This is a genomic window from Oceanobacillus sp. CFH 90083, assembly GCF_009389585.1.
In the GTDB taxonomy this organism is placed as follows: Bacteria; Bacillota; Bacilli; order Bacillales; family Amphibacillaceae; genus Oceanobacillus.
In genome coordinates this window covers 1-230,686 of record NZ_VIYG01000005.1, presented here as the reverse complement: position 1 = coordinate 230,686, position 230,686 = coordinate 1, and the positions used below count along the sequence as shown (strand labels likewise).

The 230,686-nt window shown below is 37.2% G+C and carries 217 protein-coding genes, 3 tRNA genes, 7 pseudogenes and 1 riboswitch (1 of these 228 cut by a window edge); of the genes and pseudogenes, 197 read left to right on the top strand and 30 right to left on the bottom strand.

Annotated elements, in window-relative coordinates:
• The 43 genes from fliM to dapG form a co-directional block, all read left to right on the top strand.
• On the top strand, positions 1–427 hold the 3' portion of the coding sequence (gene fliM, locus FLK20_RS09830; protein ID WP_152656387.1) for a flagellar motor switch protein FliM. Its footprint begins 566 nt before the window's first position; 427 of the gene's 993 nt are visible here — the last part of the coding sequence; its start codon lies beyond the left edge, outside the window; it ends in the stop codon at positions 425–427.
• Positions 417–1,634, top strand: a complete 1,218-nt coding sequence (gene fliY, locus FLK20_RS09825) for a flagellar motor switch phosphatase FliY (protein ID WP_152656386.1) — start codon at positions 417–419, stop codon at positions 1,632–1,634. Before fliM ends, fliY begins: the two co-directional genes overlap by 11 nt.
• Before the next feature lie 35 nt (positions 1,635–1,669).
• Entirely contained in the window at positions 1,670–2,032 is a 363-nt protein-coding gene (locus FLK20_RS09820) for a response regulator (RefSeq protein ID WP_152656385.1), read from the top strand.
• A gap of 33 nt (positions 2,033–2,065) precedes the next feature.
• A complete protein-coding gene (locus FLK20_RS09815) occupies positions 2,066–2,737 on the top strand; it encodes a flagellar biosynthetic protein FliO (RefSeq protein ID WP_194165593.1) in 672 nt (223 codons plus the stop codon).
• On the top strand, positions 2,730–3,395 hold the full coding sequence (gene fliP, locus FLK20_RS09810) for a flagellar type III secretion system pore protein FliP (protein ID WP_152656383.1): 666 nt from the start codon (positions 2,730–2,732) through the stop codon (positions 3,393–3,395). Before FLK20_RS09815 ends, fliP begins: the two co-directional genes overlap by 8 nt.
• An 18-nt stretch (positions 3,396–3,413) precedes the next feature.
• On the top strand, positions 3,414–3,683 hold the full coding sequence (gene fliQ, locus FLK20_RS09805; RefSeq protein WP_152656382.1) for a flagellar biosynthesis protein FliQ: 270 nt from the start codon (positions 3,414–3,416) through the stop codon (positions 3,681–3,683).
• Positions 3,684–3,688: 5 nt separating this feature from the next.
• Positions 3,689–4,468: a flagellar biosynthetic protein FliR gene (gene fliR / locus FLK20_RS09800; protein WP_152656381.1), complete on the top strand. Its 780-nt coding sequence runs from the start codon at positions 3,689–3,691 to the stop codon at positions 4,466–4,468.
• 1 nt (position 4,469) lies between these two features.
• The gene (flhB, locus tag FLK20_RS09795) at positions 4,470–5,549 is read left to right on the top strand and encodes a flagellar biosynthesis protein FlhB (protein WP_152656380.1); all 1,080 of its coding nucleotides are present in this window, start codon (positions 4,470–4,472) and stop codon (positions 5,547–5,549) included.
• A gap of 20 nt (positions 5,550–5,569) precedes the next feature.
• Positions 5,570–7,603: a flagellar biosynthesis protein FlhA gene (gene flhA, locus FLK20_RS09790; protein ID WP_152656379.1), complete on the top strand. Its 2,034-nt coding sequence runs from the start codon at positions 5,570–5,572 to the stop codon at positions 7,601–7,603.
• Positions 7,600–8,703 (top strand): flagellar biosynthesis GTPase FlhF, encoded by a 1,104-nt coding sequence (gene flhF / locus FLK20_RS09785; protein ID WP_152656378.1) that lies wholly within the window; start codon positions 7,600–7,602, stop codon positions 8,701–8,703. Before flhA ends, flhF begins: the two co-directional genes overlap by 4 nt.
• Positions 8,700–9,551, top strand: coding sequence for a MinD/ParA family protein (locus tag FLK20_RS09780; protein WP_152656377.1), 852 nt, complete (start codon positions 8,700–8,702; stop codon positions 9,549–9,551). The genes flhF and FLK20_RS09780 overlap by 4 nt, the downstream gene beginning before the upstream one ends.
• 5 nt (positions 9,552–9,556) lie before the next feature.
• Positions 9,557–10,624 (top strand): protein-glutamate methylesterase/protein-glutamine glutaminase, encoded by a 1,068-nt coding sequence (locus FLK20_RS09775; RefSeq protein WP_152656376.1) that lies wholly within the window; start codon positions 9,557–9,559, stop codon positions 10,622–10,624.
• A gap of 20 nt (positions 10,625–10,644) precedes the next feature.
• A complete protein-coding gene (locus FLK20_RS09770; RefSeq protein ID WP_152656375.1) occupies positions 10,645–11,124 on the top strand; it encodes a chemotaxis protein CheW in 480 nt (159 codons plus the stop codon).
• Positions 11,124–11,759: a chemotaxis protein CheC gene (locus tag FLK20_RS09765; RefSeq protein WP_152656374.1), complete on the top strand. Its 636-nt coding sequence runs from the start codon at positions 11,124–11,126 to the stop codon at positions 11,757–11,759. The genes FLK20_RS09770 and FLK20_RS09765 overlap by 1 nt, the downstream gene beginning before the upstream one ends.
• Before the next feature lies 1 nt (position 11,760).
• Entirely contained in the window at positions 11,761–12,252 is a 492-nt protein-coding gene (locus tag FLK20_RS09760) for a chemotaxis protein CheD (protein ID WP_152656373.1), read from the top strand.
• Between the two features lie 24 nt (positions 12,253–12,276).
• On the top strand, positions 12,277–13,053 hold the full coding sequence (locus tag FLK20_RS09755; protein ID WP_152656372.1) for a FliA/WhiG family RNA polymerase sigma factor: 777 nt from the start codon (positions 12,277–12,279) through the stop codon (positions 13,051–13,053).
• Positions 13,054–13,081: 28 nt separating this feature from the next.
• Positions 13,082–13,558: a hypothetical protein gene (locus FLK20_RS09750; protein WP_152656371.1), complete on the top strand. Its 477-nt coding sequence runs from the start codon at positions 13,082–13,084 to the stop codon at positions 13,556–13,558.
• 600 nt (positions 13,559–14,158) lie between these two features.
• Positions 14,159–14,917 carry a 30S ribosomal protein S2 gene (rpsB, locus tag FLK20_RS09745; RefSeq protein WP_152656370.1) on the top strand — a complete coding sequence of 253 codons (759 nt, stop codon included), beginning with the start codon at positions 14,159–14,161 and terminating at the stop codon, positions 14,915–14,917.
• A gap of 241 nt (positions 14,918–15,158) precedes the next feature.
• Positions 15,159–16,043 (top strand): translation elongation factor Ts, encoded by an 885-nt coding sequence (tsf, locus tag FLK20_RS09740; protein WP_152656369.1) that lies wholly within the window; start codon positions 15,159–15,161, stop codon positions 16,041–16,043.
• Positions 16,044–16,126: 83 nt separating this feature from the next.
• A complete protein-coding gene (gene pyrH, locus FLK20_RS09735; RefSeq protein WP_152656368.1) occupies positions 16,127–16,849 on the top strand; it encodes a UMP kinase in 723 nt (240 codons plus the stop codon).
• Between the two features lie 2 nt (positions 16,850–16,851).
• Complete coding sequence (frr, locus tag FLK20_RS09730; protein WP_152656367.1) at positions 16,852–17,409, top strand: ribosome recycling factor; 558 nt, start codon at positions 16,852–16,854, stop codon at positions 17,407–17,409.
• A 492-nt stretch (positions 17,410–17,901) separates the two neighbouring features.
• A complete protein-coding gene (locus FLK20_RS09725; RefSeq protein ID WP_152656366.1) occupies positions 17,902–18,663 on the top strand; it encodes an undecaprenyl pyrophosphate synthase in 762 nt (253 codons plus the stop codon).
• A gap of 15 nt (positions 18,664–18,678) precedes the next feature.
• On the top strand, positions 18,679–19,467 hold the full coding sequence (locus FLK20_RS09720) for a phosphatidate cytidylyltransferase (protein WP_152656365.1): 789 nt from the start codon (positions 18,679–18,681) through the stop codon (positions 19,465–19,467).
• Between the two features lie 287 nt (positions 19,468–19,754).
• Positions 19,755–21,029, top strand: a complete 1,275-nt coding sequence (gene rseP / locus FLK20_RS09715) for an RIP metalloprotease RseP (RefSeq protein ID WP_152656364.1) — start codon at positions 19,755–19,757, stop codon at positions 21,027–21,029.
• A 127-nt stretch (positions 21,030–21,156) separates the two neighbouring features.
• On the top strand, positions 21,157–25,446 hold the full coding sequence (locus FLK20_RS09710; protein ID WP_152656363.1) for a PolC-type DNA polymerase III: 4,290 nt from the start codon (positions 21,157–21,159) through the stop codon (positions 25,444–25,446).
• A 499-nt stretch (positions 25,447–25,945) separates the two neighbouring features.
• Entirely contained in the window at positions 25,946–26,416 is a 471-nt protein-coding gene (gene rimP / locus FLK20_RS09705) for a ribosome maturation factor RimP (protein ID WP_152656362.1), read from the top strand.
• A 53-nt stretch (positions 26,417–26,469) separates the two neighbouring features.
• Entirely contained in the window at positions 26,470–27,573 is a 1,104-nt protein-coding gene (gene nusA, locus FLK20_RS09700) for a transcription termination factor NusA (protein WP_152656361.1), read from the top strand.
• Positions 27,574–27,586: 13 nt separating this feature from the next.
• Positions 27,587–27,856, top strand: coding sequence for an RNase P modulator RnpM (gene rnpM / locus FLK20_RS09695; RefSeq protein ID WP_152656360.1), 270 nt, complete (start codon positions 27,587–27,589; stop codon positions 27,854–27,856).
• A gap of 1 nt (position 27,857) precedes the next feature.
• Positions 27,858–28,166 carry a YlxQ family RNA-binding protein gene (locus tag FLK20_RS09690; RefSeq protein WP_152656359.1) on the top strand — a complete coding sequence of 103 codons (309 nt, stop codon included), beginning with the start codon at positions 27,858–27,860 and terminating at the stop codon, positions 28,164–28,166.
• 337 nt (positions 28,167–28,503) lie between these two features.
• A complete protein-coding gene (gene infB, locus FLK20_RS09685) occupies positions 28,504–30,603 on the top strand; it encodes a translation initiation factor IF-2 (protein WP_152656358.1) in 2,100 nt (699 codons plus the stop codon).
• Entirely contained in the window at positions 30,600–30,878 is a 279-nt protein-coding gene (locus FLK20_RS09680; RefSeq protein WP_152656357.1) for a DUF503 domain-containing protein, read from the top strand. The genes infB and FLK20_RS09680 overlap by 4 nt, the downstream gene beginning before the upstream one ends.
• 50 nt (positions 30,879–30,928) lie before the next feature.
• Positions 30,929–31,270 (top strand): 30S ribosome-binding factor RbfA, encoded by a 342-nt coding sequence (gene rbfA / locus FLK20_RS09675; RefSeq protein ID WP_152656356.1) that lies wholly within the window; start codon positions 30,929–30,931, stop codon positions 31,268–31,270.
• Positions 31,271–31,449: 179 nt separating this feature from the next.
• Positions 31,450–32,337, top strand: coding sequence for a tRNA pseudouridine(55) synthase TruB (gene truB, locus FLK20_RS09670; RefSeq protein ID WP_152656519.1), 888 nt, complete (start codon positions 31,450–31,452; stop codon positions 32,335–32,337).
• Between the two features lie 25 nt (positions 32,338–32,362).
• Positions 32,363–33,304, top strand: coding sequence for a bifunctional riboflavin kinase/FAD synthetase (locus FLK20_RS09665; protein WP_152656355.1), 942 nt, complete (start codon positions 32,363–32,365; stop codon positions 33,302–33,304).
• A 126-nt stretch (positions 33,305–33,430) separates the two neighbouring features.
• Positions 33,431–33,700 (top strand): 30S ribosomal protein S15, encoded by a 270-nt coding sequence (rpsO, locus tag FLK20_RS09660; protein ID WP_040980194.1) that lies wholly within the window; start codon positions 33,431–33,433, stop codon positions 33,698–33,700.
• Positions 33,701–33,936: 236 nt separating this feature from the next.
• Positions 33,937–36,051: a polyribonucleotide nucleotidyltransferase gene (pnp, locus tag FLK20_RS09655; RefSeq protein WP_152656354.1), complete on the top strand. Its 2,115-nt coding sequence runs from the start codon at positions 33,937–33,939 to the stop codon at positions 36,049–36,051.
• Positions 36,052–36,299: 248 nt separating this feature from the next.
• A complete protein-coding gene (locus FLK20_RS09650) occupies positions 36,300–37,253 on the top strand; it encodes a polysaccharide deacetylase family protein (protein WP_152656353.1) in 954 nt (317 codons plus the stop codon).
• A 25-nt stretch (positions 37,254–37,278) separates the two neighbouring features.
• Complete coding sequence (locus FLK20_RS09645; protein ID WP_152656352.1) at positions 37,279–38,508, top strand: M16 family metallopeptidase; 1,230 nt, start codon at positions 37,279–37,281, stop codon at positions 38,506–38,508.
• 299 nt (positions 38,509–38,807) lie between these two features.
• Positions 38,808–39,059: a YlmC/YmxH family sporulation protein gene (locus tag FLK20_RS09640; RefSeq protein WP_152656351.1), complete on the top strand. Its 252-nt coding sequence runs from the start codon at positions 38,808–38,810 to the stop codon at positions 39,057–39,059.
• Between the two features lie 246 nt (positions 39,060–39,305).
• On the top strand, positions 39,306–40,190 hold the full coding sequence (gene dpaA / locus FLK20_RS09635; protein ID WP_152656350.1) for a dipicolinic acid synthetase subunit A: 885 nt from the start codon (positions 39,306–39,308) through the stop codon (positions 40,188–40,190).
• Positions 40,187–40,792 carry a dipicolinate synthase subunit B gene (dpaB, locus tag FLK20_RS09630; RefSeq protein WP_152656349.1) on the top strand — a complete coding sequence of 202 codons (606 nt, stop codon included), beginning with the start codon at positions 40,187–40,189 and terminating at the stop codon, positions 40,790–40,792. Before dpaA ends, dpaB begins: the two co-directional genes overlap by 4 nt.
• A 40-nt stretch (positions 40,793–40,832) precedes the next feature.
• Positions 40,833–41,885 (top strand): aspartate-semialdehyde dehydrogenase, encoded by a 1,053-nt coding sequence (locus FLK20_RS09625; RefSeq protein ID WP_152656348.1) that lies wholly within the window; start codon positions 40,833–40,835, stop codon positions 41,883–41,885.
• Between the two features lie 99 nt (positions 41,886–41,984).
• The gene (gene dapG / locus FLK20_RS09620; protein ID WP_152656347.1) at positions 41,985–43,214 is read left to right on the top strand and encodes an aspartate kinase; all 1,230 of its coding nucleotides are present in this window, start codon (positions 41,985–41,987) and stop codon (positions 43,212–43,214) included.
• 158 nt (positions 43,215–43,372) lie between these two features.
• On the opposite strand, the gene FLK20_RS09615 is transcribed toward dapG, so the two are convergent.
• Positions 43,373–43,537: a Fe3+ hydroxamate ABC transporter substrate-binding protein gene (locus FLK20_RS09615; RefSeq protein WP_152656346.1), complete on the bottom strand. Its 165-nt coding sequence runs from the start codon at positions 43,535–43,537 to the stop codon at positions 43,373–43,375.
• A gap of 197 nt (positions 43,538–43,734) precedes the next feature.
• Here FLK20_RS09615 and FLK20_RS09610 point away from each other — a divergent pair, with 197 nt between their 5' ends.
• From FLK20_RS09610 to hfq, 23 genes are all read left to right on the top strand, one after another.
• Positions 43,735–44,469: a ClpP family protease gene (locus FLK20_RS09610; protein ID WP_152656518.1), complete on the top strand. Its 735-nt coding sequence runs from the start codon at positions 43,735–43,737 to the stop codon at positions 44,467–44,469.
• Positions 44,466–44,672 carry a YlzJ-like family protein gene (locus FLK20_RS09605; protein ID WP_152656345.1) on the top strand — a complete coding sequence of 69 codons (207 nt, stop codon included), beginning with the start codon at positions 44,466–44,468 and terminating at the stop codon, positions 44,670–44,672. Before FLK20_RS09610 ends, FLK20_RS09605 begins: the two co-directional genes overlap by 4 nt.
• Before the next feature lie 227 nt (positions 44,673–44,899).
• The gene (locus tag FLK20_RS09600) at positions 44,900–47,242 is read left to right on the top strand and encodes an FtsK/SpoIIIE family DNA translocase (RefSeq protein ID WP_152656344.1); all 2,343 of its coding nucleotides are present in this window, start codon (positions 44,900–44,902) and stop codon (positions 47,240–47,242) included.
• A 134-nt stretch (positions 47,243–47,376) separates the two neighbouring features.
• A complete protein-coding gene (locus tag FLK20_RS09595) occupies positions 47,377–48,102 on the top strand; it encodes a GntR family transcriptional regulator (protein ID WP_152656343.1) in 726 nt (241 codons plus the stop codon).
• Between the two features lie 145 nt (positions 48,103–48,247).
• Positions 48,248–49,534, top strand: coding sequence for an EF-P 5-aminopentanol modification-associated protein YfmF (gene yfmF, locus FLK20_RS09590; RefSeq protein ID WP_152656342.1), 1,287 nt, complete (start codon positions 48,248–48,250; stop codon positions 49,532–49,534).
• Positions 49,527–50,822 carry an EF-P 5-aminopentanol modification-associated protein YfmH gene (gene yfmH / locus FLK20_RS09585; protein WP_152656341.1) on the top strand — a complete coding sequence of 432 codons (1,296 nt, stop codon included), beginning with the start codon at positions 49,527–49,529 and terminating at the stop codon, positions 50,820–50,822. The genes yfmF and yfmH overlap by 8 nt, the downstream gene beginning before the upstream one ends.
• Positions 50,789–51,535 (top strand): elongation factor P 5-aminopentanone reductase, encoded by a 747-nt coding sequence (gene ymfI, locus FLK20_RS09580; RefSeq protein WP_370453181.1) that lies wholly within the window; start codon positions 50,789–50,791, stop codon positions 51,533–51,535. The genes yfmH and ymfI overlap by 34 nt, the downstream gene beginning before the upstream one ends.
• A 210-nt stretch (positions 51,536–51,745) precedes the next feature.
• Positions 51,746–51,997, top strand: coding sequence for a DUF3243 domain-containing protein (locus FLK20_RS09575; protein WP_152656340.1), 252 nt, complete (start codon positions 51,746–51,748; stop codon positions 51,995–51,997).
• 482 nt (positions 51,998–52,479) lie between these two features.
• Complete coding sequence (locus FLK20_RS09570) at positions 52,480–53,265, top strand: DUF3388 domain-containing protein (RefSeq protein ID WP_152656339.1); 786 nt, start codon at positions 52,480–52,482, stop codon at positions 53,263–53,265.
• A 24-nt stretch (positions 53,266–53,289) separates the two neighbouring features.
• Positions 53,290–54,201 carry a helix-turn-helix domain-containing protein gene (locus FLK20_RS09565; RefSeq protein ID WP_152656338.1) on the top strand — a complete coding sequence of 304 codons (912 nt, stop codon included), beginning with the start codon at positions 53,290–53,292 and terminating at the stop codon, positions 54,199–54,201.
• A gap of 197 nt (positions 54,202–54,398) precedes the next feature.
• On the top strand, positions 54,399–54,977 hold the full coding sequence (gene pgsA, locus FLK20_RS09560) for a CDP-diacylglycerol--glycerol-3-phosphate 3-phosphatidyltransferase (protein WP_152656337.1): 579 nt from the start codon (positions 54,399–54,401) through the stop codon (positions 54,975–54,977).
• Positions 54,974–56,221, top strand: a complete 1,248-nt coding sequence (locus tag FLK20_RS09555; protein ID WP_152656336.1) for a competence/damage-inducible protein A — start codon at positions 54,974–54,976, stop codon at positions 56,219–56,221. The genes pgsA and FLK20_RS09555 overlap by 4 nt, the downstream gene beginning before the upstream one ends.
• A 198-nt stretch (positions 56,222–56,419) precedes the next feature.
• A complete protein-coding gene (gene recA / locus FLK20_RS09550; protein WP_152656335.1) occupies positions 56,420–57,463 on the top strand; it encodes a recombinase RecA in 1,044 nt (347 codons plus the stop codon).
• A 257-nt stretch (positions 57,464–57,720) separates the two neighbouring features.
• Positions 57,721–59,283: a ribonuclease Y gene (rny, locus tag FLK20_RS09545; RefSeq protein ID WP_152656334.1), complete on the top strand. Its 1,563-nt coding sequence runs from the start codon at positions 57,721–57,723 to the stop codon at positions 59,281–59,283.
• Positions 59,284–59,361: 78 nt separating this feature from the next.
• Positions 59,362–60,159: a TIGR00282 family metallophosphoesterase gene (locus FLK20_RS09540; protein ID WP_152656333.1), complete on the top strand. Its 798-nt coding sequence runs from the start codon at positions 59,362–59,364 to the stop codon at positions 60,157–60,159.
• A 91-nt stretch (positions 60,160–60,250) separates the two neighbouring features.
• Positions 60,251–60,511, top strand: a complete 261-nt coding sequence (locus tag FLK20_RS09535; protein WP_040980240.1) for a stage V sporulation protein S — start codon at positions 60,251–60,253, stop codon at positions 60,509–60,511.
• 538 nt (positions 60,512–61,049) lie between these two features.
• Complete coding sequence (gene miaB / locus FLK20_RS09530; protein ID WP_152656332.1) at positions 61,050–62,609, top strand: tRNA (N6-isopentenyl adenosine(37)-C2)-methylthiotransferase MiaB; 1,560 nt, start codon at positions 61,050–61,052, stop codon at positions 62,607–62,609.
• 1 nt (position 62,610) lies between these two features.
• Positions 62,611–63,039: a YlbF/YmcA family competence regulator gene (locus tag FLK20_RS09525; RefSeq protein ID WP_152656331.1), complete on the top strand. Its 429-nt coding sequence runs from the start codon at positions 62,611–62,613 to the stop codon at positions 63,037–63,039.
• A gap of 189 nt (positions 63,040–63,228) precedes the next feature.
• A complete protein-coding gene (locus tag FLK20_RS09520; protein ID WP_152656330.1) occupies positions 63,229–63,801 on the top strand; it encodes an outer spore coat protein CotE in 573 nt (190 codons plus the stop codon).
• Positions 63,802–63,988: 187 nt separating this feature from the next.
• Positions 63,989–66,586 (top strand): DNA mismatch repair protein MutS, encoded by a 2,598-nt coding sequence (gene mutS / locus FLK20_RS09515; RefSeq protein ID WP_152656329.1) that lies wholly within the window; start codon positions 63,989–63,991, stop codon positions 66,584–66,586.
• 22 nt (positions 66,587–66,608) lie between these two features.
• Positions 66,609–68,483, top strand: coding sequence for a DNA mismatch repair endonuclease MutL (gene mutL / locus FLK20_RS09510; protein ID WP_152656328.1), 1,875 nt, complete (start codon positions 66,609–66,611; stop codon positions 68,481–68,483).
• Positions 68,484–68,520: 37 nt separating this feature from the next.
• Positions 68,521–69,462: a tRNA (adenosine(37)-N6)-dimethylallyltransferase MiaA gene (gene miaA / locus FLK20_RS09505; protein WP_152656327.1), complete on the top strand. Its 942-nt coding sequence runs from the start codon at positions 68,521–68,523 to the stop codon at positions 69,460–69,462.
• Positions 69,463–69,497: 35 nt separating this feature from the next.
• Positions 69,498–69,722, top strand: a complete 225-nt coding sequence (hfq, locus tag FLK20_RS09500; RefSeq protein ID WP_077601236.1) for an RNA chaperone Hfq — start codon at positions 69,498–69,500, stop codon at positions 69,720–69,722.
• A gap of 102 nt (positions 69,723–69,824) precedes the next feature.
• On the opposite strand, the gene FLK20_RS09495 is transcribed toward hfq, so the two are convergent.
• The 10 genes from FLK20_RS09495 to FLK20_RS09450 form a co-directional block, all read right to left on the bottom strand.
• A complete protein-coding gene (locus FLK20_RS09495; RefSeq protein WP_152656326.1) occupies positions 69,825–70,901 on the bottom strand; it encodes a type I restriction endonuclease in 1,077 nt (358 codons plus the stop codon).
• Between the two features lie 623 nt (positions 70,902–71,524).
• Positions 71,525–72,232: an RNA polymerase sporulation sigma factor SigK gene (gene sigK / locus FLK20_RS09490; protein WP_152656325.1), complete on the bottom strand. Its 708-nt coding sequence runs from the start codon at positions 72,230–72,232 to the stop codon at positions 71,525–71,527.
• Between the two features lie 223 nt (positions 72,233–72,455).
• Entirely contained in the window at positions 72,456–72,803 is a 348-nt protein-coding gene (gene mnhG / locus FLK20_RS09485; RefSeq protein WP_152656516.1) for a monovalent cation/H(+) antiporter subunit G, read from the bottom strand.
• Entirely contained in the window at positions 72,796–73,074 is a 279-nt protein-coding gene (locus tag FLK20_RS09480; protein WP_152656324.1) for a Na(+)/H(+) antiporter subunit F1, read from the bottom strand. The genes mnhG and FLK20_RS09480 overlap by 8 nt, the downstream gene beginning before the upstream one ends.
• Positions 73,074–73,550 (bottom strand): Na+/H+ antiporter subunit E, encoded by a 477-nt coding sequence (locus FLK20_RS09475; protein WP_152656323.1) that lies wholly within the window; start codon positions 73,548–73,550, stop codon positions 73,074–73,076. Before FLK20_RS09475 ends, FLK20_RS09480 begins: the two co-directional genes overlap by 1 nt.
• 5 nt (positions 73,551–73,555) lie before the next feature.
• Entirely contained in the window at positions 73,556–75,040 is a 1,485-nt protein-coding gene (locus FLK20_RS09470; protein ID WP_152656322.1) for a Na+/H+ antiporter subunit D, read from the bottom strand.
• Complete coding sequence (locus FLK20_RS09465) at positions 75,033–75,371, bottom strand: Na(+)/H(+) antiporter subunit C (RefSeq protein WP_152656321.1); 339 nt, start codon at positions 75,369–75,371, stop codon at positions 75,033–75,035. The genes FLK20_RS09470 and FLK20_RS09465 overlap by 8 nt, the downstream gene beginning before the upstream one ends.
• Positions 75,371–75,802 (bottom strand): Na(+)/H(+) antiporter subunit B, encoded by a 432-nt coding sequence (locus FLK20_RS09460; RefSeq protein WP_370453180.1) that lies wholly within the window; start codon positions 75,800–75,802, stop codon positions 75,371–75,373. Before FLK20_RS09460 ends, FLK20_RS09465 begins: the two co-directional genes overlap by 1 nt.
• Positions 75,799–78,216: a Na+/H+ antiporter subunit A gene (locus FLK20_RS09455; RefSeq protein ID WP_152656320.1), complete on the bottom strand. Its 2,418-nt coding sequence runs from the start codon at positions 78,214–78,216 to the stop codon at positions 75,799–75,801. The genes FLK20_RS09460 and FLK20_RS09455 overlap by 4 nt, the downstream gene beginning before the upstream one ends.
• 437 nt (positions 78,217–78,653) lie before the next feature.
• Positions 78,654–78,794, bottom strand: a complete 141-nt coding sequence (locus FLK20_RS09450; protein WP_040980271.1) for a sporulation histidine kinase inhibitor Sda — start codon at positions 78,792–78,794, stop codon at positions 78,654–78,656.
• Positions 78,795–79,288: 494 nt separating this feature from the next.
• On the opposite strand from FLK20_RS09450, the gene FLK20_RS09445 reads away from it, so the two are divergent.
• From FLK20_RS09445 to FLK20_RS09395, 11 genes are all read left to right on the top strand, one after another.
• A complete protein-coding gene (locus tag FLK20_RS09445) occupies positions 79,289–79,804 on the top strand; it encodes a YqeG family HAD IIIA-type phosphatase (RefSeq protein ID WP_152656319.1) in 516 nt (171 codons plus the stop codon).
• A gap of 2 nt (positions 79,805–79,806) precedes the next feature.
• The gene (gene yqeH, locus FLK20_RS09440) at positions 79,807–80,916 is read left to right on the top strand and encodes a ribosome biogenesis GTPase YqeH (protein ID WP_152656318.1); all 1,110 of its coding nucleotides are present in this window, start codon (positions 79,807–79,809) and stop codon (positions 80,914–80,916) included.
• Between the two features lie 39 nt (positions 80,917–80,955).
• A complete protein-coding gene (gene aroE, locus FLK20_RS09435; protein WP_152656317.1) occupies positions 80,956–81,786 on the top strand; it encodes a shikimate dehydrogenase in 831 nt (276 codons plus the stop codon).
• A gap of 1 nt (position 81,787) precedes the next feature.
• Positions 81,788–82,081, top strand: coding sequence for a ribosome assembly RNA-binding protein YhbY (yhbY, locus tag FLK20_RS09430; RefSeq protein WP_152656316.1), 294 nt, complete (start codon positions 81,788–81,790; stop codon positions 82,079–82,081).
• 216 nt (positions 82,082–82,297) lie between these two features.
• Positions 82,298–82,873 (top strand): nicotinate-nucleotide adenylyltransferase, encoded by a 576-nt coding sequence (locus tag FLK20_RS09425; RefSeq protein ID WP_152656315.1) that lies wholly within the window; start codon positions 82,298–82,300, stop codon positions 82,871–82,873.
• Positions 82,854–83,435, top strand: coding sequence for a bis(5'-nucleosyl)-tetraphosphatase (symmetrical) YqeK (gene yqeK, locus FLK20_RS09420; RefSeq protein WP_152656314.1), 582 nt, complete (start codon positions 82,854–82,856; stop codon positions 83,433–83,435). Before FLK20_RS09425 ends, yqeK begins: the two co-directional genes overlap by 20 nt.
• The gene (rsfS, locus tag FLK20_RS09415; protein WP_152656313.1) at positions 83,432–83,788 is read left to right on the top strand and encodes a ribosome silencing factor; all 357 of its coding nucleotides are present in this window, start codon (positions 83,432–83,434) and stop codon (positions 83,786–83,788) included. Before yqeK ends, rsfS begins: the two co-directional genes overlap by 4 nt.
• Positions 83,789–83,792: 4 nt before the next feature.
• Positions 83,793–84,539, top strand: a complete 747-nt coding sequence (locus tag FLK20_RS09410) for a class I SAM-dependent DNA methyltransferase (RefSeq protein WP_152656312.1) — start codon at positions 83,793–83,795, stop codon at positions 84,537–84,539.
• 105 nt (positions 84,540–84,644) lie between these two features.
• Positions 84,645–85,256, top strand: coding sequence for a helix-hairpin-helix domain-containing protein (locus tag FLK20_RS09405; RefSeq protein WP_152656311.1), 612 nt, complete (start codon positions 84,645–84,647; stop codon positions 85,254–85,256).
• 24 nt (positions 85,257–85,280) lie between these two features.
• Complete coding sequence (locus FLK20_RS09400) at positions 85,281–85,859, top strand: ComE operon protein 2 (RefSeq protein ID WP_152656310.1); 579 nt, start codon at positions 85,281–85,283, stop codon at positions 85,857–85,859.
• Positions 85,856–88,150 carry a DNA internalization-related competence protein ComEC/Rec2 gene (locus tag FLK20_RS09395; RefSeq protein ID WP_152656309.1) on the top strand — a complete coding sequence of 765 codons (2,295 nt, stop codon included), beginning with the start codon at positions 85,856–85,858 and terminating at the stop codon, positions 88,148–88,150. The genes FLK20_RS09400 and FLK20_RS09395 overlap by 4 nt, the downstream gene beginning before the upstream one ends.
• Positions 88,151–88,485: 335 nt before the next feature.
• On the opposite strand, the gene FLK20_RS09390 is transcribed toward FLK20_RS09395, so the two are convergent.
• Positions 88,486–88,620, bottom strand: a complete 135-nt coding sequence (locus FLK20_RS09390; protein WP_152656308.1) for a YqzM family protein — start codon at positions 88,618–88,620, stop codon at positions 88,486–88,488.
• Between the two features lie 524 nt (positions 88,621–89,144).
• Here FLK20_RS09390 and holA point away from each other — a divergent pair.
• On the top strand, positions 89,145–90,155 hold the full coding sequence (gene holA, locus FLK20_RS09385; protein ID WP_152656307.1) for a DNA polymerase III subunit delta: 1,011 nt from the start codon (positions 89,145–89,147) through the stop codon (positions 90,153–90,155).
• Positions 90,156–90,231: 76 nt separating this feature from the next.
• Here holA and rpsT read toward each other — a convergent pair whose 3' ends face one another.
• Positions 90,232–90,489: a 30S ribosomal protein S20 gene (gene rpsT / locus FLK20_RS09380; RefSeq protein ID WP_152656306.1), complete on the bottom strand. Its 258-nt coding sequence runs from the start codon at positions 90,487–90,489 to the stop codon at positions 90,232–90,234.
• 320 nt (positions 90,490–90,809) lie between these two features.
• Here rpsT and gpr point away from each other — a divergent pair, with 320 nt between their 5' ends.
• The 15 genes from gpr to FLK20_RS21620 all read left to right on the top strand — a co-directional run bounded on the left by gpr (position 90,810) and on the right by FLK20_RS21620 (position 111,292).
• Entirely contained in the window at positions 90,810–91,910 is a 1,101-nt protein-coding gene (gpr, locus tag FLK20_RS09375; RefSeq protein WP_152656305.1) for a GPR endopeptidase, read from the top strand.
• A gap of 119 nt (positions 91,911–92,029) precedes the next feature.
• Positions 92,030–93,193 (top strand): stage II sporulation protein P, encoded by a 1,164-nt coding sequence (gene spoIIP / locus FLK20_RS09370; RefSeq protein WP_194165592.1) that lies wholly within the window; start codon positions 92,030–92,032, stop codon positions 93,191–93,193.
• A 300-nt stretch (positions 93,194–93,493) separates the two neighbouring features.
• Entirely contained in the window at positions 93,494–93,775 is a 282-nt protein-coding gene (locus tag FLK20_RS09365) for a hypothetical protein (RefSeq protein ID WP_152656304.1), read from the top strand.
• 133 nt (positions 93,776–93,908) lie between these two features.
• Positions 93,909–95,717, top strand: a complete 1,809-nt coding sequence (lepA, locus tag FLK20_RS09360; RefSeq protein ID WP_152656303.1) for a translation elongation factor 4 — start codon at positions 93,909–93,911, stop codon at positions 95,715–95,717.
• 213 nt (positions 95,718–95,930) lie between these two features.
• A complete protein-coding gene (hemW, locus tag FLK20_RS09355; protein ID WP_152656302.1) occupies positions 95,931–97,112 on the top strand; it encodes a radical SAM family heme chaperone HemW in 1,182 nt (393 codons plus the stop codon).
• A gap of 76 nt (positions 97,113–97,188) precedes the next feature.
• Complete coding sequence (gene hrcA / locus FLK20_RS09350; RefSeq protein ID WP_152656301.1) at positions 97,189–98,220, top strand: heat-inducible transcriptional repressor HrcA; 1,032 nt, start codon at positions 97,189–97,191, stop codon at positions 98,218–98,220.
• A gap of 123 nt (positions 98,221–98,343) precedes the next feature.
• Positions 98,344–98,901 carry a nucleotide exchange factor GrpE gene (grpE, locus tag FLK20_RS09345; protein WP_152656300.1) on the top strand — a complete coding sequence of 186 codons (558 nt, stop codon included), beginning with the start codon at positions 98,344–98,346 and terminating at the stop codon, positions 98,899–98,901.
• Positions 98,902–98,940: 39 nt separating this feature from the next.
• Positions 98,941–100,779, top strand: a complete 1,839-nt coding sequence (gene dnaK, locus FLK20_RS09340) for a molecular chaperone DnaK (protein ID WP_152656299.1) — start codon at positions 98,941–98,943, stop codon at positions 100,777–100,779.
• A 172-nt stretch (positions 100,780–100,951) separates the two neighbouring features.
• Complete coding sequence (gene dnaJ, locus FLK20_RS09335; protein ID WP_152656298.1) at positions 100,952–102,082, top strand: molecular chaperone DnaJ; 1,131 nt, start codon at positions 100,952–100,954, stop codon at positions 102,080–102,082.
• A 106-nt stretch (positions 102,083–102,188) separates the two neighbouring features.
• Positions 102,189–103,130 (top strand): 50S ribosomal protein L11 methyltransferase, encoded by a 942-nt coding sequence (prmA, locus tag FLK20_RS09330; RefSeq protein WP_152656297.1) that lies wholly within the window; start codon positions 102,189–102,191, stop codon positions 103,128–103,130.
• 17 nt (positions 103,131–103,147) lie between these two features.
• Positions 103,148–103,915 carry a 16S rRNA (uracil(1498)-N(3))-methyltransferase gene (locus FLK20_RS09325; RefSeq protein ID WP_152656296.1) on the top strand — a complete coding sequence of 256 codons (768 nt, stop codon included), beginning with the start codon at positions 103,148–103,150 and terminating at the stop codon, positions 103,913–103,915.
• Positions 103,916–104,424: 509 nt separating this feature from the next.
• On the top strand, positions 104,425–105,630 hold the full coding sequence (locus FLK20_RS09320; RefSeq protein ID WP_152656513.1) for a Bcr/CflA family efflux MFS transporter: 1,206 nt from the start codon (positions 104,425–104,427) through the stop codon (positions 105,628–105,630).
• Positions 105,631–108,006: 2,376 nt separating this feature from the next.
• Positions 108,007–108,135, top strand: coding sequence for a nucleotidyltransferase family protein (locus FLK20_RS09310; protein WP_152656512.1), 129 nt, complete (start codon positions 108,007–108,009; stop codon positions 108,133–108,135).
• A gap of 592 nt (positions 108,136–108,727) precedes the next feature.
• Positions 108,728–109,552 (top strand): HAD-IIB family hydrolase, encoded by an 825-nt coding sequence (locus tag FLK20_RS09305; protein WP_152656294.1) that lies wholly within the window; start codon positions 108,728–108,730, stop codon positions 109,550–109,552.
• Positions 109,553–111,121: 1,569 nt separating this feature from the next.
• A complete protein-coding gene (locus FLK20_RS21620) occupies positions 111,122–111,292 on the top strand; it encodes a hypothetical protein (protein WP_194165591.1) in 171 nt (56 codons plus the stop codon).
• A 102-nt stretch (positions 111,293–111,394) separates the two neighbouring features.
• Here FLK20_RS21620 and FLK20_RS22385 read toward each other — a convergent pair.
• Together FLK20_RS22385 and FLK20_RS21615 are read right to left on the bottom strand one after the other, a co-directional pair.
• Positions 111,395–111,793, bottom strand: a pseudogene (locus FLK20_RS22385) (DDE-type integrase/transposase/recombinase); the annotation flags it as partial.
• Positions 111,723–111,899, bottom strand: coding sequence for a hypothetical protein (locus FLK20_RS21615; protein ID WP_194165590.1), 177 nt, complete (start codon positions 111,897–111,899; stop codon positions 111,723–111,725). The gene FLK20_RS21615 and the pseudogene FLK20_RS22385, both read right to left, overlap by 71 nt.
• A gap of 2,060 nt (positions 111,900–113,959) precedes the next feature.
• Here FLK20_RS21615 and FLK20_RS09295 point away from each other — a divergent pair.
• Together FLK20_RS09295 and FLK20_RS09290 are read left to right on the top strand one after the other, a co-directional pair.
• Complete coding sequence (locus FLK20_RS09295) at positions 113,960–115,729, top strand: ABC transporter ATP-binding protein (RefSeq protein ID WP_152656293.1); 1,770 nt, start codon at positions 113,960–113,962, stop codon at positions 115,727–115,729.
• Positions 115,729–117,462, top strand: a complete 1,734-nt coding sequence (locus tag FLK20_RS09290; protein WP_152656292.1) for an ABC transporter ATP-binding protein — start codon at positions 115,729–115,731, stop codon at positions 117,460–117,462. Before FLK20_RS09295 ends, FLK20_RS09290 begins: the two co-directional genes overlap by 1 nt.
• 502 nt (positions 117,463–117,964) lie before the next feature.
• On the opposite strand, the gene FLK20_RS09285 is transcribed toward FLK20_RS09290, so the two are convergent.
• Positions 117,965–119,263, bottom strand: a complete 1,299-nt coding sequence (locus tag FLK20_RS09285; RefSeq protein ID WP_152656291.1) for an amidohydrolase — start codon at positions 119,261–119,263, stop codon at positions 117,965–117,967.
• A gap of 139 nt (positions 119,264–119,402) precedes the next feature.
• On the opposite strand from FLK20_RS09285, the gene FLK20_RS09280 reads away from it, so the two are divergent.
• From FLK20_RS09280 to FLK20_RS09225, 12 genes and pseudogenes are all read left to right on the top strand, one after another.
• Positions 119,403–120,176 carry an SDR family NAD(P)-dependent oxidoreductase gene (locus FLK20_RS09280; protein ID WP_152656290.1) on the top strand — a complete coding sequence of 258 codons (774 nt, stop codon included), beginning with the start codon at positions 119,403–119,405 and terminating at the stop codon, positions 120,174–120,176.
• Positions 120,177–120,193: 17 nt separating this feature from the next.
• Positions 120,194–121,402 (top strand): methionine adenosyltransferase, encoded by a 1,209-nt coding sequence (locus FLK20_RS09275; RefSeq protein WP_152656289.1) that lies wholly within the window; start codon positions 120,194–120,196, stop codon positions 121,400–121,402.
• A 155-nt stretch (positions 121,403–121,557) separates the two neighbouring features.
• Positions 121,558–122,433 carry a hypothetical protein gene (locus tag FLK20_RS09270; RefSeq protein WP_152656288.1) on the top strand — a complete coding sequence of 292 codons (876 nt, stop codon included), beginning with the start codon at positions 121,558–121,560 and terminating at the stop codon, positions 122,431–122,433.
• 15 nt (positions 122,434–122,448) lie between these two features.
• Positions 122,449–122,958, top strand: a complete 510-nt coding sequence (locus tag FLK20_RS09265; protein WP_152656287.1) for an ATP-binding cassette domain-containing protein — start codon at positions 122,449–122,451, stop codon at positions 122,956–122,958.
• 115 nt (positions 122,959–123,073) lie between these two features.
• Positions 123,074–124,231 carry an acyl-CoA dehydrogenase family protein gene (locus FLK20_RS09260; protein ID WP_227994956.1) on the top strand — a complete coding sequence of 386 codons (1,158 nt, stop codon included), beginning with the start codon at positions 123,074–123,076 and terminating at the stop codon, positions 124,229–124,231.
• A 50-nt stretch (positions 124,232–124,281) separates the two neighbouring features.
• Positions 124,282–125,349, top strand: a complete 1,068-nt coding sequence (locus tag FLK20_RS09255) for an inositol-3-phosphate synthase (protein ID WP_152656286.1) — start codon at positions 124,282–124,284, stop codon at positions 125,347–125,349.
• A gap of 127 nt (positions 125,350–125,476) precedes the next feature.
• Positions 125,477–125,614: pseudogene (locus tag FLK20_RS22255) on the top strand (NUDIX hydrolase); the annotation flags it as partial.
• Between the two features lie 230 nt (positions 125,615–125,844).
• Positions 125,845–127,332 carry a class I adenylate-forming enzyme family protein gene (locus FLK20_RS09245; protein ID WP_152656285.1) on the top strand — a complete coding sequence of 496 codons (1,488 nt, stop codon included), beginning with the start codon at positions 125,845–125,847 and terminating at the stop codon, positions 127,330–127,332.
• A 161-nt stretch (positions 127,333–127,493) separates the two neighbouring features.
• Positions 127,494–128,300 carry an HAD-IIB family hydrolase gene (locus tag FLK20_RS09240; RefSeq protein ID WP_194165589.1) on the top strand — a complete coding sequence of 269 codons (807 nt, stop codon included), beginning with the start codon at positions 127,494–127,496 and terminating at the stop codon, positions 128,298–128,300.
• 22 nt (positions 128,301–128,322) lie between these two features.
• Positions 128,323–129,432, top strand: coding sequence for a nucleotidyltransferase family protein (locus tag FLK20_RS09235; protein ID WP_152656283.1), 1,110 nt, complete (start codon positions 128,323–128,325; stop codon positions 129,430–129,432).
• A 16-nt stretch (positions 129,433–129,448) separates the two neighbouring features.
• Complete coding sequence (locus tag FLK20_RS09230) at positions 129,449–130,048, top strand: histidine phosphatase family protein (protein WP_152656282.1); 600 nt, start codon at positions 129,449–129,451, stop codon at positions 130,046–130,048.
• A 235-nt stretch (positions 130,049–130,283) separates the two neighbouring features.
• Positions 130,284–131,147: a phytanoyl-CoA dioxygenase family protein gene (locus FLK20_RS09225; RefSeq protein WP_152656281.1), complete on the top strand. Its 864-nt coding sequence runs from the start codon at positions 130,284–130,286 to the stop codon at positions 131,145–131,147.
• 451 nt (positions 131,148–131,598) lie between these two features.
• Here FLK20_RS09225 and FLK20_RS09220 read toward each other — a convergent pair whose 3' ends face one another.
• On the bottom strand, positions 131,599–132,828 hold the full coding sequence (locus tag FLK20_RS09220; protein ID WP_152656280.1) for an IS4 family transposase: 1,230 nt from the start codon (positions 132,826–132,828) through the stop codon (positions 131,599–131,601).
• A gap of 346 nt (positions 132,829–133,174) precedes the next feature.
• Between FLK20_RS09220 and FLK20_RS21610 the strand changes: the two genes are divergently transcribed.
• The 17 genes and pseudogenes from FLK20_RS21610 (at position 133,175) to FLK20_RS09130 (ending at position 148,408) form a co-directional block, all read left to right on the top strand.
• Entirely contained in the window at positions 133,175–133,345 is a 171-nt protein-coding gene (locus FLK20_RS21610; RefSeq protein ID WP_194165588.1) for a hypothetical protein, read from the top strand.
• Positions 133,335–133,691: pseudogene (gene tnpB / locus FLK20_RS21920) on the top strand (IS66 family insertion sequence element accessory protein TnpB). The gene FLK20_RS21610 and the pseudogene tnpB overlap by 11 nt, the downstream one beginning before the upstream one ends.
• 96 nt (positions 133,692–133,787) lie before the next feature.
• On the top strand, positions 133,788–134,021 hold the full coding sequence (locus FLK20_RS09205; RefSeq protein WP_152656278.1) for an IS66 family transposase: 234 nt from the start codon (positions 133,788–133,790) through the stop codon (positions 134,019–134,021).
• A gap of 246 nt (positions 134,022–134,267) precedes the next feature.
• A pseudogene (gene tnpC / locus FLK20_RS09195) lies at positions 134,268–135,343 on the top strand (IS66 family transposase).
• A 268-nt stretch (positions 135,344–135,611) separates the two neighbouring features.
• A complete protein-coding gene (locus FLK20_RS09190; RefSeq protein ID WP_227994985.1) occupies positions 135,612–136,562 on the top strand; it encodes a phosphotransferase in 951 nt (316 codons plus the stop codon).
• Positions 136,563–136,823: 261 nt separating this feature from the next.
• Entirely contained in the window at positions 136,824–137,930 is a 1,107-nt protein-coding gene (locus FLK20_RS09185) for a class-II aminoacyl-tRNA synthetase family protein (RefSeq protein ID WP_152656275.1), read from the top strand.
• Positions 137,917–138,174 carry a phosphopantetheine-binding protein gene (locus tag FLK20_RS09180; protein ID WP_152656274.1) on the top strand — a complete coding sequence of 86 codons (258 nt, stop codon included), beginning with the start codon at positions 137,917–137,919 and terminating at the stop codon, positions 138,172–138,174. Before FLK20_RS09185 ends, FLK20_RS09180 begins: the two co-directional genes overlap by 14 nt.
• Complete coding sequence (locus tag FLK20_RS09175) at positions 138,171–138,917, top strand: class I SAM-dependent methyltransferase (RefSeq protein WP_152656273.1); 747 nt, start codon at positions 138,171–138,173, stop codon at positions 138,915–138,917. The genes FLK20_RS09180 and FLK20_RS09175 overlap by 4 nt, the downstream gene beginning before the upstream one ends.
• Positions 138,918–139,253: 336 nt before the next feature.
• Positions 139,254–140,243, top strand: coding sequence for a phosphoenolpyruvate carboxykinase (ATP) (locus FLK20_RS09170; RefSeq protein ID WP_152656272.1), 990 nt, complete (start codon positions 139,254–139,256; stop codon positions 140,241–140,243).
• 66 nt (positions 140,244–140,309) lie between these two features.
• The gene (locus tag FLK20_RS09165) at positions 140,310–141,455 is read left to right on the top strand and encodes a nucleotidyltransferase domain-containing protein (RefSeq protein ID WP_194165586.1); all 1,146 of its coding nucleotides are present in this window, start codon (positions 140,310–140,312) and stop codon (positions 141,453–141,455) included.
• A 260-nt stretch (positions 141,456–141,715) separates the two neighbouring features.
• Positions 141,716–142,693, top strand: a complete 978-nt coding sequence (locus FLK20_RS09160; RefSeq protein ID WP_152656270.1) for an LLM class flavin-dependent oxidoreductase — start codon at positions 141,716–141,718, stop codon at positions 142,691–142,693.
• 288 nt (positions 142,694–142,981) lie between these two features.
• A complete protein-coding gene (locus FLK20_RS09155; RefSeq protein ID WP_152656269.1) occupies positions 142,982–144,136 on the top strand; it encodes a hypothetical protein in 1,155 nt (384 codons plus the stop codon).
• Between the two features lie 31 nt (positions 144,137–144,167).
• Entirely contained in the window at positions 144,168–145,358 is a 1,191-nt protein-coding gene (locus FLK20_RS09150; protein ID WP_152656268.1) for a type III PLP-dependent enzyme domain-containing protein, read from the top strand.
• A gap of 3 nt (positions 145,359–145,361) precedes the next feature.
• The gene (locus FLK20_RS09145) at positions 145,362–145,595 is read left to right on the top strand and encodes a phosphopantetheine-binding protein (protein WP_152656267.1); all 234 of its coding nucleotides are present in this window, start codon (positions 145,362–145,364) and stop codon (positions 145,593–145,595) included.
• Between the two features lie 28 nt (positions 145,596–145,623).
• Entirely contained in the window at positions 145,624–146,346 is a 723-nt protein-coding gene (locus tag FLK20_RS09140) for an SDR family NAD(P)-dependent oxidoreductase (protein WP_227994953.1), read from the top strand.
• Positions 146,347–146,911: 565 nt separating this feature from the next.
• Positions 146,912–147,472, top strand: a complete 561-nt coding sequence (locus FLK20_RS09135; RefSeq protein WP_152656265.1) for a hypothetical protein — start codon at positions 146,912–146,914, stop codon at positions 147,470–147,472.
• Positions 147,473–148,408: a cysteine peptidase family C39 domain-containing protein gene (locus FLK20_RS09130; protein ID WP_152656264.1), complete on the top strand. Its 936-nt coding sequence runs from the start codon at positions 147,473–147,475 to the stop codon at positions 148,406–148,408. It abuts the gene before it with no gap.
• A gap of 102 nt (positions 148,409–148,510) precedes the next feature.
• Here FLK20_RS09130 and FLK20_RS21915 read toward each other — a convergent pair.
• Positions 148,511–149,627, bottom strand: a pseudogene (locus FLK20_RS21915) (transposase); the annotation flags it as partial.
• 471 nt (positions 149,628–150,098) lie between these two features.
• On the opposite strand from FLK20_RS21915, the pseudogene FLK20_RS09120 reads away from it, so the two are divergent.
• The 4 genes and pseudogenes from FLK20_RS09120 to FLK20_RS09105 all read left to right on the top strand — a co-directional run bounded on the left by FLK20_RS09120 (position 150,099) and on the right by FLK20_RS09105 (position 153,986).
• A pseudogene (locus FLK20_RS09120) lies at positions 150,099–151,352 on the top strand (DDE-type integrase/transposase/recombinase).
• A pseudogene (locus tag FLK20_RS22250) lies at positions 151,345–152,097 on the top strand (ExeA family protein). Before FLK20_RS09120 ends, FLK20_RS22250 begins: the two co-directional pseudogenes overlap by 8 nt.
• Complete coding sequence (locus FLK20_RS09110) at positions 152,094–152,354, top strand: hypothetical protein (RefSeq protein WP_152656262.1); 261 nt, start codon at positions 152,094–152,096, stop codon at positions 152,352–152,354. The pseudogene FLK20_RS22250 and the gene FLK20_RS09110 overlap by 4 nt, the downstream one beginning before the upstream one ends.
• A gap of 792 nt (positions 152,355–153,146) precedes the next feature.
• Positions 153,147–153,986 carry a hypothetical protein gene (locus tag FLK20_RS09105; RefSeq protein WP_152656261.1) on the top strand — a complete coding sequence of 280 codons (840 nt, stop codon included), beginning with the start codon at positions 153,147–153,149 and terminating at the stop codon, positions 153,984–153,986.
• A gap of 559 nt (positions 153,987–154,545) precedes the next feature.
• Here FLK20_RS09105 and FLK20_RS22245 read toward each other — a convergent pair.
• Positions 154,546–154,662 carry a transposase gene (locus tag FLK20_RS22245; protein ID WP_370453183.1) on the bottom strand — a complete coding sequence of 39 codons (117 nt, stop codon included), beginning with the start codon at positions 154,660–154,662 and terminating at the stop codon, positions 154,546–154,548.
• A gap of 421 nt (positions 154,663–155,083) precedes the next feature.
• Here FLK20_RS22245 and FLK20_RS09095 point away from each other — a divergent pair, with 421 nt between their 5' ends.
• The 33 genes from FLK20_RS09095 to FLK20_RS08930 all read left to right on the top strand — a co-directional run bounded on the left by FLK20_RS09095 (position 155,084) and on the right by FLK20_RS08930 (position 190,998).
• Positions 155,084–157,090 carry an ATP-dependent nuclease gene (locus FLK20_RS09095; RefSeq protein WP_152656260.1) on the top strand — a complete coding sequence of 669 codons (2,007 nt, stop codon included), beginning with the start codon at positions 155,084–155,086 and terminating at the stop codon, positions 157,088–157,090.
• Between the two features lie 2 nt (positions 157,091–157,092).
• Positions 157,093–158,919 carry a UvrD-helicase domain-containing protein gene (locus FLK20_RS09090; protein ID WP_152656259.1) on the top strand — a complete coding sequence of 609 codons (1,827 nt, stop codon included), beginning with the start codon at positions 157,093–157,095 and terminating at the stop codon, positions 158,917–158,919.
• Positions 158,920–159,099: 180 nt separating this feature from the next.
• A complete protein-coding gene (locus tag FLK20_RS21890) occupies positions 159,100–160,248 on the top strand; it encodes a hypothetical protein (protein WP_227994944.1) in 1,149 nt (382 codons plus the stop codon).
• Entirely contained in the window at positions 160,241–160,597 is a 357-nt protein-coding gene (locus tag FLK20_RS09080; RefSeq protein WP_152656258.1) for a hypothetical protein, read from the top strand. Before FLK20_RS21890 ends, FLK20_RS09080 begins: the two co-directional genes overlap by 8 nt.
• The gene (locus FLK20_RS21885; RefSeq protein ID WP_227994943.1) at positions 160,590–162,314 is read left to right on the top strand and encodes a hypothetical protein; all 1,725 of its coding nucleotides are present in this window, start codon (positions 160,590–160,592) and stop codon (positions 162,312–162,314) included. Before FLK20_RS09080 ends, FLK20_RS21885 begins: the two co-directional genes overlap by 8 nt.
• Positions 162,315–162,838: 524 nt before the next feature.
• The gene (gene mtaB, locus FLK20_RS09065) at positions 162,839–164,200 is read left to right on the top strand and encodes a tRNA (N(6)-L-threonylcarbamoyladenosine(37)-C(2))-methylthiotransferase MtaB (protein WP_152656257.1); all 1,362 of its coding nucleotides are present in this window, start codon (positions 162,839–162,841) and stop codon (positions 164,198–164,200) included.
• A gap of 17 nt (positions 164,201–164,217) precedes the next feature.
• Entirely contained in the window at positions 164,218–164,883 is a 666-nt protein-coding gene (gene deoC, locus FLK20_RS09060; RefSeq protein WP_152656256.1) for a deoxyribose-phosphate aldolase, read from the top strand.
• A 111-nt stretch (positions 164,884–164,994) separates the two neighbouring features.
• The gene (gene rpsU / locus FLK20_RS09055; protein ID WP_019377991.1) at positions 164,995–165,171 is read left to right on the top strand and encodes a 30S ribosomal protein S21; all 177 of its coding nucleotides are present in this window, start codon (positions 164,995–164,997) and stop codon (positions 165,169–165,171) included.
• Between the two features lie 14 nt (positions 165,172–165,185).
• Positions 165,186–165,632 (top strand): GatB/YqeY domain-containing protein, encoded by a 447-nt coding sequence (locus tag FLK20_RS09050; protein ID WP_152656255.1) that lies wholly within the window; start codon positions 165,186–165,188, stop codon positions 165,630–165,632.
• 309 nt (positions 165,633–165,941) lie between these two features.
• Positions 165,942–167,276: an NfeD family protein gene (locus FLK20_RS09045; protein ID WP_152656254.1), complete on the top strand. Its 1,335-nt coding sequence runs from the start codon at positions 165,942–165,944 to the stop codon at positions 167,274–167,276.
• A gap of 25 nt (positions 167,277–167,301) precedes the next feature.
• On the top strand, positions 167,302–168,294 hold the full coding sequence (gene floA / locus FLK20_RS09040; RefSeq protein WP_152656253.1) for a flotillin-like protein FloA: 993 nt from the start codon (positions 167,302–167,304) through the stop codon (positions 168,292–168,294).
• A 30-nt stretch (positions 168,295–168,324) separates the two neighbouring features.
• Complete coding sequence (locus FLK20_RS09035) at positions 168,325–168,858, top strand: hypothetical protein (protein ID WP_152656252.1); 534 nt, start codon at positions 168,325–168,327, stop codon at positions 168,856–168,858.
• A gap of 129 nt (positions 168,859–168,987) precedes the next feature.
• Positions 168,988–169,287, top strand: a complete 300-nt coding sequence (gene yqfC / locus FLK20_RS09030; protein WP_152656251.1) for a sporulation protein YqfC — start codon at positions 168,988–168,990, stop codon at positions 169,285–169,287.
• A 101-nt stretch (positions 169,288–169,388) separates the two neighbouring features.
• Positions 169,389–170,606, top strand: a complete 1,218-nt coding sequence (yqfD, locus tag FLK20_RS09025; RefSeq protein ID WP_152656250.1) for a sporulation protein YqfD — start codon at positions 169,389–169,391, stop codon at positions 170,604–170,606.
• Positions 170,607–170,608: 2 nt separating this feature from the next.
• Positions 170,609–171,580: a PhoH family protein gene (locus FLK20_RS09020; RefSeq protein WP_152656249.1), complete on the top strand. Its 972-nt coding sequence runs from the start codon at positions 170,609–170,611 to the stop codon at positions 171,578–171,580.
• Between the two features lie 159 nt (positions 171,581–171,739).
• Positions 171,740–173,857 carry an HD family phosphohydrolase gene (locus FLK20_RS09015; protein WP_152656248.1) on the top strand — a complete coding sequence of 706 codons (2,118 nt, stop codon included), beginning with the start codon at positions 171,740–171,742 and terminating at the stop codon, positions 173,855–173,857.
• Positions 173,857–174,321, top strand: coding sequence for an rRNA maturation RNase YbeY (gene ybeY / locus FLK20_RS09010; protein WP_152656247.1), 465 nt, complete (start codon positions 173,857–173,859; stop codon positions 174,319–174,321). Before FLK20_RS09015 ends, ybeY begins: the two co-directional genes overlap by 1 nt.
• Positions 174,311–174,673, top strand: a complete 363-nt coding sequence (locus tag FLK20_RS09005) for a diacylglycerol kinase family protein (RefSeq protein WP_152656246.1) — start codon at positions 174,311–174,313, stop codon at positions 174,671–174,673. The genes ybeY and FLK20_RS09005 overlap by 11 nt, the downstream gene beginning before the upstream one ends.
• Positions 174,674–175,094: 421 nt before the next feature.
• A complete protein-coding gene (gene era, locus FLK20_RS09000) occupies positions 175,095–175,997 on the top strand; it encodes a GTPase Era (RefSeq protein ID WP_152656245.1) in 903 nt (300 codons plus the stop codon).
• Between the two features lie 194 nt (positions 175,998–176,191).
• Positions 176,192–176,353 carry a YqzL family protein gene (locus FLK20_RS08995; protein WP_152656244.1) on the top strand — a complete coding sequence of 54 codons (162 nt, stop codon included), beginning with the start codon at positions 176,192–176,194 and terminating at the stop codon, positions 176,351–176,353.
• Between the two features lie 59 nt (positions 176,354–176,412).
• Positions 176,413–177,156: a DNA repair protein RecO gene (recO, locus tag FLK20_RS08990; RefSeq protein ID WP_152656243.1), complete on the top strand. Its 744-nt coding sequence runs from the start codon at positions 176,413–176,415 to the stop codon at positions 177,154–177,156.
• A 358-nt stretch (positions 177,157–177,514) separates the two neighbouring features.
• Positions 177,515–178,393, top strand: coding sequence for a glycine--tRNA ligase subunit alpha (gene glyQ / locus FLK20_RS08985; protein WP_152656242.1), 879 nt, complete (start codon positions 177,515–177,517; stop codon positions 178,391–178,393).
• Between the two features lies 1 nt (position 178,394).
• Complete coding sequence (gene glyS, locus FLK20_RS08980) at positions 178,395–180,470, top strand: glycine--tRNA ligase subunit beta (protein WP_152656241.1); 2,076 nt, start codon at positions 178,395–178,397, stop codon at positions 180,468–180,470.
• 198 nt (positions 180,471–180,668) lie between these two features.
• Positions 180,669–181,298, top strand: a complete 630-nt coding sequence (ccpN, locus tag FLK20_RS08975) for a transcriptional regulator CcpN (RefSeq protein ID WP_152656240.1) — start codon at positions 180,669–180,671, stop codon at positions 181,296–181,298.
• A gap of 30 nt (positions 181,299–181,328) precedes the next feature.
• A complete protein-coding gene (locus FLK20_RS08970) occupies positions 181,329–182,141 on the top strand; it encodes a pyruvate, water dikinase regulatory protein (RefSeq protein ID WP_152656239.1) in 813 nt (270 codons plus the stop codon).
• Positions 182,142–182,554: 413 nt separating this feature from the next.
• Positions 182,555–184,366, top strand: a complete 1,812-nt coding sequence (dnaG, locus tag FLK20_RS08965; RefSeq protein ID WP_152656238.1) for a DNA primase — start codon at positions 182,555–182,557, stop codon at positions 184,364–184,366.
• A gap of 27 nt (positions 184,367–184,393) precedes the next feature.
• Positions 184,394–185,509 carry an RNA polymerase sigma factor RpoD gene (gene rpoD / locus FLK20_RS08960; protein ID WP_152656237.1) on the top strand — a complete coding sequence of 372 codons (1,116 nt, stop codon included), beginning with the start codon at positions 184,394–184,396 and terminating at the stop codon, positions 185,507–185,509.
• A 256-nt stretch (positions 185,510–185,765) separates the two neighbouring features.
• The gene (locus FLK20_RS08955) at positions 185,766–186,311 is read left to right on the top strand and encodes a hypothetical protein (protein ID WP_152656236.1); all 546 of its coding nucleotides are present in this window, start codon (positions 185,766–185,768) and stop codon (positions 186,309–186,311) included.
• A gap of 110 nt (positions 186,312–186,421) precedes the next feature.
• Positions 186,422–186,823, top strand: coding sequence for a c-type cytochrome (locus tag FLK20_RS08950; RefSeq protein WP_152656235.1), 402 nt, complete (start codon positions 186,422–186,424; stop codon positions 186,821–186,823).
• A gap of 77 nt (positions 186,824–186,900) precedes the next feature.
• Positions 186,901–187,635: a tRNA (adenine(22)-N(1))-methyltransferase gene (locus FLK20_RS08945; protein WP_152656234.1), complete on the top strand. Its 735-nt coding sequence runs from the start codon at positions 186,901–186,903 to the stop codon at positions 187,633–187,635.
• On the top strand, positions 187,616–188,734 hold the full coding sequence (locus tag FLK20_RS08940; RefSeq protein WP_152656233.1) for a Nif3-like dinuclear metal center hexameric protein: 1,119 nt from the start codon (positions 187,616–187,618) through the stop codon (positions 188,732–188,734). The genes FLK20_RS08945 and FLK20_RS08940 overlap by 20 nt, the downstream gene beginning before the upstream one ends.
• Positions 188,735–188,776: 42 nt before the next feature.
• A complete protein-coding gene (locus tag FLK20_RS08935; RefSeq protein ID WP_152656232.1) occupies positions 188,777–190,090 on the top strand; it encodes a DEAD/DEAH box helicase in 1,314 nt (437 codons plus the stop codon).
• Between the two features lie 11 nt (positions 190,091–190,101).
• A complete protein-coding gene (locus FLK20_RS08930; RefSeq protein WP_152656231.1) occupies positions 190,102–190,998 on the top strand; it encodes a deoxyribonuclease IV in 897 nt (298 codons plus the stop codon).
• 172 nt (positions 190,999–191,170) lie between these two features.
• Here FLK20_RS08930 and FLK20_RS08925 read toward each other — a convergent pair whose 3' ends face one another.
• The gene (locus tag FLK20_RS08925) at positions 191,171–191,452 is read right to left on the bottom strand and encodes a DUF2624 domain-containing protein (RefSeq protein ID WP_152656230.1); all 282 of its coding nucleotides are present in this window, start codon (positions 191,450–191,452) and stop codon (positions 191,171–191,173) included.
• Positions 191,453–191,627: 175 nt separating this feature from the next.
• Between FLK20_RS08925 and FLK20_RS08920 the strand changes: the two genes are divergently transcribed.
• Positions 191,628–191,996 (top strand): hypothetical protein, encoded by a 369-nt coding sequence (locus FLK20_RS08920; protein ID WP_152656229.1) that lies wholly within the window; start codon positions 191,628–191,630, stop codon positions 191,994–191,996.
• An 87-nt stretch (positions 191,997–192,083) separates the two neighbouring features.
• On the opposite strand, the gene FLK20_RS08915 is transcribed toward FLK20_RS08920, so the two are convergent.
• On the bottom strand, positions 192,084–192,407 hold the full coding sequence (locus FLK20_RS08915; RefSeq protein ID WP_152656228.1) for a hypothetical protein: 324 nt from the start codon (positions 192,405–192,407) through the stop codon (positions 192,084–192,086).
• Positions 192,408–192,805: 398 nt separating this feature from the next.
• On the opposite strand from FLK20_RS08915, the gene FLK20_RS08910 reads away from it, so the two are divergent.
• The 8 genes from FLK20_RS08910 to FLK20_RS08875 all read left to right on the top strand — a co-directional run bounded on the left by FLK20_RS08910 (position 192,806) and on the right by FLK20_RS08875 (position 200,720).
• On the top strand, positions 192,806–193,441 hold the full coding sequence (locus FLK20_RS08910; protein WP_152656227.1) for an NfeD family protein: 636 nt from the start codon (positions 192,806–192,808) through the stop codon (positions 193,439–193,441).
• Positions 193,442–193,705: 264 nt separating this feature from the next.
• The gene (locus tag FLK20_RS08905) at positions 193,706–195,334 is read left to right on the top strand and encodes a Na/Pi cotransporter family protein (protein WP_152656226.1); all 1,629 of its coding nucleotides are present in this window, start codon (positions 193,706–193,708) and stop codon (positions 195,332–195,334) included.
• Between the two features lie 466 nt (positions 195,335–195,800).
• Positions 195,801–195,867: transfer RNA gene (locus FLK20_RS08900), tRNA-Asn, on the top strand.
• Between the two features lie 11 nt (positions 195,868–195,878).
• Positions 195,879–195,971 (top strand) — tRNA-Ser (locus FLK20_RS08895).
• A gap of 54 nt (positions 195,972–196,025) precedes the next feature.
• Positions 196,026–196,098, top strand: a tRNA-Phe gene (locus FLK20_RS08890).
• Positions 196,099–196,331: 233 nt separating this feature from the next.
• Positions 196,332–196,943, top strand: a complete 612-nt coding sequence (gene sodA / locus FLK20_RS08885) for a superoxide dismutase SodA (protein ID WP_152656225.1) — start codon at positions 196,332–196,334, stop codon at positions 196,941–196,943.
• 105 nt (positions 196,944–197,048) lie between these two features.
• Positions 197,049–198,326, top strand: a complete 1,278-nt coding sequence (locus FLK20_RS08880; RefSeq protein ID WP_152656224.1) for an MFS transporter — start codon at positions 197,049–197,051, stop codon at positions 198,324–198,326.
• Between the two features lie 294 nt (positions 198,327–198,620).
• Positions 198,621–200,720 carry a peptidoglycan D,D-transpeptidase FtsI family protein gene (locus tag FLK20_RS08875; RefSeq protein ID WP_370453178.1) on the top strand — a complete coding sequence of 700 codons (2,100 nt, stop codon included), beginning with the start codon at positions 198,621–198,623 and terminating at the stop codon, positions 200,718–200,720.
• 136 nt (positions 200,721–200,856) lie between these two features.
• Here the strand turns inward: FLK20_RS08875 and FLK20_RS21880 are convergent, their stop codons facing one another.
• Together FLK20_RS21880 and FLK20_RS08865 are read right to left on the bottom strand one after the other, a co-directional pair.
• Complete coding sequence (locus FLK20_RS21880) at positions 200,857–201,477, bottom strand: endolytic transglycosylase MltG (protein WP_227994942.1); 621 nt, start codon at positions 201,475–201,477, stop codon at positions 200,857–200,859.
• Between the two features lie 12 nt (positions 201,478–201,489).
• Positions 201,490–201,720: a hypothetical protein gene (locus FLK20_RS08865; protein ID WP_152656222.1), complete on the bottom strand. Its 231-nt coding sequence runs from the start codon at positions 201,718–201,720 to the stop codon at positions 201,490–201,492.
• 237 nt (positions 201,721–201,957) lie between these two features.
• Here FLK20_RS08865 and rpmG point away from each other — a divergent pair, with 237 nt between their 5' ends.
• From rpmG to FLK20_RS08830, 8 genes are all read left to right on the top strand, one after another.
• Complete coding sequence (gene rpmG / locus FLK20_RS08860) at positions 201,958–202,107, top strand: 50S ribosomal protein L33 (RefSeq protein ID WP_152656221.1); 150 nt, start codon at positions 201,958–201,960, stop codon at positions 202,105–202,107.
• 86 nt (positions 202,108–202,193) lie between these two features.
• On the top strand, positions 202,194–202,772 hold the full coding sequence (locus tag FLK20_RS08855; protein WP_194165585.1) for a 5-formyltetrahydrofolate cyclo-ligase: 579 nt from the start codon (positions 202,194–202,196) through the stop codon (positions 202,770–202,772).
• 83 nt (positions 202,773–202,855) lie between these two features.
• Entirely contained in the window at positions 202,856–203,026 is a 171-nt protein-coding gene (locus tag FLK20_RS21605) for a hypothetical protein (RefSeq protein ID WP_194165584.1), read from the top strand.
• A gap of 410 nt (positions 203,027–203,436) precedes the next feature.
• Complete coding sequence (locus tag FLK20_RS08850; protein WP_152656219.1) at positions 203,437–204,984, top strand: rhomboid family intramembrane serine protease; 1,548 nt, start codon at positions 203,437–203,439, stop codon at positions 204,982–204,984.
• A gap of 138 nt (positions 204,985–205,122) precedes the next feature.
• Entirely contained in the window at positions 205,123–206,568 is a 1,446-nt protein-coding gene (locus tag FLK20_RS08845) for a spore germination protein (RefSeq protein ID WP_152656507.1), read from the top strand.
• A 67-nt stretch (positions 206,569–206,635) separates the two neighbouring features.
• Complete coding sequence (locus FLK20_RS08840) at positions 206,636–206,848, top strand: YqgQ family protein (RefSeq protein ID WP_152656218.1); 213 nt, start codon at positions 206,636–206,638, stop codon at positions 206,846–206,848.
• Positions 206,841–207,800, top strand: coding sequence for an ROK family glucokinase (locus FLK20_RS08835; protein WP_152656217.1), 960 nt, complete (start codon positions 206,841–206,843; stop codon positions 207,798–207,800). The genes FLK20_RS08840 and FLK20_RS08835 overlap by 8 nt, the downstream gene beginning before the upstream one ends.
• Before the next feature lie 218 nt (positions 207,801–208,018).
• Positions 208,019–209,962 (top strand): LTA synthase family protein, encoded by a 1,944-nt coding sequence (locus FLK20_RS08830; protein WP_152656216.1) that lies wholly within the window; start codon positions 208,019–208,021, stop codon positions 209,960–209,962.
• A gap of 74 nt (positions 209,963–210,036) precedes the next feature.
• On the opposite strand, the gene FLK20_RS08825 is transcribed toward FLK20_RS08830, so the two are convergent.
• Positions 210,037–210,240, bottom strand: a complete 204-nt coding sequence (locus FLK20_RS08825; protein ID WP_152656215.1) for a YqzE family protein — start codon at positions 210,238–210,240, stop codon at positions 210,037–210,039.
• Positions 210,241–210,394: 154 nt separating this feature from the next.
• Between FLK20_RS08825 and comGA the strand changes: the two genes are divergently transcribed.
• The 9 genes from comGA to FLK20_RS08780 all read left to right on the top strand — a co-directional run bounded on the left by comGA (position 210,395) and on the right by FLK20_RS08780 (position 214,774).
• Complete coding sequence (comGA, locus tag FLK20_RS08820; RefSeq protein ID WP_152656214.1) at positions 210,395–211,393, top strand: competence type IV pilus ATPase ComGA; 999 nt, start codon at positions 210,395–210,397, stop codon at positions 211,391–211,393.
• On the top strand, positions 211,362–212,402 hold the full coding sequence (locus FLK20_RS08815; protein ID WP_152656213.1) for a type II secretion system F family protein: 1,041 nt from the start codon (positions 211,362–211,364) through the stop codon (positions 212,400–212,402). Before comGA ends, FLK20_RS08815 begins: the two co-directional genes overlap by 32 nt.
• Positions 212,403–212,414: 12 nt before the next feature.
• Positions 212,415–212,720 (top strand): competence type IV pilus major pilin ComGC, encoded by a 306-nt coding sequence (comGC, locus tag FLK20_RS08810; RefSeq protein ID WP_152656212.1) that lies wholly within the window; start codon positions 212,415–212,417, stop codon positions 212,718–212,720.
• A complete protein-coding gene (comGD, locus tag FLK20_RS08805) occupies positions 212,707–213,138 on the top strand; it encodes a competence type IV pilus minor pilin ComGD (protein WP_152656211.1) in 432 nt (143 codons plus the stop codon). The genes comGC and comGD overlap by 14 nt, the downstream gene beginning before the upstream one ends.
• Positions 213,122–213,460: a hypothetical protein gene (locus FLK20_RS08800; RefSeq protein WP_152656210.1), complete on the top strand. Its 339-nt coding sequence runs from the start codon at positions 213,122–213,124 to the stop codon at positions 213,458–213,460. The genes comGD and FLK20_RS08800 overlap by 17 nt, the downstream gene beginning before the upstream one ends.
• Positions 213,411–213,878: a competence type IV pilus minor pilin ComGF gene (gene comGF, locus FLK20_RS08795; protein WP_152656209.1), complete on the top strand. Its 468-nt coding sequence runs from the start codon at positions 213,411–213,413 to the stop codon at positions 213,876–213,878. Before FLK20_RS08800 ends, comGF begins: the two co-directional genes overlap by 50 nt.
• Complete coding sequence (locus tag FLK20_RS08790) at positions 213,850–214,233, top strand: hypothetical protein (RefSeq protein ID WP_152656208.1); 384 nt, start codon at positions 213,850–213,852, stop codon at positions 214,231–214,233. The genes comGF and FLK20_RS08790 overlap by 29 nt, the downstream gene beginning before the upstream one ends.
• Position 214,234: 1 nt before the next feature.
• On the top strand, positions 214,235–214,438 hold the full coding sequence (locus FLK20_RS08785) for a hypothetical protein (RefSeq protein ID WP_152656207.1): 204 nt from the start codon (positions 214,235–214,237) through the stop codon (positions 214,436–214,438).
• A gap of 93 nt (positions 214,439–214,531) precedes the next feature.
• Positions 214,532–214,774 (top strand): DUF2626 domain-containing protein, encoded by a 243-nt coding sequence (locus tag FLK20_RS08780; RefSeq protein WP_040985302.1) that lies wholly within the window; start codon positions 214,532–214,534, stop codon positions 214,772–214,774.
• Positions 214,775–214,826: 52 nt separating this feature from the next.
• Here FLK20_RS08780 and FLK20_RS08775 read toward each other — a convergent pair whose 3' ends face one another.
• Positions 214,827–215,456 carry an MBL fold metallo-hydrolase gene (locus tag FLK20_RS08775; RefSeq protein WP_152656206.1) on the bottom strand — a complete coding sequence of 210 codons (630 nt, stop codon included), beginning with the start codon at positions 215,454–215,456 and terminating at the stop codon, positions 214,827–214,829.
• A 142-nt stretch (positions 215,457–215,598) separates the two neighbouring features.
• Between FLK20_RS08775 and FLK20_RS08770 the strand changes: the two genes are divergently transcribed.
• Entirely contained in the window at positions 215,599–215,772 is a 174-nt protein-coding gene (locus tag FLK20_RS08770; RefSeq protein WP_152656205.1) for a DUF2759 family protein, read from the top strand.
• Between the two features lie 123 nt (positions 215,773–215,895).
• Here the strand turns inward: FLK20_RS08770 and FLK20_RS08765 are convergent, their stop codons facing one another.
• Positions 215,896–216,678 (bottom strand): YqhG family protein, encoded by a 783-nt coding sequence (locus FLK20_RS08765; RefSeq protein WP_152656204.1) that lies wholly within the window; start codon positions 216,676–216,678, stop codon positions 215,896–215,898.
• A complete protein-coding gene (locus FLK20_RS08760; protein WP_152656203.1) occupies positions 216,662–218,326 on the bottom strand; it encodes a DEAD/DEAH box helicase in 1,665 nt (554 codons plus the stop codon). The genes FLK20_RS08765 and FLK20_RS08760 overlap by 17 nt, the downstream gene beginning before the upstream one ends.
• 161 nt (positions 218,327–218,487) lie before the next feature.
• A riboswitch (glycine riboswitch) is annotated at positions 218,488–218,577 on the top strand.
• A gap of 245 nt (positions 218,578–218,822) precedes the next feature.
• On the opposite strand from FLK20_RS08760, the gene gcvT reads away from it, so the two are divergent.
• The 3 genes from gcvT to gcvPB are packed head-to-tail and all read left to right on the top strand — an operon-like array spanning position 218,823 to position 222,757.
• Positions 218,823–219,932: a glycine cleavage system aminomethyltransferase GcvT gene (gene gcvT / locus FLK20_RS08755; RefSeq protein WP_152656202.1), complete on the top strand. Its 1,110-nt coding sequence runs from the start codon at positions 218,823–218,825 to the stop codon at positions 219,930–219,932.
• 13 nt (positions 219,933–219,945) lie between these two features.
• On the top strand, positions 219,946–221,295 hold the full coding sequence (gene gcvPA, locus FLK20_RS08750) for an aminomethyl-transferring glycine dehydrogenase subunit GcvPA (protein WP_152656201.1): 1,350 nt from the start codon (positions 219,946–219,948) through the stop codon (positions 221,293–221,295).
• Positions 221,288–222,757, top strand: a complete 1,470-nt coding sequence (gene gcvPB / locus FLK20_RS08745; RefSeq protein WP_152656200.1) for an aminomethyl-transferring glycine dehydrogenase subunit GcvPB — start codon at positions 221,288–221,290, stop codon at positions 222,755–222,757. The genes gcvPA and gcvPB overlap by 8 nt, the downstream gene beginning before the upstream one ends.
• A gap of 77 nt (positions 222,758–222,834) precedes the next feature.
• Here gcvPB and FLK20_RS08740 read toward each other — a convergent pair whose 3' ends face one another.
• On the bottom strand, positions 222,835–223,209 hold the full coding sequence (locus tag FLK20_RS08740) for a rhodanese-like domain-containing protein (RefSeq protein ID WP_152656199.1): 375 nt from the start codon (positions 223,207–223,209) through the stop codon (positions 222,835–222,837).
• Positions 223,210–223,539: 330 nt separating this feature from the next.
• Between FLK20_RS08740 and FLK20_RS08735 the strand changes: the two genes are divergently transcribed.
• A complete protein-coding gene (locus tag FLK20_RS08735) occupies positions 223,540–226,104 on the top strand; it encodes a vitamin B12-dependent ribonucleotide reductase (protein ID WP_152656198.1) in 2,565 nt (854 codons plus the stop codon).
• Between the two features lie 40 nt (positions 226,105–226,144).
• Here FLK20_RS08735 and FLK20_RS21600 read toward each other — a convergent pair whose 3' ends face one another.
• On the bottom strand, positions 226,145–226,282 hold the full coding sequence (locus FLK20_RS21600) for a hypothetical protein (RefSeq protein WP_194165582.1): 138 nt from the start codon (positions 226,280–226,282) through the stop codon (positions 226,145–226,147).
• 254 nt (positions 226,283–226,536) lie between these two features.
• On the opposite strand from FLK20_RS21600, the gene mntR reads away from it, so the two are divergent.
• Positions 226,537–226,956 (top strand): transcriptional regulator MntR, encoded by a 420-nt coding sequence (gene mntR, locus FLK20_RS08730; RefSeq protein WP_152656197.1) that lies wholly within the window; start codon positions 226,537–226,539, stop codon positions 226,954–226,956.
• 152 nt (positions 226,957–227,108) lie between these two features.
• Here mntR and cspD read toward each other — a convergent pair whose 3' ends face one another.
• A complete protein-coding gene (gene cspD, locus FLK20_RS08725) occupies positions 227,109–227,309 on the bottom strand; it encodes a cold-shock protein CspD (protein ID WP_077603415.1) in 201 nt (66 codons plus the stop codon).
• A gap of 352 nt (positions 227,310–227,661) precedes the next feature.
• On the opposite strand from cspD, the gene FLK20_RS08720 reads away from it, so the two are divergent.
• The 4 genes from FLK20_RS08720 to FLK20_RS08705 all read left to right on the top strand — a co-directional run bounded on the left by FLK20_RS08720 (position 227,662) and on the right by FLK20_RS08705 (position 230,603).
• Positions 227,662–227,991, top strand: coding sequence for a CotD family spore coat protein (locus tag FLK20_RS08720; RefSeq protein WP_152656196.1), 330 nt, complete (start codon positions 227,662–227,664; stop codon positions 227,989–227,991).
• 115 nt (positions 227,992–228,106) lie between these two features.
• A complete protein-coding gene (locus tag FLK20_RS08715) occupies positions 228,107–228,676 on the top strand; it encodes an SLOG family protein (RefSeq protein ID WP_152656195.1) in 570 nt (189 codons plus the stop codon).
• 50 nt (positions 228,677–228,726) lie between these two features.
• Positions 228,727–229,395 (top strand): SIMPL domain-containing protein, encoded by a 669-nt coding sequence (locus FLK20_RS08710; RefSeq protein WP_152656194.1) that lies wholly within the window; start codon positions 228,727–228,729, stop codon positions 229,393–229,395.
• A 704-nt stretch (positions 229,396–230,099) separates the two neighbouring features.
• Complete coding sequence (locus FLK20_RS08705; protein ID WP_152656193.1) at positions 230,100–230,603, top strand: GNAT family N-acetyltransferase; 504 nt, start codon at positions 230,100–230,102, stop codon at positions 230,601–230,603.
• Positions 230,604–230,686 lie beyond the last annotated feature (83 nt).

Here is a 230,686-nt window from a genome sequence, read left to right as displayed (position 1 = left end):
AATCGTTGCACCGACGGAAACTGTCGTTGTTGTTTCTTTATCAGCAATGATTGGAGAAGTTTCCGGTATGATTAATATATGTATTCCACACATTATTTTAGAGCCAATCATACCAAAGCTCTCTGCAAGCTATTGGATGCAGACGAATAAAAATAAAGATGAAAAAAGTATACAAAGAATGTCGAAGTATCTTCAAAATACAGATGTAGAAGTAAAAACCATTCTGGGAGAAGCATCTATTAATATTGATGAATTTTTGAAGTTTTCTGTTGGTGATGTGATTGCATTGGATCAATCGATTGACTCACCATTAAAGATGGCTGTAAACGATGAATTTAAGTTTCTTGTACAGCCGGGGAAGTATCGGCATAAGATGTCTGTGCAAGTATTAGGGGAATTGAATGGGGTGATGGAAAATGATGAATGACGGCAAGCTGTCGCAAGAAGAAATAGATGCTCTGCTTAAGGTGCCTGAGGGTAACGAGGGTGATGATCAGCAGGAGCATACAGAAGACAAAGCGTTTTTAACGAATATAGAAAAGGATGCTTTAGGAGAAATTGGTAATATTTCCTTTGGAAGCTCTGCTACCACGTTGTCTACACTTTTAAATCAAAAGGTGGAAATAACAACACCAGCTGTCACGACAATTGGAAAAGAGGAATTGGAAGAGGAAGTTACCTTTAAACCTGTCAGTGTTCAAGTTAATTACATAGAGGGCTTTACTGGCAATAATGTTTTTTTCATTAAAGCAGAGGATGCAGCAGTGATTGCAGATATTATGCTTGGCGGTGATGGAACGAACCCGGACGAGGAGCTGAACGAAATGCATCTCAGTGCAGTTCAGGAAGCCATGAATCAGATGATGGGTGCAGCTGCTACAAGTATGTCCACTGTATTTAATAAGAAAATAGATATTTCCCCTCCTGAGATTCTTCACGGACTTGGAAATGAGAAAAAAGAAGGTTTGTTCAAAGAAGAGGTTTATGTCAAAGTATTTTTCAGGTTAATGGTCGGTGATTTAATAGATTCCAATATGGTACAGCTTGTCCCGTTAGATTTTGCTAAAGAGTTAGTACAGCAATTAATGAATCCGGCTGGCGCAGAAGAGCAGTCCTCTGCCCAGGAGAAACCAGAAACAGCAGAAAGTCAGGCTGCTGCAAGTGTAAATACAGATCCCGGCGTTACTTCAGCACTGGTATCTGAAGATAAACAACCCGAACAGGAACGACCTGTCAGTCAGGCTGCTGGCAATACAAGAACAACAAATCAAAAAAATGATGATATATTAGGCAGAACAAGCTCGCAAGCAGCCGATGTACAGGAAGCCGCATTTTCAGATTTTGAACAGGCTCCGTTGAATCACCAAGGACAACGGAATTTGGATATGTTAATGGATATTCCTTTAAGAGTTACTGTGGAGCTGGGGAGAACAAAGCAGTCTATTAAGGAGATTTTAGAGCTGGGAGCAGGATCTATTATTGAATTAGACAAGCTGGCTGGAGAACCTGTAGATATTCTTGTAAATGAAAAATTGGTTGCTGAAGGAGAAGTTGTTGTTATTGACGAAAATTTTGGTGTCCGCGTAACAGATATTGTCAGTCAATCTGATCGAATTCAGCATTTAAGAAAATAGATTTGTATAATGATGTATATTGGAGGAGAGAAAAAATGAGTAAAAAGATTTTAATAGTAGATGATGCAGCATTCATGCGAATGATGATTAAGGATATTTTAACAAAAAATGATTTGGAAGTCGTTGGGGAAGCACAGGACGGCAATGAAGCTGTTGAAAAATATAAAGAGCTTCAGCCTGATTTGGTGACAATGGATATTACAATGCCGGAAAAAGATGGATTAGCAGCTTTAAAAGAAATTCTCCAGGTTAATCCAGATGCAAAGGTCATTATGTGTTCAGCTATGGGCCAGCAGGCAATGGTTATTGATGCTATTCAGGCAGGAGCAAAGGATTTTATTGTTAAACCATTCCAGGCGGATCGTGTTATCGAAGCGATTCAAAAAGCACTCGGCTAAGTAATCTGCCATTTAAAAAGTGAGTTGACGAGTTTGAAGAAGCAATTATGGCGCTTATACGTGTTGGGGGCAGGAATACTACTCTTTTTGCTGCTCCCAATCAGTGCAGGTGCAGAAGCAAATGTGTTAGACTGCCTTGAAAATAATGAGGAGTGTAACGAAGAAGAAGTAAATATAGAGAATGAACAGCCGGATGTAAATGATCAAGATACCATTCTGAATAACGATAGTGGTTTTTTGGTGGAGGATGATTCTTCCAGTTCATCCATAGGCTGGCAAATTATTCGCTTAATTGTTGGTTTGGCTTTGGTACTGGGTTTAGTTTATATTGTATTGAAGTTTTTAGGTAAACGAAATGGATTTAACCAGCAGCCGGGTCTCCTCCGTAATATAGGTGGAGTATCTGTTGGAGCGAATAAGTCGGTTCAAATTATCCGTGCAGGAAACAAGTATTATCTTATTGGCGTTGGAGATAATGTGGAGCTGTTACAGGAAATCGATGATCCTGAGACAATTGATCAGCTGCTGAACCAATCGGCAGAGAAGGATACAGATGCTTTATCAATCTTTTCAAAAGAAAAAAAGGATAAGGAAGGGAAATCATCTGAGGAGTCTTTTCATCAATTGCTGGCTAAGGAGCTGAAATCGATTCGTAAAAATCGCCGAGAACTTATTAATAAGCATAAGGACAATGTAAATGAATGAATTTATAGATATATTTTCAGGCTCTGATCCAACAAATATAGCAACGTCTGTGAAGCTATTGTTATTATTAACGATTTTTTCCTTAGCTCCAGGAATTTTAATCTTAATGACGAGCTTTACACGGATTATTATTGTTTTGTCGTTTGTACGGACATCATTAGCAACGCAGCAGATGCCTCCGAATCAGGTATTAATTGGTATTGCTCTGTTTATGACCTTCTTTATCATGGCTCCAACCTTTTCAGAAGTCTATGAACAAGGTATATCTCCACTCTTTGATGAGGAGATTACGTTGGATGAGGCTTATGAAAATGCAAGTGTTCCATTAAAAGAATTTATGGCACAGCATACCAGACAAAAGGATTTGCAGCTGTTTCTGCGTTATACAGAGGCAGAGCCGCCGGAAACAGTGCAGGATATTCCATTAACTACCTTAGTTCCCGCTTTTGCGATCAGTGAATTAAAAACGGCATTTCAGATGGGCTTTATGATTTTTATTCCGTTTTTAATTATTGATATGGCCGTTGCAAGTATATTGATGTCCATGGGGATGATGATGCTGCCACCGGTAATGATTTCATTGCCATTTAAAATATTATTATTTGTGTTGGTGGATGGCTGGTATTTGATTACGCAGTCACTACTCGGTGGTTTTTAGAAGGAAGGAGTAGAATCAATGAGTAGTGAATTAGTATTAACCCTGGCGGAACAGGGGATCTTTACCATTTTATTAATAACCGTTCCATTATTGCTGCTAGCTTTGGCAGTCGGTTTACTTGTAAGTATTTTTCAGGCAACAACCCAAATTCAAGAGCAAACATTAGCATTTATTCCTAAAATCCTGGCGGTGTTCCTTGGTCTTGTCTTCTTTGGACCATGGATGCTGACCACCATTGTTGAATTTACTTCCAATCTATATATGAATATCAACCAATACATAGGGTAGCTCTGATGATTGAGATGATAAATTGGAACCTTGTTCCTGCGTTTATACTGATCTTTGTCCGGATTCTGGCGTTCTTTGTTATTATGCCTCTATTCTCTTATCGGTCTGTTCCGATACAATTTAAAATAGGAATCAGTTTTTTTCTGACAATTATTCTAATATCTACAGTTGATATTAGTAATGTTGTGCTGAATGATTTATATTTATTCCTGCTGTTTAAAGAAGCACTGATTGGGATTTGTATTGGGCTCATTGCCTTTATCCTGGTTTCAGCTATTCAGGTTGCCGGAGGATTTATTGATTTTCAAATGGGATTTGCTATTGCTAATGTTGTAGACCCGCAAACTGGTGCACAAAGTCCGCTGACAGGACAATATTTTTATATTATTGCCTTGTTATTTCTGTTATCGGTTGACGGGCATCATATGATTTTAAATGGAATGATGAACAGCTTCACGTATATTCCACTGGATCAGTTCATTCCATTTGGCGAGGAGAGCATTGTAGAACATGTGCTGACTACTTTTAATACGATGTTTCTCATTGCTTTTCAAATAGCTATTCCGATTGTCGGCTGTTTATTTTTAGTGGATGTAGCTTTAGGAATTGTGGCGCGCACCGTTCCACAGATGAATGTATTTGTAGTTGGCTTACCAATTAAAATCCTGGTTAGCTTTGCAGCAATTCTTGTCTTTTTAGCACTGTATATTGGTTTATTGCAGTCGGTTTTTGAGGCAATGTATCGCGTGATGGAGCAGTTAATGGCTTTATTTGGAGGTGTTTAATGTGGAACTGGCATTAGACTTACAATTTTTTGCGGGTGAAAAAACAGAAAAAGCTACTCCAAAGAAAAGGCAGGATGAACGCAGAAAAGGACGTGTTGCCAAGAGTCAGGATATCAATACAGCAATTCTTCTACTGGGCTGTTTCATTGGCTTATTTGTTTTTGGAAGCTATATCCTCACATTTATGACAGGTTTTTATGAAAAATCCTTTACGGAATACATTCATTGGGACGTAACAAATCATTCGATACAAACGATGTTTAATGATTCATCCCTTCAAGCTATACTGATGGTTGCCCCGATTATGCTGATTGCTGTTATTTCTGGTTTAGCAGCAAATCTGCTTCAGGTTAAATTTTTATTTTCAACAGAACCGTTGAAGTTTGATTTAAAAAAAATAGATCCGATTAAAGGAGCTAAGCGTATCTTTTCCATTCGTGCATTAGTGGAATTTCTGAAATCTTTATTAAAAATTACTTTGGTTGGTGCAGTAACCTTTACAGTTATTTGGATCTATAAAGATGATATGCTGATGACAGCATTTTTAGATGCAGAAGGTGCTCTCGGATTCTTTGCACAAGTTACAACAATAATGGCATTTTCTGCTGTTGCTTTATTAATTTTTTTAGGTGTCCTTGATTATATGTATCAAAAGTATGATTTTGAGAAAAACATTCGTATGTCCAAGCAGGACATTAAAGATGAATATAAAAATGTAGAAGGAGACCCATTAATTAAGTCAAAAATGAAAGAAAAACAAAGACAAATTGCAACCAGAAGAATGATGAGTGAAGTTCCGGGGGCGGATGTAATTATTACAAACCCGACACATTATGCCATTGCCATTAAATATGATGAAGCAAAAGCAGAAGCGCCGTTTATTATTGCGAAAGGTACGGACAATATTGCACAGCGCATCAAAGAAATTGCAAAAGAACATCATGTACAAATGGTAGAGAATCGTTCTCTGGCAAGAGCGTTGTACGCGGCAGCAGAAATCGGTGAAGTTATTCCGGAAGAATACTTTCAGCCTGTTGCGGAGGTTCTTGCATATGTTTATCAAATGGAGAAAAAAGCGTAAGAAGTTAGGAGAGAATGGAAATGAAGTTCCGGGATATTGCTGTTCTCATAGGCGTTATACTGGTCATTATTATGCTGGTTATCCCTTTGCCTGGAGGACTTTTAAGTTTTCTTATATTAATTAATATAATACTTTCATTAGTTGTTATTTTAGTAGCTATGAATACAACGGAGCCGTTACAATTTTCGGTGTTTCCAACGTTGATTTTGCTTTTGACATTATTTCGGTTAGCTTTAAGTGTATCCACAACCCGGGCCATTCTCTCTGAAGGTGATGCAGGAGGAGTTGTAGAAACGTTTGGCTCCTTTGTAATTGGAAACAATCCTTTAGTCGGATTTGTTGTATTTATTATTTTAGTTATTATTAATTTTATTGTTATAACAAAAGGTGCAGAGCGTGTATCAGAAGTTGCTGCCAGATTCTCCCTCGATGGGATGCCTGGAAAGCAGATGAGTGTCGATGCGGATTTAAATGCTGGATTGATTACGGAAACACAGGCAAAAGAGCGCCGGGAAAAAATTGAAAATGAAGCGGACTTTCACGGTTCCATGGACGGAGCAAGTAAATTTGTAAAAGGAGATGCCATCGCCCAAATAGTTATTGTTCTAATTAATATTCTTTTTGGGATGATTATTGGTATTGCACAAATGGGCTTATCTCTGTCGGAGTCTGTTGAATTGTTTACCCGCCTGACTGTAGGGGATGGTCTCGTCAGTCAAATTCCTGCATTGCTTATTTCTACTGCTACGGGAATTGTTGTTACAAGGTCTGTCAGAGGAAGTAATTTGAGTTCAGATGTAACTAATCAGCTTTTTCAATTCCCAAAACTTTTATATATTGCAGCAGGAACCATTTTCCTGCTTGGCCTGACACCAATAAACTTTTTCTTAACCTCTTTTCTGGCAGTCTTTTTAGCCTTTAGCGGTTATTGGATGGAAAAGCGGAGCATGGAGCCGGAAGAGATTACGGAGGAAGTGGAAGAAGAAACCGAATCGACCGCACTCAAGCAGCAGGAAAATGTGGTCAGCCTCTTAAATATGGACCCTATCGAATTTGAATTTGGTTATGGGTTAATTCCTTTAGCTGATACCTCCCAGGGAGGTGATCTGCTAGACAGAGTCATTATGATACGGAGACAGCTGGCGATTGAATTAGGGCTGGTGATACCTGTTGTACGAATCCGGGATAATATTCAACTGCAGCCAAATGAATATCAGTTGAAGATAAAAGGAGATAAGGTTGCTGGCGGTGAATTGATGCTTGATCATTATTTAGCAATGGCTCCTGATTTTCTAGAGGATGATATGGAGGGTATTGAAACAAAAGAGCCTGCATTTGGTCTGCCTGCAAAATGGATCAGTGAGAATGTAAAAGACGAAGCAGAGTTATCCGGCTATACGGTAGTTGACCCTCCTTCTGTTGTTTCAACCCACCTGACAGAGGTGATTAAAAAACATGCATTTGAACTCTTGGGAAGAGAAGAAACGAAACAGCTTATTGATCATTTAAAAGAAACGAATCCAATTTTAGTGGAAGAAGTAACACCAGAGCCGTTATCCGTTGGAGATGTTCAAAAAGTATTAGCGAAGCTTTTGAGAGAAGGTGTTTCTATTCGCAATCTGCCGGTGATTTTTGAAACATTAGCTGATTTTGCCAGAATGACAAATGATACGGATGTTTTAGGAGAGTATGTCAGACAGGGATTAGCATCACAAATTACGAAAAGCTATGTCAAAGATGATAACTCATTAAAAGTAATTACGATTTCCGGGAAAATTGAAAAAGCAATTGCTGATCATATTCAGCAGACAGAACACGGTAATTATTTAGCGTTAGATCCAGATCAGCAGCAAGCAATTATCCAGGCCATTCATAAAGAAGCTGAAAAGGTATCCTTGCAGGAAGAAACAACCATTATTATCTGTTCTCCTGCGGTACGGATGTATTTGAAGCAATTGTTAGACAGGTTCTTACCTCAGGTCGTTGTATTGTCTTATAATGAATTAGAACCGACTGTCGAGGTACAAAGTGTTGGGGTGGTGAATATCGCATGAAAATAAAAAAATATAAAGCTCCGTCGATGCCGGAAGTGATGAAGCAAGTAAGGAAAGATTTTGGCACAGATGCAGTAATTTTACAATCCAGACAAACGAAATCAGGCGGTATATTAGGGCTTTTTAAAAAGAACTATATTGAGGTTGTGGCCGGCTATGATCCAGAACCGGTCAAGCCTGCTAAAAAAGCACCTATCCCAAAAGAAGCCCCTGCCCGTAAAGAAGCGGTTATTCAGCAAGCTGATGCCCCGGTTTCCAAGGAAATGGAGCAGATTTATAAATTGTTAGAAGCACAAAGCAGACAGATGCAGCTTCAATTGACGCCGAATGAGCAGCTGATGTATGACCGCTTAATCCGGCAGGAGGTTCTGCCGGATATTGCTTTAACTATCGTGCAGGAAGCAAACAAGCAGGCTTCCGGCGAGGCTGACAAGATAGATGCATTGAAGCAAGCGGTTTATAAGAACATAGAACAGCGTCTGGAAGGATTGCGATTAGATTTTACGTATTATCACAAAATCATTCAGTTTGTCGGTCCCACTGGTGTGGGAAAGACGACAACGATTGCCAAAATTGCAGCGCGAATGCAACTGACAGAAAATAAAAGAATTGCATTTATTACGTTGGACACATACCGGATAGCGGCTGTTGAACAATTGAAAACATATGCAAAAATCCTTCATATTCCTGTAAAGGTGGCATATAACAAACGGGAATATCATCAGTATATGGAACAGTTACAGGATTATGATGTGATTTTAGTAGATACAGCTGGCAGAAATTATCGGGATGAAGCTTATTTAAAGGATTTAGCTGACTGGATTAACCCAAATGATGTAACAAACTACCTCGTGTTATCGATGACGGCAAAGCCAAAAGATTTTCTGGATATTTACGGGAAATTTGATGCAATTGGTATACACGGTCTTATTTTGACAAAGCTGGATGAAACGGAGCAATATGGAAATATTTTAAATGCTGTATTCCATTACCCTGACATTCGGATCGGCTATATGACAAACGGTCAGGGCGTTCCTGAAGATATGCTTAACCCGACAGTAAAACAGCTGATGCATTGTATTACAGGTGATGGCCAATGAGTTATGACCAGGCTGAAAAGCTCCGAAACCAGCTTTCCTCTGAAAGGACGGCAAAAACAATTGCAGTGTGCAGTGGTAAGGGCGGTGTTGGAAAATCAAACTTTACGGTTAACTTTTCTATTAAACTTGCACAGGAAAATCATAAAATTTTAGTATTTGATTTAGATGTTGGGATGGGAAATATTGATTTACTTCTTGGTATGCAGACAGAGTTTTCTATTGCCGATGTATTAAATAATCGTATCTCTATTCGTGACGCTATTGTAAAAAGTCCTTATGGCATTGATTATATTCCCGGCGGTTCCGGACTTCATAGCTTTTTAGAAATGGACGAGCATAAAGAAGCTATTTTTTATCAGGGGTTAGAGAAGCTGTTAAGAGAATATGATTATATTTTGCTTGATATGGGAGCCGGTGTGACAGAGACAGCACTATTTTTTATTTTAGCAGCTGATGAATGCTTTGTCGTGACAACACCTGAACCAACTTCCATTACAGATGCATACAGTATGGTCAAGCACATCTTATCCAATCGGGCAGATATGCCAATCTATACTATTTTAAACCGTGTAAGGAATCAAATAGATGGCAGCAATATACTTGATAATTTTCATACCGTTATCCACCGCTTCTTAGATGGAAAAGCACAAGCCTTAGGTTTTATTCCGGAGGATGCTAATGTGATGAAGGCTGTGATGCATCAGAAACCGTATACGATGTTATATCCAAAAACCAAGGCCTCCAAAGCGATCGATTTGATCCTGCAGGCCTATGTAAATCAAACAAAGATATTGATACGTAAACCGGGCAGTTTCATAGAACGGATAAAACACTTTATGAAGGGGTGAAGATAATGACTCTAATTAATGTACTTGTCGTAGATGATTCTGCGTTTATGCGAAAAATGATTTCTGAAATCTTAATGGAGGACGGCAGGTTTCATGTAGCTGGAACTGCCGTACATGGCGAAGACGGTGTGAATAAAGTGAAGAAGCTGCATCCAGATGTCGTGACAATGGATGTACAGATGCCAAAACTTGATGGACTGGGGGCTCTAAAGCAGATTATGGATGAATGTCCGGTCCCGGTAGTTATGCTTTCCAGTGAAACAAGAAAAGGTGCTGATTATACCATTCAGGCTATCTCAACAGGAGCCGTTGACTTTATAACAAAACCATCCGGAGCTATTTCATTAGATATAAAAAAGGTAGAAAAAGAAATATGTGACAAAGTATACACAGCAGCTACAGTTAAAGTACATAAAAAAATAAATAAAGCAGAGGAGCATGTGCCAATAGAGCGGATTCGGCAGCCGCTGACAATGCCTGAAAAGCCTTCTCTCTCATCCAAAAAGCTAATTGCAATCGGAACCTCTACCGGGGGACCGAGAGCGCTGCAGAAAGTGATTACCGCTTTACCGAAAAATCTCCCAGTTCCCGTTGTGGTTGTTCAGCATATGCCAAGCGGGTTTACAGCATCACTGGCAGAACGGTTAAACCAAATCAGTCAGGTGGCTGTAAAAGAAGCAGAGCATGGGGAGCTGATGCGGAAGGGAACGGTCTACATTGCACCGGGCGGCTACCATATGGAAGTGAAAAGCAGCGGTATGGCATTACTTATTTCGCTGAACCAACAGCCGTTGGATAACGGACATCGTCCATCGGTAAATATGTTATTCCGCTCGTTATGCAGCCTGAAGAATTATCAGATTGTAACATGTGTTTTAACAGGGATGGGGAATGACGGAACACAAGGCTTAAAAGAGCTGAAAAAGGCAAACGCTCATGTATTATCACTTGCAGAAACAGAAGACACCGCAATTGTTTATGGAATGCCAAAGTCTGTTATTAATGAAGGTTTAGCTGATTACCAAGTACCTTTAAATCAAATGGCTAGCCAACTGAGCAATCTTGTCAAATAAAATGGAAGGGATAGATTTGAATGAAACAAGAACAGTTAACTCCAGAAAAACTGGAAAAAACAATCATTTTTGATTTGAATGGCAGTGAGTATGGTTTGCCGGTGAATTTTGTAGAGTCAATTGAGACATCCTTGCCAATCACCCGTGTTCCGCATGAGAAAAGCTACATTAAAGGTGTTATTAATCTGAGAGGAAAGATTATTCCTGTCATTGATTTAAGAACCCGGCTGGAAGAAGAACAGGAGCACAGCAATGAAGAAGACCAAATTATTATTACTAGAATTGATGAGACACAGGTAGGATTAATTATTGACAGTGCAAATGATGTTTTAGATATCCCGGTCAGCCTTTTGGAAAATCCGCCGGAAACAATAGGCACTGTCAAAAAAGAATATATTCATTCGATGGTTCATCTTGATAATCGGCTGATTGTTTTATTAGATATTTATAAATTATTAAATCTAGAAGAAATAAAGTCACAAGAAGCGGATGATCAATAATGGATGTTTTTCAATTAACGAGCTTTCAGAAGGATATTTTAAAAGAGATAGGTAATATTGGCGCTGGAAATGCAGCAACGTCCCTATCACAGCTGCTCGGGTCTAAAATAGATATGATGGTTCCTAATGTGGAGATTGCCGATTTTAATGAAGTGATTGATTTAGTTGGTGGACCAGAACAGCCAATTGTCGGATTGATGTTTCAAGTAGAAGGTGAGATAACGGGTGTTATGGCCATTGTTGTTGATGTTGAAGAGGCCGAGTACTTCGTACAGAAGCTGACCCATAATAAGGACTTTCAATTATCTGAACAAACAAATGGAGCAGAATTAGAAATTGCTATGTCTGCATTAAGTGAAATCGGGAATATATTAACAGGATCGTATCTTTCAGCCCTTTCTGATTTTACAGGAATGAATTTGCAGCCTTCTATCCCTCATCTGGGAATAGATATGGCAGGTGCTATTATGACAGTAGGTCTATTAGAGATTTCTCAAGTAACAGACTATTGCATCATTATTGACACGGAAATAAGGCAAGAGGAACAAGGTCATGAACAGATTCGGGGTAATTTCTTATTTATTCCTGATCCAGAATCTTTTCAAAAGCTTTTTGCCAAATTGGGATGGAATTAATATGACGATGATGAAAACAATTGTAAATGTCGGTATTGCAGATACAAAAACAGTCAGCTCGCCTAATACAATTCGTACCTTGGGGCTTGGCTCTTGTATTGGCACGGTTTTATATGATGAAAGGAGTGGAATAGCGGGGTTATCTCATATTTTATTACCTGATTCCAGTCAGGCACGAGCAGGCAATATAAGTCCTATGAAATATGCAGATACAGCTATTCCTCAACTGTTAGAAATGCTGCACGAACAGGGTGCAAGAAATATTAAAGCAAAAATGGCCGGGGGAGCGCAAATGTTTCAGGCTGGCAAGGGAACAAGCTTTATGCGGATTGGCGATAAAAATATAGAAGCAGTCCAGAACGCACTCCGGAAATTGAATATTAAAGTAGTTTCTGCAGATGTAGGTGGAAATTTGGGAAGAACGATTGAATTTGATCCAGTTACTTCAAAGCTTTCTATTAGAAAACGTAATCAGGATGTCTTTACAATTTAACCGATTTGAAAGGAGTGTGTCATCTTGAATTCATTGGACCCTTCACAAGAGCAAGTACTATGGAATAATTGGATGACCAGTCAAGATAATGAAGCAGCAAATTTACTTATTGAGAACTACATGTATCTTGTTTCCTTTCACACGGAAAGAATTGTAAGTCAATTGCCCAGCAGTGTTGATCGTGAAGAAATACGCAGCTATGGTTTGCTGGGGCTTTATGATGCATTGCATAAATTTGAATTGAAACGTGATTTGAAGTTTGATACCTATGCTTCGTTTCGAATTAAAGGCTCTATTATGGATGGCTTAAGAAAAGAAGATTGGCTCCCTCGTTCCATTCGAGAGAAGACGAAAAAGGTGGAGCAGGCAAATGAAGCTTTTGAACAAAAGCATCAACGTGCGGCACAGCCGGAAGACATCGCGGAAATAACAGGAATGCCCGTCCGGGAAGTAGAAACAACATTACGGGATATGGTGTTAAGCAGCATGCTTTCTATTGAAGATAAACCAAAAGGGCATCAGAGTGATCTAAAAGAAGGAATTGGGTACAGTGTGTCAGACAACCCGGAGCTGACACCCGAAGCACGGCTTATTCAGGAAGAATGGAAGAGCGAATTAATCGAAGGAATCAAGTCATTAAATGAAAAAGAACAGCTTGTCATCAGTCTTTTTTATCAGGAGGAATTGACCTTTACAGAGATTGGACAAGTGCTGGGATTAACGACTTCCCGCATTTCACAAATTCATAAGCGGAGCATTGTTAAATTACGCTCAACACTGCAAAAAATCAGCCGAGTATAAGGCAAAGCATGTATGGAAAGGAAAAAATATGTCAACATTACTATGGATAATCAGTTTTTTATTACATGGTATCTCAATATTAGCTATCTATTTGTTATTAAAAGATAAGCAGAGCACTGCCCGAGATAAGCAAACAGAAAATGTATTGAAAGAGACGCTGGAAGAAATACAGAAGGAGAATCGGATGCTGCAAAAACTCTTAGAGGAAGATAAGCAGCTCTATGAAAAACCTATACAGAATATGGAAAGAAAACAAGCACTTCTAAATCCGGCAGAAGAAGCTGCAGAAGCCTTTGTTACAGCTGGGGAAGAGGTGGAGGATCTGAGTCAATCCATTGCTTATCAGGATGAAGTAGAAACATCCTTAGAAGCAAGAATCCTTCAGCTCCATGCAAATGGGGAGACAATAGATGCGATTGCTAAAAAGCTAGCCTGCGGAAAAACTGAAGCGGAAATAATTATTAAAATGCAGGACCAAAAGCGGAAAGCGTCCTTGCAGGAGTAGAACGCGACGACCATGTTGCAACGCCTGTACTGGCATATCGTGTGCGTCGAAAAACGTAGAGACCTGAGCACCGAACTTCCTTTGTTTAAAGAGATCAAGGAAACATGCCCCTTTAGGGGTATGCCGACGTTAGGCTTCAGCCTGCTTTTAGTCGGCCTTCCTTTTTACTTTAAACTGATCTTGACTTTCACCCGCAGGGCATAAGTGCGGCGGTTTTGATGGGGGAGAAATCGCAAAAGCTCTTCGGTGGGACGAGCAATCGCAGTCCCAACTTGACTTCTGTCTGCGTCTGTCGACTTGCCAATCAGTAAGTCTTCTTTATCGTAGGGCGCTCACGTGTTAGCTCCTTGGTGCTGGACGGGGCTATTTTCTATAAATAATTATTTTTTATAATTTCCAATCAATGAAAAAAAGTCATAGAAACTACTTGCCTACACAGAGATGTTGTGGTATATTAACTTCTGGTGTAAATAGTTTGACTATATGCAGTTAGACAAAAACAACACACGTATTTGGATTTATAAGATTGGTGCTGGTATGACAGTATTCTTATAAAGAAGATAAATGCGGAGGAATAAAACCAATTAGGAGGAATTTATTATGGCAGCAATTTCAATGAAACAATTGCTAGAAGCTGGTGTACACTTTGGACACCAAACTCGTCGTTGGAACCCAAAAATGAAAAAATACATTTTTACGGAGCGTAACGGCATCTACATCATCGACTTACAAAAAACAGTTAAAAAAGTGGATGAAGCATACAACTACGTGAAGGAAATCGCAGCAAACGGCGGTACAGTTCTTTTCGTTGGTACGAAAAAACAAGCGCAGGATTCTGTACGTGATGAAGCTATTCGTTCTGGTATGTTCTATGTGAACCAACGCTGGTTGGGTGGAACATTAACAAACTTCCAAACAATCCGCAAGCGTATTAACCGTTTGAAAGATATTGAAAAAATGGAAGAGGACGGTACATTTGATGTACTGCCTAAAAAAGAAGTAGTAAACTTATTAAAAGAAAAAGATCGTCTTGTTAAATTCTTAGGCGGAATTAAAGAAATGAAAAAGCTTCCTGATGCTTTATTTGTAATCGATCCTCGTAAAGAGCGTATCGCAATTGCAGAAGCTCATAAGTTGAATATTCCAATCATCGGAATCGTTGATACGAACTGTGATCCGGATGAAATTGATTATGTTATCCCTGCAAACGATGATGCAATCCGTGCAGTGAAGCTTCTTACTTCAAAAATGGCAGACGCTATCTTAGAAGTAAAACAAGGTGAAGAAACAGAAGAACCTGTTTCTGAACAAGACCAATTAGAAGCAGAAGTTGCTGAGGAAGCTGCTTCTCAAGAGTAATCTTTTAAAAGGTGAGGGTGATAAGAGGATAGAAGCCTTTTATCACCCTTTTTTCAAGAAGAGGAAGCAATAATAAAAATCAACGTTAAAATCGATGATTGATATTGTTGAGTAAATATGGTAACGACACTGACTAGCGGAGGAAAAATACGGAGACTCCTGCGGGAAAGCGCAGTGTTTTTCCGGAGCGGTCGCTACCTAAAGTTCTATGATTACATTCAGTTTTTAAGGAGGAATTAACATGGCAATTACTGCTCAAATGGTTAAAGAATTACGTGAAAAAACAGGTGCTGGAATGATGGATTGTAAAAAAGCACTTACAGAAACAAACGGAGATATGGAACAGGCAATTGACTTTCTTCGTGAAAAAGGTATGGCGAAAGCTGCTAAAAAAGCAGATCGTGTTGCAGCTGAAGGACTAACACATATTGAAATTGATGGGAATAAAGCTGCAATTATTGAAGTGAACTGTGAAACAGACTTTGTTACAAAAAATGATCAATTTAAACAATTGCTTTCTGATCTTGGAAAACACATTGTGAAAAATAACCCTGCGTCTGTGGAAGAAGCTTTACAACAAAATCTTTTAGATGGTTCTGAAACAATTGATAATGTAATTAATGCAGCTGTTTCTAAAATCGGAGAAAAAATCTCTCTTCGCCGTTTCACTGTTTTAGAAAAAACAGATAATGATGCTTTTGGTGCTTACCTTCATATGGGCGGCCGTATCGGTGTACTTTCTTTATTGGAAGGAACTGCGGAGGAAGAAGTAGCTAAGGATGTTGCTATGCATGTAGCCGCTATTAACCCGCGTTATGTATCCCGTGATGAAGTTGCTGAAGAAGAAGTAAACCGTGAGCGTGAAGTGCTTAAAACACAAGCATTAAACGAAGGGAAACCTGAAAAAATTGTTGAAAAGATGGTAGAAGGCCGTCTTGGTAAATATTTTGAAGAAATTGTTCTTTTAGAGCAAAGCTTCGTCAAAGATCCAGACCAAAAAGTGAAAAAATATGTTGGAGATAAAGGCGCTTCTGTAAAAGCCTTTGTTCGCTATGAAGTAGGCGAGGGAATGGAAAAACGTGAAGATAACTTCGCGGAAGAAGTAATGAGCCAAATTAAAAAATAAGCTATGCAAATTAGGGGACATTAATTTGTTCCCTTCTTTGTAGCTATGTGATTATTGCAAATATATTTTCTCTGGAGGTTATTATGACGACAGCACATTATAATAGAGTTGTGTTAAAATTAAGTGGGGAAGCATTAAGTGGAGAAGAAGGTTATGGAATCTCACCTAAGATCATTCAATCCATTTCAAAACAAGTAAAAGAAATTGTCGATATGGGTGTAGAGGTTGCTGTAGTTGTAGGCGGCGGAAATATCTGGCGTGGTAAAGTAGGATCAGAAATGGGTATGGATAGAGCTTCAGCTGACTATATGGGCATGCTCGCCACAATTATGAATTCACTTGCCCTGCAGGATGGACTGGAAACAATCGGGGTACAAACCAGAGTTCAAACATCTATTGAAATGAGACAGGTTGCTGAGCCATACATACGGCGGAAAGCGATTCGCCATCTGGAGAAAAAGCGTGTAGTTATTTTTGCTGCTGGAACTGGAAATCCTTATTTTTCAACAGATACAACAGCTGCGTTACGTGCGGCAGAGATTGAAGCAGAAGTTATTTTAATGGCTAAAAATAACGTTGATGGCGTGTATACAGACGATCCTAAAATTAACAAAGAGGCAAAGAAATATGATTCACTTACCTATCTTGAAATGCTAAATGAAGGATTAGGTGTAATGGATTCTACAGCTTCTTCACTATGTATGGATAATGACTTGCCATTAATCGTTTTCTCCATTACAGAAGAGGGTAACATTAAGCGGGTTGTGCAAGGAGAAAATATCGGAACAACGATAAGGGGGAACTAAAAATGTCAGAATCAGTGATAAAAGATACGAAGGAAAAAATGGATCAGGCTGTTCAAGCTTTCTCAAGAAATTTAGCCTCTGTTCGTGCTGGACGTGCAAATCCTAGTCTTTTAGACAATGTTTATGTGGATTATTATGGTGCGAATACACCACTTAACCAATTGGCTCAAGTAGGTGCTCCGGAAGCAAGATTATTAACAATCACTCCTTATGATAAATCAGCAATTGGTGATATTGATAAGGCAATCCAGAAAGCAGATTTAGGACTTTCTCCATCAAATGATGGAAATATCATCCGTATTAATATTCCTGCACTTACGCAGGAAAGAAGAAAAGACTTGGTAAAAGTTGTTGGCAAATATGCGGAAGAAGCTCGTGTACAAGTTAGAAATCTTCGTCGTCAGGCAAATGACCAGCTTAAAAAAGCGGAGAAAAATGGTGATATGACAGAAGATGATTTAAGAGCATTTCAGGACGATGTTCAAGAAACAACAGATGCTTTTATAAAGCAAATTGAAGACTTAGCAAAAACAAAAGAAAATGAAATTATGGAAGTGTGATGGAGGGGTGTACTACCTCTATCAGCCAAACCCTGGCAAAATATATTTTGTTTAAAGGTGACAGTTTTCTGCTAACGTAGTAAGATGCCATTAAGCCCTCTTATTAAAGGGGGTTTTTGTATTAATGTCACTGGCAGCCATGCACTTATAATATATGTTAAGCTGAGTACAGTCATATTAATTATTGGCATGGTCATGCCTTTCATCCCTTGTTCTTTTAAGAGGAAGCTCAAAAAGTACCCAAATGATAAGCGACGAATCTCTGCGTTGACGTGGTTTTTCCGTTACTCACGTATTTAAAAGCATAGAGGAACTTCTACTAAGGACGCCCACGTCGTGTGGGCAACGTAGAAATCACCCCATCCTGTGGAAGTCCGTTCGTAAAATCCACGTCGCCTTGATCTTCTTGCTTCTAATTTAGCTACTTTTTGAGCACGTACTTTAATTAAGATGAAAAGGGTTATGAACAAACAACCATTCGGGGGACGGAAAATGTCTATGAAAATTCCTTTTTTATCAAAACAATCAAAAGAAGAATCTGATTCACTTTCTGAAGAAAATATTCCTAATCATGTTGCAATTATCATGGATGGAAACGGCAGATGGGCGCAAAAGCGGGGATTACCCAGGTTTGCTGGTCATAAAGAGGGTGTATCTACGGTGAATAAAATCGTTAAAACCGCCGTGAGAGCAAATGTGAAGGTTTTAACGCTTTATACTTTTTCAACAGAAAACTGGAAACGTCCAAAACAAGAAGTAGAATATATTTTAAAACTTCCAAAAGAATTTTTGCATGTATATTTACCAAGTTTAATGGAAAATAATGTTCGTATCCAAACGATAGGCGATTTTCAAGCACTGCCGGACCATACACAGGAGGCAGTAAGCTATGCCATAGAAAAAACGAAGAATAATACGGGTCTTATTCTAAACTTTGCGCTTAACTACGGCAGTCGTCATGAGATTTTAAAAGCTGTTAAGCAAATTGCAACAGAATTAAAAGAAGAAAATATGGATATGGACAGTTTAGATGAAGATACCTTTTCAAAATATTTATATACAAAGGGTGTTTCTGATCCAGACCTGTTAATCCGTACTGGCGGCGAGTGCCGTTTAAGTAATTTTATGCTTTGGCAGCTGGCGTATACAGAATTTTGGTTTACAGATAAGCTATGGCCGGAGTTTACAGAAGATATATTTTATGAAGCATTACTTGCATATCAGCAACGAAAAAGACGATATGGAGGTATATAAGGTGATGATGATTTAATGAAGCAACGAACAATAACAGCAATAGTGGCTCTGCTTGTATTTGTGCCGGTTATTATTATCGGCGGCTTGCCATTTACCATTTTTGTCTATCTGCTGGCCACAATCGGATTATTTGAATTAATGCGTATGCGCCACCCTGGTCAGCATGTCTTTCCATATGTTTTAGCAGCTTTATTAACATGGGTTATTTTATTACCTAATGGTTCTTTTACTGAAATAGCTTGGTTTACGAAATATGAATTGATTTCTATTATTATTTTTGTTTTACTGGCATATACTGTACTTGTGAAAAATGAGTTCACGTTTGACCAGGCCGGCTTTGTTATTCTTGCAGCGTTTTATGTTGGTTTAGGGTTCTTTTATTTATTACAAACGAGAGATGGCGAGAATGCACTAAGAAATATTTTGTTTGCATTCTGTATCATTTGGGCAACGGACACAGGAGCTTATTTATTTGGGCGCAAGCTTGGAAAACATAAACTATGGCCGACAATCAGTCCTAAGAAGACCGTGGAAGGGGCATTAGGAGGTATTTTTGTTGCAGTCGTTGTTGCAATCGTTTTTCACCTGATAGCGCCGTTTGAGCAATCATGGCTGGTATTGATCATTGTTACCATCGTTGCTTCCAGCTTCGGACAAATTGGTGATTTGGTTGAATCTGCCTTTAAGCGCGTTTATAATGTAAAAGATTCTGGCCAAATACTGCCTGGGCATGGTGGTATTTTAGATCGATTTGACAGCATGCTTTTTGTTTTTCCATTACTGCATTTTATTCACTTTTTTTAACAAATGGAAGCGAATATTGTAGAATGAGTAAAGTAAGCAAACTTGCCCGAATATACTGGGTGAAAAGCTTTCTTTTTCGTCATACATAACATATTATAATTATGGGACAAGCTAGCTGGACAATCTGTCTTATTCTTGTCTTTACGCATACATGTATAGATTCCTGATCAAGGGTTCTATGCGATCAGGTAACAAAACAATATGATTATGTGAAATGGTTGTGGAGAATCAAACGTAAAATACTCCTTAACAACCCTTTTTACCTTTATAAAAAGGAAGGTGCTGTCATGACAACTGTTATTGCGTTTATATTAATGTTTGGTGTACTCGTTTCTATCCATGAGTGGGGACATCTGATTTTTGCAAAGCGGGCAGGAATGCTTGTCCGCGAATTTGCAATTGGTTTTGGACCTAAAATAGTGTCGTTCACCAAAAATGAGACACTTTATACAATTCGATTAATTCCGGCGGGCGGGTATGTCCGTGTTGCCGGAGATGATCCGGAAATTGTCGAGTTAAAACCGGGGCATCATATTGCTTTGGAATTTGATGAAAATGAAAAAGTATCAAAAATTATTGTGAATAATAAATCCAAACATCCGAATGCCCGGACGATTGAAGTAGAAAATGTTGACCTGGATCATAAGCTGTATATTGAGGGCTATGAATTGGATGATGAGGATACAAAGCTGCATTTTGACGTGAATCCGAAAGCAATGTTTGTCGTTGATGAACGGGAAACGCAAATTGCTCCTTTTGATAGACAATTTGCATCTAAAACGATTGGACAACGTGCCATGCAGCTGTTTGCCGGACCGATGATGAACTTTGTACTGGCAATCTTTATCTTCCTGATTTTGGGGTTGATTCAAGGTGTTCCGGTAGAGAGAGCCCAAATGGGTGAAATTCAATCAGGAAGCTCTGCGGAAGAAGCAGGCCTGCAGGAAAATGATGTCATAACACAAATAGGTGAACAGTCGATTTCGACGTGGGAGCAGTTTACGGATATTGTAAGGGAAAACCCTGGTCAGGAATTGAATTTAGTTATTTCCAGAGGAGATACGGAACAAGAATTAATGGTTGTACCGAGTGAGGTCGAAGCAGTTAATGAACAAGGTGATACGATTAATATCGGACAAATTGGTGTGCAAAGGGCATTTGAAAAGGATGTTCTCGGAACGTTGATGTTTGGGTTTGAAAGAACATATGAAACATCGAAGCTTATCATAACCAATTTGGTCATGTTAGTTACCGGTCAGCTTTCCATTGATGTTCTATCTGGGCCAGTAGGAATTTATGATGCAACGGATCAAGTGGTACAATCCGGTTTTACAAACTTTTTAATGTGGACTGCTATGCTGAGCATTAATTTAGGAATTATTAACTTAGTTCCTCTTCCGGCATTAGATGGCGGAAGACTGATGTTTGTCGGAATTGAAGCGGTCAGAGGAAAGCCGATAGCTCCTGAAAAAGAAGGTGTATTCCATTTTGTCGGGTTTGCCTTGTTAATGCTGTTAATGATTGTTGTCACATGGAATGACATTCAGCGTCTATTCCTGTAAAATAAAATAGTAAATCCAATAGGTTGCCCTTGTCGGTTTATAGACAAGGGTTTCGTGTTTTTTCAAATTATAGGAGAAATTTTCTTCCTGTGTAGTCAAATATATATCTACAATTGGAGGGGTATAAATGAGTATTTCCAAGCAAGAAAAAATGAAGTTATTACTGGAGCAAATACAGCTGTCTGAAGCATCGATTCAAAGGTATTTTGCCGCAAGCTCTTTAGAAAAAGTAGAGGTTTATAAGCAAGAAAAAAAATGGCATTTCTATATTCATCTGGAAGATGTGCTTCCTTTTGATGAATATTTATACTTATACCAGTCCCTGCAAAAAAGCTTTTCATCGATCGCTGAGAAGGTGGAGCTGACATTACATACAGATAATAAGCAATGTAATGAAAAAGATATTGGTGTTTATTGGAAACACTTTTTAGCAACAACAGCAATTTCTCCTGCACATCAGGAAATGGTGAGGCAGCAAACACCTCGAATTGTGGAAAATAAGATTATGCTTACCGTAAGAAATGAAGCAGAATCAAATATTTTGAAAAAAAGGCTTGAACCAGCCTTCAGTCAATTCTGCTCTTCAATCGGATCCAGACCCTTCTCTATTGATTTAGAGGTGAAGGCAGATCAAAGTGAAATGCAGGCCTTTCAGGAAAACAAAGCGAAGGAAGACCAGGCGCTTGTTCAAAAAACCGTTCAAGAAAAAGAGAAACGGGATAAAGAAAAAGATATCCCTGTCAGTCAGCCGCTAGCAATCGGCTATAAAATTCAGGATGAGCCGACAGAGATGAATCAAATTTTAGAAGAAGAAAGACGTATTACCGTACAAGGCTATGTATTTGATTCGGAGATTAGAGAGCTGAGGTCTGGACGCAGTCTGTTAATTATTAAGGCAACAGACTATACGGATTCTCTGCAAATTAAAATGTTCTCCAAGGGTGATGAGGACGTCAGCAAGTTTCAATCTGTTAAAAAAGGAATGTGGGTAAAAGCCCGTGGCAGCATCCAGACAGATATGTACACCAATGAGCTGGCAATGATGGCAAAGGATATTCATGAGGTTCAAGTAAGAACAAAACAAGACGAAGCACCTGAAGACGAAAAAAGAGTAGAGCTGCATGCCCACACAACAATGAGTCAGATGGATGCAGTTGTTTCACCAGACGCTTTGGTTGAACAGGCTGGTAAATGGGGACATCCTGCTGTAGCAATTACAGATCATGCTGGTGTTCAGGGCTTTCCGGATGCTTACTATGCAGGAAAGAAACATGGTGTGAAAGTGCTCTATGGTGTAGAGGCGAATCTTGTCGATGATGGTGTTCCGATTGCCTATAACGAGAGTGACCGTGTGTTAAAAGATGCGAGCTACATTGTATTTGACGTGGAAACAACAGGTCTTTCTGCTGTGTACGATACAATTATTGAATTAGCTGCTGTAAAGGTGCATGACGGCGAGATTATTGACCGATTTGAGTCATTTGCCAACCCGCATCATCCGTTATCAGAAACAACAACAAATTTAACTGGTATCACGGATGATATGGTCAAGGATGCTCCAGAGGTGAGTGATGTATTAAAAGATTTTCACGCCTGGATGGGTGAGGATATCTTAGTTGCGCATAATGCCAGTTTCGATATGGGCTTCTTAAATCAGGGGTTTAAACGAATTGGCTATGAGAAAGCGGCTAATCCGGTAATAGACACCTTAGAGTTAGCGAGATTCCTGTTACCAGAACTAAGAAACCATCGTCTAAATACATTGTGTAAGCATTTAGACATTGAATTGACGCAGCATCACCGAGCAATTTATGATGCGGAAGCTACTGGATATTTATTGTGGAAGCTTGTTCAAAGATTATTGGAAAAGGAAATAACCAATCATCAGGACTTAAATAATCATATGGGAGAGAATAATGCCTATCAGCGTTCCCGGCCTTTCCACTGTACCATTTTGGCGCAGACACAGGAAGGCTTGAAAAATCTTTATAAGATTGTTTCTCATGCACATATCGATTATTTCTATCGTGAACCGAGGCTGCCAAGATCTTTATTGAAAAAATATCGTAAAGGATTGTTAATCGGAACCGCTTGTGATCGGGGAGAGGTCTTCGAAACAATGATGCAGAAATCCGAGGAGGAAGCGGAGCAGGTTGCCGAGTTTTATGATTATATTGAAGTGCAGCCGCCAAGCAACTATGTGCATTTAGTCGATAAGGATTTAGTACAAAATGAAGCACAGGTCGTAGATATATTGCGGAAGCTGGCGGATCTTGGTGAACGGATGAATAAACCTGTAGTAGCAACAGGGAATGTGCATTATTTGCAGGATATTGATAAGCAGTACCGTCAAATATTAATTGCATCCCAGGCTGGTAATCCATTAAATAGGCAAACACTGCCGGATACCCCGTTCCGGACTACCGGTGAAATGCTTGGAGCCTTTTCCTTTTTAGGGAAAGAAAAGGCGAAAGAAATTGTCATTCAAAATACACGCCAGTTAGCTGATCAAATCGATGATATTTCCCCAATTCAAGATGATTTGTTTACACCAAATATCGAAGGTGCGGAACAGGAAATGCGTGATTTATGCTATAACATGGCAAAAAGAGTATACGGGGAGCCAATACCGGAAATTGTGACGAACCGCCTGGAGAAAGAACTGGAAAGTATTATCGGAAACGGGTTTGCTGTTATTTATTTAATTTCCCATAAGCTTGTTAAAAAATCATTGGATGACGGCTACCTGGTAGGCTCCAGGGGGTCTGTCGGTTCATCCTTTGTAGCGACGATGACGGAAATTACAGAGGTGAACCCGCTCCCGCCCCACTATGTTTGCCCGAGCTGCAAACACTCTGAGTTCTTTACAGATGGTTCAGTAGCCAGCGGTTTTGATTTAGAGGATAAAAATTGTCCTGAATGCGGGGAAGCTTTGAAAAAAGATGGACAGGATATTCCTTTTGAGACGTTCTTAGGCTTTAAAGGAGATAAAGTACCTGATATTGATTTGAACTTTTCAGGAGACTATCAGCCGCGTGCACACAATTATACAAAAGAATTGTTTGGGGTTGATAAGGTGTACCGGGCAGGAACGATAGGAACAGTAGCTGAAAAAACGGCTTATGGTTATGTGAAAGGCTATGCATCCGATCATCAGCTTATTTATAAAAATGCGGAAATTGACCGTCTTGTACAAGGCTGTACAGGAGTAAAAAGAACGACTGGGCAGCATCCAGGGGGAATTATTGTTGTTCCCGATGATAAAGAAATCTATGATTTCACACCAATCCAGTTCCCGGCGGACGATAGAAACAGTGAATGGCGGACAACGCATTTTGATTTCCATTCCATTCATGATAATCTGCTGAAGCTGGATATACTTGGACACGATGATCCGACCGTTATTCGCATGCTCCAGGATTTAAGCGGAATTGATCCAAAAACGATTCCGACAGATGATGAAGAGGTAATGAAAATCTTTGGCGGTACAGAATCTTTAGGTGTTACTCCCGAGCAGATCCAATGTAAGACCGGAACATTGGGTGTACCTGAGTTTGGTACAAAATTTGTTCGGCAGATGCTTGAAGATACAAAACCGAAAACATTTGCGGAGCTGTTAATTATATCTGGTCTGTCTCATGGTACAGATGTATGGCTCGGCAATGCACAGGAGCTGATTAATAACGGTACTTGCAAGCTTCCAGATGTAATCGGGTGTCGTGATGATATTATGGTATATTTAATGCATAAAGGATTAGAGCCTTCCTTAGCATTTAATATCATGGAGTTTGTCCGTAAAGGAAAAGGACTAAAGGATGAATGGATCGAAGAAATGAAGAAAAATAATGTACCAGACTGGTATATTGAATCTTGTAAGAAAATTAAATACATGTTTCCGAAAGCCCATGCCGCAGCCTATGTTTTAATGGCTGTGCGGATTGCTTACTTTAAGGTACATCATCCGATTCTTTTCTATGCTGCTTATTTCACAGTCCGTGCAGATGATTTTGAATTAGATACGATGATTAAGGGATCAGACGCCATTCGCAAACGGATGGAGGAAATCAACTACAAAGGTAATGATGCTTCACCTAAAGAGAAAAACTTACTTACGGTGTTAGAGATTTCCTTGGAAATGTGTGAACGCGGCTTATCCCTTAAAAAGGTAGATTTATATAAATCAAGTGCAACCGAATTTATCGTTGATGGTGATTCCTTGCTGCCTCCTTTTAATGCCGTAGACGGTTTAGGTACGAATGCAGCCTTAAATATTGTCAAAGCACGTGAAGAAGGCGAATTTTTATCTAAAGAAGATTTAAGAGAGAGAAGTAAAATCTCTAAAACAGTACTGGAGTATTTGGATAATCACGGATGTTTGGAAGGAATGGAGGAGAAGAATCAGCTTTCCTTATTCTAAACGGAATGCTAAACGCATAAAGTCACTTGATTTTGGAAAAACTAATAGAAATGACAAGGCGCTAAAAAGCTCTAAAGTCTTGATTTGATGGTTTGCAAAGGGGTATAGAATATGCTATACTGTTTTTGGTAAGAATGTTCGATAGGTACGAATGTAAAGAGTGGGTGCACACCCACTCTTTATTCATACCCGCCTAAAGAAAACTTGGCGGTCCAAGTCTAACAGTACTGGATTGCTTTAGCTGGGGCTGGGACTGCGATTGAAAAGCATTGTGATTACTCACGCCACAAAACTGCTGGGGTTGCAATTACTCACCCCATAAAACCGCTGCACTTATACTATAGACCTTAAGATTTTAGCTGTGTTAAAGTTGCTTCTCCGTTAAAATTTTATCCTTCTCTATAGTATAAACAAGACTCTCTGCTTCCCCTCGCCATATTTTAGGCAGGGGTTTTATATTGAGTGAAGGCGTAAGGACATGGTTAAAGGAGGTTTACACTTGAGTTCCAAGGTAATTGAGATAACAACCGAATTAGTTCATCCAATTTTAGAAGAGAAAAATTTAGAATTAGTTGATGTGGAGTATGTAAAAGAGGGGAAAAACTGGTTTCTGCGTGTCTATATTGATAAAGATGGCGGTATTGACATTGTAGAATGTGGTGAAGTTTCTGAACGGTTAAGTGAAAAACTGGACGAAGCTGATCCGATTAAAGAAGCCTATTTCCTGGAAGTATCCTCTCCGGGAGTTGAAAAGCCGTTAAAAACGCTGGAAGACTTGCAAAAAAATATTGGAAAGAATGTTTTTGTAAAGTTATATGAAAAAATTGACGGTGAAAAAACATACGAGGGTATTTTACAAAATGTGGAGAACGATAGTCTTTTGATCGAATACAAAGTTAAAACGAGAAAGCAAATCGTAGAAATACCTTATGAGAAGGTAGCAAAAGCCAGACTCGCAGTCATGTTTTAATGAAAAGAGGAAGTATTAAAAGTAAACATCATTTAAAAGGGGGAAAAGAAAAAGTGAGCACGCAGTTGTTTGATGCGATTGATCATTTAGCAAAAGAAAAAGGGATAGATAAGGATATTTTGATGGAGGCTTTGGAAGCAGCGCTTATTTCTGCTTATAAAAAGAATTTTAAATCTGCATCGAATGTTCGGGTAGAGTTAAATGAGACCACTGGAAAGATGGCTGTTTATGCAAGAAAAACAATTGTCGAAAATGTAGAAGACGCACAGCTTGAAATATCTCTTGATGAAGCGAAAAGTATTAATCCAAATTATGAAGCAGATGATATTATTGAAGTAGAAGTAACTCCGAAAGATTTTGGACGTATTGCTGCACAGGCTGCTAAGCAAGTAGTTACGCAGCGGGTGCGCGAGGCAGAGCGCGGTGTTATCTTCTCTGAATATATTGATCGAGAAGACGATGTCATGACAGGCATTATTCAGCGTAAGGATTCACGCTTCATTTATGTGAACTTAGGGAAAATTGAAGCCAAGCTGGCAGAAGCAGAGCAGATGCCAACAGAGGAATACCATATTCATGATCGATTGAAGGTTTATGTGACAAAGGTTGAGAATACAAGTAAGGGACCGCAAATCTATATTTCCCGCTCCCATCCAGGCTTGTTAAAACGACTATTTGAAATGGAAGTTCCAGAAATCTATGATGGTATTGTTGAAATTAAATCTGTTTCCCGTGAAGCCGGGGACCGCTCTAAAATTTCTGTTTATGCTCCAGACCCGGAAATTGATCCGGTAGGTTCCTGTGTAGGACAAAAAGGACAGCGTGTTCAAGCAATTGTAACAGAATTAAAAGGGGAAAAAATTGATATTGTAGAATGGTCTGAGGATCCAGTCGTTTACGTATCGAATGCATTAAGTCCTTCTAAAGTATTGAAAGTATTTGTTGATGAAGAAGAAAAGGCAACAACAGTAGTTGTGCCGGATTACCAGCTGTCACTTGCCATTGGGAAAAGAGGACAGAATGCGCGTCTGGCTGCGAAGCTTACAGGCTGGAAAATCGATATTAAAAGTGAATCGGATGCACGTGCAGAGGGTTTGCTGGGTGATGTAGAATTAGAAGAAGCTTATTCTGACAACAGTGAAGACTTGTTTGAATAAGGAGGTATTTCACTTGGTTAAGAAGAAAAAAGTACCAGAAAGAAAATGTGTTATTACAAATGAAATGAAACCTAAAAAAGACTTAATCCGCATTGTCAGGAATAAGGAAGGGGAAGTATTCGTAGATGAAACAGGCAAGAAAAATGGTCGCGGAGCTTACCTTTCCAAGAGTAAGTCTGTCATCGAACAGGCTCGGAAAACAGGTGCGCTTAACAAAACATTGAACGCAGAAGTAAGTCCAACAATCTACGATGAGTTAGAAGCTTTAGTAGAGGGAGAATGACATGAATCCTAACTATTTAAACATCATTGGTCTCGCTGTCAGAGCTGGAAAATGCTCAACAGGAGAAGATACAATTATAAAGGATATTCGTAAAGGTCGTGCAAAGCTTGTTTTATTGGCTGAAGATATTGGGCCGCAAACCAAAAAGAAACTTTCAGATAAATGTAGCTCGTACAATATTCCATACCGATTTGTCGATAATCGAGATATTATCTCGCAAGCAATTGGGAAAGAACAGCGTGTAGCTATAGCAATATTAGATGCAGGCTTTGCAAAAAAACTCCTTTCTTTATTAACGAAGAAAGTATAACCTTTTTCGTGAGTTAACTCCCAGGCTATGGATATAGCTGTCTAGCTCTGAGCGCCAAAAACTAGTGAGCTAACACGTGAGCGCCCTACGATAAAGAAGACTTGCTGACTGGCAAGCCGACAGGCGCAGACAGAAGCGTAGTCGCACTTATGCCTGTGGTGAAAGTCAATATCAGCTCTAAGGAAGGCCGACTAAACCCAGGCTGAAGCCTAACGTCGGCATACCCCTAAAGGGGCATGTTTCCTTTATCTCAGTTGCGCCGCAAGGGTCTCTACGTTTTTTAGCGGGCGCTCTTTAGCTTTTAGTTCGTTGGATAATTTAATCCGGGGGTGAACGTATGAGCAAAATACGTGTATATGAATATGCAAAGAAAAATAATGTAGCGAGTAAGGAAGTTATTCAATTTTTAAAAGACAAGAATGTGGAAGTTTCCAATCATATGTCTATGATTTCTGAGAAAGAGATCCAGCAATTGGATGAAAAATTTAACCCGCAGACAAAACAAGATAAAAACAACAACAATCCAGTGAATAAGAATAAGCAGCAGAAAAATAAAAAAGCATCGAATCAATCGAATGCAAATCAACATGCAAAGAAAGATAATCCTAAGAATAAAAACCAAAAATCCTCTAAAAAAGGTAAACAACATCAATCACAAAAGGGGCAGTCATTAGTGAAAGAGACTCCAAGTAAAATTACGTACCATGGTACATTAACTGTACAGGATTTAGCAGAAAAACTTCATAAGGAACCGGCGGAAATCATCAAAAAATTAATGTTTATGGGTGTTATGGCAACAAAAAACCAGGACCTGGAGGATGATGCTGTCGAATTAATCTGTGAGGAATATAATGTCGAGGTTGAAAAAGAAATTATTTTAGAAGATACAGATCTTGATAAATATATTGAAGAAGACGACAGCGACAAATTACAGGAGCGTCCTGCTGTTGTTACGATTATGGGACACGTTGACCATGGGAAAACAACCTTATTAGATGCGATTCGTCATACCAAGGTTACAGCAGGAGAGGCCGGCGGTATTACACAGCATATCGGTGCATATCAGGTGGAAAACAATGGAAAGAAAATTACGTTCTTAGATACACCGGGCCACGCAGCATTTACCAGCATGCGGTCCCGTGGTGCACAAGTAACGGATATTGCTATTTTAGTTGTTGCTGCTGATGATGGTGTTATGCCGCAAACGGTAGAAGCAATTAACCACGCAAAGGCTGCAGAAGTACCAATTATTGTAGCAGTTAATAAAATGGATAAAGAAGGTGCAAATCCAGACCGCGTGATGCAGGAATTAACGGAGCATGAATTAATTCCTGAGGATTGGGGCGGAAGTACAATCTTTGTAAACCTTTCTGCGATTAAGGGAGAAGGTATCGATGACCTTCTGGAAATGATTTTATTAGTTGCAGAAGTGGAAGAATTAAAAGCAAACCCGGAGGCGAGAGCTTTCGGTACAGTGATTGACGCACAATTGGATAAAGGCAGAGGCTCTGTGGCAACACTGCTTGTACAGAATGGAACCCTGCGCGTCGGAGATCCGCTTGTTGTTGGAAGCACATACGGAAAAGTACGTGCAATGGTAAATGATATCGGGCAGCGTGTAACAGAGGTTGGTCCATCAGCTCCAGTAGAAATTACGGGATTACAGGATGTTCCTCAAGCGGGAGACCAGTTCCTTGCATTTTCTGATGAGAAAAAAGCCCGTCAAATTGGTTCAGCACGTCAACAAAAGCAGATTGTTGAGAATCGCAGCGGACAATCAACAGTCAGCTTAGATGATTTATTTGAACAAATTAAGCAAGGCGAAATGAAAGAGTTAAATATTATTGTTAAAGCGGATGTACAAGGATCCGTGGAAGCATTAGCCGCTTCTTTACGTAAGATAGAAGTAGAAGGTGTTAATGTAAAAATCATTCATACTGGTGTTGGAGCGATTACAGAATCTGATATCATCCTCGCATCTGCATCGAATGCGATTGTGATTGGCTTCAATGTTCGTCCGGATACGAATGCGAAAAGAGCTGCAGAATCTGAAAAAATTGATATGCGTCTTCATCGTGTTATTTACAGCGCTATTGAAGAAATAGAAGCAGCAATGAAAGGTCTTCTTGATCCGGAATATGAAGAAAAAGTTATCGGTCAAGCGGAAGTCCGTGAAACATTTAAAGTGACCCGCATTGGCACTATTGCCGGAAGCTATGTAACAGATGGTAAAATTACCAGAGATTCCAGTGTTCGCCTGATTCGTGATGGTGTAGTTCTCTATGAAGGTGAGCTGCTCGCCCTGAAACGCTTTAAAGATGATGTAAAAGAAGTACAGCAAAATTATGAATGTGGTATCACATTAACAAACTTCAATGATATTAAAGAAGGCGACATTATTGAAGCCTATGTCATGGAAGAAATTGAACGAAAATGATTCTCTATGCAGAAGTAGAATGTATGTTGTATGAAGGAAACTCATTAAAGGCCAAACGCTCCGTTTTGAAACGGGTTATTCATAGGCTGCGCCAGTCTTTTAATGTTTCTGTCACAGAGCTCGGATTTCATGATATGTGGCAACGGACCAAATTGGGGATTGTTATCATTTCCACCGATTATGTGCATGCTGAAAAAGTGATACAACAAGCATTAAATACAATTGATTCTTTTTCTGAATTAGAGAGAACAATAACAAATATAGAACGATTATAAAAGGACATGTACTATAACGAAAATGCATAGAGCTATGTGAGGTGAGATAAATGTCTGAATTGAGAGCTCATCGGGTTGCAGAACAAATGAAAAAAGAGCTGGGTGATATTTTATCCAGAAAAATTAAAGATCCCCGTGTTGGTTTTGTAACGGTTACGGATGTTGAGGTAACCGGTGATTTGCAGCAGGCAAAAGTTTTTATTTCGGTATTAGGCGATGAGAAGAAAAAGCAGGAAACCTTATTAGGGCTTGCAAAAGCAAAAGGATTCATCCGTTCCGAAATTGGCAAGCGAATTCGTTTGCGCAAAACGCCTGAACTTACCTTCGAATTTGACGAAGCATTTGAGCAAGGTAACCGAATAGACTCTATTTTAAGAGATCTAAATAAGTAATTTTGAAAAACTGATCCTTCTGCTTCCAGGCAGGGATCAGTTTTTTATAAGAATAAGTATAAAAAGAGACTAAGGTTTTAAAGACTAAGTGCTTTTCTTAAGTCTATAACTACATAAAGAAAAGAATGCAAACAAGCTTATAAAAATGAATTCCATAGAAGAAAGGACGGTGTTTGACGATGAATGGTATCCTGCCGCTTTGGAAGCCAAAAGGAATGACTTCTTTTGATTGCGTGGCTAAATGCCGCCGCTATTTTAATACGAAAAAAGTAGGGCATACAGGGACGTTAGATCCGGAGGTTGAGGGAGTTTTGCCTATTTGTATTGGCAATGCCACGAAAATTGTTCCGTTTCTTACGGATACGAAAAAAGTCTATCTTGGTACGGTTGCATTAGGAGCATCCACGGAAACAGAAGATGCAACAGGAAATGTTATCGAGGAAAAAGAAGTTGCTCGTATGCCTGAAAAAGCAGAAATAGAAGCTGTTTTAGAAAAATTTCAAGGAATGATTACGCAAATTCCGCCCATGTATTCTGCTGTAAAAGTAAACGGAAAAAAGCTTTATGAATATGCAAGAGCAAATGAAGCAGTGGAGAGGCCAGTCAGGGAAGTTTTTATTCATGATATTCAGCTGCTGGGGATAGATGAAGAAAAAAAATCCTTTGATATCTATGTAGAATGTTCAAAGGGAACCTATATCAGAACATTATGTGTGGATATAGGAGAGAAATTAGGTTACCCGGCGCATATGCTTCAGTTGGAACGGATAAAAACCGGTAGTTTTTCCAAGAAAAATACGGTTACTTTTGCTATGATAGAAGAGGCGGCTGCAAAGAATGAACAGGAGCAGCTACTAAGTCCAATCTCGGAAGGGTTAAGTCATTTAGTGCAGCAAGAAGTAGATGAAGCATTAAAGACTCGGATAAAAAATGGTCAGAAATTAGCTATGACAGATGCCCCGCTGACAAATGATCCATTTGTATTTACCAATAAAGAAGAAGTGTTAGCTATCTACAGAAAGCATCCAGAAAAACCAGATCAAGTTAAACCATTGAGGGTATTCTAACGAAAGAAAGTGCAGGTGTAGCAGGGTGAAAACAATTGAATTATCCTATCCGCATACGTTACATAGGGAGGATTTACCGGAAACAGTCAGTGCTATCGGCTTTTTTGATGGTATTCATAAAGGGCATCAAAAAGTCATTCAGGAGGCAGTAGATAAAGCGAAGCAAGATAATATGGAAAGTGCTGTTATTACTTTTTTTCCACATCCATCGGTCGTGTTAAGAAAAGATGTGCAGCATGTTAAGTACATAACCATATCTTCTGAAAAAAAAGCAATACTGGAGAGCTTGCAAGTAGACCGTCTGTACATTATTCAGTTCAATCAGGAACTGTCGAAGCTTCATCCGCAAGAATTTATTGACCATTTTATTATTGGGCTGAATATTAAACATCTTGTAGCAGGCTTTGATTATTCTTTTGGCTATAAAGGACAGGGGAAAATGGCTGATATGCAGGATTATGCAAGAGATCTGTTTACCTGGGAAACGATTGGAAAAATTACGTTAGATGAAGAAAAGGTCAGCTCCACCCGAATTAGAGCAGCGTTGGCGTCAGGAAATATGGAACAGGCAGAGCAGCTGTTAGGAAGACCCTTTGCAACTAGCGGATTGGTCGTAAAAGGAGCACGTCGCGGACGTGAGCTCGGTTATCCAACTGCTAATCTGTCGATATCCAATGACGCTTTATTGCCCAAACAGGGGGTATATGCGACTCGCGTTCGTCACAAGGATAAAATATATGGCGGTATGGCGAATATCGGAACTAACCCGACATTTACAGAAGATATGGAAGATCTGTCTGTGGAAGTATATCTATTTGACTTTGACGGTAATTTATATGGTGAAGAATTAACGATAGAATGGCTGTCTTACACAAGAGAAGAAATTAAATTTGATTCGAAGGAAGCTTTGATTGAAAGAATGCAGCACGATGAGAAAGAAATTAGAGCTTATGTAGCAAATAGGTAAACTTATACTTGATTTTTCTCTTCAAAAACGCTATTCTTATATTTGTACAACCATCGCTTGGCATCACGTAACTCCGACGTATGCGAGGGGATTGGGGATAACAAATATTATTTTGGAGGTGCCATCATGGCAATTACACAAGAACGTAAAAACGAAATTATTAATGAGTACAAGGTTCACGACACAGATACTGGATCTCCAGAGGTTCAAATCGCTGTCCTGACTGCAGAAATCACTGCATTGAACGAACATTTACGTACACACAAAAAAGACCACCATTCACGCCGAGGTCTTTTGAAAATGGTAGGTAAACGCCGTAACCTATTAACTTATCTACGTAATAAAGATGTTACCCGTTATCGTGAATTAATCAAAAAACTTGGTTTACGTCGTTAATAGCGCAAAAAGCAGGAGCAATCCTGCTTTTTCTTTTATGTAAAAAAGTAGCCACCAATGGATGAGGTCTTTATTTTCTCCTTTAAAAAAGGTAGGAATTGATTCCTGACAGGCTATCGTTTATTCTATAAAAAGAGATTCTTTTGTAAATAATATAAATAGAAGAAAATTTGTACTAGATGAAGTGCTACATATATATTTAAATTGCTGTAGCCTTGAAAGGAGCAACAAAACTAATGGCAGATGAAAAAAAGCTATTCTCTACGGAGATTTCAGGAAAGAAATTTACTGTTGAAGTAGGGGAGCTGGCAAAACAAGCAAACGGTGCCTGCATGATTCATTATGGAGACACTTCTGTACTATCTGTAGCAACAGCTTCCAAAGAGCCGAAAGATTTACCATTCTTTCCATTAACAGTAAACTATGAAGAAAGATTATATGCGGTAGGGAAGATTCCAGGAGGATTTATTAAACGTGAAGGACGTCCGAGCGAGAAAGCAATCCTGTCTTCCCGGCTGATTGACCGCCCGATTCGTCCATTATTCCCTGATGGCTTTCGTAATGAGGTACAAGTAATCAGCACAGTAATGAGTGTGGATCAGGATTGTTCGTCAGAAATTGCTGCAATGATTGGTTCATCCATTGCTTTAGGTATTTCTGATATTCCTTTTGAACAGCCGATTGCAGGTGTTCATGTCGGTCGTGTGGATGGGGAGTTAATTATTAACCCTACGATTGAACAGGAAGCAAAGAGCGATATTGACTTAACCGTTGCCGGAACCAAAGATGCGATTAACATGGTAGAGGCTGGTGCGGATGAGGTGCCGGAAGATGTGATGCTTGAGGCAATTATGTTTGGACATGAAGAAATCAAGCGCCTAGTTGCCTTCCAGGAAGAAATTATCCAAGTGTTCGGTAAAGAAAAATTTGAGGTTGTTGTTTCCGAGATAGATGAAGCACTTGTACAGAAAGTGGAAGCTGAAGCAAAAGAAAAGCTTCTTGAAGCAATTCAAGTTGTTGAAAAACATGCACGTGAAGATGCAATTGATGCTGTGAAGCAGGAAATTGTTGAAAAATATGAGGATGAAGAGGCGGAAGAAGCTACAATTAAACAAGTTAAATCTGTATTGGACAAGCTTGTGAAAGAAGAAGTACGCCGTCTGATTACCAAAGAAAAAGTACGTCCAGATGGACGGAAAGTAGATGAAATTCGTCCCTTGTCTTCCCGTATTCATGTTCTTCCGCGTACGCATGGTTCCGGTTTATTTACACGTGGTCAAACACAGGCCTTAAGTGTATGTACATTAGGAGCATTAGGTGATGTACAGATTCTGGACGGACTTGATTTAGAAGAGACAAAACGCTTTATGCACCATTATAATTTCCCGCAATATAGTGTAGGGGAGACTGGACCAATCCGTGGACCGGGACGTCGTGAAATCGGGCATGGGGCACTGGGAGAACGTGCTCTTGAAAAAGTGGTGCCAAATGAAAAAGATTTCCCTTATACGATTCGGCTTGTATCAGAGGTTCTGGAATCAAATGGTTCTACCTCACAAGCAAGTATTTGTGCAAGTACCTTAGCTATGATGGATGCCGGTGTGCCAATTAAAGCACCAGTTGCTGGTATTGCTATGGGATTGGTTAAATCAGGAGATGACTATACGATTCTTTCTGATATCCAGGGCATGGAAGATGCGCTTGGTGACATGGACTTTAAAGTAGCCGGCACAGAAAAAGGTGTTACAGCATTGCAAATGGATATCAAAATTGATGGCTTATCCCGTGCGATTTTAGAGGAAGCACTGACTCAAGCCAAAAAAGGCCGTATGCACATCTTAGATTCTATGCTTGAGACAATTGGACAGCCTAAGGAAGAATTGTCTGAATATGCACCAAAAATCTTAACGATGACAATTAATCCAGATAAAATTCGTGATGTGATTGGACCAAGCGGAAAACAAATCAATCAAATTATTGATGAAACTGGTGTAAAAATTGATATTGAACAGGATGGTAATGTCTTTATCTCATCAACAGATAATAACATGAACCAAAAAGCGAAGAAAATCATTGAAGATCTTGTGCGTGAAGTAGAAGTTGGTCAGCTGTATCTCGGTACAGTAAAACGTATTGAAAAATTTGGCGCATTCGTGGAACTGTTCAAAGGAAAAGATGGACTGGTTCATATTTCCGAGCTTGCTGAGGAACGCACAAATAAAGTGGAAGATGCTGTTTCTATCGGTGATCAAATCATGGTGAAAGTAAAAGAAATTGACCGTCAAGGAAGAATCAACCTTTCCAGAAAAGCAGTTCTCCAGGATGAAAAGAAAGCAGATGCCAAATCATAATTAGAACCACTTTTCCATGTAAAGACGAAAATATATCTCTATAACAAAAAGAAACTGATTTTTATTCAGTTTCTTTTTTACACTTTAAGAGAGTGATTGCAGTCCCGGCCTCCAACGCAGGTGATCAATCCTGCGCTCTTTCCAAGTAAGTTTTCTTTATGAATAGAAGAGATGAGCAATGCAGTTCTTAAAATCATTCATACTTGTCCCTCTATCAACATAAAAATAAGGTGAGGGAGGGATTAAGGATGAAGCGGTATTTGAAATATGTACATGTTCTTGTGTTTCTTATTTTAATATTTACGGTCTTTGACATACAACATAATCCTTTTCAAACAGATTCTGTGGTAATGGAACCCTTAGACATAGAAGTAAGTAATACAAAAGATGAGCTTTACATGGAAATTGAGCAAAAAAAGGATGCCTACCAGGAAGAGGCGGAAAATGCTTTTATTGATAAGGTTTGGAAGAAGACGCCGGGACGGAACGGTTTAGAAGTAAATGTAGAGGAATCTTATCAGAAAATGAAAGAAGCAAATAAATGGGATGAACAGCTACTTGTTTTTGATGAAACTTCCCCGGACGTTTTACTGGAAGATCTAGAGCCCTCCCCCATTTTTCGAGGACATCCCAAAAAAGAAATGGTCTCTTTTTTAATTAATGTTTCCTGGGGAGAAGCATACATCCCGGAAATGCTGCAAATCTTAAAGGACAACCAAGTGAAAGCGACCTTTTTCATTGAAGGAAAATGGGCACAAAATAATGCAAGCCTTGTTAAAATGATTGAAGAGGAAGGACATTTAATCGGCAATCATGCCTATAATCATCCAGATATGGCGACTCTTGATAAGAGTAATGCCCGTGCGCAGATAGAAGAGACGAATCAAATTTTAAAAACAATCACAGGAGAGCAGCCAAAATGGTTTGCACCGCCGAGTGGAAGCTATAAGGACGAAACCGTAGAAACGGCAGCAGAGTTGGAGATGGAAACCATTTTATGGACGGTTGATACAATTGATTGGAAGAATCCGTCCGTTTCTGTTATGGTTAATCGCATAGAAAAAAATGTTCATCCAGGCGCAATGATTTTAATGCATCCGACCGAAGCAAGCACGAAGGGGCTGGAGCAAATGATTACGATTATCAAAGAAAAGGGTTATAAAATAGGAACAGTAGAATCGTTATTAAGTGAATCGCGTTAGGTTAAGAAGTATAGGAGGATATAAGTTGGTAGAAAAATATACAAGCAGTAATGGAGTACGAATTATATTAGAATCCATGCCGGCTGTTCGTTCTGTCACGATAGGTATATGGATTAAAACAGGGTCTAGAAATGAAACAAGCCATAATAATGGTATTTCACATTTCTTAGAGCATATGTTTTTTAAAGGAACGAAAACAAGAAGTGCACAGGATATTGCAGAGGCATTTGACTCTATCGGCGGGCAAATTAATGCTTTTACGTCAAAAGAATATACATGTTTTTATGCAAAGGTTTTAGATACACATAAGGAATTTGCCTTGGAAGTATTAGCAGATATGTTTTTTGAATCGACATTTGATGAAGATGAGATGGAAAGAGAAAAGAAGGTCGTCTATGAAGAAATAAAAATGTGTGAGGATACCCCTGATGATATTGTGCATGATTTACTGGCAGAAGCTGCATATGGCGAGCATCCATTAGGATATCCTATACTTGGTACGGAAAAACAGCTGGCGTCTTTTCATCAAAAGCAATTACAGCAGTATGTAGAAGATCATTATACGCCTGATCATGTTGTTGTTTCTGTGGCAGGTAATGTATCAAGTGAATTTATCCATAATATTGATGCCTATTTTGGATCTTTTACAAGGAATGCATCTGCTGAAGAAGCGATAATAAAGCCAGTTTTCCTGCAAGAAGCGATTTATCGGAGTAAAGATACAGAGCAGGCGCATCTTTGCCTTGGATATAAAGGATATGAGGTAGGGGACAAGCTGTTATATCCTTTATCTATTATGAATAATGTGCTCGGAGGCAGCATGAGCTCACGCTTATTCCAGGAAGTGCGGGAGAAAAAAGGACTTGCCTATTCTGTCTTTTCTTATCATGCAGCATTTATAGATGATGGATTGCTTACGATTTATGCTGGAACTGGCAAAGATCAGCTGGGACAATTGGAAGAAGTCATTTATTCTACGCTCCGGCATTTTGTGGAACAAGGCTTAACAGAAAAAGAATTGCGAAACAGCAAAGAGCAAATTAAAGGAAATCTGATGCTGGGATTAGAAAGCACCAACAGCCGGATGTCACGGAATGGCCGCAATGAATTATTATTGCAAAGGCACCGTTCCTTAGATGATTTGATTGTGGAGATTGATAGTATTACAAACCTGCAGGTAACAGAGGTTATTCAAAATGTATTAATGCAACAGCCGTCACAGGCATTAATCGCACCAGAGGACACCCGTAAATAGAGTAAAACTTCGTTGTTCAGTGAGGATTTTCACTCCCGCTGAACGCTATTTCTGTAAGTACATACACCTAAAGATATGACAAAAACGGCCTCTCTAGCCTTTGAACCAATTGGACCTTACTGGCTGTAAGATTCCCACTCAGAAAATTCAACCTTCCTCCACTCTGGAAGCGGAAGTCTTACAGCTGCACGGTGATAAAAGCATGTTTTCTTATTTTGGACATATAGTATATAAAGGAAACGTCATTATCCTGAGGCTGTGGCTGCCCTGCCATTAGAATACAGAAAAGGAGTTTTTCTATGGTACGCTTTCGTGATATGGGAGATAAGGAAATCATTAATGTGAACGAAGGAAAAAGGCTTGGTATGCTTGGTCAAACTGATCTGGAAATTAATCCGAAAACAGGGCAAATTGAGGCATTTATCATTCCGAGTTATAAATGGTTTGGTCTGGTCAAAGAGGGAGAAGAGACGAAGATTCATTGGAGATCCATCCGAAAAATTGGAACGGATATGATTATGATCGATACGAAGCTCCCTGAAGAAGGATAACAGAAAGTCAAGTGCATTTTCCGGGTTAAAAGGATGAAGCTTGTTTATTTTGTGAAAAAGGGTATCTGATAGAGATACCTTTTCTCCGGGGATAAACAGGCTTTTTTCTTTTCCAGGCATAGGTCTTCACCTTTCTTTAACAGGAAACTGTATTTTTATGGCTGAAGTGTTCACCACTGACTTAAAAATTCATAAGCTATATCGAATCATGAATACGTGAAAAGTTGTCTGGAGGTAATACGTAAAATGAGTCGACGGATTGCAGTAATAGGTGGAGATGCAAGATATTTAGAGTTAATAAAAATCTTAAAAAGTAATCAGGATAATGAAGTGATTCTTTGTGGATTTGATAAACTGGAGCAGGGATTTACAGGCTTAAATGAATTAGCGTTATTTGAATTGGATCAGAGCAGGCTGGATGTCGTTGTTTTGCCAATTACAGGAACGGATTCGAAAGGAAATGTGGAAACTGTTTTTACAGATAAGAAAATTAATTTAGATGAAGCATGGTTTCAGAAATTACCTGCAGGATGTACGGTGTTTACGGGAATAACAAATGCTTACTTAACAAGTATGGCAGAAAAAGCAGGTGTAGCGCTCGTGCCATTGCTTGATCGGGATGATGTTGCCATTTATAATTCCATTCCAACTGCTGAAGGAGCGATTATGATGGCTTTTGAGCATACGGATCAAACCGTTCATTCCTCGCAGGTGATGGTGGTAGGATTTGGAAGGGTAGGAAATACGGTAGCCAATAAATTTTCTGCACTTGGAGCAAAGGTATCCGTATGTGCAAGAAGTATTGGGGACTTGGCCCGGATAACAGAAATGGGCTTACATGCAGTGCCTTTACATGAACTAAGTAGTCATACAGAGAATTGCGATATTTTAATCAATACGATTCCAAGCCTGGTTGTAACCAAAGAAGCCATTCAAAATCTGCCGACGAATGCAGTGATTATTGACCTTGCATCAAAGCCGGGCGGGACCGATTTTGATTTTGCAAAAAAGCGCGGGATTCATGCGATATTGGCACGGAGCTTGCCGGGGATTGTAGCACCGAGGACAGCGGGGAAAATACTGGCGAATGTGATGGAACAAATTCTTGAGGAGGAGCGTGCATTAGAATGATATTCACTGATAAACGGATTGGTTTTGGTTTGACTGGCTCGCATCATACCTTCCCTCATATTTTTCCGATCATCGAGGAGTTAATCAATCAAGGGGCAGAAGTCATTCCGTTTATAACAGAAACCGTTCAATACACAGATACGAAGCATGGGAACGCCAAAGATAATGTAGAAAGGCTTAAAAAAATAACCAACCATTCGATAATTTCCACCATTCCTGATGCAGAGCCTTATGGCCCGGATCAACCGCTTGACATAATGATTATAGCACCGTTAACAGGGAATTCGATGAGCAAGCTGGCAAATGCGCATACAGATAATGCCGTCTTAATGGCTGCAAAGTCTACACTCCGCAATGAGCATCCGGTGCTACTGGCTTTAACGACCAATGATGCACTTGGATTAAACGCCAAGAACTTAGCTGTATTACTGAATGCAAAGCATATTTATTTTGTGCCATTCGGGCAGGATAATCCTTATCAGAAGCCCTCATCGCTCTCAGCAAATCTGAATGAATTAATTCCTGCAGCAGAGGCTGCATTAAATGGAAAACAAATTCAGCCGATTATTGTACCTTATTCCACGAAAAATATGTTAAAATGAAGTTTAGTTGACATTTAATTAAGTGGAGGGAGTTATTAGAATGGCAGAGCAACAAACATATAATGTAGCCATTGTCGGTGCTACAGGGGCAGTAGGTCAGAAAATCAAAAAAATACTGGAAGATAAAAAGTTTCCGGTAAAACAAATAAAATTATTATCTTCCGCTCGTTCGGCAGGAAAAGAGGAAACCTTTAACGGTGAAACAATTATTGTCGAAGAAGCGGCACCAGAATCATTTGAAGGTGTAGATATTGCATTATTTTCTGCAGGTGGATCGATTTCTAAAAAACTGGCTCCTGAAGCAGTTAAAAGAGGCGCAGTCGTTGTTGACAATACCAGTGCTTTTCGTATGGAGAAGGATGTACCGCTGGTTGTACCAGAAGTAAATCCGGAAGATATTGCAGAGCATCAAGGTATCATTGCAAATCCAAACTGTTCTACCATTCAAATGGTTGCAGCTTTAAAACCGATCAAAGATGCTTTTGGCATTAATAAAATTATTGTTTCTACTTATCAGGCGGTATCAGGTGCCGGAAATGCAGCGGTGGAGGAGCTATATGAGCAGTCAAAAGACTATTTAGAAGGTAAAGAAGTGAAAGCGGAACTGTTGCCGGTTAAAGGAGATAAAAAGCATTTTCCAATTGCTTTTAACGCATTGCCGCAGATTGATGTTTTCACGGAAAATGGCTTTACTTTTGAAGAAATGAAAATGATTAATGAGACGAAAAAAATTATGCATGATGATGGATTAAATGTTGCAGCAACCTGTGTACGTCTGCCATTTTCTACTTCTCATGCAGAGAGTGTTTATATTGAATTAGATCAGGAAGGTCTCGATGTAAAAGATATTTGGAAAACATTGGAGTCCGCAGATGGAGTGATTTTGCAGGATAATCCTCAGGAACAGGAATATCCAACTCCGCAATCTGCTCAAGATAAAGAGGAAGTTTTCGTTGGACGTGTACGAAAAGATTTAGATAATCCAAAAGGCTTCCATTTGTGGGTTGTATCAGATAATTTATTAAAAGGTGCGGCTTGGAATACAGTACAAATTGCACAAACTTTAGTAGAACGTGGCTGGCTAAAAAAATAATTGTTCCAGTCATGGATGAAGATGATTTTAAAATGATGATGTAATTAATTTATTAGACATCCATAGTTTAACTGCTTGGATAGCGTTGAGGTGTTCATATTGCAAGTATTAGTACAAAAATTCGGAGGAACTTCTGTACAATCCGAAACAAATCGGGAGCATGTTATCCGCCATATTAAGGATGCACTTGTTCAAGAATATAAGTTAGTTGTTGTTGTTTCTGCATTAGGAAGAAAACCGGATCCTTATGCAACAGACAGTCTGCTGGGCTTAATAGATTTCCCTGCAAATAAAAATTCAAACCGGGAGCTCGATTTGCTTATGTCATGTGGTGAAATTATTTCATCTGTTGTCCTGTCTAATGAGCTGCAAAAAAATCATATCTCTGCAACAGCTTTGACTGGCGCTCAAGCTGGTTTTGTAACGAATGAGGATTTTAACCGGGCAAAAATTAAAGAGGTGAATCCGGCACGTATTTTACGTGAATTGGAAACGCATGATGTTGTTGTGGTCGCCGGTTTCCAGGGTCAAAGTGAATCGGGAGAAATAACAACCATCGGCCGTGGTGGCAGTGATACTTCAGCAGCAGCCTTAGGTGTTGCCTTAGAAGCAGAGCGTATTGAGATTTTTACAGATGTGGAAGGAATTATGACAGCAGACCCGCGTGTCGTAAAGAATGCCCGTCCGCTTGATGTGGTGACCTATACAGAAATCTGTAATCTTGCTTATCAAGGTGCGAAGGTCATTCATCCGCGTGCGGTGGAAATAGCTATGCAAGGGAAAATTCCAATGCGGATCCGTTCCACCTATTCAGAACGGCTCGGTACACTGGTTACATCTTCCCGGATAGAAGAAGCCGGAGCAGATATTTCAGATCGGATGATAACAGGGATTGCGCATATTGCAAATGTTACACAGATTAAAGTGCAGACAAAAGAATCAGCTTACCGTGTGCAATCAGAAGTATTTAAAGCAATGGCAGAAGCAGGTATCTCTGTTGACTTTATTAATATTTCGCCGACAGGTGTTGCTTATACCGTACCGGCTGATCTCACTGTAAAAGCGATTGAAATCTTAGAAGTGCTGGGCTTTCAGCCGGAAATTAAGGAAAACTGTGCAAAAGTTTCTGCTGTTGGAGCCGGAATGACAGGAGTTCCAGGTGTTGCTTCTAAAATCGTGCAGGCATTAACAGATGCAGGTGTGCAAATATTGCAATCGGCAGACAGTCATACGACCATTTGGGTTTTAGTACATGACTATGAATTAATTACAGCAGTCAATGCACTGCATGATGTGTTTGGTTTAAGTACAGAGGAAGTGCCGCTTTAAGATAATGAAAGAGACATGAAGCAGATTTTGGCTGCTTTGTGTCTTTTTTCATGCACTTTAAGAAAGTATAAAGAAGCTAAGGAAAAAGTATAAGCGCAACGAAAGCATCCGCCGACAGGATTGGAGAATGCCAAGTTTTCTTTAGAAAATAATTTTGATTACGGCTGATAACAATCTTTACATATGAATCTTCCTTCGTTTTTTAAATAAGCTTTTATTTCCGTAAATCCTTTTCGTCTTGGATAACGCATTTTTATAAAGACAACGTCATCGCCTTTAATTTCTTTCCCACATTTAACACATTCAGGCTCTTCACCAAACATATCAGTCACCTCCGATTTGATTTTGATTCTATTTTCACTACGAAAAAAATCTCTGAATGGTTTCAATAAGAAATTTTTAAAATACAACACCACCTGTATAAGTGAATCTGTTGTTTCCGTACCCCTTCCTCCGTATGATTTCTAACCGATTGTTTATACTAATCATAACAATAGCTGGAAGGAGTTTTTATATGCGTATGGATACGGATGACAATAACGAAAATCAAGGAGAAGAAGAGAACCAGCAGAATGCATCTGCTCTTGTAGAAAAAATTCAACAGCTCGGACAAGCGAATGTTCCACAGGCACCTGATTCAAATATTCACGTTTTATCCATTATCGGACAGGTAGAAGGACATCTTCAGCTGCCGCCGCAAAATAAAACAACAAAATATGAGCATCTGCTGCCACAGCTGATTGCAGTAGAGCAAAACCCTAAAATTGAAGGATTAATTATTTTGTTAAATACAGTTGGGGGTGATGTGGAAGCTGGATTGGCTCTGGCAGAAATGATTGCATCCATGTCAAAGCCGACAACCTCGATTGTATTAGGAGGCGGTCATTCGATAGGTGCACCGATTGCAGTAGCTACGGATTATTCCTTTATTGTACCGACAGCAACCATGACGATACACCCTGTCAGACTAACAGGATTGGTCATTGGGGTTCCGCAGACCTTTGAATATTTGGATAAAATGCAGGAGCGTGTCATTCAGTTTATTGTCGATCACTCTCATGTTGAATCTGAGCAATTAAAGGAATTAATGTTTGCAAAAGGAAACCTGACACGTGATATTGGCACAAATGTGGTTGGTAAAGAAGCAGTGGATTACGGGTTAATTGATGAAGTTGGCGGCGTCAAAGAAGCGATACAGAAATTAAATCATATGATTCAAAGTGCAAAAACAGAAGAAGGAGGGACTGCTTCGTGATACTCTATACACCATTATCCCATCAGGAAATTTTTCCGGAAGCGCAAGGAGCAGAAAATGAAATACAAGCAGTTGAATGGCAGGGAAGAACGGTTTTTGTATCAAAAAATAAGGATGGATACTATCAAATTAATCAGCTAATTTCGAGTAATCCGAATGATTATTTGAATCCTGATTTTTTACCAGGAAGAATTATCAGCTGATGGGAATCTGTGCTATAATATAGAAATGGTAAAGAGATAAATGGAAGAAATAATACAGAATGATATCGTAACTGGAACAGCAGCCTCTTTAAAGAGAAGACAGGATAAATACTTTATTTTCCTGATCAGCATAAAGAGAACTGATTCCAGTTTCCTTGTTTGTTACGCAGGAATGCAAATCTATCATTTTAGTAATCTTAATTTGTAGTACATACGGGGGTGAGAAAATGGCTGCCAAAAAGAGAAAGAAAAGAAAAAAACGGACAACCAAACAGGCAAAAGGACTACAGATGGAACTGGTAGGACTGCTGTTGATATTTATTGCTATCTTTGGAAGCGGGGCAGCTATGTTAAGCGGAGGTGCCATACCTGACTGGCTGGGGAATATATTCCAATTTTTTATGGGAATATGGCATTTCATCCTTCCTGTCGCGTTATTTCTTATTGGTTTTTACCTCATTTTTAAAAGAAAGGCTCCTGATTTCTTAACAAGAAGGCTGATAGGTTTTTATATTTTTCTAGCCGGTGTTTTATTGCTGACGCATGTACAAGTGATGGAAAGCTTGCTGGCTAATGCAGAGGATGTTTCTATTCTGCGGCTGACCTGGCAGCTTTACTTTCAATATCTGGATGGGACAGGGACACTGGTGCAGACCGGCGGCGGTATGATTGGCGCACTTTTATTCACAGTCTCTTACTTCTTATTTTCTATTGCAGGCTCCCGGATTGTGGTGTTTTTCTGTCTGTTAATCGGGATTGTGTTTATGACAAACCTATCTGTTGGCGATTTCGTTAAAAAAGTAGCAGCAGGCTTTCAATCCACTTTTACTTATCTTGGAGAACGTTTGGAAAGATCCAGAGAAAAAAGAGCTGAGCGTAAGGAAGAGGAGCAGAGACAGAAAGAGCTTGCTGACGCCGTTATCAAGAATGAAAAAGAACCGAGCCAAACTGTCATGGAAGAACAGGAATATAATACAGAAGAGCTTCTTATTAATGATTTTACGGATATTGCATATCGTGAGCAGCCGGAAGCAGAAACGAATAAAGGAAAGACGAGACATCCAAAGGAAAAAGAAGCGAAGACAGATAATGAGGAAGAACCTCATGAAGTTATGCCTATGACAGCAACCGAAAATCATGATTATCAGCTGCCGTCGGTTGATCTATTAGCCAGTCCGTCACATAATTCACAGCAGCAGGAGAAGTCGCATATCCAGGCAACGGTCCGGAAGCTGGACCGAACGTTTCAAAGCTTCGGAGTAAAGGCTAAAATAGCTAAAGTGCATGTTGGTCCGGCGGTAACAAAATATGAAGTGTATCCCGAGGCTGGTGTAAAGGTAAGTAAAATTGTCGGTCTTCATGATGATATTGCATTGGCACTTGCTGCCAAGGATATTCGTATCGAAGCGCCAATACCTGGAAAATCAGCTGTAGGTATCGAAGTTCCTAACAAGGAAATTTCGATGGTTTCACTCAGAGAGGTTTTAGATAAACAATCTTCCAAAGCGAACAAATTGATGTTTGCTTTAGGACGGGATATTTCGGGAGAAGCCATTGCCGGGGAGTTAAATAAAATGCCGCACTTACTGATTGCCGGAGCAACAGGAAGCGGGAAAAGTGTCTGCGTGAACGGCATTATTACCAGTATTTTAATGCGTTCCAAGCCGCATGAAGTAAAAATGATGATGATTGATCCGAAGAAAGTAGAGTTAAATGTCTATAACGGGATTCCGCATTTGTTAACGCCCGTTGTTACCGATCCGAAAAAAGCTTCCCGCGCATTGAAGAAAATTGTTGCAGAGATGGAACGAAGATACGATTTATTTTCTGATAGCGGCACAAGAAATATGGAAGGCTATAATGCTTACATCCGTAAACAAAATGCAGCTGCAGATGAGGATGAGCAGCAGCCTTATCTCCCATATATTGTGGTACTTGTCGACGAGCTGGCAGATTTAATGATGGTTGCTTCAGGGGACGTAGAGGATGCGATTACCAGACTGGCGCAAATGGCGCGGGCGGCAGGTATTCATCTCATCATTGCGACGCAGCGTCCATCGGTAGATGTTATTACCGGGGTTATTAAAGCGAACATTCCATCAAGAATTGCTTTTAGTGTTTCATCTACAACAGATTCACGTACGATTCTTGATTCTGGTGGGGCAGAGAAATTACTGGGACGAGGCGATATGCTATATTTGCCATCTGGAAGCTCCAAGCCTACTCGTGTACAGGGAGCGTTCTTATCCGATGAAGAGGTGGAGCGCATTGTCGATCATTGTATTGAACAGCAGCAGGCAAGCTATCAGGAAGAAATGATACCGGAAGAAACAAATGAAGTAGTAGAGGAAGTGGATGACGAGCTCTATGACGATGCCGTACAGATGATTATCGAAATGCAAAGCGCCAGTGTTTCGATGCTTCAGCGCCGTTTCCGGATCGGGTATACAAGAGCAGCCCGATTAATTGATGCTATGGAAGCGCGCGGAATTGTCGGACCGTATGAAGGCAGTAAGCCGCGTTCTGTGCTGATATCAAATCAGACGGAGGAGCATTCCAGTACATCTTAAAAAAACCCGGCTTATCTGTCATAGATAAACCGGGTTTTAAAATATTAAAGTTCAAAATTTATAGAAGAAGTGGTACCATAAATAACAGATGTAAAAAAAGCTGAACACAACGATTGCAGAAAAGAGGTGAAGAAATGACTTTACGCGAAGATGCCAGACATTTATATTTGCAGGTAATGGATAAAATAAAAGCAGGTATTGAAGACGGAACGTATACAGAAGAAGAGAAGCTTCCGTCAGAATATGAGCTTTCCAAACAATTAGGGATTTCCCGGGCAACGTTAAGAGAGGCATTAAGGATGCTGGAGGAGGATCATATTGTTACACGCAGACATGGCGTTGGCACATTTGTCAATACAAAGCCGCTATTTCAAGCAGGTATTGAAGAGCTTAACAGTGTGACACAAATGATTACGCAATCAGGAAAGAAGCCGGGGACACAATATGTCAGTACGGATATATTAGATGCCACCGAACAAGAGCGGCGTGATTTTGGTATGTCTGAATTAGAATATGTAACAACCATTGAAAGAATCCGCACCGCTGATGATGCACCTGTTGTTTTTTGCATAGATAAGGCACCGGCGTCTTATCTAACTTTGGAGAAACTGCGGGAGAAATCATCTATTTTTAGCACGATTGAAGCAGCTTCCAATAAACAAATTGCTTATGCAGTAGCGGATATTGAGCCAATTACATACCATGAACGCATCTACAGTATTTTACAATGTACGCCTGATGAACCGTTGCTTTTGTTAAAACAGATGCATTATACAAATGATGATGCCGCAGTTTTATATTCCATGAATTATTTTCGGGCAGATATGTTTCGTTTTCAAGTTGTGAGGAGAAGAATATAAAGGTATATGGTTTAATTATTTCAGATTTTCAAGAGAATGTTCAAAAATTCCCCATTCGGTTCCTTTTTGAACACGCACTTTGATGGATAATAAAGTAGAGAAAAGCGTAAAATAAATTTAAAAGCGTTTAGAATGGAGGATAAATATGGGTGTTAAGGAAATCAAGAAGACTGAAAATGATATACAATTTCACATGCTTCCAAATAAAAAACATAAAACATTAACCTTTGCAGTAAAGTTCCGTGCTCCGTTAGCAAGAGAAACAATCACCAAAAGGGCACTGCTTCCTTATATTTTAAAACAGGGAACAGCTTCCTTTCCCACACGTAAAGAACTGCAGCAAGAGCTTGCGGAGCTGTATGGTTCTGTATTATCGATTGGCGGCTCCAAAAAAGGAGAAACACATATTTTAACATTTTATTTAGAGGTGCCGAATGAAAAGTTCCTTCCGGATAGTGATTCATTAATTGAACGGGCAATAAAATTACTGTATGAAATTGTGTATAAACCAAACCAGGAGAATCAGGCTTTCTCGCAGCGGGTGTTTGAGAGAGAGAAAGAAATTCTTCGTCAAAATATACATTCTGTCAAAGATGACAAAGCAAGTTATGCGAACATCCGGCTTGTAGATGAAATGTGTGCTGAAGAAGCATACAGCATTCATGCTCAGGGCTATGAAAAAGATTTATCCACATTTTCCAATCAGGATCTGTTTTCGTATTATGAAAATCTTCGTGAGGAAGATGGGATGGATATTTATGTGAGCGGCGACTTTGATATAGAGCAGATGATGGCTTTGTTAACAGCTCAGTTTAAACGTTCAGGAAAGAAAAAAGAAACAGAGCCTGTAAATAAAGGAACAGCCAAGCAAACAGGCGCTAAAGAGCTAATTGAAGAGGATCAGATTCAACAGGCCAAGCTGAATATTGGCTATCGTACCAATATTTTTTACCGGGATGAAAAATATCCGGCATTACAAGTTTTTAACGGGCTTTTTGGCGGTTTTCCAAGCTCTAAATTATTTATTAATGTAAGAGAGAAAAATAGCCTGGCTTATTATGCTGTATCCCGTGTAGAGAGCCATAAAGGCTTATTATTTGTGATGAGCGGGATTGCGCCAGCCGATTATGAAAAAGCATTAACCATTATCCGGGAGCAGTTGGAAGCAATGAAAAATGGTGATTTCACGGAAGAAGCGTTGGAAGAAACAAAATTGCTTATCATCAATCAATTAAAAGAAACCTTAGATCACACACAGGGAATAATTGAATTTATGTACCAGCAGGTAGTTGGTCATAAAGAAATTACAGTGGATGAGCTTTTTGCAAGCATTCAGGAGGTAACGAAAGAGCAGGTTATTGAAGTTGCGAAACAGGTTCAAGAAGATATGGTTTATCTCCTGACCAGTGAAGGAGGAGAAGCACATGAATAAGCAATATTTTGAGACAATTGATGAAACATTATATGAAAAAAAGCTGGATAATGGCCTGCGGGTTTGTCTTTTGCCAAAGCCAGAGTTAACAAAGACATACGGTGTTTTCATGACCAATTACGGCTCGGTTGATCAAAGCTTTGTACCCATTGGCCAGACCGAAGCGGTTACTGTACCAGACGGAATCGCCCATTTCTTAGAGCATAAGCTATTTGAAAAAGAAGATCGGGATGTTTTTGCAGATTTTACGAAGCAGGCGGCTTCTCCAAATGCATTTACTTCCTTCACGGAGACAGCTTACTTATTCTCTGCAACGAGTAATATTGAGAAAAATGTATTAACATTGATTGATTTTGTGCAAGATCCGTATTTCTCTGAACAGTCGGTAGAGAAGGAAAAGGGAATCATCGCCCAGGAAATTAACATGTACGATGACCAGCCAGATTGGCGATTGTTTATGGGAACGAATAAGGCGTTGTTCCATAACCATCCTGTCCATATTGATATTGCTGGTACAGTAGATTCTATTTATACCATTACAAAGGACGATCTGTATACCTGTTACCATACTTTTTATCATCCGGAAAATATGATTTTATTTGTAACCGGAAATTTTGATCCGGAGCAAATGATGCGTTTAATCTCAGAGAACCAGGAAAAAAAATCATTTGATAAATTAGAGGGCATCCAGCGTCAATTTCCTGAAGAGCCTGATCATGTTAAAGAAAAAAATTTAATCATTAATATGCCGGTATCGATTCCAAAAGTTTCCGTCGGTATTAAGGAGTCTCATCAACAGCTTCAGGGAGATGCTTATTTAAAGCGTGATTTATTGATTGATATGGTGCTTGATTATTTCTTCTCCACTGGCGGCGAGTTTTATCAAAGATTATATGATGAAGATTTAATTGATAACAGCTTCTTTTTTGAAAGTAACCTGCAGACCTCTTTTGGATATGTTGCGATCGGTTCCAATACGAATCAGCCCGAGCTTTTTTCGCAACGAGTACAGGAAATGCTTCTGTCAACAGGAAATATGGAAATCAGTGAAGCGGCATTTGAACGGATGAAAAAGAAAAAAATGGGGCAGCTGCTCCGTGCCATGAACTCGTTAGAATTTATTGCAAATCAATTTGCCGCATTATCGTTTAAGAATGTAAATTTACTGGATATTGTTCCGTTTATCCAAAAACTCACGGTTCAGGATATCAATGCATTTTTAAATACATGGATTGAAGAGGATCGTCTGGCAGCATGTACGATTCAAAATCAAACGGTGGAAAAATGAGGGGAAATATTCTCTTAATTGGAGCCAGTGGTGATATCGGAGCAGCTATCGCCAAAAAGCTGATCTGTGATGGCTATCAGCTGATCCTGCATTATCATGCGAATCAGGCACCTGTAAAGGCATTAATGCAAGCGGACAATCAACATGCAATTTTAGCTGCTTATCAGGTCGATTTAGCAAATGAATCAGATGTGAAGGCTTTTATACAAGAAATTCCTATTTCGATTGATGGGATTATTTTCGCTGGCGGTCATGCCTATTACGGGCTGTTTCAAGACATGAAGCCGGAAGAAATGGAAGATCTGTTACAGGTTCATGTGAAGTCGCCATGGCTGATAACGCATCATTTTTTACCGGCTATGATTAGCAGGAAGCATGGAAATATATTGTTCGTGACAAGCATTTGGGGTCATTATGGAGCAAGCAATGAAGTGGTCTACTCCAGTGTAAAAGGGGCTCAAAATCTATTTGTAAAGGCTTTGGCAAAAGAAGTTGCGTTATCTAATATTCGGGTAAATGCGGTAAGCCCGGGCTTTATTGATACGAAAATGAATCACAACCTGTCTGCAGAGGAAGCAAAAGCTTTTGTGGATGAGATTCCTGTCAATCGTGCCGGGCGTCCGGAAGAAGTTGCTAATGTCATCAGCTATTTGCTTAGTGAAGAATCCAGTTATATCCAAGGTGAAATCATTCAGATTAATGGTGGACTGTAAGAAATAAAGAACATGCATAAATTCTAAAATTCCTCAAATACTATACATGCTTAAGGAAAGTCACAGGGCATTGCTTCGACATTTTTGCAGACAAAGGGACTGACAGCAGTGTTCAGGGCTAAAGAGCTGTATTACAGGCAGCAGATAGCAGCAGGCAAATGGTGATAGTTCTTCATTTGCAAAAGAATACTTTTGAGGAGGTATGTTCAAATGTCAGTATTAGATAACTTCGATTCATGGAAAGGCTTTTTAAAGGGGCGTTTACAGCAGGCTGAAGAAAGTGGTATTAACCACGATACGTTAACGAATTTAGCAGCTGAAGTCGGTGATTATTTAGCGGAAAGTGTCGATGCTAAAACACCGGAAGAAGAGGTGTTAAAAGAGTTGTGGAGTACAGCTTCAGAAGAAGAACAGCAGGCTCTTGCCAGTGCGATGATTAAACTTGTTCAAAAGCATGATTAAATAATGAATATGAAGAAGAGAAGCTGTATAGTATTATCTATATAGCTTCTTTTATATAGATAAACGTTGTTTTTCTCATTTTGAAAAGGAATAAAGTACGGCGGACACAATGTCCTGGTATCGACGACTGTCATTTAGCCTGCCGTACTTAGTCAACGAAATAGCAACGCTTTATATGGGGTGAGTAATCGCAACCCCAACGTTTTATATGGGATGAGTAATTACAGTCCCAGCCCCCGAAGGCGATCCATCCTGCGCCTTTCAGGTTTGATTTTAAGTTTTCTAAAAAAATGAGTGATGAAAAAGATGTTAGCTATTTAGGAAAAGCAGAAAAAATGGTATATTAGAATAGAAAACTTATCCTTTTTTCGATATGATGGTACATAGTACGACATAATGAGTTATCTGTTTGGAAAGTTTACTTCAAAAATTGCGTGAATATCTGCTAAAAGAGGATGTCCACACATGAAAAGGAGCTTACAATGGATAGAACACAATGGTACTTAGAATATGAGAATTTAATAAATCGTCCTGGATTATTAGGTGAAATTTCTTCTTTACTTGGAATGCTCACCATAAATATTATTATGATTAATGGTGTTGAAAATTCCCGCAGAGCAATGCTGATTCTATCTAAGTATGATGAAAATATAACAAGGCTTAAATATATTCTGGAAACAATGGATGCAATTAAAGTACACAAGCTTCGCAAGCCTAAGCTGCGTGATAAAATTACAGTCCGGCACGGAAAGTTTATACATCATGACAATGAGGATCGTAAAACGATTCGTTTTGTGCGAAATGAGCTTGGTCTGTTAGTTGATTTTATGGCCGAATTATTCAAAGTGGAAGGGCATAAACTTATTGGGATAAGAGGAATGCCCAGAGTAGGAAAAACAGAGTCTGTTGTTGCAGCAAGCGTCAGTGCAAATAAGAGATGGCTGTTTGTATCCAGCACCATGATTAAACAAACTGTGCGTAAAAGCTTAATAGAAGGGGAATATGATTCGGACAATATTTATATCATTGATGGGATAGTCTCCAAAAGGAAAATGAATGAAGAAGCGCATTGGCAGCTAATCAGAGAGATTATGCAGCTGCCGACGGTTAAAGTGATTGAGCATCCGGATATATTCGTCCAATCTACAGAATACAGCATGGAAGATTTTGATTATATAATTGAGCTGAGAACAGATGAAAATCAGGAAATTACTTATGAGACAGTAGAAAATGAGGATTTGCGTCAAGATGGATTCTCGATGTTTTAATTAAAAAGGTGGAAGGTGTTTTAAATGGATGTTGGTGAAAAGCTAAAAGAAGCAAGGCTGGCAAAGGATATTTCTTTGGACAGCCTGCAGGAGAAAACAAAAATTCAAAAAAGATACCTGGTTGCAATTGAAGAAGGCAATTTTGATATTCTTCCAGGAAAATTTTACACGCGGGCATTTATAAAAGAATATGCAGCTGCTGTAGGAATCAATCCGGATGATCTTATGACGGATCATAAAGAAGAGCTCCCTGCTACAGAAGAAGAGAATGTTCAATATAGCAGGATACAGCGGACCAGAAAAGAAAGTAAATCGGATAAAGAATCACGTTCATCTTCCATTATTCCGACAGTAACTGTGGTTTTATTAATTATTGCAATTATTGCGGTAGCTATATTTTTCTTGCGTCAGAGCTCATCGTCAGGTGATGTAGAACCAGTTGAGGATGATAATAGTAATGATGGCAGTATGATTATCGATGATTCCAATGAAGCAGGTAATAATGATACTGGAGATGCTGCGGATGAAGGTAATGATGAAGGAAGCGAAGAGGGGACAGATGGAACAGAAGAGGGCGAGGAGACGGAAGAAAATGAAGAAGTCTCTGTAGAGGTTGTTGAGGAAGGAACAGGAGCTTCCCCGACGTCTGTACTTGCAGTAACCAATGCTGGTGACGAAGCTGCGTTGATTTTGGAATCAGCCGGGGATGATTTGAATAGCTGGGTGGATGTAACTGGTACAGAAGGGGAATCGTTATTTAGCGGTAATTTTGATGCCGATGCATCTCCTGTAGAAATTGATATATCCGGTGAAGAAACGATTTCTTTAAACATCGGTAATTCCACAGCAGTGACGATTTCTATTGATGGAACAGAGGTAGAATATCCGACTTCAGCCGTTCATCAGCGTCTTAATCTGCAAATGAACGATGATTAAAAGATGGAACCCGAAGTACAGAGTGCGGCATGAAATCTTTAAGGATTAGTGCTCGGAGCTGAGCTGTGTAGCTATAAAAAGTTAGCCACACATAAACAACTTTATAAATTCCTGAAAAGAAGACCCTCCTTTTAATAGGGAGGGTTACTTCTTGCAAAATTTTATCGCAGTGTAACTGACATAATGGAGGGTGTAAAATGAATTTACCAAATAAGTTAACCTTTTCACGTATTTTAATGATCCCATTTTTTATTGTCCTGCTGGCAATCCCATTTCCTTGGGGCAGCTGGGATATCGGCAATGCAGAATTACCCGTTGCCCACTTTGTCGCAGCGCTGATCTTTATTATTGCAGCGGGCACAGACTGGGTAGATGGCTATTATGCAAGAAAACATAATCTGGTTACCAATTTAGGAAAGTTTATGGATCCTTTGGCAGATAAGCTTCTTGTTTCTGCGGCATTGATATTATTAGTGGAAATTGAACTTGCTCCGGCATGGGTTGTTATTATTATCATCAGCAGAGAATTTGCAATCACTGGATTAAGGCTTGTTGCAGCAGGCGAAGGAATTGTAATGGCTGCCGGAAGTATGGGAAAGCTCAAAACAGCAACACAAATGATTGCGATAGCTTCTTTGTTATTGCATAATTTCCCATTTTCTTATCTGAACTTTCCATTCGGTACAATAATGTTATATATATCTTTAGTGTTTACCATTATTTCCGGGGTGGATTACTTTGTTAAAAATTGGCATGTGATGAGGGATTCGAAATGACAAAAAGTTATCAAGCGGAGATCGTTGCAGTAGGTACAGAATTATTATTAGGTCAAATAGCGAATACGAACGCCCAGTGGCTGTCTGAGCAGTTAGCTACTTACGGAATTAATGTTTATAATCATACCGTTGTTGGAGATAATTTAGATCGCGTGGAGCAGGCATTTCGTCTGGCACAGTCACGTTCGGATATTGTGATTGTTACGGGCGGTTTAGGACCGACAGAGGATGATTTAACACGTGAGGGCTTTGAACAATTAACGGGTCTTGACATTATAGAAGATAAGGAAACAATGGAAAAAATAGAGAGCTACTTTAAAGAACGTAATCGCACGATGACACCAAATAACCGGAAGCAGGCCCGCGTGTTTGAAGGTGCCCGTGTGTTAAAAAATGATGCTGGTATGGCTCCGGGGATGTATGTAGATTATCAGGGTACACATTGGTTCTTTTTGCCGGGAGTCCCCCGGGAAATGAAGCATATTTCATCAGAAGAGCTATTTCCATTTTTAGAAAACGTAACTGGAAAACAGCAGGTTATTCAATCCATTGTTTTAAAATTTATTGGTATTGGCGAGTCACAGCTGGAGCATGAATTAATAGATCTGATTCATGAACAAACAAATCCGACTATTGCTCCGCTGGCTCAAGATCAGGGGATTGTGATCCGGATCACTGCCAGTGCTTCTTCAAAGGAAGAGGCTCAAAAGCTTGTTGCAGATAAAAAACAGGAAATTTTAGCACGTATCGGTACGTATTGTTTTGGTGAAGATGAGCAAACGATCGAAAATAAAGTAATCGAACTGCTGGCAGAAAAAGAAAAAACAATTGGTGCAGCAGAAAGTGTAACAGGCGGATTATTTTCTAGTAAACTTGTATCAGCTACAGGGGCTTCTAATGTCTTTGCCGGCAGTTTGGTTACCTATCAAACTGCCGTGAAAGAATCTTTATTAGGCTTGTCGCCGGAATTGATTTCGACATATGGGGTTGTAAGCAAGGAATGTGCTGAAGCAATGGCGGAACAGGCTGCTTTGAAATTAAACACACCAATGGCTATTTCTTTTACGGGAGTTGCCGGTCCTGATACACAGGAAGCTAAGCCGGTCGGACAAGTCTATATTGCTATTTTTGATGACGGGAAAATGGTAGAATCAAGCTCGATTCTTTTATCAGGAAACCGCAATATCATTCGTGAAAGAGCTGCTTTAAAAGGCTTTGAATTATTGTATCAATATTTAAAATAAAATTTGAAAGCGTCAATTTTAATTGTTCAGCTTCATTTGATACAGGAAATTCCCTTTTTAACACAACGGCACAGCCAATGTTGATTTTTGAGGCTAAATTAGCTTCGAAAATATAAGAACATTTATTCGTCTTTTTGCTTGTTAAATTTAGAAAATCATTGTATGATGGATAAAGATAGATAAAGGAGGTAATTTTCGGTGAGTGATAAACAACAAGCTTTAGATATGGCTTTAAGGCAAATAGAGAAACAATTTGGTAAGGGCTCCATTATGAAAATGGGGGAGAATGAAACACCTAAGATTGCTACCATTCCAAGTGGTTCATTAGCTTTGGATGTAGCTCTTGGAATTGGCGGTTATCCAAAAGGAAGAGTCGTAGAAATATATGGTCCGGAGTCCTCTGGTAAAACAACGGTTGCGCTTCATGCGATTGCAGAGGCTCAAAAACAGGGAGGGCAGGCTGCTTTTATTGATGCAGAGCATGCACTGGATCCCGTTTATGCAAAAGCGCTTGGTGTTAATATTGATGAACTTTTATTATCGCAGCCGGATACAGGGGAACAGGCTTTAGAAATTGCCGAAGCACTTGTACGAAGCGGTGCAGTAGATATTATTGTTGTCGACTCGGTAGCGGCACTTGTACCGAAGGCTGAGATTGAAGGGGAGATGGGAGATTCCCATGTCGGCTTGCAAGCGAGATTAATGTCTCAGGCGCTTCGTAAACTTTCCGGAGCAATCAATAAATCAAAGACGACAGCAATTTTCATCAACCAGATTCGTGAAAAAGTAGGAGTTATGTTCGGAAATCCGGAAACAACTCCTGGCGGCCGGGCATTAAAATTTTATTCCTCTGTAAGACTGGAAGTACGTCGCGCCGAAACACTTAAAGTTGGAAATGATGCAGTTGGAAATAAAGCCCGTATTAAGGTTGTGAAAAACAAAGTTGCGCCTCCGTTCAAACAGGCTGAGGTGGATATTATGTATGGTCATGGAGTCTCCAAAGAAGGAGAGGTTCTTGATATCGGCTCAGACCTTGACATCGTACAAAAAAGCGGTGCCTGGTATTCTTATAATGGAGATCGCTTAGGACAGGGCAGAGAGAATGCAAAACAATTCCTGAAAGAAAACGAAGCTGTATTTGCAGAAATCCACACAGCTATTCGAGATCATTATGAATTGGACAAAGAACCGGAACAAAGTGAAGAACAAACAAAAGAAGAGCAGGAAAGCTTAGATATTTAATATGAAAACCATAGTCGCCGTACTATGGTTTTTTAGCATCCTTTAGAATGAGTTTATATAGTCAGCGTGCCAAGATTTCCAATATATTATAATTTATATCGGGAGTTCCTTGACATTCAGGCTGGTGAGAATTAATATTAATAGTGTATAATTTTATAATTTGTATTATGAAATTACCTTTATTTTAATGCATTTGAAAATGTGATATGCCGACAAATACGCAATTTACAATTTTATAGGCAATAGGAGGTGAAGTCATGAACACTGTTATTATCGTCATCTCCATTTTGCTTGCTCTAGTCGTCGGTATTGTTGTTGGTTATCTGGTACGTAAATCTATTGCAGAAGCTAAGATTTCTAGTGCGGAAACATTAGCTAAACAAATTATGGACGAAGCACGTAGAAATGCAGATGCTGCTAAGAAAGAAGCGCTTCTGGAAGCAAAGGATGAGAATCACAAGCTTCGGAGTCAAGCCGAGGATGAGATTCGTGAACGTCGTATGGAGTCTCAGAAGCAAGAAAATCGTCTGATGCAAAAAGAAGAAAATCTGGATAGAAAAAGTGAAACATTAGACAAACGTGAGGTTCTGCTTGAACAGAGGGAACAAACTCTAGTAGAACAACAACAACAAATTGAAGAAATGAAAAGCAAAGTGGAAGCTATGAAAGACGAGCAGCAAGCTGAGCTTGAGCGCATTTCAGGATATACAACCGAACAAGCGAGACAGGTTATTTTAGAACGCATTGAAAAAGAAGTGCAGCATGAATCAGCTGTGATGATTAAAGAAGCTGAAAATCGTGCGAATGAAGAAGCAGATAAGAAAGCAAAAAATATTTTATCGCTGGCACTTCAAAGATGTGCAGCTGATCACGTTGCTGAAACAACGGTCTCTGTTGTGAATTTGCCAAATGATGAGATGAAGGGCCGCATTATTGGACGGGAAGGACGGAATATCCGTACATTAGAGACGTTAACAGGAATTGATTTAATAATTGATGATACTCCTGAAGCGGTAATTCTATCCGGATTCGATCCGATACGGCGTGAAATCGCACGAATGGCATTAGAAAGGCTTGTACAAGATGGCAGAATTCACCCTGCACGTATTGAAGAGATGGTTGAAAAATCAAGACGTGATGTTGACGAGTATATACGTGAAGTGGGTGAGGAGACAACATTTGAAGTTGGTGTCCACGGATTGCATCCGGATCTTGTCAAAATTTTAGGCCGTTTAAAATATCGTACAAGCTACGGTCAGAATGTCTTGAAGCACTCAATGGAAGTTGCTTACTTGTCAGGACTGCTGGCAGCAGAATTAGGGGAAGATATACATCTTGCCAAAAGAGCTGGTCTGCTGCACGATATTGGGAAAGCGATAGACCATGAAGTAGAAGGCAGTCACGTTGAGATTGGTAAAGAATTAGCAATGAAATACAAAGAACATGAAGTTGTTATTAATTCAATTGCTTCCCACCACGGAGATGAAGAAGCAACCTCCGTCATAGCTGTATTAGTTGCAGCTGCAGATGCACTTTCTGCTGCCAGACCAGGAGCTCGCAGTGAAACGCTTGAAAATTACATCAAGCGGTTAGAAAAACTGGAAGAGATATCGGAGTCATTTGAAGGCGTAGAGAAGTCATTTGCTATCCAAGCCGGTCGTGAAATTCGTATCATGGTTCGTCCTGATGATATTGATGACATGGAATCAGCAAGAATTGCACGTGATATTAGAAAACGTATTGAAGGGGAGCTTGACTACCCCGGACATATTAAGATTACGGTTATTCGGGAAACAAGAGCAGTTGAATACGCAAAATAAAGCAAGGGCGGCAGATGTCGCCTTTGTTTTTTTATTTGAATACACTCTTAAATGGAAAGAAGAAAGGTTGGAAGAAAAATGAAAATTTTATTTATAGGCGATGTGGTAGGCTCTCCCGGCCGGGATATGATTATGGAATACCTGCCAAAATTAAAAGAAAAGTATAAGCCCAATATAACGATTATCAATGGAGAGAATGCAGCTTCAGGAAAAGGAATCACAGAAAAAATCTATAAACAATTTCTACAAGCAGGAGCACAAGTAATTACGATGGGAAATCATACTTGGGACAAGAAGGAAATTTTTGAATTTATCGATCAGGCACCAGCGATGATTCGTCCCGCTAATTTCCCGGAAAATAATCCGGGAAGAGGAATTATTTATCCAAATATTAACGGAAAAGAAATTGCTGTGATTAATCTGCAGGGAAGAACCTTTCTCCCTCCGATCGACGATCCATTTGAAAAAGCAGATCAGTTAGTGGAGGAAGCTAAGAAAAGAACCAATACCATTTTTGTAGACTTTCATGGAGAAGCAACAAGTGAAAAACAAGCAATCGGCTGGTATCTGGATGGAAGGGTAACGGCTGTTGCAGGCACACATACACATACGCAAACAGCAGACGAAAGAATATTGCCTGGAGGTACTGCATATATATCAGATGTGGGGATGACGGGACCGTATGATGCAATATTAGGTGTGGAGAAGGAATCAGTCATTAAAAGATTTCAAACTTCCCTTCCAGTACGTTTTGAAATTGAAAAAAAGGGAAGAACACAACTAAATGGAGTATTCATTCGTACGGACGATTCGACTGGTAGAGCAGAAACGATTGAAAGAATTCTCATTAATGATGACCACCCCTTCTTTTCATAATAGCTGCTCATCATCGAATCGAACAAGGTGTACATCTCCAGGAGAAATAGTAGCAATAAAAGTATAAATAGCACATGAGGAGGTACTAGTGATGGAAGTTTTAAAAGTTTCAGCGAAATCCAATCCAAACTCAGTGGCAGGAGCTTTGGCAAATGTACTTAGGGAACGAGGTACAGCTGAAATTCAGGCAATCGGCGCAGGTGCACTGAATCAGTCTGTCAAAGCAGTTGCTATAGCTCGCGGTTTTGTAGCACCAAGTGGAGTCGATTTAATCTGTATACCAGCATTTACAGATATTTTAATTGATGATGAAGAACGGACAGCAATTAAGTTAATTATTGAACCAAGGTAAAGTTCACCCGAGTGTATGTTTAAAGTACGTGTTCAAAAAGTGCGATAAAAAGGAGCAGCCGGTTAAGGATGTGATCCCCTTGAGTATAGGATTACCAGACCCTACGGAGAATATTTTGGACTGCGGTTACTCATCCCAAAGAGCTGTGCGTCGAAAGTTCAAGGCAGCGCAGCGTTACGTAACGGAAAAAGCAAGCTACGTGCTTTGCAGGGTCCGATGACTTCTACGCCCGCCACACGACATGGGCGTCCTTAGTAGAAGTTCCATTTACTGCTGTGTCGTTTTTGTGGAGCATTTTGAACTTCCTCTTCAAAAGAAATGAACATACTGCCCGGGTTGGATAAGGCATGCCTGTTCTCGGATTAACTGGTTATTTAGCAATGATTCTTTGTGAAACATAAAAATCTCTTTTTTCATATTCGAAAAAAGAGATTTTTATGTTTCAAGCCTTGAATATTGTACAATTTTTATATAGGCTTTATACTGTAAGTTAGTGCATCAATACATATGAATCAATGAATGAAAGGGGATTAACCTGATGAACGAACAACAACGTAAACAACAGGCCCAGATTCGTAGCGAAGAAGCAAATATTGAACGAATTAAGAATACATCCAGTGAAGAATTAATCGCTAAATATTTTCATGCGGATTATGAGCCGCAGTCACCAGATATAAAGAAAGCGAGAAAGCGTCGCAAGGAAGATATTCAGTTTCATTATGATTTCTCTATCCCGGAGGATATGCAACGAATTGGCGAAGGTAAAAAATTTCTAATCCGGACTTACGGCTGTCAAATGAATGAGCATGATACAGAGGTAATGGCCGGCATCCTGTCTGAAATGGGCTATGAATCCACGAATGTGACCGAAGAAGCAGATATTATCTTGCTTAATACTTGTGCGATTCGAGAAAATGCTGAGAATAAAGTATTTGGTGAAATTGGTCATTTAAAACCATTAAAATTGGAAAAGCCAGACCTTATTATCGGTGTCTGCGGCTGTATGTCGCAGGAGGAATCCGTAGTAGACCGGATTTTGAAAAAGCATCAGCATATCGATTTGATTTTTGGAACGCATAATATTCACCGTCTGCCGCATCTTGTCAAGGAAGCAATGTTCGGCAAAGAAATGATCGTTGAGGTATGGTCTAAAGAAGGCGATATTATTGAGAATCTGCCTAAGGCCCGTAAAGGTAAAATCAAAGCATGGGTTAATATTATGTACGGCTGTGATAAATTCTGTACGTACTGTATTGTACCGATGACCCGCGGGAAAGAGCGGAGCCGACGTCCGCAGGATATTATCCAGGAAATCCGTCATCTTGTCGCACAGGGCTATAAAGAAGTAACGCTCCTTGGCCAAAATGTGAATGCATACGGAAAAGACTTTGAGGATATCGAGTATGGCTTAGGTGATTTAATGAATGATATTCATAAGATTGATATCCCGCGTGTCCGGTTTACAACCTCCCATCCTCGTGACTTTGATGATCGTTTAATTGAAGTTTTGGCACAGGGCGGAAATCTTCTCGACCACATTCATTTACCGGTTCAATCTGGAAGCAGTGAAATATTGAAGAAAATGAATCGTAAATATACACGGGAAGAGTATCTGGAACTGGTTAGAAAAATTCGTGAAGCTATGCCTCACGCCACATTGACAACGGACATTATTGTCGGCTTCCCGAATGAAACAGAAGAGCAGTTTGAAGAAACGATGACATTAGTGGAAGAAGTCGGATTTGAAGCAGCTTATACTTTTATTTATTCACCACGTGAAGGTACACCGGCTGCCAGAAAGAAAGATGATGTCCCTGAAGAAGTGAAAAAACAACGCTTATATCGGTTAAATGAGCTGGTTAATAAACAATCAGCAGAATCAATGAAATCATATCAGGGTGAAATTGTGAAGGTGCTTGTTGAAGGGGAAAGCAAGAAGGATCCGGATGTCCTGGCCGGTTATACGGAAAGAAATAAATTAGTCAACTTTAAAGGTCCAAAAACAGCAATCGGTCAGATTGTAGAGGTAGAAATTACAGAGACAAAAACATGGTCATTAAATGGTGTCATGGTCGAGAATAGAGTTGAGGTGAAATAAAATGGCGATGTATGAGCGAAAAGAAGTACTGGACGAAGCAAGAAAGCTGGCAGCAATGCTTGCAAACACAGAAGAAATTGAACGCTTTAAACAGGTAGAAGCTAAATTAAATCAAAATAAAAAAGTACAAGGCTTAATTAAGAAAATTAAAACCTTGCAAAAACAGGCTGTGAATTTTCAGGCCTATGATAAAAAGGAAGCATTGCAGCGCATTGAGCAGGAACTCGACCGTCTGCAAAATGAAATTGATGAAATTCCTATCGTTCAGGAATTTAAAGAAACGCAGATTGTGGTTAATGATGTATTGCAGCTGGTTTCCAAAACTATATCCCGTACAGTTACCAATAATATTATTGAGTCTACAGGCGGTGATGTGCTTAAAGGTGAAACGGGCTCACAAACAGACAATAGTTCCAGCTGTGCGCACTAATCCTGTGTCCGTTTAATAAAATGAATGAACAGATAAAGCCGGGCAATTATTTGTCTGGCTTTTTGTTAAAATAAGAACCTTTCAAGCTGTCTTTCGTGCCTACTTTTCTTTTTTCTTGGCAATAGTTATGCACTTTAGGTATTTGCCGTGCATAAAATGACTATGAAAAAAGAGGAGGTAAAATATATCATGACTTTTCTTGATAAAGAATATAGAGAAATCATTACAAAAGCAGTATGTGGTAAAGGCAGAAAATTTACCAAAGATACCCATACGATAACACCAAGCCATCGTCCGACAAGTATTCTTGGATGCTGGATCATTAATCATTTGTACCACGCAAAGAAGAAGTCTGAGGATACTGTCATTATCAGTGGCAGTTATGATATTAATGTATGGTATTCTTACAATGATAATACGAAAACAGAGGTTATCACAGAAAGGGTGGAATACACAGATATAGTTCCTTTATCTGTAAAAGACGATAATTGTATTAACGATGAGTACGATATTATTGCTAAAGTACTGCAGCAGCCGAATTGCTTAGAATGTACAATTTCCGATAAAGGCGGCAGTATCACAGTCGATATTGAGCGTGAATTTGTTGTGCAAATTATTGGAGAAACAAAAATCTGTGTCAAAGTAAAACCAAACTGGAAGAGCGATGACGAGGAAGATGATGTTCTCTGGGATTATGAGATGACAGACGATGAGGCAGAAGATATCAGACCGGATTTTATCCATCATAAACACAAGGATTAACTTGATGCGAGAGTAGTAATTACTCTCGTTTTCTTTTTATAGAACCATATAGGACAAGGGTGCTTAAGAATATGCTATAATGGAATTCGATTCATTTTAAATTCTATGGTACCGGTAAGAGAATTTTAGTATCAAATTTTAACATAGAAATAAAACAGATAATTTTAGTAAGCTGGAGGAATTTTTCATGGCAAAATTAACACCAATGATGCAGCAATACATAGAGATAAAATCACAATACAAGGATGCTTTTTTATTTTATCGGCTCGGAGATTTTTATGAGCTGTTTTATGATGATGCCATTCAGGCTGCCGGAGAGCTGGAAATTACTTTAACAAAGCGGGCTGGCGGCAATGATCCTATCCCGATGTGCGGCGTACCGTATCATTCTGCGGAAAACTATATCAAAGTACTAATTGAAAAAGGCTATAAGGTGGCTATCTGTGAGCAAGTCGAAGATCCAAAGACAGCTAAAGGTGTGGTAAAACGCGAGGTTGTCCAAATGATAACACCGGGTACGGTTATGGAGAGCACGATGCTTGTAGAGGGAGAAAATAATTATATCGGCAGTCTGTCTCATTTTGATGACGGGTCCTTTGTTATTGCTTATAATGATCTATCTACCGGGGAGAACCGCCTTGCTTTAATGGAGGATGGCTGGGACAGTGTCATTCATGAATTTTATCATCAGCCTGTCAGAGAAATTGTGATCTCCTCACATCTGCCTGAAGAAATGCAGATGCATCTCCAGGAACGATTGCAGGTGACATTATCGTATCAGGACGAGGTGAATTTTAATGCAGAATTTCGTGATTTAAGCGAGAACTTAAATGATGAGCGTCTGATGCAGGCTTTCAGCAGATTATTAAATTATATCCAAAATACCCAAAAGCGCTCCTTAGATCATTTGCAGCCGGCAGAGGTCATCGAATTAAAACAATATATGAGCCTTGATATGTATTCAAAGCGTAATTTGGAACTGACAGAGTCGATTATGAAAAAATCAAAGCATGGCAGCTTATTATGGGTGCTGGACAAAACGGTAACAGCTATGGGAGCAAGAATGCTGAAAAAATGGCTGGAGCGGCCGTTATTGAACCAGGTTAAAATAAATCGCCGTTTGGAAGTGGTTGAGACCTTTTTAAATGCGTTTATGGAACGGGAGAATCTGCGGGAAAATTTAAAATCTGTATATGACTTAGAACGATTATCTGGAAGGATTGCTTTTGGAAATGTCAATGCAAGAGATCTGATTCAGTTAAAACAGTCCCTGCAGAAAATTCCTGCGATTAAGGAAACGCTCGATCAGCTGGATGTACCTGAAGTCATCGAGCTGGCAGATGCTTTAATCTATCCGGATAATATTGTGGACCTTCTGGAAAAAAGCTTAGTAGAAGAGCCGCCGCTTTCGATCAAAGAAGGGGCTTTAATTAAAGAAGGCTATCATGAAGAACTGGATAAATATCGTGATGCTTCTCAGAATGGCAAGCAATGGATTGCGTCGCTGGAGAAAAAAGAACGGGAAGTAACCGGAATTAAGTCGCTGAAAATCGGATATAACCGGGTCTTTGGCTATTATATTGAGGTGACAAAACCTAACCTGCCTTTATTAAAAGATGACCGCTATGAGCGAAAACAGACCCTTACCAACGCAGAACGCTTTATCACACCGGAGCTAAAAGAAAAAGAAACACTTATTTTAGAAGCAGACGAGAAAAGTGTGGAGCTGGAGTACGATTTATTTATTAAAATCAGAGAGCGGATCAAGCAGGATATTCCGTTGATTCAGCAGCTTGCACAAATCATCAGTGAAATAGATGTATTACAAGGCTTCGCAACAATTAGTGAAGAAAATAATTATAAGCGGCCAACCTTTCAGGAAGGTGTCTTCTCTGTAGAAGGAGGACGGCATCCCGTTGTCGAGCAGGTAATGAAAAATGGGACTTTTGTTCCTAATGATGTACAGCTGGATGATAAGCATCAAATGCTGCTTATTACCGGTCCAAATATGTCTGGTAAGAGTACTTATATGCGGCAGGTAGCTTTAATTGCAATTATGGGACAGACAGGCTGCTTTATCCCGGCTGAATCAGCAACATTGCCTGTTTTTGATCAGATTTTTACGCGAATCGGTGCAGCAGATGATTTAGTGTCTGGACAAAGCACCTTTATGGTCGAGATGCTTGAGGCTAAACATGCCATTCAAAATGCTACGGCCAGCAGTCTGATTTTATTAGATGAAATTGGACGCGGAACAAGCACATATGATGGTATGGCCTTAGCTCAGGCGATTGTAGAATACATTCATAACCATATTCATGCGAAAACACTTTTTTCAACCCATTATCATGAGCTGACAGCATTAGAAGCTTCTTTAGAGCATTTAAAAAATATCCATGTCCGGGCAGAAGAGCATGAAGGAAATGTCGTTTTTCTTCATCAAATAAAAGAAGGAGCAGCAGACCAGAGCTATGGGATTCATGTCGCCAAGTTAGCTGATTTGCCGGATGAACTAATCAACCGTGCATCTGTTATTTTGGAAGGACTGGAGGAGAGCGATGCCAAACAAGAACAGACAGCGTCCGTATCTGCATTTGAACAGGAAACAGAGCAATCCGATCAATTATCCTTTTTTGTAGAGGAAACGAATAAAGAGAGACAGCCGGCTGCATTCACAAATAAAGAAAACACAGCTCTGGCGGAGCTCAAAAATTTAAATATATTAGAAATGAATCCATTAGAAGCCATGAATGAATTATATCGCCTGCAGAAGAAAATCAAGTAGTACGTAAGAGGAAGGTGATAACATGCCAATTATGCAAATGTCCGATAGTCTGGCAAATAAAATCGCAGCAGGAGAAGTTGTAGAACGTCCTGCTTCGGTGGTAAAAGAAATCGTAGAAAACAGTATTGATGCAGGAGCCACCTGGATACGAATCGATGTACATGAGGCTGGTTTGTCAGAAATACGTATTGTCGATAATGGCTCAGGTATTGCGGCGGAGGATGTGGAGAAGGCTTTTCTGCCGCATGCGACGAGTAAAATAAGTACAGAAAATGATTTATTTCATGTGAAAACACTTGGCTTCCGCGGAGAGGCATTAGCGAGTATTGCATCTGTAAGCAGGCTCTCTATCCAAACATCGGAAGGAAATGCTGCAGGAGTGTCACTGGAATTAGAAGGTGGCGAAGTTGTCAAAAGAGGGAAGAGCGATGCCCGTCAAGGGACAGAAATAGTTGTCAGAGATTTATTTTACAATACGCCGGCACGTTTGAAATATATGAAAAGCCTGCATACGGAGCTTGGACATATATCAGACGTTTTGAACCGGATGGCGTTAGCTCACCCGGAAATCCGGATAGAAGCAACCCATAATGGCAAGGGACTTTTAAAAACGTCCGGTAACCATGATATGCTGCAGGTGATTTCCCAGGTGTACGGGATGAGCGTTGCCAGGCAGATGTCGCAGGTCGAGTATAAAACGCTGGATTTTACCATTACCGGATATATTGCCAAGCCAGAAGTAACGAGAGCATCCAGAAGTTATATGTCAACGATTATTAATGGCAGATTTGTCCGTAATGTCGCTTTAAACAAAGCGGTTATCGAAGGCTATCACACCTTGCTGCCAATTGGACGTTCACCAATTGTCGTCCTTGCTATTGAGATGGATCCAATTCTCGTAGATGTGAACGTGCACCCGGCTAAGCTGGAGGTTCGCTTCAGCAAGGAGAAAGAGTTATATACAGCTGTCAAAGATATGATCCAGTCCCACTTCAGGAAGATGACACTGATTCCCGAGGTATCGAAAAAGCCGGAGCCCTCAAAAAAATCAGAGCAGCATACCTTTCAATTTGAGACAGAGCCTGCTAATCCAATGAAGGAGAAGCCGGCAGAGTTTAAGAAGCCAGAAACGGTTATCAAGGAAGGAAACTTATTTCTGAAGGAAGAACCTGCTCTTCTCCGTGATGAGAATACGGATATAAGGATAAATACAGAAGAACAGGACCCATCTGTCGATTCAGAAACAAAAACGTCTGAGAAGCTTCTAAATAAAGATAAAACACCTCAGTCAGAAGAAAAATCAGAACAGCAGCCGCGCGTGCCGATGATGTATCCAATTGGCCAGCTGCAGGGAACCTATATTATGGCGCAAAACGAAAATGGCTTATACATGGTCGATCAGCATGCCGCACAGGAACGGGTCAAATATGAGTTTTTTAAAAATAAGCTCGGTAGACCAATCAACGAATCACAGGAGCTTTTAATACCGATGACCTTTGACTTTTCTAAAAAAGAAGCTATTTTTATTGAAGAGGCAAAGGATACGCTGGAAAAGGCAGGATTATTTTTTGAGCCCTTTGGTCAGCAGACCTACGTTATACGCTCCCATCCCACCTGGTTTCCGGCAGGCTTTGAAGAAGAAATTATCCGGGAAATGGTGGATCAGTTTATTCAGGAGTCCTCGGTGAATGTAGAAAAAATTCGTGAAGAAGCAGCGATATTAATGTCCTGTAAAAGGTCGATAAAAGCAAATCATTATTTAACAAACGAGGAAATGTTTCAGCTGCTTGAAGATTTGCGAAATACGACAGATCCTTTTACGTGTCCGCATGGAAGACCGATTATTGTTCATTTCTCTACGTATGAATTAGAAAAGATGTTTAAACGTATTATGTAGAATGGAAACAAAAAAGATAAAATTGAGGAAGATTTAAATGAAGAAAAAAGTAATCTCTATTGTAGGACCAACAGCAGTCGGGAAAACCGCATTAGGCATTGCTGCTGCTAAAAAGTTTCAGGGAGAAATTATCAGCGGTGATTCGACCCAAGTGTATATCGGTATGGATATCGGGACAGCAAAGGTAACGCCGGAAGAAACAAAAGGCGTCCCCCATCATATGATTGATATTATCAAGCCTGATCAGCCTTTCTCTGTCGCAGATTTTCAGGAGCATGTGAAATATCATATTGAAGCGGTTCACGAGCGGGGCAACCTTCCTATTATCGTTGGCGGCAGTGGATTATATATCCAATCTGTGTTATTTGATTATCATTTCTCCGACCAGCGCCGTGATGAAGCATTAACGAAAAAGTTATTTGAACAGATTGAAGCAGAGGGTTCTGAAAATTTATATAAACGCTTGAAGCAGATTGATCCGGAACAGGCCAAAAAAGTTCATCCAAACAATCATCGTCGCCTTGTTCGGGCACTGGAGGTCTATGAGCTGACAGGGCTGACTATGTCAGAATATCAAAAGGAACAGCAGGCAGAATCCCCGTATGATCCATTTATTATTGGATTAGATATGGAGCGTGCAGTATTATATGACCGAATTAACCGGCGCGTGGATCAAATGATAGAGGCGGGTTTAATTGACGAGGTTCAGTCACTTATTCAGGAAGGCTATAAAGACTGTCAATCCATCCATGCGATCGGCTACAAGGAGATTGCTTCCTATTTAGAGCATCGTCTGTCAAAAGCAGATGCTATCAGCGCTGTAAAACAAAACTCGCGCAAATATGCAAAAAGACAGCTCACCTGGTTTCGGAATAAGCTGGATGTGAACTGGTATCAGGTTACAGAAAAAGAAGCAGCGCAACAAATGAAATTAATTTTAAATGATTTAGCAGGATTTTTACAGGAAAAAGTAGAATAAACATGTATAGATAGAAAAGAGGAGGAACTTATTTTATGGCCCAATCCGTCAATATTCAGGATCAATATTTAAATCAACTGCGAAAGAATCATATTTTTGTAACTGTTTTTTTAACGAATGGCTTTCAGTTAAGGGGAACTGTAAAAGCATTTGATAATTTCACGGTACTGTTAGAAACAGATGGCAAGCAGCAACTTATCTTTAAACATGCTATTTCTACATTCTCTCCGTCAAAGAATGTGGAGATTGAGAAAGAATAAAGCGGTATTATAAAAGAGAGAAGCTTGAATGAACTTCTCTCTTTTGTTATTCACAGGGCATTTAATTTTTGTTTAAAGTGAATTAAACTAGATTTTAATTAATTAATTAATTAATGAAGCTGTAACTGTTTTAAGTTTTTCCTTATGAATCATCAAATCAGAGACTTTCTCTATATTCACAGTCGTTTTATCAGTGTCATTGAATTGAATATATTTTTTATTGTAATCCAACCCTAAACGACAAACCCACTTCCTAATGTTGTCATCCAATAATATGTTAAAATAGCTTTTATTATCCCGATAGTAAATTCTGTCTTCCTCTATGATTTCAGATAAAATAATTTTAGCAATAGCGTAACCTTGAATTTCTTCCTCTGTTGTGATAATTCCTACATCAGCAGCATTGGTTTCATCAGAATCGTTCTCAGTTTGTTTATTTTCTTCATCTGTATTATTTTCATCATTAGTAGAATTTAATGCTGCGCTTAATTTTTTGTTCACTAATTCATTAATGAACTGTTTTAATGATTGTTTAACTATAGGAGAAAACTGATTAATAATATTTTTTGTTTTGCGTCCTTCATAAACATGAGCTAAGATGAAGGAAATAAATTCATCATTAGGATCATCCCAAATTTCTGTCAGCAGAGATTTGATTTTACTTGTATATTTTAACTCTGAAGCAGTGCTAAAAATATTTTCTAAGTCAAATTTGTCCTTTTTGAATTTTTCTAACTCTACAATCTCACTATCTTTTAAATCAAGCAAATTGAATTCAAAAAAAGGAGAGGAATCCATTTTGTTTTGTTCATCCAGGTCAGTATAAAATTTATACTCGATTCCATTTGTTAAAATAGCAAATTTGGCTGTTGTAGTTCCAAAATAGCGAAATAGTTGCGAATCATGCTTGTTTAATTGTTCTGAAATTGATTTAGCCTCAATTAAAATTACAGGCATGTCGTTGTCCATTATGGCATAATCTACTTTTTCTCCTTTTTTAATCCCGACGTCAGCTGTATACTCTGGAGTAAATTCACTTGGATTAAATACATCATACCCTAGAGTTTGAAAAAAAGGCATAACAATGCTTGTTTTAGTTGCTTCTTCGGTTGCAATTTTTCCCTCTAATGATTCTACTCTTTTAGCAAGTCCTTTTAATTTATCTTTTAATTCAGACATCTGTATGTACACTCCTTTAAAATATTTGATAGATATTTAGTCTATTATTCATTGGTGAAATTCTTCTATATTACATTTATTTTACACTATTTATCTAATTAATAAATACTATTGAGTAAATTAGATTAACTTTTTTGTTTTTTGACATAAATAATGTATGAAACTCATGGAATTGATAAGAAAAGCAAGACAAGATAGGATTATTTCTTATTAATAAGATTGTTAATGATGAAACAAAAAAGTATGAAACTTTATTGTACTCATTTTATAGAAAGAAAAATGCCCCAAGTGATTATACTCATTTGGGGCATTTGCATGTTCAAAAAGATCCAAATTAGAAGCAAAAATATCAAGGTGACGATTTTTTGCGAAAGGACATTTACAGGGTGTGATGACTTCTTTACTCGACACATGGCGTGGACGATCTTAATAGAAGTCCCTTTATACTTTTGTAGGACGAGTAATCGAAGTCACGGTTCAGGTCCATCCTAAAAGCGCGTTAACTAAAGAACTCACCGCTTATCATTTGAGGGCTTAGTGAAAAGCCGTTACTAGTGCTTATTGTTACTTTAATAATTTATCTAGCAAAGCTCGAAAAATAAATATTTATTTTAGTTACTCACTTACAAAGATGGATGCTCATTCCGGTAATACTCATGAAACACCTTCATCAATGCCCGTTTTTCAATTCGTGAAACATAGCTTCTGGAAATATTTAATTTCTTTGCGATTTCCCGCTGTGTCATCTCTTCCTGATCATTTAAGCCGTAGCGGTACACAATCACTTCACGTTCCCGGCTGTCTAAAATAGAGAAATACTGTTCAATCTTGGAAATTTCCATATTTAATTGAATATACTCAATCACATTTTCATTTTCAGCCTCTAGTATATCGATTAAGCTGATTTCGTTACCTTCTTTATCCTGCCCGATCGGGTCGTGGAGGGAGACATCTTTTTTTACCTTCTTAAGTGCTCGTAAATGCATCAGTATTTCATTCTCTACACAACGGGCAGCATAGGTAGCAAGCTTTGTTCCTTTTCCGGTAGAGAAGCTTTCTACCCCTTTGATTAACCCAATTGTCCCGATCGAGATTAAATCTTCCATATCTTCCCCGGTATTTTCAAATTTTTTAACCAGGTGAGCAACAAGCCGGAGATTATGCTCAATCAGTTTGTTTCTGGCATCTTCATCTCCTTCCTGCATCAATTGGATGTATTTTGCTTCTTCCTTTGGGGAAAGTGGCTGGGGGAAAGATTGATTCTTTACGTAAGAGACAAAGAATAAAGCTTCTTTAATAAACAATCCAAGTGCAGATAATACAATGGACAAATCCCATCACCTCCAAGAGTCAGCACCTTTAAACCTTCTAGGTAATTGCCTATAGCCTAATCTTATGTCGGTAAGATGAAAAACGTGTCTGTCCATAAATAAAACGAAGATGGAAATAAAAAATAACTTTATTTCTTCCGGTAATTCATAAACGTATAGTAAGCATAACTCATATAAAAAGCTCAGATTTCCTTGATCATCAAGGGTAATCTGAGCTTTCCATTTATTTATCTCTGTCTTTTGCTTCGTACATTTCTTTTAAATCATCAGTTACAGTATTCTTATCGAGTTTAACACCATTACGATAGGCTGACCTGGTGATCATTAAGCTGGCCACGGGAGCTGTTAAGAATAAGAATAAAATAGCTAATAGTATCTTTGCATTCATAACACCTTGTGATAAAAAGTGAATAAACACAGCAAGCATTATAAAAATAACACCTAATGTCGCGCTTTTCCCAGAAGCATGTGCGCGGCTGTATACATCCTTTAATCTGACAATTCCGATAGCACTTACTACAGCAAAGAATACGCCAATGACAACAAAGACAGCTACAATTACATCAATCATCCCGGTCAATGACAACACCTCTTTCCAGGAATTTTGACAGGGTTAAAGTCCCGACAAAACCTAATATCGTAAGTACGAGAACAATGTCAGAGAATACAGATGTGTCTTGTAAAATCATCAGTATACCGATAAACCCGACAAGCAGAACACCGATAGCATCCAATGCCAGAATTCTATCCTGCGTAGAGGGACCGATAATAATACGGATAAACAAGAGTACAAGTGCAATGGAGAGTGCACTTAATGCAATAATCATCACCGTATCAAACATTATTTCGTCACCTCCATAATCGCTTTTTCAAAAGAGTCCTGAATATCTTTAATCATTGCCTCTTTATCTGGAACATCAATCGAATGGACATAAATGGTTTTACTGTCATCGGAGAAATCCATGGAAATAGTTCCCGGAGTTAATGTGATTAACGCTGCCAGCATGGAAATTTCAAAATCTGATTCCAGATGTGTTCTCACAGCAACAATTCCAGGCTTATGATCTTGCTTTGGCTTAAGTACTACTTTCACAACATCAATATTTGCTTTAATTAATTCAATCATAAATAGATAAATTAATTTAATAATAGCCCAGACTTTCTTTAAATAAAAATCAAACTTAAGAAAACGGCGTATGACAATTAAAATCAGAATGCCGATAATATAACCGAAAAGGAAGCTTACGAATGTATACTCATTTTGTAAAAACATCCAGAGTACCGCGAGCATGACGTTTATTAATATTTGAAAAGGCATAGCAACTACTCCTTCAGCACAGATTCAATATAATTTGTAGGGTCCATAATTTCTTCTGCAACTTCCATCGAATACGTGAAAATCGGTTCTGCTGCAAAACCTAAAATAATGGTCAGTGCAACAAGCGGTAAGATAGGCAGTAACAGCTTGCCTACTGGAATCTTTGCTTGTTCTTCTGTATGCTTCTGCTTGCCCCAGAAGGCATAGCTGAATATTTTCATCATCGAAAATAGTGTCAGCAGCCCGACTAAGAGGGCTACAGCAGAAATGACATATTGCTGCTCCTCAAAACCAGCTAATATAATTGGAAACTTACTGAAGAATCCGCTTAATGGCGGAATACCTGCCAAGGAAATAGCGGTGATAAAGAACATCCAGGCAAGCCAGGGGTGCGTACCAATTAAACCGCCCATTTTCCTTAAATCTGTTGTTCCCGTAATTTTCTGTGTTGCTCCGGCAAATAAGAAAAGTGCTGTTTTTACAATCATGTGATGCGCAATATAATAAATGGCACCAGCAACAGCCAATGGTGTGAAAATACCAAGTCCCATTACCATATAACCGACCTGACTGATAATATGGTAGGAGAGAATCCGTTTGAAATCAAATTGCGATACGGCTCCAAGAACCCCTAACAGCATGGTGAAACCAGCGATGGTAACGATAAGTCCCTTATGTGTAAAGGATGTATCATGATTAAAAATAAGGGTAAATGTACGGATAATCGCATAGATACCTACTTTTGTCAAAAGTCCGCCGAATAATGCCGCTATGGCTGCAGGAGGACCGAAATAAGATCTTGGCAACCAGAAATATAACGGAAATAAAGCTCCCTTACATGCAAAAACAATAAACAATATAATCGCTACAATGTTAAGTGCACCTGTCTGCTCAAGCTCTGAGACCCGCTCAGCCATATGCGCCATATTCATTGTTCCGGTAATCGAATATACCCAGGCTATTCCGACAATAAAAAGAGCGGATGCAAAAATGTTAATAATCACATATTTAAAAGACTCTCTTAACTGATAGCCTGTTCCTCCATGAACAATTAATCCATAAGAAGATATTAGCATGACTTCAAAGAATACAAACAGGTTAAATAAATCGCCTGTTAAAAAAGATCCATTTACCCCGATCATTAAGAACAGGTAAAGCGGGTAGAAAAATTGCTTCTCTCTATCCCGGGATACAGTTCGGAAAGCGAAGAACAAACAAACTGTTCCGACCAAAGTGGATAAAAGCAGCATCAGCGTTGACAGAAGATCTGCCACGATAACAATCCCGAATGGTGCTTCCCAATCACCGACCTCTAAAACGATGGTTCCATGCTGATGCACATAGATTGCTAAAAATATAGAAAGTGCCAATAATGCCAGCATGGTTATTCCGCTGATGATACGCTGCATCGTATGCCTTTTGTACAATAGTATAAGTATACCACCGATTATAAAAGGAATAATAATCGGTAAAATTATGATATTATTCATCGGCAGAACCCCTCAATTTTTCTAAATCATCTGTTTTATGCACTTTATATGTGCGATAAGACATCACTAGTAGTAATGCAGTTACAGCAAAGCTGATAACAATTGCTGTCAGTACAAGTGCGTGTGGCAGCGGATCTGTATAAGCTTCTGCGTCAAAGCTTAAAATTGGTGACGCACCACGTTGTAAGCCGGACATCGTTACTAATAGAAGGTGCACTCCATGAGAAAGTAATAAAGTGGCTACTGCAACGCGGAGCAGATTTTTGGACATGAACAGATAGATACTGACACTAAAAATAATCCCTATAACAATTGACATTAATAGTTCCATTATTTATCATCCTCCGCGATTGTTAAAATAATTGTTAACGCACTGGCAAGCACGACAAAGTATACCCCTAAGTCAAAAGGCAGTGCCGTGGTCAATTCTACTTCACCAATCAATGGGATTTGAAAGTAATCAAAATATTGTTTCAGATAAGAATCTCCCAAGAAAATAGAAACTAAGCCAGTTACACCGGGTAAAAGCAATCCAATTCCAATGATTTTGATAAAATCAAAACGGATGACCTTTTTAATCGGATTCAGACCGAATGAAAGGTATAAAATGAGAATCGCACTTGCGGTCATTAATCCTCCGATAAATCCTCCTCCAGGGCTGTTATGTCCAGCCAGCATTAAATAAATAGAGAAGGAGAGGACGACGAGTATAATTAACCTTGCCAATGTCTGCAGCATCATATTATTAGGTTTTTTCATCATACATCCTCACCGCCTTTAAAACGTAATCGAATCAAGCTGACAACAGTCAATACAGCTAAAGACACAACCAATACCTCAAGCATAGTATCCAGACCACGAAAATCTACTAAAATAACATTTACAATATTATATCCGCCAGCTTTTTCTTTTGAATTCTCTGTATAGTATTCAGAAATAGATTCATAATTTGCCTCTTGTCCCATTGAAAACGCTGATAAGGACCCGAGTGTAATCATTAATCCAAAACCAATGGAAATAACTAACTTGATTGTTTTCATTCTTGGCGGTGTCTTCACCTTTTTTAGTTTTGGCAAGTGATAAAAGACAAGCATAAATAAAACAACCGATACAGTTTCGATTAGCAGCTGTGTCAATGCTAAATCGGGAGCTCTGAATAGAACAAACAGAAGCGCTACAAGAAAGCCGCTGACACCAGTTGTAATAATAATCGCTATCCGGTTATTGAGAAACGGGATAGTCAGGATAGAACCAACAAATACGGAAATAACAAGCCATGTATAAATCGGTATTGGCGATAAATCAAGGTTTTGAATTAATGGCAGGTTATATCGATACATGGTATAACCCATGATTAATATAATAAATGTACACATATAGATAAAGTAATCTCTTAATCTGCCGGTCATCTGAATTCGGGTTAAGCCCTGTGAACCTTTAATTAAGCCATCATAACCGTAGTCATAGGCAGCATTGAATAAGTCTTTTTCCCCACGATAGAACGCAGTATTTTCCCATTTTTTAAATGTCATAAATAAGAGAACACCTAAAACAATAATACCAATTGTCATAAAGAGTTCAGCTGAAAAGCCATGCCAATGCGTGATGTGTACATCAAAAAACTCTCCCGGGGAAAGAATTCCGGGGGCAATAGCTGCCATAGCAGGCTCAATAATGGAATATGCCAGCAAATTAGGGAAAAGCCCGAATACAATAACGAGAACAGCTAATATAACAGGGCTGATTAACATCCCGGCAGGCGCTTCATGAACATGCTTGACTTTTAGCTTGCTGATATCGAATTTACCCATAAATGTCTTTGAAAACATCAGAATACAATATAAGAAGGTAAAAACACTAGCAATAAAAGCAATAATTGGAATGATAAAGCCAAATGCTTCTAAGTTGAAAATACCATATTCCGTTACATTCAGCATTCCTGTTAAAAACAGCTCTTTACTTAAGAAGCCGTTGAATGGAGGTAATCCTGCCATCGAAGCAAGGCCAATCAGAGAAATGGTTGCTGTCACAGGCATAATCGTCATTAGCCCGCCTAATTTACGAATATCCCGCGTTCCCGTTTCATGATCAACAATCCCCACTGCCATAAACAAGCTTCCTTTAAAGGTTGCGTGGTTAATCAAATGAAATACAGCCGCTAAAATTGCCGTCATGTATAAAGCGCTGTCTCCATCCTGAAAATAGAATGCAGCAGACCCTGCCCCCAGTAAGCTCATGATTAAACCAAGCTGACTGACCGTAGAATAGGCCAGTATACCTTTTAAATCCTTCTGTCGCACTGCGGATATAGATCCCCAAATTAAGGTGATGAGTCCGGCAGCAGTAATAATCCAAAACCACTCCGGTGCACCGCCAAAAACGCCCGTTAATCTGGCAACAAGGTAAATCCCTGCTTTCACCATAGTTGCAGAGTGAAGATAAGCACTGACCGGTGTCGGTGCTTCCATTGCGTCAGGCAGCCAGATATGGAATGGAAATTGAGCAGACTTGGTAAATGCTCCTAATAAGACTAGAATCATTGCCGGAATAAACAAGCTGCTTGCCATGATAATATCTGCATTTGCAACAAGCTCTCTGATGCTGAATGTGCCTGCAATAATGTAAAGTAAAGAGAAGCCGGCAAGCATGGATAATCCGCCGAAAACAGTGATATACATTGATTTTTGAGCGCCGTAAATAGATTTCTCTCTTGTATACCAATAGCTGATTAATAATGAAGATGCAATACTTGTTACTTCCCAGAAAACGTAAATAACAATTAAGTTATCAGAAAGAACGACTCCCAGCATAGCACCCATAAACATTAAAAGATAGACATAGAAGTTATTCAGCTTTTCTTTTCGTTTCGACAAATAGTAGATAGAGTATAGAACTACAAGTGCTCCGATTCCTGTAATCAATAATGCGAACAGCAGACTTAGACCGTCAACATATACATTGAAGTTTATGCCGAGTGAAGGAACCCAGTCCAGATTATTTAAAATAGCTTCGCCAGATGAGGTCCTGGGTATAAAGGATAAGAAATAAATGAACAGGACCAGAGGCAGAATGAAAACAAACCAGCCAGTATGTATTCTTTTTAAATACTTATACAGGAATGGAATAAGTATGGCTGCGATAAATGGTGATAAGACAGCCCAATGCAATAACGTCAACAGTAATTCCTCCTTTATTAGGAATAACGAATTCCTTTTAATTACAAGGTAATATTAAAAAGTTTAAATATTCCTTCAGTTAAAAGCGCTCTCTTTCATTCCTGATGTTAAAAATAAAAAAGCTTGTTTATTTTATATAAAATAAAGGTAAAAGCTTTCTTTTATTAGTACATCCTCTTTTACAGCATATAAAGTTATTCGGTGTAATTATGAAGGGGGAATACCATGCTTTTTATTAATTGCTCTCCATCTCTTTACGATTTTTTTGCACAAATCAGAGTGCTATTTTAAATTATAACCTATTCAGAAGGTGGATGCATACAAAAAGAATGCAGTTGTGAGAGTTGAAAGTCTGTATTTTAAATAGGAAGAAACAAGGGGAAAAGCGCAAAAAAAAACTCCAATATTTAAATTGAAGCTTTGTGAAAAAGACAAAATTATACAGATTCCTTAATTTTATGAGTCAGAGATCTTTTATGGATTTCTTCCTCAAATAAAGAAAGAAAATCAGGACTTAGGTTTAATGCTATTGCAGTATAGTATGATTCTAATAATAGTTCGTCCGATAATGTTTCCACAATACAACCTCCTCATTTAATAGACAAATCTTTTTAAGTTAATAATAATTTAACACGTGTATCTTGTGTTAACAAGCTTTAACTTATCTACATATAGTTGTATATAAACTGTGTATAAAAAGGTGAGTAACTGCGTTCGTGATTGTTATATGTACATTTTAATGTTGATAAAGTTATCCACAAAATCGGATATTATCGGAATTTGTCGAACGATTTTTAGGGCGAAGATGCATTTTATTGAGTTTTTTGCATAGTCACACTTTATTAAAAAAGAAAAATTTAGAAATTGCTGTCGATTGATGAATCTCAGAGAAGAGATAATAATTTTTCGTAATGCTAGTCAGTTGTAGCAGGATTAGGTATAATGTGATGTAGCATAGAGTTGCTTTATCTTGTATTTGTCAGATTTAAATCAGCAGTAGTGCCTGTATAAGTGAAATATACTACATAATTAAGTACCATATGCAATTTATTGGAAATTTCGAGGTGTGTATATGTTTTCTATATTTTTGCCAAACGAGCAGATTGATCAAATTTTTGACCTGAAGCCGGAAAACTTAAAGAAAAAAGGAATTAAAGGAATTATAACAGACTTGGATAATACGCTGGTTGCATGGGATGTAAAGGATGCAACACCGGATATTATTACATGGCTTCAAACAATGGAAGAAAATGATATAAAAGTAACGATAATATCAAATAATAATCAAGAGAGGGTCACTGTTTTTTCAGAACCGCTCGGAACGCCATTTGTGTTTCGCGCCAGAAAGCCATTGACAAGAGCTTTTAAGCTGGCAGCTAAGCAGATGAAGCTTAAAAAAGAAGAAATCCTGGTTGTTGGTGATCAGCTGCTGACAGATGTCCTTGGCGGCAATTTAGCCGGTTTTTACACGGTTTTGGTTGTTCCTGTGGTGCAAACCGATGAGAAAATAACAAGGATTAACCGTTTTATTGAACGAAGAATTTTAAAAAGAAAAGCAAGCAAAGACAGAATCAATAGGGAGGAATAAGCTTGGAGCAACATATTTGTCAGGGATGCGGCAGTTCAATTCAGACAGAGCATCCAAACGAACCAGGGTATGCACCTGTCAGTGCATTAGAGAAGGATGTTATTTTATGTAAAAGGTGCTTTCGTCTAAAGCATTATAATGAAATACAGGATGTATCGATAACGGATGCTGATTTTTTGAAAATGGTCAGTTCCATCCGCGATAGAAATGGATTAATTGTCCACATTATTGATATTTTTGATGTGGATGGAACCTTATTAAATAATTTACCGAGAATTACAGGTGATAATCCAATTATTTTAGTAGGAAATAAGCTTGATTTATTGCCTAAGTCAACGAATGAAAATAAATTAAAGCAGTGGCTGCGTCATGAAGCGAGTCAACTGGGAATTAAAATACAGGATGTTGTTTTAATTTCTTCTGTAAAAGGAAAGGGAATCGATGAGCTAAAGCAAAAAATAGACGTGCAGCGGGCGAATAAGGATGTATTTATTGTTGGTGTAACCAATGTTGGAAAATCAACTTTTATTAATCGTCTGATCAAAGAGTCGACAGGAGAAGAGAATGCTATAACGACTTCTTACTTTCCAGGAACAACATTAGGTTTTATTGAAATACCATTGGATGAAGATACCTTCTTGGTGGATACACCAGGAATTGTGAATAAACAGCAGATGGCTCATTATGTTTCAGAAAAAGAATTAAAAATGATTACCCCGAAGAAAGAAATTAAAGCAAGGGTGTATCAATTAAATGAGCAGCAGACATTATATATCGGCGGATTAGTAAGACTGGACTTTATAAAAGGGAAGAGACAATCATTTATATGTTACTTCTCTAATGACTTAACGATTCACCGGACAAAGCTTGAGAATGCGGATGAGCTGTACAGGAAACATGCTGGAGAGCTTTTATCACCGCCATATGCGGAGAACCTGGACAATTTTCCGCAGCTTGCAGCACACAGCTTTAAAGTAGAGAAAGGTAAAGTGGATATTGTCTTTCCGGGGTTAGGCTGGATTAGTATTCAAGGTGAAGGAGCAACTGTGACTGCACACAGCCCGAAAGGTGTTTCTGTAACAACACGAAAATCCTTTCTCTCAGGTCAGTAGTAATTAGATAAAATTATTCGAGAAATAGGAGGCATTCCGTTGCGTTTAAATTTAAAGTTAATCGGGTATCCCATTAAACATTCCTTATCACCCTGGATTCAAAGTACATTTTTGGAGAGAGCTGGCATTGAAGGCTCTTATACATTGCATGAAATACCAAATGAAGAACTTTTTGCGGAAGAAATTAAAAAGCTGAGAGAAGCCGAAGTTAACGGATTTAATGTGACCGTTCCTTATAAACAAACCATTATTCCATATTTAGACAGATTGGACATTACTGCCGAGCGTATGGGTGCAGTGAATACCGTTTCTTTGGAAGGAAAAGAGTGGGTCGGATATAATACGGACGGTATTGGCTATGTTCAGGCATTACGAGATAAGTTTCCTGATTTGAGCAGCAATATGGATGTTTCTATTTTAATACTCGGTGCTGGCGGAGCCGCACGAGGCATTTTCCATGGTCTGGTCCAGACAGGCTATAAAAAACTGACGCTTGCCAATCGGACAAAATCCAAAGGCGAAGATATTATAAAAGGGACGAATGCTTCTGTTATTACTTTGGCCGAAGCTGAGAAAAATATTGCAGCTTATGATGTGATTATTCAAACCAGCTCTGTAGGAATGAATGAGCAGAAGCAAATTATCGATCTGTCAGATTTACGAGAAGGAACCATCGTTAGTGATATTGTTTACCAGCCGCTTATGACACAATTGTTAAAGCAGGCTGAGGAAAAAGGCGGACGTCTTCATTATGGCCATACGATGCTGTTATATCAGGCGCGGGAAGCATTTGAAATCTGGACAGATAAGCGAGTAGATGTAACTGGCATGAGTGAAGCGATGATAGCCAGATTAACAGGAGGTAAATAGGATGTTAACAAATAAACAAAAACAATTTTTACGCAGTGAATCCCACCACATTAAGCCAATTTTTCAGGTTGGCAAGGATGGTGTCAATGATAATATGGTAACTCAAATTGGAGAAGCTTTAGAAAAAAGAGAATTGATCAAGGTCAGTATCCTTCAGAACTGTGCAGAGGATAAGCATGTGGTTGCTGAACAGATTTCCTCTGGAACAGAAGCAGAAGTGGTGCAGGTTATTGGCAGTACGATTGTTTTGTATAAAGAATCGGCAGATCATAAAGAAATTAAATTACCGAAATAGAAGTTGCATAATAAATCACCAACGTATTGGCAAGGTGAGTATAACTCATAGTCCAAAGTATTTTCGATGAGAAGAGTAATCGCAAAAGCTCTTCGGTGGGGCGAGTAATCGCAGCCCCAGTCCCAGTCCCGGATTCAGAACGTTGGCCTTTTAGCCGGCTGCTTCTAATTTGATAACTTTGTGGACACGTATTTATAAACTTCAGAAGGTGAGACTTTGAAAAAGATTGGCATTTTAGGTGGTACATTTAATCCGCCGCATATAGGACATTTATGGATTGCCGAAGAAGTAAGGATCAGAAGGCAATTAGATGAGATTTGGTTCATTCCGACATGGACACCGCCGCATAAAGAAACAGTTATTCTGGATGCATCTCACCGTTTAAAAATGCTGCAGTTGGCAGTAAAGGGCAACCCTTATTTTCATGTGAATGCTTTAGAGCTGGAAAGAGAGGGGACGTCGTACACATATGATACGGTAAAAGAGCTGACTGTCAAATATCCGGAAGCTGTATTACACTTTATTATCGGCGGTGATATGGTAGCGTATTTGCCTAAGTGGAACCGGGTGGATGATTTAGTAAATATGATTCATTTTATAGGTGTATCCAGACCGGGATATACATTAGATACACCGTATCCTGTTGATCGTCTCGAGATACATCCGTTAGATGTTTCCTCTACCTTTATAAGAAACCGGTTAGAAGATGGCGAGACGGTACGCTATTTGCTTCCTGATGCTGTGATGAACTATATTAAGGAGAATCAGATTTATGGATATAGAGAACCTTAAGGTTGATTTACAGGAAAGGCTGACAGAAGGAAGGTATGAGCATACACTAAGAGTAACAGATACAGCACTAGAGCTGGCTGAAGCCTTTCATGAATCCGTGGAAAATACAAAAATTGCTGCTTTATTTCATGACTACTGTAAGTATGATCCTTTAGAAGAAATGCAAAAAACAATTGAAACAAACAGCAAGCTGCCAGATTTACTGCTTTCTTTCCATCATGAATTATGGCATGGGCCGGTTGCATCCATTCGGATAGAAGAAAAGTATGGTATTGCGAATCAGGAAATAAAGGATGCTATTTTCTTTCATACAACAGGAAGAGCAAAAATGACAAAGCTGGATAAAATTATTTTCCTTGCCGACTATATAGAGCCGGGCAGAAGCTTTCCAGGCGTAGATGAAGTGAGGGATACGGCGAAGACAGATTTAACAAAAGCATGCTACCAGGCGGCAAGGAACACGGTTCGTTTTTTAATGGAAAAGAATCGTACAGTATATCCTGATAGCTTTCATGCTTACAATGATTTAAATCAAGAAGTTTTTGGAGGAATAGATAAATGAATAACAAAGAATTAATTCAAGTAGTTGCAGAAGCCTGTGACGATAAAAGAGCGGAAAATATTGTTGCTTTAGATATGAAGGAAGTATCTTTAGTCGCTGATTATTTCGTGATTTGCCATGGAAGTAACGAGCGGCAGGTACAAGCAATTGCACGTGCAATTAAAGAAGCTGCTGAAGAATACGGAAAAGACATCAAAAGAATGGAAGGCTTTGAAGAAGCGCGCTGGGTGCTTGTCGATGTTGGAGATATAGTTTGTCATGTTTTTCATAAGGATGAGAGATACTATTATAATTTAGAAAAATTATGGGGCGATGCGGATCGTGTTGCACTGAATATTAAGCAAGAAGGGTAAAGGAATGGCATATCGTAAAATGGCTGAGGTCTATGATGAGCTGATGAATAATGTCCCCTATGATGATTGGGTGGTTCTTATTCAGCAAATGATAGCCCAGGCAGAAAATCCAGTTCAATCGATTATTGATTTAGGCTGTGGTACAGGAGTTATCACGAGAAAACTGGCAGCTTTGGGGTATACAATGACAGGAGTAGATCAGTCCGGTGATATGCTGCGTCAGGCGCAAAAGGGGCTAGAACCTGCTGATACCATCAGCTGGTTAGAAGCGGATATTACAAAGCTGAATGATGTGGAGCTGCAATATGATATGGCAATCAGCTGCTGTGATGTAATCAATTATGTAACAGACATTCAGGAAGTGGAGCAAGCCTTTACCAATGCTTATCAGCTGCTGGAAGCAGATGGGATATTTTTCTTTGATATTCATTCCATGTATACGGTAGAAGATATTTATATCGGTGAGACGTTTGCTGATACAACAGATGAAGCCGCTTATATTTGGGAATGTGTACCAGGAGATGAAACAGGAGAAATGTATCATCAGCTTACCTTTTTTCATCAGGAAGAAGGAGATCATTTCATTCGATTCCAGGAAAAACATCATCAGCGGACATTTCCCGTAGAAGTATATAAAAATATTTTAAAAAATATTGGCTTTAAAAAAATCAATATCTATGCTGATTTTTCATTAGAAGCAAATAATTGGAATGAACAATCAGAAAGAATTTTCTTTTTGGCTGAAAAATAAACAGTGAAAATAATTTTTAGTCTGATTTTTTGAGAAAAGGAGATTGCCTTTCTTTGTCGAAATACTATTACTACATACTATTTTGACAAAGAGGAGGTAATAACCTTGTATTGGTTAAAGAAGAATATTCCTATTTTTATCATTATTGCAGCTGTCATTGTATTATTTATCTTTGTAAATAAGCAAGAAACCTCCAGTCCGCTGTCTGCCTCATTAATTTCTTCTGATTTGGACGAACCGATAAATGACCCGCCGCTTGTAGAAGAAGCTTTGGAAAAACAAAATCAAACTGCAATGGTTGACTTAAAGGGAGAGGTGGTGCGCCCGGGAGTATATGAAATGGAGGAGGGTGACCGCATCCGGGATGTTATTGAGCGTGCTGATGGTTTCACAGACAATGCGGATATTTTGCAAGTGAACTTGGCACAAATTGTTCAGGATGAGATGGTTATTTTGATACCGGCTGTTGGCCAAGCTGAAGGAGCTGCTGGAAGCAGTCCGGCAGGGGAACAAGCGGGTGACGGTAAAATAAAAATAAATACAGCTTCCATGGAAGAGCTGACTCAGCTTCCGGGCATCGGGCCTGCTAAAGCAGAGGCAATTATTACCCATCGTGATAATCATGGTTTGTTTCAAAAGGCAGAGGATTTATTAGAGATTTCCGGTATTGGAGAAAAGACACTGGAGACGCTTGTAGAGCATATCCAAGTTCCTTAATAAAAAGAGAAAGAGGTAATCATCATGGAGAGAATTGCTTGGGATCAATATTTTATGGCGCAAAGTCATCTGTTGGCGTTACGAAGTACATGTACCCGCTTAATGGTGGGCGCTACTATTGTCCGGGATAAACGTATTATTGCCGGCGGTTATAATGGAAGTGTTTCCGGCGATGTTCATTGTATCGATGAGGGCTGCTACGTCATTGATGGGCATTGTGTGCGAACCGTACATGCAGAAGCAAATGCGCTGCTTCAATGTGCAAAATTTGGTGTACCGACAGATGGTGCAGATGTTTATGTAACACATTTTCCTTGCCTGCAATGTACTAAACAGCTCATACAAAGCGGCATTAAAAACCTATTCTATGCAGAAGATTACAGGAATCATCCTTATGCCGTCCAGTTATTTGAAGAAGCTGGTGTAAGAGCGCAAAAAGTACCATTGGTAGATGCAGTGGTTGATACAAAGTTTGGGGAAAAGAATGCTTTTGTACATGAGCTGATGGAGAAGCTGGAGGCATCCAATCTGTCCTCTGATGAAAGAAAGACAATAAAAGCCGATGCAGAACGGCTATTTTTTAGTAAAGAGAACAAACATTGAGGGGATATTGGCATTTTCCTGCAATAGCAGCTGTTTTAGCCATTTTATATCATTTGCTGGCTGTAAAATGGCTGCTCCTTCTTTTTGCAATATGGCTCATATGGCTTAAGCTTCTGAAAAAAATGAACGCAACTGTCTGGCTGATTACGTTGTTTAGCTTTCTGATATTTTTGTATATTATTCCGGTAGTACCATCGACAGTATTTGAAGAAAGTTCGATAGAAGCAGAGCTTACTGGGAAAATTGAAGGAGAAGTAAAGCTCAGCTCCAAACAAATACAATTTACCATTAACCCTTCACACAGCTCCGTCAAGCTTCTAGTTACGTATTTTCCTGAAAAAGATGAGAATTTTCGTGTGCTTCCACTAGAGCATTCCCTGTTTCACGGCTCCCAATGTATGATGTATCAAAGCATCGAGATACCGCCTTCCAGTACGAACCCCGCACAATTCGATTTCCGTCAATTTTTACTGCAAAAACAAATTACCCACCAGATTGTTTTAAAAGATTTTAACCATATACAATGCACCTCTTCTGAAAAGGGTATCCTTCCATTATTGTACAAGCTGAGAACAGATTTGCTGCACCGGATGGAAGCCGCATGGAGTGAGGATACAGCTCCATGGATTAACGCAATTGTTTTTGGAGATACTTCTGCAATGGAAGAGTCTGTAACCGAATTATTTCAGCGATTTGGATTATCCCATATCATTGCTATATCAGGCACGCATGTGACACTTGTCATTGCTTTTTTGTATTTGATTTTAGTAAAAGGAAATATTATCACAAAAGAGAAAACACAGCTATTTTTAATGATTTTTCTTCCGGTTTATTCTGTATTGGCCGGTGCTAATCCTCCTGTCCTCCGTGCTGCTTCCATGATGGTAATAGTCCTTGTGCTGCAAAAGTATCGCTGGAAACTTCCTTATTCTGATTTACTATGCATTGTATTTATGTGTTTTATTCTTTGGGACCCTTATATTATTTATCATGTTGGCTTTCAGTTCTCTTTTGCAGTAACCTTTGCCATACTTCTGTCTCAAGAATGGATTAGTAAATCAAATTCACCATTGTGGAAGGTTTTTCAGGTAAGCTTTGTTGCGCAAATGGCAATTCTTCCGCTGCAAATTTATTATTTTAACATTTTCCATCCACTATCCATTCTGATGAACCTAGTGGTTATTCCTTATTTTACCTTATTTGTCATTCCACTTATGTACGTTTTTACAGTTCTTCATTTTCTGCCAGACAATATTCTGCTGCTTCTCGATAAGGTGTTTGTTTTTATGCATAAGGGGATGCTGCTGTTTATTGAATTAGTGGATGAGAAGTTATTTCCACCTATTTATTTAGACAAATTTTCTCTCTTCAGTGTCATCATTTATTTTGCTTGTTTTTTTCTGTTTATGAAATATGTAGAGCAGAAACAGGAAAAATTAGCATGGTTAATGGGAATTCTTTTTATATTTCCTATTTTGATGACTGCCGGCAAGCCTTATTTTCAGGGTGAAGGTATAGTGACGATGTTTGATATGGGGCAGGGAGATGCGATTTTAGTGGAAGCTGCAAAAAGAGAAGCAGTTATTATGATTGATGCCGGAGCTGCTTTTCGTTTTGAGGATATGGAGCCGACAAGGGGAGTGTATAAAAATATTATCCGTGCTTATTTTCATCAGCGTGGAATAAATGAGCTGGATGCGATTATTATTTCGCATGATGATGTAGATCATTTTGGGAGTATCCGTTTTATTTTGGAAGAGGTGAAGGTAAAGGAAGTAATAGTAAGCCTTTATTTTGATACAGCGTTATTAAAAGAGTTTCAGGAGATTCAGCCATCAGTTAAGATAACACAGGTAGAAGCGGGGGATTTATTGAATTTTAATGATGCCATTTCCTTATCTGTACTAGCACCTGATATAGATAAAGGGAATGCAAATGATAATTCGCTTGTGTTATATACAAATCTGGGTTTGAGATGGCTATTCACAGGTGATATCAGCAAGGAAATTGAGGAAAGAATTATCCGGGAATATCCAGGACTACAGGTGGATATTTTAAAGGTTGCCCACCATGGCAGCAAAACGTCAACAGGAGAAGTATTTATAGAGGCTATCCAGCCGCGGGCTGCTCTCATTTCAGCGGGGAGAAATAATCGTTATAATCATCCCAGCGGGGAGGTGCTGGAGGTACTGGAAGATAATCAAGTTCAAGTGTATCGAACGGATGAACATGGTGCGATTCAATTTTTCTACACAGACGAAGGAGGAACCTTTTCAACTTTTTTACCATAAAATAAAGAAAATATGTTGCTGGACGTGGCTGGCTCTTCATTCAAATGAAATGAAACAACTATTCTCTTTATCCCAAAAGAAAACTCGGCAAGCCTTGAAAGGAGCAGGATGGATCGCTTTTGATGCGCTTTCATCGACTGAATTACCGTCACATCGCATGACCAACAAACGTCGATACTGGGGGACATCGTGTCCGTCGCGCTTTAGTCTTTACATTCTTTATACTTTCTTAAAGTGCAAAAAAGAAGAGATATCATCCCTTCCTTTTTGACAGTCGAGGTTGTCGCCTAAAAGCATGGGTGACAACCAGTTTTTCAACCTTTTTATCTCTTTTATTATTGACCAATCACGCTGATGGTTACACCAACCGCAAAAATGATAAAGAAAAAGAGAAATGAAAAGGTAAATCCTTTAATGGAGTCTACTACATCGCTACCTTTGTACTGCGGATCTTTTTCAAAATCGTTCAAGATATACCCCTCCTATGCTCACAATTATAGTATAAATCATCCACCTGAAAAAATCTACATTCTTAACAGGATTCCTTACTTATAAGGTACCAGCCATTTTTAGCAACAGTTAACATCTATACTTTTTGCCGGAAAGCACAAATTATTTATAAGCAAATATCGTTCTTAAAATTTGTTTCTAGAGCTTATTTTAAGGCGTTTAATATAGATGCTTAACCTGGGAAGAAACAATTTAAATATTGTTCTTCCCTTTTTTTAAGGAATAGAAAAGTATATAATTTTGCCTGATTTAATTCTTATTCAAGAATAGCCATGTCCAGCTCCAAGCGCCAAAAACTAGGAGATTTCACGTCACGCCTTACGATAAGTCAACATCGGCTCCTTACGTCACCGTGTTTCCTTTATCTCAGTTGTACCGCTCCAATCTCTACGTTTTTAAACGGGCGCTTTGCGCTTTTCGTTCTTGCGTTTATCTGTACTTCCTTATACGATAGAAGAGATCATTTACTTAGGTGGGGAATGTCATGTCAACGATAGATCAGATTAACAAAATAAAAATCCGTCAAGTAAGTCCTGTATACTTTGCTTTTGGTACAGAAACTTATTTTATTGAGAAGCTCAAGGCACAGCTGATTAAAACAGTATTAGAGGGAGACAAGACCAATCTCATTCTTTATGACCTGGAAGAAACATCTATACAAGAGGTTTTAGCGGATGCAGAAACATTCCCGTTTTTCGGGGACCGCAAATTGATATTTGCCAGCAATGCCTCTTTTGTGAAAACAAAACCTGATAAAACACCATTTGAGCATGATTTAGCATATTTACAGGAGTACTTACAAAATCCGCCTGAGTATTCCATTTTACTAATCATAGCGCCGTATGAAAAGCTGGATGAACGTAAAAAGGTAACGAAACAATTTAAAAAGCTGGCAACCCCTGTGGATTGTCAATCTGTTAAAGAAAAAGATGCAAAAACGTGGATTCAAACCCTGATGAAATCATATGAGATCGATATTGAGCCGGAAGCGATGGAAATATTGGAGGCAGAGGTTTCTAATAATATTCAGCTTCTGCAAAGTGAAATTGAGAAGCTCGCTTTATTTGTTGGGGCTAATGGTGTTGTGACTAAAGAGGTTGCACAGCAGTTAGTTTCGCACACACCGACCACTACATCGCTCGCACTTGTTGATGCTGTTATGAAGGGGAGTATTCAGGAAGCGATTCAAATTTATCAGGATTTAGAGAAAATGAATGAAGATCCTATTGCGATGATCGGCTTGCTTGCTTATCAGTTTCGGATGATTCTAAGAGTAAAACAGTTAAAAAAGAAGGGGTATTCCCAATTTCAAATTCAGAAGAATATTGGTGCACATCCCTATGTTATTAAGGTAGCGATGGCCAGGGAAGCAAAATTATCCGAAGAACGTCTATCCTATATCATTTGCCAGCTTGCAGAAACGGATGCCAAAATGAAACAGGGCTTAATGGAAAAAGGTTTAGCATTTGAACTGCTGTTAATGGATTTGGTCTAGGATCTTATAGAGTGTAATTAAAATAAAAGGTGAAGCAGCTACGGAGGTTGTCCGTACTTACTTCACCTTTTTATCATTATGCGTTAACTTTTTTAGCTAAACGAGCCTTTTGACGATTAGCAGCGTTTCTATGGATGATACCTTTTTGGGCTGCTTTATCAATATGCTTGCTTGCAGATTGGAATGCTGCTTTTGCATTTTCTTTTTCATTTGCTGCTGCAAGTTGCTCTACACGTTTAATTTCAGTACGCATAGCAGAAAGCTGTGAAACGTTAGCAGTTCGTTTCTTTTGGTTAACTTCTACGCGTTTAATTGCAGATTTAATATTTGCCATGTCTATTCACCTCCTAAAAAGTGTACGATTTAAAATAAACATGTTTTAAAGTACGTGTTCAAAAAGGGTTAACGTAGTTCGTATTGCTCTTTTCGAACACGCACATTCGTATACTTTAATCAACTGTCAATTTTCTACGTACGACAAGAGTATTTTACCAAAGCTGCCCCATCTTTTCAATAGAATTGTTGCTTAATCAACAAATTGGTATGAAATTATTAAACGGGTGCATGCTAAGAATGTTTAAATACAGGAGTTTTTCAAGGAGAATTGTCCGTTAAAACTCCTGTTAGTGCGTATTAAAAAAGGGGCATGGTGTGATGAAAAATATGGAGGAAAATTTTCAAGTAAGAACTGATTTAGCTGTGGAAGCAAGAGAAATGTATACGGAACAGCAAAATAATCAAGAAAAGAAGGATATTGCTGGTGTTACTTTTAAAGAAAATGCAATCAAGGATATAAAAATTTCTTATGTAACGATTGATGATACTGGTGCCGAACAAATCGGAAAAAAGCCTGGAAATTATGTTACCATTCATACCGATGGTGTAAAAAAGCAAGATACAGAAAAGCAGCATCAGGCGGCAAAGGTTTTAGCGAAAGAGCTTGAGGAGTTAATAAAAAAACAGAATTTACCTGCTAAAGCCTCGTGCTTAGTTGTGGGTTTAGGAAATTGGAATGTAACTCCTGATGCTTTAGGACCGATGACAGTGGAGAAAGTGATGGTCACCAGCCATTTATTTCGATTGCAGCCAGAATCTGTTGCAGAAGGCTATAGCGAAGTAGCTGCTATTACACCAGGGGTAATGGGGGTGACAGGTATTGAAACCAGTGATGTTATTTTCGGGATTGTAGAAAAATACCAGCCTGATATGGTTATTGCCATCGATGCGTTAGCTTCCAGATCGATCAGCAGAGTGAATGAAACGATTCAACTATCTGATACAGGAATTCATCCAGGTTCTGGAGTGGGCAATAAACGCAAGGAAATAAGTAAACAGACATTGGGAGTTCCTGTCATTGCTATTGGTGTGCCGACAGTGGTAGATGCAGTAACAATAACGAGTGATACCATCGATTATTTATTAAAACACTTCGGGAGAGAATGGAAGGAAAAGGATCATCCATCTAAATCGTTAACTCCTGCTGGTATGAATTTCGGGGCAAAGCAATTGACGGATGCAGATTTGCCTGATAAAGAGCAGCGGGAAAAGCTGTTTGGCATGATTGGCGGATTATCTGAGGAGGATAAAAGGCAACTGATCATGGAAGTGTTAACGCCGCTTGGCCATAATTTAATGGTCACACCAAAAGAAGTGGATGGCTTTATGATTGATATGGCTGAAGTGATAGCAAATGGATTGAATGCTGCCTTGCATGAGACGGTGACCATCGATAATTTTTCAAGCTTTTCCAGGTGATGATATTTCTCATCCTCTATCAAGTCTATTTTTTTCATTCTTACACGGTTCTACTTTCTCTAGTTTACTCATAGATTGAACTATAGAGTAATTAGAGAAAGGTGGCATCGTGTATTTTTATGAAAAAAAATAACTGGAGTAAAATGGTACAAACCTTTTCTCGACGGAGCGGTCTTTATATTTTATTTTTTGTTAGTATATTTTTGTTGATTAGTATATTAACGGCGGTGCAGCCTGCCTATCGGTTTTCATCAGATATACTTAACGATTGGACGAAGGAAATGGATAGTGCGATTTTTTATCATTTAATTACGATGGAAAACAGGGCCTATACGCAGAGTTTTCCTGAGCCGGAAGCAGAAATCCCTAAATTAACAGACGTATTCTTTGAACTGACATCAAACGTGAAGCCGACAGATCCCAGAAGTCTTTTTGGAAATGAAATACCAGGGTTTTCTATATTTGATAATAAATTATTAATGGCAAGTGATAATGATTTCACCCATTTTCCAATTGAATCCAATCCGCCTTTAGAAGAAGTGTTAAGGGACAGAGAAGCAGTGCTGACAGGGGAAGAGGAGGAACAAGAGGAAGAAACGGAAGAAATAGAGAGTGAGCAGACAACTGGAGACAGGGATGTTGTTTTTATTTATAATACCCATAATCGAGAGTCGTTTTTGCCGCATTTGCCAAACGAAACAGAACCGGACGCTGCCATGCATGGAGAAATTAATATTACAAAAGTCAGTGAGCGTTTAGCAGAGTCTCTGAAGAGGAAAGGGATTGGAACACAAATCGATAATACGGATTTTGGACAGCTGCTCAATGAGCGGGGAATGGAATATCATCAATCCTATGAAGCTTCCCGTGAAATTGTAGAGGAAGCGATGGCAGGAAATAGGGAAATTCAATATGTGTTTGATCTGCATCGGGATGCCCTGAGGAGAGACAAGACAACGCAAACGATTGATGGGGAAGATTATGCCAAAACGCTATTTGTGATTGGTACCGGACATCCGGACTATGAAAAAAACTTAAAAGTAGCAACCGAATTGCATGCTTTAATAGAAGAAGCATACCCGGGAATGAGCCGGGGAGTGTTCCAAAAGGATGGTACGAGCGGAAATGGCATTTACAATCAAGATATCGGTGACAATGCATTGCTCATTGAATTTGGCGGGGTAGATAATACTCTGGAGGAGCTGTATCGCTCTGCTGATGCTCTGGCAGAAGTATTCAGCGATTATTATTGGGATGCCGAAGCAGTACAATCTGATCAATAAGAGGATGTTCAAAAAGTCCAATAAAAATGACACGGCGAGAAAAGGATCTTCTACTAAGAACGCCCACGTCGTGTGGGCAACGCAGAAGCCACCGCATCCTGCGGAAGTGCGTTGACTAGTTATTTTCAATACTCACGTATTATAAAGCATAGAGGAACTTCTACTAAGAGCTCCCACGTCGTGTGGGCAACGTAGAAATCACCACATCCTGTGGAAGCCCGTTTGGAAATAGCTAGTCGCCTTGAACTTCTTGGTCCTATTTATCAGACTTTTTGAACACACACAATAAGGGGAGATTTGATGCGAAATATTATTATATTGTTACTACTTGTCATCTTTTTTCTTAGTGGACTGGTATTCGGTATGCAGAAGAATGAAACGGCTGCTCCAGACACCTCTGCCGTTGAAGTAATGGAACAGACTGATGAACAGGAACAAATCATTATCGCAGAATCAGATGTGCTTGAAGAAGGCAATTATTCCCTGACAAATCGGACAGCAGCAACCATGGAGGGTATTGTGAAAAAACTGTTTGAAGTCATTGTCGCCATTATGTATGGGATAGGAGAGCTGTTTTTCTAAAAGTGACCAGGTCTATCGTTAGTTAATCATTGAATCTCGGGGCGTCAATTGCTATAATCAATGCTAGTAATTGACGCCTTTTTTATGGAAAGAAATATAGGTTGTTCAGGAAAAACTTAGGAGTGTGCGTGAAATGACGAATAAAAAAAGAAACGTCAGAAATTTTTCGATCATTGCTCATATTGACCACGGGAAGTCAACCTTAGCAGATCGAATTCTTGAAAATACAGAAACAGTAACAAAACGTGAAATGAAGGACCAGCTCTTAGATGGAATGGATTTGGAGCGTGAACGCGGCATAACGATTAAATTAAATGCAGTGCAGCTAAAGTATACAAATAAAGCTGGAGAAGAATTTATCTTCCATTTAATTGATACACCAGGTCATGTCGACTTTACGTATGAGGTATCCAGAAGTCTGGCTGCCTGTGAAGGGGCTATTCTTGTGGTGGATGCAGCTCAAGGGATTGAAGCACAGACACTGGCGAACGTTTATTTAGCAATGGAAAACGATCTAGAAATTATTCCAGTAATTAATAAAATTGATTTACCGAGTGCAGACACTGAAAAAGTTAAAAAGGAATTAGAGGATGTATTAGGGATTGATGGTGATGAAGCAATCTTAGCCTCGGCTAAAGCAAATATCGGAATTGAAGAAATTCTGGAGCGTGTAGCAGAAGTTGTCCCGGAACCGGCTGGAGATCCGGATGCTCCGCTGAAGGCATTAATCTTTGACTCGCTTTATGATTCTTACCGCGGGGTTATTGCTTATGTCTGTGTGAAGGAAGGCTCTGTGAAAGTCGGAGACAAAATTAAAATGATGGCTACAGGGAAAGAATTCGAGGTGAATGAAGTAGGGGTATTTACACCGAAGCAGCTTGCCAAAAAAGAATTAACCGTTGGAGATGTTGGTTATTTGACAGCATCTATTAAAAATGTCGGTGATTCCCGTGTCGGGGATACGATTACGTTAGCTGCCAAACCGGCAGGCGAAGCATTACCTGGTTACCGCCGTTTAAATCCAATGGTATTCTGCGGACTTTATCCGGTAGATTCTAATGACTATAACGATTTAAGAGAGGCATTGGAGAGGTTAGAGTTAAATGATTCTTCCCTGCAATATGAAGCCGAGACCTCTCAAGCACTTGGCTTCGGCTTTCGTTGCGGATTCTTAGGCTTACTTCATATGGAAATTATTCAAGAGCGTATTGAAAGAGAATTTGGCATCAGCTTAATTACAACAGCGCCAAGTGTTATTTTTGAAGTGGAGCTGACAAATGGCGAAGTAGTTTCTGTAGATAACCCGTCAGAAATGCCGGATCCGCAGGTGATTCAGGAGGTGCGTGAGCCTTATGTTGAAGCAACCATTATGGTTCCCAATGATTATGTCGGAGCAGTAATGGAAATTGCCCAAAAGAAACGCGGAAATTTTGTAGATATGCAGTATTTAGATGATATTCGTGTGAACGTAATTTATCATATTCCTCTTTCGGAAATTGTTTATGATTTCTTTGATCAATTAAAATCGCAGACGAAAGGATATGCATCCTTTGACTATGAATTAATCGGCTACCAGCCATCCCGTCTGGTGAAGATGGATATATTGCTTAATGGTGATACAATTGATGCGCTATCATTTGTTGTCCATCGTGATTTTGCATATGAGCGCGGTAAGCAGATTGTTGATCAACTGAAGAAATTAATTCCGAGACAGCAATTTGAAGTGCCGGTTCAGGCGGCAATTGGTAATAAAATTGTAGCCCGGTCCAATATCAAAGCAGTTCGTAAAGATGTTACCGCAAAGCTCTATGGCGGGGATATTTCCCGGAAGAGAAAGCTTCTTGAAAAACAAAAAGAAGGTAAAAAACGGATGAAGATGGTAGGTTCGGTAGAGGTTCCGCAAGAGGCATTTATGGCTGTTTTGAAGATGGATGAGAATTAAACGCCATATTAATATAAAACCCGCTGCTCAAGCTATGACAGCGGGTTTTATTATACTGAAATGACGCAGTTATCTATGGAAATTGCGGGCAAACATTAAATACTATAAAATAAGCTCAAGAATAGCTAAAGGTTAAACAGCTAATTTGACTAAAGAAAAGCAAATAAGAATCATCTTATCTGTTTTTCTTTTTTACTAGAGGAGAAGTTAAACATGCAAGTTCAGTCTGTATATATTCATATTCCTTTTTGTAAGCAAATTTGTCATTACTGCAACTTTGTAAAGTACTTTTACATGGAAACAAAGGCAGATGCTTTTATAGACGCATTAATAACAGAAATTGACACAGCAATTCCCGGCAAGAAGAACATTTTTCGTACGATTTATATGGGGGGCGGAACACCTACAGCATTATCAATTGGACAATTGCAAAGGCTGTTTCAGTTTTTAAATGAAAAATTTGACCTCAGGTCGTGCGAAGAATTCACGATTGAAATTAATCCAGGTGATATTGATATAGAAAAAGCAAAATTACTTTATGATTACGGAGTCAACCGGATTTCGTTTGGTGTGCAGGTGATGGATGACGACATGCTTGAAAAAATCGGTCGTATGCATCGAGTGAAGGATGTTTATACAACCGTTGATATTCTCACGCAAGCAGCGTTTACCAATATTAGTCTGGATTTAATTTATGCTCTCCCTGATCAGACCGTTGCCCATTTTGAAAAAACATTAAAAGAAGCGTTGCAGTTTGGACTTCCTCATTATTCAACATATGCGCTGCAAATTGAACCTAAAACGGTGTTCTATCACAAACGGAGAAAAGGAGACCTGCATCAGCCCCCGGAGGATGATGAGGTAGAGATGTATCGGCTCCTGCAGGAAAATATGAAAAAACAGGGTGTACAGCAGTATGAAATCAGTAATTTTGCTAAACCTGGATACGAGAGCAGACATAATTTAACGTACTGGAATAACGATTATTATTTTGGGTTTGGAGCTGGAGCCCATGGTTATCTACCTGGAAAGCGTACGGCAAATTATAAGCCTTTGGGGACATATATGAGGGAAATTAATCAAACTGGTTCAGCAGTTGAGCACCTTGAGGAGATAACATTGCAGGACCAGATTGAAGAAGAATTATTCCTGCAGCTTCGAAAAACAGAAGGGATTAATCCAGGTGAATTTAGGGAAAGATATGGTTTATCATTGGAAAAATTATATCGTGATGAATTGACACAATTAAAACAGGATAATTTATTAACATATAACAATGGAAATTATTCCTTGACGAATCAAGGAATGCTTCTTGGCGACCGGGTTTTCGGGCAATTTTTATTACTGGAGAATTTTGAGCAAAAAATAAAAAAAGCAAAAGGTCAAACTGTTTGACAAAAGAAAATGAATTTGATAATTTAATTATAGATTTAGCACTCATAATAAGAGAGTGCTAACAGAGGTGATCATCATGTTAACAGATAGGCAGCTTATGATATTGCAGGTCATTATTGATGATTTTATAGATTCTGCCAAGCCGGTTGGGTCGAGGGCGTTATCTAAAAAAGATACTTTGCCTTACAGTGCTGCAACGATTCGAAATGAAATGGCGGATTTAGAAGAATCAGGGTTCCTGGAAAAGACACATACTTCTTCCGGGCGTGTCCCTTCAGAAAAAGGCTACCGTTATTATGTTGATCATTTAATTGGTCCTGAAATACACCAGCATGGACTGGGGATCATTGAAAAGTTAACAAATAACGGCATATATGAGTTTGAACAGATTGTCCAGACGGCAGCAGAGGCACTTTCTGAATTAACAAACTATACGTCCATCATCCTTGGACCGGAAATGTTTGAAGCAACAGTAAAACAGATTCAGGTTCTGGCATTATCCGATCAATCAGCAGTAGCGATTTTAGTAACAAACACAGGTCATGTAGAGCATCGTTCTTTTACGCTGCCAACAGGAGTCTCATCATCTGATATAGAAAAGCTTGTCAACATTTTAAACGATCGCCTGTATGGAGTAGCACTTTATAAACTTCCTGAGGTGATTCAAAATGAGGTAGCTTCCCTAATGATGAGGTATATGAACGGGGTAGATTCTTCGCTCAATTGGATTCGGACGCTGTTCACACAAGAGCAGGCGGTGAAGCTGTATTTTGGCGGCAAAGCAAATATATTAATGCAGCCGGAATTTAATGATGTGGATCGAATTCGCTCATTCTATGCTTTGATGGAGCGTGAAGATGAAATTGTAAATCTCTTGAAAAATTCCAATCAGGGGATTAAAGTTTCCATTGGACATGAAAATGAAGTGGAAGAGATTAAAGATTTGAGTTTGATTACTGCTTCCTACCATATCGGCGGTGGTCAGATGGGAACCATTGCGTTAATCGGACCTACGAGAATGGAATACAAAAAAGTATTATCCTTAATGCAAGCCATCTCAAAGGAAATGACTGGTGCGATGGGAAAATGGTATGGTGATAAATCTTAAAATAAGATAACACGCTTATAGTGTTTGAACACCCTCATAAAGAAATCAAGAATTTTGGTTCCCTATCTATATCTTCTATGGTATAGTTTTTAATTGGAATCAAGAAAAGAGGTGCCTGAGTAGATGTCAGAGAATGAAAAAAAAGAAGAAGCAATCCAGGAAGAGGAACAAGAAATTATAGAAGAAACAATAGAAGAATCTGATTCAGAAGCTGTTGATGAAAATAATGAATTAGAATCTCAAATAGAAGCATTGAAAAATGAAAAAGAAGAGCTCTCAAATCGTATGCTTCGTTTGCAGGCAGAGTTTGATAATTATAAAAGACGTACATTAAAAGAGCGTGAAGCAGATCGCAAATACAAAGCGCAGGACATGATCCAGGAACTGCTTCCAGTTATGGATAATTTTGAACGCGCACTGCAAGTAGAAGTATCCGAAGAAAACAAAAGCATTCTTGAAGGTATTGATATGGTCTACCGTCAGTTACAGGATGTATTCACTTCACAAGGTGTTACGATTATTGAAACAGAGGGTGCTGACTTTGATCCAAATATACACCACGCAGTGATGCAAATTGAAGATGACTCTGCAGAAGCAAATACAGTGGTGGAAGAGCTTCAAAAAGGCTATCTCTTAAAGGAACGGGTAATCCGGCCCGCAATGGTAAAAGTCAATAAATAATTAAAATGTGTCATGGAAGTATTAAGGAGGAAATAAAGAATGAGTAAAATTATCGGAATCGACTTAGGAACAACAAACTCATGTGTATCAGTTATGGAGGGTGGCGAAGCAGTCGTTATCCCAAATCCGGAAGGAAACCGTACAACTCCTTCTGTTGTATCTTTTAAAAATGGTGAGAGACAGGTTGGGGAGGTTGCTAAACGTCAGGCAATTACAAACCCGAATACAGTTCAATCTATCAAACGTCATATTGGTACAGACTACAAAGTGACGATTGAGGATAAAGAGTATACTCCACAAGAGATTTCAGCAATTATCCTTCAGTATATTAAATCATACGCTGAGGATTATATTGGCGAGAAAGTAGAAAAAGCAGTAATTACTGTTCCTGCTTACTTTAATGATGCAGAACGTCAAGCTACCAAAGATGCTGGTAAAATTGCCGGTCTTGAAGTGGAACGTATTATTAACGAGCCGACAGCAGCTGCACTTGCATATGGTATTGATAAAGACGATCAAGATCAGACTATTCTTGTATATGACCTGGGCGGCGGTACTTTTGATGTGTCTATCTTGGATATTGGCGATGGTACTTTTGAGGTTGTAGCAACTGCCGGAGACAATCGTCTTGGCGGGGATGACTTTGATGAAGTAATCATCAAGCATATGGTAGAAGAGTTCAGAAAAGAAAACGGTATTGATCTTTCTAAGGATAAAATGGCTGTACAGCGTTTGAAAGATGCAGCAGAAAAAGCGAAGAAGGATCTATCCGGTGTTGCACAGACACAAATCTCTCTTCCGTTTATTACAGCTGGTGAAGCTGGTCCATTGCACCTGGAAATGACATTATCCCGTGCGAAATTTGATGAATTATCATCTGATTTAGTAGAACGTACTATGAAACCGACGCGCCGTGCCCTTTCTGACGCCGGTTTATCCAGCAAGGATATTCACAAAGTTATCCTAGTCGGTGGTTCTACACGTATTCCTGCTGTACAGGAAGCGATTAAGAAAGAATTAGGTCAAGAACCATCTAAAGGTGTTAACCCGGATGAAGTTGTAGCACTTGGTGCAGCTATTCAAGGCGGTGTCCTGCAAGGTGATGTGAAAGACGTATTACTTCTTGACGTAACACCACTTTCTTTAGGTATTGAAACAATGGGGGCAGTATTCACAAAATTGATCGAGCGTAATACAACGATCCCGACAAGTGCATCACAAGTATTCTCTACAGCAGCGGATAACCAGACTGCAGTAGATATTCATGTCCTTCAAGGGGAACGTGAAATGGCGGCAGACAACAAAACACTCGGCCGTTTCCAATTAACGGATATTCCGCCGGCACCACGCGGTATGCCGCAAATAGAGGTATCCTTTGATATTGATGCAAATGGTATCGTGAATGTTAGAGCGAAAGATTTAGGAACAAATAAAGAGCAATCCATTACCATTAAATCTTCTTCCGGTTTATCTGATGAAGAGGTGGATCGCATGGTAAAAGAAGCAGAAGAAAATGCGGATGCGGATAAAGCACGCCGTGAAGAAGTAGAGCTTCGCAACCAGGCAGATCAGCTTGTATTTACGACAGATAAAACATTAAAAGATTTAGGCGATAAGGTTTCTGACGAGGATAAACAGCAGGCAGAAGCTGCAAGAGATGAACTGAAGGAAGCTTTAGAGTCTAATGACCAGGAGCAAATCAAAGCGAAAAAAGATGCTTTGGAAGAAAAAGTTCAACAGCTTTCAGCGAAGCTTTATGAGCAAGTACAACAGGAAGCTCAAGCAGCACAAGGAGCAGAAAATGCTGAAGGACAGCAGGGTGACGATGTAGTGGATGCGGATTATACAGAAGTTGATGACGACAAAGAAAATAAATAATGCATAGCTACTGAATAGAAGTCAAAGTCAGGATTCTCTTGGCTTTGACTTTTTTACAGAAAATAAAGGCTTTTTATTCAGTTTAATTTTAAACGGATATTCTTTGTTGCCACAGACAAATGAATGATGATATGATTAAACTTATGCAATCAGAGTTTCGGGAGTGAGTAATTTGGCAAAACGTGATTATTATGATGTTTTAGGCGTTGATAAGGGTGCCTCGAAAGATGAGATAAAGAAGAGCTACCGGAAGCTGGCTCGTAAATATCATCCGGATGTAAACAAGGAAGCTGACGCAGCAGAAAAGTTTAAAGAAGTAAAAGAAGCATATGAAGTATTAAGTGATGATCAAAAGAAAGCACAGTATGATCAATTTGGGCATGCAGGTGCACAAGGCCAAGGCTTCGGTGGTTTTGGAGGCGGCGGTGCTCAAGACTTTGGCGGATTCAGTGATATTTTTGATATGTTTTTTGGAGGCGGCGGACGTACGCGTGATCCGAACGCTCCACAGCAGGGAGACGATTTACAATATACGCTGATTCTTGATTTTGAAGAAGCAATTTTCGGAAAAGAGACTGATATTGAAGTACCACAGGAAGAAGAATGTGACACTTGTCATGGCTCAGGAGCAAAGCCAGGCACAAAAGTAGAAACATGCTCGCATTGTCAGGGCTCAGGTCAATTAAACCAGGAGCAAAATACGCCGTTTGGCCGTGTGGTGAACCGCCGTGTTTGTCATTATTGTCAGGGCTCAGGTAAAATTATACCTGAAAAGTGTCATACTTGCGGCGGTTCCGGAACCGTTAATAATAAGAAAAAAATTCATATTAAGATTCCGGCCGGGATTGATGAAGGCCAGCAAATCCGGGTTGCTGGAAAAGGAGAACCTGGAAAAAATGGCGGTCCTGCCGGCGATTTGTTTGTCGTGGTCCATGTTCGCAAGCATGATTTCTTTGTCCGGGAAGGCGACCATATTTTCTGTGAATTGCCGCTGACCTTTGCACAAGCTGCTTTAGGTGATGAAATAGAAGTCCCTACTGTTCATGGAAAGGTTAAATTAAGAATTCCTGCCGGGACACAAACAGGAAAGACTTTCCGTCTGAAAGGAAAAGGCGCACCAAACGTTCATGGAAGGGGTCAGGGAGATCAGCATATTAAAATAAAAGTAATGACCCCAACCAATTTAACAGAAAAGCAAAAAGGATTACTGCGTGAATTTAATGAACTGGGTGGACATGAATCCACCGATGAACAAGAGGATAATATTTTCCAGCGCTTCCGTAAAGCGTTCAAAGGTGACTAAACAGAGAACCCTCCAGCTTGGATTTTGTCAATTACTATAGAAATGATAAGCAAGCTGGAGGTATCTCTTTTTACATAGATAATTTTAAAGAACGGCGGTGTTCGATATGAAATGGTCAGAGATTACCATTCTTACAGCAAACGAAGCAGTGGAGCCTATTTCAAATATTTTGCATGAGACAGGTGCGAGCGGGTTAGTTATTGAAGATCCTTTAGATATAGAGCGTTTTGAAGGAGAAGGTTTTGGTGAAGTAGTAGAATTAGATCCTGAGAACTACCCGGATGAAGGCGTTCGTATTAAGGCATATCTGCCGATGAACAGCTTTTTAGGAGAAACCGTGGATGAGATTAAACAGGCGATCAATCAATTACTGCTGTATGATATTGACTTAGGGAAAAACCAGGTGACAATAAGTGAAGTCCATGAAGAAGAGTGGGCAAGTGCCTGGAAGAAGTATTATAAGCCGGTTAAGATATCCAACCGGATTACCATCACGCCGACATGGGAGGACTACCAGCCGGTATCGACAGACGAACTAATTATCGAGCTGGACCCGGGAATGGCTTTTGGAACAGGTACACATCCTACTACCGTATTGAGTATTCAAGGTTTGGAAGCCTATGTAAAGCCAGGGGATAAAGTGATTGATGTAGGCTGCGGATCAGGCGTTTTAAGCATTGCCTCTGTCAAATTAGGCGCAGAATCTGTACAGGCCTTCGATTTAGATGAAGTGGCTGTTCAGAGCACCAAATTGAATGTGAAATTAAATCATCTTCAGGATCAAGTAGCTGTGAAACAAAATAATTTGCTTGATGGTGTAGAGAGTCAGGCAGATGTTATTGTTTCTAATATCCTTGCTGAGATTATTGTCCGTTTTGTAGAGGATGCTTACCATAACCTTCGTCCTGGCGGTTATTTTATTACTTCAGGCATTATTCAGAAGAAGAAACAGCTCGTCCGTGAGCGGTTAGTGGAAGCTGGATTTCATATTATCTCTGTCAGCGAAATGGAAGATTGGGTTTCCATTGTTGCAAAAAAACCGGAATAAAAGCAGGTGATGGAAGCATGCAGCGTTATTTTATTTCAACAGAACAAATAAATGGCCAAATGATCCGGATTCTTGGTGAGGACGTTCATCATATTACAAGGGTGATGCGAAATAAACCAGGCGATGAGATTATTTGCAATACAGATGATGGAAGAGCAGTGCTTTGTCAAATTGCAGAAATACATGAAGCAGAGGTACAGGCAGTCATTGAAAGCTGGTTAGATGAATCTGTTGAATTGCCGGTGAAGGTTGCCATTGCACAAGGAATTCCTAAAGGCGATAAGTTTGAATGGATTCTTCAAAAAGGAACAGAACTGGGCGCGGCAAAATTTATTCCATTTGCGGCGGAGCGATCTGTTGCCAAATGGGATGAGCAAAAGTTTCATAAAAAAGCCAAACGCTTTGAGAAAATTATCAAAGAAGCAAGTGAGCAGAGTCATCGCAATCAGATTCCTGAGCTGTCCCATGTTATGCCGCTCACAGCTTTGTTGGAGGAAAGTAAATCTTATACGTTAAAGCTTTTTGCCTATGAGGAAGAAGCGAAAGGAGAAGCGGGGGATACTTCTGCTTTTGCAGCTGCGCTTGACGGCTTATCTGGCAATGAACGCATTTTCCTTGTTATCGGTCCGGAAGGCGGTATTTCTGTGAAAGAAGCTAATCTTCTAAAAGAGTCCGGCTTTCAGGCAATCCGGCTGGGAAAGCGGATTTTACGGACGGAAACAGCAGCGTTATATGCGTTGGCTAGTATTTCTTATCATACAGAAGAGTTAGATTATAAAGGATAAAAAATAAAACAGCCGGATGAGTGTTTTATTTTTTAGGAGATAGAAGGGGAAGGAAGATAGCGTCATTAAACAGCAGGGGTTCTTACGTTAATTTATATACCTTTTTTGAACACGCACGATAAGTCTAAATAACCTTCTTTCTGAAAGATTCATCTCTTTGCGGGAAAATTACGTATAATGAATGTAGGTATAAGCATTGTAATATTCTTGCAATGCTTAATTTTATTCTCGGCAGTAACAGTTCAGAAAAATATTAGAGATACTGAGCAAGCCAGAGCAAGAGGTTAAGAATGGAATGGGTTAGTTGAAATATGGAGAGCCTGATTTCTTTAAAAGGAGAAGAAATCAGGTTTTTGTTTTGCACTGTCCAGATAATTAAATCAATTAATAGTTAGCGTTTGAAAGATTTGACAGACGCACCAGGAAAATTTAAAATTTTATCTGTTCAAGGCCATTTATCATGGCGCTGTTAGGAGTGATAATGAGTGAATTTTGAAAGAGAAAGAACCATACAACATAACCCGACGGGGGCAACCCGATTAGGATTAGCATTGCTTCTCGGGCTGCTTGCTTTTTTAGGGCCGCTCAATATTGATATGTATTTGCCCAGTTTTCCTGAGATAGCGCAAGATTTGCACACAAGTGCCACACTTGTACAGGCAAGTTTAACAGCGTGTTTACTAGGTCTTGCTGTAGGACAATTGTTTGCCGGTCCTATCAGTGATGCCCAAGGGAGAAGGAAACCATTATTAATTGCTACGTTTCTTTTTGCGGTGGCCTCCATATTATGTGCTTTAGCTCCTAATATTGTGATATTGATAGCGATGCGGTTTTTACAAGGATTAACTGCCTCTGCAGGAGTTGTTCTCTCCCGGGCGGTTGTAAGAGATGTGTTCAGCGGACAGGCGCTGACAAAGTTTTTTTCGTTATTGATGGTTATTAATGCAATTGCTCCCATGATTGCCCCGATGATAGGCGGTTTTATTCTGTCGTTTGAGTCGACCAGCTGGAAAAGTATCTTTTTCTTTTTAAGTGTAGTCGGACTGCTTACGGTTACTATTGTAGCTGTGAAGCTTAAAGAGACCCTGCCGCCGCATAAGCGTATTCCAAGTTCAGCAGGAGCTTCGTTAAAAACAATGGGCAGTTTGCTGAAGGACCGTTCCTTTATCGGCTATGCTTTAGTCGTTGGTTTTATCCATGGCGGCAGTTTTGCTTATGTGTCCGGTACGCCATTCGTTTATCAAGATATCTATGGTGTATCTCCGCAAGTATTTAGTGTGTTATTTGGTATTAATGGGCTGGCAATTATAACAGGAAGTTTTCTTATCGGACGCTTCAGCGGGATCATACCAGAAAAAACGATGCTTCAGGCAGCGGTTGTAACTGCACTTACTGTTACATCGTTATTGCTTATCATGACCATTATTGAAGGGCCTTTGGCATTGATTGTTTTATTTATATTTATTTATATGATCACAATGGGGATGATATTGACAAGTACCTTTACATTGGGGATGTCCAAGCAGGACCATCGTGCAGGAAGTGCCAGTGCTGTTTTAGGCATGCTTCCATTATTGCTTGGTTCCATTTTTTCGCCGCTTGCAGGCATTAATGAGGCATCAGCAGTTCCGATGGGGACGATCATATTTACAACCACGCTCATCGGTTTTATTGTTTTCTTTACACTTGTTAAAAAAGATGAGGTAAAGGCTTGATTGAAGAGTCAGCTATGATAAGATTTAAGTGAGGATGGAATAAGCTGTATCAGGAGAATATTAAAAACAGAGATAAAGCTGGTTTGATATTATTTTTAACTATAATGAGTGTTCTATGTATGATACTTCTAATTGTTTCTATGTTCTCTTTATTTCTATCATTTTATTGATATTTTTCTTTCAATTAATCTAGAAATATAGTGATAAAAAATACAATGTGCCTTTTTTATTTATATGGGTTCATTTTTTTAGGATATTTTTTTAATCAATGTTTTGTATATTTTTTAAAGCATGGAAGCTATTATGAACATTTTTTCTTAAAATTATTTAGAAAAATTATAGGAAAGATTAAATCGTTATTTTTTTAATGAAATAATCATACTTATCTCTGTCTTCAGTTGATAGAGAAAGCTTTTATTATTAAAAATTAGACCTGAATTATTCGTAGGAAAATCTAAATAGTTTATCACTCGTTATCTGCCAAGCAACTGTAAGGATGATATATCAAGTATTCTGATAAGGTTTAAAAGTACCACCAAATAAAGGTTAAAGAAAGAGAATTATTAAGGCAGAAATGAAGTTAATTGATACGTGGAGCAGCATTGTAATGATAAAAGAAATAAATCCCTTTCACCATAGTTATAAGGATGAAAGGGTCTTTTATATCGTATTTTTAAATATTTGTGATATCATAAAATACGGATAAGCTAAAATTAAAAGCTAATGAAAATGAAAGGATGATATATAAATGGCTGAAAAATTGCCAAAAACGGTGAGCTTTCACACCTTGGGTTGACCACTAGTAAACTCACTTATGATTGCTACAGGAGTTAGTAGTGGCAAGGGATAGCAAGGTGGGGGAAATCACTCTAAAATGCCTTTTTTATTGATTTTTTCTTTAAATAATACTGAATAGCTACCAGAATGTTTTACTTCTTTAGATATTTCATAACAGTATCCTCGAAAGTTCTATAATGGACCCACCTTATTTTTATAAAATTGTTGTCTTGACAATGGGATCCACTTTATAAAGTTGATTTCAAAAACAGAAATAAAAGCGTAATCATATAACTTATACTCTATCGTATATTAGAGGAAAACTTAATATGTCAACATATTGATACCTTTTTTGGAAAAAGGAGTAATTCAAATAAACATGTATTTTCAATCTAAAGCAAGAAGGGATTAATTTTAACTATTTCGGTAAATACTTTTTGTTAACAAAGGGTCATTATTTCCATTATATTGGTTTAGTGTAATTTGATGTTACACAATAATGATTATTGAATTAAATGGATTAATTTCTACATTAAAAAATAGCTATCAAAATACAATAAGTGTGGATACTAATAATATTTTTAAGGAAAGGGGTCTTCCTAGGTTTATGACAAACATGAAAAAAGAGTACAGAGTAGTTACTTTACTCTCAAAAAAGAGTTGAAACCAAAAGAATCAGAAGAATTAGTTAGGTTACTTCGCATGAAATTAGAATGGGATAAGGTAATAGGAATAATTGAACTTCACAGAATTGGTGGTATAGCTTGGTTATCAATAAAGAAATACTTTTTTATTGATAACGAAAACCAATGTGCATTTCAGCGTTTATACAAATATCTAAAAAATACCTATAGTACATAAAAATTAAGTGCGAAAGAACAGCTTAAGTATACTTCTAAAGTTTGTGAAGAACTTGATAATAAAAACATACGTTATGTGTTGTTGAAAGGTCTTAGCCTTTCTGATGGAATTGCTTTCCCATCCATCGCTAAGGTCTTTACGAAATCCGGAAGTAGTTGCCTGATTTCCTCTACCATCGTCTGAAACATCGCTTCGATGGCTACTTCATGATGCATGATTTTTTTAATTGGGAATAGACGTAAGCTGGAGGTGCTATTTCCATTTCTAAAACGTATAACCAGAGTAGCTGGGCATTCCTATTTAATTCACGCCGAAGCGACTCCATCGAATCATGCTGGAAAACAACACCAGCTAATATCGTATTCCAAGCCGCTCGGACAGGATAGTCATTACGTCCTTTTTCTAAAGTTTCCATGAGTTTTTGATCTGGTAAATACTCCATCACTACACGTAGATTTTCTAAATCTGTCTACGAAAACAAACTCATTGTGGTATAATTGCCATACAGATAACCCCTCCCTGGTTGAATGTTTATGTCGTTTTTAACTATTCTAAATCGTGTAGGGCAAGGGTTTCATCTGCTTTTTTATGTTTTGGGGTGGAAATGGCTATTTCTTTTCTTTTTCAACCTTGAAAGCGCTGAACTCCGTTCTTTTTTTGGGGAAAATAAATTTTAGCCCCTTTTTTAACTTCTTATCTCCCTTGAGGTTGGGAACATAGTAATTAGCTCCTTTCAGTATATATCATGACTTAGGTTTAAGGGATTTTAATGATAATGATATATTTGTTCATCCCCAAGATATTGAAAAGGCTAAAAAGATAATACTTAATTTAGATTATGAACAAGGATTAAAAGGAATTTATTAGGAGGATTCCAAAGTTAATATTGCTAAGCAGGCAATTTATTACTATTTTAAGTAAATAATAGGAGTATAATCCAAAATGTTGTGAAGTTGCAATAAAATAATCATCAAGGATTTAAAGGTCAAAGCTTAATCAATTCTAAAATTCTTACTTTTGTTTATCATTTTATAAGTTTTTAGGCAAGCATGAATGATAATAATAAAACATAAGGAATTTATAGTAGAATTTCAGTCGAGAAATTGATAGGGCTCTTTGGAAGTAGTATTTTAGACTCTAAAAATGTAGTCTAGTAATATTCTTAGTATGAAAAGCACATTTCTAACTATCAATCATCGTCAAGTACGAATAAAGGATTTACACGTAATAAGTCGAGGAACGCGGAAGGGCCTATTGTCATGTGATTTTGATATTTTAATGTGAGTTCGTATTATTCATCTCCTGAATTTTTGGGAAATAAACTATATAGCTTATATAGTTGCATATACTAATTTTTATCACATCATTAAGTAGTATTAAAACTCAGTATTATATTGAGTTTTGATTTGAGTCTAATAAAAAATTAAAGAAAAAATCAATTTATTAAGGGGGGAGAAGCTTGGAAATAGGTAATAACTTTAAAACAGCTGTATTTGACTTAGACGGAACATTAATCGACAGGGAAAAAGATTTCTTTGATGGGGTGTTGGAAGGTTTGTTCATGTTAAAAGAAAATGGAATTAATCTTTTCCTAGCTACTGGTAGAAATCCACAATCAATTAGGGACATAATATCATCTGATGAGTTTTTTGAATCTTTGGACAAGATGTTAATATGTAATGATGGAAACGTATTGTATAACTATGATAGTGGTGAATGGCACATTATTAATTATTTTCTCAAAAAAAAAGTTCATGCAATATTGGATAATTATTCCAAAAAAGCATCAATTGTTATTGAATCAAACGGAAAAATATTTTCTAGTTCTAAAGAAGCTTTATTGAAGTATAAATTTGTGTATAATACTCCTCGAAATACAATCACTATAACTGATATTGAGGAAATGAAGACACTAGAAAAAGTGACTGAAATATATATTTTTAGTAATTCATCTACAGATTTATTAGAAGAACTTTTGGTAGACTATTCAAATTTGTTCTGGTACAGTATTGATCGCTTTAGAGGTATAAAATTAATACCAAATAATTCATGTAAAGCAAGAGGGATTAGTAAAGTTTTGTGCACAAGAGGAATTGATTTAAAGGATGTTGTTGCTTTTGGGGATGCTAAAAATGATATAAGTATGCTAACTAATTGTGGAGTGGGTATAGCAGTTAAAGGATGTAAAAAAGAATTATTGGAAAAGGCAGACATAACGTTAGAGGAAGATTTAGGCGTGTTTTTGCAACAATGGGCTAAATCATTAAACAATTACATAAAATGAAAGAAAGGTATTTTATGTAGCTTACACTCATTACCAGAAGATTGTATAGAAAATATGGATTATTAACAAAATTTTGAAATTATAGATGTTAGAATGTATATCCATGAAAAGTCACTTTAATAAAGTATTGTTTATTACAATCGAATTATTTGGGGAATTCGACAATTTTTTCTGTTTATAACTAACAAGATTCCAGGGGTGTAAACATGAATTAAACAGATGTAAGAAATATAGTGTATGAAAATTAGGGATTTAACACAGCTAATATTTCTATGTTCGATAACGGAAGCCCGAATGACATATGGAAAATTGAACAAGGAACTCATTCATATGTATTTAAGCTTTGTAAATTAGAAGTTAATATTGATTGGTATGATTTTCAAGTGAGTATTATGAAATTATGGAAACAGAAAGGAATTTCGATTCCCGTTCCTATAAAAACAAAATTTGGTTCTAACTTTGCAATCTACAACGGGTACGTTTGTCAATTGTTATAATATGCAAGTGGCCATAGATATGAACTTAATAATTTAGAAATGTTAAAATAGGTAGCTGATTTGGTTGTAAAAATACATGGAAGTACTTATTCTCAAAATTTTAAAAAAGACGATATGTGTAAAAAAAGTTCATTTAATGATTTAGAAAAATGGTTGTTAGATTCTCAAAAGAAATTATTGAGCTAAAGAAAACTATGCAAGTATATTCAAAAAAAATCAAACTTTGATAGCGAGGAGTATATCTTTCTTATTGAAAAATCTTTGAATTATCTTCAGGAAATTTTTTCTTACGATGAATACAAAAAACTCTCTTCAGTTTCGACCTAGAATTTATGATATTGCAAGTGCTTCAAAGTTTTTATCTAGAAAACAAAGAGGAGACTTTTTTGTAAATACACATTATTTATATATCTTTTTGAAAACATATAATATCGAATTTAAATTGTTATCTAAGGAGTATGATGCAATTAATTATGTTCTCTTTTACTACTTAATTCCAACAGCAGATTACATCCATCATATGGGAAAATCTAACCAGCTCGATTGGTATCTGCCTTGGACTATGATGAATATGGCATTCAATATGTACCAGCCTTGCAATCTTTTTTACCACCAATTGCGGAATGCTTTACCAGTTCAAAGCCTCCTGTATACTGAATGTGCATGCCAAGCAGCATGACATTAGGAATACAGGAGATTCTTTATGTTCCCATATCGACAGATACTGGAATTATATGATGAGGAAAGGAGTTTACTAAATATCGCAGCGATGACCCGCCATTCACGTCAAAAAGAGGGGTGAAGTGTCCGTTAGATGAAGAAATGACGGATACTTGGATGGAAGATTTTCTCTATCCTGAGAAAAAACTAGAGGCTTCCGGTCGATGTATGATTGATTTTGATTATCTGCATCAAGAGTTGGATAAACAATATGTTACCTTAACATTACTTCATGAAGAGTATGTGAGGAAGTCTCAAGAACAGAGGAAGCTATCGGACATTCACAGAACATTATCATAACTATGTCCAAAAACACAAAGCCACACTGCGAATTAAACGGAAACCAGGGAAATTGTTAGAAGTAGATTGGGCAGGTTCTCCTTTATTTATCATTGATTCCGATACAGGAGAAAAAGTAAAAGTATATGTATTTACGGCAACTTTACTGTGTTCGCAGCTTTCTTATGTCGAAGGTTCATTATCCATGGATTTAGCGGCTAAAGATCCATCAACACACATTTGAATACATGGGAGGAACCACTCAAATCATTGTTCCTGACAATTTAAAAGTAGGAATAACCAAACATACCCACAAAGAATTGGTGTTAAACAAGATGGAAAATACATCGGAATGATGAACCAATCTTTTTCACGGTGTTGGTGGTTAATTGCATTTTTTAATGTCGAGAGTGTTAATTATTTAGTTATTCGATGACTCATTGCCCACTCATAATCCTTCTGGGAAATAAATCCATAACAGTCGCTTAGTGCACCCATTCTTTTCTTGTTCAAATATACATGATATAGCTTGCCCATACTTGTCCTGACTTGTCTAACTGAAAATTTTGATTCAATAGATTAGGGAAGACAGACTGCGAATGGTCTGAGTTCGTTGTCGCCTTATATTTCTTCACTGTTTTTGAGAAACAGGTATCCCTTCACTGCGTGAAATCTTAGAACATCCATATTTTGGGGAGGTAATAAATACCCGTTTTATATGGGCTGTCAGTTTCTGCTTGCGTCTGGGGCTTAAAATCTAATTCTCTTGCCACTTCGGCTACTTTTCTCTCATCTTCCACTCCCAGTTTCATTGTATATAATTTACATTCCTTATTGTATCGTTTTGTCATTTTTGGACCCTTAAGGAGACTATTATATTTATGTTACAAATCTCCATTGGGTATGTCCAATTATTAAACTATCATCAATATTTATAAAGCTACTACGTCAGAAACACAAAGCTATCTGTTATCATTCTAAATTGAATTATAGATTGGCCATGTGGTCAGTTCACGAGAGTTTAAGGAAACTAACGCAAGTGGGGAGAGCTACTTATTTAATAATTTTTATAAAATATTGTAACCGATTGCTTTCAGCTGTATAATGAGCATTATGAAAAATAATTTAAATTTTAAATCAATAGTAAAAACCCTAAGTTTTTAACCTTTTCTGTATATGATTGCTACTTTTAATAGAAACAGTATTACTTGGAACAATTTATATTACTTTAGTCTAGCAATAAAAACAGATCATACAATACAATCTTTACCGATATCGAGTCATATTAAGGATGTTTTTAATAATCGATAACTGTTTGTTATTAAAACAAGAAATTGCGATTTACTTGAAGATGAGAAACATTTAATATCATTTTTTGAAAGGATTATATTAAGAAAGGGATATGTCTACTTCTTTTGTGACTACTTTTTTTCGGTAAATCCAGTAGGTATCAAAACGAACATTATTACCATGATATATTAATATATGGAATAGACTTACAAAGAAAGCATGTCATTGTGTATTTCACAATGACAATGGAAAGTTTGAATCTGTTACATGGTCATTTGAAAATGTAACGCTATTTTATAAGTTTGCCATCAAATATAATGAAGAACTTATTTTTAAAGAAACAATAAGTATTTATTTAAAAGACTTTTCCTATAAAGTGGATCAAGAATTAGTAAAGGACGTTTTGCTAAATACCTTAATGTAGAAAACTTATCCCAAAAAGATTTACTATTAGATACAACCTTTGATGTCACTTATGGTATTTCATTTTACTCTGTATTGAAAAAATATGTCTCTAAAATTTCGGAACATATTTTATTAATAGATAGATTATTTGATGACTGTTATTCTCTAGAATTTATGAAAGCTGAAAGAGAATCTTTAAATCGAGAAACTTTAATGCTGTTATCACTAACAATTAAAAATAATCTGCTGCTATAAAATAATAAAGCTACAGTTATTTTAAAGAATAGAATATGTGAATTTATAAATGGGTTGTGTTATCAAGAAAAATATTTGCTTAATTCAATATTAAATTAGAATGTATTGCCTTTGAAAATAGAAGATAGCTTCCTTTCGTAATAAATGATTGAACAAACTTTAATTGGTGAAAATCTGCCAAAGAGTTATTTGAGTTGCCATAAAAAATCAAGAGGTGATTTTTTAATAAAAACACGAAAAGGTGGCGGAAATAACAAAAATACCACTGTTGTTTGGTGCAATTTTAGTACCGGTTAAATGGCTACTAAACAACTTAAAGGAGGTCTTTTCATATTTCATTCTACCAAAGATGGGATCTCTGGTGCCTCAAAGAGTGACAGCTGGTTGTCCATAAGCAGCGTCTCTGCATTTTGCGGATATTAAAAAATTATTCAAATTATTGCAAAATATAATATGTTGATATAAGCAAGTGTCTAGTAGAGATGAATACTTGTATTGTGATTTTTATAATTGATAAGCATTTGCGAGACATATCTTTATGGCAACGAGATAGTATATGAGAAGAGAAGCTAGAAGCGACAACGAAAAAGAATATATCTCTGGTTTAATTCATCATATTCCAAATGAATAACTCACAACAAGCTGCCATTTAGGAATGTTTGAAAAAAGAAAGAAGTGAAGTGAAAAAATGTTAGTTGCAGTTTAAAAAACAAACATAAAAATTAGATCATTATAGATATAAAAGAAAAGGTGCTATGTCTAATAAACAATGTAACTTGTAGTCAAAGTATTGCTGGCAACGGCCAACCAAATAAATGTAAGATGAAGTGGTACTTTTAATCTCTTTAAACAAGGTAAATCAATTAGTTATTATTAGTATATATTTGTGATATAAGTAATTATTAGGTGTTGTAGATTTTACATATTTATAAGATAATATAATAAAAAAGAGGGGATTGGGTTGAATACACAAGTTAATAATCACAAATACCATCTATTTCGAGTTTACTTATGGACACTATCTTTTTTAAAACCATATAAATTAATTCTATTTTTATTAATTTTTTGTAGTTTAATTACCACTGGTGCGCAGCTTGTTATTCCAAAAATCATTCAATTTTTTATTGATGAGACCTTAACAAAAGAATATACATATACATTTATTTGGTTACTAATCTTAGTAGTATTTCTTGTGATTCTTATAATCATTTTTTTGGCTGTAAAGAATATTGTTCAACGCTCCTTACAAGAGAAGGCTTCACGTGACATGCAATTTTCTATCTATTCACATTTAAGGAAACTAGGTTTCGCCTATTTTGAGAAACATCCGATAGGAGAAAGCCTAGCACTTATGAATACAGAAGTTGCAGCTTTACGTGATCTTTATAGTCGCCTGTTACCTTGGATGATAAATAACTCTATTTTTTCAGTTATTTCGTTGACTTTAATGTCTATAATAAGCTGGCAATTAAGCCTAATTATTATTCCAAGCCTTCTATTATATTACATATTTGGTCCTTATCTAGAGAAAAAAGCGTCTGAATATGGAAAACTAACCGCTGATAATCGAGTTAAATTTAACCAAAAAATTTATGAGAGTATTGCCTCGCTTTATGATATTCGTGCAAGCGCAGTTGAATCGTGGGATTTGTCCAATGTGAATAGGAAGAATAGACAATTAAATCAATCAATGATTAAAACAATTTGGTATGCTTATTTAAGAGGAACAAATCGTCGTATGTCTTATTATGTAGGTGGAATTGCAATAATAATCATTGGTTCACATCTTACTTTAACAGACGAATTGTCTACTGGTGCTTTTGTAGCATTTTTGATATATTACTTTCAAACGATGCATATTCTAACGTCAGTGGTAACGTCCATTACAGAACAGCGGGTTTTAATGGATCAAGCTGAAAGAATATATCGTTTTACTAGAATTCGACCTGAGGTAGAGGAAGAAACACAAGCAAAATTCAATAATGCTGTACATGGGGATATAGAGTTTGAAGGTGTTTTCTTTCGTTATCCAAATGGCCCTGAGGTGCTAAAAGGATTTAATTTGTTTATTTCTGCAGGACAAAAAATAGCCATTGTTGGTGGAAGTGGAAATGGAAAATCGACAATATTAAAGCTTATGGGACGGTTCTATGATCCTGAAAAAGGGAGAATTTTGTTAGATAATTATCCAATTAAGAGCCTAAGCTTCGAGAATTTAAGAGAAAATCTAGGATTTGTTTTTCAAGAGACTTATCTATTCGGTACAAGTGTTCGAGAAAATATTTTATTTGGTAGGCCAGGTGCAAGAGAAGATGAGGTGGTACAAGCAGCAAAAGCTGCATTTGCTCATGATTTTATTCTTCAATTACCAAATGGTTATGATACATTACTAGGAGAACGGGGTCTGAAATTATCTGGTGGACAAAAGCAAAGAATTTCAATTGCAAGAATGTTTTTAAAAAGTCCTCCTATTATTTTGTTAGATGAAGCCACTGCTTCTTTAGATACAGTCAGTGAAAAAGAAGTACAAGATGCACTTCAACGATTGATGCAAAAAAGAACAACCATTACTGTAGCCCATCGATTATCAACAATTAAAGATTATGACCGTATTGTATTAATTGATAAAGGTAAAATAGTAGAAAGTGGAACGTATGATGAGTTAATGAAGAGAAGAGGAGCTTTTTATCATTTGTCATTTGGGGAGAAGTTGGAAAAGGAGGATATTTAATGAAGCGCAATCTGCAATGGTTGAGAAAATATATACGTCCGAATAAACGATTATTAGTATTGGCAATTATTCTGATGATTGTAGAATCTTATGCGTATCTAGCAACTATTGGGTTGCAACAGAGTTTAATAGACGGTGTATTAATAGCGAATGATTTTACAAATTTTTATCTCATTATATCGCTTATGATCTTAGCTTTTGTAGGTTATTCCTTATTGTTCACTCTTGGTCCATATGTTATATATAAGGTACGTGCAGCTATTATTGAACATTTAGTCCGTGATTTTATGAATTATATGTACAAAATACCTACTGCCACATTCGAGAAAGAACGTACAGGGGCTTATGTGCATTATATTGTTAATGATGTTGAAAAGGTAGGAGTAATGATAGCCAATGATGTTCCAAGATTTGTTCAACAATTGGCATCTCTTATTGCACTATTTATTATTATTGGTTTGAACAGTCCTATTATTCTTGTATTTAGTTTGTTGTGCTGTATGGTATATGCATGGCTAGGGCGGTACTTCTCGTCCAAATTAAAAGATAAAGCCAAGAGAGTTCAGGAAACAAAATCTGATTTAATTGTACACATGGAAGAAGGAATATCTTCTACAAGAGAGGTCATTGCATATCATCGAATGAAATGGGAATCAAAAATTTATCAGAATTATTTCAAAAAATATTATGAAGCGGTTATGAAAGAAGGAAAGCTAATTAATAAACAATTAATTAGTAGTGAACCAATAAGATGGGGGATTACAGTATTTATATTAGGTTATGGTGGATATCTAGTATTACAAGGCCAAATGTCAATTGGTATATTTGTTGTCATATATCAATTTAGTAATCAACTTGTTACCAGTTTCCAAAATCTTTTCAACATGACAATGAATTTTTCGGGGAAAATGGCGAGTCTAGATCGTATACGTCGTGTGATGGATGCTCCTACATGGAAAGAGGGTACAAAAAAAATTGAGAGACGAATAGATAAACTCTTATTCAACCAAGTTTATTTTAAATATGAATCTAAAACAGGATACATTTTAGATAATTTAACAGTAGAACTGCCAATTGGGAAAAAAATAGCTATCGTGGGTTCAAGTGGTAGTGGTAAGTCAACGATTGCTCAGCTTTTATTGCGCTTTTATGAACCATCTGCAGGAAGTATTATAGTTAATGAAAAGGGACTTTCTGACATTAATCGTCATGATTGGATACGTAGAATCTCAGTTGTTTCACAAGAACCCTATTTATATCCTGACACTATTCGTAGTAATATTATTCTTGGGCAAGACTTTAGTGATAGTGAAATGATAAAAGTCTGCAAGCTTGCAGAAATTCATGACTATATCCAATCTTTACCTGATAAGTATAATACAGTAATTGGAGAAAGAGGTATTACATTATCTGGCGGACAAAGACAAAGGATTGCAATTGCTAGGGCATTAATTAAAAATACAGAAATCTTAATTTTTGATGAAGCTACTTCGGCGTTAGATTTAATAACAGAAAAAAGTATTCAAAGTAAAATTGATCAATACCGTAAGGGAAAAACAAACATCATCATCGCTCATAGGTTGTCAACGATCAAAAATGCAGATTGTATTTTTGTGTTAGAGAATGGAGTGATTGTAGAACAGGGAGATCATCCTCAACTTTTGCTTAATGGGAAGTATTATTCTAGATTAGTACAATCGGAAGAGGATGATACCGGGATAATGAATGAGTAGAATAATGGTTGATTTAATAGCAAATATAAGCTACTTAAAGCCCTTTAAGGTAAATAACCATGAAATAGATTATTATTTGGATTAATTATTATTATATGTGCCATAAAGAATAATATACCTTCAATAATATATAAGGTGTTCTTAATTTGAAATTTTATTAATTAATCGCTTTTAAAAGTTCTCAAAATAGTATATATTTTACTCATAGTTAGTTAACATTATCTGAATTTTGTTTAATAGTTAGTAGGTCAATGTTATTCCTTTAAAATGTTCGTATTTTAGGGAGAGACTAGGGCAACAGTTTATTTCCATTGTGCTTTTTGTCTTTTTTCAAATAACTGAAGCTGCAAAATCTCTCATAATCTGGCTCTTGTGTTAACACCTTTTTGTTAAGGTTTTAGCAATTAAGATTGTTTCGAATTAGTTTTATACAGTCTTAAAATAAATGGAGGTTCATCAAAAAAACTACTATAATAATAGTCATATGTTTCACATGTGTTTTTCATTGAGTAAGGCGTTTGTATGATTTTTCGGCATTGAATAAAATCTTTTCTTCATCTAATGTTGTGCAGATGCCATTCGAGACTACCCTTTCCCCTTTAATCCATACATCTTTGATATTATTACTAGGTAGTGAGTAAATAATATGAGATAATAAACATGACTTCGGATACATATTTGATTTTTCTAAATCAATAGAAATAATATCTGCCTCCATACCTATTGATAATTGACCAATGTTATCAAGAAAAAGTGATTTGGCTCCTTTTATGGTCCCGATTTGGATCATTTCTCCTGCAGATAAGACCGTGGGATCATTAGATAATCCTTTATGAATCAAAGCAGCTAACCTTAATTCACTTAACATGTCTAATGTATTATTACTTGCTGCACTGTCAGTACCAATTGAAACATTTATACCTTTTTCTAAAAGTGTTGGGATTGGCGCAATTCCGCTACCTAGTTTTAGATTGCTAGAAGGGTTATGTGAAACATTGACGTTATTTTCATATAGTAAATTTATGTCAGATTTAGTTAAATGTACACAATGTGCTACTAGACAAGGATTTGAAAAAAAACCTAAGCTATTAAGGTGTTCTACAGGGCTTTTACCATATAAGGATTTAATTAAATCGAACTCATATTTGTTTTCCGATAAATGAGTGTGTAAGGGTAATTTTAATTCCTTTGCTACGTCGATTATCTTTTCAATATATTGGGGTTCACATGTATAAGTTGAATGAGGGCCCATCATCACAGTGATTCGTCCCTCAGCTTTTTTGTGCCAGTTTTTAGAGAACTCCTTTGCCTTTAACAGGTTTTCGTTATCACGTGTAGTTGAACCAGTACTTATTAGACCATCGACTAAACATGCTCTCATACCAGAAGATTCAATTGCCTCTGCAACAATATCCATTTTGTCAAACATATCTAAAAAGGTAGTTGTACCTGTTTTTACCATTTCCAAAATTGATAGTAAAGTACCGTTTTTTATATCTTCCTCGATTAGCTTTCTTTCCATCGGCCACATTTTTTTTTCTAGCCAATCTTGTAGTTTTAAATCATCTCCATGACCTCTCATGAGTGCCATGGTCGCATGAGTGTGAGTATTAACTAGGCCAGGTATATATACACTATTTTCACCTTTTATGACAGTGTCAAAAGTATCGAAAGAACTAGGTGTTTTGGAACCTATATATGTGATGTTCCCATTTTCAATTATGATATTACCAGTAGTGAAATTGATAACGCCATCATTAATTGCTAAAATATTCCCATTTTTAATTATTGTATTTGACATAAAATTCACTCTCCTTTACAATATTACCAAGAAAGACAGATATTTGCATTATTTTTTAAAAAGTCTGGATTTGTTAATTAGTATCATAGTATAATTTCTACATATAGTAAAAGGTTTTTTATGAAAAGGGGGGGTAGTAATGAGAGGAATTGAAGGGAGTGTTGCAATTATAACGGGAGGAGCTCAAGGAATAGGAAAAGCAACATGTGATTTATTAGGAACCTATGGGGCGAAAGTTGTAATTGCAGATATTGATCATGTTTTAGGAAGGAAACTTGAAATTGAATTGAAAGGCAAAGGGGTATCAGCTCTTTATGTACATACTGATATATGCAACGAAGATAGTATAAAAAATATGGTAACTGAGGTTGTTAATCATTATAATAAAATAGACTTTTTAGTTACAAGTGCAGGGCGTTTTGTATTTAAAAGTATTGATGCTACTACTGAAGAATGGCGATATATAATTGATGGAAATATAATAGGTACTGCTTTAAGTGTAAAATATGTTGTTCCTGAAATGAGAAAAAACGGGAAAGGTGCAATTGTAAATATAAGTTCAATATCTGGGCATGTTGCTCAAGAAAATTATTTAACATACAATACTACGAAAGCGGCAGTTACTCATATGACAAGATGCATGGCGATGGATTTGGCAAATCTGAATATTAGAGTAAATGCTGTAAACCCTGGTACAGTATGGACGAAGAATAATGAATATTATATAAAAAAAGATAAGGGATTGAATAGGGAACAAGCCGATTCCCATCCCGATATTGGAGGAGCACATATGCTAAAAAGAAATGCAGAACCTGAGGAAATTGCGGCTCCTATTGTATTTTTACTTTCTGATGAAGCAAGTTTTATTACGGCAGAAAATTTAATGGTAGACGGCGGTTATACGGCAAAATAAATCTGAGGAGATATATAATGATTTCTATTCTAAACAATCAAGATGTAAGTATAGAAAAGAAAGATTTTGAATTAGTTGAAAGAAAAGGAGTAGGGCATCCTGACACTATTTGCGATTCAATAGCTGAAAAAGCCTCTGAGTATTATTCTAAGTATTGTTTGGATAATTTTGGTGGAATAGCACATCACTGGTTTGATAAGGTAATGTTAATAGGAGGGGAGGCTAACATACAATTTGGCTTTGGAGAAATTACGAAGCCTTATGAGATTATTTTTGCTGGAAAAGCTGCTTATCGTTATGCAACAAATAGAATTCCAGTAGCCGAAATTTTAAAACAAGCAAGCATTGATGTTTTATCAAAAGTTTTAACTGGTTTTATACCAGATAAACATTTAAAGGTTAATGTTAAAGTAGTTGATTCTAAAGGGCCAGGTAGAAAAGAAACACGTTATAGACCAATGAAGGAGAATGATTTAATTAAAATTGGTGATGAAAATCTTGTTTCTAATGATTGTAATCTCTTACATGGATATGCACCTTTAAGTAGGTTGGAAAAGTTGGTTTTATTCACTGAACAATTTGTAAATGGAGAAGAATTTAAACAAAAAAATTCAGATACAGGGTGGGATGTGAAAGTATTTGGCATAAGAAATAAAGACTTTTTTAGAATTATTGTTAATATACCTTTCCTTGCACAACAAATTAAATCAATGGAACACTATAAACAAAGAAAAAATGAAGTAATGAAAGAGCTACATGATTTTATTTATAGGAAATTAGAATTAAAGCCTGAAATAATAGTTAATTCTGCTGATCGAGGAAAAAGAGCGTATTTAACAGTTTTAGGAAGTGTTGCGGATACTGGGGATGTTGGTGTTGTTGGCAGAGGAAATAGGCTGAATGGGTTAATTACTCCAATGAGATCTATGAGTATTGAAGCTGCTGCTGGAAAAAACCCACTGGATCATACTGGTAAATTATATGGAATATTAACAGACAGATTGGCAAAAAAATTATTTGCAGAGACAGGAAATCCTGTAGATGTTCATATTATGACAACAAAAGAAGCTCATTTAAAGGACCCAGATCACATAATTGTAAAGATTAGTAAGCTAGATGATGACGAAAAAATAAAAGAAAAAGTTAAGAAAATAGTTTTCAGTGAATTAAATTCTGTTTATAAAATTACAGATGAGTTAATTAATAAGGGAATTGTCATGTGGTGATAAGATAGGAGGGAGTAATTATAGAAGAAAAACTGATAGAAAATATATACAGAACAATTGAAAAGGTTCATAAAGATCCAATCAATTATAAACAAATTATTGTGAAAAGATTTGTCTCTGAACTCAATGAAAAAAAATCAAACCATATAATCTTTATGATGAAACCAGAGGTTTTAGACATACAAACAGTTGATGTTAGAGCAACAATATCAATAGTATTAGAGACATTGAAAAACAATAATATTGACCTTCATGCCGCGAAGGTAACATCAGGTCAGTACCTAAAAGAGAAAAACTGGATTGAACAACATTATAATATTCTAAATAAGGTGTCAAAATACGGAAAAGATATGCTCCCAGAATATATCCTGAAAAATATAAATGAAAGATACCCTAAAGCTAAAGTGTACGGTGGGCACGAGTTTTTAAATCAATTCAAGAATGATTTCACTCCAAGTTCTTTGGAAGCGCTATCTTTTGGTCGTGAAACAGTGAAATTCGGTGCTGGAATTTATGGCTTAAAATTAACTATAAATAGCGATGCTTTTGTTATATTAAATGCTTTTCATCCTCTACAAGAATATTGGTTTACATTACCTGGAAATTGCGTTTTGTTTTTAGAATGTTCAACCAATCAATATTTTAAAGATGTAAGGCAAAATGTTTTAGGAAATACCAACCCAAAGTTGGCAAAGAAAGACTCAATAAAAAATATTTTTTTTAAAAGAAAGGATAGTTTAGGTATTAAAGATTATAATACCATGTATAATGGAATTCATTCTTCTCCTTCTCTGATTGAGGCTATTTCTACTATTATTTCTATGTTTAGTGAGAATGATATTGCATTATCAATAAAAGATACTGTATTGGGAAATAAATTATTAAAAACAGGATTTAATGAAGAAGATATATTATATTTTATAGATAACCCTACGCTCTCTAAATTCAGAAATCAGAAAATGTTTGAAATAACTGAAGACCTTAATTGGGATGAAGTTATAAAATTATGTAAAGTTATAAATAATTCATGAAACTAGGTGGGATTCATGAAACTAGGTAAACGCATTTGGATTATTGGAGTCTCAGGTTCAGGCAAGTCCACTCTAACTAAAAAATTGTCAATGAAACTAAATATACCTTTTACAGAGTTAGATGGTGTATTCTGGCAAAAAAATTGGGTAAAGATGGACGTGGATTCATTTAGGGAACATGTTAAAGTAATTGCATCAAAGGATTCGTGGATTATAGATGGACAATATGCTAATATCCATAATATTTTAAAACATCAGGCTACAACTATAATTTGGTTAGATTTCAAGTTAAGAATAACTTTTTTTAGGGTGCTGAAGAGAACTTTTCTAAGATGGATAAAAAAAGAAGTTCTATGGAACCAAAATAAAGAAGAATTCCTAAAATCCCTTGACTTATTTATGTATTCTATAAGGAATCATAGTACTGTAAAATCGCAAAATGAAAGGCTTTTCAAAGAATTGCAAGGTGAGAGGAGTGTTACTTGCATAAGAATAACCACAATAGAAGAGTTAGATGGGCTATAAAAAAGAGAATTTCTTATTGCATAATTCCAAGTATTAGGGGATTATATAATAACAATTTTAATATAGTTCTATGGTCTTCATTATTAAAGATGTTTTAATTTGGGGTGAAAATATTGTGACTAATAATCTTTATCAAATGGCTTATAAATTAAGTGCTGTAATGAGAAAGAGTGCCGCTATCGTAGACGAAAATAATAAGTTTCCAGAAGAGTCTTTGGACTTGTTAAAAGCTAATAATTTCATGAGTTTAATTATTCCAAGAGAATTTGGAGGGGGCGGTTACAATGTTAAAATAGCATCAGATATAGCTCAAATATTAGCTTCAGGTTGTTTGTCTACTGCGATGATATGGGGGATGCATTGTCAACAAATTTACACGATTATGAATAATGTTGAAAGTGAAAAAAAAAGAATTTTAAATGAAATTTCTCAAAATCAACTATATATTGCTTCTGTAACTTCAGAGCATACTAAAGGTGGTTATCTACTAAGTTCGAATTCACCCTTACATTGGTATAATAATTCTGAATTTGAGCTCTATAGACTTGCCCCAACAGTAACTGGTGGTGAGTATGCTGATGCTTATCTAATAACAGCAAAAAAGTCTCAAGAATCAACGGACAAAAATGTATTATTATTATATGCAGTTAGAGATGAAATATCAATAACTGATATTGGTGATTGGCATTCGATGGGGATGAGAGGAACACAAAGTGTTAGTATGCTTATAAAAGGAAAGCTAGGTGCGAAGAATATATTAACAGAAGAAGATTTTAGTGGAATTGCACAAACTTCTCTTATACCTATAGGCCATATAATGTGGGCCTCTTGCTGGTTAGGAGCAACGAAGGAAGTTTTTAAAAAAGCTATTAAAATATTAAAAAAGAATAAAAATAAATTCAATACCTTGACATATTCCCGGATATCTTCTATTAGATTAAAAATTGATATAGTAAACAATTATTTAGAAAGATTAATAGATGAATTTACTATGTGCATGGAAAGAAATGACCGTACTTCACTAGAAAGTACAAGCTTTAATATTCAGATTAACAATTTAAAAATTATAGCATCTGAAAATCTATTTGCTGCAGCAAATGAAACTATTGAGTTATTAGGAATGTATCATGGATATATAAAAAATGAATTAATACCATTAGAAAGGCTCTTTAGAGATTTAAGATCTGCCTCATTAATGTATCACAATGATCGTCTAAAGGAAGCTAACGGAAAACTTTCTCTGTATAATTCTGAATTGTTGCCGTTTCTTTAACATCAATTGTGGGAATAAAAATTAATTTAAAGTCAAAAGGGGAGTATAAAATGAAAGAAAAATTAAAAGTAGTTATTGCAGGAGTTGGATCCTGTTCTTCCAGTCTTCTACAATTTATCACATTAGCAAAAAAAAGAGAAAACGAGCTAACACCTGGTTTGATGTGCAAACAAGTAGGAAGTGTATCAATAGAAGATATTGAATTTGTAGGTGCATTTGATGTAGATAATAATAAAATTGGTAATGATTTATCTGAAGCAATATTTATGCAACCAAATGTGGCTACAAAGCATATTGATGTACCATTTCAAAATGTTATAGTAAGACCTGGCCCATTAAAAGATGGTTTGCAAGGTAACTTAGCCAAGATCATAAAGCCTAATCCAGGATGTTACAATATCAGTGTACAAGATGTTGCTAAACAGTTAATGGAAATGGAAGCTGAAATCCTTGTGTGTTATCTTCCTACTGGTTCATACGAAGCTGTAAGATTATATGCTGAGGCATGTACTGAAGCGAAGGTTGTGTTTATTAACGCTACTCCAGAACCTGTTGCTCAAGATACTTATTTTCAGGAGAAATTTGAAAATGCAGGAGTTCCGTTATTAGGAGATGATTTAAGAAGTCATTTTGGTGCTACTATGCTACATACAGCAATGATTGACTTGTTAAAATCTCGTAACATTTTAATAAAAAATACATATCAATTAAACTTTGGTGGAAATACAGATTTTCTTAATCTTTCACTTCCTGAAAGATCTTCTAACAAGCAAATATCTAAAAGAAGAGCACTAAATGCAGCAGGTATTGATGCCTCGAGAGTTTCTGCAGGGCCTAATGGTTATGTAGAATATCTAAAAGATAATAAAATATGTTATTTAAGAATAGAAGCTGATTCAGTGTTAGGATCAGAGATTGGATTAGAAATTAAGCTAGAAGTTGAAGATAGTCCTAATTCAGCAGCTGTTGTATTAAATGCGTTGTTAGTTGGCGGTGCAGCTAAAAAGAGCAAATTATCGGGTCCAATAGATGAAGTGTGTGCTTTCTTATTTAAGAGCCCAAGAAAAGGCTTAACAGAAAAAGAAGCATTAAATAATTTTTTGAATTTTATTAAATAATGAAACAAGTATATGTTACTTATGCACTAATCATGAATACAGAGAAGAAAATACTTGTAGCAAAGAATCAAAGAGGGGAGGACTTTAACTATTCATTACCTGGTGGAGCAAGTAAAAAGGGGAAACTTTACAAAAAGCTCTAATCAGAGAAACAAAAGAAGAAACAGGGTTAGACGTAGAAGTTGGAAATATTGCTGAGGTAAAAGAAGCTTTCTTTGAAAAAAAGAATCATCATGCACAATTCATTACCTTTTTTTTAAAATAATTAGTGGTAACGAAAAGATATTATATCCGGATGAAATTCCCGATATTAAGTGGGTGAATTATTCTTGTATAGAAGATTATGCAATGAACTTGAGGGGGAAGCATCAGAAATTTTTGCAAATGAATATGCTCCTAACATTTATAGGGGAAGGATTAAGTAAGTTTCAAGAAAAAATATTTTTTAATTAAAGTATAATACTAAAATTACTTTTTAAATTAGCTGGAGGTAGTATGAAATTTATTCATGATTTGTTGGATTATACTGTTCAAAATGTCAGTGATAAAATTGCTATCTTAACTAAAACACAAAAAATCACATATAAGGAATTGCAGGAAAAGAGTATTCAGTTTAGTAATTTGCTTCAAGAAAAAGGTGTAGTAAAGGGAGATAGAGTTTTATTAATGGTATCGAATAGGATAGAATTAGCTTATTCAATTATTGGTATTTCAAGAGTTGGTGGAGTAGCTGTTGTTATTAATACCGAAATACCTCCTGAAAAACTAAACTATATTATCGGAGACTGTTCTCCAAAGTTACTTATTTATGAAACTGAAGAGTTTGAACTTCAAAATACGATAAAATTAAATAAAATTAGTTTAATGTATTTAAAAGAGATTATTACTGATTATGCATCAATTCTCAACTCAAGCATTAACTTAATTGATTTAAAATTTAATGACATTGCTTTAATCATCTATACTTCTGGAAGTACTGGGAACCCAAAAGGAGTAATTTCCAATCACTGCAGTGTGTTGTTTTGTACAAAAACTATTTCTCAGGTAATCAAAATAAATCAAGATGATTTAATTGGTAATTTTTTGCCTCTTTCCTTTGACTATGGATTGTACCAATTATTTTTGACTTTATATAACAAAGCTACACTGATGTTAGGGAATTCGGATTTATCGGGGGTAAGTTTAGTGAGATTTTTAGAAAAATGGGAAATTACAATTTTTCCTTCAATGCCTCATCTAACTAAAGCATTGATAAAACTCTTGAATAGGTCTAAAAAGGAATTGTCATTAAGATTAATAACAAGTACTGGTGAATATTTTCCCGAAAAGGACATAATGGATCTTCAAAAGATACTACCGCATTGTGAAATTTACTCAATGTATGGCTTGACGGAATGTAAAAGAGTTTCGATATTGCGCCCATGTGAACTAAATCATAAAAGTAAGTCAGTAGGTAGACCTTTACCAAATGTAGAATGTCATGTCATAGACAAATTAGGAAATAAGCTTAAGGAAGGAATGGTTGGTCAACTGGTTGTTAAAGGTCCAAATGTAATGAATGGATATTGGGGAGACACAGAGCTGACAAATGAAAAATTTAAAAGTTATAGTGGGAACTCTCGAGATACTTTATTTACTGGTGACCTATTTAAAATTGATTTAGATGGATATTTATATTTCATTGGAAGGATGAATGATATTTATAAACAAAATGGTTATAGAATAAGTTGTAAAGAAATTGAAGATAGCGTTTACGAAATTAATCTTGGTGATAAGGCAGTTTTAATTCCACCAGATGAACACTATCGTAAATCTAGATTATACGTAAGATCTCGCCATTCTTCACAATTTATAAAGAAAAAATTAAAGACTGTATTAGAAAGATATAAAATACCAGATGAAGTCATCCCCATTACTGAATTCCCTATTACTATAAATGGGAAAATAGATAAGGTTAAATTAAAAAAAATAAAAGAATACTAAGGAAATTAAGCTACTCTGTAATTAAATGTCCCATTCTAATCAATTTCGTAATGTAACTATAATTCCTCGCCTCATTGATTTTAAGAATAAGAAAAGATAACTTCGCCACGAACTAAGTATTAGCATTAAAATACAATTTTGAATTAGGTGATACCTTGGAATTGAATTATGATGGAATTAAAAGATTAGGAATTAAAAACGCTGCTTTTGATTTAGATGGTACGATAATAACGGACAACAATAGAGTAATAGACGGTGTTTTGAGAGGTTTAGAATCACTTAAAAAAAACGGTATAACTAATTTTATTGTAACGGGTCGAGGGATCAATTTAATAAAACGGCAAAGTTTCATTCGGAAATTTGAACCATTTATTTTTCCTAAGCTCATATTAAATGATGGTAATATAATTTACAGTTTAAATAGCAATAAACTCTATATCTTAAACACTATTAATAAGAATTATGTTATAGGTTTATATAATTACTTTAAGAACAAGGCTGATTTTATTATTGAATCAAGAGGAATACCTTTTGCTCAAAATAGAAAATCTTTGATGAAGTACAAAATGATATATAATATTCAAACTAAAATAGCTTTATTTTCAAATATTACTGAATTAGAAAATATAACAAAGATATATATATTTCCACAAAAAGGTATAAACAGAGTCATAGAGGATAATATGTTAAATAATAATTTATTCATTGTAAACAAAATTAGTTTTCTGAATTGTTATGAAATTAAACCTCCATTCATATCAAAAGACATAGGCCTTGAACACCTACTGAGAATATGTGCAATGGGTAATTTAAATAACGTGGTTTCCTTTGGCGATGGAATGAACGATAAAACTTTGCTAAACAAATCAAAACTAGGCATAGCTGTTATGAACTGTGAACATTCAGTTTCGGAAATTTGCGATGTAAAGTTATCGGTCGAAATAGGAGAATTTTTATTAAGTCTATAAATTTAGATTGAGGTGATGCTTGTTGAGAAAGGAATACAAACTTATATTACTTTTATGCAAAATGTCTTTAAGTGAAGAGGAACAAAAAATTTTACAACAATATTTGCAAGAACATTTGGATTGGGATAAAGTCATAGGATTACTAGAAATTCACCGTATAGCAGGTCTTGCATGGAAGAATATAAATAAATATTTTTTTTGTAATAATGAAAATAGATGTACCTTGCCAAGGCTCTACCATTATTTATACAATTCATACTCTTTGCAAAAACTGCGTGGAGAAGAACAATTAAAAATTACTAAAAGCATCTGCAACTTGTTAGATTATCATAAAATAAATTATGCTTTAATTAAGGGAATATCACTTGTTTTGGGAGTTTATAAAGATTGTGGATTAAGAGGTTTTAATGATAATGATCTGCTTGTGCATCCAAATGATTTAGAAAAAGTTAAAAATATTTTGATAGCAGAAGGTTATGTTCAAGGTGAAACTAAACATTTAACAAAAATCATAAAATCAAGCCGAAGAGATCTTTTGAAACGATCTATGAATTCACATGAAGTAATGCCATTCATATTAAAAACAAACAGTGACCTTGTTCCACAGCATATAATAGATGTGCATTTTTCTATTAATTTAATGAGTAATAAACGGAATTTAGAGTCTTTAGAAGAATTTCTGTTTAGTAATATTGAATTAGTTGAAAATAAATTTAGTATAAAAACGTTGAATAACAATAAACATTTAATGTTTTTGTGTGAACATTTTTATAAAGAAGCGATTTCATTCAATGATTTGAAAATGTATAAAGATAACTCAATTTACAAATTGTGTGATATTTATTATTTTATTAAGTCAAACTTCATAAATTGGGAGGAGTTCAACGAACAGTGTTTGAGATTTGGTTTTAGCAAACAAGTGTATTTATCAATGACATATCTAAAAGAAATATTTAATGAAGATGAAATGTTAGATAATATTTTACCACTTGAACCACAAGATAAAACATTTTTGAATAAGGTATTTTACTACAATAGCGATCAAGTGGCATTTCAATATGAAAATGAGAATTTTGTAGAAAGGGTTTTTGATATAGATAAACCCAAAAAAATATTGCATCAAAATAAATAGCTTGGAGGTGATGAAATTGCAAATATTATTAATTAGACATGGTGAATCGAAGGCTGATATTCTTAAAGTTCATGAAGGAAGAGCAGACTTCTCTTTGACAAAAAAAGGACATCAACAAGTGAAAAAGTTAGCTGAAGTAGTTAAAACAAAATATTCTGCTAACAAAATATACTCTAGTACCTTAATTAGAGCTAAAGAAACAGCAGAAGTAATAGCTGACAATTTAAACAAATCTATAATATTTGAAGATGACCTGATGGAACAGAATAATGGTATTTTAGCTGGTATGCCTTTAAGTGAAGTAAATAATGTTAAGAAACCTTGCTATTTACATGAAAGTATTCAAGATGGTGAATCTGCAATTGATTTTAGATTAAGAATCGAAAAAGTTTTTTCTAAAATAATAGTTGAAAATGAAGAAGAGCGACGAGTGGCTATCGTTACTCACGGAGGAGTGATAAATTGTATTTTACGTGCTTTCTATAATATGCCAGTAAATCAGGAGTATTGGTTTCAAACAGGCGATACAGGATTTCATCTTTTAGAAATAAAAGAGACTGAGAAGAATACACACTTTTTAAATAACATGTCTCATTTAGACTCTTTAAAAATATAGGTGGGCCAAAACCAGCTTTTTTTCAATATATAGCTATGATATTAAGAAGTTATGAATAGGGAAAGGAGACAATAAGATCAAATCTAGATAGGTTATTACTGTAGAAGAAAAAATCGAATACTATAGTGATAGACTTTATTAAAGAAAATGACCCCTTTAAGATGTTTTCTAAATAATTACTAATTAACAATAAAAAATATCAATTATGCTGATAAATATATAGGGAGTGATTAATATGCAAAATTATGTAGATGAGTTCATACGAAATGGTTTTGTTGTTCTACCTAAAGCCTTAAACGAAAAGGAAATAGCAAATTTAAGAGTGGCTCTTGAAAATGTGTATTTAAAGGTAAATAAGGACCCAAATAATTTTGAAACTCGTTATACCTATAGAGATGGTGATAAATTCGATACATGGGGAGTTTACCATATTTTTAGTAATGAATTATACGAAGAATCATTTGGGGATGTATTCTATATAAGTAAATTAATGGAATTTGTAAAATTAACATTAGGAGAAGAACTCAGGTTTTGGGGAGCCCATGCATTGTGGTCACCTCGTGAAATTGATTATGAATTAAATTGGCATAAAGATTATGGTGAACATCATGTGTTTGATCCTAATGGAACACCTACACATGTACAGTTTAATATTTGTCTATATGACGATTCTAGCTTTAAAGCAATACCTGGTTCTCATCGTAGACCACTAACTGATTTAGAAAACGCACAATTAGCAAAAAAAGGAATTGATAGTCTGCCTGGTGAGAAGTTAGTTGAATGTAAAGCAGGAGATGTGTTGTTTATGAACTCTCATACATTTCATAGAGGGGCATGTTCATCTAAAAAAATACGCAGAACCCTTCATATGAACCTACAGCCGAGAAACGAGCCAACTGGTGGACATGGAACATGGCGATTTATAAGAGATGAAGGATTTTTAGAAGGAATGAACCCAATTGTGAGGGGATTAATGGAAAATGCAATCGAATGGGATGATAATAATCCCTTAAGTCTCCAAGAGTCAATGAGACTAAAAAGAAATGGAAGGGAGAATAAACAATTTCAAGCAAATAAGTTAAAATACACTAAAGATTAGTAAATTTACTAATGAACTAGCGTATAGGAATTTCAAAGAATTTACTTGAAATGAAGCAGTATAGTGTATTGATTATGTCATTACCTCTTTGATATTAGTGCAATCCAGTAAGACATAAAATGAAAATTTTGGTGGGTGCGAGAAAAGTGTTTATTAAGTTTATTTTCCATCCACCACTTTTAATTTAGTTAAAGTTCAAATATATTTTTCTCGAAATCTTGTAGGCGTCTAGAATGTTTTACTAAAGCATATATAAAAGAAAGAACAACTGAATTTTAACTTAATTACACACTAGCGTTGCATAAAAAAATAAACACCAAAGCAAGTAATATGATTTGTAAATTTTAAATTATTGTTGTAATTTTCAGATATAAATAATGTTTTTTAAATAAAAAAAGACAATAGGTACGAAAGGTAGCCCTTTATCCACTTTCTGAATTTTATACACTTTTTAAATAATTGAATGGAATGTTAAATCATCTAAATGCCAAGCTTCCCCTGTTTCGTATTGTTCTAAGGTTTCTTCAAAGATTCGCTCGTGTTCCAGCCTTCGTCTCCCTTTAGATGTACGTTCTGGCTCCTTGAATACGTTGGAAATAAACCGTTCCATGGATGTTGTCCAATAATCACGAATCCAGTTCAACATTTCCAGCAGGGTTCCTCGATAGCCTAAGTTGATTTTCATGAACAAGGTCAGACAGAAAGTAATCATTGCCAGAAAAAGTTGATTATAGACGGCATTTTCACTTTTTCCGTACAGCTTTTTGATCACTAAATGCTGTTTGACCCACTTGAAAAATAATTCTATCTGCCATCGATAGCGGTAAAGATCACTGATTTCCTGTGCATTCACTTTGGCGTCATTACAAATGATTTGAATGGCATTCCCTTTACTGTCCACCGTCTCTACCAATTGTACGGGATATTTCATCTTTCCTATTTTTACGGCGGCATGACGGGTAGCCGGGGAAGATGGATCAACGGCTAATTCCTCGATGACATGTACCACGGTGTTTGTTTTAATTCGTGTCACAAACCGAATATCATCCGCACAATAGGTATCAAACTTCGTAAAGTTAAAATACCCTCGGTCAAATACATGAAGCACGTTTTTATCTGGTACAATCAATGCATCCAGCTGTGTTTCGTCTGCTGGTCTTGCAGGGGTAACTATCACTTCATTGGGATAGGAAATGCCATCGCAAAAGACAATGGACGTATGCATCTTCACCCCAAATTTGGACTCCCGAAAATCTGCCCATTCGTATTGGCTCAAGCACATGGATATGATGGATGAATCAATCAAATGCAGTTTCCCAAGTGCTTTATTTGCTTTTTGAGGTCCAAGCAGCTGGTGTATTTGTTGCATCAAATGATGTAGAATAGCCTGGAAAATCGCAGGCGGCATCTCTCTGTTCTTCCGGGAAAGCTGTGATTTACTGATGCTTTCTATGCCTACCAGTCTTTGAACGGTTTTCTTACGTGTAATCGTATCACTAATCCGCTGTAGATTATCCAACTGTTTCAACTGTGCATAAATAAATGCGTTTATAAATGTAAGTGCATCCAATTTTTTAACATACTTATCGATTTCTGCGTGATCAATCATTTTTTGAATCACTTTGGAATCTAATGGATGAATGTATTCCCTGAATACATTTTTTATGGTATGATTGTCCATGAGTTCTCCTTATAATTTGGGATTTGGACAGGACTACCATTCCCTTATTATAAGGTTTTTTTATGGATCTTTGTAGTGAAAAATCCCGCTATTCCTAATTTTCCAATAGATTATTTTTCTTGACTTTTAGTAGAAAACTTTATGCAACGCTAGTGTTAATTACATGAATATTAATAGTTGTAAAATCCAATAATTAGATAATTTACTCAATTTAGTATTGATTTATAAAATATTAATTTTTATGTTTTATTATTTTGGATGTAAGCGGGAAATAACAGACCGCATTCTCTTATAACGGAACTACCTCAATACTTGGAGTTACCAAGTAACAGGAGGTAATTTTTTCATGAAAGAAAACCCGATTGTTCCCGTAACAATCCCAACAACACCTTCTTCTGTACCTGCAAATCCTGTGGCAGAAGTTTCTTGCCATGCTCTGCATGTAACGATTTTGGAAGGTTGCCAGGAATCGTTGGCAACAGCCTTGATAAGGGAGATGTGTCGCCATGCTGGTTGACTTCTCCCAAATGAAAAATTGTTATTTAGTCTGTGGCTATACAGATCTTCGCAAAGGTATTGATGGTCTGGCTTCCGTAATCACCAGTCAATTTCAATTGGATCTTTTAGACGAATCTGTTTTCTTATTCTGAGGGAGAAGAACGGATCGATTTAAAGCGCTCTGGTTTGATGGAGAAGGTTTCTATTTACTGTATAAGCGATACGATCAGGGAAAGTTAACTTGGCCGCGTTCGCAAATCGACGTAGAAAAGCTGACATCAAAACAAATTGAGTGGCTGTTTGACGTTTTTTCCATCTATCAAAAACAAAAAATTCAACCTGCCAAATTAGGTGTCCTCACCTAATCATAGGGAAGAGAAATTGTTTTTTTAATTTTTCTTCCCCTTTTGATAAAGTGTGGTACGATAAAAGAAATTATTTGGACACAGTGGGTGAATACGTTGACAGAATTGGAAAAGAAGCTGATGAAACAAATCGAACATTTGACGATTCAAAATGAAAAACAAGCAAAACAAATTGAACAGCTGATTAACCAGCTGACCAATATGAATCGTCGTCTGTTTGGAACGTCATCCGAAAAAAATTCTCAAGGTCAACTCTCTTTCTTCGAAGAAGACAATAATTCCCCTTTTAGCGAGGCAGAGCAACCTGTAGACAAAGCCGCTGAAATGTAGGTAATCTCTTATCAGCGAAAAAAAATAAAGGGCAGCGGACCGACATCACAAAAGACTTGCCTATCGTGGTAGAAGAACATACTCTTCCGTCTGATAGGCAAGTATATTCGTGCTGTGCCAGCCCATTAAAACATCTTGGAAAGCGAGAAGCTCGAACGGAGTAAGAGTTTATCCCTGCTCATTTAATCAAGCATGTACATTATGAACATGCTTATGAATGCTTAACCTGTAAGAAAACCGGGCAGAATCACATCCTCCGACAATAAAGCACCGGAACCAGCCTTAGCCAAAAGTTTAGCTGGACCGAGCGTATTAGCCTGGAATCTCTATCAAAAGCTGGAGATAAGTATTCCCTATCATCGCCAGGAAAAAGAATGGGCGATATATGGATTGAAGGTTTCCCAACGAACATTGGCAAACTGGGTGATTCGAAGTTCTGAAGAATGGCTGGAGCCGTTGTACCAACAAATGAGAAAAAAGTCCTTCTGGAACCCGTGCTCTCCGCTGACGAAACGACCTATCAAATTTTACGTCGGGCAGACAAAAAGCCAGCTACAGCCGATGCAAGGATATGGTTATTTCGCGCAGCGGAAACCGCCAAATATCCCATTATTCTCTATCATTCTTCCGAGACACGCCGGTTTGAAGTAGCAGAAACCTTTCTCAAAGGATTTAAAGGCCAGCTTCATTGTGATGGGTATTCGGTCTATCAAAAATTAGAAGATGTGCAGCTTCAAACGTGCTGGACACTTGTCCGGAGAAAGTTTTTAGAGACCAATAATCCAAACGGACAAGGTGCCGTTGGCGTCCATTACTGTAACCAGCTTTTCAAGCTGGAAAGGCAATGGAAAACTTTATCTCCAGAGGAACGGTTACAACAACGCCAGCTGGAAAGCAAGCCGTTACTGAAAGAGTTCTGGGAGTGGCTCGACGCCCTCGTTACGATGAAAGGCCCTTTACAAAAAACGGTAGATTATACAAAGAAGTTGAGAATTTCTCTTCAACACTTTTTAACAGATGGACATCTTTTCATTAGTAATAATCTCGCAGAACGTTCCATTTGGCCTGTCACCGTCGGACGTGAAAATTGGTGTTTTTCTACCAGCGTAGCTGGAGCTCATGCGAATACCATTGGGTATAGTATCATCCAAACAGTGAAAGAAAATGGAATGGATCCGTTTGAATACTTTACCATTTTATTTACGGAACTTCCCCAGCTTAATATTTTTCAACACCCGGAACAATGGGAAAACTATTTTCCGTGGAGTCCTTATATTCAAGCCAAGATGAAGCCACTTCTAAAATATATAAAACGAGCATAATAGCCCTAAAGGAGCTTCTTTACGAAAAGTTTACTCCTTTTAGGGCTATTTGTCATGGCGTCATATTATTTCCCGCTTACTTTTGAATTCAAATTTTTCGTATTTATACATGAAAAATCTATTTTTTGTTGAATTTGGTAATTTATTGTGTTATTCTCGTCTTAGAAGTATAATGGTATATTATTTAAATTTTATTTGTGAACGCTTACATAAAAGGGGTGATAATATCGAAAGAAACATATACGAAAAGTTATTACCAGTGTTAAAAATGTATTCTTTAGGGTCTCCAATTTTTGTAAAGGAGATGAATGGTGCAAGCCCGAATAATGTTTGGTATATAAGATATAATGATAATGAATATGTTCTTAGACAGTGTAAGAGAAATCATGATTATAAATGGCTTCAATATATTGAGAGAATAAATGATTATTTGTTAAGTATGGGTTTTCCTGTTCAACCTATCTTAAAAACAGCACAAGGAAATAAAACTGTTTTAGTTTGTGAGAGTTATTGGCAATTATCACCTTTTATATGCGGTTATGAACTTCAATTAGGTGATACAGGACAAATTAATAAAGCTCTTAATCTACTTATAAGATTGCATAATATCAATTATTTACCTGAAAATCCATCAAATCCGAACGAAAGTGTGCTTCAATGGTTAAAAAACTATTCTTATTACTTTGATAGATTAGAAAAGGCTATCCTTTACTATTATAAAAATAAAGAAAAAGCCTATGATTACTTGAATAAATTAAGTAATCATTTGGAGAATTCACTTGCCTCTCTAAATTTACAAAAATACCATAAATTAAAAAAAGCCTATATCCACGGAGATTTCCATAGAGGTAACATTCTTTTTAGGAATACAGAGATTGTTGCAATCTTGGATTTTGATACTTTTCATTACGGACCTCGCATTTTAGATGTCGCACTTGCTACTTTACAATTAACTAAAGTTCGTTCAGGATCATTCAAACTGGATAGTAAGATTTCAAAAGAATTTTTCAGTAAATATTCTGCTAAACAACATATTAACGAACAAGAACAAGCGAGTATGGTACCACTACTTTTATTATATTTGATGCCTACTGAAAAGTATATATATTTACTAGCTGAAGAAAAACCTCATTTACTAAATTGGTACATGGAATGGTCACTGGAAGCATTAACAATGTCCTATCAATTAAAGGATATTATTAAGTCTATGTCAGCGTAGTGAAAAAAGCGGGAGCACTAATAATGGAAATTATATTTGAATTTTCAACATTAAAAGGGGTATACTGAATGAATTTAAAAATAATTTAATAAGATTAGATCTGAGAGGGATTATTTTTGAAAGCAAGGTATCTCTTAAAGATTCCTCTTTTCTAATTGAGTTTTGTGTTCCGAACTATTTCAGATATAAAATTAATGACATAAATAAACAATGATACTTTTTAAAAAGAGCTATTCAAGATATTATATGAGGAGTTAGATTATGATACAAATAGATGTTAGTGATTATTCAAAAGAGACAATTGAAACTTTAACACAACAGATTTACTATGTCAGCAGTCAAATTCAGTCAGTTAAATATGATAGTAATACTTCAACGGTAAATATCATTTTAAAGTCAAAGTACGATAAAGATATTGTTGAAAATCAAATAAATAATTTAGTTAAATCACTGTCACATAATAAAAATTATTTAAAACTCAAAACTCATGTTAATGATATAACTGTCAATTATGAAAAAACATATCCTAGTAGACATAAGGAAGATTACAATGAAGTTTTAGTAATTCTTGATTCATTCTTCCATGAAATTGCTGAGAAATATGGTGCAAAGATTAGAGAGTTTCCTATAACTCTTGACTTTAACAACCTAATAAAAAATAAGTATCATTTTCATTTTCCTCAACATATTTATTCATTAAGCACTTTTAAAAGAGATAAGAAAGTAATTGAGACATTCAAAAAAAGTGGATTGGATTTCCCCGATAATGAAGATCTTGAACAAGAAAAGAGTATATTAAGACCTTGTTTATGCTATCATGCCTACCAAGAACTGGAAAATTTTGTTGGGAGTCATGCAATATATACAAGTTCAGGAAAATGCTTCAGGAATGAAGTACCGACTTTTTTAAATCATTTTAGGCATAATGAATTCTTTATGAGAGAAATCATTTTTGTTGGTTCGAGCGAATTTACTCAACAATTGAGAAATGAAATGATTGAAGAAATATGGGGGATTTTCTGTGAAATAGGAATGCCAGGATGTATAAAGAACGCTGAGGATCCTTTCTTTTTAAATGATGATATTCTGAAACAACATTACCAATTATTAACAAATGCAAAATTTGAACTTCTTTATGTGAGTTCTACTGGAGTAGAGGTAGCTATTACTTCATTTAATTATTTAGAAGATTATTTATGCAGGCAATATAATATTTATAATAATGGAAAAGAAGAGTTTCTGCATTCCGGGTGTATTGCTTTCGGTCTAGACCGATGGGTAACAGCGTTGTTCGAATTATTTGGAGAGAAAAAAAATATTGTAGATATAATAAATAAACAAAGGAGAAAGTTACATGGTCACATCTAATTCAGATTTTACCAATTGTTTAAAAGAAGTAATTAAACGAATTTTAGAATTAGATTCTAATTTTAAAATTAGTGATTCATTAGATCTAAAAGGAATTGGATTGGATTCAGTTGCAATTGTTAGTTTAATTATAGAGTTAGAAGACATGGGGTATACAATTCCTGATGAGCATTTGAACCATAAAACATTTGAAAATATAGATAACTTAAAGAAATACTGCTTCAAAATAGAGAATGAGAGGTGATTAAGATAGAAGAAAAGTTCATATTTAATAATAGTAAGTTTTGGGATTTTGTTGCTCTTAGAGGGGGCAATAGTCAAATAGAAGCTGGGGGATGGATAAGTTATCTTACTGGTGAGCCGTTTTCGGAATCAGAAATTAATGAATATTCTAATAACACTCTTGTGAAACTAAAACCTTACATTAATTGCAAAAATAGTTTTTTGGAGATTGGTGTAGGATCAGGGGTTATTTTGCAAAAAATATCATCACAGGTTAAAGATTACACAGCAACTGATATATCTTCAAAGATGATAAATTTTTGTAAAGACAAACTAGTTATAGAAAATAAGGAAAATGTTAAGTTTGAAAATCTTGAAGCTAAGCAAATGGATGAATTATTGCCAAGAAGATATGAAGTAATTATTATTAATAGTGTTTGTCAATATTTCCCGTCGATAGAATATTTTGAAGAAGTGATAGCTGCTGCACATAAAGTTTCAAAGGAAAATACTATTATATTCTTAGGTGACATCCCTGACGTATCAAAGAAGGCTGAACTAATTAGAAATGCACAGAGAAATAATAGCGAACAAGGTAATTTGCATAGAGAAATGTTCTATAACAAAGATTATCTCTATAATTTATATAAAAAATATACTTTTATAAAAAAAATAGAGATCAGCGAAAAAATTTTTAGTATAGAAAATGAACTGACTTCTTATAGGTTTGATTGTATTTTAACAGTGAAAGGATCTCTTTATTAATAATAAGATTACAGTGAAGAAGTGTATAGTGATTAACGAGTCTAGAACTAAACACTAAAAGAGTCTTTCTATAAAAAAATTGTTTAGATTAATTCAATGAATAAGGAGTGTTTGCTCAAGAGATTCGAATAATTGATAATAGGGATCAAATTTTGGTGAAGTAAACCACTCATTCACTTTAAAACTTAGACTAAGATACCTCAGCTAGTAGATAACTATATTTTTATAATAGTTGAGTGACAAATATCATATTCAAAAGTTAAAATCGATATTAGCGACATTTTCAGAAAACAAGAACATTAGAAACTATTTTAATTACAGGATAGGAGGTAAAAAATGGAAAGTAAAGTATTTTCTAGATTTAACTCTAAAGTACTATTAGTAGGTCCTGAAAGTATTATAAAGAATGTCGAATCTTTAGCAAATCCGTACCTTAAAGTAAATGAATTAAGTGATTCAACAGAAAATTTGTGGACAATTTTTACTTCAGAAAGATACTTAACAAGTTTGCAGGATTATGAAATTATTAATTATGAATATCCTGGAGAACCAGATAGGTGTTATTTATTTAATGGTAAAAAAAGGGAAATAATAATAAAAGAGCCAAACGAAAATCGTTGGAAAGCTCAACAAGCTTTGAGGTTAATAAGAGGGGTTCTGCGCTTACAAGATTACGCTGAAAATGCAATTTTCTTACATGGTGGATTAGTTGAAATTAATGGAAATGGAGTTGCTCTTATCGGTCAATCTAAATCAGGGAAAACTTCAACAATTCTAACCTTACTTGAAGATAATCAAGTTAACTATGTTACGAATGATGATATTTCTATTAAATTCTCAAATGATACTATATCTGGATTTGGATGGCCACGATCCATGTCAATACGGAAGGATACAATCAATGTAAATAAAAAGATAAGATCTAGGTTCAAAAATAATTACACCCTTAATCATCCATTTAATAATGCAACTCAAGATTATATTTTTGCAACTCCTAAAAATTTAGAGCAACTTTATAATAAAAAAATTAAGACCAATACAAATATTAAAACCATTGTCTTTCCTAAATTCCTTCCACTTCAGCAAAATGGCGTGTTTATGAGGAAACTTGATGAGAAAGAAGCTACATATAATTTGATAAATAGTGTAGTTATAAACCCTGGTAAACTAAATGAGTTTTTCTTGCCTCATTTTGTACTACCCAAAATAGAGGAATTGATTCCTAATATAATGAATATAGCTAAAAGGGTTGAGTGTTATGAACTTAAACAAAACTTTTATTCTTTAGAAGAAGGTGCTACTTTTATAAAGAAAATAGCTAAATAAAAAATAAATTTAATATATATTTTTTTAGTATAATTCTTTGATTAAATTATAAAAGGAGTAATGCTCATGGCTATATTAAATATGGAAAGATTATCTTTAGAGGAAAAATTGTTAATTTTAGCTTCGAGAACAAATATAACTAAAGAATCAAATCAAATTAAGGAAATTTTAAAAGAAACTATTGATTTTAATTACTTAGTTGAAATTGCAAGTAAAAATAAGGTTCTTCAATTGATCACACCACATTTAATTAAGCTGGATACAGATAATTCAATTAAATCATCTGATAAACAACTATTGAACTTTTATTATTTAGGTAACAAAAAGAAAAATGAAGTTGCCTTTAAAGAATTACAATTAATTTTAGAAGCTTTTCGAAAGAATAATATCAATGCAATACCTCTAAAAGGAATCGTATTAGTTCCTTGCGTATACAAGGATTTTGGTTTACGTAAAATGAATGATTTAGACTTCTTAATTTCCCCAAATGACAGAACTTTAGTCTCTAACGTATTAAAAAAGATAGGATACTCAATTGGTAAGTATAATTGGTCTACAGACTCAATAGAAAATATTTCTCGCGAAGAAGAGTTATATTGGCGAATAAACACAGGTAATTTACATTTACATTTAAAATTGACTGGAGAAGATTTTTTAAAAGTTGTTAGAGTAGATTTTTCATATGATATAGACTTGGAAAAAAACTATAAAGCAACTAATTCATTAATTGATAATTCAGAACTTGGTTTAATTTATAATACTCAAACTAAGTTATTAGAATCTAATGATTTTTTAATTCATTTGGCGATACATCTTTATAAAGAAGCTACAAATGTACAATTTGTGTTATTAGAAGCAGATTTAAATTTAATAAAATTTTGTGATTTAAGGGAGTATATTTTGTATTTAAATAAAACCGGAAAAATAAATTGGGAAAAAATTTCTATAAGAGCTAAAGAATTACGTGCTAGTAAAGCTCTTTATTTTTCACTATATTTTACTGATTATATATATGGTGATAATTTTTTAAATGAGGTTAGAAGTTTTTTAGATATTCAAAATACTGATTTTTTAAATGAATACGGTTCTTTAGATTATGGAACTTCTCAAAAATGGAATAAATCATTTATAGAACGATTATTCAAAAATAATACTAACGAATTGAAAAAACAAAAATCAAAATTAGAGGAATTTAGAGAGACTTTAAAATAAACTATGTAAAATGTGGATAAAATAAATGTGGACTCTTTTCGTATAATCAATGGGTTCATTTGTATGAAAATCGCCTTACATGTTTCAGGTTAGAAATTGTTTTTGTATATGAGAAACGTGGCAATGCAATATATAATTCCTTGTGCATTGAAGTATATCTCCTAGTCTCAATTACATTATAACAATAACAACCCTTTGTCGGTATAATTAACTTTTGAAGCGTTTTTTGCTTTGAGTGTAATGAAAGGAATGACACTTCTATGAATTTTTGTTGGGGATTATCAACTGATCGAAATTTAATTGAAAAAAACGAAGAAGAGGTAATTCAAGCAGAAAAATATGGTTTCAATAGTGTTTTGATAGGGAGTAAAGATAATTCTTTTGATCCTTGGATTATGGCTAGTCATTTAGGTTCTCTTACTTCTAAAATACGGTTTCTTATAGCTCAGAATACCAATTCAACCCTTCCGTTAAATACGGCTAAATCTTTAAGTTCTTTAATGCAAATTATTGGTCCAAGAGTAGATTTAAATATTGTTTCAGGACGCACAAAAACTGAGTTGCATAAGGATGATAGTCATGTTACTCGTTATAATAGAACTTCAGAGTATGTCCAAATAATTAATGAAATTAAAGAGGATTACAAATTTAGTTTTTCTGGTGATCATTTTAACATTGAAAACTATCAACTAAAACCCAAGCTAAATGGTAATTTTAATATATGTGTAGCAGGAAGTTCTGAACAGGCCTTAGATATTGCTTGTAGTTATTCAAATTATTATCTTGTTTATGCAAATAGCATTGATTGGTTAACAGAAAGGTATTCAAAAGTTTTGGAATCCACCGCAAATAAGGTTAAATGTGGATTATTAATCGATGTAATTGCTCGTGATACAACAGAAGAAGCTTGGAATGTTGCACAAAGGTTAAATGACAATTTTAGTCTATTTCAAAAGAAAATTAAACAGTTATATTTAAACAATACTGATTCCGAAGGAGTATTGGCGCATAAAAAGCTGCTAGAATACGATAACTTTATTATTGGAGATAATTTATGGTCAGGATTAGCGCAGGTAAGCAAATCAGTTCCTGTTTCAATTGTAGGGAGTTATCAGGAAGTGATTAACACAATTATAAAATTAAGAGAGATTGGAGCAGATTATTTTATATTTACTGGCATTGCAAGGGATAGGGAGATAGAAAGAATTGGAGAAAATATATTACCATTCATTAAATAAAAAGGTAATTTTATAATGGGAATTAATAAAATGAAGGCAATAAGCTCTTTAAATAATTACTATCTAATAACGATTAAACTTTACTATTAATTAAAAATATTTAGTGAATATTGATGAGAAATGAAAACGGGGTTTATAAAAGCATTTCAGTGAATATCTATAGTTCAATATGGTTTGAGCATTCGACCCTGAATTTGTTGATCTAATTTATTAAAGTAAAGAACAAAAAAGACAAGATTATTTTGCTATGTAAAACCTTTTTTCAAAATGTACTTGAGGAGGCATTATATGGTTTCAATAAATAAATTAAAGTTATTAAAATACGAATATTCAAAAATAATATATTTTGCAGGGTTTAATTTTGAGGTACAGTCAGATAGCGAGGAAGTAATAAAGGAGATTGATGAATATGTTTCTCCTTTGGAGGTTTGTGATTCCAAATTGCCAATGAATAGATTTTATGTAAAATTTGCTATTAGTCCAGATATTGAAAGAGAAATACGTGAATTTTGTGAGAAGAATGGAGTTGAGATCACAGCTAGAACAGATGTAACATATCTTAAGGCAAAAACCAATGGTTTTGTTTTCTATGCCTCATATAAAAACCTAGAGCCTTTTGTGATAGTCGTTAAGAATAAGACTTTTGTAATTATAGGGGCAGATAAAACAATTGCTTCGATAAGAGCTCCATTAAGAATAATTAGAGAAGTTTCATTAAGACAATTAGAAAATCAAGGAGGTTGTTTTGTTCATTCAGCAGCAGTGGCATTTAATAACGGTCAAGATGCATTTTTAATAACTGGAGATGGTGGCGCAGGAAAATCAACTTTAATGTGGTATTTAGTAAAATATTTAGGTGCTGACTTTATAACTAACGATAGAGCTATTACATTACAAAGTAAAGATGGAATTTCTATTTATGGGTGGCCGATGTGTTTACGATTAGGTTTGGGGACAGTAAATGCAACAATGGATATTAACAAGTTAAGAAATTATACTTTTCATCGTCCACAAGTGAAAGGATTGTGGAATCAACAAGTTGAAGATAATGAAAATGCTAAACTAAATTGGGGTAATGATGACAAATTAGAAATTACACCTAAAGAAGCCTGTGATATTACAGGAACAACTATACGGTCAAAATCATTGGTAAAAGGATTGTTTTTCCCAAGGCTACAAATAGGAAGTGGAAAAATAAGAATTAGCCCTATTGAAGATACACAAGTAGTGAGAATATTGAATGATAATCTTAGAGAACCAGTAGATGAAGATTATGGAAGGGGTTGGCTTGATCAAAGAACGGTAGAAGATTTTGTTCTTATAGAAAATAAAACAAAATTAATGAGGAACTTAATGAAGCTTCCAAGATGGATAATTCAAGGTGACCCTAGGTATCTAGAAAACTCGATTTATGAATTAAAAAAATATTGCAAGCAAATTTAATAAACTAAATTACTATTTCAAGGGTGAAATAATGTATCATTATAATGAGTTAATAAATAAGTATGGGAGTCCGTTATATGTTTATGATCTTAATAAATTAGAAAATGCATACACCCTACTAAAACAATCCCTGCCATCAAATAGTATTATCTACTATTCTTTGAAGGCAAATCCTAATATAGAAATCACTCGGGAGTTAGTGAAATTGGGTTGTTATGCAGAAGTTTCATCTAAGAAAGAATTAAATATAGCTTTAAAGGCTGGAATAAATGCTGAAAAATGTTTATATACTGGACCTGGAAAGACTTATGATGAAATATTATTTGCGGTTAATAATGGGGTGATTCATTTTTCAATTGAGTCTATGTTTGAATTAGACATAATGTATGCAATTTCGATAAGAGAGGAAATTCACCTAAGAATAACCCTTAGAATAAACCCAAAAGAACAATCAATAAAAGCCAGTATTAATATGACTGGTGTCTCATCTCAATTTGGCATAGAAGAGGAAGAATTAAAAGAAGATATACTTCAAAAATTTAAAAGTGATTATTTGTTAATTGAGGGTATCCATATTTATAACGGTTCGAATTTTGGAAGTAGTAATGCAGTATTGGAAAATTTTAAGTCTGCTATTGATTCTGTTAAAAGAATTCAAAAAAAAATAGGAATAAAATTAAAATTTGTAAATTTAGGTGGAGGATTCTCTGCACCTTATGCGACTGAAGATAAGTTAAGTAATTATCAAGATATAAGGTTGCCATTACAAGCTTATATAGATGACAAATTCCCAAAAAACACTTCTATAGCCTTTGAAAGTGGACGATATTTAGCAGCAACTTCTGGAGTATTAATTGGTACAGTTTTGAATTTTAAGAAGAGTAAAGGAAAATATTTTTGTATAGTCGACTTTGGAATTAATAACTTAGGTGGGATGTCAGGTTTAAAGCGACTTCCTTTTAAAAATATTGATATTATACCTCTAGTAAAAAAGAAAGGAGAAAAAATTGAAGTAAGTTTAGTAGGGCCATTATGTACACCTTTAGATTATATCGATAGAAAGATTGCTGTTCCTAGGTTTACCAGAGGAGATAGGTTTTATATACCCAATGTCGGTGCGTATGGTTTAACAGCTAGTTTATTGGGATTTTTAGGACGTGATATTCCGAAAGAAATTATAATAAAAAATAATAAAATTTGTGTAACACAATGGGAGGTATAGATAATGGAAACAGAATTTATAGAAATTCTAAATAATTATTTAGATGATGATGCTAGCTTACATTCAGGTGTGAATCTAAAAGAATTAGGATTGGATTCAATGTCTTCAATCGAGTTATTGCTGGAGTTAGAGGATTATTATGATATTACTATACCTGATGAGTTTCTAACAGAGGAAACCTTTTCATCAACACATAATTTGTGGAATGTTATACAAAGTAATTCAAATGAAAACTAAAAAATAAAGGAAGGTGTTAAATATTCGTGTGGCAGTTGTTTCTGGAGGAAATAGAGGAATAGGAAAAGAAGTTTGTGTTCAGTTAGCATATTTAGGTTATAAGGTTATACTTACAGCAAGAGATTTAGAAGTTGCAAAACATGAAGCCTCCAGGTTACACAATAATATTGTGCCTGCTACTCTTGATATTAGAGATGATTCAAGTGTAGAACAACTAGTATACTTTATTATGAATAAATTTGGTCGTATTGATGTACTTGTCAATAATGCAGGAGTTTTTCTGGACAATGAAAATAATGGGGCATTTTCGAGTATTTTAGAAATGGAATTAGATATTCTAAAAGAGACAATGGAAGTCAATTTATATGGAACTTTGCGACTAACAAAAGAGATTTTTAAATGTATGCAAGTTTTAGAATATGGAAGAATTGTAAATGTATCGAGCGGAATGGGGAGATTATCATCATTAACTTCTTCAAACGATATTCGGCGTGATGCAAGAACTGGGCCTTTTTATCGAATATCAAAAGCTTCTTTAAATGCTTTAACTAGAATTTTTGCAGTTGAAGGTAAGCAATCGAATATAAAAGTAAACGCAGTATGCCCTGGATGGGTTAAAACGGACATGGGTTCCTCTAAGGCGATACGTACTGTTACGGAAGGAGCCTATGGTATTGTGTGGGCTGCCACACTTGATGACAATGGACCTACAGGGGGGTTTTTTCGGGACTGCAAGCAATTAAATTGGTGAATTACTTGTTTTGTATTGTAATTGTAAGAGGAATAAAATGATTGGTCTTTTTAAACAATGCATGAAAACTGCATGCATATTTCTTATTATGTAGAGTAAGCTAAATAAAAATTTACTATACTCTATGTAGTATAACTTTTTTCTGCAAGGGAAGTTCAAGGTGCGATAAAGAAATAGAACGAAATATCCTAATGAGGAAAAGCAATCCTTTGAAAATTCTATCCAATATCAATATAGTGACTCATGACAGTAGGGAATCTTCTTATCCTTGATTATCCCACTTTTTTTATATAATGTACCCTATCATAATCAGTACAATTGATTGTTTTATAGAATGTATATTTTGTGTTATAATTATTTTTAGATTATTTATAATGTTTTCTATCTTTTTAGTTTAATGCTAATGATGATAGTCTAGTTGATTTGTAAGACACGGAAAAAGTTAAAAATAGAGTTTTAAGGAGGTGATTAAGATGCCCCCTGGTAAAGAAACATCTTAATGTAAAATGAGGAGTCTTTTTTAAAGACTCCTCAGCTTGCAATATCTATAAAAGGAGATAAACTTATGGAATATAATATTTTAGATTTAAAAAAGCTAATAAATAATAAAGGTTTGGCATCAGAAGATAATTTTAAAAGTGCATCGCTTACTATGTCAGGATCTTCAATTCCAAATGATAAGATTCCATTAAACAAAGAATTTTACTTTAACGGAATTCCCTTTTATATAACTGAAACAGAAAAAGGTGATAATATAGAGTTAGAAGGACAAATAATTGAATTAAATGAAGTTATTTCTTCGAATTATTTATATATATTAGGATTATCTGTATACGGTGATTATTTTGAAGATATAACATTTTTGTTACATAATGAAATCATAAAAAAAGAAAAGCTATCTTTTAATGATTATCTAACAGAAGAACCTTTTTTTACAAATAATTTAGTATTCCAATCTCAATTCACCTATAATAATATCAGTAATAATTTTAAAAATAAATTAAATAAACCCATAATTTGGTGTGATAAAATTACTTTTAAAAAGAATATAAAGTATAACAAGATTGAACTTGGTGACAATCCTTGTATGCATATATTTGCAATGACGAGTGTAAAGGAGAATTAGATGAAACAAGAAAAAATGTTTTATAGTAGATACTTTAACTGCTCAGAAATTATAATGGTAGCTAAACTCATTGATTATAAGATCGATTATAAGCAATTTTTTTGTCAGGCTGGATTTTGTTATAAGTATGATAATGAGAAATTAGAAATATCACCAAATTTTATGAATGCGGATACACTACTGAACGACTATTTTGGAATTAAGAGAGTTACTTTTAGAAACTACAAATCAGAAGAATATATGGAAATAATTAAAGATTTATTAAATAAAGATGAAAAACCAGTAATTAAAGTTGATTCATTTTATTTACCATATTGCTTGAGTTATAAGACCGGTCATTTCTCACATGCAATTGAAATATATCAAGAGATTGAAGATGAATTTCTAATAAAAGATTACTTTTATCAATATAATGGTAAAATAATGAAAAATGATCTTTTAAATGCAATAAAATCCATTGAAAAAAATATACAGCATAAGATATGTGAAGTCTATTATTTAGAAAAAAGTGAAGAAATTATGAACAATAATTTATTAGAAAATATTAATTTAAATAATTTTCAAGTTATGAATGGAAAGAGAATATTTGATTTAGTAGAAAAAAAAGATTTGATAATTGGTATAAAAGGAATAGTTGAGCTAAGGAAGAATATTATAAAACAGATAAATAATAGAAATGAAGAATTCTTACGTAATGCATATCCTTTAATTAAAAATATAGCTAATTCTAGAAGACGCTTATACGATTATTTCTCTGTAGATGACCGAGAAATAGCGGATTTGTACTTTAATAACTTTCAGAACTGGTCAGTTTTTATGAATCTTATACTTAAATTAATTGCTTCAAAAGAATATAATAAAAATCTACCTAGAATTGAAAAAAGGTTAAATCAAATTATAAACGGGGAACAACAATTTTTAGATTATCACATATAAAAATTTGAATAGTTTCATGTGGAAAAATGAATTTCATAATAGCTCTTTCTAAAAATACAAAGACGAGCAGAATTTTCGAAAGTGTATTTTAAAAAACAAGAATTATGCAGCTTGTTGTTGAATAATATCCGCAGCTATTTGGGAAGTATTATAAATCAAAGCGAGCCTGTCAAAATGAATTTTCGCACGCTTTCCAGTGGGATAACGATCATTATTTAACTGATAGAACTCTTTTAAATAAGCGTTGACACGTTCTACTACTGTCTGTTTTTAGAATATTTTCCAAGCTTTTAGATTGGCGTGAAGGCACAGTTTAACGCCTTAAATCGGTGATTACCTTGGCTTTATACACTTTTTTACAGATACCTTCGTTCGCAAGCGGGTAGTCGCTATATTCCTTTGGTCTAGTATATTTCTATGTTTCGTATTTCGGATCAAAGCTGTCATATTTATAGGAATGTTCTCAAAAACAGATTGGGGCAAATTCCTTATCAAACTCGATCATTTCGCCTTCATTTCGCTTATTATAGGCAGTGACAGACTGTTGTCCCATGTGATGAATCTGTTCAAAAATTGGCTCGAAATCATAACCTGCATCCAATATCTGGTAAGAAGCAGACGTAATAGGAAGTCTTTGATCTATTCTTTTCAATAGGGCAATAGCGGCTTTTCCATCATTTAAGCTGCCAGAAGAAAATAAAGACTGCAGAATATATTGGCTTGATGTGCCAACTGCGAGGTGCCCTCTGTAGCCAAACCAAAATTCATTTTTACCATCTGCATTTTTTTCGCGCCACATTTGGGATTCATTGGTACCTCTGCACGCAATACTTCTAACGGAACATCTAACTGTGCTTCCATTTTCTTTTCATACAATGGCAGGTTTGCTTCTTTTTCTACTTGATCTTGAAGATATTGCTCGCGCTCTTCCTTAGATTTAGATTTATGCCCACGCTTTTTGGGCGCGGCTTCCAATTTTTCTTCTTTTTAAATGGACGCCGTGTCTCGTGCTTCAAAGTGGGTGGCATCAATAGCAATGACTTCATCAGCGATAAATCCTTTTTGTAACCAAGTGAGAATACGCAGCTTCTGACGTAGTAGAATCAGAAACTAGAAATCCGCAGTTCATTTTAAAGATAAAGTCAAAGAAAATGATTTTCCAGTATTGGATCAATGTCCAAATTGTCATTGTGCAGCTGGGGGAAATGTCTATCATCATGGTTTTTATTGGAGAAACGGAATCACAGAAGAAGCTACATTACGTATTCCGATCTGTCGTCGAATGTCCATAATTGACGGGATCCTTTTCCTTTTTTGTTTTCGAGAACTTCTCTTATACTTCTTAAAACCGTGTGAAGGGTATATTGAAAATAAGGAAGGAGAAAATCCGGCAGGATAGAAAAAGTCATTTCACATAAAAAACATTTCAGAAATCCCGGCTTGGAGCGCCTGTTGAACAAAATTATGCAGGGATGATTATTTCCTTTTTTATTCGCTACATCGAGCGTGTCCCCACCATCCAAGACTTAATCAAGCGTCTAAATGAGGCAAATTAATGCAGTCGTATTTTGATGCCCTAAAAAAATAATCACGGTTTCACATATCTTTTGCGTTTTCAAGGCGTGTCGTAAAAAGTAGAATAAACTTATGGATGACCGGTTGTCCTTCTCATCAAAAGGAGGAAGATTCCATGACAGAAAAAGAACGTGAACAAGTAGCTTTATTTCGATATGGCTTAATCGCTCCATTAATTAAATGAACAGGTAGATGCCAAAGCATATTTTGAACAGCTAGAAGGCAAGGTGCATTCCGTTCCTTATTACAGTAAGCGAACCGTGGCAGAGAAAACGATAAAGGAGTGGCTATATCACTATCGACAACACGGATTCAGCGCATTGAAACCAAAGAAAAGAACAGATCGGGGAAATTCCAGGAGATTAACCCCAGAAGATCAGGATCAAATCCTTTATATCAGAAAAAAATTTCTCCACATGCCTGTGAGCGTATTCTACGAACAGCTCATTAAGCAGGGAGAAATCAATAAAAATACAATATCTTATTCTACTATAAACCGATTACTCAAAAAACACAACCTTGTGGGCAAAAAAATAAGTGCCACCCCGGAGCGAAAAAGATTTGCCCATGAACGAGTCAATCATTTATGGCAGGGGGACGTATCGCATGGTCCCTACATCTCCATAGATGGAAAAAAGAAAAAACATTTTTGATTCTATACATTGATGATTGTTCCCGATTGGTGCCATTTGGACAATTCTTTACATCCGAGAAATTTGACGGTGTAAGAGTAGTGACCAAGGAAGCATTGCTTCAGCGAGGGAAACCAAGTCTGATTTATGCCGATAATGGAAAAATCTATCGTGCAGAAACCCTTCAATATGCTTGTGCGCAATTAGGAATTACGTTGGTGCACACGCAGCCGTACGATCCCCGTGCGAAAGGCAAGGTAGAAAGGGTTGTTAAAACGATACAAACCAGATTCTATCCGCTTCTGCAGGGAGATCCTGTACATTCTTTAGAAGAATTGAATGAACGATTCTGGCGTTGGTTAGAAGAAGATTATTATCGGCGGGCTCATACCTCTTTAGAAGGGAAGACGCCCCACGAAGTGTATCAATCCCAATTAGAAAACGTGTATTTCCTGGAGGATACGTCGATTCTAGATACGATTTTCTTGAAGAGAGAGCACCGTAAGGTGAAAGCGGACAGTACCATTACGTTAAACAGGCAGCTTTATGAGGTGCCTCCGCGTTTTATCGGACAATCTATCGATGTCCGTTTTGATGAGAAAGGGATTTTTGTGTTTGAGGATGACCAAAAAATAGCGGAGGCAGTACCTGTATCGATGAAAGATAATGCCCACGCCAAACGTGTTCGTTCTCCATTTACCAAGCCGGAAAAGCTGGAGGAGAATATCCATGTATAAAACATTCTATTCCTTGGCACAAACACCGTTTTCTAAAGATATACGTCCGGAAAATGCGTTTTTATCAATCGATTATCAAGGGGCACTTGGAGCGCTCCATTACTTGAAAGAAAGAAAGGAATGGGGCTTCTCGTAGGAGAAGCCGGAGCCGGCAAAAAATTTACGCTGCGTTCTTTTAAAGAATCCTTTCATCCTTCGCTATATCATATCGTCTACTTCCCTTTTTCCACAGGAGGCGTTATGGACTTTTATCGTGGTTTAGCTTATGGACTTGGAGAAGCACCGAAATTCCGGAAGGTAGATTTATTTCGTCAAATTCAACAAGGGATTGAACAAATGAATCAGGAGCGCGAAAGATGCATTCTTTCAGGACTTAGCCCTTTTATTTAATTTTCAAATGGATTCAACGAATCCATTTATCTTAGTTTTATCTGGACTTCCTTATCTTAAAACACGTTTATCCATTAATCATCATCGCCCATTAGCACAGCGGCTGATTATGAAATATGAGATGCAGCCTCTTGGGAAAGAAGGAATCCAGCAGTACATCGAGCATCACCTCAAATTAGCTGGTGCAAACATGCTGTTTTTACGGACACAGCAATAGAGGCTATTGCGTTCTCAAGGCTGGCCAAGGGTGATTAATACATTGACAATAAATAGCCTTCTGTTTGGAGCTCAGTTAAAGAAAGAACAAATTGATGATGAAGTTATACGTCTCGCTATAGAGGATCGTGGGTTATGATGACAAAAGGTATCTTGGTTTTTCATTATGATGATATGGAATGGAGGTTATGGATTGGTCATGAAGCATATTGGGTAGATCAAGGATATACGTGTCATCTTCTTATACAGCATCAGTATTTTGAAGCGTTTTTGGAGAAGGATACGGATTGGTTTATTACGTTAGAGAAAAAAGTGAAAGTCGTGCTCCACCGAGAAGAAGTTTATAAAGTAGGGGTTGATTTAAATCAATATATGAAAGTCGAGGACCCATTTTAGGGGCTTCTTTTTGAAAAATGGAGCTGGATTATTTTGGGAAAAGTTTAGCGCATTCCGAAATATCGTGAAAATCGAAGCACATTATTTCAGATTTTATGCCGACTTAATTTGAAAATTGGGTGCTGGGATAATGTGCTCGTTTACAATAATCGCTTCATATTTTTTTGTAGTTCCATGTCATATAATTCTTGGATGTCAAATAGGCTTGGAGTACTCCTTCAGTCTCTTTATGGTTTTCTAGTCAACTACCATTATACGAGATTTGTGGAGGTACTTCTTTTTTTATTTCAAAACGCTTAAAGTGCAAGGGCTTAGAATTATGAAATTCATTCAATTGATAAATGAAAGATCATAACTCCATAATAGAAAGAGCCTTTCACCTCATTTATGTGAAAATGGCCTTTTGTATTCTATTTCTAATCTTTTGTGATAATATAAGATACGATGAAGTTATATATAATAAAGATTTTAATGAAAGGATGAAATATAAATGGCTGAAAAGCTGCCAAAAACAGTGAGCTTTCACACGCTCGGCTGCAACCTAGTAAACTTACTTATGATTGCTACTGGATTTAGTAATGGCAGTGCATAGAAGAGTGGGAGAAATCATTCTAAAACGTCTTTTTTATTGATTGTTTTCCTTTAAATAATACCGAATAGCTACCAAAACATCCTACTCCTCCTTAAATATTTTATAACTGTACCCTCAAAAATTTTTAAAAATAAATTTTGTCTTATTCTATCTTTTGTTTTTATAAATGTAATAATAAAATAGAAAAAAGGGGGATAGATATGAGGGGATTTATTAAAAAATGTGTGAACGATTTTAAAGCTGCTGATTTAACAACTAAAACCTTTTCTATAATTATGTTGTTGGTATTTTTATATGTTATATTATACCTAATAATAGGTTTCCATAATGAAATAGGATTAATGTCATTATTCATTATACCAAGTGTTCTAGGGATAATGCTTCTTTTTTCTATGTTCCCTTTATTCATAACATTTATATTTGATATGTTCTTTTCAAAAATAATGAAGAACTATAATGAGAAAAGTTTAAAAAAATACGATGTTCCTTTGCTTATTTACATAGCTCCACTCTTACCGGTTTTATTCTTGTATCAATTGTCTGTTGATATATTATCGAATAATTATTATTTTGGTAGTAATTTATTAATGAGCTTGGATAACAATGGGGGATTGTCATATTTTATATCTGTTATAATGTATTTACTTATTATTAATATTGGAATGTATAAAAGGTTATTGCGAGTCGGCAAAGATTTTTATAAACAAAGGTTAGACCACCATAAGGACTTTTTCAAGATTACTTTAATTCCAGTAACATTTGCTGCTACAGTTATTGGCTTAATTGCTGGTTTTAATGATTTTGAATTGAAAATACCTGATATATTTACAATACTAAACTATCTTCTTTTTATTAATAGTAATGATAACTTTTTGGTAATGTCGATTAGATTAAGCTTTATATTATTAATTTTTAGTCTTCCTACTTTGTTATTGGGGTATTTTTTTAACCAATGTTTTATATATGTTTTAAAGTATGGAACCCATTACAAACAATTTTTCTTAAGGTTTTTCAGAAAAGTTATAACAATATTTAGATAACACAATTCTAATTGCTATTTTGATTAGTAGTAAGGGGGATAGAAGAGTGGATAAAATTACCTTCTATCCCTTTTTGTGCACCAAGCATGGGTTTGAACTTAGTGGTGAAAGTCCAGGATCTTTTCAATCAGAAAATCTTATATAAGTAGGCAGAAACATAATCAAAAACAAATCTTCAGAAAGACCAAAGCTTTATTCTATCTCTAAGTTTCTTACAAGGTATTAATACTTTTGAATAAAATATATCAGTAAACTTATTAAGAAGTAAAGAATATACAAAGTGTCAGCATTAACGATATTATTTTTGTCTTAAACAACCACCTGCTAAATCAGGTGGAATTGGACTTAAATGTTGGCGACTAAAGCCGCTTTTTAGGCTGAAGTCCTGTTCAAAGGCCTTAAGCTAAAGTTTATTCCAAAAAGGACTGAACTCATTCTTCAATTTTGAATATATCTTCTTTATTTTCATTGAATTGATTACAAAATAATTTCTTATTATCTCTTCCGTTACTGTTCTATTTGTGGTGCAAAAGTACTCTCTTGCTCACAAATGCTTCCCCTAATATTTTTTTAATTTTGGGAATTCATTTTGCAATAATCTGGAAGATCTTCCTTTTAGATATTGATGGATTTTACTTGAGGCAACGCTTGTAGGACAAGATAATAATAAATGGATATGATCTTTACCAACACCGCCTTGCAGGATGGTTTTCCTCTAGCTTCATAATCTTACCTAGAAACACCAAACACCTTATATCTATAATTCGTTACTTATATAACATGATACTTGATATTATACACTGTATAACCGCTTTTTCGATATTCGTCCATTCCAACACCTCATCATTTAGTATGGAAAAAAGATAAGATTAAAGTGAATACTGTCTAAAGATGATAGAGTTAGATCACGTATTTGGAAATTAAATAGTATGAATGGTAATTCTAAAAAATCCTGTTATATATTTAAAACTGATTTTATTGTTCTACTACTATTATAAGGTTATTAATGAAATATAGATGTAAAATTGCTTTTCTTTTCCATTTAATTAATAAAATAAGTTATAATTATAGAAAACTATTATTGATTGGAGTTTAAAATGAAATTAGCAGAATTCACCATATCTAATTATCGAAGCTTTGGAAAAAAACCAGTAATTATACCATTTGAGAGTTTTTCAGCTTTTATTGGACATAATAGCGCAGGAAAAAGTACAATTTTAAGCGCTTTGAATTGTATGTTCAATAACATACGCTTGAAAAAAGATGATTTTCATGAAGTTTCACAATCAACCGACATAGGTGAAGAAACCTCACTCTACTTTGAAGCAAAATTTGAATTTTATGATAAAAAAGGCGAAGACGATTATAGTATTCCAAGTTTCTTTGAAAGTTTTACTGTAGAGAATGAAGGTGAACTACCTTTTATTTTGATCCGTTATGAAGCAAATTGGAAGCCGGGAAACACTCCTGAGGGGTTGATTGAAACAAATCTTTCTTATGTTACTTTTAGAGGGACACAGCGTGAACTAAAGCCAATGTCAGTTCATGATAAATCTAAAATAGATGTAATTTATATTCCCGCTATTCGAAATCCTTATGAACAGTTGAAGAATGCTTCAGGTACCATTTTGTGGAGGTTGTTAAATCAAATAAATTGGAAAGAAACTGATAAAGTAGCAATAACTGATAAGATTAACGACTTAGATAAGGCTATCAGTTCACAATCTGGAATTGAACTGTTAGAAAAAACGATTTCTCAACAATGGAAAGCTTACCATAATAATTCACGTTTTAATAAGGCTAATATAAGGTTTGGGAGTACAGATTTAGAACAAATTTTAAAAAAACTAGAAGTGGAATTTTCACCTGCACCATATCAGAAATCATATACAGTGAAAGAATTAGGCGATGGTTTACAGTCGCTTTTCTATTTATCTTTAATAGACTCATTTTTGAAAATTGAACAAAAAGGGATAGAAGACATTAAGAAGAAGGTTGAGGAAGATAAGAAAATCCTTAATACTAAACCTCCTGCAATTACTCTTTTACTTGTTGAAGAACCTGAAAATCATGTTAGTCCACATTTATTGGGAAGTGTTTTGAAAAATTTAGTGAGTATTTCTGAGAATTTAAATTCTCAAGTGTTATTTACTTCACATAGCCCTTCGGTTATAAAAAGAGTTGAACCTGAACAAATTAGACATGTTCGATTAGAGAATAGTATTGATGCAAGTGTAGTAAATAAAATATTATTACCTAGTAAATCTGATGAAGCACATAAATTTGTAAAAGAAGCTGTAAAAAAATATCCAGAGCTTTATTTTTCAACACTTGTAATTTTAGGTGAAGTAGATAGTGAAGAAATTTTATTACCTCATTTTTTATCAATAAATTACCCTAATCTTGATTACGAAGGAATATCGGTTGTTCCTTTAGGTGGAAGACATGTTAATCATTTTTGGAGGCTTTTAAATTTACTAAAAATCCCATTTATTACATTACTAGATTTAGATAAAGAAAGGTATGGTGGCGGATGGGGACGAATAAAATACGCCATTAAAGAAAAAATGAAAATTGATTTGGAAATTGGAGAAATTACATTAACTGACGGATCAATACTTAAAGATAATCTCGAGTCTTTACATTTAAGAGAAATTAAGGATGAACAATTGCAACCTTGGGTTACTTTTTTAGAAGAGTATGATATATATTTTTCTTTTCCCATTGATATTGACTTTTTAATGTTAGAGAATTATAAGGACGAATATATATCCATTCTTAATGAACAAGAAGGACCTGTACTATCTATAGGTTCAAATAATTTTAAAATAAGTGAATTAACTCCTGATCAAAAAAAAGAACAACCCTATTTTGCTCGAAGAAATAGGTCTATTTCTAATACTCTAAAGGAGAAAGGTGGAGATGGCAGTTCTTTTACATTAGCACAAAAAGAATTAATGATTTGGTATGACTATTTCTTCTTAAATCGAGGAAAACCAGTTACTCATCTTCTTGCTCTTCAAAATATAGAAATACAAGACGCTATTCCAGAATTATTTCAACGAATAGCAAAGAAAGTTCATCAAAAATTAGGAGGAGAATAAGGGTGAATTTAATAAGTTCGTGGCAGCCTACGGATGGTTTAGACATGGAAGGGAATGCATTTCAATCAATAAAACATTCAAATAATGTACTTGTAGTTGCTGGACCCGGAGCGGGAAAAACTGAGTTATTAGCACAAAAAGCCAATTATTTATTAACAACAGGTTTATGTTCAGACCCTAAAAAAATTTTAGCAGTTAGTTTTAAAAAAGATGCAGCAGAAAACTTAGCTGAAAGAGTAAAGAAAAGGATACCTAAAAATAAAGAACTCCTCTTTGTTTCAATGACATTCGATTCTTTTTCTAAAAGCATTTTAGACCGTTTTCTTTTTGCTCTTCCTAGTGAGTGGAGGCCGAAAGAAGATTATGAGGTTGATACTAATCTTAATGGTTTAACACAAGCTTTCGCTGAAGTAGGAGTAAATTTAACCTCAAAAAAGCAAAAGTATCTAAAAGAAAATCAAATGGTTAGTGATAGTTTACCAATTGAAAATGAGCAATTAGCTATTATTTGGAAAAAAATGTTAAAAGGAAATAGTATTGGGAAATCATATTTAACATTTAAAATGATTTCTAGATTAGTTATTTTACTTTTAAAAAATAATCCTCATCTATTAAATGCTTTAAGAAAAACTTATGAGTATATTTTTCTAGATGAATTTCAAGATACAACATACCTCCAATATGAATTATTTAATGTTTGCTTTTATGCTTCAGGATCGCTAATAACTGCAGTTGGTGATGATCGTCAAAAGATTATGACCTGGGCTGGAGCAATGGAAAATGCATTTGAAAGATTTATTAAGAACTATAAAGCGGCATCATTCACATTGTTTATGAATCATCGTTCTGCTCCAAAATTGTTAGCAATTCAAGAAGTGGTGAATAATTATTTGAGTGATGAATACTTTTCTCCAGTTCCCAATGATGCTTGGGAAGCAGATGATGGTCACGCGGAAATATGGTATTTAAAAAACGACATTATAGAAGCAAAGAAGATAGCAGTAAAAATTACTGAACTTCTAAAAACAGGTATTGAACAGTCAGATATATGTATATTAGTTAAGCAGCTATCACAGAACTATGCAGAAGTTTTAGTGCCAGTACTAGGGCAATACAATATTCTTGCTAGGGATGAATCATTTTATCAAGATTTGCTTAAGGAAAAAATTACTGAAATTATAATAAGTACGTTAAGAGCTTCTCTCAATTCAAGAGATGCTGATTCGTGGTTAAATGTTATTAATACAAAAATGATGTTTATGGGTGAGAATCATTATGTTAATTCAAATGAAATAGAGGATTTGACTGATAAGACTAAAATGTTTTTGAGAAATATAAAAAGTAAATTAGATTTAGCAACTGAAATTACTGATTTAGTTGAAATTTTTCAATCGATTATATTATATTATGGAATTGAAAATTTTCAAGCTACATTTCTAGAATACAGAAATATTTCATACTTTGAATCATTAGTAGAAAAGATTCTGGATTCCATGTTTGAATATTTTTTAGAGTATAAAGATTGGAATTTAGTTATTGATTATTTTGAAGGAAAGAATTCTGTCCCCATTATGACGATTCATAAAAGTAAAGGATTAGAGTTTAATACTGTCTTTCTAATTGGGTTAGATGATTCAGCTTTTTGGTCTTATGAATATGACAAACAAGAAACAACTTCTACATTTTTTGTTGCTATTTCCAGAGCTAAAGAAAGATTGTTTTTCACATACTCAGAAATTAGGAATAACCAATACTGTCAAAGGGAAATTATTGAACCATTTTACAAAGTGTTAAAAGAAAGTAATGTTGTTGACGAGAAATATTATTAGCGCAATTTAAGAATTTATTTGTATAAATTATACAATCAAATTCTTTTTACTAGGAATAAATTATAGTTATTTACATTATTTTTCAATTTTATTAGAAGTGTTTATACGGATATGAGTATTACAAAACTTCTTCTGGTCAGTAAAAGTATAAAATAAAGTTGTGAAAGGGTGGATTTTTATATGACTTTTCAACCAGATAAAAGTGGTATTAATAGTTTGGCAGGGTTTGCTTATCAAATTAAAGTATTTGCTTATTATACCTTCGATCTAAAGCCGGATACACAAGTAGAGTTTGAAACCATAGAAGACGTAAATTTAAAAGCAATAGCACCTGATCAAATTGACAAACATAGTGATAAATTTGTTTGTAAGGTTTCTGATGAAGGAATTAATAAAGCTATTCAAGTTAAACATACATCTATTAGCAATGCAGTGGCTCAACAAATGCTCCTTAATTGGATATTATTAGAAAACAGCCCGCATAAAGTGGGGAAATATATTCTATTTACTGACAAAAATTATCAAAACGATGGAAATATTTTTGAAAAAGATGCAGAAGCATTATATAAAATCGTAGTAGAGTCTGATAAGCAAAAAAATGCTACTATTTCTAAAGTAAAGGATTTATACGGAGCAGATTATATTGGATTTGAAAAGGTGTATAGCCAAATTCAAAGTAAATTTGAATTCATTGATTTGGAAGATATTGATGTCAAAACTAATGATAAAGCTTCTCTTTATTTTAGAAAAGTTGCAAATTTAATCGTATTTGGTCAAAGGCTGAAGGAGTTTTTACAACATATAACAATTAAAATTTTGAGTGCCCTTGAAAATGGAGGAGCATATATTTTAACATATCAAGAATTCATAAGTGTTATAGAGGATATTACTAGTCGATTCACACCAGAAATTACGCTTCCTTCTTATTCCAATTTTAAAAGAATTAACAGAATTGACCTGAAGGATAGTAAACTTTCAACTTCTAGAGAGTATTTGCAATTAAAGTCGTGTGGTTTAACAGATAATTTAATAAAAAAACATTTGTTATATGGTATGTACTACTATGAAACCTCTTTGAAGTATATGGAAAATAACAGAGCGAGTAAGATTGACGAAATTGAAGATACCACTTTTGAAGGCTTTGAAGATGTGAAGTTTTCTTTGGCAAGTAAAGGAATCGATACACCATATAATAGGCTAGAAGAAACCAAAAAAAATCCTAATTCTTATGCAGTTAATAATCAAATAAAGTATGGTTCATCGATTTATCTAACAAAGGAAGATGTTGGAGAAAATCAAATTTCATGGGAGGATGATGAGAATGCGTAATATTAGAGTGCAAACAGAATCTATTCAATTAAGTATATACTGTAATATTATTTGCCAAACACTACAACGTCACGAAAAACTAAGTATATGTAAAACAGTAACTTTTTCTTATTTGATTAAACAAAACCGCTTCTTGGGTGGAACGATATATACAGCAAGGAATACTCAAGATATTATTTATAAGGGTATCTCCCTTTTAGCTGGAGATTTTGATGGTTTTTGTAAAAGTGTACCATATATTTTAAAAGCTCTGCATTTATTAATGAGCAGAGGAATAGTAGACTCTAAAAATGATATTTTGTATTTAACTACCAAACAATTAAAACTTGATTCTACTAATAATGTTTGATATGAATAATAAAAGTTATACATATAAGTTTAGTAAAGGTATAAATTACTTTAAAGGTAAAAACAGTTCTGGTAAAACAGAGTTCTATTTATTCATTGATTTTATGTTTGGTTCATCAGAAGATATTAGAAAGAAGCCTTGGTACAAAGAAACATTAAGTAAAGCAACTTTAATCTTTGAATATAATAATAATACTTTTTGCGTTACTCGTACAAGGAACCCCAATCAAAATTATCTGCATTATGCAGATGAAGAAACTGCAGAAACGATTGACTTGAGAGAGTATAAAAATAAATTAAATTCTATTTTTGCTCAAGATATTAAATTGTTAAAGGATATTAGAAAATTTACTAATGAAGAACTAACATACAGGACATTTACAATGTTTAATTTTTTAGGAGAAAAGGGGCAAGGTAAGATTCAGGATTTCTTGGATAAATGCAGTGATATAAGGTATTCTGTAAAACTTAATCCAATATTAAACTTTATTTTCAATAAAAACCTTGAAAAAATATATATATTACAGAATGAATTAGATATTTTACTACAAGAAGTTAAAGCGTTGGAAAATCAACAACAAAAATATGAATTTGTTATTGACCAAGTAAATTCCAATTTAAAAATACTTGGTGGAGACGTGTGGTATACAGGTAGAAATTCAGATAAGGTTCAGGAATATCTTTCTTCTATAATTGATATGCAAAACGTAGAAAAAAAATCTAATAAAAGAAATATTGCAGATTTAGATGTTATGTATAATAATTTATCTGAACAAATAAAGGTTTATGAGAATAACGCAGCTGATGCAAAACAATTCGAGAGGGATAACAAAAACAGACAAAAACTCCTTTTGGAATTAAAGGAATTAGTTGATGGAAATGCTGATTTTGATTACTTAGTTCAACCTATGCAAAAGCTACTTTACGATGTCGATAATACAATTTTCTTTAGCAATTACCTGATTAGTGATAATACTATAAAAGAATTGAAAATACAACGTGAACAAATAAAAAAAGAAATATGTAGAAATGATTCAAGGTTTAAAATTTATAGTTTAGAGCAAAAATCTAAAGCCGTTGCACTTATTGAGGAATACTTATCTATTGAAATTGTTTCTAACGACGATAAGATAAAAGAAAAGAAAAAAAGAATCAAAGAAGTACGAGAAGAATTAAAAGCTTTACAAAACTCTGATGACTTACAAAAGATCGATGATTTATCTAATTTCGTTACTGATTTATATCGTTCTGCTAAAGATATATCTTCTGTTGTATCTGATGACCTTCAGCAGAATGGTTTCAAAATTCAATATTTTAAAAAAGGAAATATCCTACAGCCCAAGATACTTTCTGATGATAGTAAAACTTCAAGTTCTAAAAATTACTATATCGGAAGCATGGCTCGACATACATTAATGCAGTTGTGTGGTTATCTTGCATTTTTAAAAATACTATTAGAGAACAATAGATATCCAATAATACCAATTTTGGTAATTGATCATATTTCAAAACCATTTGATGAAAAAAATAGTAGCGCTATTGGCAAAATTTTATCAACAGCATATAAAACTATAGGTAAAGAAAACCTACAAATATTTATCTTTGATGATGAGGATTTTGAAAAATTAGATATAGAACAAGATTATTCTAATAATCTTGTTACTGATTTTAAAACAGGATTTAATCCATTTTACTCTCCTTCTATAGAAGAAGAGTAAATTAAATAGTCTATATCGTGTAAAAAAATAGTGAAAAGATAGGAAGTAATCCTAAAAAGTTAGAAGGATTCAAAAAACTTTTATCCCCTCTGAAGATGTTATTCAAACTTAGCTAACTCGGTCTTTTGCGAACAAGAAAATTATTTTAAAATTGTGGGTATTTGAATGATTGTAGAGTAGATATATGCATCACATATTCTTGCTAACTAAACTTGAATTCGTGCTGTTCTCATTTTTTTGTGAAGTTTCAATACACAACTAATTGGATTTTGGTTTAGTAGACGACAGTATAAAGCTTATGGAGCATACGAAAACTTAAAAGATTGAGGAGAGAAAATTATTAAAGTTGAAATTGAACTAATTCATGAGTGATGTATTATTAGATTAGTAAAAATGTAGGGCCCTTTTTATCTTGATTATAAGGTTGAAATTGTCTTTTATATCGTATTTTAAATTATTTATGATATCATTAAATACGGATAAACTAAAATTAACTGTGAATGAAATGAAAGGATGATATATAAATGGCTGAAAAATTGCCAAAAACAGTGAGCTTCCATACGCTCGGGTGTAAAGTAAATCACTACGAAACAGAGGGCATCTGGAGAATGTTCAAAGAGCAGGGATACGAGCGTGTTGATTTTGATCATGACGCTGACGTGTATGTTATCAATACCTGTACCGTTACAAACACAGGAGATAAAAAAAGCAGACAGACAATTCGTCGTGCTATCAGAAATAACCCTGATGCCGTAGTCTGTGTAACAGGATGCTATGCACAAACCTCTCCTGGTGAAATTATGGAGATTCCTGGAGTGGATGTGGTGGTCGGCACGCAGGAACGTAAAAATATCTTCACTTATATTGAAGAGCATGAAAAAACAAAAGGACCTGTTAATGGTGTATCCAATATCATGAAGAATCGTGTATTTGAAGAAATGGATGTACCTGTATTTACAGACCGGACCCGGGCATCGCTTAAAATTCAGGAAGGCTGTAATAATTTCTGTACATTTTGTATTATTCCCTGGTCCAGAGGTTTGCTGCGGTCCAGAGATCCTGAAAATGTCATTGAGCAGGCGAATAAATTAGTAGAAGCAGGGTATAAGGAGCTTGTCCTTACAGGAATACATACGGCGGGGTATGGAGAGGATTTAAAGGACTATAATTTTGCGATGCTGCTTGAAGATTTGGAGCAGGTAGATGGTTTGGAACGGATCCGTATCAGCTCTATTGAAGCAAGTCAGATAACGGACGAGGTTATTCGTGTATTGGATAAAAGTAAAAAGATTGTCCGTCACCTGCATATTCCATTACAATCTGGTTCAGATACGGTATTGGCCAGAATGCGCCGGAAGTATTCAACCGACTTTTATCGTCAAAAAGTGAAGAAAATACAAAAAGCACTGCCGGGGCTGGCAATTACTTCAGATGTCATTGTCGGCTTCCCGGGAGAGACAGAGGAAGAGTTCAAGGAGACGTGCGATTTCATTAAAGAAATTGGCTATTCTGAGCTGCATGTATTCCCATTCTCCAGAAGAACTGGTACACCGGCGGCAAGAATGGATAACCAGGTGGAGGATGAGATAAAAGAAAGACGTGTGCATACGTTGATTACATTGTCTGATCAGCTTGCTAAGGAGTATGCTTCGAAGTACGAAGATGAAGTGTTAGAAGTCATTCCGGAAGAGCATGCCAGTGAGCAGGAAGATAATCAGCTCATTGGTTATACAGATAATTATATGAAGGTGCAATTTGAAGGTTCAGCCGATTTAATTGGTAAAATTGTTAAAGTGAAAATCACAGAGTCCGGCTATCCAATAAATAAAGGCGTTTTCGTGCGCGTAATGGATCACGCTACACATGTTGCAGAAAAAAATGCATAAAAAAGGAGATATGAATCATGAATTTAGCATCTTATATTGACCATACATTATTAAAGCCTGATTCTAAGAAGGAACAAGTTGCAAAAATTGTCGAAGAGGCAAAAGAAAATAAATTCGCATCTGTTTGTGTTAATCCGCACTGGGTTGTTTATTGTGCAAGTGAACTAAAGGATTCACCAGTAAAAGTTTGTACCGTCATTGGTTTTCCTTTAGGAGCTACAACGACAGGTACAAAGGTTTATGAAACAAAAGAAGCTATTGAAAATGGCGCAGCCGAAGTAGACATGGTGATCAATGTCGGAGAATTAAAAGCCGGAAATGAAGCACTCGTTAAAGCGGATATTAAAGCTGTTGTAGACGCTGCAAAGAACAAGGCGCTGACGAAAGTTATTATTGAAACAGCATTGTTAACAGATGAAGAAAAAGTGCTCGCGTGTAAATTAGCTAAAGAAGCCGGAGCAGACTTTGTAAAAACGTCAACGGGATTTTCCGGAGGCGGTGCGACGGTAGAGGATATCAAATTGATGCGGGAAACTGTCGGTCCTGAAATGGGTGTAAAAGCATCTGGAGGAATTCGGGATTTAGAAACAACCGAAGCGATGATTGAAGCCGGCGCAACCCGGATCGGTGCGAGTGCCGGAGTAGAGATTGTTGCAGGCAGGGAAGGAACTTCAGATTATTAATAAATAACCATTGACCGTCTCGAAGGTTTATATTATACTTTAAAAAGGCATGAGAGTATGTTCATGTCCGCATTAAATATGGTTTTGTGCTTCGGAGGGAGGGAAATTAGCATGTCAAATACAACTCGCGTTCGTAAAAACGAGTCTCTTGAGGATGCTCTTCGTCGCTTTAAGCGTAGTGTATCAAAAAGTGGTACATTACAGGAATATCGTAAACGTGAACACTATGAAAAACCTAGTGTACGCCGTAAGAAGAAATCTGAGGCTGCTAGAAAACGTAAATTCTAAAGAAGGTGTAACGTATGACGCTACTTGATCGATTAAATCAAGATATGAAGCAGGCGATGAAGAACAAAGATAAAGAAACCCTTAGCGTTATTCGCATGGTAAAAGCTTCTATTCAGAATGAATCGATTAAGCTTGGAAAAGATACTCTATCTGAGGACGAAGATTTAACTATTCTTTCGAGAGAAGTTAAGCAGAGAAAAGATTCCCTCCAAGAATTTAAAAATGCTGGAAGAGAAGATTTGGCTGAAAAGACCAAAGAGGAATTGGAAATACTTGAACAGTATTTGCCAAAGCAGCTTTCAGATGAAGAATTGACATCGATCATTCAGGAAACGATAACAGAAGTGAATGCTGCCTCAATGAAAGACATGGGGAAAGTAATGGGTTCCGTGATGCCAAAGGTTAAAGGACAGGCTGACGGTACGAAAATTAAACAAATAGTAGAGCAGGAATTGAGATAAAGAAAACGTGGCATTCGCCAAGCCGGCGAATGCCTTCATGGGGGGGATTACTCCCCCCATGAAAAGCGTTGCACTTATGCTTTTTTTCTTAGATTCTTAATGCTTTCTTAAAGTGTAAAAAAACCAACCCAAATTTTGGGTTGGTTTTTTCAATCTGTTTAAAGTAATTATGGAAGCCGATAAGATGAGGCTTTCTATCGCCCTAGAATATATGGTACTATCAAGGTATACCCATCCACGAAAAATGAAACCTTTTATGAATTACTTTCGTAAATATAGATAAGGTGCAGGGTGAGGGGGTGATTCAAGTTGAAAGGACATCGTAGGCGGTTAGCTGTATACATATTATTTGTATCAGTTTTAACCTTTGTGTCAATATTTACTGGAACACAGGCGGAAGCCGAGCAAGGTGAAGGTGAAACAGTTTATATTATACCGATTGAAAGGGAAGTGGAAAGAGGTCTGGAAGCTTTTATTAACCGGGCAACCACAGAAGCGATGGAAAGCGGAGCAGATCATATCATTTTTGAAATTGATACTCCTGGCGGACGTGTGGACTCCGCCGGACAAATTGGCTCACATATTCAAAGTCTTACTGTTCCAACAACGGCTTATATTGTAAATGAAGCATTATCTGCTGGATCTTACATTGCTTTATTCTCTGATTATATTTATTTTAATCCGCATGCAACCATGGGAGCGAGTGGGATTATTAATCAAGATGGAACGGCAGCTGATGAGAAAGCACAATCTGCCTGGCTCGCACAAATGAGGAGTGCTGCGGAATCAAATGGCAGAGATCCAATTTACGCGGCAGCCATGGCTGATAGCAGCATTGATTTGCCGGAGTATGGGGCACCTGAAGGGCAGTTTTTGACATTAGGGCCCAGAGAAGCTGTTGAAGTGGGATATGCAGAAGGAATTGTTTCTAATCGGGCTGAGCTTTTGGAAGAGCTTGGGTTGTCTGAAGCAACCGTTGTAGAAACGGAAACTTCTATCGCAGAAGAATTGGCAAGATTTTTAACACATCCGGTTGTCATTCCTATCCTGCTATCAGTTGCCAGTATCGGGCTGATTGTGGAGCTGTATTCCCCTGGTTTTGGAGTGCCGGGAAGTTTAGGTTTATTATCATTGCTTTTGTTCTTTTATGGGCATGTTGTTGCCGGGCTGGCAGGGATGGAGGCGCTTCTGCTTCTTCTAATTGGTATCGGTCTTATTGTGGCGGAGTTCTTTGTAACTGGAGGTATTTTAGGAGTACTTGGAATAGCCGCAGTTATCGGCTCTTTATTCATGTCAGGATATGATATGATGCACATGTCAATGAGTATAGGAGTTGCCTTTTTAATTACTGTGATTATTGCTGTCATCCTGTTTAGAAGAATAGGTCTGGATAAGGGGATTTTCCGTCATATTGTTTTAAGGGACAGCACTGCAACAGAAGAAGGTTATGTATCCTCAGTGAACCGTTTAGAGCTTGTCGGACTTGAAGGAATCTCATTAACACCGCTGCGCCCTTCCGGATTGGTTGAACTAAATAATGAAACAATCGATGTTGTTTCTGATGGCTCTTTTGTTGACAAAGGGAAGAAAGTAAAAGTAATTCGTGTAGAAGGTGTTCGTGTCGTAGTTAGGGAAATGAAATAATTTGTTTTATTTAGGAGGAGTTAGCATGGAGGGAGAAATCTTAATGCCGCTTATTATTATTGCGGTTATCGTTATTGCTTTAGCAATTTTATTTACTTTTGTTCCAGTTGCACTATGGATTAGTGCCCTGGCTGCCGGGGTAAAAATCAGCATCTTTACATTAATTGGTATGCGCTTGCGCCGAGTAGTGCCAAATCGCGTAATTAATCCGCTTATTAAAGCACATAAAGCGGGTATGGATGTCAAAATCAACCAGCTGGAAAGTCACTATCTGGCGGGTGGTAATGTGGATAGAGTAGTTAACGCCCTTATTGCTGCACAGCGGGCAAATATTGATTTATTATTTGAACGGGCAGCTGCGATCGATTTAGCGGGTCGTGACGTATTAGAAGCGGTACAAATGAGTGTTAACCCAAAAGTAATTGAAACACCATTTATCGCAGGTATTGCCATGGATGGTATCGAAGTAAAAGCATTAGCCAGAATTACAGTACGTGCAAATATCGACCGTTTAGTCGGTGGTGCTGGTGAAGAGACAATCATTGCTCGTGTCGGTGAAGGTGTTGTAAGTACAATCGGTAGCTCTGATACACATTCGGAAGTATTAGAAAATCCGGATATGATTTCTCAGACAGTATTGAGTAAAGGACTTGACTCCGGTACTGCTTTTGAAATCTTATCGATTGATATTGCTGACGTGGATATCGGTAAAAACATTGGGGCAATCCTGCAAACGGATCAGGCTGAAGCAGATAAGAATATTGCACAGGCAAAAGCAGAAGAGCGCCGTGCAATGGCGGTAGCACAAGAGCAGGAAATGCTTGCCCGCGTACAAGAAATGCGCGCGAAAGTAGTAGAAGCAGAAGCGGATGTACCACTTGCGTTAGCAGAAGCATTGCGAGCTGGTAAAATGGGTGTCATGGACTATATGAATTACCAAAACATCGATGCTGATACAGATATGCGTGACTCAATTGGTAAGCTTTCAAAGGATAATAAAGATGACGAACAAAACTAGCATTTAAAATGACAATAAAGGAGGGGGCATATGGACTGGATATTTGAAAATCTATTTCTTGTTATTATCATTATTTCAGGATTAATCGCTTTTCTGGGCGACTCCAAAAAGAAACAAGAAGAGCAGAAAAAAAAGCAGTCTACACCTCCAAACAATCCAACTCAAGCTAGACAAAGACAACAGCCGGCAGCTCAGCGAACAAGGCAGCAGTCTACACGAACAAGAGAGCAGCCTCGTGCAGAGCGCCGAGTCTATAGAGAAGGGGAACGTCCGGATATTTCTGCTGGAAGCATGGAAGAACAGCAGAAAAAACAGATGGAACGATTAGCTGATCGTTACCGAACTTCTTCTCAAAAAGATATGGAAAATGTGGAGCAAAGGTTTAAAGATTTAATGATAGATCGCAAAGGTGAAGAAGATAATCCTGGAAAGGCTGAAATGAAGAAGCGTGTTTCCGGGAATCTGGATGGCCGAGGATTAGTCAATGGTATCATTATGGCCGAGGTCTTAGGATCACCGCGTGCTAAAAAACCGTATCAAAGTATCATACAGAGAAGAAAATAAGAACGAACTACATCCTAATTGGCGTTGATGCTGATTAGGGTGTTTTTTTGTTATTCCAGAATTTAAATCCGTTCATATAGTTCTGTTCAAAAGAGAAATGACATATGTATCAATGAGGGGGGATCATCATTGAATAAATGGCAACAAAGAATCCGTTCGCTTTTAATGGAGCAATTCTCTCTTCCATCCGATGTTGTTATGGAAATGCCGCGCATAACAATTATTGGACACTTACATTTTTATATTGAAAATCATCAAGGCTTAGCACTGTATACAAATGAAGAGCTTAAATTGAAGGTGGCAAATGGGTTTGTCAGTATTAAAGGACATTCCTTTGTACTTAAAATGATGCTACCAAAAGAAATTATGTTAGAAGGGACCATTTCTGAGGTGCTTTTTTTAAACAATGAAAATGGAAAAGAAAATTGATATTTCCATATTCGCCAAGCTGATAAGACACTTCCTTCATGGAAAAGGGCAGCATGGATACATGTAAAGGACAAGATAGCAGACGAGCATAGGAGGTTGACATGAAAAAACAAAATCCGCCATCTATACGTGCATACGTTACCGTTCGTGTGAAAGGAGCCCGGCCAGAATTATTTCTGCAAAAATGTGCCAATGAGGGTATTCTTATTTGGGATGTAAAAAAAATAGAAGAGGAATGCTGTCAGGCTACAATGATGCTTAAAGATTTGGGAGCCTTAAGAAAGCTAAGGAGAAATTCTTTATATAAAGTTTCCTTTTCGGATTCGAAAGGCTTGCCTTTCTTTCTTTCAAGGCTCAGCAGGAAAAAGTTTTTGCTTATTGGTATTTTTACTGGTTTTTTATTTTTTTTCATTCTGTCTAATTTATTATGGTCTGTCCATATAACTGGTGTACCCAAAGAAATTGAAGAGAAAATAGAAACAGAGCTGGAAGCATTTGGTGTATATCCAGGTGTGTGGTTGTTTTCCATTGCTACACCAAAGGATATTCAGCGTCAGCTCTTAAATGAAGTTCCCGAGCTGCTTTGGACCGGTGTCCATCTTCAGGGCACGACCCTGCACCTGGAAGCTGTTGAAAAAACAATTGTCGAGGAGCTTCCTCCCGGTGAGCCGAGAAATTTAGTGGCTACGAAAAAAGGCGTTATCACAAACATGTATGTTTCTAAAGGACGAGCTATGGTCCGGGTAAATGATTATGTTGTTCCGGGAGAAACGTTAGTGTCTGGTAATTTAAATACGGAAGACGGGGAAGATAATACAGAGGCGGGAGAACAATCTCGCGGATCTATTGCTGCAGAGGGAGAAGTAATTGCAAACACATGGTATGAAGCGCATGTCACTGTTCCGCTCGGGTATCAGGCAGAGGAAGTAACAGGGAATCAGAAAAAGAGGCATTATTTACGTTTTGGAGATGTGCAGCTGCCTGTTTGGGGATTCAGAAACCCTGATTATATCCATTCGCAGGAGGAACGAAAAGAACAGCCGATTCATTTTTTAAAGTGGGAGCTGCCTGTTTCTTATGTTGCCCGGGAAATTAGCGAGACAGAAAAAATAGAGACACAGAGATCAACGGAAGAAGCAGTTCAAGCAGGTATTGAGCAGGCAAAACTACAATTACAAAATGAACTGGGACCAGAAGCTCTAATATTATCAGAAAAAATTTTACATGAACATAGCGAGCATGGTAAAGTTGAATTAGTTCTATATCTTTCTGTAGAAGAAAATATTGTAAAAGAAGAACTTATTATTCAAGGAGACTGATTATGCCCGAAAACTTAGTGGATATTGATTTACAATTAGATGATGCCAATGAAGCTCTTGCTTTATTCGGTACGAATGATAAGCATCTGAAACAACTGGAAGCCTTGCTGGGTGTAGATATTATATCCAGGGGTGAATTAATCCGTGTTTCTGGAGAGCCTCAGGCTGTGCAATTGGTGCAGGAGATTCTTCTGACCATATTAAGCGTTATTCGAAAAGGCCAAACTATTTCGGAGCGGGATGTTGTCTATGCTGTAGAATTAGCAAAAAAAGGTAAAATAAAACAATTTGAAACATTATTTGAAGATGAAATCACCAAAAATTACAAAGGCAAGTCCATCCGTGTCAAAACACTTGGGCAGAAGCAATATATTCAGACGATTAAGTCCAAAGACTTAGTGTTTGGAATTGGTCCGGCCGGAACAGGAAAAACATATTTAGCTGTTGTCATGGCGGTTCATGCTATGAAAAACGGTCTTGTGAAAAAAATCATTTTAACAAGACCAGCAGTAGAAGCAGGAGAAAGCTTAGGTTTTTTACCAGGTGATTTAAAGGAAAAGGTCGATCCTTATTTAAGACCGCTGTACGATGCCCTGCATGATGTACTGGGAGCAGAGCATACGGCGCGTCTAATCGAAAGAGAAACCATTGAAATTGCGCCGCTTGCTTATATGCGCGGCAGAACATTGGACGATGCTTTTGTCATACTGGATGAAGCTCAAAATACGACTCCGGCACAAATGAAAATGTTCTTAACACGTTTAGGATTTGGATCAAAAATGATTATTACAGGAGATATGACACAAATAGATCTTCCAAAAGGAATGACATCCGGACTGAAGGTTGCAGAACGGATGCTGTCTCCCATCGAAGGATTGGCATTTGTACATCTGCAAGCTGCTGATGTTGTACGTCACCCGCTCGTTCAAAAAATAATAAATGCTTACGAAACAGAAGGTGAGAACGAAGGGTGAGACAAAAAAACGTCTCATCCTTGTTGTTCATGATAGATGATCGTTTTATAGACAATACATATTTTTTGCTGGCGGTTATGAGGGCGTTTTACTCAACGGGATGAATACATTACAATCAATGAAATACATGTGGTAAAAAAGTGTAATGGGGTGAAGGTGTTGAAAAAAAGATGGAAGAAAATACTTCCTTTTTTAAAAAAAAGACGTAAATATTTCGTTGCAATAATTCCCGCTCTCCTTATCGGGTCGATTGTTTTTATAACGTTATTAGATAATGTGCGTTCAGATACATATGATATACAGCGCTTTGCTGTTGCCGAAGAGACAATACGTTCGCCGATAACGATTGAAAATACGCAGGAAACAGATCAGCGGATTCGGGAGGCTGTTGATGCTGTACCTGATCGATACAGCATTTCTGAAGAAGTAACAGAGGAACGATTAAATTATATTAATGAAATCTTTGACGCTGTATTGACCATCAAATCGGAGGGGGATGAAGATGGATCAGAGAATATATATCAGGAGGAAGCGGTTGAATTAAGGTCTTTACTTTCAGAAGAAATCAGTTCAGAAATTTCTGAAGAGGTATTCATTTCAATGCTGCAGCAGCCGGAAGCCGCATTAGAGGAAGTGGACACCATATTTTCCCAGAGTCTGGAAAGTGTATTAGAGCAAGGGATACGTGCCGAGAATATTCAATCTGGAATCACAACGATCGAGCGGGATTTAGCTTATTTGGATGTAAACGAAGAATTACTGGAAATTCTAATGGATTTAGCAGATTTTGCTGTAGTGGAAAATTCCTTCTTTGATTATGAGGCAACTGCTCAGGAGAAAAAGGAAGCCGCAACACTTGTCGATCCGGTTGTTATTCGTGCCGGGGAAACGATTGTCCGTGAAGGGCAGACAATTACAAATGAAATATATGAGCAGCTGGAACTCGTAGGCGTCTTATCACAAGAGGGAAATATGTATCCCGTTCTCGCTTTGGGATTTTTGGCGGCTGTTATTGCTTACTTTTTCGGCATGGAATGCTTGCAAATTGCTAAAGATAAGGACTGGAGTATCCTTCCAATCACAGCAACTGTTTTTCTAAGTGCATTGGCTATCTTTGTGATGAAGATTCAAAGTTTTTTCTTTGATCAGTCAAATGCGCTGTATTTAGTCACACCAATGGCTGCTATTGCTATTTTATTAAAAGTATTAATCAGTGATCGTTCAGCAGTACGTCTCAGTATCTTGTATGCTGTATTATCGGCATTTATGTTTAACAGCTATATTCCCGGGATGCTTCATGTAGAAGCTGCTATTTATCTTCTTTTTTCACAGCTTGCTGCCATTATGCTTATGAAGAAGCTAAGTGATCGTCTTGTTATTTTAAAAACAGCCATCGGGTTAATTTTGATTCACTCTGCTGTTATTATTTCATTTTTATTCCTGTCCTTTGAAAAATATACATGGTCTGGTGTTTTTCTATACCTTGGCTTTGGGATTGCGGCGGCATGTCTTTCTGCTATCCTGGCAATCGGTTTATTGCCGGTGTTTGAGAGCTTTTTAGGGATATTGACAGATATGAAGCTTCTGCAGTTGTCTAATCCTAACCAGCCGTTGCTGAAGCGGCTGCTGGTAGAGACACCGGGTACATATCATCATTCTGTAATGGTTGCCAATATCAGTGAGACAGCATGTGAAGCGGTAGGTGCGAACGGCTTACTGGCACGGGTAGGCGCTTATTATCATGATATTGGCAAAACAGTGCGGCCGGGCTTTTTTATTGAAAATCAAATGCCGAATAAAAATCCGCATGACAAGCTGCCGCCAAAGGAAAGTGCAGATATTATTATCCGTCATACAACGGATGGCGCAAATTTGTTAAAAGCGCATAAAATGCCTAAAGAAATTATTGATATAGCAAAGCAGCACCATTCCAATTCTTTGGTTCAATATTTTTATATGAAAGCAAAGGAATTAGATCCTGAAACGGATGAAGCAGATTTTAGATATCCTGGACCAAAGCCGGAAACAAAGGAAACAGCGATTGTCTGTATTTGTGATTCTGTTGAGCCTGCAGTCCGTTCTTTACAAGATCCGACGTCTGAGACGATTGATTCCATTGTTTCATCTATTATTAGCAGTAAAATTTCAGATGGACAATTAGATAACAGTCCGTTAACATTAAAAGAGCTAAAAATCATTCAACATACGGTTTGTGATTCTTTGAAAGGAATTTTCCATTCTAGAATTCAATATCCGAAGAAGGAAGGAGAAAAATAATGCTTATTGATTTTCAGGATGAAACAAATGCGGTGTCTGATCCACATAAAGAGCTGGTTGAAAAACTGCTTACTTTTGCTGGAAAAGAAGAAAAGGTATCAGTCGATGCAGAAATTTCAATCAGTTTTGTGGACAATGAACAAATTCAAATTATCAACAGAGATTATCGGGATAAAGATGAACCGACAGATGTTATTTCGTTTGCGATGCAAGAAATGGAAGAAGAAGAGCTGGAAATTGTTGGTGAGGGATTACCAGTTGTGCTGGGAGATATTATTATTTCAATAGATAAAGCAAAAGAACAAGCTGAAGCTTATCATCACAGCTTTGAGAGAGAGCTGGCCTTTTTAGCACTGCACGGATTCTTACATCTGCTCGGCTATGATCACATGAACGCAGAAGATGAGAAGAAAATGTTTCAGAGACAAGATGAAATTTTAGGTGAATTTGGCATTGAAAGATAAGAAAAGAGTTGTTGGATTCCGTTTTGCTTGGGCGGGGCTAAAAACGGTTGTGAAAAAGGAATCTAATTTTCAATTGCATATGTTAGCTACGATAATTGTCGTTGCAGCAGGTTTCTTTTTCCATCTTTCTCTCATCGAATGGACAGTTATTTTATTAACGATCGGTTTAGTACTTATTACAGAAATGATTAACAGTGTTATTGAGCGGGTGATGGATTTTATTCAGCCTGGTTATGATGAACGTGTAAAGGAAATAAAGGATATCGCAGCAGGTGTAGTTCTTGTGACAGCACTGATATCCGTTGTAGTCGGAATACTTATTTTCGGACCAAAAATAATACAGTTATTCTAATTGCATAGTTCTTACAAAAGAGGTCCCGTATGACCTCTTTTTTATGGAATAATAAAGTATACGCTAGAATCAGCTTCATCTCTTTGTAATAGAAAGCAAAAGAAACATATTTCTTCTAAGATGGGAGCGGATGTTGTCGACTCCTACAGGAAAAGCAACAGGTAGACCTGAGCAGGAAGTGGTCTTCTTCCGAGGAGGCTGAGGCGTTGCCTGTGGACAGCGACTTCCCGTAGCGGACATCTCCTTGGCAAGAACACTTAAGGTTTTAAAGACTAAGTGCTCTTCTTAGTTTTTCTTTAACCTTTTGCTCAAAAAAGCATTGAATTTGTATCATTGTTAAAGGTTTTGTCGATATAGTGAAACCATCTTAAAAATGTAGTATGATAGGAAGCAAACAATAGAAATTCGGAGGAACAAAAGCATGACAAACAATTTTAAATCAGGGTTTATCGCTATTATTGGCAGGCCGAACGTTGGAAAATCAACTTTCATGAATCGGGTAATTGGCCAAAAAATAGCTATCATGAGTGATAAGGCTCAAACAACACGAAATAAAATACAAGGTGTTCTGACAACAAAGGAATATCAAATGATTTTCATTGATACACCGGGAATTCATAAACCGAAGCACCGATTAGGTGATTTTATGGTACAGGTAGCAGAGAATACATTGAATGAAGTGGATAATGTTTTATTTATGATCAATGCAGACGAGGGGTACGGCCGCGGGGATCAATATATTATTGATTTACTGAAAAAAGTAAATCAGCCGGTTTACCTGGTGATTAATAAAATCGATAAAATTCCACCGGAAAAACTGATACAGTTAATCGACCAATACAAAGACCTTTATGAATTTGAGGAAATTATTCCAATTTCTGCATTAGAAGGAAATAATGTTAATCATTTGTTAGAAGTACTTGCGGATAAAATGTCAGAAGGGCCACAGTATTACCCGACAGATCAGGTCACAGATCATCCGGAAAGATTTATTATTTCTGAACTGATCCGCGAGAAGGTATTGCACCATACGAAGGAAGAAATTCCGCATTCGATTGCTGTTGTCATTGAAAATATAGAGAAGAACGAAAATGAAAAATTATTAGTACAAGCAACGATTGTAACAGAAAGAAGCTCTCAAAAGGGTATTCTCATCGGTAAGCAGGGGAGCATGCTGAAAAAGATCGGTCAGCAGTCCCGCCGTGATATTGAAGCATTACTTGGCTCAAAGGTATATTTAGAACTTTGGGTAAAGGTGAAAAAAGATTGGCGAAACAAACAGAACCAATTACATGAATATGGTTTCCGGCTTGATGAGTATTAAAAGCGGTATTCACTTGTAACTTGTTATTTCGATTTTTGAACATTCTCGTAAAGATGGTAATTTTTTATACTAATGAAAACAATAAAATCGAACCAACCTATAAAAGAAGCGGGAAGTTAATGTCAAGATTAGGTTGTCCTTTTAACAAACAGCTGTGGTGTAGTGAGAAAATAATTTGAAAGGTGGGGTTTCTTGTGCTGGATGTTACATGGAATTTGTTTTATCAAACAGGAAACATTGAAACCTATTTATTATTAAAAGAACTGGAACAGCAAGGAGAAGCAGGCAGGGAGCAGGAACAGAATGAACCAACCCGATCTTCTGGCGGTGAAAGTATCGATTTGCCATCTGTGTAATCATGCCGATTTTTAGTTTTAGCGTGTGTTCAATATTAAGTAAGGCCGGGTGATCGAGAATGCTGGAACAGATAGATGGTATAGTATTAAAAACAAAAGATTATGGTGAAACGCATAAATTAGTGACAATCTACAGCGGGAAGTTTGGAAAGTTCCAAGCACTGGCAAAAGGGGCGAAAAAACCAAAAAGTCGGATGGCTGCTGTTACCCAGCCATTCGTTTTTGCCCGTTTTTTTGTTTATCTTGGCAGTGGATTGAGCACGATCCAGCAGGGAGAATTATTAAACTCACATCGTACGATACGTGAAGATTTCGTGAAAACGGCTTATTGCTCCTATATTGCAGAGCTTACAGATAAGCTTGTGGAAAATAAAAATACCAATTCGTACATGTTTAAGCAATTTCAGCAAACCATAGAGTGGATTGAAGAGCATGATCAAGCTGAAATTCCAATAATGATGTATGAATTAAAGCTTTATAAAACAGCTGGATTTGCCCCCGTTTTAAATCAGTGTATAAATTGCGGGTCAACACAGCAGCCTTTTGAGTTTTCTGTCGTGGAGGGTGGCTTTTTATGCCCTAAATGTCGCCATATGGACCCGGAAGCAATAGGACTTTCTCCCAGATTGGCTAAGCTTTTATATCTATTTTCTGAAGTGGAATTAGAACGCATCGGGACCATCCAAATGAAGCCGGAAAATGTGAAAATGCTCCAAGAGATTTTAAAAGCTTACTATGATCGCTACGGAGGATATTTCATTAAATCACGAAAGTTTTTGGACCAGCTGGATTTATTTAAGTAATAATTGACAAGTCAAGGGCTGATAGAGTATGATTTGTACATATATCTTATACAGGATTGTTAGCAAATAGTCGTTACAATGATGAAGAAAAGTACTGAGGTATTTTCTGTAACCAAGCGAGTCTGGAATGGTGTGAGCCAGATATATAGAAACTTTAGGAAGGAACTTCGGAGTAACAGCAATGAAAAGAGGCTCTTGTAAAATAAGGGCAAATAGGGTGGAACCGCGGTTTTGAGCCGTCCCTATGTCTGTTTTAATGACAGGCATAGGGACGGCTTTTCTGATTGATTTCACCTGATTCAAAGGATGTTGCGGACTTAATATTAAATTTTTAATCCATTAAAGGAGTGTGGAGTAGATGAATATTCAAGAAATGATTTTAACTTTGCAAAATCATTGGTCAGATCAAAACTGTATTTTAATGCAGGCATATGACACAGAAAAAGGTGCGGGAACAATGTCTCCGATGACGCTGCTGCGAAGTCTTGGACCAGAGCCGTGGAATGTTGCTTATGTAGAGCCTTCCAGACGTCCGGCGGATGGAAGGTACGGGAAAAATCCGAATCGTCTGTATCAGCATCATCAGTTTCAGGTTATTATGAAGCCTTCTCCCGCGAATATTCAGGAGCTGTATTTAGAGTCTTTGAAAAAACTTGGGATTGACCCGCTGAAGCATGATATTCGCTTTGTAGAAGACAATTGGGAGAATCCGACACTTGGTGCAGCAGGCCTTGGCTGGGAAGTATGGCTGGATGGGATGGAAATTACGCAGTTTACCTATTTCCAGCAAATCGGCGGTTTAGAAGCGAGCCCTGTTACTGTTGAATTGACATATGGAATTGAGCGGCTTGCTTCTTATATTCAAGATAAGGAAAATGTGTTTGACTTAGAGTGGAATAATGGTGTGACGCTCCGTGATATTTTCTACCAGCCGGAATATGAGCATTCTGTCTATACCTTTGAAACTTCAAATACAGATATGCTATTTGATTTATTTATGAAATATGAACAGGAAGCAAAAACAACTATGGAGCAAGGACTTGTTTTCCCGGCATATGACTACGTTTTAAAATGCTCACATACCTTTAATCTCTTAGACGCCAGAGGGGTTATTTCTGTAACAGAAAGAACAGGCTATATCAGCCGTATCCGTAACCTGGCACGCAGTATTTCAAAAATTTATGTGCAAGAGCGCGAAAAATTAGGTTTTCCAATGCTGAAAGAGGAGGCGAACTAGGATGGCACAGGATGTATTGATTGAAATTGGATTAGAGGAGCTGCCGGCTCGTTTTATCGATGATGCGGAAGCCCAAGTATTAGCTAAAACCAAGAAATGGCTGGAGGATCAGCGCATTTCCTATTCATCTGCGGTTTCTTTTTCAACTCCCCGAAGGCTGGCTGTCCTTATAAATGAGGTGGCAGAGAGCCAGACATCGATGGAAGAAGAAGCAAAAGGACCTGCCTTAAAGATTGCACAAGATGATCAGGGGAATTGGACAAAAGCCGCAGAAGGTTTTACAAAAGGCCAAGGAAAAACAACGGACGATATTTATGTAAAAGAGATCAAAGGAACAGCTTATATTTATGTAAAAAAATATATCGAAGGAAAAACAGTGCAATCTCTGCTTCCGGAATTTAAGGATATAATCGAGTCGATTACATTTGGTAAAAACATGCGCTGGGCAAATGAAACATTACGCTATGCAAGACCAATCCGCTGGTTGGTTGCACTTTATGGTAATGAAGTGATTCCATTTGAAATCGCTCATGTGAAAACTGGAAACTTCACATATGGACATCGCTTCCTTAGCGGTAAGCTGACAATAGAGGAGCCAAAACAATATGAACAGCTCTTAAGAGATCATTATGTGATTGCTGACGCTAAAAAGCGGGAAAAGCAGATTGTTGAACAGCTTGAGGTATTAGAGGAAAAGAATGGTTTTCAAATTCCGGTTGAGCAGCAGCTTTTGAAGGAAGTGAAAAACCTGGTGGAATACCCTACAGCCTTTGTCGGCAGTTTCGCTGATTCTTTCTTAGAATTGCCGAATGAAGTCCTTATTACGTCGATGGCTGAGCATCAGCGTTATTTCCCAGTTGAACGGGATGGCGAGCTGCTGCCTAAATTTGTCGGCGTAAGAAATGGTGACGATTATGAGCTGGAGACAGTTATTCGGGGAAACGAGAAGGTGCTACGGGCACGTCTTGCGGATGCAGAATTCTTTTTTGAAGAGGACAAAAAGCTTTCAATTGATTACTTCCAGAAAAAGCTTACTCGTGTTGTATTTCAAGAAAAGCTTGGTACGTATACAGAGAAAGTAAATCGTGTCAAAAAAATTGCTAATCACTTGGCAGAAGAGCTTGCTTTGAATGAAATCAAAGAAGTTGCCCGTGCAGCTGAAATCAGTAAATTTGATTTAATGACAAATATGGTAAATGAATTCACGGAGCTGCAGGGGGTGATGGGTGAAAAATATGCTTCCTATTTTGGGGAAGCAAAAGAAGTATCCCAAGCAATTCGCGAGCATTATTTACCGAAGCAGTCTCATGGAGAGCTTCCGGCAAGTCCGGTTGGTGCGGTACTGAGTGTTGCTGATAAGATAGATACCATTGCAGGATGTATCAGTGTCGGACTAATCCCGAGCGGTTCCCAGGATCCATATGGTTTAAGAAGGCAGGCCATGGGAATTTTACGTATTTTAAAGGATCAAAATTGGGATATAACAGTAGAATCCTGTATTGCATATGCCCTATCTGTATTAGAAGGTGCCGGTTTAACAGTAAATGCTTCTGCAAAAGAAGATTTACGAGCATTTTTTGCTTCCCGTGCCGAATATTTAATGCGTGAAGAAAATATTGAAGCAGATATCATTCATGCTGTTGTAGATAATCAACTAGGTGTATTTCATTTTGCAGTAGATAAAGCACATGTTTTATCTGTTAAAAAAGCGGATGCCCAATTTAAAATGTCACAGGAAGCGCTCGTTCGAGTGTTGAACCTTGAAGGCAAGGTAGAGGATAAAAATCATAAGATCAATCCTGCACTCTTCCAGACAGAATCAGAAAAAGTATTATATGAAGCTGTGAAAACAGTAAAATCAAGCTATGCCGAGCAGCTGGAAGCGCAAAACAGTGCGGAGGCACTACAGCTGCTGACAGACCTTGCAGATGATATTCATGCATTCTTTGACCAAAATATGATTATGGATGATAATGAAGAAGTAAGAAAAAACCGTCTCTCGATCATTCATGAGCTTTCCGTACTGATCCTGCAATACGCAGACTTGCGCAAAGTGGCATGGAAGCAGCATGCATAAGTTCTATACTTTCTAAAAGATTAAAAAAGGAATTTCGGTGAATAAAGTCGAATAATAATAACATACCATGCTTTAAGAGGATGTTTGAGATGAAGCAAGCATGGTATGTATCCTTCATATATACCAATTTTGAGGAAATCAGCAATAGAAATCATATTGCTCATTTGTCAATAATGCGGCAGTATAGGTGGTGAAAAAGTGGACTTATCGAACAGACAGCAGCGAATTATAGAAATAGTGAAGGCAGATGGTCCTATTACTGGTGAGCAAATAGCAGATCAGCTTGCCTTGACCCGTGCTACATTAAGGCCGGATCTAGCTATTTTGACAATGGCTGGTTTTTTAGATGCACGCCCTCGTGTAGGCTACTTTTATACAGGTAAAACAGGTTCGGAATTGTTAACAGAAAAGATCAAACGATATAAGGTTCATGAATTTCAGCAGGTTCCTGTCGCTGTGAATGAAAAGGTGTCTGTATACGATGCCATATCAACCATGTTCCTGGAAGATGTCGGTACGCTTTTTGTTGTGGATGAAAATGCATGTCTGGCGGGGGTGCTTTCCCGGAAAGACTTATTACGTGCAAGCATGGGCAGACAAGATTTAAGCTCGATACCTGTACCAATTATCATGACAAGAATGCCCAATATTACAGTTTGCCGCAAAAATGACTTGCTTATCGATGTAGCCCATCAGCTTATATCCAAGCAAATTGATGGTGTCCCTGTCGTAAAAGACACAGAAGATGGTCTTGAGGTTATCGGTCGGATCACAAAAACAACGATAACAAAACTGCTGGTTGAATTAACGATTGAAAATACAATTTAATTTCTTAGAAGCTAAGGGGAGGATGTCGAGATGACGGAGCAGCAAGTTATTTATGTATTATCTGATTCTGTTGGGGAAACAGCCGAGTTGGTAATGAAAGCAGGCTTAAGCCAATTCAAAAGCGGAGATTACAAAATTCAGCGTGTTCCTTATGTAGAAGATAAAGAAACGATTGATGAATTCCTGCAACAGGCAAAATTAAATTCAAGTCTTGTCGGTTTTACATTGATTGACCCGGAGCTGCGTGCCTATTTAAACAAGCGCGCATCAGAAATAGAGATTGAAGTGATTGATATTATGGGTCCAACAATGGATGCCATGGAGCGCGTGTTTAGCGATCGGCCAAGGTTGGAGGCTGGACTTGTTCATAAATTAGATGAAGATTATTTTAAAAAGATTGAAGCGATTGAATTTGCTGTCAAATACGATGATGGCAGAGACCCAAGAGGAATTACCCGGGCGGATATTGTATTAATAGGTGTTTCCAGAACGTCAAAGACCCCGTTATCTCAATTTTTGGCACATAAGCGTTTTAAAGTGGCAAATGTTCCGATTGTTCCAGAGGTGGATCCGCCGGAAGAACTGATGATGGTTGACCCTAAAAAATGTATCGGTCTGCGTATATCTTCAGAAAAGCTGAATGGTATTCGGAAAGAGCGGCTAAAAGCGCTGGGACTCGGCGATCAGGCAACCTATGCAAATGTAAATAGAATTGAACAGGAATTGGAATTTTTCAATGAAGTCGTTGAGAAAATTGGCTGCCCTGTCATCGATGTTTCTCATAAAGCAGTAGAGGAAACAGCTAATCAAATTATTAGGATGTGGCAAAGCAGACAAGCATAAGAGTATAGACACAAAGTAATTCATTTCATAAAACCACTTGAAAAGCATTCTGTATGCAGCGATCACGGAATGTTTTTCTTTTTTAATAGATTTCCATGCAAATTAATAGAATTCTATTAAAAAATATATTATAATGGTAAATCGTATGAGCAGATTTAAATAAAATGCAATTTTAATCATAATTTGCTCAAAAAAAGAAGGAATCTATGTATCCTTTGTAGAATCTATGTTAAGGCTATTTTTTTTGAGAATAAGGAAAAAATATGTCGAATAATCAGTGAAGGAACAATAGCAGTTTAAAAAGGAGGATTTTGTACACTCTCTCTAAAATGTGTGTTCAAAAATTCGATGCGTCGTTTTTGTTGGACTTTTGAACATCCTCTAAAAAACAAATAGAATAGTTGGTGGTAACTATGGCTAATCAAATACCTGAACCAATTATTGAAGAAGTGAAAAAATCCAATGATATTGTCGACGTCATTGGAGAGTACATTCAATTAAAAAAACAAGGTAAAAACTATTTTGGTTTATGCCCTTTTCACGGTGAAAATACGCCCTCATTCTCGGTTACTCAAGAAAAACAGATTTTTCATTGCTTTGGCTGCGGCAAAGGTGGAAATGTTTTTTCGTTTTTGATGGAAATGGAGAATTTTACATTTTATGAGGCGCTAAAGCATTTAGCCGATCGCAGTGGAGTGGAGCTGCCAACAGCATCACTCAGAAAAGAAACCTCAATGTCAGAGGAAACAGAGCAAATGCTCTCGGCATATGAATGGTTAACGAAATTGTATCATCATCTCATAAAGTATCAAAAAGATGGGAAGGATGGATTAGAGTATCTGACTAGCCGCGGGCTTACAAAAGAGACGTTAGAAGAATTTCAGATTGGGTATGCGCCCGATAAGCGTGATTTTACTTCAAGATTTCTGACACAAAAAGGATATTCTAAACCATTACTTTTGAAAAGCGGTATTTTAGCAGGAAACGATAATAATGAAGTCATTGACCGTTTTCGGGGCAGGATTATTTTTCCCATACGTAATGCACTGGGACGTACTGTCGGTTTTGGAGGCAGGACATTGCAGGATGACAGCGGTCCAAAGTATTTAAACAGCTCAGAAGGGGAGCTTTTTCAAAAAAGTAAGCTTTTATATAACTTTGATTTGGCAAAGCGCCATATTCGAAAGGAAAATGAAGCTGTATTAATGGAAGGCTATATGGATGTGATTTCCGCCTACCAGGCTGGCGTTAAGAATGTTGTCGCTACGATGGGGACTGCTTTGACAGAAACGCAGGCCAAGCTTTTGAATCGCTATGTGGACACCGTTATTATTTGTTTTGATGGTGATAGTGCAGGGATAGAAGCCCGTTATAAGTCGGCGCTTTTATTACAGACGGTTGGCTGTGATGTCCGTATTGCGAATTTAGATGCTAAAGAGGATCCCGACAGTTACATCCGGCAGCATGGCGGGGAAGCTTTTAGAGAAAAGGTTCTGCGTACAAGTGACAGTTATATGAGTTTCTTTATGCGGTATCAGCGCAGACACTTTAATCTGCAGCTGGAAAGTGAGCGTATTGAATATATCGAACGCGTTTTAAAAGAACTTTCCATGATTGAGAGTGCGCTTGAACGGGAATATTATATTCAGGAATTGCATAAGGAATTTGACTTGTCTGTAGACACGCTGATGAATCAGCTGAACCAGTATCAAAAAAGAGTTCCTGCTTCGAAGGATAATCAAAGTAATAAGAGTTATACTAATTCATATGTACCTGTAAATAAGAAAAGGTTATATCCGGCATATATTAATGCAGAAAAAAAAATCATATCCTATATGCTTCAGGATGCTCATATAGCTGATAAAGTACAATATGAGCTGGGAGCCGGATTTAATGTAAATGACCATAAAATTGTGGCAACGCATTTGTATGCATTTTATGAAGAAGGAAACGCACCAGATATTAGTTTATTTATGGAGAGACTGTCTGATCAGCATCTGAAGAATCAAGTGATTGAACTTGCTATGTCCAGTGATGTGCAGAACAGCACAGAGGAAGAAATTGATGATTACTTACGAATGATTCTTCGGGAGGCTAATCAAAATCAAGCAAAAAAAAGCTTAAAAGAGCAGCAGAAAAAAGCGGAACAGGAAAATGACCCTTTGGAGGCTGCGCGTTTGGCAATGGAGCTAATCCAGCTGCAGAAGCAAAAAAATGAAAATTAATTCAACAATTTGGAAGGAGGGGGACTCATGGCCGAACAAAAACCTTCGCATATGAAAGAATCCGAACTGACCTTAGAGCAGGCAAAAGAAAAATTAGTTGATATGGGTAAGAAGCGCGGAACGCTTGCTTATGAAGAAGTGGCTGACGGTTTATCTAATTTTGACATGGAACCCGAACAAATGGATGAGTTTTATGAGTACCTGGAAGAACAGGGTGTCGATGTGCTAGGTGAGTCTGAGGATGACCCCGAAATGCAGAAAATCGCAAAAGAGGAGGAAATTAATCTTAATGATCTCAGTGTACCATTAGGGATTAAGATTAATGATCCTGTTCGTATGTATTTAAAAGAAATAGGCAGGGTAGATTTACTTTCTGCAGCAGAGGAGATTGAACTTGCTTCCCGGATCGAAGAAGGAGATAGCGAAGCAAAAAGAAGATTAGCCGAGGCAAATCTGCGTCTCGTTGTCAGCATAGCCAAACGGTATGTTGGACGGGGGATGCTTTTCTTAGATTTAATTCAGGAAGGAAACATGGGTCTGATTAAAGCTGTTGAGAAGTTTGACTACCGTAAAGGGTTTAAATTCAGTACCTATGCTACATGGTGGATCAGACAAGCTATAACTCGTGCTATTGCAGACCAGGCCCGTACCATCCGTATCCCGGTTCATATGGTGGAAACCATTAATAAATTAATCCGCGTGCAGCGTTCCCTGCTGCAAGACTTGGGGCGTGAGCCGACACCGGAAGAAATTGGGGAGGAAATGGAACTAAGCCCTGACAAGGTCCGCGATATTCTAAAAATCGCCCAGGAACCGGTATCCTTAGAAACGCCGATCGGAGAAGAAGATGACTCCCACTTAGGAGATTTCATTGAGGATCAGGAAGCTATTTCGCCATCAGACCATGCTGCCTATGAATTATTAAAAGAACAGCTGGAAGATGTATTGGACACATTAACAGACAGAGAAGAAAATGTGCTCCGGCTCCGCTTTGGATTAGATGATGGCAGAACGAGGACGCTTGAGGAAGTTGGAAAAGTATTTGGTGTCACCAGAGAACGTATCCGGCAAATTGAAGCAAAAGCATTGCGTAAATTAAGACATCCAAGCAGGAGCAAACGATTAAAGGATTTCCTTGATTAAGAAGTAATTCAATTCAATCGTAAAAGATGTGCAAAAAGCCCTTTTTAATCGGACTTTTTGAACATGCAATAGTAAATTAATTTTATATATACCAGGTGATGGAATGTGCAGGTCAATCTTTATCAGCTTGCATATTCCAGTTATTATTTGTATGAACGAATAGGTGCTGCGTCAGGTTTCGGCAAAATAATAACAAATTCCTTTAAGAAAACAGCCTCTAACATACAAGTATAGATGAAGCTTTTGAGGTGGATGTATGAATAACCAGGAAAAAAATCAATTGATTATCCGGGAAATACTAAAATGGAAAGAAAATCGTCTGCTGCCGGAGGAACAATGTGATTTTTTATTAGCGTTGTATACCAGAGGCGGGGAAATAAAATTAAAAAATAAACAGAGTATATGGTCACCTGTTGGTAAAAAAATTCACTTTGCTATTGTTTTATTCGTTTTAGGAAGCGTTATCTTTTTAGATTATGACGATCAATTGTCCTGGTATATCATGGCAGGTATTCTAAGCGTTGTTTTCATGATAAATATGCTGATCTACTTAAAAGTGGGAAAGAATAGTTCCCGGAGATATCGCTATTTATTTCTATTTATTCAATTTTTATATGTTCTACAGCTGTCTATTTGTATATTTGAAGCGGTAGGCTTAGGGGAGTATATTAATTTTGTTATTATTGCTAATGGAATAGGCTGGGGTGTTGTTGGATATTTGAAAAAACTGCCTATTTTTTATTATACAGGGCTTGCTCTGGCTCTAAGTGTCATAACTTATGTCGTTTTCTTTACACTTTAAAAAAGCATCCAATTAATATCAAGGATAAGCCTTTAAAAATTATTAAATTTCGAGTAAACTAATAGTAGTATGAATTTATTAATATTTGTGTTACATAAGGAGGAAGCGTAATGAAAAAGAATCCGGTTATACCATATGCAATTATTGCCGGGCTGGGGCTGATTGCAGTCATTATTATTTCAGTAATTGGTATTGATCAGAGACAGGCTATTCAAGATGCCGAAGAAAATGGAGAAGAGCAAACAGAACAGGCTGAGGGCGGCGAAGAAGGCGGTGAGTCTACTTCTGCTAATGCTGGTGAAGAGGTATATCAAAATAACTGTGTAAGCTGTCATGGCCAAGATTTAGCAAGCGGCTCTGCGCCAGATTTAACTCAGATTGGAAGTACCTACTCTCAGGAAGAAATTGCAGATATTATTGCAAATGGAACGGATGGAGGTATGCCTGCTTTCCCACAGCTTCAAGGTGAAGATTTAGACGCACTTAGTGAGTGGTTAAGTGAGCATCAATAATATATAATGGAAGAAATGAAAGCTTTCTGTACGAATCAGAAAGCTTTTCTTATTGTAGAAATAAAGGAGAAAATGCAATGAACCAACATATTCCACTTTCAAATCGTTTAAAAAAAGTGGCTGATTATCTGCCGCAGGGAGCTGACTTTGCAGATATCGGATCAGACCATGCGTATCTGCCTGCCTATGTCTGCCTGAGAGATAAAACAGCAAGAGCCGTTGCTGGCGAAGTGAACCAGGGGCCTTTAGACAGTGCAAAAAAAACGATTCAATTTCATCAATTAGAAGAACGGATTGATGCCCGTTTGGGAAATGGTTTAGCTGTCTTAAAGGAAGGAGAGGCGAAGCAAATTGTGATTGCAGGAATGGGCGGGTCATTAATTACTTCCATCTTAGAGAACGGTACAGCGATTGCTAAATCTGCTGGAAGAATTATTGCACAGCCTAATGTAGATGCAAGAGCAGTCAGACAATGGTTTGACCAAAACGGTTTTATATTGATAGCAGAAGAAATCGTGGACGAACAAGGTCATATTTATGAAATTCTTGTTGCTGACCGTAATACGGCTGCACCTTCACCATACAATGATAATCAGCAAATAAAGGAAAAGCAATTTTTATTGGGTCCCTATTTGTTATATGAAAAAAATCCTGCTTTTGTAAAGAAATGGACATATGAGGAAGCCAATCTGGAGCGAATCATTTCACAAATGAAGCAAGCCAAACAAATAAATCATGAAAAAATATCTGATTTCCAAACAGAATTACGTTGGATAAAGGAGGAGCTTTATCATGAAGGAACAAACACTTAAACATGCTGATTTTTTTCAAATAATGGATAGCTGGGCACCTGCAAATCTGGCCTATCACTGGGATAATATCGGATTACAGACAGGGAGGTTTCATGACACGACTTCTCGTATTTTAGTAACACTGGATGTGACAGAAGAGGTGGTGGATGAAGCAGTTGAAAAAGAAGCAAACCTGATTATTGCGCACCATCCTTTACTATTTCAGCCTTTGAAGCAAATAAATGTTGATCACCCTAAGGGGCGGGTACTGCAAAAGCTTTTAAAAAATGATATTACCGTTTTTGCGGCACACACGAATTTAGATATTGCAGAGGGCGGTGTCAATGACTTACTAAGTGATGCCATTGGTCTAAAGAACAAAGAGCCTTTAGAGGTTTTGGAGCAGGAGTCTTTGCTTAAGGTGGTTGTTTTTGTTCCAGATTCACATGTACAGGAATTACGCGAAGCTTTACATGAAGGCGGCGCAGGACAAATTGGTGACTACAGTCACTGCACCTTTCAAACTGCTGGACAAGGTACATTCCGTCCATCAGAAGAGGCTAATCCGTATATTGGCAAGCAGAATAAGCTAACCTATGTGGAGGAAAAGAAATTAGAAGCAGTGGTGCCTAAGAGCAATCTTGCTAAGGTTATGGAAGCAATTCATTCCGCTCACCCTTACGAAGAGCCGGCCTATGATATGTATCCCTTGGAAAACAAAGGATCATCGATTGGTATTGGTCGCTTTGGTGTATTGGAACAATCCGTGCCAATGAAAGAATTTGTTGAAAAGGTGAAAGAGCATTTAGACATGTCGACTGTGCGTGTTTCTGGTAATATAGAAAAGAATGTAAAAAGAGTTGCTGTTTTGGGTGGCAGTGGAGAAAAATATGTGCGCCATGCATTAAGGAAAAAAGCAGATGTCTATATTACAGGAGATATGACCTTTCATGCTGCTCAGGATGCGGAACAGCTGGGCCTGACAGTTATTGATGCAGGGCACTATATTGAAAAGATTATGAAAGCAGCAGCACGGAATAGGCTGATACAGGAAATTCCTGCATTCCAATCAAAAATATATGTATCTGAAGTGAATACAGATCCGTTCATATTTGTGTGAAAATAGATGAAAAAAGAAAAGTTAATACAAGGAGGGAAACAGATGAGAAAAACATTTGCAGAATTATCTTTGAATACAGGTATCCAGCAAATTATTCAAGGGCTTCAATTTAGAAAGCCGACAGAGATTCAGGAACAGGTGATTCCGGCTATCCTGGATGGAAAAAGTGTGATTGGTCAATCAAGAACGGGCTCAGGCAAATCGCATGCTTTTTTATTGCCGCTGTTTCAAAAACTGGACGAAAACCAAAAGAAAGTGCAGTTTGTTATTACAGCACCAACAAGAGAGCTGGCAACACAGCTTTATAACGAAGTAAGAAAAATCATTACCATTGCAGATAAAACCGAAAAATGGACAGCAAAGCTGCTTGTTGGCGGCACAGATAAACAAAAATCAATTGAAAAATTAAAAACGCCGCCAATGATTGTTGTAGGGACACCTGGACGAATTTTAGATCTAGTAAAAGATGGGGCATTATCGGTATATAGTGCGGAAACCTTTGTCATTGATGAGGCAGACTTAATGCTTGATTTAGGCTTTATTGAGGAAGTCGACCAATTATTAGTACGCTCGAAACAGGATATCCAGCTGCTGGTTTTCTCAGCAACTATTCCGCAACGGCTGCAGCATTTCTTTAAAAAATATTTGAGGAATCCGGAATATATTAAAATTGAAGAGCATTTTTCTCCAGAAACGATGGAGCATCGGCTTATCCGGAAAAAGCATCGTGATGAGGCAAAGGTTATTTGGGATATATCTCAGACGATCCATCCATACTTAGCCTTAATTTTTACAAATGGGAAGCAGCAGGCAAATGAATTGGCAGAGGCACTTGAAGGATACGGTTTAAATGTTGGTGTCATTCACGGCGGTTTAACTCCTCGGGAGAGAAAACGTGTTTTAAAAGAAATCCAGCAGCTGCGTTATCAATATGTGGTTGCAACAGATTTAGCTTCACGAGGAATCGATATTAAGGGAGTAAGCCATGTCATTAACGCACAGCTGCCAAAAGAGGAGCATTTTTATGTTCACCGTGTCGGCAGAACAGCCAGAGCTGGATTAGAAGGTACAGCTGTCAGCATCTATTCTGAAGAGGATGCCCGTTTAATTGAAAGATTAGAGCAGAAAGGTCTGGAATTTTCTTTTGTAGAAGTAAAGAACGGAGAATGGACAGAGGATAAATCCTGGAATGAGAGACAGCGTCGTAAAACGGCAGATACAAGTACAGACCGGGAAGCTTGGAAACGGGTAAGAAAAGCAAAGAAAGTAAAGCCGGGCTATAAGAAAAAGCAGAAGCAGCAGCAACAGCAGATTAAAAGACAGATGACGAAAGAACAAAGAAGGAAGAAGCGCTAGGAGGAATAAATATGGTGAAAATAGGTTCTCATGTTTCGATGAATGGTAAAAAGATGTTATTAGGCTCCAGTGAAGAGGCGGCTTCATACGGGGCAAATACATTTATGATCTATACAGGTGCACCGCAAAATACCAGAAGAAAGCCGATTGAAGAGTTAAATATTGAAGCGGGATTAGAGCATATGAAGGCTCACGGAATAGCTGATATTGTCGTACATGCACCGTACATTATTAATATTGGAAATACAGTAAAGCCGGAGACGTTTGAATTAGGTGTTAATTTCCTGCGGAGAGAAATCGAGCGTACAGAAGCTCTGGGAGCAAAGCAGATTGTCCTCCATCCGGGAGCGCATGTCGGAGAAGGTCCGGAAAAGGGAATTCCTAAGATTATTGAAGGATTAAATGAAGTGCTTGAACAGAAAAATGATGTCCAAATTGCTTTAGAAACAATGGCTGGAAAAGGTTCTGAAATGGGACGGACATTTGAAGAGCTCGCTGAAATTATTTCCGGTGTAACGCATAATGAACAGCTTTCGGTTTGTATGGATACCTGCCATATTCATGACGCAGGCTATGATGTTGTCAATGATTTTGATGGTGTGTTAAATACATTTGATAAAATTGTTGGATTGGACCGTCTGAAAGTCGTCCATGTAAATGACAGTAAAAATGACTGCGGGGCACATAAAGACCGTCATGAAAATATCGGCTTTGGTTATATCGGCTTTGATGCATTGCATAAAGTTGTTCATCATCCACAGCTGAGTGAGCTGCCTAAAATTCTCGAAACACCTTATGTTGGTACAGATAAAAAGAATAAAAAAGCACCGTACAAGTATGAAATAGCCATGCTGCGTGAAGGGGATTTCCAGGATAATTTAAAGGAAATTATTATGGAAGGTAAATAAATAAAAAGATGAGCATCCTGTTGATGGGAATGCTCATCTTTTTTACACTTTAAGAAAAAGTGTAAAGTATACGTGCAGCGGTTTGGATGGGACGAGTAATCGCACCCAATCCAGACCCCGGCTGACGCAATTCTGCGTCTTTCAGGCTTGGCTTGCCAAGTTTTTTATCTAACTAAAATAAATGCTCCATCCCATAGGATTTAATCACCTCATCCATCAGCTGCTGTGCTGCTGCTGCTGTTTTTGGATCTGTAATCTTTGCAAGCTCTGTCATAAAACGCTCACGATCTGCCTGATCAAAAGGATTAGGGGAAGAGGCTCTTAAATAGTTCACGATTCTGTCAGCTTGTGTAGGTGTAATGGAAAAGCCATACTCACTGCTATAGTGTAAAATTTCCTCTGAGGTTAATTTCCGTAATTTATTTTTAATCATTTCTTTTATAAAAAAAGACATAAGACCGCTCCTTTGTAAATATAATTTTAATCTTATTTTCTTCCATCATGTAAATATATGCAGGCAACAAAATGATTATACCATTCTTTGCTAAAAGTTCCGCATGATACCTGTATGAAATACGATTAACTTCGTAAGCTAACCGTATAATTCTAAAGTGTAAGGAGTTTATCTGATGGATAATAATGAAAAAAACAAACATATACAGGATGCGCCGAATCATGGACAGAGACCAAAGACTGAGGATACAGACAGAAAATTAGACAGTAAAAGAATGGAGGAGTTTTCCGCTGAGCTTACCGAAGCTGACCTGCCAGAATTTGAAGAAGAAAGCGGGGTTAACCCGGGAACATTATATGGCTGGGGAAGTATTGTTTTAGCGGTTATTTCCTTCTTTACCTGGCCAATTATGTTAGGGGCAGCCAGTATTGTATTTGGTTTTGTGGCACGAAGCAGAGGGACAAATATACTTGGAATCATTGGTATTATAGCAGGAATTCTCTCATTAATTTCCGCCTTTTTTGTGATACCATTTTTTTCTTAGGAGGAATCCCGGGTTGTATAAGAAATAAGCATATATATAATAAGAACCAAGGCATCGCCGAAAGGATGAGTAGATGCCTTGGTTCTCTTATTCGGGCTGAAATCGAGGGAAATAGTAAATTTCATGAGCATGGAGTTCATTGGCGTAAGCGGTTGGATTTAATGCTTCAAAAGCTTTTAAAATGTTTTCAACAGATACAGAATTGGCAGATGTTGTTTGAATTTCTTCCGTAATACTGAGGACAGTATCTCCTGGATTTATTTTCACCGGAACAGCTTCAAACGGCGGCAGGTTTGATTTCTCGTTATTTGAAAAGGTGTTTGTCCCATCAGACTGAGCTAAATCTTGAAAAATACTGACTGCAACTAATATAATAAAGGTAATCAGGGAAATTCTACGCAAAAATTCCATAAAAATTCTCCTTTAATGAAACTATTTATTTACCTCATACGTACATATAATTGTAAGAGGATATTCAAAAAGTCCAACAAAAATGACGCGGTGGGAAAAAAGGAACTTCTACTAAGAACTCCCACGTCGTATGGACAACACAGAAGTCATCACATCGTGTGAAAGCCTGTTCGTAAAAAGCACGGTGCTTTGAACTTTCGACGCACAGCTTTTTTACGATGGGACGAGTAACTGCAACGCTTTTGAGGGGCGAGTAATCCCCAGTCCCAAATGTTTTTGATGGGACGATTAATCTTAGGCCCCGGAACATCGCGTTCTTAGCCGACTGGTGCTTTTTATCGGCCATTTTGAACAAGTATAAGTATTATAAGCAGGATAATGGAGAGGATGTGAAATGTATGGATATCGTTGAATTTCAATGGATTGGATTTCTTGCCTTATTTTTCGGAACTTTATTTATATTAGGTGAAATATTTGTAAATATGCGTGGTATTTTTGGTGTATTGGGGTTAGGATTTATAACTGTTTATTTTACCATCTATACAGAAACCAACTCTGTCTTACTCATGTTTATTATTTATTTCCTGGGAATATTACTGATTATTATTGATGGAAAAGTGTTGAATGATGGTACGCTGGCTACGATCGGGCTGGTCTTGATGATTGTCGCTGTCGCATTGCCGCAGCCAGATTTGGCAAGCGGTCTCTATGCGGTAATTAGTATCATTGTTGGATCATTTTCATCGCTGGTGTTTTTAAAGGTATTTAAACGAAGGCAGATGTGGACGAAAATCGCGTTGGTCGATCAGCTTACCAAGGAGCAGGGCTACAGTTCGCTCAGTAAAGAGTATGAAGACTTATTAGGAGAAGAAGGGGTTGCCCTGACCGATTTTAGACCTTCTGGCACGATTGAAGTAAATAAAAAACATTACAGCGCTGTGTCTGGCGGACGCTGGATTAAAAAAGGCACGCGAATTAAAGTGGTTGCAGTAGACGGCACCAGTGTGCGCGTGGAGGAGTTGCAAGAAGATTAGCTGAATAGAAATTCCCTGAAACAGGATTCATTTCATTAATTTGGATATGAATCCTGTATTTGTATGCAATGATCCCTGGAATTATACATGTTTTAAACAAAAAAACACAAACTAAGCATCCCTTTTTATGTGAATGTAAACAAATATTAAATCTATGTAAATTTTTCTTCATATATATTTACATTCTCTTTAGAATCATCAATAATGGATGAGGCACAAATTTCTACAAAAGTTTACATAAGAGGTAGAAGGGATGAAGTTTTCGTGGATATCGATGTTCAAAAGTTAATTATTGAGTTTATTGGAGGAATCGGTATATTCCTGATGGGGATAAAAATGATGGGGGATGGCCTGCAAAAATCTGCCGGCGACCGATTACGGGATATTTTAGACCGGTTTACCAGTAATCCATTTTTAGGAGTACTTGCCGGTATTCTGGTAACAATACTTATTCAGAGCAGTTCAGGTACTACTGTTTTAACGGTAGGGCTGGTAAATGCAGGGTTTATGACACTTAGACAGGCAATTGGTGTGATTATGGGTGCCAATATTGGTACGACTGCCACAGCGTTTATTATCGGGATTGACATTGGAGAATATTCGTTACTTATTTTGGCACTGGGTGCATTTACAATCTTTTTCTTTAAAAAGCAAAAAATTATTGCTGTCGGACAGGCATTATTTGGGTTCGGTTCTTTATTCTTCGGACTCGAATTAATGAGCAGTGGAATGGCACCGCTCCGTTCTTTACAGGCATTTCAGGATTTGACTGTTTCCATGAGTGATACACCAATTCTCGGTGTAGTAATTGGTACAGTCTTTACAGTAATTGTTCAAAGTTCTACTGCAACCATTGGTATTTTGCAGGGGTTATTTGCACAAGGAGCTATTGAATTAGATGCGGCAATTCCAGTACTGTTTGGTGATAATATCGGTACAACGATTACTGCAGTTATAGCAAGTATTGGAACATCTGTAGCTGCGAAACGTGCAGCATATACACATGTAACTTTCAACTTAATTGGTGCAATTATCTTTATGCTGCTGTTAGTACCATTTACAAGCTTTATCGGTTATTTAGAAACAGCGTTGAATCTCAATAAGGAAATGACAATTGCATTTGCCCATGGAAGCTATAATATAGCAAATACAATTATTCAATTTCCTTTTATCGGCTTTTTGGCATGGCTTGTTACGAAGCTTGTACCCGGTGATGATGTAGTTATTGAGTATAAGCCGAAGCATTTGGATTCAATTTTCCTTCAGCAGTCTTCCTCATTGGCACTCGGTCAGGCTAAACTGGAAGTCGTCCGTATGGGAAAATATGCGTATCAAGGGTTGGAAGAGGCGCATAATTATGTAACTACGCAAAATCCGAAAAGCTCAGAGATGTCCTTGCAAATTGAAGGTGCGATCAATAATCTTGATCGTAAAATTACGGAGTATTTAGTGGATATTGCTTCTACCAATTTAACAGAGGATGAAAGTGTGGAGCATACCAGCTTAATGAGCACCATCCGTGATATCGAACGAATTGGCGATCATTTTGAGAATGTTGTTGAATTAGTGGATTATAAAATGTCCAATAAAGTTTCTCTGACGGACCAAGCGTTAGAAGATTTAAATAAGATGTTTGATTTAACGTATATGACAGTAAAACAAGCAGTGGAGTCGCTGGAGACAAGTGATAGAGAATCGGCGTTAGAGGTTATTCAAAAAGAAGACCAAATTGATAAGATGGAGCGCAAATTCCGTAAAAATCATATTATTCGTATGAATGAAGGGATTTGTAATGGAACAGCCGGCATTGTTTTTGTTGATATTCTAAGTAATTTAGAACGAATTGGCGACCATGCTGTAAATATTGCTCAGAACGTCCTGGGTGAACATTAATTATAAATCTGATACAAAGGCTCTGTCTGCTCAGAAGTAGCGGACAGAGCCTTTAATTTATCTGTGCTTTCCCCAATTTTGATGCACAGCGTTTTTCGATGGGACGAGTAACCGTGACGCTTTTGAGAGGGGCGAATAATCGCAGCGCCAGTTTCAAATATGTCGGGCAGGGTAAGTAACTGCTCCGCTTTCTGAAGGGACTGGGAATCGTACCCCTGTGGACAGTGCGACCTAATGGGCTTGGTTCTTTTCACCGATTTTTTGAACACAAACCGTACATCATCAAAAAATTAAATATCTTTTTAAAAGTTTTTGTTGAAATATGTTATCTTACGTGCTATTATAATTCTTGCAGTCAACTTCTGATAAAAACTTTTGCAAGACCGCAAAAAAAATGTTGACATAATCAACAGAACGTGATAAATTATATTTTGTTGCTAATTAAAAATAAACTATTTTCCACAGTAGCTCAGTCGTAGAGCAATCGGCTGTTAACCGAGCGGTCGTAGGTTCGAGTCCTGCACGGTCCACCATTATTCTTTACGGAGGTATACCCAAGTCTGGCTGAAGGGTTCGGTCTTGAAGCCCGACAGGCGGGTCAAGCCGCGCGGGGGTTCGCATCCCTCTACCTCCTCCATACATATTTTACAAGAGAATATTGTGGAGCTTTTTATACGAAAGCTTATCCTACGGCTCGGTAGCTCAGTCGGTAGAGCAGAGGACTGAAAATCCTTGTGTCGGCGGTTCGATTCCGTCCCGAGCCATCTTAAAAACAAGCATGCATGCTTGTTTTTTTGTATATTTTTTAACTTTTAAACGTGGATAACCTGAATGCGGATCTATGATGTGGCGAATAATGAACTTTATTAAAACGATTACTTTACAAGGAATAAATGATGTATTCTGGTGCAAAATATTTGCAAGAAATTCTTTCCTTTGATACCTTAATAATGGAGGATCTTAAATACCATCATTTATTTTAGAGGAGGAGTTATCCATGGCAAAATTCGAATTACCAGAACTACCTTATGCATACGATGCATTGGAACCATCTATCGATAAAGAAACAATGAACATTCACCATACGAAGCATCACAACACCTACGTGACAAAGTTAAATGATGCACTAGAAGGACATGAAGATCTGCAAAACAAATCCATTGAAGCGCTTGTGGCTGATCTGGATGCGGTTCCGGAAAGCATCCGCACAGCAGTACGCAATAATGGAGGCGGACATGCTAACCACAGCTTTTTCTGGACGTTATTATCTCCAAATGGCGGCGGTGAGCCGGCAGGAGAGCTGGCTGATAAAATCAACAGCAAATTCGGCTCCTTTGATCAGTTTAAAGAAGACTTTGCAGCGGCAGCAGCCGGACGTTTCGGTTCAGGCTGGGCATGGCTCGTATTAAATAACGGTGAGCTTGAAATTACAAGCACGCCAAACCAGGATTCCCCATTAACAGAAGGGAAGACACCATTATTAGGATTAGATGTATGGGAGCATGCATACTATCTTAAATATCAAAACAAACGCCCGGAATATATTTCTGCATTCTGGAATGTAGTAAGCTGGGATCAAGTAGCAAGTAACTACGAAGCTGCGAAATAATAATGAATAATACAAAAAGCTTGCAGTTAACTTTACGTTTCTGCAAGCTTTTTGTATAGATACGATTCCTTCGCTAAAAATAGAAAGTGAAGGAGTCGTTTTCTTATGCAATTACACCAGCAATATAGAAGATATAAACAACAAAAAGATGAATATCGGGATCTTTGGATTCTCCTGCTTATCGGTGTTCTGTATGCTGCAGGAATCTTTTTATCCAATACCTTTGTCAATGTCTATCTTTGGAAGCAATCCGGGGACTTTTTTGTGATTGCCAATTATCATTTAGCAAGCTATGTATTCCAGGCGTTATCTTTTATTTATGCGGGAAAATTATCTAAAAAAATCGATCGCATCATTATATTACGAATTGGTATTCTTTTCTTATGCTTCTTTTTCTTATTCGTCCTTTGGATTGGCGAATTGGCAGCATATTATAATTTTATTCTCGGCTGTTTATTAGGAATCGGCTATGGTTTTTTCTGGCTGGCGTATTATGTGCTGACATTTGAAATAACGGAGCCGGATACAAGGGATTGGTTTAATAGTATTTCAGGGACACTTACATCATTTGCCGGTATGGTTGGTCCCTTGCTTGCAGGATGGATGATTTCAAAAATGGCCGGTGATGTTGGGTACACGGTTATTTTTATTATCTCTTTAACCTTATTTATTGCTGCTATTATTGCCAGTTTTTTTATCATACGAAAAGGCAGCAGGGGGAGCTTTGCTTTAGCTGCTGTCATTAATGAAAGAAAGAGAAATAAAAATTGGCGGCGCATTTTACATGCTCATTTTTTCCAAGGACTGAGAGAAGGAATTTACGGGTTTTATATTACCATCTGGATTTTTCTGGTTACCAACAGTGAGCTAGTTTTAGGGGTTTTCAATTTATTTCTTTCCGGATTATCGATTATTTTTTATTTTGTCGCTTTGAAATGGATTAAGCCGGCTTTACGGAAAAAGGCTATTTTATTTGGCGGTATCCTGCTGTTTGCGTCTATATTTATTATTATTTTTGAAATGAGCCTGCTCTGGTTAATTGTGTACGCAATCATTATTGGTATTGCTTTTCCCATTCTGACAGTTCCGTATCAATCACTGACCTATGATGTTATCGGCAGGGCGCGAATGGTAAGTGAGAGAAGAGTGGAGTATATTGTTGTCCGGGAAATTTATTTGAATCTGGGAAGAATTGCATCGATTGCTGTATTTATATTTGGTATGCTTCTATTCCCGCATGATACGATTATACCAGCATTATTGATTGTATTTGGAGCAGGACATGCGATCATTTATTTTTGCATCCGAAATATTTTTATTGGACCGGCAAAAAAACAAAAAATCGCATTAAAAGAAGATTTTACGGACGAAAAAAGTCGTTAAATGTGGTAAAATCAAACAGTAGTCCTTATTGCAGTTTGGCTGTAAGACTCCGACTATAAGAAATAAGGAAGTATATCACTTCTAAGCGGAATATCTAAATGCCCGTAACAGCCCGATTGGTTAACGAACAACGGTTTTGATGGGGCGAATAATCGCAGTTTAAGCCTTATTCGCTCCACAATATAATTTAGGTGTTTAAAAAGATGCATATACATGATTTGTTGCTTATACTTTTAAAAGAGCCATATAAGGTAATGCTTTGTAAGCTTAAAATATATGCGAAGGAGGAAAAAAGTGGTAGACAAGAAGAAAAAGAAAAAACGGGCGCAGCTTCCTATTCGTATGAATATTCTTTTCTTTGCTATTTTCTTATTATTTTCTGCACTCATACTTCAGCTGGGTGTCGTTCAGATTTTAAATGGGGAAGCCTATCAGGATGAAATTGAGAGAACCAATTTAGATACAACGAGTGTGCCTGTACCGCGGGGGAAGATTTTTGATACGAATGGACAAATTATTGTAGATAATGAAGCGATGTATTCCATTACGTATACCCCTCCTAAAGGTGTTCAGGCAGAAGATCGTCTAAAGGTAGCGGAAAAATTAGCGCAATATATTAATATGAGTGATAATGAAAAAATAATGAATCGCATCACTGACAGGGATAAAAGAGAATATTATTTATTGTTGCATCAAGAAGAGATAGAAGAAAGATTGGAAGAAATTGAGACCGAGGAGATGGAGAATTCCGAGGTGTATAATGCAACGCTCGAATTAATTACCGATGAAGAAATTGCAGATTTTTCAGATGAAGAAATGGAAATTATTGCGATTAAAAAAGAGCTGGATAAAGCATATGCGCTGACGCCACAGGTTGTGAAAAACGAAGGTGTGACAGCAGAGGAATATGCTTCCGTAGCAGAAAATCTGGATGAATTGCCTGGTATTAACGCTACTACGGATTGGAATCGTGTTTATCCAAACGGAAATACGTTAACAAGTATTTTAGGCAGTATTTCAAGCCAGGAGCAGGGTATTCCCGCAGAAGATTTGAGCGCCTATCTGACAAAAGGGTACAGTCGGAATGATCGTGTCGGCAGAAGTGGTCTGGAAGAGCAGTATGAAGACTTTCTGCGCGGACGGAAAGAGCAAATCCAATATACAACCCGGCAAAATGGGTCGATTGTCGGATCAGAGACCATTGTTGCAGGAGAACGGGGCAAAGATTTAGTTTTAACAACTGATTTAGATTTTCAAAAAGAAGTGGATGATATTATATTAGATGAGATGCAGTCGATGAAATCAAGAAGCCCCTACGCGAACCGGTTTGCCACAAACGCTTATGCTGTTGTGATGAACCCGAAAACCGGAGAGCTTCTGGCAATATCCGGCGTGGATTATGATGCAGAGAAGGATGAATATAATGATGCGGCGTTTATGGCTCTGGCCAATGCGCACGAACCTGGTTCGAGTATCAAAGGAGCAACGATTCTGGCTGGTTATGACTCGGATGTTCTTTCACCCGGAGAAGTCTTCAATGATGCCCCGATGCAGCTTGCGGGAAGTGAAGTGAAGAAATCTGTTTCACCGATGGGAGCAGTGGATGATTTAAGTGCTTTAGAGAGGTCTTCTAACGTATATATGTTTTATGTTGCTTTACGGTTAGGCGGAGATTATCGTTATCCAATGCCGCATAATGCAAGTTTAGGTATTGATATGAAATCAACCTTACAAACTCTGCAAAATTACTTTAACCAGTTTGGTTTAGGAGCGACAACAGGTATTGATTATCCATATGAAAATACGGGGTATAGAGGAGATACACCGGATAACCCTGGTAATATCCTTGACTTTGCTATTGGTCAGTATGATACGTATACTACCCTGCAGCTGGCGCAATATGTATCTACCATTGCCAACGACGGCTATCGTGTCCAGCCTCATTTCTTAAAGCAGGTCCACGACCCCATTGCTTCTTTAGATGAGCTTGGACCATTGTATTATTCAAAAAATACAACGGTAATGAACCGGGTAAATATGACAGATGATGAAATTAGCCGTGTGCAGGAAGGCTTCCGCCGTGCCTATCAAGGATCACAGGGGACAGGGCGTGGTTTTTTTCAAAATAAGTCCTATAATCCGGCTGGTAAAACAGGTACAGCAGAGACAGCGGAATTTGTCGATGGAGAGAAGTTTGATTTGAATAATTTAACGCTGGTCGGCTATGCACCGTTTGATGAGCCAGAAGTTGCCTTTGCGGTTGTGGTTCCCAATGTTGGGATCAGTGAAGGAAATCAAATCAATTTAAGAATCGGCGAACGTATTTTAGATACGTATTTTGAAATCAAAGAAGAGCATGATGAAGAAGCAGAGGATAGTGAAGAGGAAGAATAAAAAACTTCCACCCAAGTGAATGGGTGGAAGTTTTTTATTTAAGAAAGTACAAAGCTTTTAGGAAATCAAGTGTGGTTTTGATGGGGCGAATCCCAGTTCTCCTGGCTTACCACGTTTTCTTTCAAAGCAGTTGATTTTATTCGGAATATGTTGTAATGATGTCACCGATCTCACTGAAGGACATCTCACTATTGATTTCGTAGGTTCCCGGCTTAACACTTCCGCTTAAATCATTATCTTCCAGGAAATCATTAAAATCCCATGCATCATCAATAAGGCCGGCATCTTCTAAAGCGTTACTGATTGTGGAAGGCGGCGCACCATCTTCTAATGTAATTTCTACTTCAATAACATCTGATTCTTCGGATACCTCTTCATCTTCATTTCCATCAGAGTTGTTATTGTTACCCTCTGCATTCTCATTGCTTTCCTCATCGCTTCCGTTTTCTTCGGATGCTTCTTCATCTTCGTCCGTACTTTCATTCTCTTCAGCGTCATTGTTTGCATCTGCTTCAGCAGCTTCATCTGCATCTGAGTCTGTCTCAGCCTCTTCCGGATCCGCTCTGCCGACAATATATGCGATATATTCGTCCTGGGTCAATACAGCATATCCTCGATCTTCGAGAACTGAAATTAACTCATCCGGCTCGGTGTCTGCCAGATTACCGGAGGATTGATTACCAAACAGATATATAGCGAGAAGCAAAGCTCCACTGGTTAACAAACCGACAGCAAACGCTCTTACATGTTGTTTCATGATAATACTCCTCTAGTTATTATTTTTAGAATGAGGCGGTATCGCATCATCTGATATTTTTTGAGGTAATAATTCTTCTTCTAAAACAGATACTTTCTTTTTCAACTGATATGTATCCTGCATGGTTGTAATTGACAATTGTTCAAGCTGGCTTTCTACTTCTTCAAGACGGTCGTTAATAAAAAACGATAGAATAAATAGAACAATGCCAATTACAATAACTGCCAAAATGGCAAATAACATTTTCTTTCCCTCCCTTTACGTATCTTTTATAGTTATACCATAAAATAAAAGCAGTGACTATGCTAAAAGCAGGAGAAATCACAATAATAGATTGCCTCAGCCTCTATAAATCAAGGCAGGAAAAGATTTATTATTCTTTTAAGAAACTTTCTTGATAAATTGAAGAAACTTTGATAATATAATTAAAGTCTGTACAGTTTTGTAAAAAGGCAAGTTGAAAAGTTTGGAGGGATAGATATGCGCGTAAATATAACGTTAGCTTGCACGGAAACAGGAGATCGTAACTATATTTCTACAAAAAACAAACGTAAAAATCCTGAGCGTATTGAGCTTATGAAATACTCACCACGTCTTAAAAAACATACCCTACACCGTGAAACAAAATAAGCAATTATAAAAAACTCTTATCTGATATACTATTGGATAAGAGTTTTTTACACTTTAAGTATAAAATGAATCGGGGTGCATCTGCCATGTCAGAAAAAAAGATAATTCGCCAAAAAATGCTGAAATATGTAAGCAGGCTGTCTGAGTATGAACGAAAAAAGATAGAAGAAAAAATGCAGCAGCAATTATTTGCAAATCCTGTATTTCAGCAGGCATCAACGATTGGAATTACCATTTCAACAGCTATAGAGTGGAATACATATCCAATTATTGAAAAAGCGTGGGAACAAGGTAAGGTAGTTGCATCCCCCAAATGTATTGTAAAAACAAAAGAAATGCAATATTATGCTTGGCGTCAGGCAAATCAAATTCAAGATGGTTATGCAGGGATAAAGGAACCAATTCCTGAAAAAACAAAGCCAATCCAGTCAAATGTGATTGATTTGCTGCTTGTGCCGGGGGTTGTCTTTGATAAGGACGGTTACCGGATTGGCTATGGAGGCGGGTATTATGATCGAATGCTGGCTGATTATACAGGAGCAACAATTGCGCTTTGCAGTGAACAGCAAATTGTCGACAAAATTCCAAGAGCAAGCTATGATTTGCCTGTGGAACAGATGATAACAGAGGAACGTATGATAAAAATACCTAAACAGCATATCTAATGCATAAGATTCCTTCCTTTGTTGACAATAAATGATGTGAAAGAAAAAACGGATAACATCATTTATCAAAGGAGGCCGGCAATATGCTGCGTATGATTTTTATGATTGTCATGATTCTCTCTGTGCTTATCATTTTTATGAAATGGAGATACCGGATTTTAAATAGCCTGTTAAGTTGGAAACAAGGAAGGAAGTTTTTAGTTCCGCTGATTGGGAAAATTATTTTGTTGAAAAAGAAAAAGGAAGCAGTTTAAACGAATATACCATCAGCTTTGTACGAAATAAATAATGTATTCTCTCTTTGCCGCCGGCTATTATCATCAGAAAATATTCATCCATTTCTTTGATGCGGCATAAAGAAGTTTTTTGACGATGATAGCTTCTGCTGTATCGCAGTGTAACCGGCTGTAAGACTTCTGCTTCAAGCAATAAGGAATCGTGTCATTTCAAATCTGACAGTCAGTAACCGTCCGGTTGGTTCGGATCTACGGGAGACAGACCACAAAGGGCATGCGACATGAGGTCGCGCACTCAGCCTTTGTTCCTTGGTCTCAAGCGGGGGAGAGAGATGAAAAGAGAGCCCGCTCCATGCAGTTTCACTTTGTGACGATGGTTGCGCCCGATTATAAATATTTGGTATGCTTCAATGAGGGGAGGATGATTTATGGACATACCAATGCAATATCGAGCGTACGAGCTAGTGAAAAAATTAACGGAACAAGGATTTCGAATTATTGCTGGTGACTATAAAACGGATGAAATATGGCTCGAGCGGAAAATAGACAGGAAATCCGCTATCGTTCGTGTGAAGCCGCAAACTTTTGATTGGGCCAATCGTCTGCGGCAGGATCTGCAAATTGCTTATCAGCAGATGCAGCGGATAAGACAAGCTATTGCAAGACCAAATGCCACATTTTATTCCATTTATATAGCGCAGGAGCAGCCCGTTGATGATTGGGAAGATTTAAAAGAACCACAAGGTGAAGGAACAAAGAAATCTCCGAAGATGCACGTATATTATCTTGTGGACGGAGACGAAACAGAAAAGATGAGCCAATTAAATCAGGATTTACATATTTCCTTGCCTTTAGACAAAGAAAGGCATCTCACAGATACGGAGAAAGAAGCCGCAGCGAATGACAGCAAGAATATGCTGTTTCAAAAAATACAGGAAGAGCAGGATAAGCGCAAAAAGATATTTTCATTTTCTAAACCGTTATTTACATATATACTTATAGCTTTAAATGTACTCATCTTTATTTTTCAGCTGACAAGTGGAGATATGGAGAGCATACGGCATTTAATTGATTTGGGAGCAAACTATAATGTTCTTGTCATGGAAGGGGAATGGTGGAGATTTTTCACATCCATGTTTTTACATCTTGATTTTCTCCATTTAATGATGAATATGCTTGCCCTATTTTATCTTGGGACAACTATTGAGCGGGTTTTTGGAAGAATCCGGTTTATAATGATCTATTTTCTAGGCGGTTTAACAGGTTCTATCGCCAGCTTTGCCTTTTCTATCCACGTATCCGCAGGAGCATCCGGAGCCATTTTTGCTCTGTTTGGTGCGTTGCTCTTATTTGGTCTGCTATATAAACAAATATTTTTCCAGACAATGGGTGCGCAAATTATGCTTATTTTAGGGATTAATTTGATTCTCGGGTTTACTGTTCCTGAAATTGATATGGCAGCACATCTGGGAGGGCTGGCAGGTGGATTTTTCATCGCTGCTGCTGCCTATGTTCCGAATAAAAAAAGCCGAAAGCATCAATTTCTTGGGTTGATCAGCTATCTTGTTCTCAGTCTCGGTTTATTTATTTATGGCTGGTCGTTTCAGGCGGCGTCTCCAGAGCTGAAATTAATTGAAGCAGAAAGACAAATAGAAGAAAATAACTTCACGGAGGTTATTTCTATTACAACGGAAGCCCTTGAACAGACGGATGATTCTAGTTTGATTCCATATTTTCTATTCCATCGTTCGTACGCTTATATTCAGGAATCGAAATATGTCGAAGCTGTCACAGATTTGGAAGAAGCGATTCATTATGAGGAAAGAGTACCGGAAATGTATCATAACCTGGCAGTATTATATTCGGAGCTGGGAGCAGGCACTGCGGATATTGAAGCGATTATCGATGAGGGTTTAGAATATTTTCCGGATAATGAAGAATTAACCGATTTAAAAAATCAACTGTCATCGTATTAACTAAAATCAGACTGCTAAAAAGATGCGGTCTGATTTTTTACGTGCTGTTTCGATCAGAATGTAATGTATAGTTTTCATCTGGTGATATAAACTATCTACATCCTAATCATAATTAAGGTGATAAAAGTGACGAATCAGATGAAAAAAGTAGAAGCGAACCTGGAAGCAAATGTTTCTTATTTAAAGTCTTACTTAGCAGTTGATAAAAGCTTTGATTTAATTTATTTAGATTTGAACTATGCCGGCAAAGATATGGCTATGTTTATGATTGATGGTTTTGTTAAAGATGATGTGATGTTATTTATTATGCAGTCGCTGCAAAGACTCAAGCCCAATGAACTGGATACAGATACCCTGCGAAAATTAATGAAAAGAGACATTCCCTTTATTGAAATAGAAGAAATGAAGGAAATGGATAAATTAATTGATTTTATCCTTTCTGGGGCAACGGTTTTATTTGTCGATCGTTTAGATAAAGCGATTATTATTGATGCAAGACAATATCCGGCACGATCTCCGGAGGAACCTGACCTGGAAAGGGTGGTCAGAGGGCCTCGTGATGGTTTTGTTGAAACACTTGTGTTTAATACAGCACTGACGAGGCGCCGGGTGAGGGATCGGTCTCTCAGGATGGAGTTTATGCAGGTCGGCAGGCGCTCTAAAACAGATGTTGTTATTAGTTACATAGAGGATATAGCTGACTCGAAACAAGTAGAGAAGTTAAAAGAATTAATTAATGGGATAGACACAGACGGACTTCCGATGGCAGAAAAAACACTGGAAGAATTTTTCAGCGACCGTTATTGGAACCCGTATCCGGCAGTCCGGTATACGGAACGCCCGGATACAGCTGCTTCTCATTTGCTGGAGGGGCATATTGTACTTATTATCGATGGGACACCTAGTGCGATGATTACCCAGACAACGTTCTGGCAGCATCTGCAGCATGCAGAGGAATATCGTCAAAAGCCAAGTGTCGGAGCTTATTTACGAATTGTTCGATTTATCGCCATATTTCTTTCTTTAGTTCTGCTGCCGCTATATTATCTATTTTCTGTACAGCCTGAACTATTACCGCCCGCATATTCCTTTATAGGTCCAGAGGATGCTGGGGTTATCCCATTATTGGTACAATTTTTAATCGCCGAGCTGGGGCTGGATGTTTTAAGGATGGCTTCTATCCATACACCCTCTGCACTTGGGACAGCACTCGGGTTAGTAGCTGCCATTATGATTGGGGAGGTCTCCGTACAAGTTGGCTGGTTTTCACATGAGGTGGTCTTATATATCGCCACCGCAGCAATTGGTTCCTATGCCACACCAAGCTATGAATTAGGGATGGCAAACCGTCTTGTCCGCTTATTTCTATTATTTTCCACGGCATTATTTGGTGTAAGCGGTTATGTTGCCGGTGTAACAATCTGGCTGTTGTTTTTAATCAAGATGAATACACTGAATACGCCATATTTCTGGCCGCTGGTTCCATTTTCAGCGAAGAATATGCGTGACACATTTATCCGGTTTCCATTACCAGTAAGACATCTCCGCCCATCTATATTACGACCGAAAGATCCAGATCGTTAATCCGATTTGGATCTTATTTCGATTTCCCATTTTCATGCCGTTTTGATATAATATTTTTGGTGATAACATGCAGAGTATATATGAAGTACGAAAATTGCTGATGAAATTTGGTACGTTGATTTATACAACAGACCGTTTAGGCGATTTAGAATTAATGATAATGGAAATAAATGAACTATATGAATGGAAAATGATTGATGCACAGCAATTTCAGCAAGCGGTATTGCTTCTAAAAAAAGAGATAAGAGAATATAAGAAGGAGACGGGAATAAATGAATGAACTATTAGTAGGCGTAGATGTTGGCGGAACCACTGTAAAAATTGGATTTATTACAGAACATGGAGAGATCAAAGAGAAGTGGGAAATTCCAACCGATTTAACAAATAAAGGCGCCAATATTATTTCTGATATCTGGAATAGTATTGAATCAAAATTACAGACGCCAGCATATAACAATACATCCATTAAAGGAATCGGTGTCGGGGCACCAGGGTTTGTAGATACACATGCTGGTATTATTACCGAAGCTGTCAACATTGGATGGAAAGATATTCATTTGGCTGAAGAGCTTGAAAAAATAGCGAAGGTTCCTGTGTACGTTGAAAATGATGCCAATATTGCTGTGTTAGGAGAAAACTGGGTAGGTGCAGGAAATCAATCCAGAAATTTAATCGCTATCACATTAGGAACAGGTGTCGGCGGAGGAATCATTGCAAATGGTTCGATTTTAAATGGTGCCAATGGTATGGCAGGCGAGATTGGTCATATTGAGGTACTGGAAAATGGTCATTTATGTAATTGTGGCAAAAAAGGATGCTTAGAAACAATTGCATCTGCGACTGGCATTGTCAGACAGGGAATGGAGAAGGTGCAGACAAACCCTGAATCCCGCCTGGCAAAAATATTTCAAGATAAGGGAAGTATTTCCACGCAGGATATTTTTGAACTGGCAAAGCAGGGAGATCAAGCTGCGGAGGAAATTATAGACTATACTACAGATGTTTTAGGGAAAGCAATGGCAAATATGTCGATGGTTATCAATCCTTCCAATATTTTAATAGGCGGCGGTGTTTCGAACGCGGGAGACTACTTGACCCGCGCTGTCACAAAAGCATTCGAGAGGCATGCATTGCCAAAAGTGAGTGAAGTATGTACAATTAAAGTTTGTCAGCTGGGAAATGATGCAGGTATTATTGGCGGAGCATACCTTGTGTATGAAAATAATAGTTAATTGATTTTCAGACTTGATTTTTTTAGATTATCTACTAAAATAGTAATTTATGAACGGCTATTAAAATAAAATAGTTAAATGTGAAACCTTTTACTTGCCAAATCGTATGAATAAGATGTAAAATTCTTTAACTGTAGGTTTACATTAGTTAATAAAATGGGAAGTAGTATGTTAAAGAAATTCGTATTCCTGTTTTTATTATTTAGGGGAGGATATAAATGAAACGATTTAAAAAGCCAAAGATACCGCTTTATGTTATTGCGGCATTGCTACTTGGGCTGAAAACGTATATTGTCTACCGTTTTGTATTTAATATTGAACTCGATAACTCCATGCAGGAATTAATTTTATTTATTAATCCATTTGTGTCGGCATTTTTAATTCTGGCATTAGGAGTCTGGTTTAAAAAGTCTTCCAGACAAATGAAGTATATTCGGTATGCTATATTAGTAATGTCCCTGCTTGTTTGGGCCAACCTTGTATTCTATCGCCAATTTACAGATTTTATAACCATCCCGCAATTATTTATGGGAAGCAATATGACGGATCTGGGATCCAGTATCTTGACTTTAATTAAACCGTGGGATCTTTTTATATTTGCAGATGTTGCGATTGTCTGGTATTTAAGTAAGAAATATGAAGGAAATTTATCTGTACTGTATCCGAGGAGCGGCAAAGTCGGCGTTCTGGCATTTTCATTAGTTTTACTTGCAGGTAACTTTTTCTTAGCAGAAATGGAAAGACCGCAACTGTTTACCCGCGGTTTTGACCGTGAATATTTAGTTAAAAATATTGGTCTGTTTAACTACCACGTATATGATGTGGTTGTTCACTCTAAAAATGAATCACAGCGTGTTTTTGCAGATGGAAATGAAATTCCTGAGATGCAGGAATACGTACGCGAGAATATTGAGCATGAGCGCAGTGAAGCAATGCATGGCGTTGCCAAGGGTAAAAATATCATTTTCCTGAATGCCGAATCACTGCAGCATTTTGTGATGAATAGTGAAGTAAACGGGGAAGAGGTTACACCATTCCTTAATGAATTAGCTCAGGATGAAGACACGTATTACTTTGACAACTTCTATGAACAAACCGGTCAGGGGAATACATCTGATTCAGAGTTCTTAGTAGAAAACTCATTGTACCCGTTATCCCGTGGTGCTGTATTCTTTACACACGGAAATAATGATTATCATGCATTTCCGGAAATGATAAAAGAAGCTGGCTATACTTCTGCAGTATTGCATGCAAATAATAAAAGCTTCTGGAACCGGGATGCGATGTACAACAGCTTAAATATTGATGAATTCTATGGCGAAGAGTCTTATGACGTTACTCCGGAAAACTCAGTAGGATGGGGTCTGAAGGATAAACCGTTCTTTGAACAATCTATTCCTCTTCTGGAAGAATTGGAAGAGCCATTCTATTCAAAAATGATATTATTAACAAACCACTTCCCATTTGAATTGGATGAGGAAGATGCAACAATTGATAAGTTTGACTCGAATTCCAATACGTTAAATAGTTATATTCCGACTGTCCGTTATATGGATGAGGCAATCGAAGAATTCTTTGATGAACTGAAAGAGTCCGGTCTCTATGAAGACTCCATTATCATTATTATGGGTGACCACATTGGAATCAGTGCGAACCATAATAAAGCGATGGCACAGTATTTAGATCAGGAAGAGATTACACCTTATGATCAGGTTCAATTACAGCGTGTTCCATTATTCATTCATATTCCTGGAGACGGGAATGGAGAAGTGATTGATGAGGTTACCGGTCAAATTGACTTGAAACCAACGATGCTAAATATGCTTGGTGTCGATGCCGGCGAAGATATCTATTTCGGTAATGACTTATTCAGTGATGACAGAAAAGGCTATATAGCATTACGTAATGGTGATTTTGTCAGCGATGAATTTGTAAAAACTGCTGGTTCCTGCTATGATCGTGAAACAGGAGAACCAATGGATGAGATCGTTGAAGAAGAGACGGATTCAGAGGAAGAAGCAAATGAAGAGCTGGAGAAAGTGGAGAGTGCTTGCGATACTATTCAAGAAAAAGTAGATACAGAGCTTTCTTACTCTGACTCCATCATTTACGGAGATCTGTTCCGATTTGTTGACTTTGGAGATGAGGAAGAACAGGAATAAAAGGAACGATGCAGGTGTAATGCCTGTGTCGTTTTTTTATACAATACTGCGATTTGCAGGGCAGATGGTGAAAGCTAGCTGGATGGTTTCCGGCTGTTTTTTCTTTTACGATACCAGGACTGGACAGAAAAAGGAATAACTCCCAGCCATTTATTACTGTATAAGGGATTAGAAGCTTTCTGTTTTTTTTGCTTCCGCTCTGCTTTTTCTTCTGAAGATAAATGCATGTATTTTACCATTTCTTCTGTTAAAAAACGAATATAATCATTGCTCTTCATAGTTTATTCAACGCCCCTTTTAAAGACAACTTTATGTATAGCTTAAACAATTAAAAAAAATCTATTCTTTTTTTATAAAAAAGAAGGATAATTAAAAGAGATGTCGAACTGTATAGACTATGTCACAAATATTTTTTGCAGAGGAGGTGACTACATGAATCATGTCACCAAATTATCTGACGACCTCTTTCAGTCGGCGACAAAGCAGCAGGCCTCCGATATTCACTTCTATCCATACGAGCAGGAAACAGAAATCTATTTTCGTATCCATGGTAAACGTACCTTTATCCGCACCATTTTAACAAAGCAATACCAGCTTCTCAGAACATTTTTTAAATTCAGTGCCAATATGGATATTGGCGAAAACCGGAAGCCTCAGGCAGGTACAATGATTTGGAGTTTTGGATCAAAAGATTATGCGCTTCGTATCTCAACGCTTCCTCATTATCAGCAAGAAACGATAGCTATTCGAATTCTTCCTCAAAATGATACTTTACCGCTGGATTATTTGTTTCTTTTCCCTAATCAAATACAGCAAATGCGAAGATGGATGAATCATGATTCCGGGCTTATTTTAATAACTGGAGCTACTGGAAGCGGGAAATCATCGACTCTATATTCCTTGTTAGAAATGAAAATGAAGGAAAGGCCCTGCCAAATTATCTCCTTGGAAGACCCTATTGAAAGAAAAATAAAACAAATTTTGCAAGTTCAGATTAATGAACGTGCAGGTATTTCCTATCAGGCAGGCTTGAAAGCAGCTTTGCGTCATGACCCCGATATTTTGATGGTCGGGGAGATTCGGGATAGAGAAACCGCGCAATTTGCGGTTGAGGCTGCTTTAACCGGTCATCTCGTCTTAAGTACGCTGCATGCTAAAAATGCTATTGGTACTATTTTCCGATTAAAAGAGATGGGGATTAAAGCAGCCGACCTTCATCAGATTCTTATCGGCGTTGGAGCTTTACGCTTAATTCCGATTATGAGGAACAATAAACAGCAGCGGAGCGCTATCGGTGAGCTTATCGAGGGAGCTTACTTGACTGAAGCTATTGAGGGGACGCTGCAAGATTTACCAAAACAGCATCAATTTAAAAATCTGCAAAGAAAGGCATTTGCTTATGGCTTTACCGAAACGGTTTCGCTTCAATAATCATAAGATATCTATTACTACACAGCTGCAATTTCTACAAGTCCTGCAGCGTATGCTTTCCAGAGGTTTGACACTCATCCACGCTTTAGATACCATGAAATATTATGGTGAATTAGAGCCTGTCTCAAAGCAGGTTTTAAGACATTTGGAGACAGGAGACCATTTAGATGAAGCAATGGACAGAGCCGGTTTTCACCATTCTATTGTCTCTTACCTGTTTGTTGTACGGGAAAAAGCAAACATATATGAGCGGATTGAACATTGCTATCAATTATTTCAGCAGCGTGTTCACTACATTCGTAAATTCCAGCAAACCGTACGTTATCCACTTATATTACTCCTGATTTTCAGCGGGCTGATATTTTTTATTTATTCGCGCGTTATTCCTTCCTTTCAGCAGCTTATGTTCGGAGAGCTTCCGATTCTGCTGCAGGTCGTTATTTTCCTCTCTTCCTGGCTTGGCTATTCCATCCTTGTTCTTCTGATTCTATTTGGCTTTGGTCTGTTTATTTGGCTGGCTGTAAGAAAAAATATCTCTTTAGAAACAAAATTGACTCTATATAAAAGAATCCCTCTATACCGCTCTTATCAAAAGAGGCAAACATCCTTCCACTTTGCTGCTTTATACAGCTCTCTTTTACAAACCGGAATGCCTATGAAGGAATTATTGAATTACATGTCCAAACAGACAAAGCTTCCGATTATTTCTTATTACGCAAAGCAAATGCAATTAGAATATTTTAAAGGGCGTTCCATTCATGGCCTTTTAACGACGATGGAATTTTTAGAGAATCACCTGACGGATATTTTATCTTCTAATATCGATGCAAAAAGTCTGGCGAAGGACTTAGCTGTCTATGCGGATGTTTCGATTGATACTATGTATCAGCGGCTGCAAAAAAGAATTGTTTATATCCAGCCTATTTTTTTCTCGATTATTGGCGCATTTATCATATTTATCTATATTAGTCTGATGTCGCCGATGTTTGAATTAATGAATACGATGTAAAGGAGCCGTTTTATGTTAAAAGATCAAAGAGCTTTTACACTGATTGAAATGTTAATCGTCTTAATGGTTATCTCCGTAATAATGATTCTGATAATACCGAATCTGGGCAAGAAAACAGGAGATGTCCATTCAAAGGGCTGTGATGCATTAATTTCCGTTGTACAGGCCCAGGTAGATGCTTATCGTATTGACACAGGCAATTTACCTTCCAGTCTAAACCAGCTTGTCAGTGCTGATTATATCACTGAAGATCAACGGACATGCTCGAATGGAAATGAGCTTTCTATTTCTAATGGTGTTGTAAATGCTTCAAACTGAACGAGGATTTACTTTGATTGAAACATTGTTTGCGCTGTCTGTGTTGTCTATTATCCTCTTGCTTATGCCTAAGCTGCAGGTGGAGCAGATGGATAAATTAGAGCTTCAGCATTTTCTTGATACATTAGAAATGGATGTACTCTTTTTACAAAATACAAAGAGTACGCAGCAAATCAATGGAATATATTTTTTAAGGTTTTATCCTGATCACTACCGCATTTTGCTTAAGCACTCTACGCAAATTAAACGGGAATATCCGGCGCAATTTTCTCTAGAGACCTCTAATCCAAAAGATGTTGAATTTTACGCCGGCGGTGTTACCAGAAATCCGCAAACAATTCGGATAAGCCTTGCCGGGGAGCCGTACCGGATTGTATTTCCATTTGGGAAAGGCAGATATTATGTGGAAGAAAGATAAAGGCTTTACCTTATTTGAAACTTTAATTGCATCGCTGCTTCTATTCTCCATGCTTACTATACTTTTACCGCTTCTTTCCTTGATTGCAAGAGAACAGTACAATTCTATCGAAAGGGTACAAATTACAAGTAAATTATATGATGATTTACAGGAGGTTCTGATTGGCATGGCACCTTATCCGAATAAATATACACGAACCCCTTACCGGACATCGGCAGAATTCTCTTTTTCACTGGAGGGAGGGTACTTGAAGGGATGTGCAGAATGGACTAATGCCAAACAAAAAACAGAGACAAAATGTCTTTACGCGCTTATGGAGTAATACAAAAGGATTTACTCTCATTTCTATCCTTGTTGCTATGACAATTCTAGTGCTGACACTTCCTTTTGTATATTATGCTTTGTCTACGCTTCAGTTGAAGCAAGCGCATACGGAAGCCTTATCTGTACAACAGTTTTTTATTCAATTACATTATGAAATGATTTCTTCTACCTCTGCATATGTAGCTAATAATCAGTTGCACATCCGATTTATTGACCGAAATGACGGCAGTGAGAAAACAGCGCGTTTCAGTCAGTATAATAATGCTATACGAAGGCAGGTAAATAGATCCGGTCATGAGATTTATCTTCACCAGGTTTCTAATGTTATTTTTGAAGAACAAACCAATGCTATTTTTTTAACCATTACCAAAGAATCAGGTGAAGTTTATGAAAAAACAATTTACAATTATCCATAATCAGCAAGGATTTTTATTACTCCACGTTGTCTGGGTCATTCTTATTGTATTGCTTTCCCTGCATTTTTTGCTGTATCAATACCAGACTGGAAAAGTAATTGCCCATAACCAGTTGTTCCATATAGAGGTAGAGACACTTTTTCAAATGGCATATCAAAAATTCCGTGACGAAGTAGACACGGAAGAGATTTCTTTATCATATCAAGCTGTGTATGATTTTCCTCAGGGGCAGGTTACTGTAACGTTTCTGGAGGAAGCGAACAATACAGTGTATATCGTCTTTTCAATAAAACAAACAGGGGATGATCATGTTTATTTATTAGCCCGCCCGTATTCTCTAAAAGACAATAATTAAAATGAAATGGATTGATTTGTTATGGACTTCAGACAAACTATTTATTATCGGGGGATCTCTTTGTCAGTACGGATCAAAAAATTACTTACGGTTTTCAATGGGGGAAGTAATTGCAATGGTTTCCGGCAGGCGATTAATTATCGCTCCGGTCAGTCTTGGCTGTATCGGAAAAAACACGCAATCCGCTTTTTATGTGTCATGGTGACTTTTTGAACATCCTCTATAAGAATCGTTTACAATCCTTTCACGCTCGTATATAATAACTATGAGAACGTTACCTATAAAGGAGGGGGAAGACATGGACCGTATGTTTCGTGTTCTTGCCTTTTGGACAGGTATTTTTACAGTTATGTTTTATGTAGGTGACATGCTGAATACTGCACTATTATTCCTTGTTCAAACGGCGTTTTTCCTTACATTGAGTTACTTAAAGCTGTCTGAACGTATGTACATGTACTTATTTGGTGCATATTGTACGGTATTTATTGTTGGATATACTTGGTATTCTGAGTTTATCCTTGTACCTGGATTTGGACATTAAAAAGATGAAAAAGACCATCTGTGTTTTATACGGATGGTCTTTTTCACTGCTTTTATACTGGAAAAAAGGGGTTATTTTTCTTTTCATAGTCGATGGTTGTTGCAGGACCATGCCCGGGAAGAATGGTCAAATCTCCAGGCAAACGATATAACTTCTCCCTTATCGACTTCTCCAATGTATTTATATTACCTTCTGCTAAGTCAGTCCTGCCAATTCCCTGCTGAAACAGCACATCTCCACAGACCGCAAAATTGTCTTCCTTAAAAACAAAACTGACACTTCCCGGAGAATGACCGGGAGTATGCAAGATTTCTATGGAAAATCCGCCAATTTCTAATGATGCTTCTTTTAATTCTTTATCCGCCGCCAGAGCAGTAACTGTCTGACCCATTAATTTAGCTGAGCCATTTAGGGCGGGCTGATTTAGCCAAGACCATTCGTTTTTATGAAGGTAAACCGGTGCATTTGTAAATTCTCTGAGACTGTCCAAACCACCAATATGATCAAAATGTGCATGAGTAAGCAGGATTGCCTTTACATGAAGCTGATTATTTTCAATGGCTTCTATTATTTTTTCCGGTTCACCGCCAGGATCAATGACTAAAGCATCTTTCTCCTCTTCTTTATAAATAATATAACAATTTGCCTGAACCAGGCCGACTGGCATTGCGATAATTTCCATATTCCTCTCTCCATTCTTTTATAATAACTCGACAAACACTTGGAAATACTATAAAATATAAATAGCTTAACGATAATTACATAGTATTAAATACTGACATTTTACACAAGATTCGTTACGTTGAAAAGGAGGAAAATTTCGGATGAGCCATATTATATTAGGAATTATCTTTTTACTAGTTGCGTTATTAGCGGTCGTATCCGTGATTCGTCAGTTGAAGTATAAAAATATACTGGCGCTGTTGTTCTCTGCTCTAACTGCTGTTGTTTTTGGATTCTTTTCCATTGCGACTATTATTTCAGAAATTATAGGCTAAAAGAAGCTGCTCAAAAAGGGCTGGACTGTCGATATTCCAGCGAAAGAAAATCCGGACTTCCTTGAATTTTTCAGCAGAATTCAGGCAAGTCCGGATTTTTTCTTTTTGCTACTCAAGTATTGTTCAATTGGATGATGCTGTTAAATAAAAAATCCCGCCATTAATCACTTGAAAAGTAATCCTTGGTTTAAATCGCTTTTCCAGCGCTTCTAATTCCTCTAAGTACCTCGGATGGTCCAGTTCATCCTCATAAAAATGCTTTAATGTAGCTTTTTCTGTTTCTAATTGCTTTATAGAGGTAACAGCCCAGGCATTATCCTGATTTTGCACATGCTGCCGTAAAAGATTCTGGATACGGAGAAATCCGCTTTTTGGAGTGATCATCGGCGTCAGTGTATAACAATAATCTGAAATTGACCTATCCAGCGTCATGTTCTCTAAAAAGTCCATCATATTTGATGTCATATGACCATGGAGCAGCTGCAGGCCGACAGAAAATATCTCATCCTTATGCTGCACTCCAAGATAACTGATTTTTATATTAACGACTAACCAGGGATACAGAGGTGTGTTTTCCGATGTGCGAACTTGTTCAAATAACCTTGTATACCGCTCTTTTTCGATCAGTTTATTGATAATTTGATGAAGCCTTGGACTCCCAAAATGAATCCATTCACCAGGCTCGTTCGTTTTTTCTTTATCTGTAATCAGACGAAGTGTCTGAGGCTCGCCTTCCCGTCCGATTTTTTTAATGTAATGCCAGTAGAAAGGGCGGTTCATTAATTCCTTATCCATTTCTTCCGTAAGCTGAATATGAATTTGTCCCTGCTCCCTGGAAAGAATCGTACATTGCTTTGTTTCAAAATAGTTGGTCAGAAAATCGGATAAATCAATGTGCTGTTCCATCTTTATACTGCTCCTCTCTGTCGTATTCCATGTTTGTCTGATTAATCACAGATGTCAAATTATCCAGCTTTATACGAACTTCTCCAGCTGAAGTGGACTCCTGATAGATAGACTCTATTTCTTTTTCCATACTACCTACTTTTAACTCTGCTAAAATGGCATCTAAATGGCCAATGACATTCTCAAACAAATCAATTTTTTCATAAAGCATCGATAATATATGCTCCTCAATTGTCTGCTTCGTAACAAGGTTATAGATATGCACGTCCGATTCCTGGCCAAAACGGTGAATACGCCCGATCCGTTGTTCCAGACGCATTGGATTCCAGGGTAAATCGTAGTTAATCAGATGATGGCAAAATTGCAGGTTAATTCCTTCTCCGCCAGCCTCTGTAGCAATAAGAACCTGTGCATGATCTTTAAATAATTGCTTCATCCAATCCTTTTTTCCTCTTTTAAAGCCGCCGCGAAAAGGTACAGAGGAGATACCATGCTGCTGCAGATACCACTGCAGATAATACTGGGTAGCCCGATATTCTGTAAAAACAATAACTTTTTCACCATCTAGCGATTTAATCTGCTCGACCAATTTTTCAGCCTTTGGATGCTGCTCCAGCTGTTCAATATTTTCTACTATTTCCTGAATGGCTGCGGCATTCTCATGAGCCCCTAATTTGACCAGTGATGTAAAGCAAGCTTCTCTTGAGGAGCAGAATTCACGTAAGTAGGTAATTTTAGCGAATGATGCCATCCCGAAGGACAGCGCCATTAATTGCTGGTAAACCTTCTCATAGCTATCTGGAAGCGACGTCCAAATAGTATGGATTTTTCTTTTGGAATTGTTTAAGCTCGTATCCTTTCTGGTATTGCGAACCATCACCTGCTGAACAAGCTTCTTGAGATAAGGATCCTGCTCCATTTTCTTACGATTCTTTCCGTATTTCTCTGTAAAACTTTTATAATTTCCTAAATGCCCGGGCTTTAAAAGACTGACAAGGTTAAATAATTCTAATAGCTTATTTTGAACAGGTGTAGCTGTTAATAAGAGACAATACTTTTTCTTTAACCCCTGTACAAACTGATAGTTTTTTGTTTGTTCATTTTTCAATTTATGAGCTTCATCCACCAGGATAAAATCATAATCTAAATCCAGGATTGCTTCCCGATGTGGAGAACGCTTGGCTGAATCAATAGAAGATATAATAATGGGGTTGTCCTCCCAGCTGTAATTTTTTCGATGAGCAATGGCGGGAATGAGAAATTTATCATTTAACTCTTTTTCCCATTGATTTACGAGAGAAGCCGGGACGAGAATCAATGCTTTTTTAACCAGACCTCTTACCATATACTCTTTTAAAACAAGACCTGCCTCAATCGTTTTTCCAAGCCCTACTTCGTCTGCTAAAATAGCCCGTCCATGCATCGTTTCAATCACTTGCTCAGCGGCTTGCAGCTGATGATCTAAAAAGTCCAGATGAGGCAGGTATTCCAATGCCTGCAGTCCCCGGAAAGAAGGCCGTTTTGTCACATTTGCAGCCTGATAGGCCATACGGAAAAGCTTCCAATTAGTTAAATCGCTTTCATCATGAAAAGCTGATTCTAAGTCATTTATAAATTGATTATCCTGCTGAATTTGAATAGAATCCATATATTCGATTCACATCCTTTTAATAAAATATGGTTTTATCAATTACTTTTTTAAATAGATATGATATACTTTTGTCAAATAGATTTTCCTGCTAACATATACATAGAAATACGTGTTATACATCCTTTAGTATAACCAACATGAATATATTCAATCAGCGGATGAATACAAGGGGAGAGCTTACAGTAAATGTAACGCCGAAGGAGCAAGTTAAGAGCGAATCTCTCAGGCAAAAAGACTCTTGTAGGACGCTACTCTGGAGAGTGTTTCTGAGTTTTCAAAGCTTAGAAGCCACCCACGAAGCAAGTATTCTCATTTATCGCAGTGCTATGAAACATCCTGCTATTTGTGAATACGCAACTTTCTGGTTTGAGGACAGAGACTTCTTTTAGGAGGAGTCTCTATTTTTGTGTTAAAAATGAATTTTTTTGTTTCACCAGCAGATTTTAAGAGGATGTTCATGCACTTTAACCAACCTTAAAAAGGAGAGAATTAGATGACTGAATTAAAACGTACCCCGGTCTTCCCAGCTTATGAAAAGGATGCCAAAACGATTGATTTCGGTGGATGGGATTTACCTGTTCAGTTTTCAAGCATTAAAGAAGAGCACGAGGCGGTTCGGACAAAAGCCGGTCTGTTCGATGTATCACATATGGGAGAGATTCTGGTAAGCGGTCCGGAAAGTGCTCACTTTTTACAGGCTGCATTAACAAACGATATAACAAAGCTTGTCCCAAATAAAGCACAATATACGATAATGTGCTATGAAAATGGCGGAACAGTCGATGATTTAATTGTTTATATGCTTGATAAAGATGAATACCTGCTTGTTGTCAATGCGGCTAATACAGAGAAAGATTTTGCATGGCTGCAGGTACAAAATAAATTTAACCCAAATGTCACGATAGAAAATATTTCGGAAAATTTCGCACAATTAGCTTTGCAAGGACCGAATGCAGAACAAATTTTACAAAAGATTACAGAGGAGCCGCTTAGCGATATCTCTTTCTTTCGTTTTAAAAAAAATATAGCAATCAAAGGGATTGGCGGTGAAGTGCTCATCTCAAGAACAGGATATACGGGTGAGGACGGCTTTGAAATTTACCTGGACGCTGAAGATGGCAAAGGTTTGTGGAATCTCCTGCTGGAAAAAGGGGAAGACGAAGGCATTCAACCGATTGGTTTAGGAGCACGCGATACTTTGCGGTTTGAGGCGAACCTTGCCTTATACGGTCAAGAGCTGACAGCTGATATTTCGCCGTTAGAAGCAGGCTTGGGCTTTGCCGTAAAGCTGAATAAGGAAGCGGATTTTATTGGGAAAGAAGCACTTAACCTGCAAGCAGATCATGGGACTGAAAGAAAGCTTGTCGGGATTGAAATGCTGGATAAGGGAATTCCAAGGCATGGCTACTCTGTGTACCGGGAAGAGGAAGAAATTGGTTTTGTGACGTCAGGTACGCAATCACCGACATTAAATAAAAATATTGGGCTGGCACTGATTCAATCAGACTTTGCAAAGATTGGAACAGAGGTGGAAGTCCAGATCCGAAAACGCCGTTTAAAAGCAAAAGTGGTGAAGACACCATTCTATCAACGCAATAAATAAGGGGGAGAAAAAGATGGAGTTCCGTTACTTACCAATGACAAATGAAGATAAACAAGACATGCTGGACGCAATAGGGGTTAAGGATACAGAATCGTTGTTTGCAGATATTCCAAGCAGTGTCCGCCTGCAGAAGGAAATGAATTTGAAAGCACCGGTCAATGAATATGCATTAACCAGGGAATTAACGATGATGGCAAATAAAAATACGTCGACGAAAGAGGTTGTCTCCTTTCTGGGAGCAGGTGTGTATGATCACTATATTCCTTCGATTGTTGACCATGTTATTTCAAAATCTGAATTTTATACGGCATATACACCGTATCAGCCGGAAATATCCCAAGGAGAATTACAGGCTATTTTTGAATTCCAGACGATGATTTCTGAGCTGACGGCTTTACCGGTAGCGAACTCTTCGATGTATGATGGGGGTACTGCTTTAGCAGAAGCAGTGAACTTAAGTGCAGCGCAGACCAAAAAAAAGAAAGTATTGGTATCCGGTGCAGTTCATCCTGAATATCAGCAGGTTATTCAAACGTATGCAAAAGGGCAGGAAGTAGAAATTATCCCGATTAAATTAAGTAATGGCAAAACCGACCTCAATCATTTAGAAGCATTATTGAATGATGATATCGCAGGCGTTGTTGTTCAATATCCAAACTTTTTTGGTCAGATTGAGCCGATGGAATCCATTCAAAAGCTGTTGGAAAATCAGAAGAAAACAATGCTGATTGTCTCCAGCAATCCGCTTGCTCTTGGCTACTTAACTCCACCGGGCGAATTTGGCGCAGATATTGTAACAGGTGATACGCAGGTGTTTGGCATTCCAGCTCAATTTGGCGGACCGCATTGCGGCTACTTTGCAACGAGTAAAAAATTAATGCGGAAAGTACCGGGACGTTTAGTCGGTCAGACAAAGGATGAAAATGGTGTCAGAGGCTATGTATTGACTTTACAGGCCCGTGAGCAGCATATCCGTCGTGATAAGGCAACATCAAATATCTGTTCGAATCAGGCGCTGAATGCATTAGCCAGCTCGGTCGCCATGAGCTCTATTGGTAAGCATGGCATACGGAAAATGGCGGAAATGAATATGCAGAAAGCCCGCTATGCGAAAAAGAAGTTCATAGAAAATGGTATTACTGTTGTGTATGAAGGATCTTTCTTCAATGAATTTGTCATCGAGCTAAAGCAGGATATTACAAAGGTAAACGCTGCTTTACTTGAAAAAGGCTTCCTTGGCGGTTTTGATTTAGGAAAGCTTGATCCGTCCTGCCAGGGGCAGATGCTTGTCGCTGTGACAGAACTCCGTACAAAACAAGAAATCGATCAACTAGCGAAAGAATTGGGGGATATACATGTCTGATAAAAATTTTCCATTATTATTTGAACGCAGTAAAGAAGGAAGAACGAGCTATAGCCTGCCAGCGTTAGAAATCGAACCCTTTGATCTGGAGGCAGAGTTAGAGGACGTTTATATCCGCAAAGAAGCCCCAAAGCTGCCTGAGGTAAGTGAATTGGATATTATCCGCCACTATACCGGACTTGCATCGCGAAATTATGGTGTGGATTCCGGATTTTATCCACTGGGCTCATGTACGATGAAATATAATCCCAAAATCAATGAAGACATTGCGCGTTTGGATGGATTCAGCCATATTCATCCCTACCAGGATCCAAGTACGGTACAGGGTGCTTTGGAAATGCTTTATGATTTACAGGAAGCTTTAAAGGAAATTACCGGCATGCACGAGGTTTCTCTGCAGTCAGCAGCGGGGGCGCAGGGAGAGTGGACTGCATTAATGATGATTCGGGCATTTCATGAAGCAAATGGAGATCACCATCGCACAAAAGTCATTGTACCGGATTCTGCCCATGGAACAAACCCGGCATCAGCAGCAGTAGCCGGTTTTGAAGCAGTAACGGTAAAATCAAATGAAGAGGGGATTGTGGATCTTGATGATTTGCAGCGGGTTGTCGGGGACGATACAGCTGCATTAATGCTTACTAATCCGAATACCCTGGGATTGTTTGAAAAGGATATTTTAGAAATGGCGGAAATTGTTCACGGAGCCGGCGGAAAGCTGTATTATGACGGTGCTAATTTAAATGCCATTATGGGCTATGTAAGACCGGGAGATATGGGATTTGATGCAGTACATTTAAATCTTCATAAGACATTTACAGGCCCGCATGGCGGCGGTGGACCGGGTTCAGGACCAGTTGGAGTCAGCGAAGAGCTTGCTGCCTATTTGCCGAAGCCGTTGATTGTGAAGGAAAATGACACATTTCGCTTTGAAAATGACAGAGCCCAATCGATTGGACGTGTCAAACCGTTTTATGGGAATTTCGGTATTAATCTGCGTGCCTATACGTATATTCGGACGATGGGAGCGGAAGGATTGAAAAAAGTCAGTGAATATGCCGTGTTAAATGCAAATTACATGATGCGCAAATTAGAAAAAGTATTTCAAATGCCTTATCCACAGCATTGTAAGCATGAATTTGTATTATCTGGAAGCATTCAGAAAAAACTGGGTGTCCGCACATTGGATATGGCAAAAAGACTGCTGGATTTTGATTTTCATCCGCCGACCATTTATTTCCCGTTGAATGTGGAGGAGGGCATGATGATTGAGCCGACAGAAACAGAGTCGAAAGAAACACTTGATGCCTTTATCGATGCAATGATTCAGATTGCAAAAGAGGTTGAAGAAAATCCAGAAATCGTCCAGGAAGCGCCGCATCATACGATTGTGAAACGAATGGATGAAGCCACAGCTGCCCGTAAACCGATTCTTCGTTATGAAGAAGAGGAATCGATATAATTAATAAGAAAAGCTGATTCAAGTTATTTGCTCTGGATCAGCTTTTCTTATTATCTATCTAATAGCAGACAAGAAGATTATTTTTTTGTTTTAATCTTTCCAGTCCATTTTTTAAATCCGCCTTTTAACTGATAAATATCCTCAAACCCTTTTTTATGCAGCAGCTGTGCGGCTCTTGCGGAACGGCTGCTCGTTTGACAATACAGGTATACAGGCTTGTCCTTTCGCATTTCAACAAGTCGTTGCTTCATTTGTGTCACTGGTATATTACGTGCTCCCAGAATATGACCTCTATCAAATTCCTGCGGCTCACGGACATCAATTAATTGAGCTTTGCGGTATCCTTCGACAAATTGATCCTCGGTCAGTACGTTTAAATAAGTGCGTTGTCTATAGAAGCGAAAAATTGTAATCGCAAGCAGAGCAACGAAAGCAATCAGTAAAAATGTCATTTTGTTTCCCCCGTCTATCTTTATATTCTACATCTTTATTATATGTGCAGTGATTTTATTTTTCAAAGTTTTTATTTGTAAAACGTCCATTTGTCATGAAAAATAAATTATCTGATAAGCTGCTGATGTCATGATGGATTAAAATAATTTTTTTGTTCACTTTAAGAGGATACGGAGGAAAAGCAATACTTTCATTTGAAAATTACCTCACCCTCAGATGATCCACTGTATATTGTGTCTAAATGACAGATTGGATACTATATATTGATTTTTGGAACGGTAATATGATAAAATAATACATAATCAATCGTAGGACAAGGAGCGATAACATTGACTATTCATTTAAAATCATTAAGACAAGTGAATATAGATACACTTAATGAAGATATAAAAAAATTCGAAGCTGTCCATCCAATTACAGAAGATATGCATATTACCCATCAGGGTGTGTCCAGGCTGGTTATGATGGACCGGTATGCTTTTAAAGATACGGAGAAAAAAACGTTAAAAAACGGTGATTTTGTCGTTCTGACTGTAAAAGCAGATCCTAAATTCCCGGCTCGGGGTCTAGGTTACATTATAGATATTAATTGGGAAGATAACAAGGCTGAAGTAGCTGTCGAACCAGATTATATTGGCGTATTAGATAACGAAGAAGAGAGAGAAAGCGGTGTGATTACACGTTCTCTGGATGTTATTGAGAAGCCTTTGGAAATTTATTATGAGCAAATTGCCAAAAGAAATGCGGCAGGACTTTCACAGGTCGAGGAAACCGAAGAAAGAAAAAGTGCATCCTATGAAGCTTTTTACAAGCAATTAGCCTCGCTGAGCTTTATTCCGGCAGGGCGTGTACTGTATGGGGCGGGTGCTGAAACAGATGTAACCTACTTTAATTGCTATGTGATGCCTTTTGTAAAGGATTCCCGTGAAGGAATTTCCGATCACCGTAAACAGGTGATGGAGATTATGTCACGCGGCGGCGGTGTCGGTACTAATGGCTCTACATTAAGACCGCGGAATGCATTAGCCAGAGGAGTTAATGGAAAATCTTCCGGCAGTGTGTCATGGCTGGATGATATCGCCAAGCTGACTAATCTGGTGGAGCAGGGCGGCTCCAGACGCGGAGCGCAGATGATTATGCTCGTTGATTCGCATCCGGATATTGTCGAATTTATTATTTCGAAAATGCAAAATCCGCGTATTTTACGTTATTTAATAGAAAATACAGAAGACGAGCAAATTAAGCAGCTGGCAAATGAAAAATTAAAATTTACACCGCTGACGGAAACTGAATTTGATTTATATCAGGGAATTGTCAATTATAAAGCAATACCTGGTCAGGGAGGATTTACAGACGCGGCAATGAAGAAGGCAACAGATCTGCTGCGTGATGGAGGGACCTACTCCGTGCACAACCCGGACTTCCTGACAGGAGCCAATATTTCTGTTTGTATTACCAGAGAATTTATGGAAGCTGTAGAAAAGGACAGCTATTATGAGCTTCGTTTCCCGGATGTAGAGAATTATACAGCAGAGGAAATGAAAGCTTATAATGAGCAGTGGCACGAGGTTGGTGATGTCCGTAAATGGGAAGAAATGGGCTATGGCGTTCGTGTTTACCGTACAGTCAAAGCAAAAGAACTGTGGAACTTAATCAATATTTGTGCAACGTACTCAGCAGAGCCGGGTATTTTCTTTATTGATAATGCCAATGATATGACAAACGCAACGAGCTATGGTCAGCAGGTTGTTGCAACCAATCCTTGCGGAGAGCAGCCGCTTGCACCATTCTCTGTCTGTAATTTGGCGGCGGTTAACCTTGCTGAAATGGCAGATAAGCGAACAAAAACTGTCAATATAGAAAAATTAAAAGACACAGTTAAGACTGGTGTACGTATGCAGGACAATGTGATTGATGCAACGCCGTACTTCCTGACTGAAAATAAAGAGCAGGCGTTAGGAGAAAGACGTGTCGGTTTAGGCGTTATGGGGCTGCATGATCTATTAATTTATTGTGAGACAGCTTATGGTTCAGAGGAAGGAAATCAGCTTGTTGATCAAGTGTTTGAAATTATGGCAACAACAGCTTACCGCACTTCCATTGAGTTGGCGAAAGAAAAAGGCAGCTTTCCGTTTTTAATCGGAGAAACAGAGGAAGAAACAAAGGCACTGCGTGAACGTTTTATCCAGACAGGTTATATGCAAAAGATGCCTGAGGATATTCGGAAAGGTGTACTGGAATACGGTATTCGCAACTCGCATCTGTTGACCGTAGCTCCTACTGGAAGCACGGGGACAATGGTCGGAGTTAGTACAGGACTTGAGCCATACTTCTCCTTCTCTTACTTTAGAAGCGGCCGGTTAGGAAAATTTATTGAAGTAAAAGCGGATATTGTAGAAGAATATTTACAAGAGCATCCGGAAGCAGCTGACAAGCCTTTGCCGGATTGGTTTGTTACTGCAATGGACTTAAGCCCGGAAGCACATGCGGATACACAATGTGTGATTCAGCGCTGGGTGGACAGCTCCATTTCCAAGACAGTGAATGCACCGAAAGGATATACCGTTGACCAGGTAGAAAGCGTATATCGCCGTCTTTATAACGGCGGAGCCAAAGGTGGTACAGTTTATGTGGATGGAAGCAGGGATTCGCAAGTACTAACCTTAAAAGCAGAGGATAATCAGGTAGGGGAGCAAACGGAATTATTCCCTCATGAAGAAAAAGACAGGAAGATTGTGCTGATGGACACCATTCAGGAGCTGGACAAAACAAAAGTAACAATAGGCTCCGAAGTAGGGGATACTTGTCCGGTCTGCCGGGAAGGAAGCGTGGAAGATATCGGCGGATGTAATACTTGTACGAGCTGTGGTGCGCAATTGAAATGCGGATTGTAAATAATAAAGAGAGCGGTTCTGAATCGCTCTCTTTATTATATTAATAATGTCCAAGCAAGCCCAATATTTCTCCTTTATAAACATTAAAATCAACATTCTTCACTGCATGAATCATTTCTTTTGATTTCCTTTTATGATAACTTTTATTTAACTTACTAATCTCAATAATTTTCTCCACTTTATCCCTCCTCATTCTGACATAAGTGTAGCAAGGCTCAAAAAGTGAACAACAATCTGTCGAAGGAAATAATCTCGGACTTCAGACGTATATCAATTGCCTTTTTGGATTGGCAAAAGGGTAATAGCTTGAGTTTTATGGGGAAATCAGCTATTATGGAAGTTGAAAAAAAGTTTCCTTTGATAAAAAAAATTAACGTTCTTATTGAAGGTGGTCGCGATCCCTCGTGGCAAAGCGCAGAAAGGAGCTTTTTTATGCCTACACCAAGCATGGAAGACTATATTGAAATTATTTATAATTTAATTGAAGCAAAAGGATATGCCAGAGTATCATCGATTGCAGAAGCATTAGAAGTCCATCCTTCCTCTGTTACGAAGATGGTACAGAAATTGGACAAGGACAATTATTTAGATTATGAAAAGTACCGTGGTTTTGTGTTAACGTCCAAGGGGAAGAAAATCGGCGAACGCCTCGTTTTCCGGCATGAGCTGTTAGAGGAGTTTCTGGAGTTAATTGGAGTGGACGAAGAGCATATATATAATGATGTTGAGGGGATTGAGCATCACCTCAGCTGGAATTCCATTGACAGGATAGCAGATGTGGTTGCTTATTTTAAAGAAGATACGCAGCGAAGAAATGATTTACAAAAAATAAATGAAACAAATAAAGCATAACCGGTTGTTCTGAGGAACGACTGGTTTTTCTGATTTTTAATCCATTGTCATGTATTTTGGCTAAGGTTTATTGAGTGCTTTCACCTTACTTTGTTATTAAATTTTATAAATAAAAAAGCTGATCAAAACTGATCAGCTTTTTTATCTGCTTATTAGCCTTTTACAACGTTAGCAGCTTGAGGTCCACGGTTACCTTCTTCGATATCGAAAGTTACTGTTTGACCTTCTTCTAAAGTTTTGAAACCATCGCCTTGGATTGCAGAGAAATGTACGAATACATCGTCTCCACCTTCTACTTCGATGAAACCGAAGCCTTTTTCAGCGTTAAACCATTTTACAGAACCTGTGTTCATTCTTTTACCTCCACGTGCATTTGTTGCACTGTTTATTACTATTTAGTTCAAAGTTAAATCTCAAGACGAAAGATCAATTCTTTATTGTATCCCATCCTGTGTTTCTAACGAATCTAAATAATTATCTATAGTATAGCACCTATGATAATAAAATGCCAACCTTTTTAGGAAAAAAGTTTCTTATTCTGTTTATTCACCGTATTTTCATCCTTGTTTAATACCCTTAAACTGCTAAAAGAGAGGTGTTTCTTGTTGTAATTAGAAAATCAAAAAGAAATTAGGTATCTGTCATATTCGACTTGTACGTTTATCACATACATTAAAAAGAGAGCAGAAAAAGGAGGAAGAAGCAATGCAGGGTAAGAGAGAATTTCATCCGCATCATTTGAATGAAAAAACCATTGTTCATCCGACCAGGCATCGATATGTTCATACGTCATCAGGATCCGTTGTCAATCATATTCATCCTGTGCATACAACCTATGTCCATCATCATATGGTAAAACATCCGCATTCTCCAGGTTATGAAAGAGAGGTAATTACGGGAAGACCGCCAATCGGTCCACACGCTCCATTTCGTCCTGGACCACTTGGCTTTCCAGGACAAATGCCGCCTGAACATACGAGAGGAATGAGAAGCTATCCAGGTATCCATCCGCATAGGAGACCTGGGGTGTGGTGAAAAAACAAAAGGGCAGTGCGTGCTGCCTTTTTATTTTTTCGGACAAGCTTTTAAAACAAGTATTCCTGCGTTATGATGAATATAATAAGCATAAGTGAAGAAAGAGGATATAACCGTGAAAATTTTACATGTAACAGGCTATAAGCCTACGGAATTAGGTATATTCAAAGAAAATGATCCAAGAATCACTTTTATTAAGACAGCTTTAGAAAAAAGATTGCGAACATTTATCGAAGAAGGATTAGAATGGGTCATTATTTCTGGACAAATGGGGATTGAGCTATGGACAGCCGATGTAATCATGGATTTAAAAGACGAATATGGTGTGCAAATAGGTGTTTTCCCGCCCTTTGAAAATCAGGATCAGCGTTGGCCGGACCCCATCAAGGAAAAATATGAAGAATTAATGATGACAGCAGACTTTTTCAAACCACTCTACAAAGGGGAATATCAAGGAGCTTATCAATTTCGGGCGAAGGATTTATGGTTGATCGATAAAAGTGATGCCGCTTTGCTCCTTGTCGATGATGAGTATCCCGGCAGTGTCAAATATTTTTATGATGCCACCAAACGGACAGCTAAGGAATACCCCATTTATACCATTAGCCCTCAGGATTTAGATGATATTGTACAGGAGCTGCAAATGCAGGATCCTAATTACTGGGATGAACCGGAGAATTATTGAATGGTCCAGCCTTCTCCGACATAGGATGGTATGAGGGGAGGGATATTCGAATGTACTATACTTACGGACTGCCTAATTACGGACATAGAATGCCGGAACGCCAGAATAATCAGGAGCGTGGAACAATTACTGTGACAGGTGTTGGTACCGTCATTGTTTCGCCAAGCATTGCGCGTATCCAATTAGTTGTCTCGACAACCAATATTTCTTTACAGGATGCCCAGGAAGAAAATGCGAGACGGATGAATCAGGTTCTTGGGGTTTTGCAGCAACTTGATGTTCCAAGGGAGCAAATTCAGACAACCAGCTTTTCAGCCAGGCCGGTATATAGTTATCACGATGGAAATCAAATATTACAAGGCTACGAGGTGCGGAATGAAATTACCATTGTTACAGATGATATGAACCGGATTGGAGAAATAATTGATCGTGTTACCGAAAATGGTGTGAATGAAGTTGTTTCGATTGAGTTTTCTGTAGATAACCCGGAAAATTTTTATATGGAAGCGCTGAGCTTTGCGCTTTCCGATGCAAAAAGAAAGGCGGAAAGCTTAGCAGAACAGCTGGGTGTTTCTTTAAATCCTGTTCCATTAAAGATAAATGAACAGACAACATCACCTGGTGTCGGTCCAGCACAGATCTTTAAAATGGTATCTACACCGATTGAACCGGGAAATCAATCGGTAGAAGCACGGCTGGAGGTAGTGTATCGGGTTTAGAAAAGTGGTTGCTGTAAAAAAGAAATACAAATCAAGTTTTAAAAACGGACTTGATTTGTATTTTTTCGTAATGAAGTATGAATATCTATAAAACATTCGTAAAATTAAGATTTATTTAATCGTTTTCTGGCAAAACAATATTAATCGGTATACGAAGATCATGCTATACTGGGTTGAGTACTAAAGCTTATTGGGTTTATTCTGCCCGTTTATTGCTGTTGCAGCAGGAGTGGAACGTGGTATTGATAGTTCAGAGACAGGGAAAGCAATTGTAAGAAATTTGATTGAAAAGGAGTCTGCACAGAAGAAAAGATAATGAAGATTACGCAGACATTCTGATGCAAAATTAACTTCATTTGGTTAAAGGAGAGGATAGTATATATCATAATGTGAGATTAGTAGAGAAAGATGATATTGCAGCTGTTCGGCGTAGTTGTTTATTAAAAGCTGGCATGATACATATGAAGAGATTATCCCCCGAAGCATTCAGGATAAATTTTTAAATAATCCTATCGTGAAAAAGTAATGGATCAGCGGATAGAAGGCTTTGCGAATTTTAGTCCAGTATCTTTAGAAGGAAACAGTACATTATATGCGATTTATTTATACCCGAATACACAAAGGAAAGGCATGGGACAGGGCTGTTAGAACATGCAATATAATGTAGGAACGACATTATAAATACTTTGAAGAGGAGATAAAAAATGATTGAATTACGAAAAATAACCGAGGATAACATAGATGAAGTAATAGCACTTGAGGTTGGAGAAAACCAGAAAGACTTTATAGCAACTACTAACCTCAGAAGCATTGCAGACGCATATGTGCTGAATGCAGACGGGATACCAGCCACGCCCTTTGCCATTTATGCCGATGGAGTTGCGGTGGGCTTTTTGATGTATGTTTATGATACGACGGATCATGAATCATTTCAAAATGAAGTTTTTTACGGGAAGAAGTGCTATTTCATTTGGCATTTTATGGTTGGAAAGAATTATCAGGGGAAAGGATATGGCAAGCTTGCCTTTGAAAAAATGTTGGCGGATATTGAAGCTATGCCATATGGGGAAGCAGAATATGTAGACCTCTTTTATCGAAAGAGCAATGTGATAGCTAAAAAATTATACGCTTCATTTGGTTTTGTAGATACAGGCATCATTCAGGATAATTCGGTACATGCGATTAAAAATCTGGATGGGAGAAGTTAAAGATGGTGTAATTTATAGGTGTAAACAAACAGAAAAAATTTTTCTGTTTGTTTTTTTAAATGTTTTTGAAAACCCCCTGCTAT

Bases quoted from the DNA above. Each gene is read 5' to 3' on its own strand.
- fliY (WP_152656386.1), top strand. From the start codon at position 417: ATGATGAATGACGGCAAGCTGTCGCAAGAAGAAATAGATGCTCTGCTT.
- FLK20_RS09820 (WP_152656385.1), top strand. From the start codon at position 1,670: ATGAGTAAAAAGATTTTAATAGTAGATGATGCAGCATTCATGCGAATG.
- fliP (WP_152656383.1), top strand. From the start codon at position 2,730: ATGAATGAATTTATAGATATATTTTCAGGCTCTGATCCAACAAATATA.
- fliQ (WP_152656382.1), top strand. From the start codon at position 3,414: ATGAGTAGTGAATTAGTATTAACCCTGGCGGAACAGGGGATCTTTACC.
- fliR (WP_152656381.1), top strand. From the start codon at position 3,689: ATGATTGAGATGATAAATTGGAACCTTGTTCCTGCGTTTATACTGATC.
- flhA (WP_152656379.1), top strand. From the start codon at position 5,570: ATGAAGTTCCGGGATATTGCTGTTCTCATAGGCGTTATACTGGTCATT.
- flhF (WP_152656378.1), top strand. From the start codon at position 7,600: ATGAAAATAAAAAAATATAAAGCTCCGTCGATGCCGGAAGTGATGAAG.
- FLK20_RS09780 (WP_152656377.1), top strand. From the start codon at position 8,700: ATGAGTTATGACCAGGCTGAAAAGCTCCGAAACCAGCTTTCCTCTGAA.
- FLK20_RS09775 (WP_152656376.1), top strand. From the start codon at position 9,557: ATGACTCTAATTAATGTACTTGTCGTAGATGATTCTGCGTTTATGCGA.
- FLK20_RS09770 (WP_152656375.1), top strand. From the start codon at position 10,645: ATGAAACAAGAACAGTTAACTCCAGAAAAACTGGAAAAAACAATCATT.
- FLK20_RS09765 (WP_152656374.1), top strand. From the start codon at position 11,124: ATGGATGTTTTTCAATTAACGAGCTTTCAGAAGGATATTTTAAAAGAG.
- FLK20_RS09760 (WP_152656373.1), top strand. From the start codon at position 11,761: ATGACGATGATGAAAACAATTGTAAATGTCGGTATTGCAGATACAAAA.
- FLK20_RS09750 (WP_152656371.1), top strand. From the start codon at position 13,082: ATGTCAACATTACTATGGATAATCAGTTTTTTATTACATGGTATCTCA.
- rpsB (WP_152656370.1), top strand. From the start codon at position 14,159: ATGGCAGCAATTTCAATGAAACAATTGCTAGAAGCTGGTGTACACTTT.
- tsf (WP_152656369.1), top strand. From the start codon at position 15,159: ATGGCAATTACTGCTCAAATGGTTAAAGAATTACGTGAAAAAACAGGT.
- pyrH (WP_152656368.1), top strand. From the start codon at position 16,127: ATGACGACAGCACATTATAATAGAGTTGTGTTAAAATTAAGTGGGGAA.
- frr (WP_152656367.1), top strand. From the start codon at position 16,852: ATGTCAGAATCAGTGATAAAAGATACGAAGGAAAAAATGGATCAGGCT.
- FLK20_RS09725 (WP_152656366.1), top strand. From the start codon at position 17,902: ATGTCTATGAAAATTCCTTTTTTATCAAAACAATCAAAAGAAGAATCT.
- FLK20_RS09720 (WP_152656365.1), top strand. From the start codon at position 18,679: ATGAAGCAACGAACAATAACAGCAATAGTGGCTCTGCTTGTATTTGTG.
- rseP (WP_152656364.1), top strand. From the start codon at position 19,755: ATGACAACTGTTATTGCGTTTATATTAATGTTTGGTGTACTCGTTTCT.
- FLK20_RS09710 (WP_152656363.1), top strand. From the start codon at position 21,157: ATGAGTATTTCCAAGCAAGAAAAAATGAAGTTATTACTGGAGCAAATA.
- FLK20_RS09690 (WP_152656359.1), top strand. From the start codon at position 27,858: ATGAATCCTAACTATTTAAACATCATTGGTCTCGCTGTCAGAGCTGGA.
- infB (WP_152656358.1), top strand. From the start codon at position 28,504: ATGAGCAAAATACGTGTATATGAATATGCAAAGAAAAATAATGTAGCG.
- FLK20_RS09680 (WP_152656357.1), top strand. From the start codon at position 30,600: ATGATTCTCTATGCAGAAGTAGAATGTATGTTGTATGAAGGAAACTCA.
- rbfA (WP_152656356.1), top strand. From the start codon at position 30,929: ATGTCTGAATTGAGAGCTCATCGGGTTGCAGAACAAATGAAAAAAGAG.
- truB (WP_152656519.1), top strand. From the start codon at position 31,450: ATGAATGGTATCCTGCCGCTTTGGAAGCCAAAAGGAATGACTTCTTTT.
- rpsO (WP_040980194.1), top strand. From the start codon at position 33,431: ATGGCAATTACACAAGAACGTAAAAACGAAATTATTAATGAGTACAAG.
- pnp (WP_152656354.1), top strand. From the start codon at position 33,937: ATGGCAGATGAAAAAAAGCTATTCTCTACGGAGATTTCAGGAAAGAAA.
- FLK20_RS09650 (WP_152656353.1), top strand. From the start codon at position 36,300: ATGAAGCGGTATTTGAAATATGTACATGTTCTTGTGTTTCTTATTTTA.
- FLK20_RS09640 (WP_152656351.1), top strand. From the start codon at position 38,808: ATGGTACGCTTTCGTGATATGGGAGATAAGGAAATCATTAATGTGAAC.
- dpaA (WP_152656350.1), top strand. From the start codon at position 39,306: ATGAGTCGACGGATTGCAGTAATAGGTGGAGATGCAAGATATTTAGAG.
- dpaB (WP_152656349.1), top strand. From the start codon at position 40,187: ATGATATTCACTGATAAACGGATTGGTTTTGGTTTGACTGGCTCGCAT.
- FLK20_RS09625 (WP_152656348.1), top strand. From the start codon at position 40,833: ATGGCAGAGCAACAAACATATAATGTAGCCATTGTCGGTGCTACAGGG.
- FLK20_RS09615 (WP_152656346.1), bottom strand. From the start codon at position 43,537: ATGTTTGGTGAAGAGCCTGAATGTGTTAAATGTGGGAAAGAAATTAAA.
- FLK20_RS09610 (WP_152656518.1), top strand. From the start codon at position 43,735: ATGGATACGGATGACAATAACGAAAATCAAGGAGAAGAAGAGAACCAG.
- FLK20_RS09600 (WP_152656344.1), top strand. From the start codon at position 44,900: ATGGCTGCCAAAAAGAGAAAGAAAAGAAAAAAACGGACAACCAAACAG.
- FLK20_RS09595 (WP_152656343.1), top strand. From the start codon at position 47,377: ATGACTTTACGCGAAGATGCCAGACATTTATATTTGCAGGTAATGGAT.
- yfmF (WP_152656342.1), top strand. From the start codon at position 48,248: ATGGGTGTTAAGGAAATCAAGAAGACTGAAAATGATATACAATTTCAC.
- yfmH (WP_152656341.1), top strand. From the start codon at position 49,527: ATGAATAAGCAATATTTTGAGACAATTGATGAAACATTATATGAAAAA.
- ymfI (WP_370453181.1), top strand. From the start codon at position 50,789: ATGTACGATTCAAAATCAAACGGTGGAAAAATGAGGGGAAATATTCTC.
- FLK20_RS09575 (WP_152656340.1), top strand. From the start codon at position 51,746: ATGTCAGTATTAGATAACTTCGATTCATGGAAAGGCTTTTTAAAGGGG.
- FLK20_RS09570 (WP_152656339.1), top strand. From the start codon at position 52,480: ATGGATAGAACACAATGGTACTTAGAATATGAGAATTTAATAAATCGT.
- FLK20_RS09565 (WP_152656338.1), top strand. From the start codon at position 53,290: ATGGATGTTGGTGAAAAGCTAAAAGAAGCAAGGCTGGCAAAGGATATT.
- pgsA (WP_152656337.1), top strand. From the start codon at position 54,399: ATGAATTTACCAAATAAGTTAACCTTTTCACGTATTTTAATGATCCCA.
- FLK20_RS09555 (WP_152656336.1), top strand. From the start codon at position 54,974: ATGACAAAAAGTTATCAAGCGGAGATCGTTGCAGTAGGTACAGAATTA.
- rny (WP_152656334.1), top strand. From the start codon at position 57,721: ATGAACACTGTTATTATCGTCATCTCCATTTTGCTTGCTCTAGTCGTC.
- FLK20_RS09540 (WP_152656333.1), top strand. From the start codon at position 59,362: ATGAAAATTTTATTTATAGGCGATGTGGTAGGCTCTCCCGGCCGGGAT.
- FLK20_RS09535 (WP_040980240.1), top strand. From the start codon at position 60,251: ATGGAAGTTTTAAAAGTTTCAGCGAAATCCAATCCAAACTCAGTGGCA.
- miaB (WP_152656332.1), top strand. From the start codon at position 61,050: ATGAACGAACAACAACGTAAACAACAGGCCCAGATTCGTAGCGAAGAA.
- FLK20_RS09525 (WP_152656331.1), top strand. From the start codon at position 62,611: ATGGCGATGTATGAGCGAAAAGAAGTACTGGACGAAGCAAGAAAGCTG.
- FLK20_RS09520 (WP_152656330.1), top strand. From the start codon at position 63,229: ATGACTTTTCTTGATAAAGAATATAGAGAAATCATTACAAAAGCAGTA.
- mutS (WP_152656329.1), top strand. From the start codon at position 63,989: ATGGCAAAATTAACACCAATGATGCAGCAATACATAGAGATAAAATCA.
- mutL (WP_152656328.1), top strand. From the start codon at position 66,609: ATGCCAATTATGCAAATGTCCGATAGTCTGGCAAATAAAATCGCAGCA.
- miaA (WP_152656327.1), top strand. From the start codon at position 68,521: ATGAAGAAAAAAGTAATCTCTATTGTAGGACCAACAGCAGTCGGGAAA.
- hfq (WP_077601236.1), top strand. From the start codon at position 69,498: ATGGCCCAATCCGTCAATATTCAGGATCAATATTTAAATCAACTGCGA.
- FLK20_RS09495 (WP_152656326.1), bottom strand. From the start codon at position 70,901: ATGTCTGAATTAAAAGATAAATTAAAAGGACTTGCTAAAAGAGTAGAA.
- mnhG (WP_152656516.1), bottom strand. From the start codon at position 72,803: ATGATTGATGTAATTGTAGCTGTCTTTGTTGTCATTGGCGTATTCTTT.
- FLK20_RS09480 (WP_152656324.1), bottom strand. From the start codon at position 73,074: ATGTTTGATACGGTGATGATTATTGCATTAAGTGCACTCTCCATTGCA.
- FLK20_RS09475 (WP_152656323.1), bottom strand. From the start codon at position 73,550: ATGCCTTTTCAAATATTAATAAACGTCATGCTCGCGGTACTCTGGATG.
- FLK20_RS09470 (WP_152656322.1), bottom strand. From the start codon at position 75,040: ATGAATAATATCATAATTTTACCGATTATTATTCCTTTTATAATCGGT.
- FLK20_RS09465 (WP_152656321.1), bottom strand. From the start codon at position 75,371: ATGGAACTATTAATGTCAATTGTTATAGGGATTATTTTTAGTGTCAGT.
- FLK20_RS09460 (WP_370453180.1), bottom strand. From the start codon at position 75,802: ATGATGAAAAAACCTAATAATATGATGCTGCAGACATTGGCAAGGTTA.
- FLK20_RS09445 (WP_152656319.1), top strand. From the start codon at position 79,289: ATGTTTTCTATATTTTTGCCAAACGAGCAGATTGATCAAATTTTTGAC.
- yhbY (WP_152656316.1), top strand. From the start codon at position 81,788: ATGTTAACAAATAAACAAAAACAATTTTTACGCAGTGAATCCCACCAC.
- yqeK (WP_152656314.1), top strand. From the start codon at position 82,854: ATGGATATAGAGAACCTTAAGGTTGATTTACAGGAAAGGCTGACAGAA.
- rsfS (WP_152656313.1), top strand. From the start codon at position 83,432: ATGAATAACAAAGAATTAATTCAAGTAGTTGCAGAAGCCTGTGACGAT.
- FLK20_RS09410 (WP_152656312.1), top strand. From the start codon at position 83,793: ATGGCATATCGTAAAATGGCTGAGGTCTATGATGAGCTGATGAATAAT.
- FLK20_RS09400 (WP_152656310.1), top strand. From the start codon at position 85,281: ATGGAGAGAATTGCTTGGGATCAATATTTTATGGCGCAAAGTCATCTG.
- holA (WP_152656307.1), top strand. From the start codon at position 89,145: ATGTCAACGATAGATCAGATTAACAAAATAAAAATCCGTCAAGTAAGT.
- rpsT (WP_152656306.1), bottom strand. From the start codon at position 90,489: ATGGCAAATATTAAATCTGCAATTAAACGCGTAGAAGTTAACCAAAAG.
- gpr (WP_152656305.1), top strand. From the start codon at position 90,810: ATGAAAAATATGGAGGAAAATTTTCAAGTAAGAACTGATTTAGCTGTG.
- spoIIP (WP_194165592.1), top strand. From the start codon at position 92,030: ATGAAAAAAAATAACTGGAGTAAAATGGTACAAACCTTTTCTCGACGG.
- FLK20_RS09365 (WP_152656304.1), top strand. From the start codon at position 93,494: ATGCGAAATATTATTATATTGTTACTACTTGTCATCTTTTTTCTTAGT.
- lepA (WP_152656303.1), top strand. From the start codon at position 93,909: ATGACGAATAAAAAAAGAAACGTCAGAAATTTTTCGATCATTGCTCAT.
- hemW (WP_152656302.1), top strand. From the start codon at position 95,931: ATGCAAGTTCAGTCTGTATATATTCATATTCCTTTTTGTAAGCAAATT.
- hrcA (WP_152656301.1), top strand. From the start codon at position 97,189: ATGTTAACAGATAGGCAGCTTATGATATTGCAGGTCATTATTGATGAT.
- grpE (WP_152656300.1), top strand. From the start codon at position 98,344: ATGTCAGAGAATGAAAAAAAAGAAGAAGCAATCCAGGAAGAGGAACAA.
- dnaK (WP_152656299.1), top strand. From the start codon at position 98,941: ATGAGTAAAATTATCGGAATCGACTTAGGAACAACAAACTCATGTGTA.
- prmA (WP_152656297.1), top strand. From the start codon at position 102,189: ATGAAATGGTCAGAGATTACCATTCTTACAGCAAACGAAGCAGTGGAG.
- FLK20_RS09325 (WP_152656296.1), top strand. From the start codon at position 103,148: ATGCAGCGTTATTTTATTTCAACAGAACAAATAAATGGCCAAATGATC.
- FLK20_RS21615 (WP_194165590.1), bottom strand. From the start codon at position 111,899: ATGACAAAACGATACAATAAGGAATGTAAATTATATACAATGAAACTG.
- FLK20_RS09290 (WP_152656292.1), top strand. From the start codon at position 115,729: ATGAAGCGCAATCTGCAATGGTTGAGAAAATATATACGTCCGAATAAA.
- FLK20_RS09285 (WP_152656291.1), bottom strand. From the start codon at position 119,263: ATGTCAAATACAATAATTAAAAATGGGAATATTTTAGCAATTAATGAT.
- FLK20_RS09280 (WP_152656290.1), top strand. From the start codon at position 119,403: ATGAGAGGAATTGAAGGGAGTGTTGCAATTATAACGGGAGGAGCTCAA.
- FLK20_RS09275 (WP_152656289.1), top strand. From the start codon at position 120,194: ATGATTTCTATTCTAAACAATCAAGATGTAAGTATAGAAAAGAAAGAT.
- FLK20_RS09270 (WP_152656288.1), top strand. From the start codon at position 121,558: ATGATGAAACCAGAGGTTTTAGACATACAAACAGTTGATGTTAGAGCA.
- FLK20_RS09265 (WP_152656287.1), top strand. From the start codon at position 122,449: ATGAAACTAGGTAAACGCATTTGGATTATTGGAGTCTCAGGTTCAGGC.
- FLK20_RS09255 (WP_152656286.1), top strand. From the start codon at position 124,282: ATGAAAGAAAAATTAAAAGTAGTTATTGCAGGAGTTGGATCCTGTTCT.
- FLK20_RS09245 (WP_152656285.1), top strand. From the start codon at position 125,845: ATGAAATTTATTCATGATTTGTTGGATTATACTGTTCAAAATGTCAGT.
- FLK20_RS09225 (WP_152656281.1), top strand. From the start codon at position 130,284: ATGCAAAATTATGTAGATGAGTTCATACGAAATGGTTTTGTTGTTCTA.
- FLK20_RS09220 (WP_152656280.1), bottom strand. From the start codon at position 132,828: ATGGACAATCATACCATAAAAAATGTATTCAGGGAATACATTCATCCA.
- FLK20_RS21610 (WP_194165588.1), top strand. From the start codon at position 133,175: ATGAAAGAAAACCCGATTGTTCCCGTAACAATCCCAACAACACCTTCT.
- FLK20_RS09190 (WP_227994985.1), top strand. From the start codon at position 135,612: ATGTATTCTTTAGGGTCTCCAATTTTTGTAAAGGAGATGAATGGTGCA.
- FLK20_RS09185 (WP_152656275.1), top strand. From the start codon at position 136,824: ATGATACAAATAGATGTTAGTGATTATTCAAAAGAGACAATTGAAACT.
- FLK20_RS09180 (WP_152656274.1), top strand. From the start codon at position 137,917: ATGGTCACATCTAATTCAGATTTTACCAATTGTTTAAAAGAAGTAATT.
- FLK20_RS09170 (WP_152656272.1), top strand. From the start codon at position 139,254: ATGGAAAGTAAAGTATTTTCTAGATTTAACTCTAAAGTACTATTAGTA.
- FLK20_RS09165 (WP_194165586.1), top strand. From the start codon at position 140,310: ATGGCTATATTAAATATGGAAAGATTATCTTTAGAGGAAAAATTGTTA.
- FLK20_RS09160 (WP_152656270.1), top strand. From the start codon at position 141,716: ATGAATTTTTGTTGGGGATTATCAACTGATCGAAATTTAATTGAAAAA.
- FLK20_RS09155 (WP_152656269.1), top strand. From the start codon at position 142,982: ATGGTTTCAATAAATAAATTAAAGTTATTAAAATACGAATATTCAAAA.
- FLK20_RS09150 (WP_152656268.1), top strand. From the start codon at position 144,168: ATGTATCATTATAATGAGTTAATAAATAAGTATGGGAGTCCGTTATAT.
- FLK20_RS09145 (WP_152656267.1), top strand. From the start codon at position 145,362: ATGGAAACAGAATTTATAGAAATTCTAAATAATTATTTAGATGATGAT.
- FLK20_RS09135 (WP_152656265.1), top strand. From the start codon at position 146,912: ATGGAATATAATATTTTAGATTTAAAAAAGCTAATAAATAATAAAGGT.
- FLK20_RS09130 (WP_152656264.1), top strand. From the start codon at position 147,473: ATGAAACAAGAAAAAATGTTTTATAGTAGATACTTTAACTGCTCAGAA.
- FLK20_RS09110 (WP_152656262.1), top strand. From the start codon at position 152,094: ATGATGACAAAAGGTATCTTGGTTTTTCATTATGATGATATGGAATGG.
- FLK20_RS09105 (WP_152656261.1), top strand. From the start codon at position 153,147: ATGAGGGGATTTATTAAAAAATGTGTGAACGATTTTAAAGCTGCTGAT.
- FLK20_RS09095 (WP_152656260.1), top strand. From the start codon at position 155,084: ATGAAATTAGCAGAATTCACCATATCTAATTATCGAAGCTTTGGAAAA.
- FLK20_RS21890 (WP_227994944.1), top strand. From the start codon at position 159,100: ATGACTTTTCAACCAGATAAAAGTGGTATTAATAGTTTGGCAGGGTTT.
- FLK20_RS09080 (WP_152656258.1), top strand. From the start codon at position 160,241: ATGCGTAATATTAGAGTGCAAACAGAATCTATTCAATTAAGTATATAC.
- FLK20_RS21885 (WP_227994943.1), top strand. From the start codon at position 160,590: ATGTTTGATATGAATAATAAAAGTTATACATATAAGTTTAGTAAAGGT.
- mtaB (WP_152656257.1), top strand. From the start codon at position 162,839: ATGGCTGAAAAATTGCCAAAAACAGTGAGCTTCCATACGCTCGGGTGT.
- deoC (WP_152656256.1), top strand. From the start codon at position 164,218: ATGAATTTAGCATCTTATATTGACCATACATTATTAAAGCCTGATTCT.
- rpsU (WP_019377991.1), top strand. From the start codon at position 164,995: ATGTCAAATACAACTCGCGTTCGTAAAAACGAGTCTCTTGAGGATGCT.
- FLK20_RS09050 (WP_152656255.1), top strand. From the start codon at position 165,186: ATGACGCTACTTGATCGATTAAATCAAGATATGAAGCAGGCGATGAAG.
- floA (WP_152656253.1), top strand. From the start codon at position 167,302: ATGGAGGGAGAAATCTTAATGCCGCTTATTATTATTGCGGTTATCGTT.
- FLK20_RS09035 (WP_152656252.1), top strand. From the start codon at position 168,325: ATGGACTGGATATTTGAAAATCTATTTCTTGTTATTATCATTATTTCA.
- yqfD (WP_152656250.1), top strand. From the start codon at position 169,389: ATGAAAAAACAAAATCCGCCATCTATACGTGCATACGTTACCGTTCGT.
- FLK20_RS09020 (WP_152656249.1), top strand. From the start codon at position 170,609: ATGCCCGAAAACTTAGTGGATATTGATTTACAATTAGATGATGCCAAT.
- ybeY (WP_152656247.1), top strand. From the start codon at position 173,857: ATGCTTATTGATTTTCAGGATGAAACAAATGCGGTGTCTGATCCACAT.
- era (WP_152656245.1), top strand. From the start codon at position 175,095: ATGACAAACAATTTTAAATCAGGGTTTATCGCTATTATTGGCAGGCCG.
- recO (WP_152656243.1), top strand. From the start codon at position 176,413: ATGCTGGAACAGATAGATGGTATAGTATTAAAAACAAAAGATTATGGT.
- glyQ (WP_152656242.1), top strand. From the start codon at position 177,515: ATGAATATTCAAGAAATGATTTTAACTTTGCAAAATCATTGGTCAGAT.
- glyS (WP_152656241.1), top strand. From the start codon at position 178,395: ATGGCACAGGATGTATTGATTGAAATTGGATTAGAGGAGCTGCCGGCT.
- FLK20_RS08970 (WP_152656239.1), top strand. From the start codon at position 181,329: ATGACGGAGCAGCAAGTTATTTATGTATTATCTGATTCTGTTGGGGAA.
- dnaG (WP_152656238.1), top strand. From the start codon at position 182,555: ATGGCTAATCAAATACCTGAACCAATTATTGAAGAAGTGAAAAAATCC.
- rpoD (WP_152656237.1), top strand. From the start codon at position 184,394: ATGGCCGAACAAAAACCTTCGCATATGAAAGAATCCGAACTGACCTTA.
- FLK20_RS08955 (WP_152656236.1), top strand. From the start codon at position 185,766: ATGAATAACCAGGAAAAAAATCAATTGATTATCCGGGAAATACTAAAA.
- FLK20_RS08950 (WP_152656235.1), top strand. From the start codon at position 186,422: ATGAAAAAGAATCCGGTTATACCATATGCAATTATTGCCGGGCTGGGG.
- FLK20_RS08945 (WP_152656234.1), top strand. From the start codon at position 186,901: ATGAACCAACATATTCCACTTTCAAATCGTTTAAAAAAAGTGGCTGAT.
- FLK20_RS08940 (WP_152656233.1), top strand. From the start codon at position 187,616: ATGAAGGAACAAACACTTAAACATGCTGATTTTTTTCAAATAATGGAT.
- FLK20_RS08935 (WP_152656232.1), top strand. From the start codon at position 188,777: ATGAGAAAAACATTTGCAGAATTATCTTTGAATACAGGTATCCAGCAA.
- FLK20_RS08930 (WP_152656231.1), top strand. From the start codon at position 190,102: ATGGTGAAAATAGGTTCTCATGTTTCGATGAATGGTAAAAAGATGTTA.
- FLK20_RS08925 (WP_152656230.1), bottom strand. From the start codon at position 191,452: ATGTCTTTTTTTATAAAAGAAATGATTAAAAATAAATTACGGAAATTA.
- FLK20_RS08920 (WP_152656229.1), top strand. From the start codon at position 191,628: ATGGATAATAATGAAAAAAACAAACATATACAGGATGCGCCGAATCAT.
- FLK20_RS08915 (WP_152656228.1), bottom strand. From the start codon at position 192,407: ATGGAATTTTTGCGTAGAATTTCCCTGATTACCTTTATTATATTAGTT.
- FLK20_RS08910 (WP_152656227.1), top strand. From the start codon at position 192,806: ATGGATATCGTTGAATTTCAATGGATTGGATTTCTTGCCTTATTTTTC.
- sodA (WP_152656225.1), top strand. From the start codon at position 196,332: ATGGCAAAATTCGAATTACCAGAACTACCTTATGCATACGATGCATTG.
- FLK20_RS08880 (WP_152656224.1), top strand. From the start codon at position 197,049: ATGCAATTACACCAGCAATATAGAAGATATAAACAACAAAAAGATGAA.
- FLK20_RS21880 (WP_227994942.1), bottom strand. From the start codon at position 201,477: ATGAAACAACATGTAAGAGCGTTTGCTGTCGGTTTGTTAACCAGTGGA.
- FLK20_RS08865 (WP_152656222.1), bottom strand. From the start codon at position 201,720: ATGTTATTTGCCATTTTGGCAGTTATTGTAATTGGCATTGTTCTATTT.
- rpmG (WP_152656221.1), top strand. From the start codon at position 201,958: ATGCGCGTAAATATAACGTTAGCTTGCACGGAAACAGGAGATCGTAAC.
- FLK20_RS08855 (WP_194165585.1), top strand. From the start codon at position 202,194: ATGTCAGAAAAAAAGATAATTCGCCAAAAAATGCTGAAATATGTAAGC.
- FLK20_RS21605 (WP_194165584.1), top strand. From the start codon at position 202,856: ATGCTGCGTATGATTTTTATGATTGTCATGATTCTCTCTGTGCTTATC.
- FLK20_RS08850 (WP_152656219.1), top strand. From the start codon at position 203,437: ATGGACATACCAATGCAATATCGAGCGTACGAGCTAGTGAAAAAATTA.
- FLK20_RS08845 (WP_152656507.1), top strand. From the start codon at position 205,123: ATGAAAAAAGTAGAAGCGAACCTGGAAGCAAATGTTTCTTATTTAAAG.
- FLK20_RS08840 (WP_152656218.1), top strand. From the start codon at position 206,636: ATGCAGAGTATATATGAAGTACGAAAATTGCTGATGAAATTTGGTACG.
- FLK20_RS08835 (WP_152656217.1), top strand. From the start codon at position 206,841: ATGAATGAACTATTAGTAGGCGTAGATGTTGGCGGAACCACTGTAAAA.
- FLK20_RS08830 (WP_152656216.1), top strand. From the start codon at position 208,019: ATGAAACGATTTAAAAAGCCAAAGATACCGCTTTATGTTATTGCGGCA.
- FLK20_RS08825 (WP_152656215.1), bottom strand. From the start codon at position 210,240: ATGAAGAGCAATGATTATATTCGTTTTTTAACAGAAGAAATGGTAAAA.
- comGA (WP_152656214.1), top strand. From the start codon at position 210,395: ATGAATCATGTCACCAAATTATCTGACGACCTCTTTCAGTCGGCGACA.
- FLK20_RS08815 (WP_152656213.1), top strand. From the start codon at position 211,362: ATGGCTTTACCGAAACGGTTTCGCTTCAATAATCATAAGATATCTATT.
- comGC (WP_152656212.1), top strand. From the start codon at position 212,415: ATGTTAAAAGATCAAAGAGCTTTTACACTGATTGAAATGTTAATCGTC.
- comGD (WP_152656211.1), top strand. From the start codon at position 212,707: ATGCTTCAAACTGAACGAGGATTTACTTTGATTGAAACATTGTTTGCG.
- FLK20_RS08800 (WP_152656210.1), top strand. From the start codon at position 213,122: ATGTGGAAGAAAGATAAAGGCTTTACCTTATTTGAAACTTTAATTGCA.
- comGF (WP_152656209.1), top strand. From the start codon at position 213,411: ATGCCAAACAAAAAACAGAGACAAAATGTCTTTACGCGCTTATGGAGT.
- FLK20_RS08790 (WP_152656208.1), top strand. From the start codon at position 213,850: ATGAAAAAACAATTTACAATTATCCATAATCAGCAAGGATTTTTATTA.
- FLK20_RS08785 (WP_152656207.1), top strand. From the start codon at position 214,235: ATGAAATGGATTGATTTGTTATGGACTTCAGACAAACTATTTATTATC.
- FLK20_RS08780 (WP_040985302.1), top strand. From the start codon at position 214,532: ATGGACCGTATGTTTCGTGTTCTTGCCTTTTGGACAGGTATTTTTACA.
- FLK20_RS08775 (WP_152656206.1), bottom strand. From the start codon at position 215,456: ATGGAAATTATCGCAATGCCAGTCGGCCTGGTTCAGGCAAATTGTTAT.
- FLK20_RS08770 (WP_152656205.1), top strand. From the start codon at position 215,599: ATGAGCCATATTATATTAGGAATTATCTTTTTACTAGTTGCGTTATTA.
- FLK20_RS08765 (WP_152656204.1), bottom strand. From the start codon at position 216,678: ATGGAACAGCACATTGATTTATCCGATTTTCTGACCAACTATTTTGAA.
- FLK20_RS08760 (WP_152656203.1), bottom strand. From the start codon at position 218,326: ATGGATTCTATTCAAATTCAGCAGGATAATCAATTTATAAATGACTTA.
- gcvT (WP_152656202.1), top strand. From the start codon at position 218,823: ATGACTGAATTAAAACGTACCCCGGTCTTCCCAGCTTATGAAAAGGAT.
- gcvPA (WP_152656201.1), top strand. From the start codon at position 219,946: ATGGAGTTCCGTTACTTACCAATGACAAATGAAGATAAACAAGACATG.
- gcvPB (WP_152656200.1), top strand. From the start codon at position 221,288: ATGTCTGATAAAAATTTTCCATTATTATTTGAACGCAGTAAAGAAGGA.
- FLK20_RS08740 (WP_152656199.1), bottom strand. From the start codon at position 223,209: ATGACATTTTTACTGATTGCTTTCGTTGCTCTGCTTGCGATTACAATT.
- mntR (WP_152656197.1), top strand. From the start codon at position 226,537: ATGCCTACACCAAGCATGGAAGACTATATTGAAATTATTTATAATTTA.
- cspD (WP_077603415.1), bottom strand. From the start codon at position 227,309: ATGAACACAGGTTCTGTAAAATGGTTTAACGCTGAAAAAGGCTTCGGT.
- FLK20_RS08720 (WP_152656196.1), top strand. From the start codon at position 227,662: ATGCAGGGTAAGAGAGAATTTCATCCGCATCATTTGAATGAAAAAACC.
- FLK20_RS08710 (WP_152656194.1), top strand. From the start codon at position 228,727: ATGTACTATACTTACGGACTGCCTAATTACGGACATAGAATGCCGGAA.
- FLK20_RS08705 (WP_152656193.1), top strand. From the start codon at position 230,100: ATGATTGAATTACGAAAAATAACCGAGGATAACATAGATGAAGTAATA.